Source organism: Streptomyces sp. NBC_00654 (genome assembly GCF_026341775.1).
Classification (GTDB): Bacteria; Actinomycetota; Actinomycetes; order Streptomycetales; family Streptomycetaceae; genus Streptomyces.
On the sequence record NZ_JAPEOB010000001.1, the window covers coordinates 3,847,359 to 4,078,044 of the forward strand.

Sequence of the window (230,686 nt, forward strand, 5' to 3'; positions counted from 1 at the left end):
CACGCCCTGCAGTGCGGTTACTGCACCCCGGGGATGATCATGGCGGCCCGCGATCTGCTGCGGGACAACCCCGACCCGAGTCCCCAGGAGGTCCGGAACTCGCTGAGGGGCAACCTCTGCCGGTGCACCGGCTACCAGAACATCGTCGAGGCGGTGCTCGCCGCGGCTGCCGCCCGGGAGTCCGTGCCAGCACCGGCGGCGGGCGGTGAACGGACGTGACGATGAGCACCACGGAGCCCGGCACCTCCGCCGGGGCCGGCCCGCGGTGTGGTCCCGCCGTCCCGGACCGGACGCGGGACCCGCAGGATCCAGGAGGTGCGGCATGATTCCCGCGGCGTTCGACTACGCCTGCCCGACGAGCGCCGACGAGGCCGTCCGTCTGCTGGCCGAGTGCGGCGAGGAGGCGAAGGTGCTGGCCGGCGGCCAGAGCCTGCTGCCGATGCTGCGACGGCGAGCCGCCTCGCCGCGGTTGGTCATCGACGTCAACCGGGTGCCGCGGCTTCGCGGTGTACGGGAGGAGGCGGGCTCGCTCGTCATCGGCGCCATGACCACCCACCACGACGTCATCCACGACGAGTCGGTCCGTCGCCGTGCCCCGTTGCTGGTCATGGCGACGGAGACGGTCGGTGACCCCGCCGTCCGGCACCGGGGAACCGTCGGCGGGTCCGCGGCCCATGGCGATCCGGCCGGGGACCTGCCCCCGGTGATGCTGGCGCTGAACGCCGTGATGGTTTCGCAGGGCCCGCGAGGGCGGCGTGCCGTCCCGGCCGCCGACTTCTTCGTCGACCGCATGGTCACCGCGCTGGCGGCCGACGAACTGCTCGTCGGGATACGGGTGCCGGTACTGGGGGAGGGCTGGGGCTTCCACTACGAGAAGTTCCGGCCCTCGGCGCAGGCCACCACATGGGTCGGTGTGGCAGCGGCGGTGCGACGCGAGAGCGGGAGCATCGTCGAGGCGCGTATCGGGCTGGCCAATATGGGTGCCACCCCGCTCCGGGCGTCCGCGGCCGAGGCGGCGCTGGCCGGTGCGGATGCCACGGAGGACGCCGTGGCGCGGGCCGCCGGGACGGCGGCGCGGGGCACCTCGCCGATGTCCTGCCCGAGCGCTCCGTCCGAGTACCGGGCCCACCTGGCACGGGTGCTGACGCGTCGCGCCGTCCTCGCGGCAGCCGGGATCACCGGAAGAAACGCTGCCTGAGGTCCACACATCGATCTGAGGGTGCCCGCGGACGGCGCAGTCCTCCCCCTTGAATCAGGAACGGGTCGAATGAACAACCCACGCTTCGAATTTCCTTCCCCGGTACCGCGACCGGGCAACCGGTCCGGTCGCAAGCAGGACAGCGTGCACGGCCTGGCCCTGCCTCCCCTGACCTGGCGTCAGGAAGGCATCGCCTACGCCGGAATAATAAAGGTTCAGATCCGCACACAGCTGATCTACCGTGCGGACTTCCTGTTCGGTCTCATCGGGATTCTCACACAGATCTATCTGCTCAAGCTGGTATGGACGGCGGTCTTCCCGGAATCGGGATCCGCTGCCGGAACCGACGGAAGCCGGATCACCCTTTCCACCCAGATCGCTTATGCGACACTCGCCATGCTCCAATACTGGCTCTTCAATCCGTCGAGACTCTCGATCATTCCCGATCGTATTCGACAGGGCAATGTCGTCATCGACCTGGTGCGTCCGGTCAGCTTCACCGCACAGATGTTCTTCTCCCAAGTCGGAACCACTTTCGCCATGGTGCCGTTCGCGGTGATAGCCCTGCCGTTCGCGCTACTGATCGGCGGAATGCAGCCGCCGGCCTCGGCAGGCGCGGCATGTGCATATGCGCTCAGTCTGGTCCCTGCCTATCTGATCACCGTCCTGTTGTCCGAGACCGTGAGCATGGTGGCGTTCTGGACGATGGAGATCGGTGGAATCTTCTTCATCTATCGCATGGTGTCCCAGCTGCTCTCCGGGACTCTGGTGCCGCTGTGGTTCATGCCGGACCGGCTTGCGGCGCTCGTGCAATGGATGCCGTTCCACGCCACCATCCACACCCCGCTGTCCCTGTACCTCGGCCAACTCAGCGGTCCGGGCGAGACGCTGACGGCCCTGGGCGTCCAGTGCGCCTGGGTCGCCGTTCTGTGGCTGGTGCTGCGTTTCGTATGGCTCCGGGCCGTGCGGCAAGTCGTCGTCCAGGGAGGGTGAGCATGGGAGTGGCCGGAAAGGACGGGGCTTCGCCCGTATGTCATCGATCGCGGCCGGTCGTCGCGAACCTGCCCGTCCCATGGTGGCGGGCCTACGCGCTGTTGATGGGTGCGGCCGTCCGGGCCCAGGTGCAGTACCGCAGCAACCTCCTCCTCACCTTCGCCGGCGGAGCGGCTTTCCAGAGCGTCGGGCTGGTCTTCGTGTGGCTGGTCGTCGAGCGATTCGGTGCCATCGCCGGCTGGTCCATGGCCGAGATCGCCTTTCTGTACGGCATGCGGCTGGTGTCCCACGGGCTGTGGCTGGTGCCGTGCAGCCAGGTGTACCGCATTGACACGGCCTTGCGTACGGGGGTTTTCGACCGCTATCTGATCCGTCCCGGCGGTCCACTGGTCCAGTTGCTCACCCAGCGGTTCCAGCTGGAGCACCTCGGTGATCTCGCGACCGGTGTCGTGGTCCTCGGCGCCGCCGCATCGCGGCTCCCCATGAGCTGGTCGGTTCTCGGCGTGGTCTATCTGCTCCTGGCCGTGGCCGGCGGCGCCATGATCGAAGGGGCACTGCAACTCGCCATTGCTTCGCTGTCCTTTCGCGCCCTGTCCACGCAGTCCCTGCGCATGCTCATTGACAGTGTCTTCAACAACTTCGGCGGCTACCCGATGAGGATCTTTCCCACGGCGACGCAGTTCGCCCTCACCTTCATCGTGCCGCTGGCCTTTGTCGCCTATCTGCCCGCCGGAGTGCTGCTGGGGCACTCCGGCGGACTGCACGTCAGTCCCTGGATCGCCTTCGGGGCGCCAGTGGCGGGACCGGTTCTCCTCCTCCTCGCGTACAGGCTGTGGCGGAGTCAGATAAAACACTACTCGAGCAGCGGCCATTGAGCTGCTCCTCCGGGCGTTTGCGGCGGCGAGGGGAGCCACACTTCCACTGATTCGACGAGCGAGTACTGCGGCAAGGGACCGATCCGTTCCCGGCGCGACAAGAGCGAGCATGGAGAGAAGGCCTTGGAAGTACCTCTGACCTCCGAACAAGCCTGGTTCCTGGATGTCATCCATCCGGAGCTATGGAATCCGAACCTCTGGACGCTGACGCGACTCTACAAAATGCCCGACGAGGTCGACTGCCCAATGCTGGAGGGCGCCATTCGTGATATCTGGAACGCACATTCCTCTCTGCGTGCACAGTTCGAGCGCCGCCATGACGGATGGCATCAACGGATCGTGGACCGATCGGATGCGGTACCGTTTCGCTCTTTCGACGCGAGTACGATTCCCCGTGATCAGCTCCGCACCGTGGCGACACAGATAGCGGCGGAGGTCGGCCGTATGGTCGACGTGGATTCCGGAACACTCGCCCGGTTCGCCATAGTCGACCCCGGAGCGGATGAATCCCCCTATCTCGTGGTAGCGGCTCACCACCTCGTGGCGGACGGGATCTCCCTCTCGTTGCTGGAGCGCGATTTTGAAGCGGCGTGCAAACTGCGTTCCTCCGGGAAGCACTTCACGGCCAACGCGGTTCCTTTTGAAGAATATGCGAACAGGATTCAAGAATTCTCAAGGTCCGATGAACTCGAAGGTGAACTCAACCATTGGGTCAATCTGCCGTGGGAGGATCTCACCCGGATACCGACCAGGTTCCCGAGCTACCACACGGACTCCGTCCGGCAGGTGTGCAGTCAAGACATCGACATTCCGGCCGATACGGCGACACGCCTCGCCTACGAAATACCAAAGATCCTGGAGGTCACCGAACAGGAGCTGCTCCTCGCTGCTGTCGCGGATTCCGTCACATCCCTGACCGGGCGAGATCTGTGCATAAAGATCGTCCACAACGGCAGAGCGATAACGTATGGTTCGGCGAGCGGGGACAATGACCCCGAAACGGCCGTCAGGCGTCATCTCATGCCACCCAGAGTCTTCAACACGGTAGGCTGGCTGGCCACCTGCGGTGCAGTGGTACTGCCCCGCAGAGGCGAATGCGACGCTGCGACGTACATACAACAGGTACGCGATGCCATCCGCTGTATCCCCAACAGTGGCATCAGCTTCGGCCTTCTCCGATGGGCCGGGCACCCGGACCGCATGCGCCGGCACATCGACGAAAAAGGCTGGGGCCCACAGGTCCACTTCAATTATTTCGGACAGGCCTCGAAGAAGCGGAACAACCGAGCACTCCAACGCCTTCAGCTACCGTCCGCGGAAGCGTACTCGACGCATACCGGGACCCCTGAGCTGAATGTGAGAGCTCAGTTCCGCGACGAGGGTCTGAGGGTGAGCTGGCTCTATGACCGTCATCTGCACGAGAAATCCATGGTCGACACCTTCATGTCTCGTTGCCGAGATGCCCTGTCGGAATACTCGGCCGTCGGCAGATGACCGGCCCCGCGCGAAGCGGTACCCGTCCCCGGGGGCCGACCGCCAGGAGCAGGAGCAGGAGCCGCGGGCGCCGCGGGCGCCGCGGGCGCCGCCCGCTCCACGGCGGTACGCACCCACCCATCCTCACGCTGATTGCGAGGCTTTCATGGAACGTCCGGCACCACAGGCTGTGAAGGATCTCCCGCCGTACAGCAGGAATCTGATGACCTCGGAGGAACGGCGACGCCTCCTGCTCCGCGACATCGATGTGGTCATCGACGGCGGTGCGAACTGCGGTCAGTACGCGAAGTGGATGCGGCAGTGCGGCTTCCGCGGGAGCGTGATCTCCTTCGAGCCGGCGTCCGCGACGTTCGACGTGCTGTCCGAGGCCGCCCGGTCGGACGACGACTGGCACTGCCACAACGCGGCGCTCGGACCGGAGGACGGCCAGGCCCTGTTGCACCTGACGCGTACGTCGCTCGGCTCATCGGTCTTCCGGCGGACCGATCTTCACCGCCGTGTCTGGCCCGGCGACATCGAGACCGGCACGGAACTGGTCCCGATGCGCTCGTTGCGCTCGCTGTGGCACGAGTTGGGCTGCGACGGGAAGCGGGTGTACCTGAAGCTGGACGTGGAGGGCGCCGAACTGTCCGTACTCAAGGGTGCGGGTCCGCTCCTGGACCGCGTGGCGCTGCTCGAAATCGAACTGTCGCTGGTCGACATGCACCGCGGCGCACCGCCGTTCGACGAGGTGCTGAACTTCCTGACCGGACGGGGCTTCTCGGTGGTCGCCCTGGAGCAGAACCACAGCGGTGACGACGCGACCGGTCAGATGCTGATGATCGACGGCATCTTCCGGTCGCCGGGCGCTGGACCCCGCGATGCCGGGCAGGCCGCGGCGGAATGACGGCGGTTGGCCGTGCGGCCGGCCGGGGGCAGTGATCACCCGGTGCGGCACGGCCCTCGACGGTGAATCTGTGCATTCCCGCACACAGCACGAGTCGGCCCTTGAAACACCTGGAGGAGATGACCGATGAAGTCGGAATTGGAAACTGCGGCCAGCAATATTGTGCGGTCGATGCATTCTCGGTTGCAGTCGAACGGGATCCGGATACACGAGGGATCGTCGTCCGTGCACCAGATCGCTGACCTCATGCACATGGCCGAGGACGAAAGCATTGAGCGGATCGCCGAAGTGGGTTTCCACGCGGGTCTCTCGAGCTTTGCTTTCCTCGGGGCGAACAAGAGGGCTACCGTGACATCCTTCGATATTGGGTTCCATGAATGCGTTCCGCGCGCCAAGGAATTTGTGGACGAAGAATTTCCCGGGCGTCATGAACTTGTGATCGGGGATTCGGGAAGGACGCTGCCGACCTATCGGGAGTTCCATCCGGACGCTGCCTTCGATTTGGTTTTCGTGGACGGCGGGCACAGCCTGGACGAGGCCCGGTCCGACATCGAGAACCTTGTCCGCATGTGCCGAAAGGGTGCGAAGATCATCATGGATGACATCGTTCCGGAGTGGCCCTGGGGAGTCGGCCCGACCGAGGCATGGGAGAAGGCGACGGCGTCCGGCAAGGTGCGGGAGATCGCGCGGCATTTCGCCGAACCGAGTACGGACGTCTTCCTGAATCTGCTCGCTCCGGGACCCGAGACGAGGCCGGTATCTCATTGCTGGGCCATCGGGGTGGTCCAGTGAATCGAGTGGATCCCGTGTACGCCTGCGCACCGGCCGTACGCACGGGGCCCCGCGGCGGACCGCGGCCCTGAGCTCTTACTTCGCCGGATTGGCCGGCACCCTGTCCGGTCCCGGACAGGGTGCCGCGGTCGGGCCGGTGCGGGGGCGGTCCCGAAGTCCCCGTATCCACAGGCGTGTTGACGTCGCGCAAGCGAGTGGAGACGGCTGCGGAGCCGCGTCACCGCTGAATGCCGGACGGGGCCGTTGACCGGACGCTGCCCAAATCGCCGTCGCCGGGAGACGTGGCTGATGCTCCATGGTCGATGGGCCACTAGACACGGTGGCGGCTCGGCCAGGAGTATCGCTTTGTATTCCAGCGAGCACGAGCGGTACCGCATCCGGGAGAATGATTGGACATCAATTCTCCGCAGCGAATCACCTGGGAGAGCAAGGTGCTGAGGAGTCGTCAGACCGCCGAATTGTACGTGGAGTTCCTCGGGCTCCGGGAAATTGCGGCCGTGCGGGTGGTGACCCGGGCGCGAACAGCGGCAAGGAGGGGTGTGTCTTCCGCTGTACGGGAACCATGCCCCGCGCAGGGCTGAAACAGAGCACGACGGACTGGTGTTTCAGCGGCCCGTGACAGGCGAGAGGGATGCTCGGCCATCGCTTCGACCGGCACTGCTTCCGGTGGCCTCGGCACACGGTGATCTGCCACCCGTTCCCCCGGCTGTTCGAGGCAGCGCCGTGAGGCAGGAAGCGGAACGCCGCATGGTGTCCATCGCCGCCGCTTTGGAACTCTATTTCCGGAAGGTGAGATCCGTTGAAGCAGGCCCAAGCAGACTACCGTAGCCAGAACATCGGGCGCAGGATCGAATTCTCTGCTCCCGGCGCGGTCATATCGCTGGTGAATGATCTGGAGTGCAATGGATTTGCCGTCGCCACCATGGAAGACTTTGCGGACGGTCCTGAAATCTGCTTGAAGAGGCTTTCTTCCTCGCTCGGACTGGGTGATCCAGTGGTTCCCGCTCTGTATCGTCGCGAGAATGCCGAACAGTACGCGAATCTCTATCACGAGGTACAGCGAAATCCAGCGGATCAGCATCCCGGTTTCAGTACGACCGATGGCCAGGCGTTGCACGCGGACGGTCTGGCGGACGAGATCGGAAAGCTCAAGACCTCGATCCTCTACTGTGTGCGCGCTGCACACGCGGGCGGGGAAACGGTGATCTTCAATGCCGTGGCGGCGTTCGACACGTTGCGCGAATCCGACGCCGAAGCGGCGTCCGCGCTCCTGGATCCCTGTGCGCTGGAGCGGCGGGCCACGATCCCCGGCGTCGAGGCCAGCGCGATCGGACCCGTCTTCGCCATTGAGCCCGACGGCACCGTCATCACGCGATTCACGGACAACGACACATGCGCGTGGAATCATTCCGTCGGCCCGGCCGGCAGCCTGGGGCGCGGTCTTGAGTTCCTTCGGGAGGCGGCTCAGGATCCCCGGTACCGCACCGCGGTGAGGCTGGCTCGCGGGGAAGCCCTGATATTCCGCAACGACCGGGTCTCACACGGCCGTACCTCGTACCAGGACAGTCCACGGCATCGACGCCTCCTGGTCAGGGCGGTGTACGGCCGCCCACCCCGGCCGGAGAGCTGAACCGAGGGCGGAACGCCGAGGGAGCCTTCCCGTAATCCTCGGCGGGCGCGCGACGACGGCTACGGCACGAGGTCCACGGGAAACGGTTCAGGCCGATCGGTCACCCGCTCTTTTCCATGAAGGGGCGGACGGCGGTGTCAGCAGAAATCTGCACGGAAGAATGGGAACCCAAGATGGCGGATATCTCGGAACTTCGCAACGCGATCCGCGAATTTCGCTGCCACGAGAAGAGTGCTGAATCCGCTGTCAATCTCGTGCCGAGCGAGAACAAGATGTCACCGCTGGCCAGCATGCCGCTCAGCAGCGACTACTACAACCGCTACTTCTTCAACGACGAGCTGGACCCGGACTTCTGGCAGTTCCGGGGCGGCCAGGCGGCGGCCGGGCTCGAGACGGAACTGGCCGTTCGCAGCCTGTCCCGGCTGGGCCGGGCCCCGTACGTCAATGTGCGGCCCATTTCCGGGATGTCGGCCATGACGATCGCCATGGCCGGCCTGGGCGGTGAGCCCGGCGGAACGGTTGTCTCGGTCGACGCCGCGTCCGGCGGTCACTACGCCACCGCGGATCTGGCGCTCCGGCTCGGCTTCGCCTCGGCTACGGTGCCTGTCGCGCAAGGCCGGGTCGACGAGGCCCGGCTGGAGCGGACCCTGCGCGAACTGGAACCGGAACTGGTCTATCTGGACCTTCAGAACAGCCGCCACGAGTTGCAGGTGTCCCGCGTCGCCGATCTCATCGCGGCGCACTCCCCGCGAACACTCCTGCATGTCGACTGCAGTCACACGCTGGGGCTCGTCCTCGGGGGAGCCCTGGAGAACCCGCTCGATGCCGGCGCCGACACGATGGGAGGGTCCACCCATAAATCCTTCCCGGGTCCCCACAAGGGAGTCCTGTTCACGCGGTCGGACGACATGCGCCGCAGACTGCGGGACGCGCAGTTCAAGATGCTCAGCAGTCACCACTTCGCCGAGACCCTTGCGCTGGGTCTTGCCGCCTCGGAGTTTCTGCACTTCGGTCAGGCATATGCGGAGCAATTGATCGGCAACGCACGGCTCTTCAGCAAACTGCTGGGAGCGGACGGCTTCGACGTGGTCATGGACGACGACGGCCATGCCACCAGCACACACCAGGTGTGGGTGAGGATCGGGAACGCCGCACGGACCGACGGTTTCTCACGGTCGCTCTACGACCAGGGTATCCGGGTGAACGTCCAGGTGGATCTCCCCGGTGTGCCCGGCCCGCTCCTGCGTCTCGGTGTCAGTGAATTCACGTTCCTGGGAGGACGTGAGGCCGCGGTGCACGCCCTGGTCAAGGAGTTCGGCAACGCACGGTCCGGCACCCACCGGGACGGCAAGGGGAGTCTGCGGGTCCGCGAACAATACGGGCCCCCGCACTATTTCGCAGACCTTCCCTGATCCCCGGCGTGAGGGGCAGGGTTCACGCGAACGCGATACCCCGGCTCCGTCAGGACGCCCGCGCACATTCCATTTCATGCAAGGGAGATACGTATCATGACCTCTCCGATCCTTGACTGCGCTCCGTTCAGGGAGCAGCTGCTCGGTATCGCCTCGGCGCTCCCGGAGGTTCCGCGCGCGGATCTGTACGCCTTTCTGGATACCGCGAGGCAGCTGTCGGGGAGCCTGCCGGAGGAACTGTCCAAGGGGCTGGACCAGTTCAACGCCCATGGCAACCATGACGGCTATCTGCTTCTGACGGGCCTGCCCGTCGAGCCGGAAGCGGAGCTGCCTCCCACTCCCACGTCCACCCCCACGCCGGAGGATCGCCGGCTGTTGAACATGGAGGCGATGCTCGCCCTCGTCGGGGGACGGCTGGGGCTGCTCACCGGCTACGACCAGGGATACGGGAACCGCCGTTCCCGCTCGGTCCTCCACGAGCTGTACCCGACGCCCGATGCCCATCCCCTGTCGGGAGGGACCACCGAGACCCAGCTGGAGTTCCACTCGGACCTGAACCATCACGCCCTCCAGCCGAACTACATCATCCTCTCCTGCTCGCGCGCCGACCACGAGCGCAGGGCGGCGACCGTCATCAGCTCGATCCGCAGGGCCCTGCCGCGGCTCACTGACGCGGAGAAGAACCAGCTGTTCGACCGTGAGCTGCCCCGTCCCGTCGGAGTGACCTTCCGCGACCATGTCGAGGACCCGGAACTCACCGCCGTCGTCAGGCCGTTGCACGGGGACGTGAACGATCCGTACCTCGGCTACGACCGGTCGATCCTCACGGCCGAGGAGCCGGCCGACAAGGCAGCCCTCGACGCCCTGTCCCAGGCTCTGGACGACGTGGCCGAAGAGGTGCAGCTCGTCCCGGGCGCCCTGCTGATCATCGACAACTTCCGCACCGCGCATGCGCGCAGGCCGTTCACCGCGCGTTGGGACGGCAAGGACCGGTGGCTTCATCGGGCCTACATCCGCACCGACCGGGACGGTCAGCTGTCGGGTGGTGAACGCGCGGGAGACGTCGTCGACTTCGTGCCCCGCCGGTAGCCGCACATCCACTGGGGTCTCCCCGAACCGGACGGCACCGGCCGTGCAGTCATCGCATTCCGCTCGCAACCCGGGAGCCGCCGCGTTCACCGTGCGGACCCGCACCGGACAGCGTGCGGACACAGAGAGAACGAGGTGGGGACAGTGACCGCAGGCGGCTTCTCGCAAAGAGGGCTGGCCCGAGTCCGAGAGGTGCTCGAACGCCATGTCGAGGTCGGTCACGGCCCGGGGGCGGTCGCGGTGCTCGCCCGCCACGGTGAGGTCCACATCGAGGCAGCGGGCACGCTCGCCTTCGAGGGTGCGGGGTCGCGGACACCGATGGCGGCCGACACGGTCTTCCGCATCGCGTCGATGACGAAGCCGGTCATCGCGGCCTGCGCGATGACGCTCGTCGAGGACCGCGTGCTCCGCCTCGACGACCCGGTCGACACACTCCTCCCGGAGCTGGCGGGCATGACCGTGCTCGCCGATCCGAACGGGCCGCTGAACGACACCGTCCCGGCGGACCGCCCGATCACTCTCAGGGATCTGCTCACCTGCCGCCTCGGTACCGGCACGATCATCGCCGAGCCGGGAACGGTGCCCATCGCCGACGCGCTGGATGCGCTCGAACGCGGGCGGAGCACGGGCGAGCCCGGACCGTCGCCGGACGAGTGGATCCGCAGGCTCGGCGCGCTGCCGCTCGTCTGTCAGCCGGGTAAGCGCTTCATCTACAACACCGGACCCCTCGTCACCGGCGTGCTCATCGCCCGCGCCACCGGAAAGTCCCTTGAGGACGTCGTGCGCGAACGGATCTGCGAGCCGCTCGGAATGAAGGACACCGGCTTCCGCGTGGGCCGCGAGAACGCCGGAAGGCTGGCGACCGCGTACGAACCCGACGAAGCCACCGGCGAACTCGTGGTCGAGGACGGCCCCGACGGACGCTGGCGGCGGCCGCCGACGTTCAAGGCACCTGCCAGCGGGCTGGTCTCGACCCCGGAGGAATTCCTCACCTTCGCCTCGGCGCTGCTCCACGGCGAGCGGATCCTGTCGAGGCCGTCGGTGGCGCTCATGACGAGTGATCACCTCACGCCGGAGCAGAAGGCGGTCTCCAGCTTCACGCCGGAGCGGTTCTTCAAGGAGTACGGCTGGGGCTTCGGGATGTCGGTCCGCACCCGGCGCGCACGCTTCGGACCGTCCGCCGGCAGTTACGGATGGTACGGAAAATACGGCAGTTACTGGATCAACGACCCTGCCGAGGACATGACGGCGGTGCTCATTCTCCAGAGGACGGAGTGGGAGCGTCTGCCGGTCTACCTCGGATTTCTGACGGCTGCCTACAAGGCGATCGCCGACTGACCGCGGTGCCGGAACGCCGGGCCGCTGTCTCGTCCTTCTCCGTGTCGCAGACCGAATGCCAGGCACCCATAACGGAAAGGGAAAACCTATGTCCGAGTATGTCCTGGTCTTTGTCCTGTAATGCGCGGCATCATCTTGGCGGGAGGCACCGGATCTCGGCTGTGGCCGGTCACCCATTCCGTCTCCAAGCAACTTCTGCCGGTGTTCGATAAACCCATGGTCTACTATCCGCTGACCACGCTCATCATGGCGGGAATGAGGGAGATCCTGCTTGTCGCCACCCCTTACGACCTCCCCGGCTTCCAGCGGCTGCTCGGTGACGGATCCCATCTCGGCATACAGCTGGACTATATGGTGCAGGAAGAGCCGAAAGGAATCGCTCAGGGGCTTCTGCTCGGTGCGGATTTCCTTGAGGACGAACCGGTCGCACTCATCCTCGGCGACAACATATTTCACGGCGGGAGCCTGGAGAACGGGCTGTGCGAGCACACCGATCCGGAGGGCGGCCGGATCTTCGCCTACCCCGTTGCTGACCCGACGGCGTACGGGGTCGTCGAATTCGATGAGAAAGGAATGGCGGTCTCGATCGAGGAGAAACCGCTCGTACCGAAATCCAGATACGCGGTGCCCGGACTCTATTTCTACGACCACAAGGCGGTGAAGTTCGCTCGCGACCTCGTACCGAGCGATCGCGGTGAGCTTGAGATCAGTGCCATCAACAGCGCCTACCTGCGCGAGGGCGAACTGACGGTGACCGTCCTGGACCGGGGTACGGCGTGGCTGGACACCGGGACGTTCTCCGCCATGGTGCAGGCGTCGGAATACGTGCGGGTGATCGAGGAACGCCAGGGACTGAAGATCGGCTGCGTGGAGGAGGCGGCCTGGCGCCGCGGCCTCATCGGGGACGGGGAACTGCGCGAGTTGAGCCGTCCGCTGCTGCACAGCGGATACGGCCGCTACCTGCTCGGCCTGCTCGACGATCCGTCCGGGGAGGAGGAGTGCCGTGTGAAGTGACCCGTCGGTGACCGGACAGGGCCCGGCACCACGAACTGGGTCCGATCGCGGCCGTGGAGTTCTTCCGCGACCGCCGCGGGCAGGGACGCCGGCCGTGCGTCCGCCGATGCGTCGGTCCGTCCCAGCCATAGGTGTCGGAGTGAGGAAGGAGTCGGTACATGGTGAGGCCGTTGTTACTGAGGGACCCGAACCTGAGGCGGTTCATCCTCGCGCGGTCGTTCTCCCGGGCCGGTGACGCGGTGTTCCCCATCGGGCTCACGGCGGTCATGGTCGAGCAGGACTTCAGCACCTCGGCCGTGGGCCTGGTGCTCGGCGCCTCCATGGTCCCGGTCGTGGCGCTGATGCTCGTCGGCGGAGTGCTGCTGGATCACTTCCAGCCCCGATCTCCCATGGTGATCGCGGACTTGACGAGGTTCGCTCTGCAGGCCGTCCTCGCCCTGCTCTTCCTCACCGGAAGACCGGCACTGTGGCAGATCCTGGTGATCGTCCTCTGTACGGGAGTGGCCCAGGCGCTCTTTCAGCCCGGAGCGGGAAGTCTGCTGAAACAGGTGGTTCAGGGGGACACCCAGCCGGCCAACGCCGCCCTGCGGGCGGCGGAGTCCGTCGTCTCCCTGGCGGCGCCCGCGGGGGCCGGATTCGTCATCATGGCCGCCTCGGCCTCCGTGGTGATCGCGCTCGACGCACTCTCGTTCGCGGCCAGCGCCGTGCTGCTGTGGCGCATTCGCCTGGCGGCCGTCCGGAGGCCGGTGGGACGGCCCGACGTACGACGCGAACTGAAGATCGGCTGGCACGAGTTCGCGGGACGTCCGTGGCTGTGGTCGACCGTGGGTGTTTTCGCGCTGTTCGGCCTGCTGGTATTCGGTCCGTTCGACGTGCTCAAAGCAGTTCTGCTGATTGAGAGATTCGGGGCGGGCACTTATGGTTTGCTGATCTCGACCTTCAGTCTCGGGGCCATTGCCGGCGGAGTGATCGCCTGGTGGTCCAAGCCGGCCAGGCCGCTGAAGGTCGGTGTACTGAGCCTGATGGCTTTCGCACCACTGCCCGCGGGAATCGCCTTCGGGGCGCCCCTGTCCCTGCTGGCTCTCTTCTTCTTCATGGGCGGTACGGCGAACGCCTTCTGGGCCGTGATGTGGGCGACCACCGTCCAGTCCCACTCCCCGCCGCATGTGCTCAGCCGCATCCACTCCTACGAGGTCCTCGGCTCGATGGGGCTGGTGCCGGCGGGACGTGCCCTGGCCGGTCCCGTCGCGGCGGGAATCGGCGCCTCGGCCGTACTGCTGACTTCAACCGCCGTCCTCCTGCTGGGAGGCCTGGCGCTCCTGCTCGTACCCGCCGTTGTCCGCCTGCGTCGGCTCGCACCCGCCGAACCGGTCACCAGCGGCACAGAACCGTCCGTTGATTCCCACCGACTCTAGGGGTTCCGTGTATCCGCAGACACGTCGCACGCTCACCGACAAAGAATTCGCCGACATCAAGCACACCGTGTCGATCCGGTCCAAGTCACGGGCCCGGATGCGTACCGATCTCTCCTATGCCTCCGAGGTGCCGCGCGAGGTCAGCCTCCAGCTCACCTACCGCTGCAACCTGCGGTGCACCCACTGCTACCAGTGGAACGACCAGGGCTTCTTCCGTGACTGGGACGTCGCCAAGCAGCGGACGGAGCTGGACACCGGTGTCGTCGAGGATGTGCTCTCGGCGACGGCGCAGGTCCGGGGAAAGCTGTTCCTGTGGGGCGGCGAACCGCTGATGCACAGCCGGTTCGACGAGGTGTCCCGGCTCGTCGAGCGCTACCCGCGAACGGTCAACATGTGCACCAACGGCCTGCTCTTCGAGCGCAAGATGGACGACCTGCTGAGGATCGGCCGCCATCTGAACCTCCTGGTCAGTCTGGACGGGCTGGGAGCCGACCACGAAACGCTGCGGGGCAAGGGCACGTTCGGGCGGACCGTGCGCAACATCCAGGCGATGCTCGACCTGAAGCGCAAGGGCGAGTTCCAGGGCGAGGTGTCCGTCTCCTGCATGGTGTCCGAGGCCACCGTGGACCGCATGTACGAGTTCATGGAGTGGGCCGAGGAGGTCGGCGTCAACACCGTCTACTTCCAGTTCCCCTGGTACATCAGCCCGGAAGTGGCGCACTCCATGGACGAGGTGTACGCCGAGCACTTCGCCTGGCTGGAGCCCGACACCGGAACCGCGCAGCCGACCTGGCACTCGTACACCTACCGGCTGCCCGAAGAACTGCTTCCGGTGCTGCGGGACTCGATGACGCGGCTCGCGGACCGGGTGTGGGGGCCACGTGTCCGCTACCAGCCGCAGCTGGAGGAGAGCGAGGTCGAGTCGTTCATCCGGGGTACCTCGCAGCCGGCTCAGCAGCGCAAGCGCTGCCTGGCCGTCACCAACCGCATGGAGGTCCATGCCGACGGAAACGTCAGCTCCTGCAAGTTCTTTCCGGAGTTCGTGGTCGGGAATCTGTATGACACCCCCGTGATCGAGCTCTGGCAGAGCGAAAAATTCCGGCGGGTCCGTTCGATCCTCGCCGAGACCGGCATGATGCCGGTGTGCTCGAAGTGCATTCTCCTCTATCTGAACGGGGTGTGAACCATGGTGCCGGAATCCGACATCGAAACGCGCGTCAAGAAGGTCCTCGTCGATATCTTCAAGGGAAAATTCGAGGCCCACGAGATATCCATTGAAGCGGACATCGTCCAGGACCTGGGGCTCGACTCCCTGCAGGCCATCGAATTCCTGCTGAGGGTCGAGGAGGAGTTCGACATCGAGTTGGAGTACGAGAGCCTCAGCCTCCAGACACTTCGCTCGGTCCGGCAGTTCAGCGCCGAGACCGTCCAGCCGCTGGCCGGCGGCGAAGAAGGAGCCGAGCCCCGGGAAGCGCGGACGTGACCACCGCTGTCCACTTCGGCACTTTCGGGGCCGAAGGGCACTGGCGCCCGCCCGACCTGGCGGAGCTCCCCCGGCTGGCGTCCTCGGGGGCGGACCCCGTGATCGGCAGCATGGACGAGATGCTCTTCGGCTTCACCGGGCCAGGCGACCTTCTGATCACCCGGAGAGCGCTCACCGCACCCCACCGGGAGGCGATGGCGAAGGCAGGCTTCGACTTCGAGCACCGCTGCGCGCAACCCCCGGTGGCGGACGGCGGGACGGCCGTCGCGGAGGAGCCCGCCGTCGAGGAGCTGCTCGCGCGTGACCAGGAGCTGGTGGGGGCCATGGCCGGGCACGAGCGCGTCCGCCCCTTCGCGGTGCTGCCCGCCACGCGGCGACTGCTGACCGGGGCAGGGCGGCCGTCCGCCGTGCCGCCCGCGGAGACCGTGGCCCGGGTCAACGGCAAAGCGTGGTCGACGGCGCTGGCCCAACGCCTCGGGCTCCCCGGGGCGGGCCGGACCGTGCGCTCCGCGCAGGAACTGGAGGCCGCGCTCACCCGCACACTGGCCGGCGGAGAGCGCGTAGCCCTGGTCAAGGACGCCTACGGGGTCGCCGGTCAGGGCACCGTGGAGGTCATGACGCCCCGGGCGGGTGCCCGACTGGTCAGACACGTCCGGCGTCAGGAGGAGCGCGGGCTGCGGGTCACGTTCGTGGTCCAGCCGCGCCATGCCCGGCGTGCGGACTTCTCCGGCCACCTGGAGATCGGATGCGACGGCACCTGGGAGCACTTCGGTCTGCGGAGCATGACCAACGACGGCTACCGCCACCACGCCTCGGGGCCGCCGACGCCCGAGGTGACGCGCCGCGCCCGGCGCGGGGACTACACCGCGGTTCTGGACGAAGTGGCCCGGGCCCTGGTGGCGGAGGGCTACTCCGGCCCCGTCGGTGTCGACTCGATGCTGGTGGAGGGCGACACCTGGGTCCCGCTCCTGGAAGTCAACGCCCGGAGCTCGCTGGGCCTGCTCAGTCTGCACCTCGACCGGCGGGCGGCCCGCCACGGACTGAACGGCCACCTGTGGCAGAGCGATGTCGCCGTGGAGCCGGGAGCAGGCATCGACGGACTGCTGCGCGCGCTCTCGGAGGACGGGCTGCTCTACACGCGAGGACCGCGGCCAGGTGTGCTGCCGCTCGTCGGCGGATCGCTCCGCACCTCGTCCGGGCGCCTGTTCTGCGCCGCCTTCTGCGCTCCGGAGGAGTTCCCGCGGCTCCGGGAACGTACCCGGGCCAGTGCCGGGCGCGCGGGGATCCATGTGAAGCGAGGAGGTGTCCCGGTATGAGCCTGGCCATCGGGCTGATCGGGGCGACCGGGATAGCCGAGCGCACCATGATCCGCCCCAGTCGGGAGTACGACGACGTCAGCGTACGGGCGGTGGCCGCTTCCGCTCCCGACCGCGCCGGGGAATACGCCCGCCGCCACGCGATCCCGCACGTCCACGCGTGCTACGAGGACCTGATCGACGATCCCGCGGTCGATCTGGTCTACATCTCCCTGCACACCGCGGGACACGCGCGATGGGCGGAGCGTGCGGCGCGGGCGGGCAAGCACGTGGTCGTCGAGAAGCCCCTGTGCCTGACGCGGCAGGAGCTCTCGGCGATCGGCGCCGCGCAGCGGCACGGGGGCGGCCATGTGCTGGAGGCGTTGCCCACGCTCGGACACCCCTGGCACCGGACGGTGCGCGAATGGCTGCGGTCCGGCACGTTCGGTGAACTCGTCGATGTGCGCAGCCGGTTCGACTTCGCGGTGCAGCCGGGGCCGGGCTACCGCTGGCGGCCCGACCTCGGCGGGGGGTGCTTCTACGATTCCGCGGGGTACTGGCTTCAGGCACTCCAGGACACGGTGGGCATCACCGACGCCCGAGGGACGGGGCACTCCGACTTCGACGGCTTCGGGGGAGTGGACCGCCGCTTCTCCGCGGCCCTGGCGCTGCCCAGCGGCCGGCGCGCCACGCTGGAGTGTTCCTTCGGCACGAGCCGTACCACCGAGCACATGTACGTGTTCCGTGAGGGTACCGTCCGGATCCGAGGCGTCCTGCTGCCCGTCGCCGGGGCTGTCTCCCTGAACATCACGGTAGTGGCCCGTGACGGCAGCAGAACAGTGACCAGAACCCCCGCGGTGTCCTACTACACGCAGCAGTTCGCACGCATTCGTGCGCTGTTGCGGCAGGAGGGAACGCACTGGGGCGCCGAACTCGGTGCCGCCGAACCGCGTATCGCGCTCATGGACCGGATCCATGAGGCAGCACGACGACAGATGTCCGGGTCCGTCACGGAGGAGCGAAATTGAACACGTCCCACGAGAAGTCCGTCGAGACGGCCGCCGCCGTCCTGGGAGAACTCGGAGTTCGGGGCAGGGAGTCGGCCCGGTACACGCCGCTGACGGGCGGAACGTACAACACGGTCCTGCGAGTATCCCTGGACCGGGGCCGCGACTGGGTGCTGAAACTCCCACCGCGGTCGACAGCGGGTCTGGCCTACGAGCGCGGGCTGCTGACCGGCGAGATCACCTTCTACGAGTCCGCCGCGACCGTGGACAGCGACGGCATCGTGCCCCGGGTGGTCCACAGCGATACCGGCTCCACCACGGGAACCGGCCCCTACCTGATCATGACAGCCTGCCCCGGTACTCCCTGGCACGAGGTCGCCGGCTCTCTGGAGGAGAGCGAACAGGCCGGGCTGCGGGAGGAGCTGGGGCGGCTGGTGGCCCGCCTGCACACCGTCACGGGGCCCGGATTCGGCTACCCCGCGCAGCCGCTGGGGCCGTTGGCGCCCACGTGGCGGGAGGCGTTCACCGCGATGACCGGTGCCGTGCTGGACGACGCGGAGCGTTACGCCGCGCGGCTCCCGCGTTCCACCGCGGCGATCCGGGAGGTGTTCGCCGCCGCGTCCGGCGTACTGGACGACGTCACCCGGCCCGCGTTGGTCCACTTCGACCTGTGGCAGGGAAACAGGCTGCTCTCCGGGCCGCCCGGCGCCGTCCGGCTGAGCGGGCTGATCGACGGCGAGCGGATGTTCTGGGGCGACCCGGTGGCCGACTTCGTCTCGCTGGCGCTCTTCGCCGACATCGAGCAGGACAAGGAGTTCCTCGTCGGCTACGCCGGCGCCGGCGGGGACAGCGTCTTCGACGATTCGGTACGCCTGCGTCTCGCGCTCTACCGGGCGTACCTCTACTTGATCATGCTGGTGGAGGTGGAACCCCGGGACGCCGCGCCCGCCGACCGGGAGTGGGCGTGGAGCCATGTGGCCCCCCAGCTCGTATCGGCCCTGGAGGACGTGGAATCGGCACCGCGCGGCGGTCGCCGGTGATCGCGGTACTCACTTCGGGGGTCGCCCTGGGCGTGCACGTACCGGGGCTGCTGCTCGCGTCCCGGCTGCGGGAGCGAGGCGTACCCGCCGTGGTCGAGGTGCTGGAGCGGCTGCTTCCCCCCGACCGGCTCGCGGCCGTGACCGCCTCGCGCGAGGTGTTCCACCGTGATTTCCGCGTGGCGCGGGCGGGGCAGCGGATCGCCTCCGACCCGGCGGCGGCGATCGATGCCGGAGCACGTGAGGAATTGCTGCGCCGCTGGGAGGCGAGCGGAGTGCGCACCGTGGTCGTCCTCTCCGGATTCTGGCTGAACCTCGTCCGGCACTTCACGGAACGGACCGGCCGGCCGCTGCGCGTGATCCTCTGCCATGTCGACTCGGTCCCCTCGCCGTCCTTCCGGAAGGCGGGAGCCCCTCTCCCGGGTACCGAGGAGGTCTGGCTGGCCTCGCGGGCGGACACCGCACTGCCCTGGACGATCCCGGTCACCGCGGAGCCGCCGCTCGACTGGGGCCGGCGTGAACCCCGCCTCCTGGTGCACGGGGGCGGGTGGGGCATGGGAACCTACCGTGACCGGGCCGCCGAACTCGCCTCCGCAGGGCATGACATCGACCTGGTCGTGCATGCCGCCGAGGAGGCGGATCCCCTCAGCGGCCGGACCCGTCACTTCGCCCTCAGTCCCACGTGGCATCCGTGGCTGGACGACGGATACCCCCCGCTCGGCCGCCTCGTGCCGGGCCGGTCGACATCGGACATCACGTACACGCGGGGCAGCGCGCATCACTCCTCCTTCGATCTGTCACGTACGGCACACGCCATGGTCAGCAAGCCCGGCGGGGGCACACTCCTGGACTCGCTGTGGTCGGCCACCCCCCTCGTACTGCTGGAACCCTCGGGCGAACACGAGTCCCACAACGCCCAGTTGTGGTGCGACCTGGGTTTCGGAGTGCGCTACGAGGACTGGCGCGCCGACGGGTTCCCCCTCCGCCCGCTGGAGGAGATGCACCGCGCCCTGCTCGGCGCCACCGAAGGTCCGCGGGACCTCGCGGCGGCTCTTTCCGGCGGAGAGGCCTCCCTGTGTTCAGAATGAAGCTGTACGAAGCCGACCGCCGCCAGACCCAGAGGGCATCGTTCACACAGGAGGAACGCCTGGTGCACGGCCGCAAGGTGAGCCAGCAGAGCAATGTGCTGGTCTTCGGCTGCTCCGTCGAGGGGGAACTCGACACCCGCCGGCTGGAAGCGGCCCTGGCCGAGCTGCAGTCGCGCCACGAGAGCGTGCGGATCGTCTTCCCCGAGGGCTCCTACGACATCGCTCTGCGCCCGGCGGACGAACTGGACTTCGCGGTCCTCTCCGCCGAGGGGGACACGCCGGAGGAGTCGTGGGAGGCCGCCCGAAGGCTCGTCGCCGAGACCGCCGCCGTCCCCTTCGACCTGGCGAGCGGTCCCCTCCTGCGTGTGCGGTGCATCCGCGTGGCACCCGCGCACCACCTCGTGGGATTCGTCCTGGACCACGTCATCGCGGACGGTGAGTCCTGCCGGATTCTCGCCGAGGACCTCTTCGCCCTCTACGCGGCGGGCGGACGCGGGGGCGCCGGCGTCGAGCTGCCCCGTCTCCCCTTTCAGTTCCTGGACTTCGCCCACTCGGAGCGCCGTTTCCTGGCCGGCCGGGAACGCGAGAAGCTGCTGAGCTACTGGCGCCGGAAACTGGACGGTGTCGCCACCGTCCCCCTTTCGAGGCTTCGTGACCCCGCGATCCAGGACGGCGCGGAGCGCCGGCTGCGGGTGGACCGGATCACCGTGGACCAGCCCTTGCACGCGGGGCTGATGCACACCGTTCGCCGGCAGCGTGTGACGCTGACCGCGGTGTGTGCGGCTGCCCTCAAAGTCACCGTACGGCACCACCGGCTCGCACTCGGCGAGAGCGACGGGACGGCGTCCGATGTCGCGATCATGGGTTCGCTGGCCAATCGGTCCCAGAGCGAAGTGCGGCGCGCCGTGGGCTACTTCGCCACGCCGTGCGTGCTGCGTACCACCTTCTCGGGTGAGGAGTCGCTCGCGGAAGTGGCGCAGAGCGAGAGCCGCACGATATTCGGCGCCCTCCGGCACCAGGAGCTGCCCCACGCCCTGATCGCCAGAGAACTCCATCCGGACGACTACGGGATCCGCTACCTCTCCGCGACGGGGCACGGACCGAGGTACGTGAACTTCGACCTCACCTCGGGCGGCTCCTCCTGGAAGCTCCAGGCCGACGGGCTGACCGTGACCACCGTGCGCATCGCTCGCGACGAGGTGCCCCGGGGCGGGATGCGGGTGCACATCCGTGACAGCGGTGGGAGCGCGCTGGTCGAACTGCGGACGGACACAGGGGAGTACCGCGCCCAGTGGGCACAGGAGTTCCTGGCGGACTACATGAGTGTCCTGCGCCGCTTCGCCGCCGACTCGGACACCCGGGTGGCCGGGGCAGTGAGCCGCTGACCGGAGGAACGGGCGCGGCGGCCACCGGCCGCCCGCTTCCTGAGCCTCCGGCAGTGGCCGGCCCCGCCGTACGGCCCGGCCGTCGCACTGTACCGAAGGGCTCCCCGCCCCCCGTCAGTTCCTCGCCGCGCCATCAGGGTGAGGCGTGTGCAAGGCCTTTGGGGGAACTTCACACCCAACCCCGCTCCCGTGCCCTCACTCCGGCCTGAAACCGCGTTCCCGCATCCAGCCTCCGCATCAACGCCGCCACCCGACGCGTCGCTGTACGCACACTCACCCCCAACTGCCGGGCGATCGCTTTGTCCTTGCATCCGGCGTGCAGCAACCGCAGCAGCATCAGTTCCTCCTGGCTGGGTCCCTCCACCGAATCCGGCCTCTCGGAGAGCAGCGGCTCGGCCTGCTCCCAGTAGGCCTCGAACAGCTCCATCAGCCCGTCCAGCAGACCTGACGGATGCACCAGCACGATGGAGTCCTGGCTTCCCCCCGTCAGCGGCACCACCGCGACCCGCCGGTCCACGATCCGGGCCTTGAAGGGAAGATGCGGCAGCAACCGTGACCGCTCCCCGAGCGCCGCCAGCTCCAGAAGCGTCTCCAGCCGTCCGGGCGGCTCGATCGACTCCAGGCAGTACACGCCTCGGATGTCCACCCCACGCTCCGCCCACTCCCGAGTCGTCGCCGTCTCCCGCTCATGGAAATGCGGCTGTCCCACCGGCTCCAGATACGGCGGCTTGTCCAGCGTCCACAGATGCGTGGTGACGGACCGGTTCAGCTCCTCGATCTTCCGTGCCGTCACCTCCCGGCCCGTCAGCACCTCCACCAAGGCCCCTGGATCCGAGCCCAGTTGCCCTGCCCGGTGCAGGCGGTGCAGATCGGCGAACTCCGTCTCCACCCCCGCGAACACCGTCTCGGCCTCCGACCGGCGCAGGTTCAGCAACGCCGACAACGCGGACCGCGGACTCACCGACTCCCACTGGCCCCTCCCCACCCGCCGCACCAGCCCCAGACCGGCGAGACGCCTCAACGCCTGTCCTGTCCGCGCCACCCCGGCCCCCGCGTGCTCCGCGAGATCACGCACCGTACTCCGCGGTCCTGACAACACCGCCCGGTACACGTCCTCGTCGAACGCGCTCACGCCCACTGCTTCCAGCACACTCAGCCTCCCTGCCACATGTGCGGGCCGTCCCCGGACAGGTAGGAGCAGTCACGTCCGGCCGACCGTCCCTTCACAGGTGGCGCGTTTGGTCACCGGACCAAAGACGCCAACAGATTATCTGGACAGCATGTGATCGCACAGCGTTCACTTCTCCCGAATCGCCTCTCAACCCCCATGTGAACGGCGGTTCATCCACCCAGCCGTCGGCCCGCACATCCGCCGGGCGAGCACTCCTGCCCGCCCACCCGGTATGTCCGGACACCTGTGAGGAACACCGTGACACCTCAGCCACGAAGAGCGTCCCGCACCCGACGCGGCGCCATCAGTGCCCTGCTCACCACTGCCCTCGCCGCCCTCAGCCTTCCGCTTGCCGCCCCCGCCGCCGCCACCGGCCGTACCACGCCTCCGGCTACCGGCACCTACCTGATCACCCTTGCCGGCCAACCCCTCGTCACCTACGACGGCAGCATCGACAGCCTCCCCGCCACCAAGCCCACCGGGGGCAGGAAACTCGACGTCACCACCACCGACGCCAAGCGCTACCGCACCCACCTGGTCGACGAACAGAAACACATGGCCAAGAAGGTCGGCGCCACCGTCCGCCAGCACTACGCCGTCACCACCAACACCTTCAGCGCCCAGCTCACCGGCCGCCAGCTTGTCCGACTGGCCGCCACCAAGGGCGTCACCGGTATCGCCCCCGACCGATTCCACCACGCCACCGACGACAAGAACTCCACCGACTTCCTCGGCCTCTCCGGCCGAAAGGGTCTGTGGGCCGCCCTCGGAGGCACCGCCAAGGCCGGCAAGGGCGTCGTCATCGGCGTCATCGACACCGGGATCTGGCCCGAGAGCGCCTCTTTCCGCGCCCCCGCACTCACGGCCCGGAAGCCCACCGGCACACCCACCAAGAAGCCCACCAAGGGCGACCCCTACCGGCCCTACCGCAACGGCACCACCACCGTCATGCACAAGGCCGACGGCACCACCTTCACCGGCACCTGCCAGACCGGCGAGAGCTTCACCGCCGCCGCCTGCAACCAGAAGATCATCAGCGCCCGTTATTTCGGAGACGCCTGGCTCCAACACGTCCCCGCATCCAACCGGGCCGGCTACCTCTCCCCCCGCGACAGCGAAGGCCACGGCACCCACACCGCGTCGACCGCGGCCGGTGACGCAGGCGTCCACGCCACCGCCGACGGCAAGGACTTCGGTACGGTTTCCGGCGTCGCCCCCGCCGCCGGCGTCGCCGTCTACAAGGCTCTCTGGCAGAGCAAGGACGGCACCCAGGACGGCGGCCTGACCAGCGATCTCGTGGCAGCCATCGACCAGGCCGTCGCCGACGGCGTGGACGTCATCAACTACTCCCTCGGCGCCGAAGTCGAGAGCGCGTACGACGACCCGTCCCAGACCGCGCTCCGCAACGCCGCCGCCGCCGGTGTCTTCGTCGCCACCGCCGGGGGCAACGCCGGCCCCGGGGCCTCCAGCCTCGACAACACCGCCCCCTGGACCACCACCGTCGCCGCCGGAACCATCGCCTCCCACACCGGCACCGTGACCCTCGGCAACGGAAAGAGCCACACCGGCATCAGCACCAGCGTGCAGAAAACCGTCGGCTCCGCACCTCTCGTCCGCGCCGCCGCCGTCAAGACCGCCGACGCCGACACCGCCGATGCCAACCTCTGTGTCACCGGCACCCTCGACCCCGCACGGACCACGGGGAAGACAGTCGTCTGCGATCGGGGCACCAACGCCCGCATCGACAAATCCGCCGAAGTCAAGCGAGCCGGCGGCATCGGCATGGTCCTGGTGAACACCCGCGACGAGAGCACCGACGGCGACCTGCACTCCATACCCACCGTCCACCTGAACGGTCCCGACGCCACCGCCGTACGCGACTACGCCGCCACGGACAACGCCACCGCCACCCTCACCCGGGGTGGCAACGGCGCCGCCTACCCGCAGGTCGCCGGCTTCTCCTCCCGCGGTCCCTCCCTCATCAGCAACGGGGACCTTCTCAAGCCCGACATCACCGCGCCCGGCGCCACCATCCTCGCCGCCGTATCGCCGCCCGGCAACGAGGGCCGCGACTTCGACTTCTACTCCGGCACCTCCATGGCAGCCCCGCACATCGCCGGGCTCGCCGCCCTCTACTTCGCCGAGCACCCCGCATGGTCGCCCATGAGCGTCAAGTCGGCCATGATGACCACCGCCTCCTCCACCAGGACCGCCGATGGCGAGAACAGCGACGACGTCTTCGCCCAGGGCGCCGGCGAGGTCGACGCCCGGGCCATGCTCCGGCCCGGACTCGTCTACGACTCCACCGAGCGGGACTGGCTCGCCTACCTGGAGGGCGTCGGCATCGACACCCGGAGCGGAACCAGGGCCATCGACCCCAGCGACCTCAACTACCCCTCCATCGCGATCGGTGAGCTCTTCGGCACCCAGACCGTCACCCGCACCGTCACCGCCACCTCGGCCGGCACCTACCGCGCCAAGGTCGACCTTCCCGGTATCAAGGCCACCGTCTCCCCGTCCGTCCTGCATTTCAGCCACCCCGGGCAGAAGCGCACCTTCACGGTCAAGCTCGACGTGACCACCGCACCCTCGGGAGTCCTCAACACCGGTTCCCTCACCTGGACCTCCGGCCGGGCCACCGTCCGCAGCCCGATAGCCGTCACCCCCCAGAGCGTCCACGCCCCTGCCGAGATCAAGGGCACCGGCACCAACGGCGAGATCACCTACTCCGTCACCCCGGCCACCACGACCCTCACGGCCACCGCCCACGGCCCGGTCTCCTCGCCCTCCACCAAGGGCACCCTGACCGGAACCGCTGAGGTCTACTACGAGGCGACCATCCCGGCCGGAACCAAGGCTTCCCAGATCTCGGTCCATTTCGACGTGGCCGCGGGCAACATCGCCGGCGTCGTCTGGGGCCCCCTGGTCGACGGTGCCCCGCAGGAACTCCAGTTCGCCGACCCCGACAGCGACGGAACATCCACCATCTCCCTGCGGCAGCCGAAGGCGGGGAAGATCTTCCTGGCCGTGGTGGCCGTCGACGAGACCAGCGGCGACAGCGTCACCCCGTACACCTACCAGGTGAACAACATCACCGCGGACAGCCCGGCCGGCGGCACGGTCACCGTCACGCCCGGCCATGCCCGTGTCACTCCCGGAACCCCGACCGACCTGACGGCCACCTGGTCCGGCGTCCCGGCGGACGCCCGGTCCACCACCTGGATCGAATACGCCAACGGCGCGGGCTCCTTCCTGACCCTCAACTGACCCCGGTACACAGCAGCGGTGGCGGTGATCCGGTGCCGCCACCGCTCGGCCATCCCCTCCGGGATCCGGATGCCCGCGGGAACGACATGCCCGCCACGGTCACGGACACCCGCCGCCACGGAAGGGCGACCGCTCGGGCCCTGCCCACCGTCCCGCCGAGCCACGGGCCCCGGCGGGACGGTGGGCAGCGCCGGGCGGTCCTTCCGAGGCTCGGCCCGTACGGCGAAGCGGAGGGGGCCCGGCCCCATTGTCACTGGCGGCGCCTAGAGTCTCTCCCACTCGTCACGGTGCGTTGCCGTCGACGGGTTTCATCAGCGTGCCGCCGGTCGGGCGGCCGTCCGGAACAACGGGAGAGCAGCGCATGGGGTGGGTTCCGGCGGGCGACTACGAAGTCGCTCTGGAGGCGGGCAAAGTGGTCTGCCGCAACGGGAAGGGCCGACGGCTGAAGTCCGTCCCGGCCAGATTGAAGGACGACCCGGCGGTCGTCGGACTCCGGCAGTTGACCGAGTGGCTGGAGCGGCACGAACGCCAGTGCCTGACCGACGTCGAGCAGTGGATGGTGCGTTCGTTGCCGGTGCCCACGGCCGTGCTCGCGCGGGTCTGGCCCGACCCGGCGTGGCAGGCGGCCCTGCGGGACGTGGTGGTCACCGGCGTGGACGGTGGGGTCGCCGGTTTCCTGCGCGATGTCGACCCCGACCGCGGTCTCGGTCTCGTCGACCTGGACGGCGACACGGTCCGGATCACCCCGGACGTCGTCAGCGTGCCCCACCCGGTCCTCCTCGACGACCTCGACGAGCTGCGTGAGTTCGCGGTCGAACTGGGGGTACGCCAGAACGTGGAGCAGTTGTTCCGCGAGGTGTGGCGCCGCCCGCCGGACCTCGTCCCGGACACCACCTCCGTGGACACCTACGCCGGCGGCGTGTTCAAGGAAGTGCGCTTCCTGCACAGCCGCGTCACCCAGCTCGGGTACCGGTCGCGCGGCGGATACGCGGTCTGCCCGGTCGTCGAGGACGGCGCCACCGCCGAGGCGCGCATCTGGATCGGCGAGCACGACGGCTACGACGAGTACGGCACCGAGACGGGCCCCCTGTGCTGGACCGAACCCGCGGGGCGCGCGCTGACGGCCGCCGAGGTCGGCCCCGTCGCGTGGTCCGAGGGCATGCGCATGGCGGCGGCGCTCTACGCCGGCCGCGACGTGGAGAACGAGGAGCGGGCGGCATGAGTACCACGACGACGAACACCGACGAGAACACGACGGCAGCGGGCACGGCGCTCCTCCCCGCCCGGGCCCGGGGCGAGAGCACCTCCACCCCCGCCGCCGAGGCCCGCGCGGCGGCCCTGCTGGACGCGGGCACGATCCTCCCGGCCGGGACCACCGACCGGGACGACGCCGACGCGCTGACCGCCCGCACCTACACGCACACCGCCCTCGGCGACCGCCCCGTGGTCCGGCTCGTGCCCGGCACGCTCGGCGAAGCCGAGGACCTGGCCCTGGAGTTCCTCGGGCTGGCCCGGACGGCCGATGCCCCCGTCGTGGGCCAGGTGCGCCGCGAGACGCTGGGCTTCCCGGCCTGGGCGCTGGTCAACGACCCGGCCAACGGACACCACGCCCTGGCCCTGGTCAAGGACATCGAGCGGCTGGGCCGGCAGGCCAGGACCCGCGCCGGAGCGGCCAAGGAGGGCTTCGACGCACTCGGCACCCGGCTCGGCCGGGCCGTGCCGCACTTCCTCCCCACCTACTACGAGCAGGTGGCACGCCTCTTCCTCCAGGCCGAGAACACCACCTATGCCGCCTCCTTCTTCGGCAAGGCCCGCGAGGCCGAGCGGGTACACGGGCTGGTCGTGGACGAGGACCGGCAGCGGGCGGTCTTCCTGGAGTTCGCCTTCGCCGGCGCACTGACCGTCAAGGCGCTGCGGCAGTACGTGCGGGACCTGGTGGCCCGGCTCGCACCGGAAGACGCGTGGGCACAGTTCCGTCGTCTGCTGGTCGAGCGCTGCGCGGCAGGCATGCCGCCGTACGCGGCTCTGCCGCAGGACGTGCGCGCGCTGGTCAAGGCCGCCGGGCTGGACCGCGAGGCCGCCGAACACGAACTGGTGGCCGATCTGATCGGTTCCCCGGGAGTCGTCCGCGCCCCCGCCTCGTTCTGGGCGGCCTACCGCTCCGCGCTCATCGCCCTCGCTCGACGGGATGCGGCCGTGCGCACCCGGCTCCTCGGCTTCTTCCCGGAGACCCTCAGCGAGAGCGGCCGGGACACGGACGACGAATCCGGCTGGCTCGCGTTGCTGGCCGAGTCCGGGGCCGAGGACCTGCTGACCGCCCTCCCGGACACCTCCGGCAACGCTCCTTCCGACGCCGCCGCCCAGTCGCTCTCCCCGGCGGACTGGCTCGCCCGCTGGGAGGCACACCGCCGGAGCAACCGGGCCACCTCGGGCCGCAGCCCGCAGACCCTCGACCTGGCCGCCCGGATGGCGGACCGGCTGCGCGCCGACGGGCGCCCCGTCGAGCTGTTCCAGGGCCGCTGGCAGCGCACCGCCGATCTGGACCTTCTCGACCTCTGCCTGGCTTCCGGCGTCCCCGTCGCCGAGCCGGACGACCAGGACACGGACACCGCGCGGTCGCCCGGTGTCATGTTCGGACCGTGGCTCGCCGACACCGCGCCCGGCGCGCGGGACCTCACCGCCGTCGCCGAACGGCCGGTCTTCCGCGCCCTTCTGCGCCGGAACATCGGCAGCCTCGGCGACGGACACGGTCAGCGGCTGGACGATGCCGGTATGGCGAAGCTGGCGGCGCACCCCGTGCTCTCCGGCATCCTGCGGGAGTGGCTGAACGCCCGCGCCGCGCAGTACACGGCCGCGCGAGGACTCCCCGGGCTGCACACCGCTCTCAACAGGCTCTCGCTGTTCCGCGCCGTGATCGCGGACGTAGCCCCGGAGGCCGTGCGACTCCTGGAGGGCCACGATGTCCTGCCGCTGCTCGCCTCCACCCTGCGTACCGGTGTCCTCGACGAACTGGGCTGGCCCGCGCTCGACGAGACCTACACCGAACTGGCCGCCGAGGCCGCCGCGCGTCAGCACCGCAACCGGTGGGAGAGCGTCGGTGTCACCGGCGCCTGGCCCGCGCTGATCCTGAACACTCTCGAACGGGCCGTCGTGGTCGGACCGGAAGGCGTGTTGCTGCAGCACACGCTGCGGCTGCCCGCCACCGTCGACCACTGGCGGACGCTCGCCCTCCGTTACGTCGACGGCGAGTTGCTGGTCATCTGGTGGGAGGACGGCAAGCAGCGCGGCTACTGGTCGCACCGCCCCGCCGAGGTGTTCACCGTCGGCGGTGAGCAGATCGCCCGCTGGGGCGGCTCCGGCCCCTCGGACGAGGTCTGCCTGCCGCTGCCCGGCGGCGGCCGCGCCACCGGCGGCAAGACCCTGCACGCGGGCGACACCTCCCTCCCGCCGCAGCGTGCCGTCATCTCCGACGGCACCGGCCACTGGCGGGAAGGCCACCAGGGCACGCAGCGGGTGTGGCTGGAATACGACCCGGTCAGCGGTACGCACGGCCGCGCGTCCCTCCCCGCCTTCCTCCGCTCCGGGGTGCAGGACGGCACCCGCCTGCTCACCGAGCACTGCCAGGTGCTGCCCCTCCAGCCCGGTCTGGAGACCACCCCCTTCGGCACGGACGGCACGGTCCTCGGCCGCTGGGTCCGCCGCACGGTCACCGAGCCCGGCACGGCCGCCCCCGCCGACGGGCACCGGATCGCCGCCGGCACCCCCGACGGTCACACGGTCGCCCTGCCGTATCCGCTGCCCGGCGGCGACTCCCCGGTGCCGCTCGGCGCCCTCACCCTGCCCGGCGGGTCGCGGCCCGTGGTGGCCCTGCACCACCGCTCCGTCGAAGCGCACCCCTCGGACACGGACGGCTCCGGTGGCAGCCTGTGGTCCGTCACCCCCGACTCCTCCGGTGGGAACGACGCGGCAGGCACCCCCTACGTGCCGCCCGTCGCCTACTGGCACGCCCTGCGCCCGAGGGACGAGCGGGGCTCCACCGCCCTGCGGAACCTGACGGACTCCCGGGCGGGGGAGCTGTTCGAGGAGGTCGCCGCCGCGGTCGCCCGGCACCTGGAGGCGTCCCGGGCCGTCAAGGAGTACACCGGGCCCTCGTGGCGGGAGCTGAGCCAGGAGGCCGTCGCCCGGGTGCTGCCCGAGGTGTCCGACGCACGGCTCCTCGCGGGCGTCACCGCGCTCGTCCGCAACGCCGTGGACCAGGCGGTCGCCGTCACCCGCTACGTGGAACCGCCCAAGCCCGCACAGTCGGCCACCCCCCGGAACACCGCGCGCACCCAGGGCATGTTCTTCGAACACGAGCCCGAGCACGGCGACGACACGACCCTGCGGAACGCCTCCGCCTGGGGCTACGAGCGCATGCACGGCAACTGGTGGGGAGGCGGGCGCCGGTGGACGGTGATCCGGAAGATCCTCGCCGTCAACCATGTCCTCGGCGGCGAGCCGGCGTTCGGCCCACCCATACCGTCCAAGGTCCCGTTCACCTCGGCGGACGGCTGGCAGCGGGACGAGTACACGGTGCCCGGCGACTTTCTGACCTGGACCTTCCTCCTCGACAAGCTGCCCGAACTGGCCTACCGGGCCGCCTCGGCGACCACCTCCCCCGAGCATCGCGCCGGGCTCCTCGTGCTGCTGGAAACCCTCGCCGCGGGCCCGCTGGCCGACCCGGCGGGCACGGTCCGGCAGGTGGTGCTCATCGAGCCGTTCGGCGGAACGGCAACCGGGCCGGGACGACCCGAAGCCGTGCACCGCCTCGGCCAGGTGCTGCGCAAGGGCGCCCGCACCGTCGTGGTCCTCGCCGACCGCGGCCGGAACTCGCCGAACGACGCGGCACAATGGCTTGCCCTGGACCACGACCCGACCGGCGCCTTCGGCCCCGTACCCGGCTTCACCCTGGACCACGAGCACGTCTACCGGCAGGGCATCGCCCGCGACCGGCTCACCCGGCTCACCGCCCTGGTACGGGAGCAGGGCCCGGCCCCCTGGCGCCCGGAGGCCGCCGAGGCGTTCCACACGGCCACCGGAATCGGCCCCCTCCAGTCGGCCGCCCTGCTGTCGGCAGCCGTCGAGGAGCCCGGCGCCGAGGCGCTCGCGCTGCTCGGGGCGAAGACACGCGCCTTCGAGGCGGCCCAGGCCGGGCTGGACGCCCTGCCCCATGACGACCGGCATGCCCTGCTCCGAGCACTGCTGCCCGCGGACCCGGCCGAGCTGTGGTCCACGGGCCCCGACGTCCGGGCCGCCGCCGAGGTCTGGCAGGAGCGCCTGGCCTCCCTCGTCCGCGTCCCCGAGGAACTGGACCTCGACCTGTCGGGCACCACCTCGGGCGCCGTCGACCTGGTCCTCAACGCGGGCTCCCGGACCTGGCTCGCCCACGGCACCGATGTCCAGGACGGCACCGGCCGCCCGGGCCTGCGCCGGGTGGGCGCACGCGGTGCGGTCTCCTCCGCCCTGACCGCCCTGCGCACCCTCGCCTACGCACTGCCGTACGGGCACCCCCTGCGGGCGCACCTGCCCGCAGGGCTCGCGGCCCTGCGTGGCCGCCTCGCCGACCCGGACCTGGTGCTGGACCTCGGCCTGGAGTGGACCGAGGCGGGGGGTTCGATCGGCCCCGTGGTCCGAGCAGCCCACGGGCTCCCCGAGTCCGGCGGCGCCGGCGCCGACGGCCTGGTCCGGGCCGGCACGGCGCTGCTCCTCGCCCCCGGCTACGGCAGCAACGAGAAGCTGCTGATACGCCCGGCCTGCCTGGCAGGCCCCGACGACCCGGCGTTCGGTCTCGTCGAGGGCACCGTCGGCCGTCACAGCACCGGAGATCTGCTCGCCCTGCGCACACTGCTGGGAGAGGAGACCGGCGCGTTGGTCTCGGCGGGTGCCCCCGACGGCTCCCCGCACCACCCGGCCCAGGACCCGGCGCGTGCGGTGCCGGACCTGGTGGCCGAGGCGGTCGACGCCCTCGGCCTGAGCGCGGACGCCGCCGCCCTCTACCTGATGCTGCTCGCCCTGCCCGACCCGACGGACCGCAACTGCGTCCGCTGGACCGAGTGGAAGCCGGCGCGGGTCAAGAAGGCCCGGGCGGAACTCGCCGCCACCGGCCTCGTCGTGGAGGCGAAGCGCTCCCGCGCCGGCCGGACCCTGTTCCTCCCCTGCGGCTGGCTCGAACGCGGCGCCCCCGGACTGCCGCTGGAGACCTGGAAGGAAGGTCTGTACCCGGTGGCCGGGTCCACCCGGACCCTGCCCCTCCTCCCCGTGCCCGCGCTGTTCGCAGCCGCCTGGACACGGGTCCGCGGCGGCGACGCCCCCGCCTTCGAAGAACTGGACACCCGCGCAACCCGGAAGGGCCGCCGCCGATGACGAACGACACCACGACCACCATGGACAGCACCACCACGGGCGGCGTCCCGGACCGGGCGACGGCGCCCGGCCGGGAGCACCGCCAGGTCACACCGCCCGAGGACCGGTACGCCACCGAGCTGGCCTTCCTCGCCGCCCACGACTCCGGGCCCCGCCCACCCGGCTGGCTGCTCACCCCGCGCGCCGTCGTCACCTTTGTGATGGGCAGCGCGGGCGAGTCACTGGGCCTGCCGAAGGGCGCCCGGCCCGGAGCCGGGGTGCCGCGCCGCCTGGTGATCGAGCAGAAGTTCGTCGGCGAGCGCGCCCTGGTCGAACGGTGCGTGATCACCCTTGCCGGTGAGCGCGGACTCCTCCTCGTGGGCGAACCCGGCACCGCCAAGTCCATGCTCTCCGAGCTGCTGTCGGCGGCCGTCTGCGGGACCAGCTCGCTCACCGTGCAGGGCACCGCGGGCACCACCGAGGACCAGCTCAAGTACGGCTGGAACTACGCGCTGCTGCTCGCCCAGGGTCCCACCGAGCAGGCCCTGGTGCCCTCCCCGGTACTCGCCGCGATGACCCGGGGTGCCGTCGCCCGCGTCGAGGAGGTCACCCGCTGCCTGCCGGAGGTCCAGGACGCCCTCGTGTCACTGCTCTCCGAGCGGCGGATCGCGGTCCCCGAACTCGCGGGCGGCGAGGGCGCCCAGGTGCACGCGGCCCCCGGGTTCACCCTCATCGCCACCGCCAACCTGCGGGACAAGGGCGTCTCGGAGATGTCCGCCGCGCTGAAGCGGCGCTTCAACTTCGAGACCGTGGGCCCCATCGGGGACGTGGACGCCGAGACCGCGCTCGTCCGGCGCCAGTCGCGGGCGGCCGTCGAACGCGTGGGCGCCGCCTACCAGGTGGACGACGCGGTCCTCGAAACCCTGGTCACCGCCTTCCGGGACCTGCGCGAAGGCCGCTCCGCGGAGGGCTGGGAGGTCGAGCGCCCCTCCACGGTGATGAGCACGGCGGAGGCGGTCTCCGTCGCGGGCTCCCTGGGCCTGTCCGCCGCCTACTTCCCCGGTGACCGGGACGTGCTCTCCCTCCTGCCCGGCCATCTGCTCGGCGTCGTCCGGAAGGACGACCCCGCCGACGCGGCACGGCTGCTCGGGTACTGGGACGGGCCGGTGCGCAGGCGCGCGGAGCAGGGGTCGGCCACCTGGCGTGCCCTGTGGGACCTGCGCTCGGTGCTGGAGAACTGACGGATGAGCGAGTCGACCACCCCCGAGACGCGGCCCACCGCCGAGGTGTCGCCCACCGCCGAGGTGTCGTCCACCGCCGAGGTGACGCACACCGCCGGTGCGCGGGCCGCTTCCCCGGCGCAGGGCCCGGCGGCAGGGCCGGCCACCCCGGAATCCGCGGTGGCTGCCCTCGCGGCGAGCGGGCCCGGGTTGCCGTTCCTGATCGGGGTGCGCCACCACGCGCCTTCGCTGGCGGCCGCCCTCCCGGCACTGCTGGACGCGGCGGCCCCCGACGTCCTCCTCGTGGAACTGCCCGCCGAGTTCCAGCCCTGGCTGGGCTGGCTCGCCCACGAGGAGACCGAGGCCCCGGTGGCGCTGGCCGCCGTGCCCGCCGACGGGCCCGGGCCCGGCTCGCCGGGCGAACGGGGGCCGGCCTTCTACCCGTTCGCGGACTTCTCACCCGAACTGGTAGCTCTGCGCTGGGCGGCGGCGAACGGGATCCCGGCTGTGGCCTGCGATCTGCCGCTGGCCGACCGGGCGTGGGCGGGGGGCGGTCCGGACACCCCCGCCCCCGTCCCGGGCGCCGACTCGGCACCCGTACCGGGGGAGGGGCACGGGCTGTCCGCCGCGCTCCGGTCCCGGCTCACCGGCCGGGACGGCGAGGACCTGTGGGACCGGCTGGTGGAGGCCTTCGCGCCCGGTTCGACACCCGAGGCGCTCCGCCGTGCCGCCCTGCTCACCGGCTGGGCACTGCGCTACGAGGCCGAGGCGCGCGGCGGGGTGCACGGCACGGACCTGGCGCGCGAGGCTTGTATGCGCGGACATGTCACCGACGCCCTGGCGAGCGGGCGGCGGCCCGCCGTGGTGGTGGGCGCCTTCCACACCCCGGCGCTGCTGCCGTCCGCCGCCGGGGCCGCCGGCGACCCCGCACCCGACACGGACGGCCACGTGAACGGCGCTGCCGGGCCGGCGGCGTGCACGGTCTCCCTGGTCCCGTACACGTACCCGCTGCTCGACTCACGGTCCGGCTACCCGGCCGGCATCCGGGACCCGGAGTGGCAGCACACCGTCCTGGACGCCGCCGGGGACCCGGCCGCGCTGCACGAGGCGCTGATCCGCACCGCGGTCCGCGTCTGCGCCGCCCTGCGCGAACAGGGCCACCCCTACGGCCCGGCGGACGGCCGTGAGGTCGTCCGGGTGGCCGGTGACCTGGCCCGCCTGCGAGACCTGCCCGCCCCCGGCCGAGGTGAACTCCTGGAGGCCGTGCAGACGGTGCTGGGGCGTGGCGAGACCTACGGCACGGGCCGCGCCGTCGCCCGAGCCCTCGAACGCGTACTCGTCGGAGCCCGCACCGGACGGCCCGCGCCCGCCGCTCCGCGCAGCGGACTGGGGCCCGCCGTCGAGGCCGAGACCGAGGCGCTCTCCCTCCCCGGCCCGCTGGACACGCACGAGAAGGCACCGCGCGACCTCCGGCTCGACCCCGCGCGCTCCACCCTGGACCGGCGCCGCGAACTGCTGCTGCGCAGGCTGACGGTGTGCGGCATCCCTTACGCGCAGGAGCAGGAGGTGACCGGCGCGGCGGGCACGGAAGGACTCACGACGCGCTGGCAGGTGCGGTGGACCCCGGCGACGGCCGCGATGCTCACCGCGGCCGGGGCCCGCGGCGTCACCCCGGCCCAGGCGGCCGAGGGCGTACTGCGCCGGCGGCACGCGGCCGAGCGCGCGGAGGGCGGCCCGACGGCCGCCCAGGTCGTCCGCGGCCTCACCGAGGCCGCCGAGTGCGGGCTCCCCGCCCCGGCCGACGAACGGCTGACGGAACTGGCGGCCGTACTCCCCGCGAGCGGCACCCTTCCCGAACTCCTCGCGGGGCTCGACCTGCTGGACCGCCTCGACGCCGGTCACCTGCCGGGCCTGACCGCGCCCGACGACGCCTCGGCCCCGGACACCACCGCCTCCGCCCGTGCCGCCCGCACCGCGCGCGCGGCCGAACTCCTGACCTCGGCCGCGGTCCGCCAGGTCGACGGCCTGACCGGCTCCGAGGAGCCCGAGGACGCCCGCGCGCTGCTCGAACTGGCCCAGCGGGCCGACCGGGTCGGCGGCATCCGGCTCACCGACGCCCTCGCCCGGCTGGCCGCCGACGGCACCCCGTTGATCGCCGCGGCCGCCGGAGCGGTCAGGGTGCTCACGGGCCACGAAGAGGCCGAGACCTTCGGCGGGCGCGTCGCCTCCTGGGTGGACGGAGCCGTGGACAGCACCTCCCGGTCCGCGCTCACCGCCCGCCTCACCGGCGTCCTGACGGTGGCGGGCCCGCTCCTGACCGTCGGCGTCGGCGCCCTGGACCCGTTGCTGCACCGGGTCGTCGAGCTGGACGACAGCGCGTTCCTGGCCCGGCTGCCGGCCCTGCGCGGTGGCTTCGACACCCTGAGCCCGGCCGCCCGGGACCGGCTGCTGGACACCGTCGAGGAGCGGCTCGGCGAACGGGTGGACACCTTCGACGCGGACGATCCGGCCGAGCTGGCCCGCCGAACGGCCGCCGACCTCGCGGCCCGCGAGCTCCTGACCGGCCTCGGCCTGCCCGTCCCGCCACCCGCGCACGACGACCGGCTCCCACCGCTGTCCGGCCACCCCGCCGCACCACGCCCCACCGTCACGCCGGCCACCGCACCCTCCACCGGGGCCACGCCCGCGCGGACCCTCGCGCCCGCCGACCGGTGGCGGCTCGTGCTCGGCCGGCGCCCCGACCAGCTGCCGTCCGGCGCGACCCGCCTGGCGACCGCTCTGGACGAGCTCTACGGCGCGGGACACGGCGAGGGATCCCGCGGCGGTCTGCCCGGCCCCGGCCGCGGTGGCGGCACAGGACCGCGCGCCGGCCGGGAACCGTCGTTCCCCGGTGTCCGCGAGTGGTCCGAGGAACTGGCCGCACTGTTCGGACCCGGCGTCCGCGAGGAGGTCCTCGCCGCCGCGGCCGTGACAGGACGGCAGGACGTCCTCGCCGAACTCGACCCGGCGGCCGCCACCCCCTCCGTGGAACTGCTCCGGACGGTCCTCCGGTACGCCGGCGGCCTCCCCGAAGCCCGCCTTGCGGCGCTCCGGCCCCTGGTCCGCCACCTGGTCGACGAACTGACCCGGCAGCTCGCCACCCGGCTGCGCCCGGCCCTCACCGGCACGATGCTGGCCCGGCCCACCCGCCGCCCCGGCGGCCGGCTGGACCTGCCGCGCACGCTGCGGGCCAACCTGGCCACCGCCCGCCGGACGGCCGACGGAACGGTCCGGGTGATCCCCGAGAAGCCGGTGTTCCGCAGTCGCGGCCGCCGGTCGGCCGACTGGCGCCTGATCCTGGTCACCGACGTCTCCGGATCGATGGAGGCGTCCACGATCTGGTCCGCGCTGACCGCCTCCGTGCTCGCCGGGGTGCCGACCCTGAGTACCCATTTCCTGGCTTTCTCCACGGAGGTCGTCGACCTCACCGGCCATGTGCACGATCCCCTGTCCCTCCTGCTGGAGGTGAGCGTGGGCGGGGGCACCCACATCGCCGCCGGGCTGCGGCAGGCCCGCAGCCTGATCGCGGTGCCCACCCGCACCCTCGTCGTCGTCATCAGCGACTTCGAGGAGGGCGCGCCGCTCGGCGGACTGCTGGCCGAGGTACGGGCCCTGGTGAACACCGGATGCCACGTCCTCGGGTGCGCGAGTCTCGACGACGCCGGCCGGCCCCGCTACTCGACGGGCGTCGCCGGGCAGCTCGTGGCCGCGGGCATGCCCGTGGCGGCCCTCAGCCCACTCGAACTGGCCCGCTGGATAGGGGAGAAGACCGCATGAGCGCCGCCCAGTTGCCACCCGTCGCGCCGGAGGTCACGGCCACGCTCGTGGAGGACCTCTCGCCCCGGCTGCGCAAGCGGCTGGACGCGACAGTCACGAAGCTCGCCGCCCGCCCGACGCACCGCGACGGGGACACGGTGACCATCGCGGTCGACGACGAGACCGAGTTGCGCCTGCACGCCCCGGGCGGCGTGGTGGCGACGGTGGAAGCCATCATCTGCGGTTGCCTCCTCGCCCCGGCATGCGCCCATCGCGCGGCCGCCGCCTGTGCCGCCCCCGCGGCGGATCCGGTGCCGGAGCTCGCCGGCCGGCCCACCCGGGCGGCCCCCGATCCCGACTCCGCAACGGCCCCCGACTCCGATCCCTCGCCCGAGGGGGCGAGCCCAGCCCAGCGTGCCGCGGCCGACGCCCTGTGGTCGGCGGGCGCCGCCGTGCTGGAGGCCGGTGTCGACGGGGCCGGCGCCGTCACCCAGTCGGCGCTGCTCCGCGCCGCGCACACCGCCCGGCTCCGGCACCTGCCGCGCGCCGCGGGCGCCGCGCTGTCCGTCGTCACGCTGCTGCGCGCGGCCCGCGCCGGGGACCCGTCCTACCGCACCGCCGACCTCGTCACGGCCCTGGCCGAACTCCTGGGCACCGCACACCGAGTGGGGACGGCGTCCGGGGCGGAGCTGGCCGCCGTCAGGGGCCGCGAGCGCCGCCCGTACAGCCCGGACGGCTCGCTGCGCCTGTACGGCCTGTTCACCGAACCCGTGGTCACCGACTCGGGGCACGGCGGCGTCCGTACCTGGGTCGCCGGACCGGACGGCCGCCTCTGCACGGTCGGCGACGTGGCACCCGGCGGCGTCGGGCGTGCCCTGGGGGTGGCCGACCGGGCCGTGCGCCTGGGGGACACCGCGCTCACCCACCGGGAGCTGGGCCGGGCCGGCCTGGCGGTCTCGGGGGCGACCGTCTCGCCGGACGGCAGACTGGGCGCCGGGAAGGGAGTCAAGGCCGTCACCGCCCGGGGCGCGGCATGGACGGAGCTGCCGCTCGCCGCCCTGTGGGAGACGCCGCCGTCCGAACAGGCCGCCCGCGCCCTGCGGTCCACCTCCCGCTACGGGGACCCGGTCGGCGGCGGCAGCGACCTGCTCTTCCTCGACGTCGAACTCCTCGGCGCGGTACGGGAGCCGGGCGGCACCTGCCTGCTCGCGCTGTGCGAGGGAGGCGTTCCCGTCCGGCTCGCCGTCGCCGACGACGACCCCGCGCTGGCCCACCGCGACAACCTGATGCTGCTGGCCACGGCGCCGGGGACACGGCTGAGGATCATCGGCCGCCTGATGCCCGCCCTCCATCCCCGGCTCACCCTTCTCGCCTGCTCGCACCCCACCGGCGAGGGCACGGTCGACCTCGGCCTCGACCGCCTGCGCCGCGCCGACCTCCCGGACCCGGCTGCCCCCGTGCATCCCGCGCCGCCACAGCCCGGAGGGTCCGGCGCGCACTCGCCCCTGTACCTCCTGGAGCGCCGGGTCGAACAGACGGTTGCGGCGGGCCGCGCCGCCCTCGGCATGCTCGGCGACGTCACCGCCGATTCCCGCCGCGTCCGCCGCGCGGGCCTCCCCACGGCCGCCGGACTCCTCGCCGCCCTGTGCGCCTCGGCGGCCCGACGTGATCGCGACCTCTTCGGCCGCCTCCTGCCCGCGGACACCGACGGCTTCGCCATCTACTGGCTGACCGCCGCCCGTTATACGGCCGCCGTGGCCGAGTCCCTGTGCGTGGCAGCCTGGGAACCGACGGGGGAGGGGCCGGACGCATCGCCGTCCGTCCCGGACCGGGGGCCGGGCCGGACGGTGGTGCGAACCGCTGAGTACCAGCGGGCGCAGGTCCCGTTCACCCGGGTGCGCTGACCTGCGGTGATGACCCATGGGCAGAGTCGCGTGCGCGAGTACGCGGCCGCCGGGCCGGAGGGGCGCGGCCGGGCGGTGCCCGCCCGGCCGCGCCCCCGCGGCTCACCTCTTGCGGCCTCCGCGCCGGGGGCCGAGCAGCAGCCGGAGCAGATACGCGCCTCCGGCGCTGACGGTGACGACTCCGGTCGGGAGCTGGACCGGGGCGAAGGCGTGCGCGGCGACCCAGTCGGCCCCGGCCAGCAGAAGGGCACCGGCCAGGGCGGCCCCGAGCAGACTGATGCCCGGGGTGCGGCGGTACAGAAACCGGGCGATCTGCGGTGCCGCGAGGGCCACGAACGCGAGGGGCCCGGCGACCGAGGTGGCGACGGCCGTGAGCGCCACCCCCACCGTCGCGAGGAGCAGCCGCCCCCGCACGACCCGCGCACCGAGCGCGGTGGCCATGTCGTCGCCGAGTTCGAGGACCCGCAGGGTGCGGACGAGGAACGGGGTGACCAGGGCGAGCGGCGCGAGGGCCATCAGGGCCGGCACGGCGTGTTCCCAGCCGAGCGCGTCGAGACTGCCCGCGGTCCACTGGGCCGCACGGGCGGCCACGGCCGTATCGGCGCCGTACATCAGCCAGGTGTTGACCGAGGTGAGGATCGCGCTCACGGCGATGCCGGTGACGACGAACCGGGTGCCGGCCGTGGATCGCCTGCCGCCGAGCGCGTACACCAGGGCCGCCGTGGCGAGCCCGCCGATGAGAGCGCCGAGTGCGGTCCGGGTGTAACCGGCGGCGCCCGTGAGGAGCACGGCCAGGGCACCGGTCGAGGCGCCGGTGCTGAACCCGATCACGTCGGGGCTGCCGAGCGGGTTGCGGGTCAGGGTCTGGAAGATCGCCCCGGACAGCCCCAGGGCTGCCCCGAGGGCCGGCGCGAGGAGGGCACGCGGCAGGCGCCAGGTGAGCACCACCGTGGTGGTCAGCGGGTCCCCCCGCCCGGCGAGGGCGTGGAGGACATCGGGTACGGGGACGGTGATGTCGCCCGCTGCCAGCGAGGCGATGAGTACGGCCACTACCGACAGCGTCAGCGTCAGTGTGGTGGCGGGCGCCCGGTGCCGGGGCCTGGCCCGGGAGCGGCGTGCGCCGGGGACAGCGGTCGTGGGCGCGGTGGTTGGGGGGCCGTTCACCGGATCCGCCCTTTCCGGGAGTGGAGCAGCAGGAGGAGCAGCGGTGCTCCGAGAAAGGCGGTGACGACGCCGACGGGGAGTTCGCCCGGCCGGGTGACGAGCCGAGCGGCCACGTCGGCGGTCAGCAGCAGTACGGGGCCGGCGATCAGCGAACCCAGCAGCAGGCGTCGGGTGCCGGGGCCGACCAGAGGCCGCAGCAGGTGGGGGACCATCAGTCCGAGGAACGAGAGGGGCCCGGCCAGTGCGGTCGCCGAGCCCGCGAGCAGGGTGATGGCGGCGATGGCGACGGCCCGGGTGAGATGGGTGCGGGTGCCGAGGCCCTGCGCCAGGTCCTCGCCCATCGCCGCCATGTCCAGGCCCCTGGCGACGGTCAGGGCGGCGATCAGCCCGACGGCGACGAAGAACGTGAGGAACGCGGTGGTGCCGGGCGTGATCCCGGTCAGGGTGCCGGCGCTCCAGGCGCGCATGGTGTCGAGAGTGCGGGGGTTGAGCAGGGTCAGGGCGGCCTGGATTCCCGAGAGGACGGCGCCGATCGCGACCCCGACGAGGACCAGTTGTCCGGGGTGGCGGTTGTCGGTGGCCGCGGCGACGACAACGATCAGCACGGTCACGGCGGCGGCCCCCGCGAAGGCGGACCAGACGGTCGCGGTGACGCCGGTGGACCCGGTGAGGGCGACGGTGAGGGTGACGGCGAAGCCGGAACCGCTGCTGACACCGAGCAGCCCCGGGTCGCCGAGCGGGTTGCGGGTCAGGGTCTGGATCAGGATGCCGGCGGCGCCGAGCGCGGCCCCGGCGACGAGGCCCGCCGCCGTACGCGGCACCCGGACCTCCCGGACCAGGGTGATGATGTCCGCCGGTCCGGTGTGGGCGAGCCCCTGGACGAGCTGATGGACTCCGACGGTCCGTGAGCCGAGCGCGACACTGGCGGCGACGACGAGCAGCAGGATGCCGCACCCGGCCCCGGCGGACGCGAGGACGCGGGAGCGGGACCGGGGCGCGGGCGGGGCGGAAGCGGTCATCGGGCGGAGGCGGCGGTGGCGAGGGTGGCACGGAGTTCCCCGATGAGCCAGGGCACGGCGGCGGCGTTCGGGGACTGGAGCGCGGTCGCCGCCTCGATTCCCAGCGGCAGGTACCGGTCGGACTTGACGATCCGGAGCCGGGACACGACGGGGTCGGACTCGAACTTCTCCTGGAGCGCGCCGCTCTGGTACGTCATGAAGAGGACATCGGCGCGGTCGTACAGGGCGGCCCGTTCGTAGCTGACGTCGACGGCGCCCGGTACGGAGCCCTTCCCGTCCAGGTTCGCGACGGCGGGCAGCGGGGTCAGGCCGAGCCGGTTCATGAACCGGGCGGTGGCGTTGGTCTCCTCGGTGATCATCACGGCGAACCCGTCCCGGGCCTGGCCGTACAGGTACGTCTTTCCGGCCAGGCCGGGCAGGTCGGCCTTGAGCTTCTCCACGGCTCTGCCGGCGGTGTCGAGGACCTTCCGCGCACCCTGCTCGTCACCGAGGGCCCGCCCGATCCGCAGGGCTTCCTCGGTGGCGTCCGCCCCGTAGAGCTGCTTCTCGTAGGTGACGACGGGTGCCACGGCGGACAGGCGCTTGTAGGTGGGCTCGTCGAGGGTGAACGCGGTGCTCGCCAGGATGAGATCCGGCCTGAGTCCCGCTATCCGCTCGGTGTTGATGTTCATCGGGTCGAGCCAGGTCACGGCGTCGTCGAGCGGCTCGGTGTAGGGGAGGTTCTCGTCCTTCGTCTCCCCGCTGAGGCTGCCATAGCTCTTGACGGCGCCGACGATGTGCGCGCCCAGGGCGCCCGCGACGGCGGTGTCCGCGTAGCCGAGGGTGACGACCCGCCGCGGCGCGGCCGGGACGGTGGCCGTGCCCCAGGCGTTGACGAAGGTGGCGGGGAAGCCCTTGCCCGTCCTGCTCGCGGCGTCCGGGTCGGCGGAACTCTCCGTGCTCCTGGTGGCGGAGCAGCCGCTCAGGGCGATGGTGGCGGCGAGCAGAGCACCGAACAGCGGTGTCCACGGGCGGAAGGCGCGGGGCATGGTTCTCTCTTTCACAGGGGGTCGTGTCCGCGTCAAAAGCGTGTGCGGACAGCCGGTGCGGCGGTACGACGTGTCGGCGGGGATGATGCGCCGGCGCATTACGTGTCACCGCACGTGAGCAGCCCCGGCATCAAGTAAGCCTAGCCTTACCGTGCAGATATTTATACATGTACGGTAAGGTAATGCTTACTTCTTCGGGACCCGGTATCGGACGCGCACTGCACGGCTCGGTCGCACGTCTCGTCACAGGAATCGGCTGCGCGGCGCTCGCCGCCGGGTCGGGAGTCGCCCTCCTGGCCGCGGTCGTCGAGTTCGTCCGCGCCCCGGACCTCCGATGGGTGTGGTGGGGCGCCCTGGCCCTCGTCGCGGCGGGGGCCCTGAACTCCCTGTCGTCCTGGCTGGCGCACGGCGCGGAGGCGGAGTTCGAACACCGGCTCCGCCGCATCCTGGCGGCCCATGTCTCCCGGCTGCCCACACCCGCACTGGCCCGGCTCGGCGCCCAGGGCCTGCGCACCCGGCTCGACGGCGACGTCTCGGCGCTGCACCACGCGGTGGCCCATCTGCCCGGCGAGATCGCGACCGTGCTGATCGCCCCGCTCGCCGCGCTCGCCCTGCTGGCCGGATACGCCGGTCCGGCCGGGCTCGTCGCGCTCGTGCCCGCCGCCCTGGCGGCCGTGTTCCGCCTGGTGGTCATCCCGCGGCGGTCACGGCGCTTCGCGGCGGACCAGGGACGGACCGTCGGCCGCATCGTCACCGCCGTCGACGACATGGTCCGCGGCGCGGTGATCACCCAGGTCCACGGCGACGAATCCGGCGCCTCGGCCCGCTACGCCACCGCGACCCGGGAGTTCGGGCACGGATTCCGCACCTGGGTCGGACGGGTCGCGACCCCGGCGGCGGCGGCCACCGCGCTGCTCCAGCCGAGCGTGACCCTGGTCGCGGCGTTCTGCGTCGGCCACCGGATGCCGGTCTGGCAGCTCACCGCCGTCTGCGTTTTCGCCCTCGCCGCCCTCGCGCCGGTGCTGCGCCTCGGCCACGGCCTGGACTACCTCGGCGCCGCCCGGGACGCGGCCCGGCGCATCGGCGCCCTGCTCACCGAGCCCCTGCTGCATCCCGGTCCCACGGGGGGCGGGCCGGCGCCCCAGGACGAAACCGCCGGTGCCACCCCTGCGGACGGGGACCCGGAGCGGGCACCCGTCCTCGCGGCGGTCACCGTACGGGAGGGCGGACGGCGGCTCGTCGGCCCGCTGAACCTGGCCATCACGCCGAACGCGGTCACCGCGGTGACCGGTCCCAGCGGTTCCGGCAAGACCACCCTGCTGCGCCTGCTCGGCCGGGGCACCGACCCCGACGACGGCACGATCGGCCTCGGGGGCACGTCCTACCGGGACCTGCCGCTGGAATCGATGGCACGACGCGTCGCCACCGTCCCCCAGTCGCCCGGTGTCCTTCCCCGGAGCGTCCGCGAGAACCTGCTGCTCGCCCGCCCCCATGCCACCGATCCGGAACTGCGAGCGGCTCTTGCGACCACGGCCCTGGATGTCCCGCTCGACGCCCCGGCCGGACCGCTGTCCGGCGGGGAGCGCCAACGCCTCGCCCTCGCCCGCGCGTTGCTCACCCGGGCTCCGGTGCTCGTGCTCGACGAACCCACCAGCGCCCTCGACCCCGACACGGCGGAGGCCGTCATGAACACCCTGCTCGCCCTCCCCGGCCGCACCGTCGTGCTGGCCACCCACGACCTTGCCCTCGCGGCACGGGCCGACCACCGCATCGTCCTGGAGCACGGGGAGGTGGTCGCGTGAGGACCGCGCTCGGCGCCACGGCCGTGCGGCGCGTACGCGTCGTGGCGCTCGCGTGGATCTGCGTCACCGCCCTCGAAGCCACCGCGGCCGCGCTGCTCGCGGCCACCCTCGTACGCGGAACACCCCTGGGCTGGGCGGTGGGCACCGTCATCCTCGTGCTCGGCGCCACGGTGCTGGTCTCCCGGGGCGGTTACCTCGCCGGGGCCGCCCTCGCCACCGACCTGTACCGTCGGCTCGGCCGCGCCCTGGTCCGGCTGCCGCTGGGCTGGTTCACCCATGATCACCGGGCGCTCGCCAACCGGATCGCGGGCGAGGGCGTGCCCCGGCTGATGGGCATCCCCGCGCATCTCGTGGAACTCCTCGTCCGCGGCGTACTGACCCCGCCGCTCGTCGTCCTCGGCCTCGGCATCGTCGTCGGCTGGACCCATGCCGCCGCGCTGCTCGGCCTCCTCGCGGTCTCGGGCACAGCGCAGGCCGTCGCCCAACGGGCCCTCGCCCGCACGGACGCGCACCGCCGGAACGCCCGCGCGGACTCGACCGAGGCGCTGCTGGAATTCTCCGAGCACCAGGAGCTCTACCGCAGCGTGACCGGAACCGCCGGAGCGGTCCGCCGGCTCACGGAAGCCTGGGACCGCGAGTACGCCGCACTGCGACGGCTCAACGCCGTCAGTGCCCCGGTGACCTTCGTCTCGGCACTGGCCACGGCCCTGCCCACGGTCGGGATGCTCGCCCTCTGCGTCGCGCTCGACGCCCCCGCTCCCACGGCGTTCGCCGTGCTCCTGCTGACCCTGCGCGCCGCCGCCCCGGTCGATGAACTCGCCCTCCTCGGGGTGACCCTCGGCGACACCCGCGCCGGGATCGACCGGTACGCCTCGCTCGTGACCGTGCCCCCGCTGCCCGAACCGCCGCACCCGCGCCCGCTGCCGGACGACACCGGCCTCGGCATCGACCGCGTCGCGTTCGCGCCGGCACTGCGCGAGGTGTCCCTGACCATGCCCGCAGGATCGACCACCGTGATCACCGGCCCGACCGGCAGCGGCAAGTCCACCCTGCTGCAGCTCCTGCTGCGGGGCGACGACCCGGACAGTGGACGCGTCACCCTGGGCGGCACCGATCTGCGACACCTCTCCACGGCGGACCGGCTCCGCCGCTTCGCCGTCCTCCCCCAGGAACCCACGCTCTTCGACGGGACGGTCGCCGACAACATCCGCGTCGGCGACCCGGACGCCGACACCGCCGCGCTGCGCGACGCGGCACTGCGCGCGGGGCTCGGCCCTCTGCTCGACACCCATCCGGACGGCCTGGACCTCCAGGTCGGAGCCCGCGGAACCGCGCTCTCCGGCGGCGAACGCCAGCGCGTCGCACTCGCCCGCGCCCTGCTCAGGAACGCTCCCGTCCTGCTCCTCGACGAACCGACCGCCGCTCTCGACCCCGTCACCAGCGCCCATGTGACGGCCACGGTCAACGCTCTCGACTGCACCCGCGTCGTGGTCACCCACCACGACCCCGAACGCTGGTGCCCCGACCGGACCGTCCGTCTCGTCGACGGCCGCATCACCGACCCGGAAGGCTGATCCCACGGCCACACAGCGGTCTCGGGCACGACGGAGTGCGGATCGCCCTCCTCGGCGACGCGGTCGATGGCCGGCCCGCCCGGACGGGGCGCGGTGCGTGGCGCAGGCCCGCGACCCGAGGCCGGGCATCCGGCGGAGCGCACGCGGCTCATCGCGCGCTCATAGGCCCCGAGGGCCCCCGGCCTCGCTGTTCGCCGTCCCACGGCCCTCCCCGGCGGTGCGCCCACCTGCGCGCCCGCCGGCGGCTCGTCGTGCCATCCCCGGATCTCACCTGACGGGAGCAGGCATCCATGGTCCGTGAACCCACCCACTTCATCGGCGGCGAACACACCGTCGGTACGTCCGGCCTCCTCGGCGACGTGTACGACCCCGGCACCGGTACGGTGCAGGCCCGCGTGCCCCTCGCGGGCCGCGCCGCCCCCGGACCGCGATCACCGACGCGGCCACCGCACAGGAGGAGTGGGGGCAGCGGAATCCGCAGCGGCGCGCCCGTGTCCTGTCGCGCTGCCTGCAACTCGTGGAGACCCAACGCGAATCCCTGGCACGCATGCTGTCCTCCGAACACGGAAAGACCGTCGCCGACGAACACGGTGGCCTCCAACGAGGCCTGGAAGTCTTCGAGTTCGCCGCCGGAGTTCCCCATCTGCTCAAAGGTGAACTCACGGTCAACGCCGGCACGGGCATCGACGTGCACTCGCTGCGCTCCCCGATCGCGACCGCACTTCCTGCGGCCACACCTCCCGCTTCCACAGCTCCACTGCATCGTCGTCACGCTCGATCGCCCGCCGGGCGGACTGCTGACACGCCCAGCCGTTTCCTCGCAGCGACCACCACATGCCCGCCACTGTGTATGAGACGTGGAACAACCGGCCGATCAGCGCCTTCACCCGGGCCAGGGTCCACCGCTGAGCGTTTCACCCGTGCGTCGGCGGGCCGCGGTTCCACCTCTCGCTCCGACCTGGCCATCTGCACATCGGACAGTCCGGGGGCCCGGTGACCCCTTGGACGCCACCCCGGCGTGGCCGTCCTCGCGCCACTGGCGTCGCCGACGTTCCACCGACCGGTCCGAGCCCCGCAACGCGGCGGCGACCTCCCGGTTCTTCTCCCCGCTCCGGACGCAAGCCACGCCCTGGAGCCGGATACGCTCCCGCGCAGCCCTCTCGGCGTCGGTCGAGCCGCCCCCTGCGAATATCTCACCGCACGAAGCCTGCCGAAGCCACCTGCTCGCTGTCCGAGGCGCGGAAGACATCACCCGATCAAGTTCAGTACGTTCCACGGCCGATGTTCCTCGCAAAGGGAATCATCTATTCCTCTGTCACCGGCCTTGGCCTCCCGGGGGGAATCTCTCACGGTCAGACATGAAACGTCCGATATGCCAGCGGGCTTGCTTCCGAAAAACCGTTGACGCATCCATCGATCGATGATTGTCTTCGATCTGATCTTGCTTCGAGAGAACGTGTCAGCAAGAGGAACCCGGGGGGGGGAAATGATACTGACTCGCACAGAAGGGTGGAGGGTGGAGCCCTTCGCCGACTTGTCTGCGGCATTCGTCTTCTTCGTGAGCCCAGTGCGAATTACGGTTCTCGATCGACTCACTTGGTACGTGCTGGAAATCTGCGACAACCGCACGGAAGCCGACATCATCGCAAAGGTTGCGGCTCTCGGTACCGCCAACACACCTGACCGAGCCCGGCAGATAGTGAAAGATCGGTTGCAGGTTTTGCGTGATCGCGGCCTGCTGGAGGTTTCCGCATGAGCAGTCAAACAGTGCAGGTCGCTTGGCGTGAAAGGGCCGCAGAGCTGGCCGCATCGACCGAGGAATACCTCACCAAAGGAATTTTCGGAGATGCAGCCAACATCTCCGATACCGTAGCCTCCTATTATCGAGGAGCGGCCTGGGCATGTGAACAGGCCTGTGGGCTCGACCCCGACTCTTTGCGTGAAGAAACGATTCCTCAACTGGAAAGTCTACGGCGTTTTGCTCTTGACGAGGCTCTCCATCATCTTATGGCCGAGGAGCCGGATCAGGCGCGCGGAGTTCTGAGTGGGCACCTCGCGCTGCGCACTCGCGCTATTGCGGATCCTCTGGTTGTGCGCGATACGTACTCAGGTAGCTCGTACAGCGAGCCCACTTTTCCGCACGGTGGTACGGAACACTGGCTCGGACGCCTCTTCTTGAAGCGGTTCAGTGACACCGCGATAATCAATGGCAAGACGGTCGAAATAACACCCCGGCTGGTTACGGACCGTATCGCAGCAGCCCGCACCCGAGCCATCGCACTGGCTCAACGAAGCCTGCCGCAGTTGGCACGCGAGCTCTTCAGTTCTGTGCACCATGTTGTTCTCTACCGGGCAGCGCAGCCCTATAGTGGTTACACCATTTCGGCGCCCCTCTTTGTCTTTGTTGCTGAGCAGACATTCGAGCGGGATGAGGTGGCCGCCGAGCTCCTGATCCATGAATGTCTGCATCAGAAGCTCAGTGACATCAGCGTGATCCGCTCGCTGCTTCGCCCGGATTATGTTGATTCGGAGAGCGCGACAATCGCTGTCCCATGGTCCTTCGGCAGCGATCGAATTCGTCGCTTCAGTGCAGATCGTTCCTTCGCCGCTTTTCATGTGTACGCCCACCAGTCCCTTCTCTACCTAGGGATGCTGGCGACGTCGAACAGCGACAGCGATGCCACGCTGGCAGCTGACAACCTCATTCTTTCCTGGGCCCGTGCTGCGCACTTCGATCGCGAATTCAGTACCGGCCCGATCCGTGACGAATGGGGACCCGATGGGTACCGGTTCGTCGAATGGCTGAGCCACGCACTCTGTGAAATCGGGAAATTCCGTCTACCTGACGGAACGACTCTGAGCTCACACGCGGACGCGTTCGCCAGACCCAAGACTGCGGCAGACATCTGAACTCCCCGAGCCGCGGGGGAGGCAAAGGAAGGGTAAGTCATGAGCAACATTACTGAGCTCGAGTCGAACCTGTCGGACCTCTTCGCATCGTTCGATGTGGATGTTGCAGAGGAAAGCGCTCAGGGCTCCACCGATGTCATCCAGATCGATGCCCGCGAGATTCGCATTGACCTGGTGGGCGCTATGGGCACACGCGCAGCCGGCAACTAATGAGAACGGGCCCGGTCACGTATTCATCGTGACCGGGCCCATTCTTTACCCTTTTGGAGGATAGTCGATGCTTTCCGCGCCAGCACCACTTGTCACCCCGCCGAGCGAAGGGCTGCTTGAGCATTTGGGGAAATTGCCCTCTCCCGCGTTGGTCTATGATCTCGATAACCTCCAGCGGTCGGTGGAAATACTGAAGGAAGATCTGGCTCGTGTAGAGGATGCCGAGGTGAATCTGGCACTCAAGGCATGCCACACCCCGCGTGTCCTGTCATTCCTTGCCGGCCTGGGCCTCGGAGCGGATGTCGCCTCCGTAGGGGAACTGGAACTGGCGGTTGGGGCCGGGTTTCGACGCATCACCGCCACGGGGCCGTCATTCTCGTCCGACCAGCTTCCCCTGCTCGACAAGCACCAGGTAATGGTCGACGCGACTTCCATGGAGCAGTTCAATGAGATCTGCACCAGCCGGCCAGGGGAAGCCGTTGGGCTGCGACTGAGAGTCCCTCTCCCCAAGTCACTGCACAACATCGCCACGTTCGGCGCCGGCAGCCGGTTCGGCGTACTTGCGAACGACCTTCGCATCCAGGAAGTCCTCGACCGCACAGGGTGCCGCCTGACTCGCTTGCACACGCATACAGGTCAGATGTCCCCACAGCACGTCATATACAAGGTGCGATACCTGCTCGCTGTGGCCGAAGCGTACAAGAGCATCGAAGAGATCGATCTTGGCGGCGGCTTCTTCGCCCTCTACTCGGATCGTGAGCAGGCTCAGCTGGCTTGGGATTCGGTGGCCGTCGACCTGGAGAATTTTACGCGGAAGACGGGTCGGAAGATCCGAATTCTGGTCGAGCCCGGTGCGGCAATACTTTCCTTCCACGGCTACCTCGTGACGACGGTCCGGTCCGCTGAGTACGGGCATCCCTTCTTCCAGGCCGACGTACTGACCGTGGATTCGTCGGCATGGAATTTCTCTCCGTGGCACAAGCCTCAGTTCATTCCCTTGTCCCCGCGCCGCGAGGGCGAGTCCTTGCGTCCCACGCTGCTTGCCGGTGACACCTTGTACGAGCACGACTTCTTCGGTGCAGATTCGCTCGGCCACAGGCATCCCCTTCCGCTGCCTGAGATGAATCCAGGTGAGCGAATTGTCATCACAACGTCGGGTGCCTACACCATGACCAATTCACGCAACTTCAATCGGTTGCCCCTGCCGCAGGAATACATCCTCAAGTCAGGGCAGATCGAGAGAATCTGATGATCGCTGTTGCGGGAACCGGCTCGGGGAAACTCTCCCTGGAGCGTGATCTGCTTGCCGAAATGGCTGGCCTGGCTGCAGATCAGGGGGGTGACGACTCTGCTCAATGGGCCTCGCTGGCAAAGTCAGTCACCAAAATTGACCTCAAGAACCAAGATGATCTTTCGACCGAGCGGCAACTGGTCCAAGAAGCTGCCCGTGCACGAAAGCTACTCCTTCGACGTGGGCACCGAATGGAAGAAGAGTTCGAGCGGTCGCCGGATCTCTCCACGCATCGCACGCTCCCGAGCGGTGAAAGACTTCAACTCGGCTACGAGCGCAGTCTTCCCGTTGACGCACTCGAACGAAAGCTGGCCGCCAGTGGCCGTGTGCTGCCCGGCGGGTGGCACCGCGGAACGGTGGCGTTCAGCAGCGGAATGGCCGCGATAACAAATCTCGTCCAGAGTCTCACCTATATGCTGAGCCCATCGGAAAATCGTCCGATGCATGTCGATTTCTGGGGTGACTACTTCGAGACCGGCGCACTCCTGCAATATCTTTCCGGTGCAACAGTGCGAACGCGTAGGCTCGCTCCTCATGATCTTCCTATGGCGTGGTCCGGCCCAGATCCTGCCGACGTTCTTCTGATCGAGCCGATTCGGTACAACTGGTCACTTGATGCCCTCAACGTGAGTCGGCTGGTGAACGGGTGGCGCCGTGGACCTGCACGTGCGCCCATTATCATTCTCGATACCACGCTTGCCTCGCCGGCCTGGCCTACTGCGGCATTCCTTGATGCATTGGCATCTCCGGCCGGAGCCCCACTCGTGGTGGAAGTGCGCTCCGGTCTGAAACTCGATCAGCAAGGCATGGAGGTATCGAATCTCGGCGTGGTGGACATCTTCCAGCACGATCACGCCATGAACCCTGCCCTGACCGTCCGGCATGTTGAGGAAACGGTCAAGGCGGCAAGAGGTATCACCGGGGCCTGTCCGTCGGCCGCTGCCGTTGCCGCGCTCGACGCACCCTTCCTGTTGGACGAACGGTGGACCCAGATACACAGTGGCCGTCTGTTCCTCAACAACGCATGGCTGGCGGAGCGATTGGCCAACTGTACGGATGGTCTGTTCCGGTCCTTCGCGCATCCATCACTGTCCGAAGGATCCAGCCGCGCCAACGCTCCCTTCATCGTCTGTGAGCTGCGCGAGAACACCCTGGACAACCATGCTGTTCTGCTGGCGGTGGTTCGGAAAGAGATCGAGCAGCGTCGTCTCAACATTGTTTACGGAAACAGCTTTGGATTCAGAACCACGCGATTCGATCTCATCGTTCCGCGCAAGACCGAAGGAAACGCTCTGTTCAAGGTTGCCGCGGGCGCACTTGGCGGTCCGTCCCTGGACCGGTTCTGTGAAATTCTCGGCGAAATCGCCTCCTACCCATCGATAGCCAAGTTGCGTGAAACCTATAATATGGACGCGGTAAAATGGAAATGAGCAGCACCATCTCTCAGAATCCGCTCAGCAATCTTGTCCGAGAACTCAGCCGCAGTGAGCGCAGGCCCCTTGCGTTTTTCGCAGCGCTCGCACTCGCGGGAGCGGCAGCAGAAGCGACCGTACCTCTGCTCGTCGGAGCATCGCTGAGCGCCGCACTGGACGCGGGACAAGGGCAGCTGGCCGCAACGGTGATGGGACTGGGCGCAGTTCTTGCCGTCGGAATCATCACCAACGTCACCCGGAACGTCATCGCTTCACGGATCAAGGTGCGCAACGCGGCACAGGTGCGCACCTCGATCGCTGAGAAAGCGGCGCGAGCACCACGTGAAGTGGCGGCATCCGCACACCAGGCGCAGGTTGCCACGGTAGTTTCCTACGACGTCGAGCGAGTGACCAGTTTCCCCATTGCGCGGATCAAGCTCGTTGCCTCGATCATCGGCATGGCCGTCGTATCCGCCTACTTGCTGTGGATCTCACCTTGGGTGACCCTGCTCATCCTCGTGGGCGTGCCGACATTCATGTGGCTCACGACGAAGATCGCGGAGCCTCTTGAGGAACGCCAGGAGAGGCACCGCGAACTACTGGGCAAGGTAGCCGAGTTGAGTTCGGACATCGCCCTGGGTCTGCGCATCCTGCGGGGACTCGGCGCGCAGAACGTCATGCGGTCACGGTTCGAGAAGGCGTCCCTGGACACCGAGCAGGCCGGGGTGAGGGTTGCTCAGACCGAGGCGCTTCTGTTTGTCTCCGGCAACCTGCTGCCCGGCATTCTCCTCACCGGTGTTGTGGCACTCGGAGGCCACCTCGCGGCGTCCGGGGCCATCGCGGCCACCGACCTGGTCACCTTCTACGCCGCTTCGGCCTATCTGGTTCTGCCCGTCTCCACCGCAGCCGGCTACAGCGGTCTGCGCAGCAGTGCACGGGTCGCGGCAAAGAACATTGTGGAGATTCTCGATATACCGGAAGATGACTGGCCCGGCCGACTCAGCCCCATTCCGACGGATGCGGACCTCCTCGACCAGGTGACCGGGCTGCGCGTGCCGGCCGGCAAGCTGAGTGTGCTGGTACCCGATGCCGATACCGATACGGAGGAACTGGGCCGACGGCTCGCCGGGTTGACGCAGGACGCGGACGAACCGGTTCTCCTCGGCGGACATCCTCTGCGGGACTACGACCTGACCGCGCTGCGGGACGCCGTGCGGTACCACGGCTCACGCACCACGATGCTGTCCGGTAGCGCCCTCCAGGTCCTGGACCCCACCGCCCGTCATGACGACGAGGCCCTCCAGGCGGCGCTGTGGGCAGCCGGCGCCACCGATGTGATCGACCGGCTCCCCGAAGGACTGCACACGCACATCGACGCCGACGGGCGCAGCGTGTCGGGCGGACAACGACAGCGCCTGGTGCTGGCACGTTCGCTGCTCGGCGAACCCTCCATACTCGTGCTCGTCGAGCCGACGACAGCTCTCGACGCGGTGACCGAGGTCGAAGTCGCGCGACGTATCGCCGAGCACCGCCAAGGACGCACCACCCTGGTGGTATCCCGCAGCGGCGCATTCCGTGCCGTGGCCGATCAGGTGCTCCGTACTCAGGAGGGAACCTGTGTCTGACCTCACCCACACCCTGCCGGTAGCCGACGCTCACAGCGTTGGGCGCCGGGTCCGCGATCTCCTCACCCGATTCCGGGGACGGCTGACCGCGATCGTCGTCGTCCACGCGGCGGCAACGGCCTGCGGGCTCATTCCCCCTCTGGTGCTGGGCGAGATCATCGACAGGGTCTCGTCCCACCAACAGCTCTCACTTCTCCAGTCGGCCTCGGTGATCGCGGTGGCGCTGCTTGTCGGAGCAGTCCTCGAATTCACCGCGGCGAAGTGGTCGTTCATTCTGGGTGAGCGCATCTTCTCCATTCTCCGCATGCAGTTCCTGACCGGCCTGCTCGCCATGCCCCTACGCCATGTGGAAAGGGCGGACGCGGGCGAGATCCTGTCCCGGTCAACCTCCGACATGGACGCGTTGCAGGAAGTGACGCGCACCGGTCTCCCGGAGACCATCGTGGGCTCGGTGACGACGGCCATGACCCTTGGCTGCGCCTTCGTCATCAACCCTCTGCTTGCCCTGGGATGCCTCGTCGGATTCCCACCCATCATTCTCGCGACCCGGTGGTACGTTCGCCGAGCGGAAAAGGCGTACGGCGACGAGCTTGAGGCACGCGCGGCGGTATCGAGCCAGGTCACTGAGTCCGTACGCGGCCACGAGGTCGTCGAGACGCTGAGGCTGGAGGCGGTCCGGAAGAATTCCGCCTCGCACGTTGTCGCGCGAGCGGTCGACACGGCGAGCGAGCCGATCCGGCTCGAACAGCACGCCTTCCCCGTTATTCAGGTCGGCTACCATCTCCCCCTGCTTGTCGTGGTGGGCTGGGGCGCGTGGCTGGTACGTGACGGCAGCGCCGAGGTGGGACAAGTCGCGGCTATCGCCTTGTACATGCGGGCGATCCTGTCCCCGCTGGACGACCTCATCTACTGGTTCGGTGAAGCACAGCCGGCCAGAGCGGCGCTTGCCCGGATCCTCGGCGTTGCCACAGACCGCGTTGCCGATCAGCGTGCCGTCCCGAAGGAGCACGCTCCACTGCAGGAGCGGGAAGCGTTGAGTGTTCAGCGGCTCTCCTTCGGCTATGTCGACGGCACGAGCGTGCTTCACGACATCAACCTCACGGTGCACACCGGTGAACGGGTCTGTGTGGTGGGCGCGTCGGGAGCGGGCAAGACCACACTGGCCCTTCTCCTGGCCGGCATCCTCACTCCCGAGTCCGGCAGTATCCGTGTGGCGGACACCGGCCGTTCCGACGAGACCCGCCTCGACATCGTCCTGATGACACAGGAGGATCACGTCTTCGGGGGCACTGTCGCCGACAACCTGACTCTGGTTCGGGCCGATGCTTCCGAAGCCGCCATCTGGCACGCGTTGGAGGCTGTGGGCGCCGACGGCTGGGTCAAGTCCCTGGACGATGTCCTGCAGACCCGATTGGGAGCGGACGCGCATACCCTCACCCCCGGTCAGGCGCGCCAGCTTTCCCTGGCTCGGCTGGTCCTGATGAAGCCGAGGGTCCTCATTCTCGATGAGGCCACCGCTGGTCTGTCCGAGGAGGAGTCGAAGCGGTTCGCGACGCTCCTTCCCACCGTTCTGCAGGACACCACCGTCATCCAGATCGCCCACGACCTGTGGGCTGCCCAGAACAGCGACCAGGTCGTTGTCATGGACGGCGGCAATATCGTCGAGCAGGGCAGCCATACGGAACTCCTTTCTTCGGACGGCGCTTACACACGTTTGTGGAATTCATGGCGTTCGGCGTCCCTCTCGCAGGGGCAGCTCGGATGACCGGGGCAAGCACTCAGCACGCTGGAACGGTCCTCATGATCGCGCCGGGTGCAACCCGACAGGACACCCCTCAGGGTGGTGCTGATCTGATCTGGCCGCAGGATGGCCGAAGAATAGCCTTGGGCCGGACATCCCTGCACATTCTCATGCAGTTTGCCGTTCCTGCCACAGCGTCATCCGTTGTGGATCGTATGGAGCAATCTGCACCAGGAAGCATGGAAGTGGTCAACAAGGCTGTCGCCACACTGGTGGAAGCGGGAGCTCTCTGCGAGCGCGAGGTCCTGCACCCGACGCCTTCGGGACGTGGCTCCGGCCTCTTCGGCACACCCGTGGTGAAGATCGACGACGCGATGAACGGAACCGACGATTTTGTCGTCATCGGGGCACCCTATGACCACGGTGTCACCTATCGTCCTGGCGCTCGCTTCGGACCTGAAGTACTGCGTCGCGTGAGCACCACCGTGTATCAGGCCGAAGCCGGCCGCGGCGGAGTGTATGACGTCGAGACGGACAGCCGATTGCTTGCCGGAGTTGGCATAGCCGACGTCGGGGATGTGTCGGCAGCGCCTGGAGGGCTGGGGGAGGACCTGCTGGAGGGCCTCGAGGAGATTGTCGCATTGACGGCACACAGCAAGAAGGTGCCTGTCGTGCTGGGTGGCGACCACTCCATAACACTCCGGGTGGTGGACGGTCTGACCCGCCATCATCAGAGACTCGGGTTGCTCCATTTCGATGCGCATCACGACTTCGGAAAGATGCGCACAGGTCGGCGTGTCGGAATGCATCACGGCAATTTCCTCGACTGGGTCGTAGGGAATCAGGCCGTGGAATGTGTGGCTCAGTTCGGCATCCGCCAGCTCACTCGGAATATTCCGCAGGAGTCGGAAAAGGTGCAGCGGTGGCCTGGTCTCACCGCGGTGGCGGAAGATCCGGCCGACATAGTCCGTCACCTGCCCAGCGACCTGGTCTGGCACCTGACGTTTGACGTGGATGTGCTCGACCCGTCAGTGATGCCCTCCACCGGAACCGTACTGCCGGGCGGCTACACCTATCGTCAGGCCGAGACGGTCGTCAGCGCACTTTGTGACGCCTTGCCCATCGTTGGCGTTGACTTCGTGGAGTATCTCCCCGGAGCTGACGAAGCGCCTGGCGTCACCACGTCCGCGCTTCTCCTGCGGACCTTGCATCATATAGCCGCCGCACGGAAGAGGCCGCTGTGACAAGCGTTCAGATATTGACACCGGAGATCCTGCCGGACTTTACGGAAGCGCTGAAGCGGAACAGCAGCGACGGAATCGACGGCATCGACCATATGCGGATGTCGCGGGTGACCCGGGCAATGGAGGATTCTTCTGCCGCATTCATTCGGGTCGATGGCGAGTTCGTCGGGTATGTGGCCAACCTGCACGACAGGGCAAACGGATTCGAACTCGTCGAGTGTTTCGGCGAGATCCTGCGTCCGTGGCGTCGCCAAGGTTTTGGTGGGCAACTCATCGACTGGGCAATCCGGCAAGCCGCAGCAAGAAGCCACTCGAGCATGCTGGAAATTGTGATTGACGCTGTCGCGGAAGATGGCGGACTGAGCTCGCTGCTAAAGTCTCGAAGGTTCAGTTCCTCGCACTTCACGCAGATCTCGGCAAAGGTCGTCCGGCGTGACGTCGCACGGCTGCGACCGTTCGAGATCCGCACGATACGTGCGGAAGACGCCTCTTCTATCGAGGACCTGTCCAAGCGCATTTCGAAGACGGAGCCGCTTGCGCGCGGCGGTGAAATCTCCATGCATTCCGCACTTCGCCACCCGTACCTGCGGAGGGATCACTGCCTCATCGCGTTCGGTCCCGGTGACGGCCCGGTCCTCGGGGCGGCTCTCACCATGGTCTGGCCGGACGACGCGAAAGATCTGTGGATAGAGACCCTCTGTGCGGAGCCGTCGGACGCCCAGTTGCTCCGACAGATGGTCGTGGAACTGCTGCGGCGAGCCGAGGGTCATTTCGAAACCGTAAGCATGGGGGCTTCTGATGTCGTACTGGGCGAGCTCACCGGCCTGGGTTTCGTTGAAGAATACACGTGGACCCGCAATTCGCTGTTGGTGATGGCGGGGTGACGCGGTGATGATATGAAATGGGGAGTGGTGTTTTCTGGGGCGCCGCAGGTTGGGTGACCGATTGCGGTGCCTCTTAGTGGAGCCAGTCCGTGTTGAGGGCGCCAGGGTTTCCCCGCCCAAGGAATCGCCGAATCCAGGAAGGTCGCCTAAATGATTATTCACGCATTCAAAGAACGCAGTGCGAAGATTCTTTCACTCCTTGACGGCGGTGGCGGCTTGTTTGAACCGAAGGGGGGTGATGGGGGCAATATTCTGTCGGGCGTCGCAGAGGGTGGGTTCGATACCCTCGATTTCACCGGAATGTCTGGCGACATTCAGAATGAAATAATGTCCGCTCTCGATGAAACGCTACTGCCCGGACCGCCCGCTCGGATCGTGGTCCGTAGGTACGGTCGAGGCTCCTGTGCGCCACCGCACAAGTTTCGCGAGGAGTTGCCGAGCAGTTCCGAGCCTGGCGGCTGGACGGTTCTGTGTGCACTTCAGGACTCGGAGGTCGACGCGATCACCTACTGGTCGGGAGAGAAGTTTTGTCGGCATTTTGACCGTGCCGGCAGTGGGCTTTACCTCGCGCAGGATTCTTGGTGCTGGACCAGTCCCGTACGAGGAGAGATGCGGTACACCCTAGCCATCGGAGGAGAGCAGCGATGGAAGAGCTGAAACTCATTCGCAACCTGGTGCGCAACAGTTCCGAGATCGTACGAATTGCGGAAATGTATCGAGATCTCTTCGAGGACTACCCGTCGAGTGCTGCGGTAGCGGCGCGGACACCGGATCGCGATCCATTCGACCCGTACCGGGACTCAGAATACGAGGATGACGATCGGTACCACGTATTGCAGGCCAACCACATGCCGGCCGACCTGCTGGAAGCAGTCATCCGAGGGATCGCTGACGCCGACTCCGACCTCAGCCGATTCTACGTTCAGATCAACCGTTACGATCGAGGTGACTACGTCCTGCCTCATCGGGACAAGGTTCAGCAGGGCTTGTACATGCTCACCAGTTCCGCTAGGGACGGGCTCATCGCGCAGAGTAGTGATGGGCGGATGAACTTCATTGATGATCAGGCCGGCACCTTGGTCCTGCACGACGCAGCAGCATGGCATTGGGTTGATCCGGTCCAGGACGGGCCTCGGTACACCTTGGTGACGATTCCTCCGCGGCCGCCACGCAAGAGCTCGTAGAGCCCGTCGCGCGATCATGTGCTGGCCTTCTTGCAACGTCTGAAGGCGGGACAGTCGTATAGCGGGGGCTCCGGGATGCGGCCGTTCCTCGTGGACGATCAGCCGCATTCCCCTCGGCCGGCCCTTCGAGGATGTCACCGGCCGCTTCGGCCACCCGCACGCCGTCCCGGTCGGAGCCGTAGGGCGCGGCCGCAGGTGTCCAGGCGGGGCGTGAAGGAGCAGGGCGGCCCGGTGGGGCGGAGTCGGTGGTGCTCAACCTGACCGAGTAGTAGGAGAGTCACCGCCTTCGCTGTGTGAGCCAGCCCGGGAACTGGTGAGTGCCGCCCGCAGAGTGACTGCGGATCAAGGTCTGCTGTCCGCAGAGGAGCTGCTCGGGTAACCGGGCCAACGCCGGTCGAGCGACTGTCACGTGGTCGGTGGTGGTACTGCTGCCCGCGTTGCCCGGCCGCAGCGGGCCCGAGCCCGCCGCACCGCGCCCAGTACCCCAGAAGCGGCTGCGACGAGCACGCCGACCAGAGGGGAGACGTCGGGTCCGGAGCGGCCGAGCCGAACACATCGGGCGCGGCCCGCAGTACCGCGATGCGCCTGCTGGAAGCCCTGCGGACGCGCATCGATCCCAGGCGCTCGGGCGAGGCGATGCGCGTCCTCGGGCGCGGATGACCGACAGCGGCCAGGACGCGGCTCTGCACGTGCGCCGCGGTGTCCTGGAAGCTGCCGACGGCATCCCCGCCGACGCGGACCTGGTCATCGAGGTGGCCGAGCCGGTGGTGATGGCGATGACCTTCCGGGACCTTTCCGGCGCCTGATCGCGGCCTGGTGGCGAGCCGGAAGGCCGTAAGCACCGGCCCCATCGGACTGATCGGGCAAGGGGATCCGCACCCCCATTCCCATCCACTTGCTCCACCAGGTATCTTGCATCGCATGGAACCCAGTGATTCGGCCAGGCAGGCCCGGGCAGCCGCCCAGCTGCGCAAGGGCGTCCTGGAGTATTGCGTACTCGCCCTGATGCGGGACCGCCCCCGCTACGGCGTGGAACTCCTCCACGCCTTGGAGGACTCCGGTGCCCTGGCCACCAGCCAGGGCACGGTCTACCCGCTGCTCTCCCGGCTCCGCCGCGACGATCTGGTCACCACCACCTGGCAGGAGTCCGCCTCCGGCCCGCCCCGTCGCTACTACGCGCTCACCGACAGCGGCCGGGCCGCGCTCGACGAGTTCACCCGTGTCTGGCCCGGCTTCCGCGACGCTGTCGACGGCTTCCTGACCACCCCCCACCCTGCCACCGGAGACCCCGCATGAAGACCTCTGCCGACCTTGTCCACGACTACCTCTCCGCCGTCGAGCGCGAGGCCTCCGCGCTCCCGGCCGACCGTCGCCAGGAACTCCTCGCCGACCTCGCCGAACACATCGAGGTGACGCGCGCCGAACGCTCCGATGCCGCGATCGGCGAGGTCCTGGCGGAGCTGGGGGACCCCCGCACGATCGCGGCGACGGCGCTGGCCGAGGCGGGGAACGGAGCCTCCGGGGCCCCGGACCGGAGCGGTGTCGGCGCATCCGCCCGTCGCGGCAAGGTGCACCCCCTGGTTCCGCTCCTGATGCTCACCCTCTCGCTGCCCTTCATGATGATCTTCCCCGATCTCCCCGGGCCGCTGTTCGGGGTCCTGCTGCGCATCACTGGCGCGGTACTTCTCTGCACCTCGGTGCACTGGGCCGCCGTCCAGAAGACCACCGGCGTACTGCTTGCCGCCGTCCTTCCGAGTGTCGTCATCGCCACCTGGAACCTGTCCAGCGGTGGCCCGGTGGGCGAGGCCCCGGCGCTCCTGGCCAACGTGGCGATGCTCGCCCTGCTGGCCGGCACGGCAACATGGCTCTGGCGGGTCCGCCGCGTCTGAGATGCGCCGCGACCGCTCCGTCACGGGTGACTTCCGGGGCTAAGGGATACCGGCACCGGCGAAATCCTCGGCCCAGGACGGCTCATGCCGGACTGCCGACGAATCTCCGGCTCAGGTCACTGAAGGCTGTCCCGTCATCCCCGGCGGGCGCGCGACGACAGCTACGGCACCTTGCCGCGTTGCCGGAACATCCGCGTACATTCCGTAGGCGAACGCGCCTACGCCGCGCGACGCACCGCATCCGACGCCGCGCGCTGATCCGCCAGGATCACGGGACAGTGTTCGCCTTGAGTCTCCAGCGACTGGAGACAGCAGGGTGAGGGACATGGACGTTACGACCCTCTACTCGATCGGGGAGCTTTCCCGGCGGACCGGCCTGTCGGTGCGGACCATCCGGTTCTACTCCGATTCGGGGGTGGTGGCGCCGACCACCCGAAGCCCCGCCGGCTACCGTTTCTACGACCTCGACGCACTGCACCGTCTGGAACTCCTGCGCACACTGCGGGAGCTGGGCGTGGACCTGGCCACCGTCCGGCGGGTGCTGGACCGCGAGCTCTCGGTGGCGGAAGTCGCCGCGGCGCGGGCCGACGCGCTGGACATCCAGATCCGGGTACTGCAACTGCGCCGGACCGTTCTGCGAGTCGTGGCCGGACGCGGGGCCGATCCCGAGGAGACCCAGCTCATGCACCGGCTCGCGCAGCTCTCCGGCGAAGAACGCCAATCCCTGATCGACACCTTCATCGACGCCACCTTCACCCCTGCGGACGCCGACCCGGCCCCGGCGGCCATGGTGCGCGCCGCCACTCCCGAACTCCCCGACGATCCCTCCGGCGACCAGGTCGCCGCATGGGTGGAACTCGCCGAACTCGTCGGCGACGAGGACTTCCGGGCCCGGCTGCGCCGGACGGCAGCGTTCCGGGCCGGTGGGCGCACGCTCGACATCGAGAGGAAGGCCGGCGAGGAGCTGATGGCGTTCACCCGCCGGAAGGTGGCCGAGGCCATGGAGTCGGGCATCGACCCGCTCGGCGACCGCGGCGCGTCCGTCGTCGACGGCCTTGTGCACCGCTTCGCCGCGGCTTTCGCGCGCACGCCCGACACGGAATTCAGGAACTGGATGGCCCAGCAGTTCGAGGAAGCGCACGATCCCGGGGTGGACCGGTACTGGCGGCTGGTCTGGATCATCAATGGCTGGGAAGTGGTACCGAACCTGATCCCGATGTATCCCTGGCTCATCCAGGCTCTGCGGAACGACCGCGCCGCATAGCCACCGAGGTGGAGGCCTGGGGACATGGCGCGAGGGTGTCCCGTCTCGGTAGGTGATAACCGAATGGGACACCCTCGCGGCGGTGCTGTACGTCAGGATCGCCGTGGTGCGTGGTGCGTGGTGCGTGGTGCGTGGTCCTTGGCCTGTGCGCCGGCGAGGGCGCTCAGGACTTGGGCGAGAAGCGCAGCCGGGTGGCGGCCAGCGCGCCGAGGGCCAGCAGGACGACGGACACCCACAGGCCGGACAGGTGGTTGCCGGTGGCGTCCTCGGCGTACCCCATGATGTAGGGGCCGACGAATCCGCCGGTGATTCCGATGGTGTTGAGCAGTGCCAGTCCGCCCGCGAGGGTCTTGCCGGCGAGCCGGGTGGCGGGGAAGTTGAACAGCAGGGGCTGGACGACGAAGAACGCCAGGCCGGTGAAGCAGAAGCCGAGCAGGGCGATCACGGGACCGGTGACCGCGGCGACGATCAGGCCGGTGAACATCATCAGCAGACCGGCCACCACGAAGTTGCGGGAGCGCCGGGGAGTGGTCGCACGGGACGGGACCAGTACGGCGCCCACGGCCGCCGTGATCCAGGGGAGTCCGGTCAGCAGGCCGATGGTGAAGGGCGAGAGATCGCCCCAACTGCCGATGATGCCGGGCAGGAAGTAGACGACGGAGTACAGAGCGACCTGGTGCGTCCAGTTGGCGAAGATGGCCAGCAGCATCTGCCGGTCGCGCAGGACCGTGAGCAGGGATCCGGAGGTGTTGCCGGCCGCTGCCGCGCCCTCGGCCTGCTCCCGGGTGACCGCGTCCTGCACCATGCGGGCCTCCTCGGCGCTCAGCCACGATGCCTGGGACGGACCGTCGGGCAGCAGCCGGAAGATGATGAATGCCAGGAACACGCAGGGGATTCCCTCGATGACGAACATCCACTGCCAGCCGTGCCAGCCGCCCATCCCGTCCATCTCCATCAGCAGCCCGCCCAGCGGGTTGCCGACGACGCTGGCGATGGAGGCGCCGAGCAGGAGCAGTCCGATGGCCTTGCCGCGGGTCTCGGAGCGGAACCAGTACGTGAAGTAGAGCAGGATGCCGGGCAGCAGCCCCGCCTCGGCCGCGCCGAGCAGCAGCCGCATGGCGTAGAAGGACTTCTCGCCCTGCACGAAGGCCATGCAGGCGGAGATGACGCCCCAGGTCAGCATGATCCGGGTGATCCACCAGCGGGCCCCGACCCGGTACATGATCAGGTTGCTGGGGATCTCGGAGAGCGCGTAGGTGAGGAAGAACAGCCCCGCGCCCAGCCCGTAGGCCGCGGCGGAGATGCCGAGGTCGACCTCCAGACGTTCCTTGGCCAGACCGATGTTGGTCCGGTCCAGGAACGACATGATGTAGGCGGCCAGCAGCAGCGGCATCAGCCGCCGCATATTGCGGTGGTCCAGCTCGCCGAGCGCATCGCGCGGGGTTGGGGGTGGTGTGACCGCACGCGGGGTGCGGGAACCGCGGATCAAAGACATCGGTGTCCTCATGGAGTGCTCTGGCAGCCGTCGGACGCGGGCTGCGGCCGAGGGGGAGGGGCCGGGCGGCGGACGGCGGTGACGCCGCGGGCCGCCCGGCCGGGGTGGGTTCAGACGACGAGCCGGACCGGGTTCTCCACGGCCTCGGTGAATACCGCGAGCCATCGTGCGGCCACGGCTCCGTCCACCGGGCGGTGGTCCACGGACAGGACCACGCCGAGGACCTTGGCAGCGGTGACCGCGCCGTCGCGGACCATCGCCTCGTCGCGTGCGGCACCGATGGCCAGAATCGCGGCCTGCGGCGGGTTGATGATGGCGGCGAACTCCTCGACCCCGTACATGCCGAGGTTCGAGACGGTGATCGAGCCGCCTTCGAGATCGGCGGGATGGAGCGACCCGGAGCGCGCCTGCTCCGCGTAGGCGCGGGTCCGCGTGGCGATCGCCGACACCGACAGGTCCCCGATGTCACGGAGCACCGGGGTCACGAGGCCCTTGCCGGTGGCGATGGCGACCGAGACATCGACGGTGCCGAACCTGCGGACGGCCTCCGGCCGCCAGATCGCGTTCATCTCGGGCACCTGGAGGTGCGCCGTGGCGACGGCCTTGATCAGCAGATCGTTGACCGAGACCTTGACGGGGCTGACGGCGTTGAGCCGCTGCCGCAGGGCCAGCAGCTCGTCCACGGCACAGGTCGCCCGCAGGTAGAAGTGCGGGGTGTGCTGCTTGCTCTCGGTCAGGCGCCTGGCGATGGCCCGGCGCATGCGGCTGTGCGGGATGTCCTCGTGGTCACCGGAATCCGGGGTGCCACCGGCATCATCGGTGACGTCGGGTGCGGCGGTCGGCTGCGGCGCGGGTGCGTCCGGCAGGGGGGCCGGGGGCTCCACCGCTGCCGGTGCCCGGCGAGCGGTGACCGCGGCCTCGACATCACGCCGGACGACGCGGCCGCCGGGACCCGTGCCGGTGAGCAGCTCGATGTCCAGCCCGGCCTCCCGGGCCAGTCTGCGGGCCAGGGGACTGCTGAAGACGCGCCCGCCGCGATCCGGCCCGCCGCCCGACGGTGCGGCGGAGGAGGGCGTGGACGCCACCGTGGATGCCAGGGACACCTGGGACGTAGGGGACGTAGGGGATGCAGGGGACACCTGGGACGCGGGGGACACCTGACGTTCCGTGACCGCGTCCTCCGGCACGTCCCTGCGTACCGCCTGCCGGGCCTCGCCGGGCCCCGTAACGCTGACGCCCAGCTCCGCCAGCAGCGCGCCGAGGTCACCGGGCTGCTCCCCGGCGGCGCCGAGTACGGCTATCGGGTCCCCGACCTCGACCTCCGTACCGGCCTCGTGGAGCGTCTTGAGCAGCACGCCGTCACGTTCGGCGGCGACATCGACCTCTGCCTTGTCCGTCTCGATGGAGACCAGCGCGTCGTCCTTCGTGAACGAGGCGCCCTCCGCCACCTGCCAGGCGGACAGCACCGCCGTTGCCGCGTCGGCGGCCACAGCGGGCATTCGGAACAGTTCTGCCATGATCAACCCTCCTGGGTGTTCTGCCGTACGGGGAGGGTCAGTTCCCGGTGACCCGCTGGAGCGCGGCCACGACCTCTTCGGTCCGTGCGATGGCCGCCCGCTCCAGCACCTTGCTGATGCTCGGCGAGGACTCACCGGCCTGGACGCGCTGGACCGGCTGGTCGAGCCAGTCGAAGTAGCGGCGCTGGATCTCGTCGGCCAGCCAGCCGCCGTAGGAGGTGCCGACGGGGCCCTGCTCGGCGATGAGCACGTTGTTGGTCTTGCGGATGCTCTCGCCGAGGGTGTCCCAGTCGAGACTGGCGCGGTCCAGCCAGCGCAGATCGATGACCTCGGCATCCAGCCCCAGCTGCTCGACGGCGTCCAGGACGTAGCCGGTCATCGCGAGGTAGGAGACGACGGTGATCCGCGATCCGGTGCGGCGCACGGCGGCCCTGCCCACGGGCAGGCAGTAGTCGAAGTCGTCGACCGGCCCCGGGCCGACCGCGTTGTACAGGTCGGTGTGTTCCAGGACGACAACCGGGTCCTTGCAGGTCAGCGCGCTGTTCATCAGGCCCACGTAGTCGAAGGGCGTCGACGGGGCGACGATGCGCCAGCCGGGGGCCGTGGCGAGGATTCCCGCCGGGTCCATCGAGTGCTGGGAGCCGTAGCCGGTGCCCATGGCGACCTTGCTGCGCAGGACGAGCGGGACGCCGGATCCCTGACCGTCGCCTCCGAACATGTGCCGCGCCTTGCCGATCTGGTTGAAGATCTGGTCGGCCGCGACCCACATGAAGTCGGCGTACATGAACTCCACCACCGGCTTGAACCGGCCGTCGAGCGCGATGCCACCGGCCAGCCCGGCGAAGGCGTTCTCACTGATGGGCGTGCCCAGGACCCGGTCGGGGTGGGCTTCGGCCAGCCCCTTGGTCGCACCGTTGGTACCGCCCTTGAGGCGGTGCACGTCCTCGCCCATGACGACGACCGATGAGTCCTGCGCCATGCGGCGGCTCATCACCTCGGCCACCACGTCGATGAACTTCCGCTGCTCCAGCCGTCCCTGGAAGGCGTCCGGCCCGGCGCCTGGGGAGGTGTCGGCGAAGCGCACGCCTTCGAACTCGCTGAGGTCGCCCCGTACGCCGACGTCGCGGAAGGACGGGTCGGGCCATTCGGCGGGCCTGATGCGGCGGGTTCCCGGCTTGCCCTCGGGGTCGGGTTCCAGCAGTTCGTCGCCGATGGCGGCCATGACGGACTTGGCGCGGTCGGTGCACTCCTCGATCTCGCCGACGCTCAGGATGCCGTTCTCGACGAGCTGCCGGGAGACGAGGGCCAGCGGGTCGCGGGCCCGCCACTCCTTCTCCTCGTCCTTGGTGCGGTAGCCGAAGGCGCTGCCGGGGAACGGGCCGTTCTGGTGGAAGTAGCGGTAGACCTCGGCCTCGACGATGGTCGGGCCATGGCCGGCCCGCATGTGGTCCACGGCCTCGCTCATGGCGAGGTACACGGACAGCGGGTCCATTCCGTCCACGCGCCAGCTGGGGATGTTGAAGCCCAGGCCGCGCGCCGACAGCCGGGGTTCGGCCGTCGCCTCGTCCACGTGGGTGGAGACGGCGTACTTGTTGTTCTCGATGAAGAAGCAGACCGGCAGCTTCCAGGCCGCGGCGAGGTTCATCGTCTCCAGTACGGAGCCGATGTTGACCGCGCCGTCGCCGAAGTAGCTGACCGAGACGGCATCGGTGCCGGCCTGCCGCGCCGACCAGGCGAACCCGGCCGCCTGCGGTACGCCGCCGCCGACGATCGCGTTGGTACCCATGGCCCCGGCCTCGCGCCACTGCAGATGCATGGATCCGCCCCGGCCCCGGCAGAACCCCTTGGCCAGGCCGCAGATCTCGGCCAGGCTGCGCGACAGGACGGTGCGCACCGCGTCGTCGACGGGCCGGCGCAGGTCGATGCCGCCGGGCGCGACGTACCCCAGCGCCTTGGCCAGGAACTGGTGGTGCCCGCGGTGCGAGCCGCCGACGAAGTCGGCGCCGGTCAGCGGGAGCACGGAGCCGACGGCGCCGCCCTCCTGGCCGATGCTGGAGTGGGCCGGGCCGTGGACCAGCCCCTGGCCCGCGAGGTCGAGGACGTACTCCTCGAACGTCCGGATCAGCAGGGTCTGGGTGAACATCGAGGTCAGCAGCCGCGGGTCCGCGCCGTGCCAGTCCTTCTTGGTCGCCGTCACCTCGGTCCACGGTGAGGCGGGGGCCAGTTTCCGGTGTGTGGGCATGAGCACTCTCCTGTGTGATTCGGTGAGCACTGTCGCAGTCAATGGATCCATAGCCAATACCTCGTTATCGGAACGTTACGTTCAGATTTCGGGAATGTCCATTGACTATGGCACCTATGGCGGCGCACTGTGGGAGCCATGGCGGACGAATGGATCCATTCCAAAGGTGATCGGGAGCGTGGACTTCCCGGGCTGGCCGGTGTCGAGCACATCGGCTTCACGGTTCCCGATCTCGAGGAGGCCACCCGGTTCTTCGTCGAGGTGATCGGCTGCGAGCACGTCTACTCGCTCGGGCCGTTCCGCTCCGAGGGCACCTGGATGAGCGACCACCTCGGCGTTCACCCGCGCGCCGTCATGCGCGAGCTGCGCTTCTTCCGCTGCGCCGGCGGCCCGAACTTCGAGATCTTCGAGTACGAGGCCCCCGGGCAGGAGACCCGCCCCCCGCGCAACAGCGACGTCGGCGGCCACCACCTCGCCTTCTACGTCACCGACCTCGACGCCGCCGTCGCGCATCTGCGGAGGCACGGCGTACGGATCCTGGGCGGACCCACGGCCAGTTCGGGTCCCAGCGAGGGACAGCGGTGGGTCTACTTCCTCGCTCCCTGGGGGATGCAGCTGGAACTGGTCTCCTACCCGGGCGGCAAGCGGTACGAGGACGGGGCACCGGTGCTGCTGTGGCAGCCTTCCGTCTGAACACGCCGCCGCGACACCGCACCAGGGAGAGTCATGTCACGCAAGCCGCCCGTCGGATCCGGTACCCCCGGAGCCGGCACATCCGCTTCCAGTACCCCGGGTCCCAGTGCCGCCGTCGCCAGCCAGCGCGTCGCGGACCATCTGCGGGCCGCCATCCTGAGCGGTGAACTGCGCCCCGGCGCACGGATCATGCAGGAGCAGGTCGCCGCGCAGCTCGGCGCGAGCCGGCTCCCGGTGCGCGAGGCCCTGCGGATACTGGCGGCCGAGGGCCTGACCGTCGTGAAGTCCAACAGCGGCGCCTGGGTCTCCAGGATGGACATGGCGGAGTGCGAGGGCGTCTACAAGATCCGCGAACGGCTGGAACCGCTCGCCCTGATCGAGAGCGTCCCGAACCTGACCGCCGGACAGGTCGCCGAACTGGAGACGATCGCACGGCAGATCGAGCTCACCACCGACGTGGACCGCTTCCTGGACCTCGACCGCCGTCTGCATCTGCTCACCTACGCCGGATGCCGGGTCGACCAGATCAACGCCATGGTCGACCGGTTCTGGAACACCACACAGCACTACCGGCGTGCCTTCGCCCGGCTCGCGGGCGACAGCGGCTGGGAGCTGATCCACGCCGAACACCGCCTGATCATCGAGGCGATCAAGCGAGCCGACACCGTTGACGCCGAACGCTTTCTCACCGGCCACATCCGCCGCACGCGGCTGGAGCTGACCCAACACCCAGAACTGTTCAACGAGGATGACCATGACACCGACGACACAGCAGACGCAGCAGGCCCCGCGGACTGACACCCGCCCCTTCGAGGGCCGGACCCTTCTCCTGTCGGGCGCGGGCGGCGGCATCGCCCGCGAGGTGGCCCGGCAGTTCCACGCAGCCGGTGCCCATCTGGTGCTCGGCGATCTGAACGCCGCCGCCCTGGAGGAATTCGCCGCGACGCTCGACCCCACCGGCAGGACCGTGATCACCCGTAGCCTGGACGCGGCCTCGCCGGAGAGCAACAACGCGTTCGTCGCCGCAGCGGTCGAGACGTTCGGCTCGGTCGACTTCCTCGTACCCGCCGCCGGGATCTACCCGGAACAGGCCGTCGCCGACATGACCGACGAACAGTGGAACACGGTGATCTCGGTCAACCTCAACGGTGTCTTCTACCTCACCCGCGCCGTTCTGCCCCACCTCAACGAGGGCGGCAGCATCGTCAATCTGACATCCATGGCCGGTCACCGGGGCAGTGTCCGGCACGCGCACTACGCGGCGACCAAGGGCGCGCTGCTCGCCTTCTCCCGCAGCCTCGCCTGGGAACTCGGTTCCAGGGCCCGGATCAACATGGTCTCGCCGGGAATCATCGAGACCCCCATGACCCGCGACTACGTCGCCTCCCGCGGTGACACCGCGCTCTCCACCACCCCCCTCGGCCGTCTGGGCAGGCCGGAGGAAGTGGCCTCCGTCGTCACCTTCCTCTGCTCGCCCGCGGCGAGCTTCGTGCAGGGCGAGGTCATCCACGTCAACGGCGGCATGCACATGATCTGACCGTGTGGGAACGGCGGCGAGCAAGCGGTGGAGAGAGCGGGAGCGGAAGAGAACATGACGACGCGAGCAGCGGTCTACCCCGACCTGGACGGCGGGTCCGTGTGCGTCACAGGTGCCGCACGCGGCCTGGGGCTGGCCATGGCCGAGGCCTTCGTGCGAGCCGGCTGCCATGTGCTGCTGCTCGACATCGACGGCGCGGAACTGGACCGGGTACGGCCCGTACTGGCGGCGCGCCGGCCGGACCGGGTGATCAGGACGGCCACGGCTCCGGTGAGCGACGAGGACGCCGTGACCGCGGCGCTCGCCGATTTCACCGGCCGTACGGGAGAACTGTCCGTCATGGTCGGCAACGCCGGGGTGTCGGCCAACGCCCCCTCCCTCGACCTCGGGCTCGACCGCTGGAACACCGCGCTCGACGTCAACCTCACCGGCGTCTTCGTCTGCGCGCGCGCCGCCGCACGCGTCATGCGCGAGGGCGACGGAGGCGTCATCCTCACCACCTCGTCGATGTACGGGGTGACCGCCGGGCCCGAGCGCGCCGCGTACTGCGCGACCAAGGCCGCCGTCGCCGCCCTCACCAAGGTCCTGGCAGTGGAATGGGCCCCGCACAACATCCGGGTCAACGCGCTGGCGCCCGGGTATGTCGAGACCGACCTGCTGGCCGGGCTTTCGGCCACCGGGCGGCTGGACACGGAGGTGCTGCGCCGCCGTACCCCGCGCGGCCGCCTCGGCAGCCCGGAGGACATCGCGCACCTCGCCCTCTTCCTGTCCTCCGCGGTGTCCGCGAACATCACGGGCCAGGTGATGGTCAGCGACGGCGGCTGGACGGCGGACGGGTACGCGGTCACACGGTGACGCCGGGCTGACGGGCGCGGTACCCGGTCACCCGGCCGCCCCGCGCGCCGCCCGGCCATGGCCGCAGAGCTCCGCCGTACGGCTTCCGCGGGGGTCAGGCCAGCGACGCGGCGTGGGCCGGGTCGATGGCGTACTGGAGCGGCAGGCCCCCGGTGAAGCGGCGGAGCTCGTCGAGCACGAGTTCGCCGAGACGGTGGCGTTCGGGGCCCAGCGCACCGCCGAGGTGGGGTGTCAGGACCACGTTGGGCAGGGTGAACAGCGGGGAGTCCTCGACCGGTGGCTCCGGGTGGGTGACATCGAGTACGGCGGTCAGGTCGGTCCGCGCACGCAGGACCTCCGCCGCCGCGTGCTCGTCGATGAGCGCACCACGCGCGGTGTTGATCAGCGTCGCACCCGGCCCCAGGGAGTTCAGCAGCCGCGTCCCGATCATGCCCCGGGTCTCGGGCAGCAGTGGTGCGTGGAGACTGACGACATGGCAGGTGGCGAAGAGTTCTTCCACGCCGACGAGCCGGACCCCTGCCCGCCGCGCGGTGTCCGGGGAGGCGACGGGGTCCGCCGCGAGGACCTCGATGTCGAATCGGGCGAGGTGGGAGGCGACGAGCCGGCCGATGTGCCCGAGCCCCAGCAGGCCCACGCGTGACCGGTAGGCCCCCGGGACCTGAGGGTTGTGCGGGAAGCGACGGCTGCTCGCCACCTCACGGGTGATGCGGTGCACCTGCTTCAGCCCGAGAAGAACCTGGGCCAGCGTGAACTCCGCCACCGGGACGGCGTTGGCCGCGGCGGCGGAGACGATCGGGATCCCGCGTGACCAGAACGCGGGCGTGGTCAGGTGCCGCACCGATCCCGCCGCGACGAGGACGGCCCGCAGCCGGGGTGCCCGGGACAGGAGCGCGGCGTCGAGGACGGGCGCGCCCCAGCCCGTGAGCAGGATGTCGACCCCGCGCAGCGCGTCGGGGTCCTCGGCGAGCTGCTGCCGGGTGAGGGCCGGCGCCTGCCGCTCCACGAGCCGGTCGATTCCGGCCAGAACCTCGCGGGGATAGACGTCCGCCCTGCGTTCTTGCTCCATGACCAACAGTGCTGTCGGTCGGGCTGCCGGCTCGTTCATGCGGGTTGCGCTCCTCAGCACCTCGACTGGCGATCCGTCAGGGGCCCGTACTGCCCGTGTCTGGTGGGGCGTGTGGGGAATTGTCTGACCGGATGTCGCGGATTGGTGTGGCTTGTTCGGCGCCTCGATCGACGCAACGTGCAGCACGATACATCGGATGACTGGAAAAGCCCCTAGGTGAGGCTGAGTTACCTTGTCGGTGCTGCCCCGGTCGCCGTCGCGGGCATGTGCGATGTCACGAAGCGCGGCGTTCCGTGCCTCTGAGTGGCTGGTCTGCCGTTCCGTCAGGCGACATCTGGGGGTCGGCATTCCTCTTGTGGAGGCTCTGGGGCGTAAGGGGTCGTGGAGGGGGGTTGCCTGCCGGGGCTCCGGCGAGCCATCGCAAAATTTTTGTATTCATCGGACTATTGACCACGGATTCGGACCCCATTAGCGTCCCCAGCAAGCGCTTTCCAGGCCAGCTGTGATGCGGCGAAACAGGAGTTGTCATGCAGAGATCGCACTGGATCGGTGCGGGGTTCCTTGCCTCGGCGCTGGTCCTCACCAGCTGTACATCAGGGCCTGCGGGAGTGGACGCCAAGCAGAACTCCAAGGCACCGCTCGAACTGTGGACCAGGACGACACCGGGCGGACCGGGGGAGAAGGGCACCCTGAAGCTCGCCGCCGCCTTCCAGAAGGCCACGGGCTTCAAGGTGAAGGTCACAGCGATCTTCGACGACTTCGAGACGAAGCTGCAGCAGCGGGCCGCGCAGAAGAACCTTCCCGACATCGTCATGAACGATGTGACACAGCTCGGAGCCATGCACAGTCAGGGCCTGCTCCGGGAGATCGACCTGGACCGGATCAAGAGCGCCGATCAGCTCATCGGCCAGGGGCTGGACTCCGGCAAGAGCGTCGACGGCAAGCAGTTCGGCCTGCCGTACTCGGCGCAGGCGTCCGCGCTGCTGATCCGCAAGGACTGGCGCGAGAAACTGAAGCTGGAGGTCCCGCAGAGCTGGGACGACTTCTCCGCGATGGCCTCCGCCTTCACCACCGAGGACCCGGACGGTGACGGCAAGAAGAACACCTTCGGCCTCGCGGCCCCCCTCTCCACCAAGCGCGGCTACGCCTCCTGGTACTTCTCCAACTTCCTCTGGGCGGCGGGCGGAGACTTCATCACCGAGTCGGGCAACGGCACGTACAAGCCCGCGATGACCACGAAGGCATCGCTGGAGGCAGTGCGGTGGTTCCGTGATCTGGGCTGCGAGAACAAGGTCATCCAGCCCGGTGCCGTGACCATGGAGACTCCGCCCACGAACGAGACGTTCGAGGCGGGCCGGACCGGCATGTTCGTCGTCGGCCCGTATCTGCTGCCCCGCTTCGACGAGACGCTCGGCAAGGACAAGTACGAGGTCGTGCCGATGCCCAAGGGGCCCAAGGACGCGACCGTGCTCGCCGAGGGTGCCTCCGTCTATCTGATGGCCGGCTCCGAGAACCGGGCGGGCCAGGACGCCTTCGCCGACTTCGCCGTCTCCGCGGAGGGACAGAAGATCGGGATGCAGGGCGACACCGGCTTTACCGTGCAACTGCCCGTCAACAAGACCGTGGACATCTCCGAGGTCCGCCCCGACCCCCGCTGGAACACCTATGCGGAGGCCTACCGGGACTCCGGCCGGTACGCGCCGTCCATCCCCAACTGGACCCCGGTACGGCAGACGACGGCGGAGACCGTGAACGCGCTGATGGCCGACTGCGATCTGGACACCGAGGCCAAGCTGGGCGAACTCGACAAGCAGCTCGCCGACATCCTCAAGGAGCAGGGAATCGCCGCGTCATGAGTCTTGACCAGGCGGATCCGGCCGCCCCCGCGGCGGCCGGCCCAGCCGCCCCGAAATCGGGCGGGCAGGCCGGAGGGGGCGCCGCCGGCCGCCGCCGGAGCAACCGCCGGGCGGGCCGGTGGTGGACACCGTGGCTGTTCCTGGCCCCGGCACTGCTCCTCTTCCTGTACTTCAAGTTCATCCCCATGGCCAACGCGCTGACCATGTCCTTCCAGGACGTCCAGCCCTACCTCGGGAGCAGCTGGGTCGGCACCGAGAACTACTCCACGGTGCTCCACTCCGAAGGCTTCCGCGAGGCCGCGTGGCACACCGTCGTCCTCGCCGCCGGTCAGACGGCCGGCTCGATGGCGCTGGGCCTCGCGCTCGCGCTGCTGATGGAAGGGCAGGGCCGCCGGCTGGGATTCATCCGCTCCGCGGCGTTCCTGCCGGTCGTGGTACCGATCGCCGTCGTCGCCGAACTGTGGCGGATCATGTACCACCCGACCGAGGACGGCATGCTCAACGGCATCCTCGGCCTGGTGGGATTCGGCCCCTCGGGATTCATCAACGACCCCGACACATCGATGGCCTCCATCATGGTCACCGGTATCTGGCGGGGCGCCCCCTACGACATGATGATCTTCCTCGCCGGGCTGACGAGTGTGGACCGCGGTCTGTACGAGGCCGCCAAGGTCGACGGCGCCTCCAGAACGCAGCGGGTGTGGCATGTGACCGTGCCCGGACTGCGGTCGGTGTTCTCGATCCTGTTCATCCTCGCCGCGATCCGCGGACTGCGCGTGTTCACCGAGGTGTTCCTGCTCACCAACGGCGGACCCGACGGCTCCACCGAAGTCGTGATGACCCTGATCTACAAGCTCGGGCTGGAGCAGAACCGACTCGGTGTCGGCGCGGCGGGAGCCGTTCTGCTGTTCCTCGCGACGCTGATCCTGACAATCGTCGTCCATCTGTTGCGACGGAGGGAGAGCAAGTGAACGCGCCGACCGAGACCGCGCTGGGCCTGACCGAGAGCAGGAGTCCGGGCGGGCGGATCCTGAAGGCCGTCACCTACCTGCTGGTCCTGATCGTCTTCGCCGGGCCCCTGCTGGCTCTGCTGGTCAGTGCCTTCAGCCAGGTCAAGGACCCGACCCAGCTGAGCGTCATCCCCTCGGGCACCACCCTGGAGAACTTCAGGATCGCCTTCGACCAGGGCGTGCTCGGCTATCTGCTGAACTCGTTCTTCGTCGTCGGCTTCGGACTGCTGCTCCAGGTGGCGGTCTCCGTCCTGGCCGGCTACGCGCTGGCCAGGAAGGTCTTCCCCGGGATGACGCTGGCGCTCGTCGCCATCCTGGCGACCCTGATGCTGCCCGAGGAGATCCTGGCGCTGCCGCTCTCCCTGATCCTCGCCGACCTGCCGGTGGTCCACTTCAACCTCATCGGCACCCTGGCCGGAATGATCGTTCCCCTGGGCGCCTGGGGATTCTCCATCCTGGTGATGACCGAGTTCATGAAGGACGTACCGAGGGAACTCGAAGAGGCCGCCCGGATCGACGGCGCGGGAGACCTGCGCATCTTCGCCCAGATCATCATGCCGATGTGCAAGCCCGCGCTCGGGGTCATCGGAGTCTTCGGGTTCACCATGATCTGGGACCAGTATCTGCTGCCCCTCCTCGTCTCCACCGACTCCTCCTCGTACACGCTGCCGCTGGCGCTGCGCACCCTGCGGATCGATCCCGCCGTCACCCCCGGAGTGGTGATGGCAGCCTCCCTGCTGGCGCTGCTGCCCTCGGTGGTCGTGTTCCTGTTCTTCCAGCGTTCCTTCGTGCACGGTCTGACGTCCGGCGCCCTGAAGGGCTGACCCGGCAGTCGGTCCGGCAGCTTCCGAACACCTCCCGCGCCCACCACGGCCCGGCCCCCGCACGCACAACCAGCCTGTCCGGTCCCGCCGCCCGGAGCGCCGACCGCGCCCCGGACAGCGGGACCGGACGCCGATGACAAGGAGCGATGCCCCATGACCCCGAGCGCTGACACCCCATCGGCGGACCCGCACGCGCCCGCCGCCGTCCAGGCGCCCGCACCGGCACCGGACACCGCCTGGTTCACCGCGGACCGGTTCGGCATGTTCATCCACTGGGGCCTGTACTCCCTCGCCGCCCGGCACGAGTGGGTCAAGAACCAGGAGAAGCTGACCGACGAGCAGTACCAGGTCTACTTCGACCACTTCGACCCCGACCGCTACGACCCCGCCCAGTGGGCCAGGGCGGCGAAGGCGGCGGGGATGCGCTACGTCGTCCTGACCGCCAAGCACCACGACGGCTTCTGCCTGTGGGACAGCGCCCTCACCGACTACAAGGTCACCAACACCCCGCACGGCCGCGACCTCGTCGGGCCGTTCGTCGAGGCCTGCCGCGCCGAAGGGCTCAAGGTCGGCCTCTACTACTCCCTGATCGACTGGCACCACCCCTCCTTCCCCGTGGACGGCACCCACCCGCAGCGCGACGACGAGGAGTTCAAGGCCGCCAACGCCGGCCGGGACATCCGCGAGTACCAGCGCTATCTGCACGGCCAGGTCCGGGAACTGCTGACGTCGTTCGGACGCGTCGACTACCTGTTCTTCGACTTCTCGTACGCGGGCCGCACCTGGTGGGGCGGCAAGGGCCCCGACGACTGGGATTCCCCCAGGCTCCTGGAGACCGTCCGCGAACTCCAGCCGCACATCCTCGTCAACGACCGGACCGGCCTTCCCGGCGACTTCGTCACGCCCGAGCAGTACCAGCCCTCCGGTCCCATGACCAAGGACGGGCAGCCCGTGCTGTGGGAGGCCTGCCAGACGCTCAACGGAAGCTGGGGATACGACCGCGACAACCTCGACCACAAGAGCGCCGACCTGCTGATCCGGATGCTCGTCGACGGGGTGTCCAAGGGCGGCAACCTGCTGCTCAACGTCGGCCCGACCGGGCGCGGCGACCTCGAACCGCGTGCCGTCGCCGTCCTCGGGGAGATCGGCCGCTGGATGGACCTGCACGAGCGGTCGGTCCGCGGCTGCGGCCCGTCCCCGTACCCGGCCCCCTCCGAGTGCCGGTACACCCAGCGGGGCAACCGGCTCTACGTCCACCTGTTCGCCTGGCCGCTGCGCCATCTGCACCTGCCGGGACTCGCCGGCCGGGTCCGCTACGCCCAGCTGCTCAACGACGCCTCCGAGATCACCCGGATCCACATCGACCCGGACCGGCCCGCGCTCAACACCGAGATGGGTGGGCAGCCCGCAGGGACGCTCACCCTCCAGCTCCCCGTACAGCGCCCCGACACCCCTGTGCCCGTGATCGAGCTGTACCTGGACGCTCCGGCCGACCGGGCCGACGGCTGAGACGGCCGGCTCCCCTCTTTCCACCACCACACTCTCGGAGGCATCATGCAACGCCGTACGTTCCTGATGGGCACGGCGGCCGGGGCAGCTCTCGTCGCCGCCCCCACCGGCGGTCTCCTGACCGGCAGCGCCGTCGCGGCGCCGACGGTGGTCGGCTCGCCGGCCGAGCTCCAGGCCGCGATCGACCGGGCACGGCCGGGTGACCGGATCGTCGTCGCCGACGGCAGCTACACCATTCCTCCGGACAGCCCCCTCACCATCCGGAACAAGCGGGGGACCGGGCGCGCCCCCATCACCATCGCCGCCCAGTCCCTCGGCGGTGTCGTCCTCCACGGCGTACACAGTTTCGTCCTCGACACGTCCAGCCACATCACCCTCAGCGGCTTCTCCTTCCGCCAGAGCGGCACCCTGGAGATCCCGGAGAGCTGCTCGCACATCAGGCTGACCCGCAACGACTTCCAGCTCGCCGACATCGAGGGCGTGCACTGGGTGATGGTGCGCGCGGACGACAGCAAGGTCGACCACAACCACTTCCACGGCAAGTCCACGCTCGGCATCTACCTCGGTGTCGAGGGCGCGGGTACGGAGGAAATGGCCCAGCGCGTCCATGTGTTCAGGAACTACTTCTCCGACCACAGCTTCGCCGGGTCCAACGGCGGTGAGCCGATCCGGCTCGGCGTCAGCCCCAGAGCACTGTCCAGTGCCCACGCGGTGGTGGAGTACAACCTGTTCGAGCGCGCCGACGGCGACCCCGAGGCGATCTCCGTCAAGAGCTCGGACAACACCATCCGGTACAACACCGTCCGCGACAGCCTCGGCGGGATCGTGCTGCGGCACGGAAACCGCAGCAGGGTGGAGGGCAACCACCTCATCGGCGGCACGGACGGCCTCCGGATCTACGGCGACGACCATGTGATCGTCAACAACTACCTCGCCGGCCTCTCCGGGCGGGCCCTGGTGATCGGCAGCGGATCGGCTCGCGACCACCTGCCCGGCGAACCGGCCGACGCGCGACGCGGCAATGACGCGCCCGACCGGGTTCTGATCGCCTACAACACCCTGGTGAACAACGCAGGCACACTCTCCGGCGAGAGCCACCGCCCCCACGCGCCGCAGGACGTGACCGTCGCCGACAATCTGTTCGTCGCCGACTCGGGGGAACTGGTCTCGATGGCGAACACCGTACGGTTCACCTGGTCGGGGAACATCGTGTGGGGTGCCGCCCCTGACGGCAACATCCCGGCCGCCGGATACACCCGCATCGACCCGAGGACGGTGACCGGTCACGACGGCATCTCCAGGCCGGCCGCGGACAGCCCGGTGATCGACGCGGGCACGCTCAGGCGGCCGCCCGTCACCCACGACATCGACGGAAACCCGCGCGGGCGGGTCCGGGACGTGGGCGCGCACGAGTACTCCCGCAGGCCCCCCAGGCACCGGCCGCTGTCCCCGGCCGATGTGGGCCCCCGTTCCCGCTGAACACCCGCCCGGGCGGGACGGCCGGTCCGCTGTGAGCCCGGTCCTCCCACCGCCCGCCACAGCCGGTCCACCGCACGTCCGGCCGCGGGGGCCGTACGGAGCGGCCCGGCACCCTCTTGTCCTACCCGGCACCTTCTTGTCCCAGCAGGAGGCATCATGCAACGACGCACGTTCCTCAGAGGCACCGCGGTGGCAGCGCTGGCCGCCGTGCCGCTCACCCAACCGCCCTCGGTGGGCGCGGCGGAGGCCGCGGCGCCGGTCACGTCCCTGGCCGCCCTCCAGTCCGCGATCAACGCCGCCGCACCGGGCGACCGGATCGTCCTGGCGGACGGCACCTACACCGTTCCGTCCGGCGGCTCCATCAGTGTCTCGGGCAAGAACGGCACCACAGACGCACCGATCACCATCATCTCGGAAACCCGCGGCGGCGCGGTGCTCCAGGGCGAGCGCGGCTTCGTCTTCACCAACTCCAGCAACATCACCGTCAGCGGCTTCGCCTTCCGTCAGAGCACCTCGCTCGAACTCCCGGCGAACTGCTCGCGGATCCGGCTGACCCGCAACGACTTCCGGTTCGCTGACATCGAAGGGCTGTACTGGGTCGTCGTGCGGGCGGACGACGCGAAGATCGACCGGAACCACTTCCACGACAAGACCACCGCGGGCATCTTCATCGTGGTCGACGGCCCCGGCTCGACCGCCATGGCCCAGCGCCTGCACATCTTCAGGAACCACTTCTCCGACCACAGCTTCGGCGGGGCCAACGGCGGCGAGCCGATCCGGCTCGGCGTCAGCGGGCGGGCGCTGTCCGGCGCCAACGCGGTCGTGGAGTACAACCTGTTCGAGCGGTGCGACGGCGACCCCGAGACCATCTCGGTGAAGTCCTCCGACAACATCATCCGGTACAACACCATCCGCGACAGCCTCGGCGGAATCGTGCTGCGGCACGGCAACCGCTCCAGGGTGGAAGGCAATTACCTGCTCGGCGGCACGGACGGACTGCGCCTGTACGGCAACGACCACCTCATCGTCAACAACTACCTCGGCGGGCTGTCGGGCCGGGCCCTGGTGATCGGCAGCGGCACCACCCGCGACCACGACTCGGGCGAGACGACGGAGGAGCGGCGAGGCAACGACGCCTGCGACCGCGCGGTGATCGTGCACAACACGCTGCTCAACAACTCCAGCACACTGTCCGGCGAGACACGGGAGTACGAGCCCCGGAACGCCGTCATCGCCGACAACCTGCTCGTCGGTTCCTCCGGCAGCCTCGTCGCGATGGGAACGGCCACCGCGTTCACCTGGCAGAGCAACATCCTGTGGGGCACCGCGTCCAACGGCAACGCGCCTTCCGGCGGGTACACCCGCGTCGATCCGAAGCTGGTGACCGGCCCGGACGGCATCGCCCGGCTGTCGGCGGGCAGTCCGGCGATCGGCGCGGCCACCCTGGGCAGCCCCACCGTGACCGACGACATCGACGGCGACGCGCGCGGCGGCGCACGTGACATCGGCGCCGACGAATACTCGACAGCGCCCGCACTCCGTCACCCGCTCACGACCGCCGACGTGGGTCCGAACGCGGCCTGAAAGTCGCCCGCTCGTGACAACGAGCCGGTGAGAGGGCGCCGGTGAGGCGGTCCGTCCGTCCGGCCGGGACGGACCGCCTCCTTTGCCGGCCGCCCGTGCGGGATGGAGGCACCCGGACCCGCGGCCCCGAGAATGTGCACGACGGAGCCGCCGCAGGGCGACCGCAGGAAAGGAATGCCGTGACCGTGAGGAGAAGAGACGTGGTGCCGCGCACCGCAGGGCGAGCCGTCCACGGGCCGGGCCGGGTGACACCGTGACCAGGACAGGGCTGTGCTCGGTCACCTTCCGGCAACTGCCCGCCACCGAGGTGGCACGCCACGCCGCGGAGGCTGGCCTGGAGGTGGTCGAGTGGGGAGCCGACGTGCACGCGCCACCGGATGACGCCGATGCCGTCCGCGCGGTCCGCGACGCCTCCGACACGTACGGGCTCGGCTGCTGTTCGTACGGCTCGTACTTCCGCGCCACCCCGGGCGAGCTCGACGCGTTCCCGGCGATCGCGCGTGCCGCGGTGCTCCTCGGGGCGCCGCGGGTACGGGTCTGGGCGGGCGGTACCGGCTCGCGGGCCGCCACACCGCAGGAGCGGAGCGAGACCGTGGCCTGCCTGCGGGAGGCCGCCCGGATCGCCGCGGACCACCGCCTGGAACTGGCGCTGGAGTTCCATACGAAGACTCTTACCGACACTGTTCCCTCAACCCTTCGGCTCCTGGACGAGGTGGGCGCGGACAATCTCCGCACCTACTGGCAGCCACCGCTCGACGCCCCCGACGAGGAGGCGCTGGCAGGGCTCATGACACTCGGCGACCGCGTGAGCGCGGTGCACGTCTTCTCGTGGTGGCCGGCCAATCACAGACTGCCGTTGGCGGACCGGGAGGACCTGTGGACCGGGGTCTTCGATCTGCTGAAGCGGCGGAGCACCCCGGTCGAGGCACTCCTGGAGTTCGTACCCGGCGACGATCCGGACCTGCTGACGCGCGAGGCCACGACATTGCGGCGCGCCGCGGCCCTCACACCCAGGACCCCGGGGAGGCCGGCGATACGAGGGAGGCCCGGGAACGAGCGTCTGTGAAAGACCTGTCCGGCGGGGTCCGCCACCCGTCGGCGTGCGACGACCGGAGCGTACGCGGCTTCCGGGACGAGCGCCTTCCATCCCGCCACCCCTGTGCCAGGAGGCCAGACATGCACATCACGGAGCAGGACACGCTCCTGTTCATCGGCGACTCCATCACCGATGCGGGCCGCGACCGATCGGATTCCGCATCGCTCGGACATGGATACGTCCATGAGATCGCGCAGACGCTGCGTGCCCGGCAGGGCCCCGGCCCCACCGTCATCAACAAGGGCCTCAACGGAAACCGCGTGTACGACCTCGCATCCCGCTGGGCCGCCGACGTCATCGACCACCGGCCCACGACGGTCACGGTCAAGATCGGCGTCAATGACACCTGGCGGCGCTACGACCAGGGACTTCTCAGCCCGGTCGACGAGTTCGAGGCCTGTCTCGGAAGCCTCCTCGCGGACACCGCGCGGATACTGTCCGCCCGGCTCGTCGTCATCACCCCCTTCCTGCTTCCGGTCACCCCGGAACAGCAGGAGTGGTTCGAGGACCTGTCGCCCCGTACCGACGCCGTCCTTCGGGCCGCGCTGGCCAATAAGGCCAAGGTGGTTCGCGCGGATCTCGTGATGGGCCGTGCCGCGGAGGAGAGGGAGACGGCGGAGCTGGCCCCGGACGGGGTCCATCCGACAGCCCTCGGCCACAGGCTGATCGCCGATGCGTGGTTCGCCGCGGTCGACCCCGCGGGCGGCCCGCACCCACGAGGGTAGGCGGTAGGCGGTAGGCGGAGGACGGAATGCGGGCGGAGGCGGGCAGGGGAGATATCTATGGAACGAGCACCACCTTTCCGGCGACCGTACCCGACTCCGCCAGGCGCATCGCTTCGGAGGCGCGGGCCAGGGGGAGTTCGGCGGCGACCCGGGCGGCTATCTCGCCGCGCTGCAATGCCGCGAACACCTGGGTCAGGTCGCCGCGCAGCCGGGCCCGGAAGCGGTTCCTGGAGAGGGCGCGGCCGGCCCAGACATTGAAGAAGTACGCATGGCGTCCGTTGGGCAGCCAGTTCCACAGCCATACCCGGCCCAGGAGTCGGAGCACGGGCCACAGCCCCGATCCCTCGTCGTCGCGGGTGGCGGCGCTGCCGTAGGAGACGACCGTGCCGCCCGGGGCGAGCAGGCGCCAGGAGTGGGTGACACTGCGGCCGCCGACATGGTCGAACACCGCGTCCACGCCACCGGGGGCCAGCTCCCTCACACGAGCGGGAACATCGGCGCCGCGGTAGTCGACGGGGGTCACACCCAGCGCGCGGAGTGCGTCGTGGTGACGGGTGGATGCCGTCCCGATGACCTCGGCGCCGGCGCCGAGCGCCAGTTGGACGAGTATCGAACCGACTCCGCCGTTGGCGCCGTGGACGAGAACCGTGTGACCGGCGCGCACACGGGCCTTGCGGTGCAGCATCTGCCAGGCGGTGATGCCGTTGACGACCGCGGTCTCGGCTTCCGCGGGACTCACGCCCTTCGGCACCCCGACCGCGTCGTCGGCGTCGACCACCACATGACTGGCCCAGCCGCCGGTCCTGGTCATGGCGGCCACCCGCTTGCCGAGCAGGTCAGGGCCGACGCCCGCACCGACCGCCAGCACGGTGCCGACCAAGTCGTACCCGGGGACGAAGGGGAACGGTGGCTGGTCGAAGTAACGGCCCCGGCGCATCTGCTGCTCGGCGAAGGAGACCCCGGTCGCCTCCATTCCGATCAGGACCTGCCCCGTGCCGGGTACCGGAACCGGCTGCCCGTAGCGGATCTCCAGTCCCTCCGGCTCGACCCTGCCCGGCAGCACGACCTCGACGCGCTCGACGGCGTTCATCCCGACCTCCGCAGTGATTGTGCATCTCGTGTTCGTTATAAGCTATAACTAGCGTGAGCTACCGTAGTGGTGATGTCAAGCGGGTGGAAGGATTGATCGTGAGCAGGTGTGCCGGTATTGATAGCCTCTAACCGGCTGCTGGCGTGATGACGAGAAGTGAGAGGTGGCAACCATGGCCGGGACTGCGGCGACCCCCCGCGAGCGATATCGGGAGCAGGTGCGCGCCGAGGTCAAGCAGCTGGCCTGGGAGCAGATCGCAGGCGCCGGCGCGTCGGCGCTGTCCCTCAACGCGATCGCCAAGCGGATGGGTATGAGCGGACCGGCCCTGTACCGGTACTTCGCGGGCCGGGACGAGCTGATCACCGCGCTCATCCGGGACGCCTACCGGAGCCTCGCCGGCACCGTCCGGAACGCCGACCCCCGTGACCTCCCGGGGCTGGCACGGGCGTTGCGCGGCTGGGCGCTGGAGGACCCGCAGCGCTACTTCCTCGTGTACGGCACTCCGGTGCCCGGGTATCACGCGCCGCAGGACGTCACGGCGATCTCGTCGGAGATCATGTCGGTGCTGCTCGACGCGTGTGTCGCCGCCGGTCCGGAGGGAGCCCCGGCCGCCGCTGCCGGGGCTCCCCCCGGACCCCCGGCCGCCGCTGCCGGGAACCTCGATGTGTATCTGGAGGAGCACCGGCACTGGGCCTCCGGTCACCCCGCCGCCCGGCCTGCGGAACTGCGCCGGGCCCTGTCCTTCTGGACTCGTCTCCACGGTCTGCTCTCCCTGGAGCTGGCGGGCCACTTCACCGGTATGGACCTGGACGTGGAACTGCTCTTCGCGGCCGAGCTGGACGCGTTGCTCCCCGGCTGAGGCGGCGGTGTCGCGCCCTCCCCGCTGAGCGGCCGCGTCTGCTGCGCCGCTCCCGCGGCGCCACGCCCGGAAGTGCGCATGTGTGTGTCCACATCCGGACCGCTGTCCCGGTGAAGCCGCTCGCTCGCGTCGCGAGGTCCGGGAGGGTCCGGAGGATCGGGAGGGCCCGGAGGTCCGGGAGGGCACGGAGGGCGGGGCGGGCGGGGCGGGCCCGGAGGACCGTGGGAGTTGGGCTTCCCTGCACCGCCGGTGCGGCGAGCCCTCGCTGATGGCGCAGGGCTCTCGCCGTACCGCGGAGACCTGAGACCGAACCGGCCCGCCGGTCCCCGGTGTTGGCCGCCCCTTCCTCGTCCCGCCGCCAGCGGCGCCGGGCGCGGCCGCGAGGTTTCGACGTCATTGTCATGGGCATGACCATGAAGCCCGTATCGCCCGACGTGGCCCGACTGGAGGAAGCAGTGCAGATCAGAGCAGGTATGCGCCGAGACGGAGTGGGGATGCGCCGAGCCTCACTCGTCCTCGGCGCCGCCGTGATCCTGGTCATGGCTTCGGCGAGCAGCGCTCTCGCCGCCCCGCCCACCGCTCTGCCCGCGAACGCGGACGGGCTGGAGCAGACCTTCCAGCCCGCCTACGACTACGACGGCGACGGCTGCTATCCCACACCCGCCATCGGCACCGACGGAACCATCGCTCCCGGTCTCAACACCACGGGGGCCGTCAACGGCAGTTGCCACGACGCGGAGGACCTGGACAACACCAACGGATACGCGCGCTCCAAGTGCAACAACGGCTGGTGCGCCATCATGTACGGCCTCTACTTCGAGAAGGACCAGGCCGTGGCGGGCAGCGGCCTCGGTGGGCACCGTCACGACTGGGAGCATGTCGTGGTGTGGGTGCAGGACAACGAGGCCCGGTACGTCTCCACCTCCGCCCACGGCAACTTCGACATCCACGGCAGTGAGCGGATCCGGTGGGACGGTACCCATCCCAAGATCGTCTATCACAAGGACGGTGTGAGCACGCACTGTTTCCGGCCTGCCGGCTCCGGTGACGAACCGCCGGAGAACCACCACCACGCATGGCAGTTCCCCCGGCTGGTCGGATGGAACGGCTATCCCGAGGGGCTGCGGGACAAGCTGTCGCAGGCCGACTTCGGCAGCGCCGTCTTCGGCCTCAAGGACGGCAACTTCACCTACCACCTGGCGAAGGCGAAGCCCGCCGGTATCCCCTTCGACCCCAACGCCTGACGGGTGGCCGGTGCCGGGCGGCCTCTCCTCGGGCTGCTCGCGAAGGACCCTGGCGCGCCCGATGTCACGCCGTTGCCGTGGGCGAGGCTGCACGGCCCGTGCCCGGCCGCCGGGCACACTGGGCAGCTCCCGTACCCCCGACGAAGGAGAGCGCTGTGCCCCTCACACGTGAAGAGCGCGAACGGTTCCTCGCCGAGCCCCATATCGCCGCGCTGGCCGTAGCGGCGTCGGACGGCGGCCGCGCCCCGCTCAACGTGCCCATCTGGTACCAGTACGAGCCGGGCGGTGACGTCGTGATCCTGACCGGCCGCACCTCGCGCAAGGCCGAACTGATCGGCGCGGCGGGCCGGTTCTCGCTGCTGGTGGACCGGGCGGAGCCGACGATCCGCTATGTGTCCGTCGAGGGTCCCGTCACCGAGACCCGCGCCGCGACGCTCAAGGACCTGGAAGAGGTCTCGGCACGCTATCTCCCTGCCGAGAAAGTCCCCGGATACGTCGAGTTCGCCTCGAAGAACCACGGCGAGCAGGTGGTGATCCGGATGCGTCCGCGGCACTGGCTCAGCTCGGATCTCGGTCAGGTCTGATTCCTCGCACGGGCCGTCCCCTTCCCGCCGATTCCGCCCGGCGGGTCCAAGGGGGCGGCCGTGTCGTTCTCCCGGCTCGCGTGAGCGGCGGAGCCCGGTCACGCGAGCCCGCGGCCAACAGGTCTACACACCGTGACGCGAGTGTGTGGCACATGTGACCAACTCGTGTTTGCCGCGCAGTGGATCATGTCGGACTTGCGTTCTTGTCGAGGTCAGAGCCTCGTGGAATAGTTCGGCTCCGCTTCTCGTGGCCGCAGGGTGGGGCTTGTCGGCGGAGAGGCGCAGGGGGAGAGTCACTCAAACCGGGATGTTCGGCGTGCCGTGTGCCGTCATGCCCTTTTCGATCTTCACTGCGCCTTCGCCTTTCCCACACTTCTGTACGAGGGCGGGGGGCGTCGAACGGCATGTGACCGGCGCTGCCCTGATGTGTTGTCAGAGGTCTCGCCGGCTCCCGGGCTCGGCGCGAAAAGTGCGGGGTGGGAGAGAGATGTCGCTTGTCAGCAGGCGTGCCGGGCGGGGGGCCGTCGCGTTCGTCCTCGCGGCGGTCCTGTCCGCGACGGTGCAGGGAGCGGCGGCCGCGCCGCGGGCACCGGCCGCGGAAGGATGCGCGGGAGCACCGTCCGACTTCAACGGCGACGGCATCCGCGACGCCGTCATCACCGACCCGGAGGCCACCGTCTCGGGCAAGGCGCGTGCCGGTCTCGTGCACATCGTCTACGGCGGCGGAAAGGGCACCGCCGAACTGTCGCAGGACTCCGCGGGCGTCTCCGACAGTGCCGAGACCGGCGACCAGTTCGGCTTCTCCTTCGCCGTGTACGACGCCAACCTCGACGGCTGCAGCGACATCGCCGTCGGCATCCCGTTCGAGGACATCAACCTGGCCGACTCGACGGTCAAGGACGCCGGGCTCGTCCAGCTGGTCTACGGCTCGACGGCGGGCATGGCCGCCGGGACGCTCGGCACCTACGGCTTCCGCCAGGGCTCCGACGGAAAGCTCGGCGGCGGCTACGAGGCCGAGGACTGGGTCGGCTACGCCGTCGCCGCCGGGAAGTCCGCGACCGGCATCCCGTTCCTGGTCATCGGCGCCCCCGGTGAGGACGGTGGGGAAGGGGCCGACATGGGCATGTTCCACTACGTCTACGGCGTCAACTACGACGTCGCGCACGTCGCCCAGGACTCCACCGGCGTCTGGGAGGACCCCGAGCCGAACGACCGCTTCGGCGCGACGATCGCCGCCACCGACCGGTACTTCGTCGTCGGCGCGCCCGGCGAGTCCCTGGTCAACACCTCCGGAAAGAACGTCGAGTTCGCAGGTGGTGTCATCGCGTTCCGCTCCTCGGTCAACACCAACGGCATCCCGGCTCCGGTGTTCGGCATGGGACAGGGGCGCAGCGGCACCGCGGACACCGCCGCGCAGGCCGGGGACCAGTACGGCTCCGCACTGGCGATGGCCCCCTACCGGCCGGCCGGTGCCGCGACGACCACCGATGCCGTGCTCGCCGTGGGCGTGCCCGGCGAGGACCTGTCCACCACCGTGGACGCCGGCGCCGTGCACACGTACCACATGAAGGCGGACGGCACCGTCCAGCTCCTCAACTGGGTCGACCAGAACCTGCCCGATGTCGCGGGCGAGGCGGAGGCCGGTGACTTCTTCGGGCAGCGGATCGCCGCCGTGAACACCGCGACGAACGTCGTCAGCACCGCGGCGACCATGCGCTTCGCCGTGGGCGTACCGGGCGAGGAGTCCACCGAGGAGTACCCGGAAGAGGGCGGAGTACAGCTCTTCTCGCTGCTCGGCGCACCCGGCGACGCCGACAGCTGGATCTCGCCCGGAAACGGCATCCCCGCCGACCGAGCCCCCCGCATGCTCACCGGCATGGGGCTCGGCGCCGCCCCGGACTCGCTCTACGTGGGCGTTCCCTACGGGCCGGCCGGGTCGCGGGCCGTGCACGCCTTCGCCTGGAACACGCCGGACGGCGGTGCGCCCGCACAGAGCTGGAAGCCCGGTGAAGGCGGAATCCCGCCGGAGAACGTCGCATTCGGGACCTCCGCGCGCTGATCGCGCGGGAAGGATCAGGAGAGGAACCACTTCAGTGAGAACACCTGTGCGCGCGCCGCGGCGCGCGTCACGAAGACCCGCAGCCCTGTGGGTGAGCACCGTCACGCTGGCCGCCCTGGCCCTCGGGTTCGGCCCCGGAGCGCCCCTCGCGCCGCCCGCCGCGGCACTGGCCGCCGGCTGCTCGGGCGTGGACTCCGACTTCAACGGCGACGGCATCGCGGACACGGCGATCGCCGACCCCGAGGCCACGGTCAACGGCGTGCCGCGGGCGGGTCTGGTCCACATCGTCTACGGCGGCGGCAAGGGAAACCTGGCCCTGTCGCAGGAAACCGCCGGAATCCCGGGCGCCGCCGAGCCCAACGACCAGTACGGCTTCGCCCTGGCCGCCTACGACGCCAACTCCGACGGATGCGCCGATCTGGCCGTCGGGATCCCGTACGAGGACCTGGACGTCGTTCCCGACGCGGGCCTGGTCCAGATCGTCTACGGCTCCCCGGCCGGACTCGGCGGGGGCAAAGCCGTCAAGGAGCACCACCAGGGCCCGACCGCCTCCCTCGGCGGCGGCACGGAGGACGGCGACTGGACCGGCTACGCGCTGGCCGGCGGCAGGACCGCCGCGGGCACCTCGTACCTGCTGATCGGCGCTCCCGGTGAGGCCATCGGCACGGTCGAGGACATGGGCGTCTTCTACTACATCTCCGCCGACGCGGCGACCGCGGTCGGCATCAACCAGGGCACCACCACCGCCGGCGCGGTTCCCGGCGACCCCGAACTGGACGACCGCTTCGGCGCGTCGTTCGCGGCCACCCCCACGCACTTCGCCGTCGGCACACCGGGGGAGGCTATCGGTACGGTGCCGTTCGCCGGAGGGGTCGCGGTCTTCAGCCACACCCTCGTCTCCGGACTGCCCAAACCGCTGGTCGGGCTCGCGCAGGACCAGGACGCGATCCTGGGTGCCGAGGAGGCGGGAGACGCCTTCGGTACCGCGCTGGCCATGGTCCCCCACCGGCCGCCCGGCGCCACGTCGACCACGGAGTCCCTCCTGGCGGTGGGCATTCCGGGCGAGGACCTGGCCACCACGGTCGACGCGGGGGCCGTCCAGGTCTTCCGTATCACCGCCTCCGGGAGCTTCACCGAGGTCAACTGGATCGACCAGAACTCGGCCAACGCCGAGGAGGAGACCGAACCGGGCGACTTCTTCGGACAGCGTCTCGCCGCGGTCAACACCTCGCCCAACACGGTGGCTTCGGCCACCACCACCCGGCTGGCGGTCGGCGTGCCGGGGGAGGAGTCCTCCGAGGAACACCAGGAGAAGGGCGGGGTGCAGATCTTCCCGCTCGTCGGCGCCCCGGGTGCCTCCGACGCCTGGATCGACCCGGGCTGGGGCATCCCCGGAGAGCCCGCGCCCCGGCAGCTCGCCGGAATGAGTCTCGCGGCGACCCCGTCCGCGCTGTACGTGGGCATGCCCTACGGCCCCGCGGCGGGCCACGCAGTGCACGCCTTCGACTGGAACGTGGCGTCCGGCGGCGGCTCCGCGAAGACCTTCAGGCCCGGCGAGAACGGCATTCCCGCAGGTGACGTCGCTTTCGGAGCGGTGGCACGCTGATGAACGACATGGAGAGCGGACGCATGTCCAGAAGAACAGCACGCGGCCCCGTGCTGCGTGGCGCCCTCGCCGCGCTGGTGGCGGGAGCCGTCCTGACCGGTGGCTTCAACGTGCTGCCGGAAGCCCCCGCCGAGCGCGGGCGGCCCGAACGGGAGACCGTCGCTTCCGATAAACCCGTACAGACCGAACAACAGGCGCTCGCCGCCGCGAAGAAGAGCGGCAAGGAGGTCGAGGTCCTCGGTATGCGCGGCGCGCGCCGGGAGATCTACGCCGAGCCCGACGGAACCTTCACCGCCCGCGAGTACACCGACCCCATCCGCACCTTCCAGGACGGCCGCTGGGTCGACATCGACACGACCCTGGTGCGGCGCGCGGACGGCACCGTGGTGCCCAGGGCCACGGCCGTGGCCCTGTCCTTCTCCGGCGGTGAGGCCGGCAAGCCGTTCGTCACGATGCGGCAGGCGGGCCGTGAGCTCTCCCTGACCTGGCCGTACGGGAAGCTGCCCGCGCCGGAACTCGACGGCGGGAGCGCCACGTACAAGGACGCGCTGCCCGGCGTCGATCTCACCGTACGGGCGGAGTCGGACGGCTTCGGACATCTCCTGGTCGTCAGGACACCGGAGGCCGCCGCCGATCCGAAGCTCGCCAAGCTGGACCTCGGGCTGAACACCCACGGTCTCAAGGTCGCCGAGGACGCGTCCGGCGCTCTCAAGGCCGAGGACGCCGCCGTCGGCGGCACGGTCTTCGAGTCCGGGAAGCCGGTCATGTGGGACTCGGCCGCCGTCAAGGAGGCCGCGGCGAGGAAGCGGGGGCCGCAGGCCGTCTCCAAGGCGCTCGCCCAGGCCTCCGCGGCCGGGACCCCGGCCCCTTCCGTGGCGCCCGAGCCCGCGCTCGACGGCCCCGGCGGCGGCGGCCGGACCGCGCCGCTGGGCATGGAGGTGGGCGGGGGCAAGCTGTCGCTCGTCCCCGACCGGAAGCTGCTCACCTCGAAGGACACCGTCTTCCCGGTCGTCATCGACCCGATCCAGCGCACCACTTCACGTACGGCGTGGACCGGTGTGATGTCGGGCATGCCGAGCGAGCAGGACTGGAAGTACTCCGACAGCGCCGGTGTCGGCAAGTGCCCCACCGACTACAACCCGGTGTCCTGCAACGGGGTCGGCGTACGCCGGCTGCTGTTCACCATGCCGATGTCGTTCTACAAGGGGAAGCAGATCCTCGGCGCGACGTTCTCCGCCCGGGTCGCCCACATCTACAGCGCCTCCCCGACCGCGGAGCCGATCCGGCTCTACCGCATCGGCGGCAAGAACTACAGCATCACCTCCTCCAGCAACTGGTCCAACACCTCGGACGACTGGACCGATCACATCGGCACCGTCGACAAGGCCATCTCGCCGACGAGCTGTTCGAGCCAGGCCAACCTGCACTTCGAGGGCGGCTCCTCCGGGGAGCTCACCACGGAGGTGAGGACCGCGGCCACCGAGGGCTGGTCCTCGATGACGCTGGGCCTGCGGGCCACCGACGAGAGCCGGTTCCCCGAGTGGAAGCGGATCTGCGGCAACGCGTACCTGTCGATCAGCTACAACAACCTGCCGCGCAAGATCACCACGCTGTCCCAGAACCCGGGCGGCGTGTGCACCTCGGGCGCCGGGCGCCCGTACGCCGAGGTCCCGCCCCAGCTCCAGGCCGTGGCGAGCGACTCGGACCACGGCAACGGCCAGACCGACAAGGTCAAGGTCGAGTTCAAGGTGGACTGGACGGACCCGGTCAGCAAGGAGGCGAAGTCGTACACCTACCTCACCCCCTCCTGGCTCGCACCGACCTCCAGCACCAAATTCACCCACACCGTGAAGTCCACGATTCCGCAGAACACCGTCATCTACTGGAGCGCCCGCGCCTACGACGGGGACGGCTACGGCCCATGGAGCTATGACGGCACCACGGTCCGCTGCGAGTTCATGTACGACAGGACGCTGCCGGGCAAGCCGAACGTGCTCTCCAAGGAGTACCCGTCCGACACCGTCTACCACGACGGCGTCGGCACCTACGGCTCCTTCACCTTCTCGCCGAACCCGAACGACTCGGTGCCGGACACCGACGTCGTGAAGTACCGGTACGCGTTCGACGGCACGGCCACCCCGGCCACCACCGTCAACGCCTCCAAGCCCGGCGGGCCCGCGACCGTGACCTGGATGCCGACCCGCGCCGGCCGGCACTGGGTGGACGTCATCGCGGTCGACAAGGCGGAGAACCCCAGTACCAAGGCGCACTACGAGTTCCTCGTGACCGACGGCGCGCCCGTCGCCGCTCAGTGGAACCTCGCCGACGAGCCCGGCAGCAACCAGGCCCACGACGAGACGGGAGTGTTCTCCGCGGACACCGGCAGCGGTGTCACCTTCGGTGTCGAGGGTCCCGGCGGCAAGGTCGACGCGGCGGCCCGCTTCGACGGCACCGCCGACTCCTACGCCGACGTCAACGAGACGGTGCTGGACTCCTCGGAGAGCTTCAGCGTCAGCGCCTGGGTCCGCCCGACCGCCCTGGACCGCGACATGGCCGTCGTCAGCCAGGACGGAACCGGCGAGCCCGGCTTCACCCTGGGCTACGACCACACCGCGGGTACCTGGGCGTTCTCCGTACCCGTCACCGATGTCGACTCGCTCGGCAAGTGGAAGGCCGTCTCCACCGGCATCACCGTGGTCAAGGACCAGTGGGTGCTGCTGACCGGCGTGTACGACGCGGCCAGGTCGGAACTCAGGCTGTACATCAACAAGGACTCCAAGGGCGTCTCGCAGCGCCGTTCCGTGTGGAAGTCGTACGGCCCGCTCCAGATCGGCCGCACCACGGCCAAGAGCGGCTACCGGGACCACTTCACCGGTGACGTCGCCGAGGTCCGGGTCTTCGACCGGGTGCTGCCCGCGGCACAGGTCGCCGAGCTGATGACCGTGCGGCCCAACCGCCAGGGCTACTGGCAGCTCGACGCGGAGGCGGACCGCAAGGCCGCGGAGACGGGCGGCGGCCAGCCGCTCGCCCTCGGGGGCGACGCGAAGATCATCCTCGCGCCGGCCGACCCGCTGTCGCCCGACCCCTTCCCCATGGTCGGGGCCGGCCACCTGCTCCTGGACGGCGCCGGGGACTACGCGTCCACCGCCACCTCCCCGGTCACCGGAGCGTCGAGCTTCACGGTGACGGCACGCACCCAGCTCACCACACTGGACCCGGAGAAGGCCCAGACGGTGCTGTCGCTGCCCGGCAGCGCGGCGAACCGCCTCGCCGTCCGCTACCGGCCCGGACCCGACGCCGAGACCCCCTCCATGTGGGAACTCGCCGTCGCCACCAGTGACTCGGCGACAGCCGCCCAGAAGGTCTTCCACGACGACCAGGAACTGCCGGACACCGACATGGCCGGTCAGCACCTGGCCGTCGTCTACGATGCCTTCGCCAACGAGATCCGGCTGTACGTGAACGGCATGCTCGCCGATGTCGCGCACGGCGCCGACGACACCCTGTGGGGTGCCACCGGCGGTCTCCAGGTGGGCCGTTCGGCCCTCGGCGGCGGCAGCGAGTACTTCGCGGGCGCGATCGACGAGGTCCGTGTCTACAGCGGCGCGGCCGACAGGACCGCGATCCAGCAGCTCGCCAATCCGATGGCCCTGCCCGACATGTGATCCGCACCCCGGGTGTGCCGGTCCCGGTCCGGGACCGGCACACCCGGCTGCATTTCCCACCCTTCCTCTCCTACGTGTGGAGACACGTGATGACATTCAGAGGCCGGCTGTTGAGCCGGCGCATGCCCGGACGGTTGCTCGCGGCAACCGCCCTGGGTGTGGTGATCGCCCTGACCGGAAGCACGGTGCACGCCGTTCCGGCCGGGGAAAAGGGCCGTGACGGACGTCGCGTCCAGGACTTCGGCGACCCCGTGGAGGGCGCCCGTGCGAAGGGCGTCCCGCGCCCCGTCGACAAGGCCGCGAAGTCCGCCGTCACCCGGCTCGACAAGGCGTCGTGGCCCACCGGGGGCAGCGCCGCGATCGATGTCGCGGTCAGGAATCCGGCGGAGGTGAAGGTCGGCGGTCTGCCGGTCGCCGTCGAGGCGGCCGGTACGGGTACGGGCCGCTCGGCGAAGGCCGCCGCCCCGGCCACGGTCGATGTCGATGTCCTGCCCGCCGGGCGGGCGGAGTTGCTCGGCGCGGGCGCCGTCCTGAGGGTGAGCCGCGGCGACGACGCCGAGACGGACGCGAAGGTCCGCCTGTCGGTGGACTACTCGGCCTTCGAGGAGGCCTACGGAGGCTCGTACGGAGCCCGGCTGCGCCTGGTCGAGCTGCCCGCCTGTGCGGCGGTGGCGAAGCCGGGCAGCAAGGCCTGCCCCGGTACGGGCAAGCCGCTGGCCACGGAGAACGACGCCCGGACCAACACGGCCACGGCCGAGGTGACCGCGAGCGCGGCGGAAGCGGGCGGACCCTCGGCGATGGCCGTCCGGGCCGGGACCCTCATCGCCCTGACCGCGGGCAACTCGTCCTCGCAGGGCACCTATGGAGCCACCCCCCTGGCACCGTCCGCGAGCTGGAGCGTGGCGCAGTCGACCGGTGGCTTCTCCTGGTCCTATCCGCTGCGCGTCGTCCCGACGCCCGGCGGACTCACCCCCACCGTGGGCCTCTCCTACACCTCGCAGTCGGTCGACGGCCGTACGTCGGCCACGAACAACCAGGGCTCCTGGATCGGCGAGGGCTTCGGCTACGAGGCGGACTACATCGAGCGCAGCTACAAGTCCTGCGTCGACGACGGCCACGACCTCTCCGCCGAGCAGTGCTGGGCCTTCGACAACGCCACGGTGATGCTGAAGGGGAACGCCTCCCAGATCATCAAGGACGACGACACCGGGCAGTGGCGGCTCGCCAACTCCGACGGTTCGAAGGTCGAGAAGCTCACCGGCGCCACGAACGGCGACAACGACGGCGAGCACTGGAAGATCACCACCGCGGACGGTACGGAGTACTACTTCGGGCTGAACCGGCTGCCGGGCTGGGCGACGGGCAACGAGGAGACCGCCTCGACCTGGACCACCCCCGTCTTCGGCGACGACTCCGGTGAACCCTGCTACAACGCCACCTTCGCCAACGCCTCGTGCAAGCAGGCATGGCGCTGGAACCTCGACTACGTCAAGGACCGGCACGGCAATGTGATGTCCCACTTCTACGAGAAGGAGGTCAACCACTACGCCCTGAACGCCAAGACGGACGTCAACGGCACCGCGTACGACCGGGGCGGCTACCTGAAGCGGATCGACTACGGCCAGCGTGACGGACAGGTGTACGCGGCCAAGGCCCCGGCCCGTGTCACCTTCGAGGCGGCCGAGCGCTGCCTGCCCGGTGACACGTTCGACTGCGCGGAGTCCAAGCGGACGAAGGCCAACGCGGCGCACTGGCCCGACACCCCGGTGGACCAGGAGTGCAAGGCGTCCACGAAGTGCGGCTCGGACCAGATAGCGGCCTCCTTCTTCACCACCAAGCGGCTGAAGTCCGTCGTCACCCAGATGCGCAAGGACGCCACGTCCTACCAGGACGTGGACGCCTGGTCGTTCACCCATCTCTTCCTCGACAACGGTGACGACTCCAAGGCGCTGTGGCTGTCCACGATCGACCACCAGGGCCGTGTCGGGACCGCCGCCGACCTGCCCTCCCTCGATCTGATCGGCACACAGCTCGCCAACCGGGTGGACGCCACGGGCGACAACCTCGCCCCGTTCCACCGCTACCGGCTGGCCACCGTCGTCAGCGAGACCGGCGCCCAGCTGGACATCAACTTCGCCCCCACCGACTGCTCGGCCTCCGCCCTGCCCAAGCCGGGCGAGTCCACCAAGCGCTGCTATCCGGTCAAGTGGGCGGCACCCGGACACATCGAGCCGATCGACGACTGGTTCCACAAGTACGTCGTCGCCGAGATCGTCGAGACCGACCGCACCGGCGGCGGCGACAAGATGGTCACCCGGTACGACTACGAGGGCCCGGCCGGCTGGCGGCACTCGAAGCCGGACGGCATCACCCCGGAGAAGTTCCTCACCTGGGGCGAGTGGCAGGGATACGGCAAGGTCAAGGTCACCAGCGGCGGCGAGGACACACAGCGGACCCGGATCGACTACACCTACTTCCAGGGCCTGGACGGTGACCGGAAGCCGGGCGGCGGTACCCGCTCGGCAACGGTGACCGACTCCACCGGAACGAGCCGCACGGACGACGAGGACTACACCGGCTTCGAACTCGAAGCGCTCTCGTACAACAACGGCAGGGTCTCCGCCAAGGTGATCAACACGCCGTGGAAGCACCACACCGCCACCCAGACCAAGACCTGGGCCACGACCCACGCGACCCTGGTCAAGCCGGAGATCACCCACGGCTTCACGGCGCTGGCCTCCGGCGGCTGGCGCGAGACGAGGACACGCACCAGCTACGACACCCCCACCGGCACCGGGAGGGTCACCCAGGTCGAGGACTTCGGCCACATCGTCCCCGACACCGCGAGCGCCGCCGACAAGGCCGCGGCCGCGAAGGACGACACCTGCACGCGTACCTGGTACGCCGACAACACGACGGGAGGCGCGAACCTCCTCAGCCTGATCAAGCGGGTCGAGAAGGTGTCCGTGAACTGCGGCGCCACTCCCCAGCGCGCCACGCAGGTCGTGCTCGACGACCGGACGCTCTACGACAACCTGGCCCACGGCGCCGCTCCCACGCGCGGTGTCGTCAGCTCCACCGAACGTCTGGCCTCGCACAACGGCACGACGGCCTCGTACCAGGAGACGAGCAAGAACACCTACGACGCGCTCGGCCGGGTCAAGACCACCACCACCCCGGGCACCGGCAGGACCACCACCACCTACACCGAGACCAACGGCCTGACGACCTCGGTCAAGGGCACCAATCAGCTCAACCACTCGGTGACCACCGACTACGCCCCCGCATGGGGCCAGAGCCGCGGCCAGACCGACCCGAACGGCAAGCGCACCGACGTGGCCTTCGACGGGCTGGGGCGGGTGACCTCGGTCTGGCTCCAGGACCGGGTCAAGGCGACGCAGACCCCCAGTTCCAAGCACTCCTACGTGGTGCGCAAGGACAAGCCGCTCGCCATCAAGTCGGAGAAGATCGACAACAGCGGTGGCTACGCCGTCGAGTACACCCTCTACGACAGCCTGATGCGGGCGCGGCAGAAGCAGGCGGACGGTCCCGGCGGCACCCGGCTCATGGCGGACACCTTCTACGACAGCCGGGGCAACCTCAAGACGTCGTACGAGACCTACACCGCGGCGGGCGCCCCGTCCGACGAACTGCTCGTGGTGCGCAACGGCGAGGCCGGCGCGCAGACCCACTACGAGTACGACGACATGGGCCGCACCACGGCCGAGGTCTTCGCGGTCTCCGGCGTCGAGCAGTGGCGCACCGGCACGCGGTACGACGGCGACCGGGAACACGTCACGGCGCCCAGCGGCGGGCTGGCCACCACATCGGTCAGGGACGCGAACGGCAGGCTGACCGAGCTGCGGCAGTACCCCGGCAACGTCCCGGTCCTGTCCGGTCCGCCCACGTACTCCTGGACGTCGTACGGGTACACGCCCGCCGGCGGGCTGGAGAAGGTGACGGACTCGGCGGGCAACACCTGGTCCGCCGAGTACGACCAGCGGGGCCGCAAGACCACCTCGGTGGACCCCGACGCGGGCACCACCACGATGGCCTACGACGAGGCCGACCGGATGATCTCGACGACCCACACCGCCACCGCGGAGACGGTCTCGACGTCCTACGACGGCATCGGGCGGCCGACCATCACCTACGACGGCACCGTGACCGCGGGCAAGAAGCTCACGGAACAGCGGTACGACCGGGCCGGAATGCTCGGCCAGCCGTACGCCTCGCTGCGGTACACGAGCGCCACCGAGTACTTCGCCTCGGTCATCCAGAGCGCGGACGACTTCTACCGGCCCGTGAAGACCTCGTACGTGGTGCCCGCGGCGCAGGGCTCCCTCGCGGGCACGTACGACTTCACCTCCGTGTACAACCGTGACGGCACTCCGCAGAGCACGGGCCTGCCCGCCGCCGGCGGACTCGCGGCCGAGGTCCTGTCGTACGGCTACGACGAGATGCAGCGGCCGGTCACGATGAGCGGCACCTCCACCTACGTCACCGAATCGGTCTGGTCGCCGACCAGCCAGCTGCTCCAGATGCAGCTGAGCACGGGCGGCAAGAAGACCCTTCAGACGTTCGACTACGAGACCGGCACCCAGCGGCTCACCCGTTCCGTCGTGGACGTGCTGGGGTCGGCCACCGGCCCGGCGAAGGAGGCCAACTACTCCTACGACCAGGCGGGCAACGTCCTGTCGGTCTCGGACGTCGCCGTTCCGGCCCAGCCCGATGTGCAGTGCTTCCGCTACGACGGCAACCGCCGGCTCTCGGAGGTATGGACCCCCGGGGCGACCGCCGCCGGCGCGAGCGGCTCCGGAACCACCGGAACGAAGGCACCGGTCGACGGCTCCACGCCGTCCGCCTGTGCGGCCGATCCCGGCAGTGGCCCGCTGGGCGGCCCCTCCCCGTACTGGAAGTCGTTCACGACCGACAGCATGGGCAACCGCACGCAGGACATCACCCACGACATCGGGCTCGACCCGGCCGAGGACATCACCAGGACCTTCACCTACGGCGCCGACGGCGCGGGCCCGCACGCGGTGACCAAGGTGGTCGAGGACACCCCGACCGGAAACCACGAGACCCGCTACGGCTATGACGACGCGGGCCGGATGGACACGCGTACCGACGGCGGCAACACGCACACCCTGGGCTGGGACAGCAACGGCAGGCTGCGGTCGTTCGTCTCGCCGGACGACCCGACGACGGCGGGCACCGACGAGTCGTCGGAGACGAGCTACCTCTACGACGCGGACGGCTCCCGGGTCCAGCGCAAGGACGCCGACGGGACGACGGTCTACCTGCCCGGCATGGAACTGCACCTGCCCACGGGCTCGACGAAGCCCGAGGCGACGCGCTACTACACCTACGCCGACCAGACGGTCGCCGTACGGACGAGCGACAACAAGGTCTCGTTCCTCGCCTCCGACCATCACGACACCGGTCAGCTGGCGATCGACGCCGTGACCGGCGCGGTGACGGTCAGAAGATCCGACCCGTACGGCAATCCGCGGGGCGACCAGCCCGCGGACGGTGTCTGGCCGGGGGAGAAGGGCTTCGTCGGCGGCACGATCGACGAGTCGACCGGGCTGACCAATGTGGGAGCCCGTGAATACGATCCGCTGCTGGGCAAGTTCATCTCGCCCGACCCGGTGATCGACTTCCTCAACTCGCAGCAGATGAACGCGTACGCGTATGCCAACAACTCGCCCGTGACCCTCTCCGACCCCAGCGGACTGCTCTTCTGCATGGGTCTGATGTGCGGTGCGCTGGGCGACGACTTCGGCAACGACGACAAGGAGGTGGAAGAGGCCCAGCAGGGCGTCGACCAGGCCAAGTCCAACGCCAAGTCGGCGGACAGCGTCGTGACGCAGGTGGCCGACGAGATCATCTACCAGATCAAGGACATCGTCGGCATCAACGCGCTCCAGGACTGCGCGTCCAACCCGACGGTCGGCAAGTGCCTCAAGGCCGCCGGTGAGATCGCCATGAACTTCGTCGGCGGGGCCGTGCTCAAGGGCATCTTCAAGGCCAAGCGGATCGCCAAGGCGCTCGACCTCGTCCCCGACCTCTACCGGGCGATCAACAAGATCAAGAAGGCGGAGGACAAGCTCGAGAAGGCCGAGGAGAAGCTGGACAAGGCCAAGGACAAGGCAGCCGCGAGAAAGAAGAAAAAGAAGAAGGACGACGACGATGACGAGTGCGAGACGCACAGCTTCCTGCCGAGTACGACCGTGCTCCTGGCCGACGGCGGCAGGAAGCGCATCGAGGACGTCCGGATCGGCGACCGGGTAACGACGACCGACCCGGCGACGGGCCGCGAGACCACCCGGGCCGTGGTCGGCACCATCGTCACGGAGTCGGACAAGGAGTTCGTCGACCTCACGGTGAGCACCGGGGACGGAAGCCGTACCTCGGCTCTCATCTCGACGGTGACCCACCCGTTCTGGGTCGCCTCCGAGGGCGAGTGGATCGACGCGGGTGAACTGCGGCCGGGCATGGAGCTCAGCACACCGTCGGACGAGAAGGTCACGCTCGTCGCCAGCCGCTCCTTCGAGCAGCGGCAGCGGACGCACGACCTGACGATCGACGGCATCCACGCCTACTACGTGAACGCCGGCGAGACTCCCCTGCTCGTCCACAACTGCCTGGTCACCGTCTACCACTACACCAACAAGTCCGGGTACAACGGCATCCGGGCGGGCAACCCCTACAAGATCAAGCCCGGCGACTCGAAGAACGGTGCGGGCCCGTTCTTCACCACCCGCAGTCCGGCCGACCTGACCGCCCCCGGCGCGTTCAAGAAGCTGGGAATCACCAACGAGAAGTCGCAGTACGTGATGGAGCTCCGGGTGCCGCAGAGCGCTCTGGTACCGCTGCGCGGGGACCGGGGTAAATTCATCTTCGCGATTCCCGCGGGCGTGACGGTCGCGCGGGCCAGGGTCAGATACTTCGGACCCACCACAGGATGGAAGGCACCATGATCACAGGCAGCGACAGCGTGTTCGTCGCGTGCGGCCCGGTGTCCGGGGCCGTCGAGCGCTTCCTCGCCGACTGGTCGCGCAGATGGCCGCGGCTGCGGGTGTCCGTGGGCGACGGGGAGGAGTTCTCCGCCTGGGAGCCGGGGGCGATCACGCTGCCCGAGACATCCGGCCAGGTGCTCGTCGCCCGCGACGAGGACATGGTGGCGGGCTGGGACGACTCCGGCTATGTGCTCGATCCGCACCAGGAGGGTCCTTTCTCCCTGGCGTACGAGCCGGCCGGCTGGACGTCCCTGAACGTGCTGGCGCTGGATGATCCCTACACCCGTACGGGATTCGGGTACGAGCCGTACGAGATCGGGCTCGTCGGCACGGGCCTCCAGCTGATCACGCTGGTGGCACCGGAGGACGGGGCCTTCCGGCAGGCCGTGACACACGGTCTGCTGGCGGCCCTCGGCGGGCCCGCGCAGACGGGCTCCCGGGCGCTCTGAGCCCGGCCGCCCGACGGCGCTCCACCCCGGCGGGGCCCGGTCCGTACCCACGGACCGGGCCCCGTCGTACGCGCGGAGTGCCGTGGCGCACCGGTGACCGGGGCCGCGTACGGGACGGCCGGCCCGGCCGGGGCTCAGTCGCGCTGGTCGAGTCCCGCGCCGAGCGGCGGCCGGGGGGCGTCGAGCAGCGAGGTGTCCACCTCTCCGACGCCCCAGCCGTACGCCAGTTTGTGGACCTCCAGCACGAAGAAGGAGTCCGTCGAGAGGAGTCCGTCGATCAACTGGAGCCGACGGTTCATCAGGTCGGTGAAGTGGTCGGTGTCCCGGCAGATCACCTCGGCCATCACGTCGTACGTGCCCGCCGTCATGATGACGTAGGAGGTCTCCGGCAGTTCCCGCAGCCGTCGGCAGACCTCCTGGGCGGTGCCCGGCCTGACCCGGATGCCGACCATCGCGAACCGGTCGAATCCGATGGTCAGCGGGTTGGCGATGCCGACGATCTGGAGGGTGCCGTTCTCCTCCATGCGCTGGACGCGGTAGCGCACGGAGGAGGCGGGGATGTCCAGTTCCTCGGCGATCTGGCTGTACGGGCGGCGGCCTTCCGCTTGAAGTGCGGCGATGATCCGGCGGTCGGTGTCGTCCAGGGGGCTGCCACCCAGCGTGCTCATGCTGTCGCTCCGGCTCTCATGTGCGGCCCGCGCGGTCCCGCGGGCCTGGATCTTCGGTCGTACGCGCCTATCCTGCCCGGCTCAGGAGTCGAAGCCGAGACCGAGCCGGTCCAGGGTGCGCAGCCACACGTTCCGGTGGCCGTTCGCGTCCTCGCGGGCCATCGACCACCGGGTGGCCTCGACCCCCAGATAGCGGACCGGTTCCGGGGGGAAGGGGACGGGGGGACGGCGGATCATCGCGGGCCGGAGCCGCTCCGTGCGCTCACCGGCGAGCAGATCCAGCATGACCCGGGCGCCGTAGCGGGTCGCCCCGACACCGAGACCGGTGAAGCCGAGGGCGTAGGCGATCCGGCCGTGCGCCGCGGTGCCGGCGAACATGCAGAAGCGGGTCGTGGAATCGATGACACCGCCCCAGGAATGGGAGAAACGGACATCGGCGAGGGCAGGGAAGGCCTCGGCGAACTGGGCGGCGAGCGTGTCGAAGGTGGCCGGGCGCTGGGTGAGGCGCTCCTCGACGCGGTTGCCGTAGTGGTAGACCGCGTCGTAGCCGCCGAAGAGGACGCGGTTGTCGTCGGTCTTGCGGAGGTAGTGGAACTGGTTGCCCGCGTCGGTGATTCCGTGGTCGCCGCTCCAGCCGATGGAGGCGAGCTGTTCGTCGCTGAGCGGTTCGGTGGTCAGCGCGTAGTCGTAGACCGGGATCATGCTGAGCGAGAGGCGTTTGAGCAGGGGCCGGTAGACGTTGGTCGCGAGGGCGACCTGCCGGGCGCCGACGGCGCCGTACGGAGTGGCGAGCCGGACCCGTCCGGGCTGACGGCTGGTCAGAGCGGTGACCTCGGTGTTCTCCGCGATCCGGACTCCCAGATCGAGGCAGGCGGCGCGCAGCCCCCAGACGAGCCGTGCCGGGTCCAGGAGCGCGTAGTCGGGGGACCAGAGCCCCGCCGTCCACAGCGGGGAGTCGACGTAGTCCCGCAGTTCCTCACGGTCCAGCAGCTTCGTCCGTTCGCCGTAGCGGTGGGCGAGCGCGTGGGCGCCGTCGAGACCCTCGGCCTGCCAGGGGGTGGCGGCGACGGTGACCTTGCCGCTGCGGACGAATCCGCAGTCGATGCCGTGGGTGTCCAGGTCGCGCTGGAGGGCGTCGAAGTTCTCCATGCCCAGGCGGTGCAGCAGACCGGCCTCGGCGGGCCAGCGGTCGACGCCGTTGGCGAGGCCGTGGGTGATGCTCGGTGAGCAGAAACCGCCGTTGCGGCCGCTGGCGGCGTGGCCGCAGGTGCTCTGTTCCAGGACGAGGACGTCTCGTTCGGGGTGGGCGCGCTTGGCGAGCAGGGCGGTCCAGAGTCCGGTGTACCCACCGCCGACGACCGCGAGATCGCAGGTGGTGTCGGCGGTCAGCCGGGGCAGTGGCTCGGGATGCTCGGGCCGGTCGAGCCAGTAGGCGGCGGCCTTGGTGTCGCGCAGACGGCTGCGGTGGTGGTTGAGCGGCTGCCGCTCGGGGCGCGGGAGGGCGGTGGTCATGGGGCGGGTACCTCGTTGCCGGCGGGGTGGGGGCGGCGCGGGCCCGCCTCCACCCGGGGGTGGGGCCGGCCCGCGCGGGCTGGACGGCGAAGACGTGCCGCGCGAGGTGCGGCACGTACGGCGGATGCGGCGGGGACGGCGCCGGGGTGTCCGGACGGACCGGACGGCGGGGCGCCGCCGGCGGTCAGAGACTGATGACGCCGGTACGGGTGTCAGTCATGTCCATGAGCGTCCACTTGCCGCCGATGCGGCCCCAGCCGGTGGAGCGGCTGCCGGCGCCGCCGAAGGGCATGTTGATGTCCCACCAGTTGTTGCTCTCGTTCACGATGACCTGGCCGACCTCCATCTCCTCGATGAAGCGGAAGGCGGAGGTCATGCTCCGGGTGAAGACGGCGCCCTGGAGCCCCAGCCTGTCGTCGTTGGCGATGCGCAGCAGGTCGTCCTCGTCCTGGCCGGTGATGATCGGGACGACCGGTCCGAAGGACTCCTCGCGGGAGAGCAGGCTGTCCTCCGGCACTCCGTCCACGACGGTGAACTCGTAGTACAGGTCGGTGGGGTGGCCCGGGGCGCGCCTGCCGCCGAGCAGGACACGCGCGCCGCGCTCGCGGGCGTCGGCCATGTGGCGGTCCATCTTGGCCGCGACGCCCTCGTTGTTGAGCGGTCCGAGCACGGTCTTCGGGTCGAACGGGTCGCCCAGCGTGATGCGCCGGGCCTCACGCAGTACGGCCTCGACGAAGGCGTCGTGGATGTCGGCGTGCACGATGACACGTTCGGTGGCGCAGCAGACCTGTCCGGCGCACGGGTAGGCGCCGTCCACAGCGGCCTTCGCGGCGGCCTCGACATCGGCGTCGGCCAGTACGACGAGGGGACCGTTGCCCGAGCACTCCATGATGGAGCGCTTGAGTCCCGCGGCGGCCTGGATCTTCGCGCCGGTCTCGGTGGAGCCGATGAAGCCGATCGCGTGGATGCCCTCGTGACGGACCAGCGCGTCGCCGGTCTCCCCCTCGCCCGGGACGATGTTGACGAGGCCGTCGGGCAGCCCGGCGGCGACGAACGCCTCCATCGCCCGCAGGACGGTGAGCGGGGTGTTGGCCGGCGGCTTGACGACATGGGCGTTGCCGGTGGCGAGCCCGGGGGCGACGAACTCCGCGAGCATCAGCAGCGGGAAGTTCCACGGCGTGATGATGCCCCAGACACCGACCGGGCGATGGAACGTGAACATCCGCTTGGTGCTGTCGGTGGACGGCAGCGTCTCGCCGTGCAGCCGTACGGCGTCCTCGGCGTGCAGATGGAAGAGCTTCGCCGCCTCCTCGATGTCGGAGACGGACTCGGCGAGCGGCTTTCCCTGTTCCAGCGACTGGAGGCGGGCGAGTTCGTCGACCCGGCTGCTCAGCTCGTCGCCGATGCGGTGACAGAGCTCCGCGCGCTTCCACACGTTGGTCGCGGCCCACGCGGGCTGCGCCTGGTTGGCGGCGCGCACCGCGGCGTCGACGTCGGCGGCGGAGGGCAGCGGGAAGGTGCCGACGCGTTCGCCCGTCGCGGGGCTGATGACCTCGTGGTCGGTGCCGGAGGAGCCGTCGGTGTAGGAGCCGTTGATGAAGAGCTGGTGCCGGGCGGCGGTCGGGGTGCTCATGCGATGGCCTCTCAGTCCTGTGCGGGCCCGGGGGCGGGCCGGGATACGGGCTCGGGGCCGCTCGGCCCAGGGCCCGGTGCGAAGCGATGTCTGGAGACTCTCTGAGCAAACAAGAACTGTCAAGACTGCTGATTCAGCAAATGTAGTAGCCGAACATTGCTTGTTCGTGAGTATTGACAGGCGATTTTCGCTTGACCTATAACCAGGCCTCATCGCTACTTCTGTCTGCGTCCACCCCGAGGGGATCGCCATGTCAGCCCAGCCGAAGAACCCGCCGCCACCCGCCTCCCCGCCACCCGGACAGCCGGGAACGGACGGACCGGCCGCCCCCGCACTGCCCCGGAAGATGAGCTGGTTCGACGGCTTCGCGATGTCGCTGACCATGCCGGCCGCGCTCATCGCCTCACTCGGCGCCTCCATCGGCGGCCTCGGCGCCTGGGGCGCGATCGCCCTGTGGGCCGTCTCGATGGCGCTCGCCACCGCGACCAACTGGATCTACACCGAACTGGCCGCGATGTTCCCCGAGTCCTCCGGCGGGATAGCCCACTACGCGACGGAGGGCTGGAAGAAGCGGGCACCCGTGGTGGGGCCGATCGCCAGCATCGGCTACTGGTTCCCCTGGACCACGGCGCTGGCCGTCTACTCCGGGCTCATCGGCTCCTTCGTCCGGGCCCAGTGGTTCCCCGGCCAGGACTGGAGCGTCGAGTTCGGACCGCTCAAGGTCGACTTCCCCATCGCGGTGGGCCTGGCGGTGATGCTCCTGCTGTTCGGCGCGGCGATGATCGGCCTGCACGTCGCCATGTGGGTCGTCTACGTCACCGGCGGCGCCCTGCTCATCCCGCTCGCCGTCTTCATCGTCCTGCCGCTGTTCTCCGGCGACTGGAGCGCCGAGGGCCTGCACTGGAACCTGCACGGCGCGGCGGGTCTGCGCGAGGCGCTGGTCTGGCTCTACGTGATGGCCTGGACCTCGTTCGGCGTGGAGGTGTGCGCGACCTTCGCCCCCGAGTACAAGGACACCGTGCGCGACACCACCCGTGCGCTGCGGGCCGGAGTGCTGTTCTCGCTCGGCGTCTTCATCCTGCTCCCGCTGACCCTGTCGGGGTACGTGGGTGAGAAGACCATCGCCGAGGAGCCCACCACCTTCTACATCGGCGCCTTCCAGGACCTGGTGGGCGGCGCCTCCGACCTCATGGTGGTCTTCCTCATCGCCTCCCTGCTGCTCATCATGATCACCGGGCTCGCCGACGGCTCCCGGGTCCTGTACGAGATGGGCAAGTCCGGGCTCACGGTCAAACAGGTGGGCGTGCTGAACCGGCGCGGCGTACCGGCCAGGGCGCTTCTGGTGGCCCTGGTCCTCAACGTCTTCGTGCTGACGGTGCTCCAGACCCCGCTGGCCATCATCGTCACCGGCAATCTGGGCTACATCCTCACCCATGTGCTGGCGGTCTCCGGGTTCGCGCTGCTGCGCAAGGACCGCCCCGACGCGGTACGTCCTATCCGGCTGCCGCGCTTCTTCGTCCCCCTGGCCTGGGCGCTCGCCGCGTTCCTCACCGTGGTGCTGGTGGTGGGCGCGACCGGCTTCTCCATCACCGGATACGGCGGCTACACGGAGCTGGGGGTGGCGCTCGCCGTCCTGGTGGCGGCCGTCCTGCTGTGGCTGTACCGGATCAAGGTGCAGGACCGGCGGGACGGGGACGGCCGTCCGGAGTGACCCCGGGCGCTCCGGACCGGGCGAGCCGTTCAGCCCGGTCCGGAGTTCGCGCTCCGCTCCAGCGCCCGGTGCGAGGGCGAACCCTCCGGGGCCGTCATGACGACCAGTTCGAGGGCCGCGCGCCGGGGATCACGTACACCGTGCAGTCCAGACGCGGCCGGCCCGCCGACGGATGGCCGAGGTCCTTGTGGTGGGCCCTCAGTCCTCCGGAAGGCTCTGCTCGGCCCAGATGATCTTGCCGTGAGCGGCGTAGCGGGTTCCCCACCGCCGGGAGAGCTGGGCGACGAGGAACAGACCGCGTCCCCCCTCGTCCGTCGTGCGGGCGTGCCGGAGTCGGGGTGAGGTGCTGCCGGAGTCGGAGACCTCGCAGATCAGGACGGACTGGCGCAGCAGCCGCAGCCGTACGGGCCCGGAGGTGTACCGGATCGCGTTGGTGACCAGCTCGCTGACGATCAGTTCGGTCGTCATCGCCAGCTCGCCCAGCCCCCATGTCTCCAGCTGCCGGGCCGCGCGGGCTCGTGTACCGGCCACGGCCGACGGTTCGCAGGGCACGTCCCACGAGACGACCTGGTCGCTGCTCAGGGCATGGGTGCGCGCGAGCAGCAGCGCGATGTCGTCGGGCTGCGGCACGGGCAGCAGTTGCTCGACGGTGGTGGAGCACAGGGTGTCCAGCGGCAGGTCCCGCCGTGCCACGGCGCGGCCGAGCCGGGACATGCCGAGTTCGACATCCCGGTCGGATCCCGCGATCAGACCGTCGGTGTACAGGCCGAGCAGACTGCCCTCGGGCAGCTCCATCTCCATCGCCTCGAACGGCAGCCCGCCCAGTCCCAGCGGGGGACCGGCGGGCAGTTCGGGAAAACTGACCTCCCCGTCCGGGGTGACGATCACGGGAGGCGGATGGCCGGCGCGGGCCATGGCGCAGCGCCGCGTCACGGGATCGTAGACGGCGTAGAGACAGGTGGCGCCCAGCACCGTCGTACTGGCGGGGGCCGCCGCCAGGCCGGCGGACTCCTCCTGGCTCAGCGTGAGCACCAGATCGTCGAGCCGGGCCAGCAGCTCGTCGGGAGCCAGGTCCATGTCGGCCAGGGTCTGCACGGCCGTGCGCAGCCGTCCCATGGTCGCGGCGGCGCCGATGCCATGGCCCACGACATCGCCGATGACGAGCCCGACCCGGGCGCCGGACAGCGGGATCACATCGAACCAGTCGCCCCCGACCCCGTCCTTCGCGTCCGCCGGCAGATAGGAGGAGGCCACCTCCAGCGCCGTTCCGCCGCGGAGGGTGTGCGGGAGCAGACTGTGCTGAAGGGTGAGCGCCGCGGTGTGCTCCCGGGTGTAGCGGCGGGCGTTGTCCAGGGAGACCGCCGCCCGCGCCACCAGCTCCCGGGCCGGCGCCACGTCCTCCTCCTCGAAGGAGACCTGGTTCCGGGACCGCAGAAAGGTCGTGAGGCCCAGTACGGTGTCCCGCGCGCGCATCGGTACACAGATGAGGGAGTGCAGCCCGAACTCGCGGATTTTCGCCGCCCTCGTGGGCCGGCCCACGTCCCACAGGCGGCTCTCCGGGGCGATCACCGGGATGAGCACCGGCTCGCCGTCGGCCAGGAAGCTCAGGTCGTGCGGCGGCGCGGCGAAGTCCACCCGCTCCCCGATCCCCGCGACGGCCTCCGGACAGCCTTCCCGCACCGAACGCATCCCGGCCCGCCGCAGCAGGGGACCGGCCTCCGGCCCCGGTGCGCCCGACCGCCACGCCCCGGGGTCCCCGGTGCTGACGACCGGCTCCAGAAGGTCGACGAAGACCAGGTCCGCGAAGCGCGGCACCGCGAAGTCGGCGAGTTCCTGAGCGGTGCGCATGACGTCCAGGGTGCTGCCGATACGGGCCCCGCCCTCGTTGACGAGGGACAGCAGCCGCCGGGCGTTCCACCGGTCGGTGACATCGAGAACGAGGTAGGAGACGCCGATGACGGTCCCGTCCCCGTCGACCAGGGGGAAGAACGAGGCCGAGTAGGCGTGCGGACGATGCGGATCGGCCCAGCTCCACCCCCGGTACTCGTAGTCGTTGACCGGTACACCGGTCTCCACGACCCCGCGCATCACCTCCTCGATGCGCTCCGCCCTCAGTCCCGGCAGCACCTCGCTCATGCGGTGGCCCAGACGCTCATCACGGGGGACCCCGCCCAGACGCTCCAGGGTGTCGTTCAGCCAGATGTAGCGGAGATCGGTGTCCATCACCGCCATGCCGACCGGCGAGCGCGTCAGGAACCCCTCCAGCACGGACTGGCGCATCGTCCACTGCGGCTTGCGTTCCCGCCCGGAGACGAGGAAGCTCTCGCGCTCCCCGATCAGGAACGACGCGGACACCCGCAGTTCCACATCGATCCGGCGGCCGTCACGGCGGCGCAGGGGAATCAGCCCGCTCCAGCCGGTCCCCGCCCGGCAGCGTTCGGCGATGGCGGCCGTGCGGATCGGGTCGGGGGGAACCGCCGGCAGCACGGCCGCCGACCGGCCGGTCATCTCGTCCGCCGGGTACCCGAGCAGGTCTTCGGCCCCCCGGGTCCAGCCGATGACCGTCCCGTCCCCGGAGAGTACGGCCGTCGCGTCGTTGGACGCCGCGAAGGACGCCTGCGGCCCCGTGGCGGGCGCGGCACCGGAGCCCGCCCCGGGCTCCTCACTGGCGGCTGCCATGCACCTCACCACCGTTTCTAGGCTTCCATGGTCCCGCTTCACCCGGGAATGTGCACGAGCGTGGTCGAGGGGGCGGCCCGCGGCCGGCGGATTCGAGTCCGCTTCCCCGGGCCGGTCAGTAGCGCACGCAGATCCTGCGTTCCCCGAGCCAGTGGCCGAACCAGTCGCCGAAGGGAAGCGTGATGCACCATCTGCGCCCGGGATCGGGAGCGGGCACGACAGGTGTCGGCCGAACGGGGTCAGGGGTGGGCGTGGGAGCGGGGGCGCCCGGGGTTTCCGGCCCCGCGATCGCGGCGAGCATGGAGCGGTACACCCGCGTCGACTCGGGGTTGTCCGCGCACTGCCACACGCCGTGCGGGCAGTAGTCCGTGACGGTCTGGTACACCGGGTCGTGCTCATCGATCCAGGTGAGCATGCGGCGCATGTATTCGGGATTGTCGCCGTTGCGGAAGAGCCCCCACTCCGGATAGGAGATGGGCTTGTCGTGCGCCGCGGCGAAGTCGACGTGCTTCCGCAGCCCGTAGGGGGTATCGACCTGCTCGTCGAACGACTCGCCGGGGGGCTGGTCGTAGGAGTCCATACCGATGATGTCCACCACGTCGTCGCCGGGATAGCAGTCGGTCCAGGGAATCGCGTCCAGGCCTCTGCTCGGCGCGAAATCGAAGCGGAACCGCTGGCCCGGTACCTCGCGCATGGCGGTGACGATGCTCCTCCAGTACGCCTTCCACGCCGTGGGGTCGGGAGCGCATCGATGTGTGTACGTGGTGCCGTTCATTTCCCAGCCGAGCACGATCACGGTGTCCGGGATGCCCAGGGAGACCAGTCGCTCCGCCAGCTTCCGGAAATGCCCGTCGTGGTCCCCGGCCGCCCCCGCGCGCAGCATGGTGCGGACCTCGGAATCCGGAACACGATCCTCGTTCCGCTCCAGCATGGGTGTGTTGAGTACGAACATCCGGTCGTCCTCCGCCTGCCGCCAGGCCGCCCAGGAACGCAGGAAATCCGGACGGCCCTCGATGTTCACCCAGAGATCGCCCGGCAGGTAAGTGTGACCCGCGCGCAGCTCCGCTCCGCCGAGCCAGCGCGACAGGCCCGCCATTCTCCGTACCCCGGCCGGTCCGTAGTCCAGATACGCGCCGTGCGCGGTACCCGCGGAGCCCGCCGGGCCCGGGGCGGCGCCGTCGGCCGTATCGGGATCCGACGGGGTCTGCCCGGCGATTCCGCCACCGGCCAGGACGCTGAGCACCGCGGCCGCGACACACGCACTGATGAGACGGCGCTTTGCGGGCATGACCGCTCCTCCTGGCTCCGGTGGAACTCCGGCCGGTCGGCCGTCATAGGAAGATTCATCATCGGTTACCACAGGGTGCGAATGTGCCATTGATGATTTCTGGCGTTTCGGCCGGTCCATTCAAGTGAATCCCTGGTGGAAGGGTTTCGGCGGCGGGTTCGGCTACTGAAGGGTGAAGGGCAGGGACCGTACCCGGTTGTCGAAATTCGAATCGACGAGCTCCGTTTCCCCCACCTGCCGAAAGACGTTCTTCCTGGTGAGCAGTTCTCGCAGCAGGGCTTTCATCTCCAGCCGTGCCAGGTGTGCGCCGAGGCAGTGATGAGGACCGCCTCCGCCGTATCCCAGGTGGGGATTGGGAGAGCGGGTGATGTCGAAGGAGTCGGGGTCGGTGAATACGGTTCCGTCGCGGTTGGCCGACGCGTAGACGAGGGCGACCTTGTCGCCGGGGAGGAATGTGCGTCCACCCAGGGTGTATTCCGCCGTGACGGTCCGGCGGAACTGGATGATCGGTGTCGAATGCCTGACAATTTCGTCCACGGTGCCGTCGATGTGCCGGTCGAAGTCGGATTCCAGCAGTTCGCGTTGGTCCGGATGAAGGGTCAGCAGGGACAGTCCATGGGCGATGGCGTTACGGGTGGTCTCCACACCGGCCACGAGCAGCAGGGAGAAGAAGGCCCCCAGCTGCCGCGAGGACAGCGCCTCGCCGTCGATGTCCGCACGGACCAGGGCGGAGACGAGATCGTCCTCGGGGCGGCGACGGCGCTCACGGGCGAGCCTCGCCATCACGAGCTGCATGCGGGCCAGGGAACGCAGACCGCGGCCCGGTACCCGCAGCCGGGCGCGGCCCCGGCGTGCGACACCGACGTGCTCCGAGGCGTGATCGATCTGCTCGGCGATCCCCGGACGGCAGTGCCCCGGGATACCCATCAGGTCGCAGATGACCTCCAGCGGCAGCCGGGAGGGGGCCGACGGCATGAAGTTCCCGGGGACCTCACGGGTCGCCTCGTCCACCAGGCGCCGGGCGGCCTTGTGGATGTTCTCCTCGGCGGCTGCGAGCAGCCGCGGGGTGAAGGACCGGGAAACGATCCGGCGCATGGCCGCGTGCTCGGCACCGTCCATGTTGACCATGGAGTTCCCGAACACCGCGCGCGCCCAGCGCGCCGGCTCCGGCGCGGTGGCCCCGGGCGCGCTGGCGAAGATCTGCGGATTGCGGCTGGCGGCCCGTACGTCCGCGTGTTTCACCAGCGCGTGGAAGGCGCTGCCGAAGGTGCGCGAGGCACCCGGACGGGGGGTGAACTCCACCGGTGCGTCGAGCTCCCGCAGCAGCGCGAATGCCTGCAGCCGCTCCGGGCGCGGAAGACGCCAGAAGAGCGGATCGGCGAGATTCACCTCCTCCAGGCGCGGTACCCGGTCCCCGGACAGCTGTGCCGGAACGTTCATGCCCACCACCTCCACGAGTTCGCAGGCCATGTTCCGGCCCGGGACCCGCTGGCCCGCGAACGACGCGGGGGACAGGGGCTCTTGCCCCGGCACATCACGCGATTGCCGGAACACCCGGCGGGCGCGCGGCGTCCGGACGGCGACCGCACCGGTGGCGGCCCGCTGCCGGCTTCGACTTCCGCGACACCCGGAAGAGCCAACGAGAGGAAGGTGGCCATCCCATGGCCTTGACCACGGAACCGAGCGTTCCCCCGGCCCAGCAGCGTGTCCCGACCCGTCGCATCGTTCTGCGTGCCGCGTTCACGGTCGGCATGGTCGCGGGCACGGCCGCGGTGCTCGCGCCGGTCGTTGACGGCGATCCGGCACCCGGTCCCGGCCCCGCCCCGGGCGCCGGGGCGGAGTCGGGCGCGGGCCCCGTTTCGCAGGCCGGGACCATGACAGGGGCCCGGCCGGAACCGGAGGCCCGGCCGCGCGCGGAGCGGTTCGCCGAGATGTACCGGGGCCGCGAGATCCGGGGGACATCGACCGCCGAGGTGCCCGCGGACGCCCCCGCGGCGCCGGTGCACGCGGGTCATGCCGTCGCGGCCCTGCGGGACATCGAGGTCCGTGTCGACGGCAGACCGCTGCACATCATGAGGCGCGCCGACGGGACCTATCTGAGCCACATCAACCACTACGAGTCCTTCCCGACGCTGGTCGAGACGGCCCGCGCCGCGGTCGACGAACTGGGACGCGCCCAGCTGTCCCTGCCTTCCACCCACAGCATGTGATCCAGGAGGACGAGTACCGGTGTACAACCGAAAGAACCAGCGCGATCTGACCAGGACGGAGAAGAGGCGGCTGGTCGACGCGATCCTGCGGCTCAAGCGTTCCGGACGGTACGACGAGTTCGTGGTCATGCACCAGGAGTTCTACGTGTCCGACACCGAGAACCGGCTCCGGCCCGCGCATATGACACCGTCCTTCTTCCCCTGGCACCGGAGGTACCTGCTGGAGTTCGAACGGGCCCTCCAGGCGGTCGATCCCGGGGTGTCGGTTCCGTACTGGGACTGGACCCGGGACAACACCCCGAGTTCCTCCCTGTGGGCGGAGGACTTCCTCGGCGGCAACGGCAGAGCCGGTGACCGGCAGGTCACGACCGGAGCGTTCGCGTACGCGCGGGGCAACTGGCCCACCAGCGGCGGCACGACCGAGGACCGCTTCCTCTCCCGCAACCTCGGCAGACCCGAGAACCCGGTCACGCTGCCCAGCAAGCAGGACGTGGACCGGGCGCTGAGCGACCCGGTCTACGACGCGGAGCCGTGGAACAGCGTCAGCGGGACAGGCTTCCGGAACCGGATCGAGGGCTGGGGCATCATGAACTCACGCCCGGTGGCGAACCACAACCGGGTGCACCAGTGGGTCGGCGGTCCCATGGCCGGGGCCGCCTCGCCCGACGACCCGGTCTTCTGGCTGCATCACGCCTTCATCGACCTGCTCTGGGCACGCTGGCAGCAGGCGCATCCCGGCTCCGCCTACCTGCCGGGCAGGAAGCCGGCGTCCCCCGGGGTGCAGCGCGGCCGGGTGTTCGGCCTGGACGACCGGATGCCGCCGTGGGACGTCGCGCCCTCGCAGCTCCTGGACCACACCCGCTTCTACCGCTACGTGTGAGAGCCCGCCTCCGGAGCCGGGGCCCGGGAGGACCGGGTCGGCAACGGCCGCGCGGGGCACAGGGAACGGCCGGTCTCCCTTCCGCCGGCGGAAGGGAGACCGGCCGTTCCGGTGGTGGTGGTGGGGATCAGTGGCCGTAGCCGTATGCCCCGTTGTCCTCGTGGCCACCGGAGGCGTTCACGCAGGTGTTGCCGAAGGCCGGGTTGAGCAGCCCAATCACGTTGATCGTGTTGCCGCAGAGGTTGATCGGCACGTGAACGGGGACCTGGACGACGTTGCCCGAGGCGACGCCCGGGGAGTGGGCGGCGACGCCCGACGCACCGGCGTCGGCGGACGCCAGGCCGGCGCCGCCGGCGATCAGGGCACCGGTGCCCGCCATCACGGCGGCAACCTTGGTCATACGCGACATCAGTACTCCTTGTGGGTATTGCGGTTGGCCGCGGAGCACGAGGCCCCGCATTCACTGACAACGCGAAAGTCGGCAGACGGTAACGGATCAACGCATAGGTGATATCTCCGGCCTGCTCGGACCGCCTTCCCGGAGCGCCCGCCGGTGTGCCTTCCGGCGCGCCCGCGCCGAGTGCCTCCACCGAGCGTCGGCCGCGGGCGCCGTCACCGGAGGCCCGACGACCGCGTCACCGTCCGACGGCGGCGAGGTTCGTCAGCCGGCCGTGCCAGTCCCGGGCGGCGGGGAAGTGCGCCTCCACGGTCCGTGCCGCCAGCTCCCGCGCGGTCACCTGCGACTCGCGCAGCCGCAGCAGCGGAGCCAGAGCGGAACGGGCCAGCAGCAGCCGCTGATTGACCACGGAGACCGGCTGCCAGTGGCTCTTGTACTGCTCCGATCCGCGCAGCAGGCTCAGCACATCGCGCCCGGTACCGGCGGCCTGCCCCGCCACATCGCGCAACAGCATGGTCGCCATGTCCACCTTCCGGTCCCGGAGCGAGGGATGCGCCCCGTAGAGGTAGCCCCCCGTCAGACGGCCGGAGTGCAGTGCCATATTGACCGCGACCACCTCGCCCCCCATCCGGAACTCGGTGAGGGATGCCTCGCCGTCCCGCACCATCCGCCGGGTGGCACGCACCAGATGGGCGTGGAAGCGCGCCGTGAGGTGCTCCGGGTTGACGCTCCGTCCGCGCCACTGGAGCTCATGCAGCCGCAGCAGACGGCCGACCGCGGCGGGCACCCCGTGCTCGGGCACCGGCTCGCACACGATCCCGAGCGCGTCGGCCTTGCGGAGCTTGGACCGCACCCGCTGACGGCGCGCGCTGGACATGCGCCGGACGAGTACGTCGACCGGCTCGGCGGGCAGTTCCAGACACGTCGAGTCGGTGAGCCGGCTCCTGGCCCCCGGCCACATCCCGAACAGAAGCTGCGCCGACGCGTCCGGCCGCACCTCGCGCAGGTCGATCACCGTGTGCCGGGCGGCCCGGTCGAGCCCGCGAGCCAGGGCCGACGCCGCGCGGCCGGCCTCGTCCTCGTCGACGAGGATGTCGAAGAAGTCGGAGATGCCGCCGCCCATCGGCACGAGCAGCGGCATCGGCCGGTGCACCAGCATCAGGGGGGCCGCGCCGACCAGCCGGCCGCCGCGACGCGCCAGGACCACCCGGAGCCGGCCCTCCTGACCGTAGGAGAGCCACCACGAGTGCAGCCAGGCGTGGCTCTGGAAGGGCGTGGCCGTGGCGCAGCGGCGGTGCAGCGCGTCCCATTGGCCGCCGAGCGCGCCGAACTCCCGGGGATCGCGGCAGAGCGTCACGGAGAGGCCGCCGGGCGCGGGGGCGGTCATCGTACGAGCCCGCGGTCGCCCGGGGCGACGGGCTCACCGGCGGTCGCGGGTCCGGGAACCTGGGCGGAGACGGTCCAGCCCTTCCGGCGGGGCCGTACGAGGAGGACGAGCCCGCCGAACAGTCCGCCCGCGCTCGCCCCCACGGCCGTACCGACCGGAACGGAGGGGGAGACCGCCCGGTCCGGTGCCATGGCGTGGGTGAACTTGATCAGCTTCACCCCGGTGTCCGCCGCGACGTGATCACTGCTGACGACGATGGCCTCGATGACCGCGTTGGCGATGTCGGCCGCCCGGCGCGGATCGCCCGAGGTGCCGGTGACCGCGATCATGGGCGAGTCGGGCGAGGTCTCCGAGGCCACCTGGGAGCGGAGGGCCGCCACGGGCTCCCCGGCGGCCCCGTGGGCGTACGAGAGGGTCGCGTCACTGGTGGCGAGCCGGCCGTAGGACTGGGCGTAGCCGATGGCGGCCGCCGGATCGGAGCCCTCCTCGGCCACCGCCAACGCATAACTGGTGGCGGCGTACTCGGGGGACTTGAGCAGTCCGTAGGAGAGTCCGCACGCCGCGCCCAGCACGATGCAGACGGGCAGGGGCCACCAGTGGGGCCGGCGCGGGAGGGCGCGCCGCCGGCGGTCGGGTCCGGCGGCGGGCGGCTGCTTCTCGGGCGACTCGGTCATGAGTGTGCTCTCCAGGTCGGTGGGGCGGTGTCGAGGGCGTGCGTGTAGATGTCCAGGAGGCGTTCGCCGCTGCGCCTGATGTCGTAGTGGGCGACGGCCGGGGGCGGCGGCAGCCGGTGTGCGGCGGTCCGTATCCGGTGCCGCAGGGCCGCCGTCAGCTCCCCGGCACCGCCCGTGAAGCGGTCGGCTCCCGGGGCGCGGTCGGCGGGCAGGTCATCGATCGCGGGGCAGGCACCGTGCAGCACGGGCAGTCCGGCCGCCAGCGCCTCGACCGCCGCCAGCCCGAAGGACTCCTCGCGGGACGCCGAGACGAACACGTCCATGGCACTCAGCAGCGCGGCGACGCCGGGAGCGGGACCGGACCCGTCGGCCTCGCACGCGCCGAGGAAGCGGATCCGGTCCAGGGCGCCGAGCCGGCCGGCCAGCGCCCGCAGCGACTCGGCCTCGGGCCCCTCCCCGGCCAGCAGGAGCCGGGCGCCGGGCAGCGCCGCGACCGCGCGGACCAGTACGTCGAAGCGTTTGCCGGGCACCAGCCGGCCCACCCCGCCGACCACGAAGGCGTCGGCGGGTACGCCCAGCAGCGCCCGGGTCGTACGCCGTTCCCGGGCGTCGAAGCGGAACCGGTCCGCGTCGATCCCGTTGGGCACGAGGTGAATGCGCGCGGCGGGTACGCCCCAGTCCCGCAGCCGCCCGGCGACGGTGGCGGAGACGGCCACCGTCGCCGAGCCGAGCCGTTCGGTCCCCAGATAGAGCGCGCGGGTACCACGGGTGAGCGGGCGGCCCTCGATCTCCGCCCGTCCCAGCGAATGCTCGGTGGCGACCGTGGCGCGGGTCCGGGCCAGACGCGCGGCGATCCGCCCGTAGACGCAGGCACGGTACAGGTGCGTATGGACGAGGTCGTACCCGCCCGCGCGGATGAACCGGGTCAGCCGGCCCACGGCCGTGACGTCCCGGTTGCCGCCCATGCCCAGATGCGCCACCCGCACACCGTCCGCCCGCAGGCCCGCGGCCACCGCACCCGGGTTGGTGAGCGTCATGACGTCGCAGCGGACCGGCAGATGGCGCAGCAGCAGCCGCAGCTGCTGCTCGGCGCCCCCGACCCCGAGCCCGGTGATGATGTGCAGGACCCTCATCGGTGCCCGCCCGTCGGAGCGGCCGGGAGGACACCGCCGCCGGCCGGCGGGCCCGTCCGTGCGCGCGGGCCGCTTTCCGGGCCGTACCCGCCGCCGTACCGCCAGGCGTGCCGCAGCTCCTTCATCCGGAGCCGGACACCCCGGTCCGCGTGGCTGACGTGCGTACGGGGCAGGGCGAACGCGCCGAGCGGGGCAGCGGGGGCGAGCGCGCAGCCGTAGCCGTAGCCCGCGTCGCGCACCGCGTCCATCACCCGCCGGTCCACCGTGCCGTACGGATAGCAGAAGCCCTCCGGCGCGGTGCCGGTGATCTCGTGGATCAGCTCCCGGCTGCGGTGCGTCTCCGCGTGGAGCTCCTCGTCCGCCAGCGCCGTCAGATGCCGGTGGAGCAGGCCGTGCGAGCCGATCTCCATACCGGCGTCGGCGACGCGGCGGATCTCCCGCGCGGTGAGCAGCGGCTTGCGCGGGCCCAGCGGGTCCCATTCGTTGGAGCCGCCCGGCCGGCCGGGCAGGACGAAGACCGTCGCCGTGCACTCGTACCGTCGCAGCAGCGGCAGCGCCTCCTGGACGAAGTCCGCGTAGCCGTCGTCGAAGGTCAGCCCGACCAGCCTCCGCCGTGCGGCGGCGTCCGCGCGCAGCAGGGCGGAGACCCCGACCCCGGTGAGGCGCCTGCTGCGCAGCCAGGCCAGCTGCCGGTCGAGCCGGCCGGGGGAGACGGTGATGCCGTACGGGTCGTGCCGCGCGTCGCCCACCGAGTGATAGGTGAGGATCCAGGGCTGGACGCACGCGGCCCGACGGAGCCGGGAGAAAGGGGAGTCGGCGCGACGCGCCGAAGGGTCAGCGGCCATGGGAGAACCTCTGTCGGATGAGAGCCAGCAGATGAACCACTTCGGGGGCCCGGAGTACGAGCCCGGCCAGCAGGAACACGACGGGGACCAGAACACAGCCCGTGGCCAGGCTCCGCACGGGGCCGGTCACCGCGGGCGCGGCGGCCCAGCCCGCCGCCGCCGCCACGCCGGCGGCGCCCGCCAGCCGGCCCAGGGAGGCGGCGACCGTCCGGACCCGGATCGCGACCACCCGTGTGCCGAGCCCCATCAGCAGGAGCAGCGCCGCCGTGCTGATGCCGAGGGCGTTGGCCGCGGCGATGCCGTTGACGCCGAAACGGAACGTCAGGGCGTACCCGGCCCCCGTGGTGACCAGGAGCCCCGTGGCCATGGCGAAGGCCGGGAACCAGGTGGGCCGCCCGGCCGAGAAGAACGGCCGGCTCAGCGCGCCGACCAGGCAGTGGCCGAGCAGTCCCACGGCGTAGACCCGCATGACCTCTGCAGTGGCGGCGGTGTCCCGCGGGCCGAACGCGCCGCGCTGGAAGAGCACTTCGATGATCTGGGGCGCGTATCCCAGGACGACCGCCGTGCCGAGCAGCACGACCGTCGCGGCCAGGGCGAGATCCCTCTCGACCCGGCGGCGGGCCCTGGCCCGGTCCCCGTCGGCCATGGCCCGCGCGACCACGGGAAAGGTCACCGTGCAGATCATGAGGGACAGCACCATCGGCATCTGCGCGACCTTCTGCGCGTAGTTCAGATGCGAGATGGCACCGGCGGGCAGGGTGGAGGCGAGGAACCGCTCGACGAGCACCTGCGACTGACGGCTCACCACGAACAGGAGAACCGGGGCGAGGACCGCGGCACCCAGCAGCGGGGCGGCGCTCTTCATGACGCGGGGACGCCGGGCGCGGGACGGCCCGGTCCGGCGGCACGGGCGCGGCAGCAGCCGGAGGAAGGCGGGCAGCTGGGTCAGGATCATCAGCAGGCTGCCGACGGCGACCCCGGCCGCGGCGGCGCGGACACCCCAGGCCGAGTGGAGCGTCAGGGTCATGCCGATGATGCCGATGTTGTACGCGGCGTAGACCCCGGCGGGCGGCAGGAAGCTGCGGTGGGCACGAAGCGCGGCGCTGAAGTAGCCGGTGATGCCGAAGGTGAGCACGGTGACGGCTGTGATCCGGGTGCAGTCCACCGCCGGCCGGGGGTCGTCCAGACCGGGCGCCAGAATGCCCACGACCCAGGGGGCGCCCGCGATCAGCAGCGCGGCGCCGCCGGCCAGCAGGGCGAACAGCCGGGGAAGGGTGCCGGCGACCAGTGTCCGTACGGCGTCCTCCGTGGGGGCGTCGTCCTGGGGTGCGGCCGTGCGCCGGGCCAGGGCCAGGCTGAAGGCCGGGACGAGGAGCAGGGCCATGCCGTCCTCGATCAGTACGGTCGCCGCCATCTCTGGCACCGTCCAGGCGATGAGGAACGCGTCGCTCGCCTCGCTCGCGCCGAAGTACCGGGCGATGGCCTGGTCCCGGACCAGTCCGAGCAGGGCCCCGACGACCGTCAGCGCGGCGGTGGCGGCGGCGGCCCTGGCCAGGGAGGAGCCCAGCCCGGGGGACCCCTCGTCGGTGCCGGGAGCACCGCCCGCGGTCCTGATACGAGCGGTGGCGGCGGTCGAGCCGGTGGAGACGTGGGCCCGCCGGAGGGCGGACTGCCGGGGTGCGGCCGCCCGTTCGGGTGCCGGGGGAGTGCCGGGGGCACTCTCCGGGAGGGGACGCGGCCCGGCCTCCGTTCCCGTGCCGGTATCGCTCACGCGGCTCTCACCTGTTCCGGTTCGGCCAGTGCCCACCAGGCGGCGAGCCCGAGAACGACTCCGCCGAGCACGGTCGTCGGGCCGCCGATGTCCGCGTACAGGAAGTTGACGCTCTGCCAGATCATCAGGCCGACGGCGGCCAGCCCGCAGTCCACCGCGGCGTGACCCCGGGACCGGGCGAGGAAGAGCCTGCGCACGGCACCGACCAGGATCGCGGCCCAGCTGCCGAGCACCGCGGTGAGCCCGATCAGCCCCTGTTCCGCGAGCACGAGCAGGTACATGTTGTGCGGCGACAGCAGCGCCTGCTTCCGGTACGCCTGGCCGGCGCCCTCGGTGTCGCTGCCCGCGGACAGTCCGATCGGGGCATGCCCGTCGAGGTGTACGGGGAAGCCCTTGAGGCCGACCCCCGTCGCGGGCCGCTCGTTCCACATCCCCGCCGCGGCCCCCCACAGGGCGTACCGGTCGCTGACCGACCGGTCGGGGTTCGAGGCCACCTCGGTGACGCTGTCGAGCCGCTGCGAGATCATCCCGGAACCGATGCCGAAGCCTCCGACGAGCACGACCCCGGCCGCGCACAGGACGGCGAGGGAGCGGGTGGCCTGCCGTCGGCCGGTCAGTACGAGCACGGCGACGACCGCCGCGGCTGTCGCGATCCACACGCCCCGGCTGAAGGACAGCGCGAGCGGAACGGTCAGCGCGACAGCGGTGACGCCGGCGCACGGCCGGAGCCAGGAGGGCGCGCCCCTGGGCGTGCGCAGCGCGTGGGCGGTGGCCACGAGCAGGCCGTAGGCGACGACGGTGGCCATCCCCATGATGTCGCCCGGGCCGAAGGTGCCCACCGCCCGGATCTCCTCGCCCCGGTAGGAGGCACCGGTGCCGGTGACGTACTGGTGGACTCCCGTGACGCCCTGGACGAGGGCGAGCAGCACGAGCGCGCCGGTGAGGACCCGGAAGCCCCGGGCGTCCCTGATCAGGAGGAACACCGCGGCGGGTACCAGGACGAAGACCTGGAGGTAGCGCACGAGTCCGGGCAGCGCGGCCGACGGGTCCGCCGCGGTGACCGTCGCCACGGCGAAACCGAGGGCGGGGATTCCCAGGACCAGGGCCGCTGCGGCGGTGAGGGGGCGCCGCCCGAGGTACAGCAGGCGTCCCACGCACAGGAGTACCGCGATGCCCGAGGCGATGTCGGCCGGGGGGATGTCCGGCCAGGCGGCCGGTCCCGCGGCCGGCACCGGGACGGCCGGCAGCAGCACGGCGGCGACCAGCGGGAGCAGGGGCCACTGGTGTCTCCACCGGTCCGCGGCAGCGCGGGGAACGGTGCGCGCGGCGGGAGCCGCGGGGTACGCGACGGCCATGATCAGCTGCCTCCGAGCCGGAACAGGGAACCGGCGGTACGGGCGAGCACGCACGCGTCCTGCCAGAGCGACCAGGTCTCGATGTAGCGGTTGTCGAAGCGCGCCCGCTCCTCGATCGAGGTGTCGCCGCGCAGACCGTTCACCTGGGCGAGCCCGGTGATGCCGACGGGCATCCGGTGACGGGCCTGGTAGCCGGGATGGGCCCGGCTGAACTGTGCGACGAAGAAGGGGCGTTCGGGACGGGGACCGACCAGGCTCATGTCGCCGCGCAGGACGTTCCACAGCTGCGGCAGCTCGTCGAGCGACGTGCGGCGCAGCAGCCGGCCGGCCGCACTCATACGCTGATCGGCGGCGATGTTCCACCGGGTGGCCGACTCGTGGGCGTCGGCCGGCCGCAGCGTACGGAACTTGAGCAGCACGAACGGCCGGCCGTGCCGGCCCACGCGCTCCTGCCGGAAGATGACGCCCGGCCCGTCGGAGAGCCGCACCGCCAGGGCGCAGACCGCCAGCAGGGGTGCCACCGCGACCAGGGCCAGCGCGGCCAGTACGGCGTCCATGGCCCTCTTGACCGCGTAGGCCGCGGGCCGCCGGTCCGTGCTGCGCAGCGCGTAGGCGGCGAAGCCCCACAGGTGGTCCGGTCCGGTCCGGGCCAGGTGCGGGGTGACGGCCCCGGTGCCGGGGCTGTTGATCAGCCAGACCCGGCAGCCGTGTCCGGCGAACAGCCCGAAGAGAGCCGCACCCTCGGGGGTCGACCCGGGCGGGGCGGTGAAGACCGCGTGCCGCACACCGTTCTGGACGACCGCACGGCTCACCTCCTCCACCGTCGCCAGGGTGGGCAGGGGGACGGCGCCGGGCGCGGGCGTGGTGAACGCCTCGTCCGGGGCGGCGGCGGGGACGAACCGGCCGACCGGCCGCAGCCCGTACTCGGGGTGGGCGAACAGGGCCGCCGTGACCTGCTGGGCGGTCGTGCCGTGACCCACGACGACGGTGGGCCGGGGATTCCTGGCACCGGACCGCAGACGTGCGCGGTGGGCCCCCGCCCGTGCGGCCCCGCACAGCAGCGTCTGCGCCACCGCAGCGGCGGCCAGCGTCGACCAGCTGATCGCGTGACGCGGGTCCCACGCCGCGAGCACCTCGGCGGTCGCGTACCACTGGAGCAGGGCGAGGCCGAGGAGCGCGGGCAGCTCGGACAGTGCCGAGGGGGACAGCCCCCGGCGGTACAGCCCCCGGTGGGCGTGCAGCGTCAGCTGGAGCGCCGCCTGGACGGCGAGCGACGGCGAGGGCCACGGCACCGGGGAGAACAGCGCCGTCGTGACGCCCACCGCGATCCCGTCGGCGAGCAGGAGCCACACCACGGGGCCGTACCGGCCCGCGCCGCGCGGGCGGCGCGTCACCCGGGTGCGGCCTCCGCTCCTTCGCGGCGGATGAACCGTGTGTGCCTGTACGGCTGTTGCCTGGGCGGCGCCGGGGACCGGTGCACTCTCCGTCGTCATCGCTCGGTGCGCTTCCTCATCGTGGGGCCGGACAAGCCGACGAGTTCCTGGTAGATCCCGGCGACCGCCGCCGCGGTCCGCCGGACATCGAAGGCCGCCCGCGTGTGACGCTGGACGCTGCGGGACAGCGCGTCCCTCAGCGCCGGATCGGTGAGCAGGCCGGTGAGCGCCGCGGCGAGCGCCGCCGGGTCCTCCGGCGGCACGATGCAGTGCGCCTCGTCCCCGGGCGGGAGGCTCTCCCGGGCGCCGTTGACGTCGGACATCACGACGGGCCGGCCACAGGCCATGGCTTCCAGGGGAGCCAGCGCCATCCCCTCCCAGCGGGAGGGCAGGACGAGGACGTCCGCCGCGTGGATCCACGGCCGCACATCGTCGCTGGCCCCGGTGAACAGCACTCCGGCGGGGGCCGCGGCCAGCAGGCTGTCCCGGTCGGGTCCGTCGCCCACCAGGACCAGCCGGGCACCCTCGATCCGCATCCGCCGCCAGGCCCGCAACAGCACGTCCTGGCCCTTCTGCCGGCTCAGGCGGCCGATGCAGACGACCAGCGGGGCACCGGCCGCGACGCCGGTCAGCAGCGGGAGGGAGGCGCGGGCCGACCGGCGGTCCGCGGGGTCACCCGGGCGGAAATGGCCCAGGTCGATCCCGTTGTGGATCACCGACCAGCGGGCGGTGATGCCCGCTTCTCGGCCGGTGCGGAGCTCGGATTCGCTGACGCACAGGATGTGGTCGGCCCAACGAGCCCCGAAGCGTTCCCACTTCAGTGCGAGATCCGCGGTGCGGCCGCCCACGGCCTCGAACGACCAGGCATGCGGCTGGAAGACGGTGGGCACCCGGCCGCGTACGGCGATACGGCCGGCCAGACCCGCCTTGGCGCTGTGCGCGTGGACCACGTCCGGGCGGCATTCCCGGACCAGCCGGCCCGCGGCGCCGACCTCTCCGGCCAGCCGGGGGCCGGGGGTGCGAACCGCGGGCCAGCTGTGGACCAGCGCGCCCGCCGCCGCTGCTTCGGCGGCCAGCGGTCCGGCGGGCGGACAGGCCACCACCGGCCGCAGACCGGCGCGGGCCTGCGCCCGGACGAGGTCGGTGACGACCCGGGCCACGCCACCGTCCACCGGCTGTACCAAATGAAGGACCGTCAATTGTCTTTCTTCAGTGCAACGCTTTTGCAGCACGGCTGGCTCTCTTCTTACGTGCCACCGGAGTACGGGCTCGAAAAGCCCCGGCGGCAGGAGTTTCAGGCGACGGTGATCCGGCCGCCGAAGAGGTGGGCGGACGGACAGCCGAGTAGGAGAGACCGCATCCGTGAGGCCGTTCCGCGACTTCTTGGATGTGACGTCCCGTGACGTCAACTTCGGAATCAATCCGGTGAGTAAAGACGAAGTGCACTTTGACAGACCGGAGGCCGAAAGACGTGCGTGACTCGCTCACGCGTCCTCGCGGGGAACACCCGAATGGCAGCCCGTGGCCAGCGCTGTTCGGAGTGTGTTGAGCCTTTTGGAGTCAGTGTTCCCGGGGCTCCGCCGGGCGATGCGGGGAGGTCGTGGCAGCATTTTCACCCGGACGCGGGGCGCATTTCGCTGCCGGTGTTTCACTCTTCTCGCGAGGCTTCCCTGCGGCCGTTCGCCTCAATATCTGTAAGGCGCATCATTCGTTCGGCCGGTAAGCTGTCCTGTCCGCCGAAGCGCGCGGAGGGCGTGCGTAGTACGTGGAATACAGGCCGTCCTCGATATCGCGGAAGAACGCGGGCCAGGGCCCTTCGGGGGAGAGCGCGCCCGGGTCTGCGGCGGCGAACTCGGCGCGGATCCGATCGGTGAAGCGGGCGAGTTCGGCGTACGGCGTGTCCCAGCTCTCGGCGGACTCGCCCTCGGCGCTCAGCTGCTGGCGGAGCAGCAGTTCCAGCACGCGGCGGAGAGACGACAGGTCCGTGTGCACGGGGCGGAAGTCCCCGGGGAAGAGCGCGACCTCGTCGGGGTAGGCGTACACCGTGCCGTCGCCGAGGTGGAGAAAGAGGTACCAGCCCTGTACGGCCCCGAAGAGCAGCAGGTCGCCGAACTCGCGTTCGGCGATCTCGACCGTGTCGCCGAGGTCCACCAAGCGGGACCCGCCCACGGTGCAGTCGTCCGCCGCGAGCGCCGGGGCCATCGCGAACGGGCGCTGGGGAAACCCCGTCCCGCAGAGGGCCTGGAGGTCCTGCGGCCGGCGCACCACGCCGGCGAGGACCTCGGGCGAGGCCCGTACCCAGCGGGACTCCGGCACGCCGGGGCGCGGCTCCTCGTCGCCGACCTCGAAGATCATGCGCGCTGTCCCCTCCGCCGCGGCCCGTCCCGGCCGGACACCCCGGGCCGCGACGCCCGCCATGATCTCAGGCGGCGTCGCGGACCGGGAATCCGGCCCCGGCGGTGCTCAAGGGGCCGTGCGGAGCGGGCCGGTGCCCAGCGGGCCGGCATCCGGAGGGTGCGGCGCCGTCACCCGGTGCGCCGGATGAGGAAGGGCAGGAGGGCGAGGATCTCCTCGTGGGCCGCCGGCGCGAGCGGAACACGCTCCAGACAGTCGCGGGCGGCCGCCAGGTTCTCGTGCGCCTCGGCGAGGGCGGCGGCACGCCCCCCGGCATCCTCGATCAGTCCGGCTGCCCGGCGGCAGGCCTCTTCGCCGAGCGGTCCGTCGGAGCCCAGGAGCGTGCCCAGCCGGCGGGCGGCGGGGTGTTCCGAGGCCAGCGCCGCGAGGACGGGGAAGGTCTTCTTGCGGCGGCGCAGATCGCTTTGCACCGGCTTGCCCGTCGTCGCCGGGTCGCCCCAGATGCCGAGCAGGTCGTCCACGGCCTGGAACGCCACCCCGAGGTGCCGGCCCGCCCGGTCCAGCGCGTCGGCGGTGCCGCCCGGCGCCCCGGCCAGTTCGGCTCCCAGCGCGGCCGCGCAGCCGAGCAGGGCGCCGGTCTTGTTCTCGGCCATCGACCGGTACTCGTGCGGGCGCACCGCACCCGTACCCGTCCAGGGCCGCGACTCGAAGAGCAGGTCCTCCGCCTGACCGTGCACCAGGTCGCTCAGCGCCGAGGCCAGCCGCCGCACCGCCGGGGCACCGCTCCCGCCGGGCGCGTCCGCCAGCGTCTGTACGGCCAGGGCGAACAGCGCGTCCCCCGCGAGAACGGCCGGGCCGGTGCCGTACGCCTTCCATACGGTGGGGCGCTGCCGGCGCGTCTCGTCGCCGTCCATGATGTCGTCGTGCAGCAGCGAGAACGTATGGATCAGCTCGACGGCGACCGCGCCGACGACCGCGTCCTCGCCGGGCGCACCGGCGGCCTCGGCGCCGAGCACCGCCAGTGCCTGGCGCAGTCCCTTGCCCTGCGAGCCGGGCAGCGGGCTGCCGTCCACGTCGCTCCAGCCCAGCGAGAAGGCGGCCATTCCGGCGTGCCAGGGGTGCAGACGCTGTACGGCCCGGGAGAGCGCCGGACGTACGAGGTCGCGGCAACGGGCCAGAAGCCGGGGCGCGGTGTCCGGCTGGGTGACAGGGGCGGTCATCACCGGCCGCTCCCGTCGCCGCTCGGCGCCACGCCGAGTTCGGCGTACGCCTTGTCGACCATGTCACGGGCGTTGAGCAGGCCGATCCGGTTGAGCGTCCGGCGCAGCTCGTCCAGTTCCGCGGCGGTTTCGTGCCCGTCGCGGCCGAGCCGGGCGCGGGACTTCACCAGACCGAGCCGGGCCAGGGCCTCGCCCCGCGGCTCGCTCATCTCGCGGAACTCCGCGAGCGCCTGTTCGTAGACCTCGCGGGCCTCCTCGTACCGGCCGGCACGGAAGAGCACGTTGGCGCGCATCTTGTGGTTGTAGGCGAGCGCGCTGGACAGCTTCATCTCACGGCAGGTGCTCTCGGCCTCCGAGAGCAGGGTGAGCGCGCGCTCCGTGTCCCCTTCGCGCACGGAGACTATGTCGGCTATCCCGCGCAGCGCCCAGGCGCGGCCGCGCCAGTCGTCCGCGTTCCGCGCCAGCTGGGCCGCCTCCTCGAACATCTCCAGGGCCGTGTCGAACGAGCCCGTGTTGCGGTGGATCTGCGCGATGCCCTCCAGCGCCCACACGGTGTGCCGGGCCTCGCCGCGTGCGCGGGCCTCGGCGAGCAACTGCTCGTGCAGGGCCGCGACGGTCCCGTAGTCGCCCTGGATACGCCCCGTCTCGGCGAGACCGGCGAGCGAGTAGCCGCGGGCGACGACATCCCCGCCGCGCTCGCCCATGTCGGCGGCGAGCCCGAGCAGCCGGAACGCGAGCCGCAGGGCGCCCCGTTGCCGGGCCAGCGTCCCGCCGCTCCACAGCGCCCAGGCCATGGACCCGAGGTCCGCGGCCGAACGCGCGGCGCGGTAACTGGCCTTCCAGGCCAGGTCCGCCTCCGCCACATGGCCGAGCCGGCGGTGCGCCTCGGCCACGGCGAGACCGGTACGCGCCACCTCCGCCTGCGAGCCGGAGGCCTCGGCGGCCGCCAAGTGACGGATGCCCTCGGCGAGTACATCGGTCAAGGAGGAGTTCACCGACATCTTGGTGAGAGCACCTTGGTACTCGGGCGCCAGTGCTTTGCTCTGCATGGGTGCCTTTCGTGCGTCCGGCCCGGCCCCAGCACGGCTATGCATGTGATGTATACATGAAGTGCATAGTGGTAGGTGGGCCGGAGCCGGAATCTGGTGGGGGTGGACGCCACGTGTCCTGTGCGGCGGTCCGTCCTGTCGTGGATCAAGACGGAAGCCGCGCGCGATGGGTTGCTCGCCGTCCTCAAATGTCTTGCCGGGACACGGATTCGGGACACCGGGGGAACGCTCCGCCACGGAACGTCGCCGTACGGCGCCATGTCACGCCGTACGCGAGGGCGCGCTCCCGTCGGGGGGCGGGGGACGAGAGCCTCTACGCTGACCGCATGCGCAATCAGGTGCCGATGAGCGAGGCGGTCCGCGCGGTGCTGGGCACGCCCGCGGGATCCACCGTGCTGGAGAGCAGCCCCCGGACGAGGGTGTGGCGGGTCGGACTCCGCGACGGCGGGCGGGTGATCGTCAAGCAGATCGCCGACGGCGGCGACGCCGCGCGGGGCGCCGACGCCCGCTTCGCCCGCGAGACCACCGCGCTGCGGCTCGCCGCGCGGGCGCCCCTGCCGGGCGTCGCTCCCGCGCTGCTGGCCGCGGACCCGCCGAGCCGGGTGATGGTCCTGGAGTACGTGGACGGGCTCGGCCCGGCCGCCGACTGGCTCCCGGAGTACGCCGATTCGCTCGCCCGGCTGCACGCGCTCACCGGCCCGCGGGACGCGGGCGCCCTGCCCGCGTGGTCCGGTCCCACGGCCGGGGACGCCGAGTCCTTCCTCGCGTTCGCCCGCGCCCTCGAAGTCCCCGTGCCGCCCGGAGTGCCGGACGAACTCGCCTCGCTGCTCGACCGGCTGGACCCCGCCCCCCACCACGCGCTGCTGCACGGCGACCCCTGCCCCGGCAACGACCTGCGCACCACCACCGGAGTCCGCTTCATCGACTTCGAGCAGGCCTCGCTCGGGAACGGACTCGTCGAACTGGCCTACCTGCGGATCGGGTTCCCGACCTGCTGGTGCGCCATGTCGGTCGCGCCCGCGCCGCTCGCGGAGGCGGAGGACGTCTACCGCTCCACCTGGCGGACGCTGACCGGCACGGATGTACCGGGCGACCTCGCGGACGCCTGCGCGGGCTGGCTGATCCGCGGTGACGCACTGGTCGAGCGGGCCCACCGGGAATCGGCCGATCACCTCGCCCGGGTACCCTCGGAGGACTTCCTGTGGGGGTACGTCTCGGCCCGGGAGCGGCTGCTGCACCGGCTGGGGGCGGTCGCCGCACTCACCGCGGACCATGAACGCCTGCACGGCCTCGGCCGGTTGTGCGCCGGTCTCCTCGCGCGCGCGACGCACCGGTGGCCGGGCCTGCGCCCGCTGCCCGCGCAGGACACACGGCCCTGGCCCTGACCGCGAGGTCCGGCAGGGCACTGCCTGCCGGACCTCGTGCCGACGCGGCGCCCGCGCGCCGGCCGGTTCACGCGTAGGCGCGGACCCCCACGATCCGTGCGTGCCGCGCGCCGTTCGTCGCGTCCACCCGCACCCGCAGCGCGGCGGCCGGGCGCCGCGGGAAGTGGTGGACACGATGGCGCCGGCGGTTGTCCGTCTCCGCGGCGACCGTCTGCCACACGCCGTCCACCAGCACCTCGACGCGGTAGTCCCGCGCCAGCTCCGGCATGATCTCGAACCGCGTGCGGTGCAGATGCAGATTGTTCAGGAACTCATCCACATCGTCGTCCAGGACGAGCTGTACGCTGCCCAGCTCGACGGGGGAGTCCCAGTCGAGCCGCAGCCAGGCCGCCCCCTCCTCGGCCGCCTGCCACAACTGCGGTCCGGCATAGGGCCGCTGGTAGCCGCCGACGGTCTTCACCGGCGCGTACGCGGCTGTCGGACCGGCCCGGAAGCAGAAGCTGCGCCGGCGCAGCCCGCGCGCCACCCACTCGGTGACCAGCTCGGCCCCGTCCTCCGGCGTGACCGGGATGAGCGGATCGGGATCCGGCTCGTCGGGCAGTCTGCGGCTGAGGCAGAGGACCCCGGTCCGCCGTTCGTCCGAGAGGCGCAGCGCGGCGTCGGGGTCCGCCCGGACGATCACGACGGCGTTGCGGGGTTCCTCCGGGTGCCAGCTGAGCGGAACGGTGACCCACTGGCCCTGCCCGGCCGCGACCTCGACGGCGTGTGCCGACAACTGACGTACCGGAACGGCGTTCTCGCCGCGCACCGTGTCCCACAGCTCGATGTGCAGGGTGGTGCCTGCGGCGGCGTCGACGAGCAGCTCGAACCCGTCGAGGGACGGATCCACCGGCAGCACGACGGCCAGGTCGTGGTCCAGCGGATACGATTCGGTCCCCGGTCCCGGTTCGACGGACAGCCGCTCCACGGTGCTCGACGCACTCACCCGCGCCGCCCGCGCCAGGTCGTCCGGGTCGGTGTTGCGCACCCCGACCAGCGAGGCGTCCTGACGGAGCAGTGTCTGCTGGAGGCGCCGGTCCGCGGCCAGTTCGCGCGGGGTGACGCCGTCCCGTACACAGAGCGCGGCACCCGTTCCCGCGGCTTCGCCGAGCGTGGCGCACGTCGCCATCACCCGGGTCGTCCCGAAGGCGATGTGGGTGGCGGAGATGTTGCGTCCCGCGAAGAGGAGATTGCGGACATTGCGTGAGTACAGGCTGCGGAACGGAATGTGGTAGACCCCGTCGGGATGGATCTGATGGGCGCCGGGCTTGGTCGCGTACATGCCCTGCACCGGGTGCAGATCGATCGACCAGCCGCCGAACGCGACCCGGTCCTCGAAGGGTTCCTGCGCCATGACCTCGGTCTGCGTCAGCACATGGTCGCCGAGGAAGCGGCGGTACTCGCGTTTGCCGGGCAGGGAACCCACCCACTCCAGGGTCAGTTGGTCCGCGTCGAACTTCCCCGAGTTCTTGATGTGGTCCCAGATCCCGTGGATCACGGACCAGAGTTCGTCACGGATGCGCTCGTTGTCGTGCACGGTGTCGAGCTCGCCGCCCCACTCGATCCACCAGTAGTCGCAGCCGTTGTCGCCCGTCCGGATCAGCCGGTGCTCGGGAATCGGCGTGTCGAGGATGTTCTTCGCGAAGGAGGGCGGCACGAACTTCACCGGGTGCCCGGTGTCCTTGGTGTAGAAGAGGATCGTCGAGCCGAGGAGTTCCCCGTCGGGGGTGTCCGGTGCCCAGCGCTCCCCGTACTCCTCCCGGGACTCCCGGCCGACGCGGTGGTCGGCGCCCGCCAGATGCCCGACCAGACCGTCGCCCGTGCAGTCGAGGAAGACCGGTCCGGTGAAGGTGATCAGCCGCTCCGAGCCCATCGTCCACCCGGTGACCGAGGTGATCGTGCGCTCGGCGGCGGAACCGGTGGCCGCGACCTCGCGGACATCCGTGTTGAGGAACAGCGACACATTCGGCTCGGCGCGCAGCGCGTCCAGGACCACCTGGTCCCAGTAGTAGGGGTTGCCCTCCGGGTTGCGGTACTGGTTCTCCAGGTACAGCTCGCCCATGATGCCCGTCTCGCGGGCCCACCGCTGGGTGCCGTGCGCGGTCGCCCCGCACACCCACACCCGTACCTCACTGCTCGAATTTCCGCCCGGCACGGGGCGGTTGTGGACCAGGGCGACGCGCTGTCCCAGCCTGGCGGCGGCGATGGCCGCGCAGACGCCCGCGAGGCCCCCGCCGATGACGGTGACATCGCTGTCCACGGTCTCTTCACGCATGACGTGAACGATCCTCTCTCCATGAATCCCTGCTCGGAAAGCTCAACTGCCGTGCGGATGCGTGGGGGTGAGGAGCACGCCCCCACCCCCACGGGCGCTACGGGGCGAGAAGGTCCCGCGACAGACGGGGCGACGGCGGTGCCGCGCCGTCCAGCGTCGCGGAGTGCAGCGCGGCGTGCTCCTCGCGGGACACCACCGACCGGCCCCCGCGCAGCGTCAGACGGTTCCCCCGCGGGGTCGTCCAGCGGAGCTCGGCGCAGTCGCCCGCCGCCACCACCTCGGGCGCGGACCCGGGCTCGCCGCCGCCGTCCGTACCGCCGGTGACGGGGGTGAGGGAGAGCGTCCCCGCCGCGTACGCCTCGCCCGCCGCCTTCCAGTCGAGCTCGACCGGGGCCGCGCTCTCGAAGAACACGACCTCGATCCGTACGCCGTCCGCGCGCGGGACGAGCCGCGCCGTCGGTGTACGGCCGCCGAAAGCGCCCCCGGCCAGGCGGAATTCGAGCTTCGCCGTCCCGAGGTCCACCACGACGCCGTCGGTGAACCCGGAGGCCCGCGGCAGGGGCGGCGCGCCGATCGCGTCCACCACCAGGCGCAGCGAGCGGGCCCGGAACCGGTCGCCCGGCCGGATCATGTCGAGGTGGTGGTGGCGGTCGCCGGCGGGGCAGGCGAAGCCCGTCATCCAGGCCACGTGCGGACCGCTCTGCACGGTGCCGATGACACCGGAGGCGAAGTCGAAGTCCTCCGCGCCGTCGTCCTTCACGAGATGGACGTGCACATGTCCCGCCCCGCCGTCCGGCCGTACCCAGTGGCCGAACAGCGGGCGCCGCTGCAGCCAGGTGTCCTGGTGGTTCACGCTGCCGAGCGTGGTGACCCGGTCCAGCCAGGTGGTTCCCGTCTCGGGGGACGGGGTCTCCAGGAACAGCTCCCGGTGCTCGTGCTCGCTCTCCAGCTCCAGCAGCCGGGGGCGGGCCCAGTCGGGCATCCGGTAGTCCACGCAGGCGTGCACCCCCTCCAGCAGGCCGGTCGGGGCCGCTTCGCCGGCCGGGCCGCCCACCAGACCCCGGGTGGCCTTCACCAGGTGGGGCGGCGCACCCAGGTCATTGCTGTAGCAGCGGGCCATCGGGCCGGACAGCTGACGCGTCGGAGGGTGCCAGCGGGCCAGGAAGTGTTCCCACAGCCGGTCGTGCAGCCGCTCGTTGACGGCCAGCACCTCCTCGTCCCGGACGTGCTCCCTGATCAGCGTCAGGGTCTGGATGACGACGCCCCAGTAGGACGGGCTGTTGAACTCGGTGAAGCTGCCGGTGGTGTCGATCGCCTCCGCGAGGCGCGCCATGCGCTCCTTGCCGTACGCGAACACCGCTTCGTCGCCGAGGACCTTGCCGGCCGCGAGCGTGACGAACGTGCCCATCGCGGCGACGTTCGTGTACGTCAGATGGACGTTCCTGCGGATGATGGAGGCGGCCGCGTGCCGCAGCGACTCGTGCACTTCGCGCAGCACGGGGGCCGGCAGCCGCTCCCCGTGCCGGGCGTGGATCAGGAGCAGATGGATGCCGAGGAAGTCCGCCCAGTTCCAGTCCGCCGGGTCCATCCGGTCGGCCGGTTCCTCGGCGTAGTAGCCCCAGATGCCGTAGGTGTCATTCGCCGGCGACCGGTCCTGGAGCCCGGCGACCTCCAGGATCACGGAGTGGGCGCGTTCGGCGTCGCCGTCGCCGTCCCGCTCCAGCAGCAGCAGAGCGTAGTGCAGGGAGTTGCGTGTGGGGTGTGCGGGACCGCCCTTGATGTGGGTGTGGATCGGGTTGTACGGGGCCTCGACCTGCAGCAGGTTCGCCTCGGCGTCCCAGCAGCGGTCGCCCTCGGCAAGGGCCGCACGCAGCAGGGAACGGTCGTACTCGGCGGCCGACCAGGCAGGGTGCACGGGATGTCCTCCAGCTCGCGATCGCCTCTCCGGCGATCTCGGAAACGCTTGGGAAACGTTTTCCAGAGGCTAAGCCGATGTCAACGTCCCGGCAAGGGTCCAATGAGGGAACCGAGGCAGGAAGTCCGCACCGTACCCATTGACGCGGCGATATGTCGCGAGGCAAGGTGACCCCGGCTGGAAAACGCTTTCCGGCTGGTTCCCGTTCTGCCCCTGAAGGAGTTCCCGATGAGACCCTCCCTGCGCACCGCCCTGACGGGCATCACCGCCGGTGCGCTCGTCTGCGTGCTTGCGTCGTGCTCCGATGCGGGCAGCGGAGCCGCTGCCGACGGCACGGTGACCATCACCGTCTCGGGCCGCCCCCCGGCCACCAACGCCGCCGCGCTGAAGACCTTCGAGACACGGGTCGCCGCGTTCGAGAAGGCCAATCCCAAGATCCGGGTGAAGACGAACGAGTACCAGTACGACCAGCAGAGCTTCCAGACCAAGGTGGGTGGCGGAAGCCTGGAGACCGTCGTCAGGGTACCGCTCACCGAGATGTCGGGACTGATCAAGCGCAAGCAGATCTCGGACGTCACCGCGGAGTTCGCGCAGCTGAAGAACGGCGACCAGTTCAACGACGCCGTGCTCGCCGCGGCCAAGGGGCAGGACGGCAAGATCTACGGCGTACCCACCGAGGAGTACGCCATGGGCCTCCTCTGCAACCGGGACCTCTTCGAGAAGGCCGGACTCGACCCCGAGAACCCGCCCACGACCTGGTCCGAGGTCCGCACGGCCGCCAAGGCGATCACGGACCGGACCGATGCCGTCGGCTACGCCCAGGCGACCAAGGAGAACGCCGGCGGCTGGATGCTGACCGCCATGACGTACTCCTACGGCGACGACATGCAGAAGAAGACCGGCGCCAAGTGGGCCAACTCCTTCGACGTCCCCGGCAGCGGTGCCGAGAAGTCCCTGGACCTGCTGCGGCAGATGCGCTGGTCGGACGGTTCGATGGGCAAGAACCACCTGCGCAGCATCACGGACATCGAGAAGGACTTCTCCGCGGGCAAGATCGGGATGGCCGTCACCGGTCCGACCGCGGTCAACCACTATGTGCAGCAGTACAAGGGCGACCCGCAAACGGTCGGGCTGTCCGCCATGCCCGTGGACGGTTCCGCGCGGCGCACCCTGGCCGGCGGCAACGTCGCGGTGATCAGTCCGAAGGCGAGTCCTCAGGAGAGGGCGGCCGCGCTGAAGTTCATCGACTTCTACTACCTGACGACCAAGTACGACCCGGAGATCGCGGGCGCGGACGCGGCGGCCAGGAAGAAGGACGGCGGCGTCGTCGGCGTCCCGGTCGTGCCGTTCTACAAGCCCGCCATCTCCGACCCCGTCGACGCCGCGGTCAACAAGCAGGCCAATACGCCGGTCGCGCACTTCGCCACGTACACCCAGGCCCTCAAGGACTTCGAGCTGGTCGTCGAACCGCCCATCGAGGCGCAGAACGTCTACAAGGCCCTCGACAGCGCCGTACAGGCCGTACTGACCCGTGAGGACGCCGACCCGGCCGAGCAGCTGAAGAAGGCGGCCGGACAGGTCAAGTCCCAGGTGGAGCGGGCCCAGCGCTGAGCACCGCCGCACAAAACGCTTGAGGAGCCGTCAATGAGCAGGTCGGACGCGCCACCGGTGCCCGCCGGGGACCGCACACCGAAAGACCGCACACCGATGAACCGTTCCGTGAAGTCCACCGCGCCCCGGCCGGGAGAGCCGGACGGGCCGCCGCAGTACGCCTCCCCGCGTCGCGGCGGCCCGGCGGAACGCTTCGTCCACTGGGTCAGGCAGGGGGGCATCACCACCATCCTGTTCGGCCTGCCGATGGTGCTGTGTTTCGCCTACTTCTCCTGGTGGCCGATCGTCCAGAGCGTGCGGCTCAGCTTCCAGCAGACCAATCTGGTCGGGCCCGCCCAGTGGGTGGGCCTGGACAACTTCCGTACGGTGCTGGACGACCCGCTGCTGTGGACGGCGGCCGGGAACACCGCGCTGTTCGCCGTGCTGGCCCTGGTGATCGGCTTCCCCGTACCCCTGTTCCTCGCCGTCCTCATCGCGGAACTGCGCCGGGGCGGAACCCTGTTCCGGATTCTCGCCTACCTTCCGGTGGCGATTCCCCCGGTGGTCTCGGTGCTGCTCTGGAAGTGGTTCTACGACCCGGACGCCGGCCTGTTCAACCAGCTGCTCGCCCATGTCGGGCTAGGCCCCTACCCATGGCTCCAGTCCACCGACACCGCCATGCTGTCGATCGTCCTGGAGGCCACCTGGGCCGGCTTCGGCTCCACGGTGATCATCTACCTGGCGGCGCTCGGCTCGGTGCCGAGCGAGCTGTACGAGGCCGCCGAGATCGACGGGGCGGGCATCTGGCGCAGGGTCTGGCACATCACCCTGCCGTCACTGCGCGGCGTCATCCTGATCATGCTGCTGCTCCAGGTCATCGGCACCCTCCAGGTGTTCACCGAACCCTTCGTGATGACGGACGGCGGGCCCGAGGACTCCACCCTCACCGTCCTGATGCTGATCTACAACTACGCCTTCCAGAACGGCGACTACGGGGCGGCGACCGCCCTCAGCGTGCTCCTGGCCCTCGTGCTCGGCGCGCTCTCGGCGGTCTATCTGCGGGCGACGAGGAGCTGGAGCAACTGATGGCCGTCACGACACCCACCCGCCCCCGGGACAGGAAGCGCGCCGAGGAGAGCTCCCGCGGGCTGATCTCCTCGGCCGACCGCCGGCGGACCTCCGTACGCACCTCGCTGCTGTCCGTCCAGGGGCTCTCCCTGCTCCTGCTGATCGCCTTCGGCGCCGCCCCGCTGTACTGGACCTTCAAGGGCGCGGTCTCGCCGACCCAGGAGCTGCTGCGCGACCCGCTGGCGCTCTGGCCCGGCAACGCGCAGTGGGACAACCTCTCCCGCGCCTGGACCGAACTCCAGGTCGGCCAGTACCTCTGGAACACGGTGGTCCTGGTGACCGGCTCGGTCGTCGCCCACCTCTTCATCGCCACCACCGGCGGCTACGTCCTGTCCGTCCTGCGGCCCAAGTGGGCCACGCCGGTGCGGTGGATGGTGCTCGCCACCCTCTTCATCCCCGGCTCGATCTCCCTGGTCGCGCTCTACCTCACCGTGCTCGACCTGCCCGGCCTCGGCATCTCGCTCGCCAACAGCCCCTGGGGCGTGTGGCTGCCGCACGCGGCCAGCGCCTTCACGGTGCTGATCGTGATGAAGTTCTTCGACGGCATCCCGCGCGAACTGTTCGAGGCCGCCCGCGTCGACGGCGCGGGCCCGTTGATCATCTTCCGCCGGATCGTGCTGCCCATGTCGCGGCCGATTCTCGCGGTGGTGACCCTGCTGACGGTCATGAGTTCCTGGAAGGACTTCCTCTGGCCCCTGATCGTCATCCCGGACACCGAGAAGCAGCCCATCTCCGCCGCACTGCCGCGTCTCGCGGAAACGGCGGAACAGTCACTGCTCATCGCCGGGATGCTGCTCGCCATCCTGCCCCCCGTCGTCCTGTTCCTGATCTTCCAGCGGCAGATCGTACGGGGCGGGGGAGGCTTCACCGGCCTCAAGGGATGAGAACCACCCGGGCACCCACGCGGATCACTCCGCGCGGGCCGGCGGCGGCAGCGGTGCGCGCCGACGGACCTGGACGGTGTGCTCCGCCGGGGTACAGCCGACGGAGCACACCACCGCCCGGGAAACCCCCCGAACGCACCGCACCGATCCGATCGAGAGGACACCTCGATGGAACAGAACGGCACGATCCGGTCCGGAACCCCGGCTCCGGCCAGAGTAATGGGCCGCACCCGGCATCCCGCCGCATGGGGCAGTGCCGCGGCCCTGCTCGGCTGCCTGCTGGTGGCCGCGCCCCTGCCCGGCACGGCACCCTCCGCCCACGCGGCGGCGGCCACGCTCACCGTCACCTCGCCCGACCTCTTCTTCGTCAAGGGCCAGGCGAAGATCACCCTCACCTCCGACCAGGCCTCGGTGTCCTGGAAGGCCGTCGACGACCAGGGCGTGACCGTCGCCTCCGGCACCGCGCCGGTGACGGGCGGCGCCGCCACCGTGGACGCCACCGGGCTGGGCAACGGCTACTACACGCTCACGGCGACCGCGGGCACCACGACCCGCACCGTGAACTTCGGCGTGGTGAGCGCGCTCGCCGGCCATGAGCAGAAGGACCCGCGCTTCGGCACCGGCATCCACTACGGATGGAACGACGGCGACGACCAGAAGCTGCTGCGCTCGGTCAAGCTGATGGGGATGCACGGGATCCGGTCCGACATCAACTGGAGCGCGATCGAGAAGACTCCCGGCCAGTACGGCTGGAGCAACTACAGCACCGACCAGCACATCCCGTACGCGAAGAGCCTGGGCCTGGTCTCCCTGCCGATCTCCGGCTACCGCAACCCCAACTACGACAGCAACAGAACGCCCGCCTCGCCTGCCGCGCTGGAGGCGTACGGGAAGTACACCGCCGGCATCGTGGAGAAGTACCAGCAGTCCTCGAAGGAGGTCGAGATCTACAACGAGTACAACTCGACCGGCTTCAACAACGGCACCTGCGGCATCTCCGCCGACTGCTACCTCCAGATGCTCAAGGCGACCTACGGCAAGGTGCACGCCAAGGTCGAGGACGCCACCGTCGTCGGCGGGGGCCTGGCAGGCCTCCAGACCGACTGGCTGAAGCGGCTCTACGCCCTCAAGGGGCTGGACTACATGGACGCCCTCAGCGTCCACCACTACGGCTACCCGAGCCCGCCCGAGCAGGCCCTGGCGAAACTGCCGCAGGTGCGGGCCGATCTGGACGCGGCGGGCGGCAAGGACTTCCCGCTGTGGATGACCGAGAACGGCTACCCCACCCACGCCGACGGCGTCACCCAGGCAGCCCAGGCCGCCTATGTGCCGCGCGCCCAGATCTTCTCCTTCGCCTCCGGCGTCGACCGCTACTACTGGTACGACCTCACCAACGACGGCACCGACGCGAACAACAAGGAACACAACTTCGGCGCGTTCAAGCGTCCCACCACCGGCGTCGCGGCCTGGCAGCCCAAGCCGTCCGTGGTCACCGAGAGCGTCCTGATCCGCCAGCTCGCCGGCCGCGCCTACGCCGGCCGTGACGACGCCGGATCCGCCGACGTCCGCTCCTACCGCTTCGGCACCGGGGCCTCCACGGTCCGCGCGCTGTACACGACGGCCGCGACCCCGGGAACCGTCCAGCTCTCGGCCGGCGGCCCGGTCACCGTCAGCGACCAGATGGGCCGTGAGAAGACCTACGTCCCGGTCGGCGGCAAGGTGCAGCTCGGCATCGACGACAAGGTGCTGTACGTCAAGGGCGCGGTGAGCGCCGTCACGTCCGTCGCCACCTCCGCCTTCTCCCTCGAACTCCCCGGGCGTACCAACACGGAGGAGTCCGTCACCGCGGTGCTCAAGGTCGACCGCACCAAGGGACAGCCCGCCCTCCCGCCGCTGCTCGACTTCCGCATCGCCGGGAAGACCTACCGGGTGACGGCGAAGCCCGGCACGGTGACCCGCAAGACCATCGACCTGCCCACCTCGGCGCTGACCGGCACGCGTTCGGTCAGCGGCACCGTCGGCCTCGGCCCGGTCAACCTCGGCCGGATCACCACCGACACCGTCGTGGTGCCCCCGACCGAGGTCACCTTCGACCCGGTGGTGAAGAAGGCCGAACCCTTCGCCGCCGCGCTGAAGGTCACCGTCACCAACAACCGCGCCCGCTCCGCGCTCGACCTCACCAAGCTGGAGTGGCAGGTCAACCAGGGCACCGCGTACCTGGACCGGGGCACCATCGCCGGGCCGATCAAGGTCGGTACCGAGGACAAGGTCTCGTACACGGTCGACGCGCGCAACGTGAAGCCGTGGGACCGCTACTGGACGGCCGCCTACGTCAGCACCCCCGACGGCGCCAGGAACCCGGTGGGCGCCTGGAACGGCTGGGGCGCGGTACAGCCCGCAGGCACCAGCACCACCACGCCCATCGACCTGGCCACCCACGCCACCAAGCACTACTCGGCCGGCTACCGGGGCGAGGCCGACCTCTCCGGCTCGATGCGCCCGCAGTACACCGACACCGGGCTCGTCCTGAAGGGCGAGTTCACCGACAACGCCCTGTACCAGCCCGCCACCAGCGCCGAGAACATGTGGCAGGGCGACAGCCTCCAGTTCGCCGTCACCCCCGAGGTCCCGGGCCGCAGCCGTCAGTACGTCGAGGTCGGCGCCTCCCTCGTCGGCGGCAAGCCCCAGGTGTACACCTGGCGGCCGCCGGCCGGCCAGAGCGCCGGAATCACCCCCGGCGCGACCGCGCGGATCACCCGTGAAGGCACCACCACCCACTACACGGTGACCGTCCCCTGGACCTCCCTCGGCCTCAGCGGCAAGCCGGCCGCCTCCATCGGACTCGGCTTCGTCGTCAACGACGCCGACAACGACGGACGGGGCCGCGGCTGGTTCGAGTGGGGCGGCTCCATCGCCAACAACTCCAAGAGCGCCTCCGGCCTGCGGGCCGTCCAGCTGACCGACTGACCGGACGCGACGACCGCGGACCGATCCGATGAACGACCGCTCCCCATGAACCGGCGGGGCCGGGTGCACCTGACAGCACCCGGCCCCGCTGCTCCATGTCGTACGGCCGGCACCGAAGATGTCACCACCCACCATCCCGAGGAGACGCACCACACCATGGCCCTGTTCGACCTGCCTCTCGACGAACTGCGCGACTACCGGCCCCGGATCGCGGAACCCGGCGACTTCGACGCCTTCTGGGCCAGGACCCTGGCCGAGACCCGCGCCCACGAGCCCGCCATCACCTTCGAACCGGTCGACACCCCGCTGACCGGCATGCGCACCTGGGACACCACCTTCGCGGGCTACGGCGGCCACCCCGTCAAGGGCTGGTTCAGCGCCCCCGCGCACGCCGAGGGCCCGCTGCCGCTCGTCGTCCAGTTCCACGGCTACAACGGCGGCCGCAGCCTGCCGCACTGCTGGGGCATGTGGCCGCTGGCCGGCTTCGCCCACTTCGTCATGGACGTACGGGGCCAGGGCAGCGGCGGCAACGTCGGGGACACCCCCGACCCGGTCGGCTCCGGACCCTCCCACGCGGGCTTCATGACCCGGGGCATCGAGGACCCGGAGAACTACTACTACCGCCGCGTCTACGCCGACGCCGTACGCGCCGTCGAAGCGGCACGCACGCACCCCCTCGCCGACCGCGCCCGCACCGTGGCGCTCGGCGGCAGCCAGGGCGGCGGCCTGACCCTCGCGGTCGCCGGACTCCTCCCCGGCCTGTCGGCCATCTCCGTCGACGTACCGTTCCTCTGCCACTTCGGGCGGGCCGTCACCCTCACCGACGCCAACCCGTACTCCGAGATAGCCCGCTACCTCAAGGTCCACCGCGGCAAGGAGGAGAACACCTTCCGCACCCTGTCGTACTTCGACGGGGTGTCGTTCGCCGCCCGGGGCAGCGCCCCCGCGCTCTTCTCCGTCGCCCTCCAGGACCAGACCTGCCCGCCGTCCACGGTGTTCGCCGCCTACAACGCGTACCGGGGCGAGAAGGAGATCGAGGTGTACCCCTTCAACGGACACGAGGGCGGCGCCATGTACCAGGAAGCGGTCCAGCTGCGCCGGATACCGGCGCGGCTGGACCGCGATTCCTGATCCGGGGCCCGATCAGCCCGCCGCGGCGACCGCCAGGCGCAGCGTCAGGATCTGGAACGGGCGCAGCACCAGCTCCACCACGTCCCCCTGGACGGTGACCCGTTCACCCTCCAGGGGGCGTTCCAGCAGGTCGGTCACCGTCGCCGAGGCCAGCGGGAAGCCGGCGCTCAGACGTGCGGCGGCCCGCCCGCCGTGCGCCTCGTGGACCCGGACGACCACGTCCCCGCTCCCGTCGTCGGCCAGCTTCACCGCCGTGGCGACCACCGCGTCACTGTCCAGCGTGACCAGCGGCGCCACCTCCGAACCGCCCGGCACCCGGCGCTCCGGCAGACCGAACTGCCAGCCCTCGCGCACCGCGTCACCGACCGTCGCACCCGGCAGCAGCGCGTAGCGCAGCCGGTGCACGCCCTGGTCGGTCGCCGGGTCGGGGTAGCGGGGGGCCCGCAGCAGCGACAGCCGCACCGTGGTCGTGGTGGCGCCGTCCTCGCGGACCGTACGGGTCACATCGTGACCGTACGTCGAGTCGTTCACCAGCGCCGCACCCCAGCCGGGCTCACCGACATGCAGGAAGCGGTGCGCGCAGATCTCGAACTTGGCCGCCTCCCAGCTGGTGTTGGTGTGCGTCGGACGCTGGACGTGCCCGAACTGCGTCTCCGCCGTGGAGTGACCGGCCCGCACATCGAGGGGGAAGGCCGCCTTGAGGAACTTCTCCTGCTCGTGCCAGTCGACCTCGGTGTCGATGTCCAGGCGCCGCGCCCCGGCCCGCAGCGTCAGCAGCTGGGTGACACGGGACGCGCCGAAGCTGCGCACCACCTCGATGCCCTCATCCACCCGGCGCACCGAATCCGCCTCGGTCAGGTCGGTCACCGTGTTGCGGTAGAACGAGTCGACGTCCCAGGCGTCCCAGCGGTTGGGCAGGTCCGGGTGGATCTGGAGCAGGTTCGCCACACTGCCCGGGGCCACGGTCTCGCGTCCCCCGGCCACCAGGTCCAGGACCGACACCACCAGACCACGCGCGTCCACGGTCACCCGCAGAAGCCCGTTGTCGAGCCGGAAGCCGCCCTCGTACGACTCGATCCCCACCGGCCCGTCCGCGGCCTCGCGCACGAGTGCGCCACCGCCCGCCGGAACCCCCGCCCGCGAGTGCGGAGCGGCGTTGAACACGACCGTGCCCCCGCCCTCCGGCGAACCGGCCAGCGCCTGCTGCGCCCCGCCGATCACCGCCTCCAGCTCCTCGGCGATCCGCGCGTACGTGGCCTCCGCCTCGCGGTGCACCCAGGCGATCGACGAACCGGGCAGGATGTCGTGGAACTGGTGCAGCAGCACGCTCTTCCAGATCCGGTCCAGCTCCTCCTGCGGATAGCGGAACCCGGTCCGGACGGCCGCCGTGGCCGCCCACAGCTCCGCCTCCCGCAGCAGATGCTCGCTGCGCCGGTTGCCCTGCTTGGTCCGTGCCTGAGAGGTGTACGTGCCCCGGTGCAGCTCCAGATACAGCTCGCCCAGCCACACGGGCGGCCGGGTGTACTCGGCCTCCGCCGCGGCGAAGAACTCCGCCGGTGTCTCGATCGTCACCCGCGAGGAGCCCTCCAGGTCCGCCAGCCGCTCGGCGCGCGCCAGCATCTCGCGGGTGGGGCCGCCACCGCCGTCGCCCCAGCCGAACGGGACCAGCGAGCGGGTGGCGTTCCCCTTGTCCCGGAAGTTCTCCTCGGCATGCGCCATCTCCTGGCCGGAGAGCTCCCCGACGTAGGTGTCCACCGGCGGGAAGTGCGTGAACACCCGGGTGCCGTCCAGCCCTTCCCACAGGAAGGAGTGGTGCGGGAACGGGTTGGTGGTGTTCCACGAGATCTTCTGCGTCAGGAACCAGCGCGAACCGGAGAGCGCGACCAGCTGCGGCAGAGCGGCCGAATAGCCGAACGAGTCGGGCAGCCACACCTCCTGCGTCTCCACCCCGAACTCCTCCAGGAAGAAGCGCTTGCCGTACACGAACTGCCGTGCCAGCGCCTCCGATCCGGGCATGTTGGTGTCCGACTCCACCCACATCCCGCCCACCGGCACGAACTGCCCGGCCGCGGCCTTCTCCTTGACCCGCTCGTACAGCGCCGGCTGGTGCTCGCGCAGCCAGTCGAGCTGCTGCGCCTGGGACATCGCGAAGATGAACTCCGGGTGGTCGTCCATCAGCGCCACCACGTTCGAGGTGGTGCGGGTGACCTTGCGCACGGTCTCGCGCAGCGGCCACAGCCACGCGGAGTCGATATGGGCGTGGCCCACCGCGGAGAGGCGGTGCGCCGAGGCGTTCGCGGGGGAGTCGAGCACCGCCCGGAGCCGCTCGCGGGCGGCGGCCGCGGTGGCGTTGACGGCATCGAGGTCCAGGACGTCGAGGCACCTCTCCACGGAGCGCAGGATCTCCCAGCGGCGGGCCGAGCCGAGGGGGAGCTGCCGCATCAGCTGGTCGAGCACCTCCAGGTCCTGGACGAGCTCCCACACCTGCTCGTCGAAGACGGCGATGTCCATCCGCTCGACCCGGTACAGCGGCTCGCTGCCCGCCGTCTCCCGGTCGCCGAGGTCACTGACCCCCTCCAGTATCTCGGGGTTGGCGGCCGCCTCCAGGTAGTAGGTGAACTCCTCGCCGCCCGCCACCGGCTGTCCGACGCGCAGCCAGGTGTTGCACGGGTTGAGGGCCTTCACCACACTGCCGTCCGGCCGGTGGGCGAGGGCCTCCGCCGAGAATCCGGGCCGGTCGCGGGCGAATCCGAGGTCGATCACCGCCTCGACGGTGAGCCCCGCCCAGTCGGCGGGGACGCGTCCGGTGACCCGGAACCAGCTGGTGCCCCAGGCGGGGCCCCAGGTGTCACCGATCGCGCCGGGCTTGTACGGGGCGTTCACCGCCTCGGCGAACGGCACCGGCTCGCCCGGGGCGTGCCAGACCTCGATGTCCAGCGGCGCGGTACGCGGATGGATCGCCGGCCGGATGCGCTCGCGCAGGACACGGTCCAGGCGTTCCTCGGTCAGTGTGCGGTCGTCATGCATGGCAGAAGCCTCTTCCGGGCTGGGGGAGCGATGGGAATGGTGCGGGAGCCGGGGACGTACGGGGGAGCGGGGACGGATCAGGGGAGCTCGTCGAAGCCCGCACAGGGCAGGGAGAGCTCGTCGGCCAGGGCCAGGAGCCGCTCCAGCCGCGCCGGGGTCACATGGTTCGCCTCGTGGGCGTCGGCGACGCAGTGGGCGTACAGTGTGCTGACGCCGCCGTCCCCGGCGCTCCTGCGCACCGCCGCCTCGACACCGGACAGATCGCCGCCGTACACGAGCGGCCCGCGCCCGGAGTCCACCGAACAGCCGGGCAGCACCCGGCGGCCCGCCACTTCGGCCGCCGGGACGTGCAGGTCGTCCGCGAGCGACGGATCGGCGCGCCGGTCCGCCGGCACACCGCCGCGCAGCCGCTCGAACAGGCCGAGCAGCAGCCGGTCGGTGCTGTCGTCACGGGCACTGCACGGGTAGGCGAAGGTCCGGGCCGCGAAGCCGAGACGGCGCAGCTCCTCCAGAGCGGGCAGGACCTCCTGGCGGAGGTAGGCGGCCGGGCCGTGGGCGGCGATGAAATCGGGCGCCCGCTCGTGCCGCAGACCGTGGCAGCCGATGGTGTGGCCGTCGTCCGCGAGCCGGTGCAGCAGGCGCCGGTCCTCGCGGTCGAGCCGGTCGGGCTCGCAGACGAAGAAGGTGACCCGGGAGCCGTACCGGCGCAGCAGCGGCGCCGCGGCGGCCCATTCGCGTATGTGCCGGTCGTCGAAGGTGAGCAGCAGCGCACGGGTGATACCCGTCATCGCCCGGACTCCTCGGGGGCCCAGCCCGGAACGGAGCCGTGCAGGGCGGTGTAGAACGGGTCGCCCGGGACGATCTCACCGGCCAGGACCGGGAGTCCGGTCAGGGCGGCCTTGTACATGGCGGTGATGAGTTCGAGGGAGCGCCGCCCGTCCCCGGCGCTCGCCCGCGGCCGCCGGCCCGCCCGCATGTCGGCGAGCAGCGAACGCAGTTGGGCGGCGTGCGAGCTGGGGACGTCCTGCGCGGGGGTGGACCAGGCGGCCGTCCGGGCGGGGTCGACGCCGGGCGCCGGGGTGTAGGTCCAGTCGCCGTTGCCGTATCCGTAGAGATGGTTCAGCTCGATGGTGGCGTCGCGCAGATCGATGCGCAGATGGCTGACCTGGCGCGGCGAGAGCGCGCTGTTGACGACGGTGGCGAGGGCGCCCGAGGCGAAGCGCACGGTCGCGGTGGTCACATCGTCGGTCTCGGTGTCACGGGCCAGCCGGCCCGCCATCGCCCGGATCTCCGCCCAGTCCCCGAGGAGTTCGAGCAGCAGGTCGATCTGGTGGATGCCGAGTCCCATCGCGGGGCCCGCGCCCTCGGTCGCCCACTTCCCGCGCCAGGGGACCGCGTAGTAGGAGTCGTCGCGGTACCAGGTGGTCTGGCAGTGGGCGACGAGCGGCGCTCCCAGCTCACCCGAGGTGATGAGCGCCTTCGCGTGTTCGGCGCCCGATCCGAACCGGTGCTGGAACACGATGGGGGCGTACGGCCCGCCCGCGCCCTCGGCGGCGGTCATCGCGTCGTACTCCGCGAGGCTGAGCGCGGGCGGCTTCTCGCACCACACCCAGGCCCCGGCCTCCAGTGCGGCGACCGCCTGCCGGCGGTGGGCGACGGGCGGGGAGGCGATGACCACGAGATCGGGCCGCGCCTCGCGCAGGGCGGCCGCGAGATCGGTGGAGTGGTGGGGGAGGGAGAAGTCCGCGGCGAAGGACCGGGCGGCGCCGGGGTCGGAGTCGACGGCGCCGACCACCGTGAAGTCCGAGGGGTGTTCGAGGAACGCCGGCATGTGGACGGCGCGGGCGATATTGCCGGCGCCGACGAACAGAACGCGGTAGGGGGGCGGGGTCACAGACACGGAAGAACCGTCCAGGTGGGTGAGCGATGTCGTGGAACAACGGTGGTAAGCGTTTTCCCGCAGGTGGGGAAAGCGCCCTCCCCGAGAGGAGGGCGAAGTCGGGCGGGGGAGGGGGCGGTCAGAGCGTGGCGTAGAGCGCTCCGGCGCTGGTCACCGGACCGTTGCGGAGCCGGTCCGGCCAGTCCAGGGCGAGGCCGAGGGAATCGCTCAGCCGCCCCTGGAAGGAGGCCAGCCTGCGTTCCGTCCCGCGTACGGCGCGCGGCGGCAGCCGGTGCTCCAGGCAGTACGACACCAGCGCGCCCACGGCCTCGCCGATCGCCCACTGACCGTGGTGCCCGCCGAACGCGGGTGCGCTGAGGTGCGTGGCGCCGAGGTTCTGCCCGGCCGGGAGCAGGTTCTCCACCCGTACGGGCAGCAGCGCGCCCAGCGGCAGCTGGAACGGCAGGCACTCCAGATCCAGTCCGGGGCCGCCCCCGGTACCCGGTTGCAGGGTGATGCGGGAGCGCAGCGTCCCCACACTGTCCGTGAACGTCTCGGCCCCCGGCGCCCCCGCGCGGGCGGCGACGGTGAGATGGTGCTCCAGCACCGTGAACTCGGCCCGGATGCGCCGGGATTCACGCACCCGCGGCGACTTGGCGAACCCGTCGGCCGTCCCGGTCACGTCCGGCCGCAGCCGCAGCTCCGGATAGCCGTGGCCGTCGTCGTGGCGGGGCGCCCGGGTCTGCATCCAGTAGAGGAACGACAGCGCCTGCTCGCGCGCCTCCTGTTCGGCCTGTGCCCGTACGCCGGCACCGGCACCGGCGAGCGGCAGCCGGGTGTAGGCCGTCTGCGGCCAGTCGACCAGGGTGATGTCGCTGTCGAAGGTCCCGGGCAGATACCGGCTGCGCGCGAGCGCCCGGCGCTGGTGCCAGCGGTCGTTGGGCGGCGCGGCCCACGGCGGGACGTCGTCCGGTTCGTGCAGGAACAGCGGCACGGTGCGCGGTGCCGCGCGGCCCGGCTCCGCCGTGTCCCAGGAGAAGGCGGCGGACCACCGGTCGTAGCCGGCCGGCCGCTCGACCGTGTGGTCCTCGCCGGGGCGGTGGTCCAGGGCGAAGACCCATGAGGCGGGCTGCTGGTCCAGGGGATCGGCGAGGGCGGCGGCGTGCGGTTCGCCGGTCTCCTCGCGCGACTCCGCCCCGGTGACGTGCTCGACACCCGCGAGGCCGAGCAGCTCGCCCAGGTCGGTGGCGTCGACGACGTACGAGGCGGAGACGGTCAGCAGGTCCCCGCCGGGGCGCTCCAGGGTGACGGCGGCGACCCGGTCGCCGTCCGGGTGGGCCGCGACCGGCCGGTGTTCCGGCAGCACGGTGATGCGCCCCGCCGCGAGATGCGGAGCCAGCAGCTCCTGGACGACGGCGAGCGCGGCGCGTGGTTCGTGGCTGAGATGGCCGGTGGTGCTGAGCCCCGGGTCGAGCAGGGGATCCGCGTACGGCTCGGGGCACAGCGGGTAGTTGCGGCGGTAGAAGTCGCGTATCCGCTCCCGCAGGTCGCGATAGCCGGGGGAGACCGGGTCCAGTTCGATGCGGTGACCGTCGGCGAGCGGCACCGCCTGGGCGGTGAGCAGGCCGCCGGGCCAGTCGGTGGGGTCGGTGAGCACGACCCGGTGGCCGAAGCGGGCGGCGGTGAGCGCGGCGGCGAGACCGCCGGGACCGGCACCGACCACGAGGACGTCGGTCCCGAGTTCGCGGGCGGGGGGTGCGGGGGTGGCGGACACAGGAGTCTCCTCCCTCAGGGCCGGTGGGCGGCGACGGTGCGGAGCCGGACCGGCGCGGAGTCGCGCGTCCTGATCCGGACGGGAAGCACGATCTGCTCGGCGCTGCGGTACGGGTCCTCGCCCGCCGCGCGCTCCGAGATCCGGGTGACCAGGAGTTCCACCGCGCGGGCACCGATCTCCCGTGCGGGCAGCCGGGCGGCGAAGCTCGTCAGCGGCAGCAGGTCGTAGGGTCCGGCGTCGTCCATGCCCGCCAGCACGATCTCGTCCGGCACACCGATGCCGAGCGACGCCAGATCGGCGGCGGCCGTGGCCACGGCGAAACCGTGGGCGCACAGCAGCGCGGTCGGCGGCTCGGGCGCGGCGAGCAGTTCGGACAGCAGGTTCCTGCGGTCGTCCTCGGGCAGCGCGGTGTACGAGCGCAGGGCGGTCAGCTGGGGGAGCAGCGGCTGCCCATGGGCCCGCAGGGCCTGTTTGTGGCCGGTCATCCGGTCATGGACGCTCGTGCACTCCGTCTCGCCCCAGAGCGTCGCGATGCGCTCGTGACCGGCGGCGAGCAGCTGCTCGGTGAGGCGGTAGCCGACGTCGTAGTTGTCGGCGGTGACGGCGTCGATGGCGAGGTCCGGGAAGTACCGGTCGACCAGCACCATCGGGATGCGCAGACGCCTGATGTCGTCGAGCACGGCGAGATCGGGCGAACCCTGCACGGGGTACAGGATGATGCCGTCGACCCGGTCCTCGACCGCCTGGCGCAGCGCCCTGTCCTGGCGGGCGGTGGACGCGGGGTGGTCGGCGTGGCCCGTGGTGGTCATCCCCATCGCGGTGTCGGAGAAGAACATGCGCACCTCACGTTCGGCGCAGCTCGACTCGATGCCGCGCAGCACGTCGGACTGGTGCGGCCCCTGACCGCTGATGATGCAGGCGATCACTCCCGAGCGCTGTGCGGCGGCGGGCTCCTCCGGCCGGTCCGAGGGCGCCGCGACAAAGGTGCCCAGGCCCCGGCGGCGTACCAGCAGGCCTTCCGCTACCAGGTCGTTGAGGGCCCGCACCGCCGTGGTGGAGCTGACCTGGAACCGTTCGCGCAGCTGGTTCTGGGTGATGAACGGTGCACCCGCCTCGTACTCGTCGCGGGCCACCTCGGCCCGCAACTCGTCCTTGATCCGCTGGTACTTGGGTCCGGACGTGCCCATCCAGCCACCACCCCCTCTGTTTGACGCGTCAAAGCAGCGTGGGTCCCAGTGTGTTGATGGTTAACGCATTATTTCAAGAGGGTTGCAGGGAAAACTTGTGTCTTAGTGCGTCAAGTAGGCGGGTCGGGCCGCTTGAACGCGTCAACCCGATGGGCGGCGGCTCAGCCGGCGGTGCGCGGCGGCGGTGCCGTGCTGGCCCGCACCACGAGCCGCGACGGCACCGCGAGCGACCTCGGGGAGGCCGACGCGTCACCGAGCGCCAGCAGCAGCGCCCGGCGCCCGATCTCCTCCAGCGGCAGCCGTACGGTGGTGAGCGCGGGAGTCACGTCGGAGGCCACCGGGAGGTCGTCGAACCCGACCACGGAGACATCGGCCGGCACGCTGCGGCCCAGGTCGTCGCGGAGCGCCGCCAGAGCGCCGAGGGCCATGGCGTCGTTCAGCGCGAACAGCGCCGTGATGTCCTGCGACCTGCGGAAGATCCGCACGGCGGCGGCACGTCCGCCGTCCCGGGTGAAGTCGGCCTCCGCGCGATGGCGCTCCTGGACATGTACGCCGAGCTCCGCCGCGCGCTCCAGGAACCCCTGCAGCCGCTCCTGTACCGAGACCAGGGCCAGCGGTCCGCAGATGACGCCGATCTCCGTGTGCCCGAGGCCGGCGAGATGCTCGGCGACCGCGCGGCCCCCCTCGCGGTTCCCCGGCATGATCGTGTCGACCGGAAGGCCCTGGTGCGCCACCGCGGTGACCCGGCCGCCGTGGGCCGCGAACGCCTCCAGCTCCTGGGTGAGCGCGGGGCTGCCGCCGGTGAAGCCGGACCCGGCGAGGATGACGGCACGGGCCCGCTGCGCGCGCAGCCGCGCCACGTACTCCGCCTGGAGCTGGGGTTCGTGGAACGTGCCCGCCAGCATCACCAGGAGCTTGCGGTCGCGGGCGACCTCCATGACACCGGCCGCGATGGCGGAGTAGTAGGCGTCGTTCACATCGTGGACGATCAGCCCGACGATGGAGGTCGTGGACTGCACGAGTGCGCGGGCCGGTGCGTTGGACACATAGCGGAGCCGGGCGGCCGCCTCCAGGACACGCTCCTGGAGCTCCTGGGTGACGTTGCGGTCGCTGTCGCTGAGGACGCGCGACGCCGTGGCAAGGGATACCCCGGCGTCCTGCGCGACCTGCTGGAGCGTCACGGCGGACGACGGGCGGGGGCGGGCGGAACGTCGATTGACCTGGCTCGGCATAGGGCTACGATAGCTGCACTGAAAGCGTTTTCCCATTGCATCCATCAGCGGATCCGGTGCCGTGGACGCCCCACCGGGCAGGGGCCGCACACCTCGAACAGACGATCATGACGCGCGGCGGCCGGACGCCCGCGCTCCAATGGACGCGTGACCGCGCCCCCCGACGACTGCCTCGCGCGCAATGAATGGATCTGCGGCGCCTATCTCTCCAGCCGCCGGGAGATCCTCTGGGACGCGACGGTCCAGCACCTCCAGCTGACCTCGGTCTCGGTGCTCATAGGTCTGGCCCTCGCCCTGCCGCTCGCCCTGGCCGCCCGCGGAAGGCGCTGGGCGGCCGGACCCGTGCTCGGGCTGACGACGGTCCTCTACACCATCCCGTCGCTCGCGATGTTCTCGCTGCTGCTGCCGGTGTACGGGCTCTCCGCCACGCTCGTCGTCGCCGGACTCGTCCTCTACTCGCTCACCCTTCTCGTGCGCAACATCCTCGCCGGACTGCGGGCGGTGCCCGAGGAGACCCGGCAGGCGGCGCGCGGCATGGGCTACGGCCCCGTACGCCTGCTGATGACCGTGGAGCTCCCGCTCGCCCTGCCCGCTTCCATGGCCGGGCTGCGGATCGCCACCGTCTCGGCGGTCTCCCTGGTCACGGTCGGGGCGATCGTCGGCCACGGCGGGCTCGGCAACCTCATCTACGCGGGCATGAACACCTACTTCAAGGCCCAGGTGCTGACCGCGTCCGTCCTCTGTGTCCTCATCGCCGTGGCGGCCGACCTGCTGCTCCTGGGCGCGCAGCGCCTGCTGACCCCCTGGACCAGGAGCCGGCCGTGACCACCCTCGCCGACTCCTGGTCCTGGCTCACCACCGCCGCCCACTGGTCCGGGCCCGACGGCATCTGGCACCGGCTCGGCGAACACCTCTACCTCACCGCGGTCTGCCTGCTGATCAGCTGTCTCATCGCCCTGCCGGTCGCCCTGGTCCTCGGCCACATCGGCAGGGGCGGCGCCCTGGCCGTCAACATCTCGAACATCGGCCGGGCCGTCCCCACGTTCGCCGTGCTGGTCCTGCTGCTGCTCACGCCGGTCGGTGCGTACGGCCAGTGGTCGACCGTCATCGCGCTGGTGCTCTTCGCCATGCCCCCGTTGCTCACCAACGCCTACGTGGGGATGCGCGAGGTGGACCGGGACGTGGTCGGGGCGGCCCGGGGGATGGGCATGACGGGCCGGCAGATGCTGCTGGGCGTGGAGCTGCCGCTCGCGATGCCGCTCGTCCTCACCGGCATCCGGATCGCCGCCGTGCAGCTCGTCGCCACCGCGACGCTGGCCGCCCTGGCCGGCGGCGGCGGCCTGGGCCGGATCATCACCGCGGGCTTCAACCTGGCCTCCACCCCCCAGGTCGTGGCCGGGGCGGTCCTGGTCGCCGTCCTCGCCCTCCTGGTGGAAGGGATCTTCGAGGCCGGCCGGCGCATCACCCCGGACCGGCGCCGGGCCCGGGAGGCCGCGTGAGCCGCCCCCGTACCCCGTACGCCCTGTGCGTCCTTCTCCTGCTGGCCGCCACCGCAGCGGCGTGCACCACCGGCCCCGCCCTGGAGAACCAGGGCGATGTCACCGCCCCGCCCGGCGACAGCGAGCACCTCACGATCGGCTCCGCCGGATTCACCGAGAGCGAACTGCTCGCCCGGATGTACGCGATCCTGCTCGGCCGGGCCGGGTACACCACCAGGATCATCTCCGTGACCAACCGGGAGATCTACGAACCCGCGCTGGAGAGCGGCCAGATCGACGTCGTGCCGGAGTACGCGGCGACCTTCGCCGACTGGCTGAACGCCAGGACCAACGGCGCGGACGCCGCGCCCGTCGGTTCCCCCGACCTCGGCACCACGATGAAGGCCCTGCGCTCCCTGGCCGCACCCCGCGGCCTCACCGTCCTGGACCCGGGCCGGGCCGTCGACCAGAACGCCTTCGCGGTCGCCTCCTCGTACGCCGCGCGGCACCGCCTGAAGACCCTCGGCGACCTGGGAAGGTCACGGCTGCCCGTGCGGCTGGCGGCGGGCGACGAATGCGTACAGCGCCCGTACTGCGCGCCCGGACTCAGGAAGACCTACGGCATCGACATCACCGCCGTCGATCCGAAGGGTGTCGGCACCACCCAGGCCAAACAGGCGGTGCAGAGCGGTCAGGACCAGATGGTCCTGACCACCAGCACGGACGCCACCCTCGACGACTTCGGCCTCGTGCTCCTCGCCGACGACAGACATCTCCAGAACGCCGACCACCTGGTCCCCGTCGTCAACCGCGCACGGGCGGGCGGCGCCGGGGTGCGCGACGCCCTCGCCCCGCTCGGCACGGCACTGACCACGGCCGCTCTGGCAGCGATGAACGAACAGGTCGACAGCTGGCGCAGGCTGCCCGAGGACGTCGCACGCGACTACCTGAGGAAGGCGGGGCTCATCCCGGCGGGGTGAGGGAGCGCCCGTGTCCTCAGGCCGTCAGTTTTCCCGGGAGCCAGGCCAGCTGGGCGGCCTGCTGGAACGCGCCACCGCCCTCGTGGTCGTTGAAGTCGTACACCTCGATCGTCTTGTCCTGATGGCCGTACGCGTTGAAGGCGGCGAAGACCGTCGAGGGCGGGCAGGTCTGATCCTCCAGGGCCGTCGAGAACAGCGCGGGAGCCCGGCCGCGCGCCGCGAAGTGCACCCCGTCGAAATAGGCCAGCGTGGCGTTGGCCCGCTCGGTGCGGCCGCGGTGCGTCTTGAGGTAGTTGCCCACCTCGCGGTACGGCTGCCGGTCGGTGAGGGTGACCGCACGCGGGAAGTCGCACAGGAACGGCACGTCCGGCGCGACCGCGACCAGGTCCGGTATCAGCCCTCCGGCGGCGATCGCGATGCCGCCGCCCTGACTGACCCCGGTGACGGCGGTACGCGCCGCGTCGGCCAGCGGATGCGAGCGAGCGGCCTCCACGGCCCGCACCGCGTCCGTGAACACCCTCCGGTAGTAGTAGTCCAGGGGGTCCTCTATACCCCGGGTCATGAATCCGGGCAGCGAGGGCGCGCTGCCCACGGGGTCGGCCGTGTCCCCCGGCGCCCAGCCGCTGCCCTGGCCCCGGGTGTCCATCACGAAGTGGGCGAAACCGGCCGAGGCCCACAGCAGATGGGTGTGCGCCAGACCGCGCCCACCCCCGTATCCGAGGAACTCCACGACCACCGGCAGGGGCTCCCGGGTGCCCGCCGGCACGACGAACCACCCCTTGACCGGGTGCCCGCCGAAGCCCGCGAACGTCACGTCGTACACCTCGACGCCCGCCAGCCCCGTGCCGGTGTGCCGTGCGAAGCGGGCGTCCAGGTCATGGGTCCTGGCCTCGTCGAGGGTCGTCGACCAGAACGTGTCGAAGTCCGCGGGCTCCACCGACCGGCTGCGGTAGCCGTGCAGCTCGGGGAGGGACAGATCGAACAGAGCCATGAGGGACCGCCTTCGTCGCAGGAGTGGACGATCACACCGTACGGTCCCGCCCTCAGACGTCCGCGACCGAGTCGAACGCCACTTCCTCGCGCGGGACGCCCTGAGCGTCCGCGTCCACGGAACGGCGCAGCGCCTCATGGAGCTTCGACGGAGTCAGCACCCCCAGGAAACGCGCTCCGTCCAGCACCGCCACCCACCCGGCGTCGTACTGGAGCATCTCGCTGAACGCCTGCTTCAACGGTGCGCCGACGGGCACCCACGCGTCCATCCGCCGGGCCGGCCCGCCCACCGTCGCCGCCTCCCCGGCGTCCCGCAGCGCGTCCACCGACACCCAGCCGTGCAGCTCGCCCGCACCGTTCAGGACCACCGCCCAGCGGGCCCCCGCCGCACCCAGCCGGGCCGCCGCGGACCGGGCCGGTTCGTCGAGCCGGGCCACCGGCGGCTCCCAGAGGTCCTCCGGTCCGATCGCGGTCACCGACAGCCGTTTCAGCCCCCGGTCGGCGCCGACGAAACGCGCCACGTACGGCGTCGCAGGGGTGCCGAGCACGGCGGCCGGGGTGTCGAACTGCTCGATGCGGCCCTCCCCGTACACGGCCATCCGGTCGCCCATCCGGACGGCTTCCTCGATGTCGTGCGTGACCAGCAGAACGGTCTTCCTGACCGTTGCCTGGAGTCCCAGGAACTCGTCCTGAAGCCGTTCACGGACCACCGGGTCCACCGCACCGAAGGGTTCGTCCATCAGCAGCACCGGCGGATCCGCCGCGAGCGCCCGCGCCACCCCCACCCGCTGGCGCTGGCCGCCGGACAGCTGGGCGGGGTAGCGCGATCCGTAGGTGCCCGGGTCCAGGCCCACCAGGTCGAGCAGCTCCGCCGCCCGCTCCCTGGCCCTGGCACGCTTCCAGCCGATCAGCGCCGGTACGGTCGCGGTGTTGTCCAGGACCGTCCGGTGCGGGAACAGGCCGGCCTGCTGGATCACATATCCGATCCGGCGGCGCAGCCTCACCGGGTCGACGCCCGCGATGTCCTCCCCGTCGACCAGGATCCGGCCCGAGGTCGGCTCGATCAGCCGGTTCACCATCATCATCGTGGTGGTCTTGCCGCAGCCGGACGGTCCGACCAGCGTGACCAGTTCCCCCTCGCCGACCTCGAAGGACAGCCCGTCGACCGCGGTCGTGCCGTCCGGGTAGACCTTGCCGACCTGCTCGAACCGGATCATGACTGCACGTTAGGAGCCGCCCGGACCGGGCGCACACGGGCCGGGCCCGTCCGAGTCACACTCATGTGCTGAACTGTCCCGGAACCATCTGATTCAGGAGCCTTGTGTGAGCAGTTACCGGCAGCCCGGCGTCGTCTTCACCGACCGTCATTTCACGGTCCCGCTCGATCACGGCGACCCGGGCGGCGAGCAGATCGAGATCTTCGGCCGGGAGGCGGTGGCGACCGGCCGGACCGGTGAGCAGCTGCCGTGGCTGGTCTATCTGGAGGGCGGCCCCGGGTTCGGCGCCGGCCGGTTCGTCGGTACGGAGGCGTGGCTCGGCCGCGCCGTACAGGAATTCCGGGTGCTGCTGCTCGACCAGCGCGGCACCGGCCGGTCCACCCCGGCCAACCGGCAGACCCTGCCGCTGCGGGGCGGCCCGCGCGAGCAGGCCGAGTACCTCGCCCACTTCCGCTCGGACAGCATCGTCCTCGACTGCGAGCTCATCCGCCCGCAGCTGACCGGCGGCGGTACCTGGACCGTGCTGGGGCAGTCCTACGGCGGATTCTGCGCCGTGCGTTATCTGTCGGTTGCCCCCGAAGGGCTCGAAGCCGTCCTGATCACCGGCGGTCTGCCCGCGCTCGACGCCCACGCCGACGAGGTGTACCGGGCCGCCTATCCGCGGATCGAGCGGAAGACCGCCGCCCACTACGCCCGCTACCCGCAGGACGTGCGGCGCGTCCGCGAGATCGCCGCGTACCTCGCCGAACACCGGCCCGAGAGCGCCGGGCACCGGCTGACGCCCGAGGGGTTCCAGTCGCTGGGCATCATGCTGGGCGGCGGCAGCGGCAGCCACCGGCTGCACTATCTGCTGGAGAACGCCTTCGTCCGCACCCCGCACGGGACCGAGCTCTCCGACGCCTTCCAGGAGGGCATGCGCACGGCCAACTCGTTCGCCGGACATCCGCTGTACGCCCTGATGCACGAGGCGATCTACGGCCAGGGCGGGGCGCCCACCGGATGGGCCGCGGAGCGGGTCAGGTCCGAGTTCCCGCAGTTCGACGCGGAGGCGGCACTGGCGGGGGAGGGCCCCGTCCTCTTCACCGGTGAGAGCATCCACCCCTGGCACTTCGACGTGGACCCGGCGCTGCGCCCGCTGCGCGAGACCGCCGAACTCCTCGCGAACCGCACCGACTGGCCGGTGCTGTACGACGCCGGGCGGCTCGCCGCCAACGAGGTCCCGGTCGCCGCGGCCGTGTACCACGACGACATGTACGTGGACACCGGGCACGCGCTGCGCACCGCCGCGTCGATCCGCGGGCTGCGCACCTGGGTGACGAACGAGTTCGAGCACGACGGACTGCGCGCGGGCGGGCCGCGCGTGCTGGACCGGCTGCTCGCGATGGTCAGGGACGAGATCTGACCCGTACCGCCCGGTGAACGCGGGGGAGCCGGCCGCACACGGTGTGCGGCCGGCTCCCCCGGGGACGACGGTCCGGCTCCGTCACGCGCGACGGGGCGGAACGGTCTGCACGTGTCACCGCTGGAGTGCCTCCAGCGTGGCGTTCAGGCCGGCGGCGGAGCGCGGGGCGCGGTTGTGCGGGAGCCGGGACAGCACCGCCGCCATCCCGCAGGAGTTGGTCACCGCGGAGAACACCAGGCCGGAGCCGACACCGGCGGACAGCCAGCGCGCGGCCGGGAAGCGGAGCCCCGCCACCAGACCCGCCACCACCAGCGAACCGGCGGCGAGCCGGACCTGACGCTCCATCGGCCAGACGGCCCCGGCCCCTTCCGGCCGGTCCAGGCCGTGGCCGTCACCCTCCCAGGCGGAGGTGCCGCCGACGAGGGTCACCGCGTCGATGTCGGCGCCGGCGAGGATCTCGCAGGCGCGCGTCGAACGGACGCCGGAGGCGCACACCACGAGGAGGGTGCCGCGCGCGGCGGCCGACTTCAGCGCGGCCAGCGCCTCGGGGAGCCGGTCGAGCGGGATGTTGAGGGCGCCGGGCACATGTCCGGAGGCGTACTCGCCGGGGGCTCGCACGTCGATGACGGTGAACTCCTCCAGACGGGCTGCGGCCTGGGCGGGGGAGAGGGAGGCGGGGCTGGTCACGAGCAGGTTTTCCTTTCGATCACCGGGGTCGGGAAGACACGCGTCTCCCGTTCCCCGGACAGGTTAGAATACCCCTTGGGGTATTCGGAGGAGGATGTGTGGAACTCGACATGGCGGCCGATGAACTGAAGTCGGTCCTCAATCGCCTGCGCCGCGCACAGGGCCAGCTCAACGCGATCATCAGGATGATCGAGGAGGGCCGGGACTGCGAGGACGTCATCACGCAGATGGCGGCGGTTTCGCGGGCCCTGGACCGGGCCGGTTTCGCGATCATCGCCACCGGGCTGCAGAACTGCATGGCGGACGGCTCCGCCGAGCCCGCCGACCGTGACCGGATGCGTGCCCGGCTGGAGAAGCTCTTCCTCTCGCTGGCCTGACGCGGGTGCGCGTCGCCGGTCCGGCGGCGCGCACCGCCCCGGCGGGCTGCCGGGGGTCATCGGAGGACGGCGTCGATGACCATGCCGAGCGCCACCGCCAGGAGCACTCCGCCGAACACGCGCTGCAAGGCGTCCGTGGACACCTTCGAGGCCAGCCGTTTGCCGTCCCAGGCGCCGAGCACCGCCGCCGCCGTGAAGGGGGCTATGACGGCCCAGTCCAGTGCGGCGGGCGTCGCGAGCCGGGTGGCCAGCGCCGCCGTCGAGTTGACCGTGATGACGAGGAGGCTCGTCCCCACGGCGGCGGTCATCGGTACGGCGAGGAAGGTGACCAGCGCGGGCACCGCCAGGAATCCGCCGCCCACGCCGAGGAAACCGGTCACCGCCCCGAGCCCCGCACCCGCCCCGGCGGCCCGGCGGGCGGGCACGGGACCGGCGCCCCGCCCGCCGTCGGTGGCCGGGGGCAGCGGACGGGGCCGGAGCATCCGGACCGCGGCCACCGCCGCGAGCACGGCGAACGCCACGGTCAGCACCACCGCCGGAATCCGTACCGACAGCGCCCCGGCGACAGCCGCCGGGACGATGCCCGCGGCCGCGAAGAGCGTTCCCGTGCGCCACCGGACCGCGCCGTCCCGGGCATGGGCCAGCAGGCCGGTGAGCGAGGTCGCGATCACGATGAGCAGTCCGGCGGTGGTCGCCGCGGCCGGGCTGAAGCCGAACGGATAGATCAGCGCGGGAACGGCGAGGACGCTGCCCCCGCCGCCGAGCCCGCCGAGCGCGAGGCCGACCACGGCCCCGGCCGTCACGGCCAGGATCAGCGAGGTCATGCGACGGCGGCCATCAGGCCCGCCGCGTGGGCCGCCTCGAACCCGTCGTCGACGGCCACCACGTCCCGCCCCGCAGCGTCCAGCAGCGACGCGCCGATCGCCGCCCGCATGCCGCCGGCGCAGTGCACCCACACCACGCCCGGCGGTACCTCGGCCAGCCGCCCGGGGAGCTGGTGCAGGGGGATGTGCACGGAGCCCGGGATCGCGCCGCCCGCGCGTTCGGAGTCCCGCCGGACGTCGAGGATCACCGGGGCCCCGCCCAGGCGCCGGGCGGCGGCCAGCCCCGCGAAGTCCGACCGGTCGAAGGAGCGCAGCTCGTCCGGGGTCCGGACCCAGGACTCCGGGGTGCCGGTGGCCGTCGCGACGGGCCGGTCGATCCCGACCCGCGCCAGCTCGCGCTGCGCGTCCGCGATCTCCTCGGCGGTGGACGCCAGCAGGGTGACCGGCCTGCCCCACGGGATGAGCCAGGCCAGATAGGTGGCGGGCGCGCCCGTGCCCTCGAAGTTGAACGACCCGGCCACATGTCCCTCGGCGAACGCGACGCGGCTGCGCAGGTCCACCACCCACTCGCCCGCCGCGAGCCGCTGGGCTATGCGCTCCGCGTCGGCGGGTTCGGGCGGCGTCAGGTCGATGGGCGAGGGCCCCGCGGCGTTGGCCGGGCCCATGTGCGCGTAGTACGCGGGAATGTCGTCGAGACCGGCGAGCAGGTCGGCGACGAAGGCGTCCACATCCTTGACCAGCGCTTCGTTGCGGCCGCGCTCGGCGCCCACCGTCGTCGTCGTGGCGCCCGCGCTCTGTCCGGCGGAGCAGAAGCTGCCGAAGCCGTGCGTGGGCAGCACGGCGACCTCGTCGTCCAGTGTGTCGGCGAGGCGTCGCACCGAGGCGTGCTGGGCGCGGGCCAGCTGCTCGGTCAGCCGGGGCTCGACCAGGTCGGGACGGCCCACGCCGCCGATCAGCAGGGAGCCCCCGGTGAACGCGGCGACGGCCCGGCCGTCCTCCTCCAGGACGTACGAGGTGTGGTGCGGGGTGTGTCCGGGGGTGGCCATCGCCCGCAGCGTGATGCCCTCGTCCACCCGGGCGGTGTCGCCGTCGGCGACCGGCGTCCGGGCGAAGGAGACCTGTGCGGCCGCCGGAACCAGGTAGCGCGCGCCGGTCGTCCGTGCCAGTTCGAGGCCGCCGGAGACGTAGTCGTTGTGCAGATGCGTCTCCACCACCAGGGCGATCCGCACCCCGCGTACGGCCGCCGCGGCGATGACCCGGTCGATGTCGCGCGGCGGATCCACGACGACGGCGGCCCGTTCGCCGCCCGCCAGATAGCTGCGGTTGCCCAGGCCGGCTGTGTCCAAGGTGTCGACGAAGAACACGACACGCTCCTTTCGTACGGTGTACCCCCGGGGGTATCTTTCGAACAGCCTAGCACTTATACCCCCGGGGGTATTTTTCGGGCCGTGTGTCGGCTCCACGCGGGCCCCGCCGGCGTGGATAGCCTGCGGGCATGACGCAGCGACAGCTCGAACCCATGCCCACCGACTGGCAGCGTGCCCTGGCCGTTGTCGCCCATCCCGATGACCTGGAGTACGGAGCGGCCGCCGCCGTGGCGGGCTGGACCGACGGCGGCCGGGAGGTCTCCTATCTGCTCGCCAGCCGTGGTGAGGCGGGCATCGACACGCTCCCTCCCGCGGAGTGCGGCCCGGTGCGGGAGCGTGAGCAGCGGGAGAGTGCGGCGGTGGTCGGGGTGCGGACGGTGGAATTCCTGGACCACCGGGACGGCGTGATCGAGTACGGCATCCGGCTGCGCCGCGAGATCGCCGCGGCCGTTCGCCGCCACCGCCCGGAGCTGGTGATCACGCTCAATCACCGTGACACCTGGGGCGGTGTCGCCTGGAACACCCCCGACCACCGGGCGGTCGGCCGGGCCGCGCTGGACGCGGTCGCGGACGCGGGCAACCGGTGGATCTTCCCCGAACTCGTGGAGCAGGGGCTCCGGCCGTGGGGCGGGGTGCGCTGGATCGCGGTCGCGGGCAGCGACCGGCCCACGCACGCGGCCGACGCCACGCAGGGCTTCGAGCGCTCCGTCCGGTCGCTGCTGGCGCACCGCACGTACATCGAGGCGCTGACGGAGGAGGACCCGGAGGCGTACTGCCGTACGTTCCTGGGTGGTGCGGTGCGCTCCGTCGCCGAGCGGTTCGGCGGGACGCCCGCCGTGCCCTTCGAGGTCTTCGCGCGCTGAGCGGCGGCGCGCCGCGTCGCGGGCGGCCCGAGGCGGCCGTGACCACGCCCGCCGGCACGAGGGCCCGGTACGTACGGGCGCGCGACGGCCGGGCAGGCCGTCCGGGTCGTCGCGGGGGAGTTCCGGGTGGCCACCACCGAGGCGGCGGTGGCCTCCGCCTCCGCGTCCGTTTCCGCACCCCGCGCCTACCCGGCCGATTGACAAACCGCCTTGCTGATTCTGCAATGGAGGCATGAAGGAACACGACCGGGACGACCCGGAACTGGATGCCGTGCTCACCGGCGTCGGACCCCGGCTGCGCAGGCTGCGCACCGACCGCGGGGTGACGCTCGCGGCGCTCTCCGCAGCCACCGGAATCTCCGTCTCCACCCTCTCCCGGCTGGAGTCCGGCGGGCGGCGCCCCAGCCTGGAGCTGCTGCTCCCGATCGCCCGCGCCCATGAGGTGCCGCTCGACGATCTCGTCGGCGCGCCGCCCGTCGGGGACCCGAGGGTCAGGGCCAAGCCGATCGTGCACGGCGGGAAGACCGCGCTCCCGCTGACCGGCCGGCCCGGTGGTCTCCAGGCGTACAAGGTGCTGCACGAGTCCGCCTCGGGGGACGTGCCGACGCAGCGCACCCATGAGGGGTACGAGTGGCTGTACGTGCTCTCCGGGCAGCTGCGGCTGCTGCTGGCCGAACACGATCTGGTGCTGGAGCCGGGGGAGGCGGCCGAGTTCGACACCCGGCTGCCGCACTGGTTCGGGCCCGTGGGCGACGAGCCGGTGGAATACCTCAGCCTGTTCGGGCCGCAGGGCGAGCGCATGCATGTCAGGGCCAAGCCCAAGAGGGGCTGAGCCGGGTCCGCGGGGCATGTGCGCCGGCCTTCCCGAGGTGTTCCCAGATCGGCAAGCGACCGCTTAGTATGCGCCGGAGCGGTGGTAGTGCGAGCGGTGGCCGACGCGCGCGGCGGTCATGCGCGCGGGCGCCGTGAGCAGGTAATGCCGACAGTGTTGTGGAGGCCCCTCATGCAGGCATGGCGAGTGCACCGGAACGGCGAGCCGGGCGAGGTGATGCGGCTCGACGAGACGGAGCGGCCCACGCCCGGCGAGGGTCAGGCGCTGATCAGGGTGCGGGCGGCCAACGTCAACTTCCCCGACGCGCTGCTCTGCCGGGGGCAGTACCAGGTGCGCCCGCCGCTGCCCTTCACCCCGGGCGTGGAGATCTGCGGTGACACCGAGGACGGGCGCCGGGTGATCGCCACCCCCGCCCTCCCGTACGGCGGCTTCGCCGAGTACGTCGTCGCGGACGAGGCGGCCCTGCTGCCCGCGCCCGGCTCCCTCGACGACGCCGAGGCGGCGGCCCTGCACATCGGCTACCAGACAGGCTGGTTCGGGCTGCACCGCCGGGCCCGTATCGAGGCGGGCGAGACCCTGCTCGTGCACGCGGCGGCGGGCGGCGTCGGCAGCGCCGCCGTGCAGCTGGGCAAGGCGGCGGGCGCCACCGTCATCGGCGTCGTCGGAGGCCCGGAGAAGGCCGCGACCGCCCGGGAGCTGGGCTGCGACCTGGTCATCGACCGCCGCTGCGAGGACATCGTGGCGAGGGCCAAGGAGGCCACCGGCGGACGGGGCGTGGACGTCGTCTACGACCCCGTCGGCGGCGATGCCTACGCCAGGTCCGTGAAGTGCGTCGCCTTCGAGGGGCGCGTCCTCGTCGTCGGCTTCGCGAGCGGAGTCATCCCCGCCCCGGCGCTCGGCCACGCCCTCGTCAAGAACTACTCGATCGTCGGACTCCACTGGGGCCTCTACAACACCGAGGACCCCGCCGCGGTCCGCGCCTGCCACGACGAGCTGACCCGGCTCGCGGCACAGGGAGTCATCAGACCGCTGGTCAGCGAGCGCACCGCGATGACCGGTGCGGCGGCCGCCGTCCAGCGTGTCGCCGACGGCACCAGCACCGGCCGCATCGTCGTCCTGCCGACAGGAGCCGCCCGATGACCACCGCCCCCGACGCGGACGAGGTCCGCCGCCGCACACGCGACCTGCTCTCCGCGTACCCGCCGGCCACCACGGAGCGCACCGCGTTCCTCAGGGCCCGCTTCGACGCGGGTCTGGCCTGGGTCCACTACCCGGCCGGACTCGGCGGGCTCGACGCGCCGCGTTCCCTCCAGCCCGTCGTCGACGCCGCACTCGCCGCCGCCGGGGCCCCCGGCAACGACCCGCGCCGCATCGGCATCGGTCTGGGCATGGCGGCCCCGACCATCCTCGGGTTCGGCACCGACGAGCAGAAGCGGCGCTTCCTGCGGCCCCTGTGGGCCGGCGAGGAGGTGTGGTGCCAGCTGTTCAGCGAGCCGGGCGCCGGATCCGACCTGGCCGCCCTCGGCACCCGGGCCGTCCGGGACGGGTCGGACTGGGTCGTCGACGGGCAGAAGGTCTGGACGTCCAGCGCCCATGTGGCCCGCTGGGCGATCCTGATCGCCCGCACCGACCCGGACCTGCCCAAGCACCGGGGCATCAGCTACTTCATCTGCGACATGACCGACCCCGGTGTCGAGGTGCGGCCGCTGCGCCAGATCACCGGCGAGGCGGAGTTCAACGAGGTCTTCCTCACCGGTGTGCGCATCCCGGACAGCAGGCGGCTCGGCCCGGTGGGGGAGGGCTGGAAGGTCGCGCAGACCACCCTGATGAACGAGCGCGTCTCGATCGGCGGAGCCCGGATCCCGCGCGAGGGCGGCATGATCGGCCCGGTCTCGCGGACCTGGCGCGAGCGCCCGGAGCTGCGCACCCACGACCTGCACCAGCGCCTGCTGACGCTGTGGGTGGAGGCCGAGGTGGCCCGGCTCACCGGCGAGCGGCTGCGCCAGCAGCTCGTCGCCGGACAGCCCGGCCCCGAAGGATCGGGCATGAAGCTCGCCTTCGCCCGCCTCAACCAGGAGATCAGCGGCCTGGAGGTCGAACTCCTCGGCCAGGAGGGCCTGTTGTACGGCGACTGGACCATGCGCCGGCCGGAGCTGGTCGACTTCACCGGACGCGACGCCGGGTACCGCTATCTGCGCTCCAAGGGCAACTCCATCGAGGGCGGCACGAGCGAGGTACTGCTGAACATCGTCGCCGAGCGCGTGCTCGGGCTGCCCGCCGAACCGCGCAACGACAAGGACGTCGCCTGGAAGGACCTGTCCCGATGACCGCGCCGAACCAGTCCGCCGCCACCCCTGATCTGCTCTACTCGGAGGCCGAGGAGGACCTGCGGTCCGCCGTGCGGTCCCTGCTCGCCGACCGGGCCGGCGCACCGGCGGTGACCGCCGCCGCCGAGTCCGGCACGCCGTACGACCCGCGGCTGTGGAAGGCGCTCGCCACCGGCATCGGCGCCGCCGGACTCCTCGTACCGGAGACGCTGGGCGGGCAGGGGGCCTCGCACCGGGAAGCCGCCGTGGTCCTGGAGGAGCTCGGCCGCGGCGTCACCCCCGCACCCTTTCTGACGAGTGCCGTCGCGGCGACCGGCACACTGCTCGCGCTGGAGGCCGAGGACGGTCCGGTCGCCGCGCTGCTCGCCGAGCTGGCCTCCGGCCGCACGACCGCGGTACTCGCCGTGCCGTTCGCCACCCCGCCCTCCGGAGCGCTCACCGGGGCGGTCGCCGCGTCGGCGGGCGTCCTCGACGGGACGGTGCGCGGGGTGGCCGACGCGGTCGCCGCCGATGTGCTGCTGGTGCCCACCGCCGAGGGCCTGTACGAGGTCCGGACGGCCGGGGACGCGGTCGCCCTGGAGCCGCTCGTCGCCCTCGACCTCACCCGCCCGCTCGCCGCCGTCACCCTGGCCGGTGCCACCGGCACCCTGCTCGCCGACGCGGCCGCCGCCGACGGTGCCGTACGGCACGGGCTGCTCACCGGCGCCGGGCTGCTCGCCTCCGAACAGCTCGGCCTCGCCGAATGGTGTCTGACCGAGACCGTGCGGTACACCCGTGAACGGCACCAGTTCAACCGGCCCGTGGGCTCGTTCCAGTCGCTCAAGCACCGGATGGCGCAGCTCTGGCTTCAGGTCGTCTCGGCCCGCGCCGCCGCCCGCAACGCCGCCGACGCCCTCGCCACCGGCAGCCCGGACGCCCCGCTCGCGGTCGCCGTGGCCCAGGCGTACTGCTCGAAGGCCGCGGTCCACGCCGCCGAGGAGTGCGTGCAGTTGCACGGCGGGATCGGAATGACCTGGGAACACCCCGCGCATCTGTATCTGAAGCGGGCCAAGGCCGACTCGATCGCGTACGGCACGGCGGGAAGCCATCTCGGGACGGTGGCCGGGCTGGCCGAAATCCCGGCGCCCTGAGGGCTGTCCGCAGCCCTTCCGCGGGGGCCGGCGAGCGGGGGTACGCGACCGCGTACCCCCGCTTCGCCGTGCCGGGGAGGCGCGTGGGGAGCCGGGCGGGCGAGCGGGCGGAACCGGGCAGGTGCGGGCGGGGTGGGCGAGGCTCTTTACGTGCTGTTTAATTGCGATCGGTTCGCAATAACATTCGATCTTCAATAGGGATGTGCAGAGTATGACGGCCCGATCGGTACGGGGAGCGGTCGCCACCACGCTGGCGGCCGTGCTGTCGATATCCGCGGCGGCCTGCTCGAATCCGGAGAGTCCGGGCGGCGGTTCGGGTTCCGGCTCCGCGGACTCGGCCGTCGTCGGCATCGCGTACGAGCCCGACAGCCTCAGCCCGCTGCTCGGCTACGGCAAGGACGGCAACTCCAAGATCTTCGACGGGCTGCTCGCCCTCGACGGCGCGATGACGCTGCGGCCCGCGCTCGCCACCGCCCTGCCCGAGATCAGCGACGACGGGCTCACGTACACCTACCGGCTCCGCAAGGGCGTCACGTTCAGCGACGGCAAGCCGTTCGGCGCGAAGGACGTCGTCTTCACCTATCGCACCATTCTCGACGAGAGGACGAACAACGCCTCCCGTACCGAACTGGACGCGGTGAAGACCGTCGAGGCGGTCGGCGACGACAGCGTCGTCTTCACCCTGAAGTACCCTTACGCGCCCTTCGCCCAGCGCACCGTCCTGCCCATCGCTCCCGAACACATCGCGGGCGAGCAGGACGTGAACACCGGCGCCTTCACCACCCACCCCATCGGCACCGGGCCCTATCTGCTCACCAAGTGGTCCAAGGGCGAGAAGCTGAGCTTCAAGGCCAACCCCGGCTACTGGGGCGGCGCACCGAAGATCAAGAAGTTCACCATGGCCATCATCAAGGACGACGACGTGCGCGCCACCCGGCTGCGCTCCGGCGACCTCGACGGCGCGATCCTGCCGCCCAACCTCGCCAAGGGCTTCAAGGGCGAGGGACGGAAGACCTACGCGGCCACGACGTACGACTACCGCACGGTGACCCTGCCGACCCACAACAAGGTCGCCGGTGACACCGCCGTCCGGCGCGCGCTCGATGTCGCCGTCGACCGGCAGGCCATGGTCGACTCCATCCTCAACGGCGAGGGCAGGCCCGCCTACGGGCCCGTCCCCACCGACAGCGAGTGGTTCACCGGGGGAACCGAGCGCCGCCACGACCTCGCCGCCGCTCAGCAGATCCTCGACGTGGCGGGCTGGAAGCCGGGCAAGGACGGCATCCGCACCAAGGACGGGGTGCGCGCCGCCTTCCCGCTCTGGTACCTCACCGGTGACAAGCTCCGCCAGGAACACGCCCTCGCCTACGCCTCCGACGCCAAGAAGGCGGGCATCGACATCACCGCCGAGGCCGGGACCTGGGAGGTCATCGAGCCCCGGATGAAGCAGGACGCCGTCCTGGCGGGCGGCGGATCGCCCGCCGACCCCGACTTCGACCAGTACACCCTGCTGAAGTCCTCCCTCGCGGGAGACGGCTTCAACAACATGGCCCGGTACGACAACAAGGCCGTCGACACGGCCCTCGAAGCGGGCCGCCGGAGCGGTGACAAAGCCGCCCGCAAGGCGGCGTACGACACCGTCCAGCGGGAACTGGTGAAGAACCCCGGCTACACCTTCCTCACCCACATCGACCACCTCTACGTCGTCGACGACCGGTTCGGCCCGCTCACCACCCAGGTCGAACCGCACGACCACGGCCTGGCCTCCGGCCCCTGGTGGAACGTCGAGAAGTGGAACCCCGGGGGCACGGAGAAGTGAGCCACCGCCTCCCCTGGGGGCCGATGGCGCGGATGGCGGGACGGCGGGCGCTGTTCGCCGTACCCGTCCTCGGCGTCGTCACCTTCGGCGTGTTCGCCGTCGCCGCCGCCTCCCCCTTCGACCCCGTCAAGGCCTACGCGGGCACCGCCGGCCTCACCGCCTCGCAGGAGAACCTCGACCAGCTCCGCGCCAACCTCGGCGTCGACCAGCCCCTGACCGCCCGCTGGTGGAACTGGCTCACCGCCGCGCTCCGGGGCGACTTCGGCGACTCCAGCGTGATGCGCCAGCCCGTCGCCGATGTCATCGGCGAACGCATCGGCTGGTCAGTCCTGCTGGCCGCCACCGCCTTCGCCGTCGCGATCCTGCTCGGCACGGGCCTCGGAGTCCTGGCCGCCCGCAGGCCGGGCGGCTGGCTCGACCGCTGTGTCAGCTCGGCCGCCTACACCCTGGAAGCCGCCCCCGCCTTCTGGCTCGGGCTGCTGGCCATCTGGTTCTTCGCCCTGAAACTGGACGTCCTGCCGGCCGGCGGACTCACCGACGCCGCCAGCGACACCGTCACCTTCGGACAGGTCGCCTCCCATCTGGTCCTGCCCGCGGCCGTCCTCGGGATCTCCCAGCTGCCGTGGTTCTTCCTGTACGTACGCCAGGGCGTCGCCGACGCCCTGGACGAGGACCCGGTACGCGGCGCCCGTGCCCGCGGACTGCGCGAGCGCACCGTACTGCTCGGCCACGGCCTGCGCTCCGGCATGCTGCCGATGCTCACCCTGATCGGCTCCCGGGTGCCCGAACTCATCACCGGCGCACTCCTCGTCGAGACGGTCTTCAGCTGGCCCGGGATCGCCGCGGCCACCGTGGAGGCCGCGACCTCGGTGGACTTCGCGCTGCTCGCCGCCCTCACGGTGCTCGCCACCGCGGCGGTGCTGCTGGGCAACCTCCTGTCCGATCTGCTGTACGGACTCGCCGACCCGAGAGTGGGCTTCGATGGCTGAGGCCGTGCTCGCCTCCCCGCGCCGCGCCAACCGCCGCGTCCGGGTGGTCACCTCCGCGGTGGTCGTGGCCGCCGTGCTGCTGGCCGTCCTCGTCGTACCTCCGCTGGCCCAGCTCGACCAGCAGGCCGTCGACCTCTCCGCCAAGCTGCGGCCTCCCTCCCTCGCCCATCCGTTCGGCACGGACGACGTCGGCCGGGATCTGCTGCTGCGCTGTGTCTACGGACTGCGCGTCTCCCTGCTCGTCGGCCTGGTCGCCGCCCTCACCGCCACCGTCATCGGCACCGCGGTCGGCGCGCTCGCCGCGGCGTTCGGCGGCTGGACGGACCGGGTCGTGATGCGGCTGGTGGACACCTTCTCGTCCGTGCCGCACCTGCTGCTCGGGATCTTCGTCGTCGCGATGTTCCGGCCCGGCGTCTGGCCGGTGATCGTGTCCGTGGCCGTGACCCACTGGCTGTCCACGGCGCGGATCGTCCGCTCCGAAGTGCTCTCGCTGCGCTCGCGCCCCTTCATCGACGCGGCGGTCTCCGGGGGTGCCTCGCGCGGCCGGGTCATCGTCCGCCACCTGCTGCCCGGAGTGCTGCCGCAGGCCGGGCTCGCCGCCGTACTCATGGTGCCGCACGCCATGTGGCACGAGTCGGCGCTGTCCTTCCTGGGCCTCGGCCTGCCCGCCCATCAGGCGAGCCTCGGCAATCTCGTGCAGTCCGCACGCGGATCGCTGCTCGCCGGTGACTGGTGGCCGACGCTCTTCCCCGGTCTCTTCCTGATCATTCCGACGCTCGCCCTGGCGGGCCTCGCCGGTGCCTGGCGCGAGCGGATCAACCCGCGCCGCCGATCGGAGCTGATGCTGTGACCCGCTCACCCGACACCCGGCCCCCGGTCCTGTCCGTACGGGGGCTCTCCGTCCGCTTCCGGCTGAGCGGCGGCCGGCACATCGCCGCCGTCACAGACGCCCGCTTCGACCTCGCGGCCGGGGAATGCCTGGCGCTGGTCGGTGAGAGCGGCTGCGGCAAGTCGGTGCTCGCCTCCGCCCTGCTCGGGCTGCTGCCCGCCAACGCCCGCAGCACGGGCAGCGCCGTCCTGGACGGGGACACCGATCTGCTCGCCGCGGACGAACGCACCCTCGCCCGCTCCGTACGCGGCCGGCGCATCGGACTCGTCCCGCAGAGCCCCGCCGCCCATCTCACCCCCGTACGCACGGTCCGCAGCCAGCTGGAGGAGACCCTCCGCGAGCTGACGGGCGTGCGCAAACCCGCGCTGCGTGGGGCGGCGGAGGCGGCCGCCGCCCGCGCCTCGTTCCCCGCCGGTCACCTCGACCGCTACCCGCACCAGCTTTCCGGCGGTCTCGCCCAGCGCGCCGCCACCGCCCTCGCCCTGATCGGCGACGCACCGCTGCTCCTCGCCGACGAACCGACCACCGGACTCGACCGGGACCTGGTGGAGAGGACCGTGGACGAACTGCGCCGCCACACCGACGAGGGCCGGGCGCTCCTGCTCATCACCCACGACCTGGCGGCCGCCGAACGGATCGCCGACCGGGTGGCCGTGATGTACGCCGGACGCATCGTCGAACTCGCCGACGCCGGCCGCTTCTTCGGAGAGCCCGGACCCCGGCACCCGTACGCGCGCGGCCTGCTCGACGCGCTGCCGGAGCGGGACTTCACCCCCATCCCCGGCATGCCGCCGGAGCTGGGCGCGCTGCCGGAGGGATGTGCCTTCGCCGCCCGCTGCGCCCGCGCCGACGAACGGTGCGCGCGACTGCCCGCGTTCGACGGGGCGGTCGCCTGCCATCACCGTCTGTCCGCCGACGACGACCGCCGGAGCAAGGAGCGGACCGATGCTTGAGCTCACCGGCATCACGGCCGGATACGAACCGCGCCGCCCCGTCGTCCGGGACGTCTCCCTGAGCGTCGCCGCGGGCGAGGCGGTCGCGCTGCTCGGCCCGAGCGGCTGCGGCAAGTCGACCCTGGCCAGGGTCGCCGCTCTGCTGCACCGCCCCGAGGCCGGCACGGTCACCCTCGGCGGCGAAGCGGTACGCGGCTGGCGGCACCGCGCGCCGAGGGAGCAGCGGACCGCTGTCGGCGTCGTCTTCCAGCAGCCCCGACTCTCCGCCGACCCCCGGCTGAGCCTGCGCGAGCTCATCGCCCAGCCCCTGCGTGCCACCGGGCGGCGCGGCGAAGTGACGGACCGGGTGGGGGAGCTGGCCGCCAGGGTCCAGCTGACCGCCGAACTGCTGGAGCGCCGCCCGCACGCGGTGAGCGACGGGCAGCTGCAACGGGCCTGCCTCGCCCGTGCCCTGGTCCTGCGGCCGCGGCTGCTGATCTGCGACGAGATGACCGCGATGCTCGACGCCTCGACGACCGCCGCCCTGGTGGCCGTCGTGGAGTCCTACCGCGAGGAGTCCGGCGCGGCACTGCTGGCGGTGGGTCACGACCGGGTGCTGCTGGAGCGCTGGTGCGACCGAATCGTCCGCTGGGACGAACGGACCGGGACGGGCGGGCGGCCGGAGGGCGGGTGACGCCGCCGCGGTGACCGGCAACCCGCGCCGGACGACGGCCCCCTGACCTTCCGGCACCCGGCGGCCGCAGGGGGCCGAAGGCCGGGGGAACGGCAGGCGCGGCAGAGCCGACGGGCGGACGACGACCGCTCCAACTCTTGGCAGGTACCTGCCGTAGAGGTGGTGCGCGCCCCCATACTCGGTCGGGTCCCTCCCCACCGCTCTGCTTCTCCCACCGCTTCAGGAGATCCCATGGCCCTGGCACACCTGACCCGCCGCAGAGTCGTCACCACCGCGCTCGCCGCGGCAGCCGCCGGGGCGGTCCTCCCCATCGGCTCCGCCGCCGCTGCCGGCACCTCCGGCCGCCCCCACCGCCCGCGTCCACTTCGCCACGCCCACGCGCACAACGACTACCTCCACCCCCGCCCGCTCCACGACGCGCTCGAACACGGCTTCACCAGCGTCGAGGCGGACGTCTTCCTGGTCGACGGTGAACTGCTCGTCGCCCACGAGGCCACCGACCTGGACCCCGCACGCACCCTCGCCTCGCTCTACCTGGACCCGCTGCTCGCCCGGGTCCGGGCGAACCACGGCAGCGTCCACCCCGGGGACCGCCGCCCCGTGCAGCTGCTGATCGACATCAAGGCCGACGGCGTGGCCGCCTACCTCGAACTGGACCGGCAGCTCCGGCGCTACCGCCGGATGCTGACCCGCTACAGCCACGGCCGCATCCGCACGGGAGCGGTCACCCCCGTCATCTCCGGCGACCGTGCCGCCCGCGCCCCCATGGAGGCCCAGCGCACCCGGTACGCCTTCTACGACGGCCGGCCCGAGGACCTCGGCACGGCGGCGACCGCCTCCCTCATCCCGCTCATCAGCGGCAACTGGACCCAGTCCTTCGGCTGGCCGGGCACGGGTCCCTTCCCCGCCGCCGAGCGGCAGCGGCTCGCGGCCCTGGTGAACACCGCCCACCGCGGCGGACAGCGGGTCCGCTTCTGGGCCACGCCCGACCTCGCGGGACCCGAGCGCGACGCCGTCTGGACGGAGCTGCTCGCGGCGGGGGTCGACCATCTGAACACCGACGACCTGGCGGGCCTCGAACGCTTCCTGCGCGCCCGGGGGTGACCACCGTCCGGGGCGGCTGACACGCCTGCCCGTATCTACCCGTTCGGCGGACACGCCGGTGCGCCGAACGGCTCCTCCGCTGCGCCACACTGGCGGCCGAATGCCGCAATTCAGGCGCGGCGGAGGAGGTTGGCCATGGCCGTTTCGATCTCACTGGTGCTGCTCATGCTGATCCTCGCGGTGATCTTCCTGCGCAACGGCGGACTGAAGATCTCGCACGCACTGGTCTGTGCCCTGTTCGGGTTCTTCCTCGCGGGCACGAGCATGGCGCCGACCATCCAGGAAGGCATCGTCGCCACCGCGAACGTGGTCGGCAGCCTGAACCCCTGACCGCACCCGGCGCCCGGTACCGGCCCGGCCGTCCCGGCGCACGGTTCGTCGGAGCACCGCCGGATCCCGCACAATGGGGCAATGTCCTTCCCGCCTCCCGGACGGCACTCGGGCGCCGCCCACCACGAGTACTGCAACAACGGGCTCTGCTGCCGGTGCCAGATGCGGACCTGGTCGGCCAAGGTGGGCAACGAACGCCTCTGCGGGCCGTGTGCCTCCTGCTGCCGCGACTGCGGCCGGGCTCCCGCGCCCCAGCTGGACGGACTCGACGACGGACTCTGCGCCGAGTGCCGCGGTCTGTGCGGCCGCTGCCGCACACCGAGGCGGCCCGACGGCTCCTGCGAGTGCCGGCGGTGGCGCGAGGGCGCGAAGGGGAACCCGCAGGGCTACGTCCTCCAGGCCCTCCCGCCCGCGCTGATGCAGGCCTTCGGCGGCCGTGTGCCGCAGTCCGTCCAGGAACTCATCCACCAGGAACTCGGCCGGCGCACCGCCGGAGCGCTCCGCGAACGCATCGAGCGCCGCTGGAACCTCCGCTGGGCCCACGCCCTCAACGAGAAGGACGAGGAGGGCCGGCGCCGCTGGAGTGCCGAGGACATCGCCGACCGGCTGCTGCGGCCGGGGCAGTGTTCCGACCCGCAGTGCGAGGACGGCCACCTGATCACCACCGACGCGCCGTGCGGCCACTGCCGCCGTCCCACACACCGCTTCGTCACCTCGGTCGCCGACCGCACCGCCACCCCGGAGCACGCCCGGTCGGCCGCGGCCGGGATCCGCCGGGCGATGCTGGAGAACCGGTCCCGGCAGAAGCGCCCCCGGCGCTGAGCCGCCCCGTACCGGACCGGCGCTCAGCCGTCCACGAGCCGGGAGCGGATGAGGAAGCGCACCCCCTCCGGCGCCTCCAGCGAGAACCCGCCGCCGCGTCCCTCCACCACATCGACGATCAGCCGGGTGTGGGCCCACACCTCGTGCTGGCTCCTGGACATCCAGAAGGGCACCGGCTCGGCGACACCCTCGACGGCGAGCTCCGCGAGCAGCACATCGGCGTTTCCGGTGCGGAACTCACCGGCCTGATAGCACATGGGCGCGCTGCCGTCGCAGCAGCCGCCGGACTGGTGGAACATCAACGGGCCGTGGGCCGCCCGGAGCCGCCGCAGCAGACCGGCGGCGGCAGGGGTGAGCTCCACGGCCGGAGCGCCCGGAACACTGTTCATACGTCAGTCCTTCCCCGACCGGTCACGGACGGACCGAGTCAACTCCGCCTGACGTTGCGGAAAGGTTGCACGCCCTATGCTCGCGACATGGAGCAGAGGGAAGTTGTGAAGCGCGTGATCGGCATCCTCACCGAGGCCGGGGAGATGCAGCGGCTGCTGGAGGCGGACCTGGACCGGGACGATCTGGAAACCGGCGCCGGTGCCGTGACGGCCCTGCTGAACGAGACGATGCCGCACATCTCCATCCCCGAGGACTTCTCCGTCGAGGAGGTGGTCAGCGTCGTCGGGCGTGAGGTCGGTGGTGCGGTCGAGCAGCTCGTGGGGGCGTTCACCCTCGCCTTCACGATGCTGGCGCAGGTGCACGATTCCGGACAGACGGACGTGACGTCGACCGATGTGCTGCGGGACCTCGCGCTCCGGGTCGAGGCCGGCCCCGACGACGACCCGGGGTCCGTGCTGTAGGCGCCGGGATGCGGGGGCGCCGGGGCTTTGGTTCGCTGAGGACGTCGGACCACGACGAGGGTGGTCCCTACCGTCCGAGGAGCGACGATGAGCGGTGTCGACGAACCGGCGAACCTGGCCCGGCAGATGCGTGAGAAGGCCCGGCAGCTGACCGAGGCCGCGGAACACGCGACGGATCCGCAGGAACGGCAGCGCCTGGAGAAGAAGGCCCGGACGATCCGTGACCGCAGCGAGCGGCAGCGCGGGACCGCGGGCGCGGACGTCCGTCCGACGAAGTAGCCGCCGGGCGGAGCCCTGCCCCGCCCGGGACGCGGCCGTGGAGGGGCCAGGACCTCACCGGCCGGCCGACGAGGTCCACTCCAGCAGCCGGTCGGCGGTCCACGACGTGATGACACGCTCCACGGGCACCCCGCACTCCTCGGCGCGCGCACAGCCCAGGATCTGCCAGTCGAGCTGTCCCGGGGCGTGCGCGTCCGTGTCGACCGCGAACAGCACACCCGCTCCGACGGCCCGGCGGAGCAGCCGGCGCGGCGGATCCAGCCGTTCGGGACGGCAATTGATCTCCACGGCGGTTCCCGCCTCGGCACACGCGGCGAACACACGGTCCGCGTCGAACTCCGACTCCGGCCGGCCCCGGCCCGAAACGAGCCGCCCGGTCACATGGCCCAGCACATCGGCGTACGGACTGCGCACCGCGGCCTCCAGCCGCCGGGTCATCGCCCGCCCCTCCATGCGCAGCTTGGAGTGCACCGAAACGACGACCACATCCAGCCGCTCCAGCACGTCCGGCTCCTGATCGAGCGATCCGTCCGGAAGGATGTCGCACTCGATGCCGGTGAGCAGCCGGAACGGCGCCCACCGCTCGTTCAGCTCCGCCACCGCCTCCAGCTGCGCCCGCAGCCGCCGGGGCGACAGCCCGCGGGCCACCGTCAGCCGGGGGGAGTGGTCGGTGAGCACGGTCCACTCGTGCCCCAGCCCGATCGCCGTCCGCCCCATCTCCTCGACCGGACTGCCGCCGTCCGACCAGTCGGAGTGGACATGGCAGTCGCCACGCAGCCGGGCGAGCATCGCCTCACCCCCGCCGGTGAGCGGAACAGCGGCCTCCGTCTCCAGCCGGTCCAGATACTCCGGCACCCCGCCCTCCCGCGCCTCACGGATCACCTGGGCCGTGCGGGGGCCGATGCCGCTCACCCTTTCGAGCGAGCGGTGCGTCACCCGCTCCGCGAGCTCGCTCTCCGGCATCTCCGCCACCGCCCCGGCGGCTCTGCGGAACGCCCGCACCCGGTACGTGGCGGCCTGCGACCGCTCCAGCAGAAACGCGATCCGCCGCAAGGCGGTGACCGGATCCATCAGCACCTCCCGGGAGCGCCCGTGACAGCGGCACTCCGTGGTACGCCCGCAACCAGCATGGCCCGGATCGGGGTTCCCCGCCGCCGCACCCCCGCAGATGAGTACGTGTCGTGCTTGTCACCGCCCCGCGGGGCGCGGAGGCTGGTGACTGTTCAGCCCGGCCACCGAAACGGGGAGCAATTCCATGAACAAGATCAGCTCGGCCGTCATGACCGCCGCAGCCGTGTGCATGACCATCACCGCACCCGCCATGGCCTCGGCCGCCGCCCCGGCCGCCGCTCCCGCGCCGCCGAAGTTCCTCTCGGCCGCGCAGCTGCCCGCCTCCCTCACCCCGTGGACCGCCGGTCCGGTGCGTCAGGGACTGCCCGACTCCGGCTCCGTATGCACCGCGGGGATCGCTCCCGCGGCGACCACGAGCCACCGCGACTTCCGGACCGAGCTGGACACCGGCGCGCGCCAGACGACCACGGTCGCCGCCACCACCGCACAGGCGACGGCCCTGGCCGCCGAGATCCGCGGCGCGCTCGAAAGCTGCCTGGACCGGCTCAAGGAGCAGGACCCCGGGCTGGAGGGCGAGGCCTTCTACCACGGGCGGGTGGATGTCGAGGACGGCGCGCACATCTACAGCGTCGACACGTCCCGCCCCGACGTCGGCTCGACCGACATCGGCCTCTACGCCGTCGGCCGCGACGGCCGGACGGTGACCGTACTCGAATGGGGGCAGCTGGGCGATCTCGACGGCGCACCGCTGGAAGGCTTCAGGACGACGACCGGCACCGCCGTCGCCCAGCTCCGCTGAGCCCCGCCCGCCACCTGCCGGAACCCACCGGGACCCGGCCCGCGAAGGTGCGCCGCACGGCAGCAGTGAGCATGCTGGCTGTGTGACCCGGTACGGTGCGGCCCGGCACACCCCGCGCGATCCGGGCGGGGCTGTGGCCGGGGCAGCGGACGCAGGCCGAGTGCCGGACGAGCTGTCCCTGGTGCTCGCCCAGGCTGCCGTGAGCGCGATCGAGTCCGCCGATGGATACGCCGGCGGGGTCTATCTGCGCTCCCGGACGCCCGGACTGCTGCGGATGGCGACACTCGCGGGGCTGCCCGGCCCGCTGTTCCGCCCCTGGTGGCGGATGCATGTGAACCGGCCCTTCCCGGTCTCCGAGGCCTACCGCTCGGGCAGACCGGTGCTCCTCGCCGACGCGGAGGAGGCCATGCGGCGCTTCCCGCAGCTGATGGCGGGGCTGCCGTTCCCCTTCGGCTCGCTCTACGTCCCGGTCCTGGCCGGCCGCGGACGGGCGGGCGTCCTGTTCGTCCTGCGCCCCGCCAGGCCCGGGGAGCCGGTCGATCCGGCGGTGAGCGAGCGGCTCCAGCAGCTGGCCCGGCGGCTCGGCGCGTCCCTCGCTCGACTGGAGTCGGACGGATCGCCGTGCCTGTGGGATACCGAGCCGCTGCCCGTCCAGATGCCCGCCGCCCCCGCGCCGCCCCTGCGGATCGGCCGCTTCGACTGGGATCTCGGCGAGGGGTCCGTCGCCGCCGACGAGGAGATGTGCGCGATCCTCGGCACCACGCCCGCCGGCTTCCCGGGCACCGTCGACGCCCTGGCCGCACGACTGGTCCCGGAGGACGTGTACGGGCTGTGGGCACTCGCCCGCGAGGCGGCCGAGTCGGCGAACCCCGTCGTCCGAAGAATGCGGCTGCGCGGCCCCGACGGCCGCTCCCACCTGCTGGAGCTCTCGGGACGCCGTGCGCACCCCGGGGGAGCCGGCACGACGGACCACCTCACCGGCTTCGTGGTGGACCTCGGCGCCGGCCCGCTCGTCGCCGAAGCCGCGGACCGGCTGCCCCGCGGCGTCTTCTCGCTCGACCGGCTCGGCCGGATCACCTATGTGAACCCGCTCGCCGAGAAGCTCCTCGGTCGCGGCCGGACGGAACTGGTCGGACGCGTCCTGTGGGAGACCATGCCGTGGTTCGGGCACCCCGCCTACGAGGACCACCACCGGGCGGCTCTGCTCTCCGACGAACCCGTCCACTTCATGGCCCGCCCCGCTTCCGGCGGATGGCTCTCCGTCTCCATGTACCCGGGCCACGAAGGGGTGACGGTCGTGCTCGACGCCGCCGACCAGCCTGCCTACGCGCCGGAGTCCGTCGTCACACCCGGAGCCGGACTCAGCTCCCCGGCCGACCGGTCCGCCGCCCTGTACCGGCCGGTCGCCCTCGCCATCGCCCTGACGGAGGCCATCACCGCCCGCCAGGTGTCCGCCGTCGTCACCGAGGAACTGCTGCCCGCCTTCGGCGGCAGACAGCTGGCCATCTACCTGCTGAGCGAACGCCACCTCTACCTGGCCTGGGAGACCGGCTTCCCGAAGGGTTTCCTCGACCGGTTCGACGGTGTCGGGCTCGATGTCCGCATTCCCGGCGTGGAGACCCTCACCACGGGCCGTCCCCTCTTCTTCGAGTCCATGCAGCGGCTGGCGGGCGCCTACCCCGGCATTCCCATGGACGCCGACGTGGGAGCACGGGCCTTCCTGCCGCTGATCGCCTCCGGCCGGCCGGTCGGCTCCTGCATCCTCGGCTTCGACCAGCCCCGCGGCTTCAGCCCCGAGGAACGCACCGTCCTCACCGCCCTGGCGGGGCTCATCGCACAGGCCCTCCAGCGGGCGCAGCGCTACGACAGCGAATCGGCGCTGGCCCGCGGCCTCCAGGACGCCCTGCTGCCGCACCGGCTGCCCGAGATCGAGGGCGTCGACACCGCCGCCCGCTATCTCTCCGGCACCCAGGGCATGGAGGTCGGCGGCGACTGGTACGACGTCATCGAGACCGGCCGCGGGCTCGCACTGGTCATCGGGGACGTACAGGGGCACGGTGTGGCGGCGGCCGCGACCATGGGCCAACTACGCAGCGCCGTACGGGCCTTCGCCCTCAGCGGGCACGACCCGCAGGAGGTGATGAGTGGGACGAACAAACTGCTCATCGACCTCGATCCCGGCCAGTTCGCCAGCTGCTGCTACGTCGTCCTCGACCCGGTCACCGGTCGTACCCAGGCCGTTCGGGCCGGGCACCCGCAGCCCGTGCTGCGCCACGCCGACGGCACCACGGAGGTGCTCGACCTCTCCGGCGGAGTGGTCCTCGGTGTCGACGGCGGGGCGGTCTATCCGGTCACCGAATTCCGGCTCGGCCCGGGAGCGACGATAGCTCTGTTCACCGACGGGCTCATCGAGCGTGCGGGGACCGACATCGACGAGGGCATCGAGCGACTGCGCAGCACCATCGCCGAGTTCGGCCCGGCGCCCCTCGGCGACATCGCGGACCGGGTGATCGAGGAGGCCGGACAGGCCGAGGACCGCCCCGACGACATCGCGCTGCTGCTCGCCTCCCGCTGGACGGCGGCGGACTGAGCCACCGCGGTCCGGCGGGCGCGAACCTGCCGACGGGCCGACGGGCCGACGGATCAGGAACCGGCCGGGGTGTCCGTCGCGGGGGAGACCTCCGGGGCACCGGAGGCGTCCAGCATCGCGGAGCGGTCCACGACCTTGATCCGCTCGCGGCCCTGCTCCGCGCCGAGCGCCTGCTCGTGCGCGTCCAGGCGGTGCCAGCCCTCACGGGTGGTGTAGCGGACTCCGCGCTCGTCGAGGAAGGCGACGACGGCGTCCGGCTCCGGCTGCGCCGGGGCGGGGAGCCGGCCCTCGGCGCGGTCCTCCAGCAGGCAGGCGACCGTCTCGTTGGCATCGCCCTTGGTGTGACCGATCAGGCCGACCGGCCCCCGCTTGATCCAGCCCGTGACGTACACCGAAGTCATCGGCTCGTCACCGGTGATGACGCGTCCGGCGGCGTGCGGGACGGTGCCGGAGCCCACGTCGAAGGGGAGCTTGGGCAGCTCCTGCGAGTAGTAGCCGACGGCGCGGTAGACGCTCTGCACGTCCCAGTCGGTGAAGGAACCGGTACCCCGGACGTTGCCGGTGCCGTCCAGCTCGGTGCGCTCGGTACGCAGACCGGCCACGCGGCCGTCCTCGCCCAGGATCTCGACCGGCGACTCGAAGAAGTGCAGGAACAGCTTGTGCGGGCGGTCACCGACATCGCGTATCGCCCAGTTCTCCAGCGTGGAGGCGACCATGTTGGCCTGCTTGTTGCCCCGCCGGGTCTCGATGGAGCCCGCGTCGTAGTCGATGTCCTCGGGGTTGACGATGACCTCGATGTTGGGCGAGTGGTCGAGCTCCCGCAGCTCCATGGGGCTGAACTTGGCCTGGGCGGGGCCACGCCGCCCGAAGACGTGCACCTCCAGCGCCTTGTTGGCCTTCAGGCCCTCGTACACATTGGCCGGGATCTCCGTCGGCAGCAGCTCGTCCGCCGTCTTGGCGAGTACACGCGCCACGTCCAGGGCCACGTTGCCGACACCCAGCACGGCGACCTTCTCCGCCGTCAGCGGCCAGGTGCGCGGGACCTCGGGGTGCCCGTCGTACCAGGAGACGAAGTCGGCCGCTCCGTAGGAGCCGTCCAGACCGGCGCCGGGGATGTCGAGCGCGCGGTCGGCGTCGGCGCCGGTGGAGAAGATCACGGCGTCGTAGAAGGACCGCAGATCGTCCAGGCCGATGTCGTTGGGGTAGTCGACGTTGCCGAAGAGCCGCAGCTGCGGCTTGTCCAGCACCTGGTGCAGCGCCTTGACGATGCCCTTGATCCGGGGGTGGTCCGGGGCCACGCCGTAGCGGATCAGGCCGAAGGGGGCGGGCATGCGCTCGAACAGGTCGATCGACACACCCGGGTCCTGTGCGGCTTCGGATTTCAGCAGCGCGTCCGCTGCGTAGATCCCGGCAGGACCGGCTCCGACGATGGCGACGCGGACGGGGCGTGTCATGGCGTGTTGTTCCTTAGGGCGGACGAGCGCGGGCAGGGTACGGCGAACAGCAGAGGTAAGGCTTGGCTTACCAGTCTCCAACGCACACGTTAAGCCCTGTCGCGTCCGGACGTCGGGCCGGGGTCCCGCGGAGCCTCCCGCCGGCTCACCCCGAGAGTTCGAAATGGGCGATTTGGGCGATTGACCGGAATTGGTCCACCCCTTCATAAAAGATCATTCAGGCTGTTTGCCGGTTTCGCGCCTCGCGCAAATCGCCCTTATCGGACTCAGTGGTGAGCGTCACGTTCCGGACCCCGGACGCCGTGGCGCGCCGCCCGGTTCCCTTCTGCGCCGGGGAATCTGACTTCGCGTCGTGAGATTGCCGACAGGGATTTCCATCAATTGATCTTGCGCAGGAAATGCGATCCGGAATTCAGGGCTTGTTCCGATCAAGATTTCTCGCCTACGGTCACCGTCAATCCGGATGGAACGCCTAATCCTGCCGCCGTCCGGCAATCGAACCTACTCACGTACGGCAGGAGCGGGGGACCCAGGTAAGACGCCGGTCCGGTATCCGGACCGGCTGGGGTGAAGTCGCATTCGCGTGCGGCCAGGCAGCTCCAGCCTGAACCCGACAGCTCACCTCGCAGGCGGCGGAGAGGATTCACCATGCCCGAAACGGGCAAGTACCGTCGTTCCACGTCCGCCCGTCTGACCCGCGGTTTCATCGCCGTGGGCACCGGCGGAGCCGCCCTTGTGCTTCCGCTGGCCGGTGCGAGCTTTGCCTCCGCGGCACCCGCGCAGCACTCCATCACCGCCGAAAAGGCCGTGGCGCCGACTGCCGTATCCGTCAAGGAAATTGCCGCGCAGCGGGCGGATGCCACGACCCATTCCGTGGTCGAGGGTGATTCGCTTTCCAAGATCGCCCGCAGTTATTCCCTCGGTGGTGGCTGGCAGAAGCTGTACGACGACAACCGAAAGGCCGTCGGCGACAATCCCGACCTGATTCACCCCGGCCTCAAGCTGTCGATCGGATCCAAGGCGCCGGCGCAGCCCGAGTCCACTGCCTCCTCGTCCGACCGGAGCGAGGGAGGCGACCGCGCCGACCGCTCGCAGCGCACGAGCGCGCAGCCGGGCGCCAACGGCTCCGCCGCCGACACGGCCACCGGTACGGCTACCCAGGCCGCCGCCACCGGTACCGTCGCCGTCGCGGCCGAGCAGCCCACGGCGTACACGAACGACCTCGACGGCTGGATCAAGGAGTCGCTGGCCGTCATGGCCGAGCACGGGATCCCCGGCAGCTACGAGGGCATCCACCGCAACATCATGCGCGAGTCCTCGGGCAACCCGCTGGTCGTCAACAACTGGGACTCGAACGCCGCCGCCGGGATCCCGTCCAAGGGCCTCCTCCAGGTCATCGACCCGACCTTCCAGGCCTACCACGTGCCCGGTACGTCGATGGACAGCCTCGACCCGGTCGCCAACATCACGGCCGCGTGCAACTACGCCGCCGACAAGTACGGCTCGATCGACAACGTGTTCGGGGCGTACTGACACCCGTCGGTGTCGGGAGTGAGTGGCAGGCCGACGGGCGGTACGGAGTCGCAGGGCTCCGTGCCGCCCGCCGGCTTTTGCCGGGGCGGCCTTGAGCCGGACCGTAAGTTACCCGTCAGTGTGTAGTGACTTACTACGCATTCGACAGTAGAACCTGTTTCACTCTGTCGAGAGTGAGGGATGTCACATGAGTGACACTACCATGCAGGATGCGAGATCCAAGGGCGTCTCGCGTCGAAGGTTCCTTGCAGGAACAGGTTCTCTTCTTGGGGCCGTGACCCTGGCGGGCCACCCGGCCTCGGCCAGGGCGGAGGCCGGGGTGGCGCCCGCCGGGATCGATCCCGGCGCCCATGTCCCGGCCCTGGTGATCGGCACCGGATACGGCGGCTGCGTCGCCGCGCTGCGACTCGCCGAGGCGGGCGTGGATGTCCATATGGTCGAGATGGGGATGGCCTGGGACACCCCCGGGCCGGACGGCAGGATCTTCGCCAACACGACCAGCCCGGACCGCCGTTCCTACTGGCTGCGGACCAAGACCAAACAGCCGCTCAGCAACTTCCTGGGCTTCCCGATCGACCGGAACATCCCGCGCTACACCGGGATCCTGGACGCCGAGGAGTTCGGCGGCATCACGGTCTACCAGGGCCGCGGCGTCGGCGGCGGCTCGCTGGTCAACGGGGGGATGGCCGTCACCCCCCGGCGCGAGAACTTCGGCGCCATCCTCCCCACGGTCGACGCCGACGAGATGTACGGCACCTACTACCCGCGCGCCAACGCCGGGCTCGGGGTCGGCACCATCGACCCTGCGTGGTTCGAATCCGCCGACTGCTACCAGTACGCCAGGGTCGGCCGCAAGCACGCCGAACGTTCCGGCTTCCCGTTCCTCTTCGTGCCCGCCGTGTACGACTGGGACTACATGAAGCAGGAGGCGGCGGGCACCGTCCCGAGGTCCGCGCTGGACGGCGAGATCCTCTACGGCAACAACTACGGCAAGAAGTCGCTGCAGAAGACCTACCTGGAGCGGATCGGAGCCACCGGCAAGGTCTCCGTCTCACCGCTGCACAAGGTCACCTCGGTCGCCCCCGCGGCCTCCGGCGGCTACACGGTCGTCATCGACCAGCTCAACACCACCGGGGACACCACGGCCACCAAGTCCGTGACCGCGGACCGGGTGTTCTTCGCCGCGGGCAGCGTCGGCACCAGCAAGCTGCTCGTCATGCTCAGGACCACCGGCGCCCTGCCCCGCCTGAACAGCGAGGTCGGCAAGGGGTGGGGCGACAACGGCAACGTCATGTGCGGCCGGGCCAACCACATGTGGGACCCGACCGGAAAGCTCCAGGCGTCCATTCCCACGGGCGGCATCGACAACTGGGCCGCAGGCGGAGCGTTCGCCGAGGTCGCCCCGCTGCCCACCGGGATCGAGACGTACGCCTCGTTCTATCTCTCGATCACCAAGAACCCGAACCGCGCCGAGTTCGTCTGGAACGCGGCGACGGGCAAGGTCGACCTGAGCTGGCAGACCGCCTGGAAGCAGCCCTCCATCGACGCCGCCAGGACCATCTTCGACAAGATCAACAGAAAGGAGGGCACGATCTACCGGACCGACCTCTTCGGCACCTACAAGATCTGGGGCGATCACCTCACCTACCACCCGCTCGGCGGCGCCGTACTGGACAAGGCCACCGACAACCACGGCCGCCTGCACGGCTACCAGGGCCTGTACGTCATCGACGGAGCCCTGATCCCCGGAAACACCAGCGTCAACCCGTTCGTCACCATCACCGCGCTGGCCGAACGGAACATCGAACAGATCATCGCCACCGACCTGTGAGTCAGTGACCGGGCAGCGCGCACACCGTGTCGAGGCCCAGGACGTGGTTGAGCCGGCCGAACACCAGCCAGGAGCCGATGCTCATCGTCAGCTCCACGATCTCCAGCTGGCTGTAGGCCGCGCTCATCCGCGTCCAGAACTCCTCGTCGAGCCCATGGTGGTCCAGGGAGTACCGCTCGGCGTACTCCGCGGCCAGCCGGGTCCGGACGTCGAACGCGTCGGTGGTGCGCCATGCGGCCACCGCGTCGGCGAACGAGTCCTCGACCGTCTCCCCGTCCCGCTCGGTGCGCCAGTCCAGACAGAACGCGCACCCGTTGATCTGGGCGATCCGCAGCCGCGCGGCTTCGAACTCGCGCAGTCCCAGGGTCGTGTGGTCGTACACCGACATCGAGAAGCCCGCGGCGGCGATGCCGATCCCGGGGACCATCTCCCCCCACACGTACGCGATCGCGTCCTTGCCTTCGGGAATGTCGATGTTCATCGCTGTCTCCTTCCGAGCTTGCCGGCTGCGGGCCGCAGCGGGACGTCGAGTGCGTCGTACAGTCCGGGTTCCGCGTCCACGAGCCAGTCGACGGCGCCCACGAGCCGGCCCGCCGCGGTCGCGTTCCCGCCCGCCGACCGGTTCTCGCCCTCGTCGGTGGACTCGATCGTGACCTCGATGCGCGGGCGTCCCTCGATGACCACCCGGTGCGCGCCGTCACCGTCGGGAGGCGCCGGCCAGTGCGGTGCGCAGGAGGGGTGGATGCGCGTGACGTGTTCGATGACGATGCGGGGCTCACCGCCGACGATGCCCTGCACCTCGAACCGCACCGCGCCCTGTGTGCCCGCCCCGAACTCACCCATCGTCCTGGTGGTCACCGAGGTCTCCAGCGGACACCGGTCCACCGTCTCGCGGATCCGGTCGAGTTCGACGCCCAGTGCCCTGGCCATCAGCCGGATCTGTCCGCCCCACACCATGGTCGGCACCGTCGGGGCGAGCATCAGCGGCTCGTGGTCCATCGGCAGGCCCATGCCGACCAGGTTCCGGACCGAGTCCTCCTGGTCGTACGTGGAGTAGTCGAAGATCTCCTGGCAGCGGATCACCTCCACGGTGGAGCCGAGGCCACTGATCAGCAGCGGCAGCACATCGTTGCCCCAGCCCGGGTCCACGCCGGAGACGAACAGCGATCCGCCGCCCTCCGCGATGGCGGCCAGCACCGGCTCCCGCAGCTCCGGCGGGGCGTTCAGCTGGTCGTACAGCGCGTACAGCGAGGGGGTGACGACCACGGCCCCCGCCCGGATCGCCCGGCAGATGTCGGCGAGCGCCCCGTCGGGCCGGATGTCGCCCGACCCCGCGTACACCACCGCCTGCGGACGGCCGGCCAGCACGCCCCCGACATCATCGGTCGCGGCGACCCCCAGAGCGCGGTCGAGCCCGCCCAGCCCGCCCGCGTCCAGGCCCACCTTGCCGGGGCTGTGGACGAGTACGGCGGTGAGCGCGAGCCCCGGATGCGCCGCCACGGCGCGGATCGCCGCGCGGCCGACGTTTCCCGTTCCCCAGACAACCGTGGAAATCATGCGCGGAGGGTAGCGGGACGACCTCTCACTTCATAGAGCCGCGACGGGAAAACGCGGGGCGGTACCGCAACCCCGGGACGGGGGCGCGGGTTCACACGATGGCGGTACCCCGCACCAGGAGCAGGGACAGGTCCACCGCCGCCACGGCCACCGTCCCCGCGAAGGCGGCCTTGCGCCAGAGCCGCCCCAGCGCGAGCCCGGCGACAGCGGTCGGGAGCACCAGGGCGAGCGCGGCCGCGCCCCACCGGTCCGGCGGCCCCGAAGGCCCCAGGACCAGCACCGCCGTCGCCGCCGCGAGGGGGACCGGCAGCAGCAGCCGGGTGCCCGTGGCACCCAGCCGGTGCGGCAGACCGCGGATTCCGGCCTTCCCGTCCTCCTCGATGTCCGGGAGCGTGTCGCCCAGATGGGCCGCGGTCCCGAGCAGCGCACCGGCAGTCACCGCCCACCACGCCGGCCAGGGCCGGCCCGGCAGGCTCAGGGCGACCATGGCGGGCAGGGCACCGAATCCGGCGACGTACGGAAGCCAGGACAGCGCCGTCGCCTTGAGCCGCAGGTTGTACAGCCACGCCGCGCCGACCGCCGCCAGATGCACCGTGCCGGCCGCCGGACCACAGGCCAGCGACAGCGGTACGCACAGGGCGAGGGCGGCGAACGCCGCGGCCCACACCTCGCCCCGGCGCACCGTTCCGGCGGCCACGGGCTTCCCCCGGCGTCCCGCCGCGGCGTCCCGCCCGGCGTCGTGGGCGTCGTTGCACCAGCCCACCGAGAGCTGACCGGCCAGGACGGCCGCGGCGACCAGGAGGCAGCGCGCGCCGCCGAGCCCGGAACCGACGGCCAGCGCGGCAGTCAGCGCGGTCACCGCGAGGACCGGTCCGGGATGACTGGCCAGGGCCAGCGCCAGGGCCGGCCCCGCCACACCGCGCGGCGGCAGCGCGGCCGGCTGAGCGGCCGTCACCGCCGTCGCCGGTCCGTCCGGGGTGTCCATCGGGTGAGCGTACGTACCCGGGTCGGCCCAACACGACAGCCGCACGGGTTGTTTGCGCCGATTCATCCAGTTATGTGGGCAGGATGGGGTCATGACACCGCCGAAGCAGGAGTCGGGATGAGCCGGATCACCGCTGTCCACGGAGCCCTGCCACCGCACCGCCACACCCAGCGCGAGATCACCGACATGGTGGCCCGCACCTGCCTGCCGCCGGGCGCCGGCCGCCGCGTACTCGACCGGCTCCACGAGAACGCGCAGGTCCGCAACCGCCACACGGTGCTGCCGCTGGAGAGTTATCGCGCACTGGACGGCTTCGGCGCCGCGAACGACGTGTTCATCGGCGCGGCCGTCCGCCTCGGTGCCGAGGCGGTACGCGGCGCGCTGCGCACGGCGTGCCTGCGGCCCACCGATGTGGATCTGCTGATGTTCACCTCCGTCACCGGAGTGGCCGCCCCGTCGGTGGACGCCCGGCTCGTGGGACGTCTCGGGCTGCGGCCCGATGTGAAACGGCTGCCGGTCTTCGGCCTGGGCTGTGTCGCCGGAGCCGCCGGTGTGGCACGGCTGCACGACTACCTCCTGGGCCACCCGGACCAGGTCGCGGTGCTCCTCTCGGTCGAGCTCTGCTCCCTCACCTTCCAGCGCGGCGACATCACCCCCGCCAACATGGTGGCGACCGCGCTGTTCGGCGACGGGGCGTCCGCCGCGGTCGTCGTCGGCGGCCGGCGGGCCGCGGCCGGCGGCCCCGAGGTGGTCGCCACCCGGAGCAGGATGTACCCGGGCACCGAACACGTCATGGGCTGGGACATCGGCGACAGCGGCTTCAGAGTGGTCCTCGACCCGGCCGTCCCCGACGTCGTCCGCCGGTATCTCGCCGAGGACGTGACCGAGTTCCTGTCGGAACACGGCCTCAAACCGAAGGACATCGCCCACTGGGTGTGCCACCCCGGAGGCCCCAAGGTCCTGCGAGCCGTCACCGACGCACTGGCCCTGCCCCAGTCGGCGCTCGACGTCACCAGGCGTTCCCTGGCCGACGTCGGCAACCTGTCCTCGTCCTCCGTCCTGCACGTCCTGCGGGACACGCTGGCGGAGCGGCGGCCCGAACCGGGAACGCCCGGCCTGCTCATGGCCATGGGGCCCGGATTCTGCTGCGAACTGGTGCTGCTGCGCTGGTAGGACGGAGGTCGCGTGATCTGGTACACCGCGCTGGTGCTGGCCGTGGCGGGCGAACGCCTCGCCGAACTCGCCGTCGCACTGCGCCACACCCGCTGGAGCCTGGCCCGGGGCGGCACCGAAGCCGGCCGGGGGCACTACCCCGCGATGGTCGCCCTGCACACCGCCCTGCTGGCCGGCTGCCTGGCCGAAGCCGGCCTGGCCGGAAGGCCGTTCCTGCCCGGGCCCGGCTGGACCGCGGTGGCCGTGGTGCTCGCCGCGCAGGGCCTGCGCTGGTGGTGCGTCGGCACACTCGGACCCCAGTGGAACACCCGGGTCATCGTGGTCCCGGGCCTGCCCCTGGTGACCGGCGGACCCTACCGGTGGCTGCGCCACCCCAACTACGTCGCGGTCGCCGCCGAAGGGCTGGCCCTGCCCCTGGTCCACGGCGCCTGGGCGACCGCCACCGTGTTCACCGTCCTCAACGGAGCACTGATGGCCGTGCGGATCCGGTGCGAGGAAGGGGCGCTGGCCCGTATGACGGCGGCGGACGTACGGGCGTGATCGACCTCCTGGTGGCGGGCGGCGGACCCGCCGGACTGGCCGCGGCGATCACGGCCGCCCGCGCGGGGATGGACACCGTGGTCGTCGAACCCCGCGCCGCCCCCATCGACAAGGCCTGCGGCGAGGGCATCATGCCGGGCGGGGTGGCCGCGCTGCGGGCCCTGGGAGTACGGCTCTCCGGCCGCGACCTGCACGGAATCGGATACCTGGACGGCGGACGCAGCGTCCGGGCGGCATTCCGCGACGGCCCGGGACTGGGCGTACGGCGCACCGAACTGCACGCCGCGCTGCACCGGCGGGCCGTCGAACTCGGTGTACGCGTCGTGCCGGGCAGGGCCGGGGACGTCCGCCAGGACGACCACGGCGTCAGCCTCGGCACGACGGGACTGCGCGCCCGCTGGCTCGTCGCCGCCGACGGCCTGCACTCCCCGCTGCGCCGGGAACTCGGCCTGGACCGTCCCGGCGGGGGACCGCGGCGCTACGGGCTGCGCCGCCACTACCGGATCGCGCCGTGGAGCGACTTCGTCGAAGTCCACTGGTCCCGGCACGCCGAGGCCTATGTGACACCCGTGGGGGACCGGCTCGTGGGCGTCGCCGTGCTCAGTGCCGACCGCCGGACCTACGCACAGCACCTGGCCGCCTTTCCCGCACTCGCCGGTGTGCTCCACGGCCGGGACGCCGGCCCCGTACGCGGCGCCGGCCCGCTGCGGCAGGCCGCACGGAGCCGGCGGGCCGGACGTGTCCTGCTGGTCGGCGACGCCGCAGGGTATGTCGACGCGCTGACGGGCGAGGGCATCGCGCTGGCCGTCGCGACGGCCGGCGCGGCCGTCGGATGTCTGGCCGCCGGCCGCCCGCAGGACTACCCCCGGCACTGGGCCCGGCTGACGAGACGTCACCGGTGGCTCACCGAGGGGCTGCTGAAAGCTGCCCGGTGCCCCTCCGGGAGCCGTCTGATCGTCGCGGCGGCACACCGCGCGCCGGATGTGTTCGAGGCGGTGGTGCACGCCCTTCGATGAGCCGCCGTCACGGGTTCGGCGGCCGCAGACGCAGCTGGAGCATGGCCTCGAACCGGGCCTCCGGATCACCGAGATCGATGCCCGCCACCACCGTCAGCCGCTTGAGCCGGTACCGGAAGGTGTTGGGGTGGACATGGACCGCGGCGGCCGCGGCGATCACATCGCCGAACGTGCTCAGCCAGGCCTCCAGTGTGTCGGTGAGCGCGGTGTGGTGCGCGGCGTCGTACGCGCGCAGCCGGACCACGGGACCGTCGGGAAGGTCGTCCTCGGCGGCCATCAGATCCGTCAGCTCCTCCAGCAGGGAGGCGGCGTAGACGTCCGACAGCCGGGCCGTGCGGCGCGGCGAGCGCCCGGAGCCGAGCACCCGCAGCGCCCGGTCCGCGTCCGCACGCGAACGCCGCAGCTCGGCCGGGCGCGCGGCGAGCCTGCCCACACCGATGACAGCCGGAACACGGCTGCCCACACGGCCCAGGAAGGCCTCCGCCACCCGCAGCGCCTGCTCGTCCGAACTCGTGGGCAGCACCGCGTAGGTGACACCCCCGAGCGAGGCCACGGCCGTACGGGGATGGATCGCCGACAGATGCAGAGCGAGGGCCTCGGCGACCCGCTGGCCCGCCGCCACCCGGTCGGGCGCCGGCTCCTCGCCGGTCACCGCCAGCGCCAGTACACAGGCGGGCTGCACCGCGAGGCCCAGCCGGACGGCCGCCTGCGGCGCGTGCGTACCGCCCTCCAGGACCGTGGCGAGCAGATCCGCGCGCAGCCGGCGCTCGACGTCCTCGCCCCTCCGGTGCCGCAGCAGATGCAGGGCGGCCACCTTCGCGGCCTCGTGCAGGGACTGCGTGCGGTCCTCGCTCAGCGGGCCGTCGACCACGACCCAGATCGAACCGAGGATCTCACCGCCCGCCCGGACGGCGATCGCGACCCGGGGCCGGGCGGAGATGCCCTCCACGAAGACGGGCCCCTCGTTCCGGTACAGGGCGTGGAAGGCGCCGTTGGCCTCCAGCGCGCGCAGCTTCTCCGCCGGCACCTGCCGGTCCAGCACGGTCGCGATCCTGGCGTCGTCGCCCTCGTCCTGCCGGCTGGAGAACGCCAGTACCCGCCCGCCGCGGTCCTCCACGGTGACCGGGCCGTCCAGCAGCCCGGCCGTCGCGTTGGCCAGCGCGAACAGATCACCGGCCAGCGGCTCGGCGCCGTCGGCCTCGTCGGGACCGCCCACCGTGCCCAGCTCGTCGACCGCCAGCAGCGACCGCAGCAGCGCCGCCACCTGGGCCCAGGACGCCCCGGGGGTCAGCCCCAGCACGGTCAGGCCGGTACGCGCCGCCGCCCGTGACACCGGCCCCTCCACCGGGACCGGTGAGCGGACCACCACGGCCGCCGCACCGAGACCGGCCGCCCGCTCGATCAGCGCGGCGACAGGCTCGGAGCCGTACACCCCGACCCCGAGCACCACCGCGCCGGGCAGCCGCGCCGGCTCGTCCAGCGGATCCTGGATCAGCACCCCGGTGACGGTGCGGGACGGGTCGGCCTCGCCCGCCACCACCTCGATCAGCGTCGATCCGAGATCGTTGAGAATCCGGCCGAGCACGGCCCGCGGCTGCTCCGTCATCGTCACAAGCCAATGGACCGGAACTCGTCCATGGCCAGTCGTGCCACCTGACCGATCACCCGGTCCGCCCGGGGGTTGCGCAGATCGGGGGTGCCGGAGCGGGTGAAGACGGCCACCGCCCACCGCCCGCCGCCCGGCTCCTCGATCACGCCGGCCTCGTTGCGCCAGCCGGGCAGCGTCCCGGTCTTCCCGGCCAGACGGTAGCTGTCGTCGAACGCGGAGCCCAGCCGGTGCGGCCAGATCTGCTGGGCCATCACGGACCGCACTTCGGCACAGGCCTCCGCGGGGCCGGCCTCGTCGCGCCAGATCCGGGCGAGGAGTTCGGCGGATTCGCGCGCCGTGGAACGGGTGGTGCGTTCGGGAACACACACCGAGAGCTCCAGAACCCTCCCCGGATCCGACGCGGCCACCGCCGCCATCCTCGCGTGCGCCTCGGCCTCGGTGGACACGCCGAGCTCCGCGAAGAGCGAGCCGAGCAGCTCCCGGCAGCTGCCGGTCAGATGGGTGCGTCCCAGACCGAGTCCGGCGAGCAGCTCATTGACCGTGCCCAGCCCCACCCGGGCCAGCACCACGTCGGTGGCGGCGTTGTCACTCATCGTCAGCATCATGTGGACCAGGTCGCGCAGACTCATCGAGACCGGGTCGGCACAGCCCGACGTGCCGATTCCGCCGTCGCGGTACCGCATGTCCACCTCATGGCGCTCGGTCCGGTCCAGCCGTCCGGCGGCGGCCTCACGGGCATAGGCGAGCGCCACCGGGATCTTGAAGACCGAGGCGAGGACGACCGGTTCGTCCGCCGCGACGCCGATCGCGCGTTCCCCGTCGATCTCGCGGGCGAAGAAGAACCCCCGGACCCCGGCGTCGTCGAACGCCGCCCTGATGCGGGACTCGACGCTGTCCTGCCGCGGCCCCGGGACGTCCGGGCGGGTCGTGGTCATCGGCCGATCCATTCCGTCGATCCGGTCACCGCGGCCAGCAGCTCGGGGACGGGGGAGAGCCCGAGCCCCGGCCCCCGCGGCACATCGAGATGGCCGTCCCTGAGCACGAACGGCTCGGTGATGTCCGTGCGGTAGTACCGGTCGGAGGCGGAGGTGTCCCCGGGGAGCGTGAAGCCCGGCAACGCGGCGAGCGCGACGTTGGCGGCCCGGCCGAGCCCGGTCTCCAGCATCCCGCCGCACCACACCGGGACGCCGTGCGCGGCACACACGTCATGGATCCGCCGAGCCTCCAGATAGCCGCCGACCCGCCCCGGCTTGATGTTGACGACCGAGCAGGCACCCATCGCGATCGCGTCGGCCGCCGACCGCGCGGAGACGATGGACTCGTCCAGACAGATCGGTGTACGCACCCGCCGCGCCAGTGCCGCGTGGCCCCGGATGTCCTCCTCGTCCAGCGGCTGCTCGATCAGCAGCAGACCGTACGGGTCGAGCCGGGCGAGCTGACCGGCGTCCGCCAGGGTGTACGCGGTGTTGGCGTCCACCTGGAGCGCCACGTCGTCGCCGAAGCGCTCCCGCACCGCGCGTACGGGCTCCACGTCCCAGCCGGGCTCGATCTTCAGCTTGATCCGCCGGTACCCCTCGGCCAGATAGCCGTCGACCGCGTCGAGGAGAGCGGGGACCGAGTCCATGATGCCGACCGACACCCCGGCCGGCACCCGGTCGGCCGTCGCCCCCAGCCACTGACCCATCGACAGCTCATGGGCGCGCAGCCAGGCGTCGAGCACGGCCGTCTCCAGCGCGGCCTTGGCCATCCGGTGGCCCTTGAAGGCGGCGAGCGCCGGGGCGACGGCCCACGGGTCGAGCTCCGGGAGCGCGGCGAGCGCGGGCACCAGATGGGCGCGCAGGACGTCCACGGCCGCGTCGGTGTACTCCGAGGAGTACAGCGGATCGGCCATGGTGACGCACTCGCCGTACCCCTCGTGGTGCTCCGTCTCGACCCTGACCAGCAGGATCTCCCGGCTGGTCAGGGTGGCGAACGAGGTCCGGAACGGTGCCACCAGGGGCATCGCGATCCGGCGCAGTTCCACACCGACGAGCTTCATTCCCGCGTCTCCTGTCGCTTGTCGATCACATACCAGCCGTCCCGGGTGAATCCGGTGACGGCATGTCCCTGCTCCATCAGCCCGCCGAGGACCTCGCGCAGCGCGTACCGCCACTCGCGGGCCACGTCCGGGTCGGTGCGGCGCAGCGTCTCCATCTGCGCCGGGACACGGACGAGCACGGTGTCCCCGTCCCGGCGCCCGACGGCGGGACGGCCGTCGGGCTTGGCGTCGAGACCGACCACGGTGCGCGCCCCCGGGCTGTCGGCCGTGACGACGCGAGGGGCGCCCGCGGCGGCCCGTGCGGCGGCCTCACCGGTCAGCTCCCAGCGGACCAGCAGCCGGTCCGTCTCGGTGCCGGCGTTCACCGCGTCGTGCATCGTGCCGTAGAAATCGGTCAGATACTCGCTCGGCACCGCGCCCAGTTTCGCCAGGTTGAAGTAGGCGTTCCGGCTGATCAGCGGGTCGAACGTCCAGGTCACCGTCGTGATGTCACGCTCCAGCGCCCAGGCCCGCTGGTGCAGCTTGACCGTGTAGCCGATGTCGCGGCCCCGGGCGTCCCCGTCGACCCCCGCGATGTGCGAGTGCAGCCCGGTGCTGGCCAGGAACCCCAGGCAGACACCGGCCATCCGGCCGTCCAGGTGGACCCCGACGACATAGCTGCCCGAGTGGGCGAAGACCCGCATCAGCTCCGGGGTGATCAGCGGGTTGCCGGGATCGGGCTGCCAGACCCGGTCCAGCAGCCGGCACGCCGCCAGGATCTCCTCCGGCTCGTGCAGCTCCCTCACGCTCACCCCCGCCCCGTGCGCCGCCCGCTCCGCGGCCGCCCCGGCCTCGGCCACGACGTGCGTACTGTTCACGGCTCCACCCGGTCCGTCCCGGCCAGCGGCTCCCGGACGAGCGAGTCCACCAGCGCTGCCACCAGTGCCGCGCGGCGGGGGAGTTCGGCGACGGTCACATGCTCGTCGTCGGCGTGCGCCCCGCCGCCCACCGCCCCCAGCCCGTCCAGCGTGGGCGTGCCCACCCCGGCCGTCAGATTGCCGTCGGAGCCGCCGCCGACCGCGACGCCGCGCAGCGTCCCGAAGCCGAGTTCCGCGTAGTGGCCCCGGGCCCGTTCGAACAGCTCCGCCGACGCGTCCGCCGCCAGCGGCGGCCGGTTCGGACCGCCGGAGAGCCGCAGCGAGGCACCGTCGAGCACCGGCGCGAGCCGCCGCATGCCACGGTCCACCCGGGCCTGTTCACCGGCCGACCCCACGCGTACGTCGACCACCAGCCGGGCCGCGTCGGGCACGGTGTTGCGGGTGGTGCCGGAGGAGGCCACGGTCGGGGTCACCGTCGTGCCGGCCGCCGGGTCGGCGAGCGCCGACAGTGCGAGCACCTGATGTGCCAGCTCGGTCGTCGTGTTGACGCCCCGCTCGGGTTCGAGACCGGCGTGCGCCGCGCGTCCGGCGATCCGCAGTTCGTAGCCGGACACGCCCTTGCGCACCGTCTTCAGCGCCCCGCCCTCGCTCGCCTCCAGGACCAGCGCCGCCCGCGTCCGGCGGGCCTCGGCTTCGATCAGGGCGCGCGAGCCGGGGGAACCGATCTCCTCGTCGCCGGTCAGCAGCACCGACACGCCGTCGAGATCGTCGAGCACCGACAGGGCGTGGAAGAGCTGCACCAGCCCTGCCTTCATGTCGAAGCAGCCGGGCCCCGTCAGCCGGCCCCCGGTCACCTCGAAGGGGTGCCGGGCCAGCGAGCCCACCGGCCAGACCGTGTCGAAGTGTCCGAGCAGCAGCACCCGGTCACCGGAGCCGAAGCGCCAGCGCAGGGTGGCCGGTCCCGAGCCGTCGAGCCACTCGGGAGCCGCCCCGGTCAGCCGGGTGCCCAGCCCGGCGACGACTCCGGCGCAGGCGACGACGGCGGCCGGGTCCTCGCTGGGCGACTCGCAGCGGACCAGCTCCTCGACCCCGGCCAGCAGGTCCGGCAGCCGCTCCGCCATCGCGGAGGCGAACGCGGCCACGTCAGCCGACCTTTGGGGTCGCGCGGGCGCCGTGGTGCAGATAGGCCGTGCCGTCGGCGATCGTGTAGAAGACGACCGGGAGCCACGGGGTGAACCCCGGCCGCCGCAGCACGAAGAGACCCGGCTCGACCGGGTGCAGCGTGAACTCCTGCTCGGTGCTCGAAGCCAGTTCCGCCAGCGGCCCGGTGACCGTGTCGAGCATCACCAGAGTGCCGTCCCGCTCCACGATCTCCCTCCGCGAGGAGAGCCGTTCGTACACCCCGACGTACGCGGCCGGGTCCACCGCCACCGGCTCCTTCGCGGGCTCCGGCGTGGTGCGCATCGTCGCCCCGGCCAGCTCCTGGACGAGCTCGGAGAACACCGCCAGGTACAGGCCCGCGGTGTCACCGCCGTTGGTGAGCAGGCAGATCGCGAGGTCGGACTCCGGCAGCACCCGCAGGAACGCGCTCTGCCCGATGGTCCCGCCGTCGTGCCCGTACACCCGCTGACCGTCCCAGGTGTCGAGCAGCCAGCCCAGTCCCCAGGCACGGCCGAGCATGTGCGGGTCGGGAACCTCGACCTGCGGGGTCTGCATCGCGGTGGCGCCCTCGGCCGAGAGGATCTTGGTGCCGTCGTCGGTGACACCGCCGTTCATGTGCATCCGGGCGAAGGTGAGGACCTCGCGCGGCGTCGAGCAGATCAGCCCGGCCGGTCCGGCCGAACGCATCAGCCCCCACTGCGGGGTGGGCGCCGGGGGCTCGCCGGGGTGCCCGGTGGCGGCGCGGAAGCGCAGCACCTCCTCCGGCAGGGTGGCCGTACGGGTCAGACCGAGCGGCCGGTACAGACGCTCCTTCATCAGCTCGTCCCACTGGACGCCCGTGACATGCTCCAGTACCCGGCCCAGCAGGCTGAAGCCCGCGTTGCAGTACGACATGGTGGCGCCCAGCGGGTGGTTGGCGGCGACATCCGCCAGCAGCGCGGTGAACTTCTCCAGGCAGTCGTCGCCGCGGCCGGTGTCGGCGAAGAAGTCTCCGTCGATGCCGCTGGTGTGGGTCACGAGATGGCGGAGCGTCACCCCCTGGGTCAGCTCCTCGTTGACGAGCCGGAGTTCGGGGAGCACGGAGACGATGGGGGCGTCCAGTTCGAGTACGCCCTCGTCGACCAGCGCCATGGCCACCGTGGTGGTCCACACCTTGGAGATCGAACCGATCTGGAAGAGGGTGTCGGGTGTCGCCGTGATCCCGGCTTCGACGTTCGCCATGCCGACGGCGGTCTCGATGATCACCTCGCCGCGGTGCAGGACGGCGAGGTTCGCGCCGGGTACCCGGTGACGGGCGGCCAGTTCGGCGAGGCGGGTGCTCCAGCGGGCGGTCAGCTCGGCGGACAGGCCGGCGGGCGGGGTGGCGGTGTCGGTCATGGTCGGCTCCGCATTCGTGGTCATGGTCGTCTCCAGCTCCGGTGGGTTCAGCGGTCGGTGTGGGCGGTGACCCAGTCGACGAGGCGACGGGAGTAGTCCTCACGGTGCGAGGGCCGCCCGTTGAGGGGGAAGAGGTGTGAGCTGCCCGGGTACAGCACCAGCTGGGCGGGCACGCCCCGGGTGTACAGCGCGTGGAACCACTGCTCGGCCTGGCCGGCCGGGCAGGCGTCGTCCGCGCCGCCGTGCAGGATCAGCGTCGGTGCCCGTACCGCGTCGGCGTGGCTGGTCGGCGACAGCGCCGGCAGCCGGTCCGGGTCGCCGATCTCCTGGGTGGCGATCAGCCGGCCCTCCGCGGACGTCCCGGCCATGGTCGTCAGGTCGACGACCGACCGGAGCCGTGTCCTCGCGGCGGGCGGACGGCCCCGAGAAGGCGATCCGGGTGCCGTCCGGACTCCACACGGGGATCCCGGCCCCCGCCGGACACCGGACCGCCGTGGTCAGCGGCACCGCCTCGCCCCCGCCGGCGGGCAGCAGATGCAGCTGCCCGGCGCGCAGGAACGCCAGCCGTGTGCCGTCGGGGGACCAGCGCGGTGCGGCGTCCGCCGGGCCCCGGGTGAGCCGGCGGGCCGGGCCGCCGGCCACGCGGACCTCCCAGATGGAGCTGTGCGCACGGTCGTTCCCGGCATCCTGGGTGGTCAACGTGTACGCGACACGATCGCCGTCGGGGGACAGGGAAGGGTCGCTCGGGATCTCGAACCGGTACAGGTCCTCGATCGTCAGCGCTCGGGTCATGACGCCTCCGGAGCAGTCGTGAGAGTGGGCACGCAGGAGATGAGGGTCCGGGTCGCCGGGTGCTCGGGCCGCTCCAGCACCCGGGCGGTGGGGCCGCACTCGACCAGCCGCCCGCCGTCCATCACGGCGACCTGGTCGGACAGATGGCGGACGACCGCGAGGTTGTGGGAGATGAACAGCATCGAGAAGCCCAGCTCCCGCTGGAGCCGGCGCAGCAGGTTCAGGACGGCGCCCTGGACGGAGACATCCAGCGCCGAGGTGATCTCGTCGGCGATCAGCACCGAGGGCCGGGCGGCCAGGGCCCTGGCCAGAGCGACCCGTTGGCGCTGACCGCCCGAAAGCGCGTCCGGGGTCAGCGAGGCCCGCCCGGGGTCGATACCGACGAGCTCCAGACAGCGTGCCACCTCCGCTTCCCGCGCGGCGCGCCGTTCACGTGCCGTCGTGCCACCGGACCGTGCCCCGCCGGAATCCGGCCGGCGGCCCGGCGCCCGGCCGGGCAGTGCCTCGGCGACGGCGGCGCCGATGGTCATGCGCGGGTCGAGCGAGGCGTACGGGTTCTGGAACACCAGCTGCACCGGGCTGCGACCGCGCCGTGCCCCGATCTCCCGCTCCGCCACCCGGACCCGGCCCGCCGCCATCGGGGCCAGCCCGACCACAGCCTTCCCGAGGGTCGACTTGCCCGAACCCGACCCGCCCACCAGCCCGGTCACCGTGCCGTCCGGCACCACCAGGCTGACGTCGTCCACCGCGGTGAAGCGCCCGTAGCGGACCGTGATCCCGCGCAGTTCCAGTGAGCTCATGACGCCGTCTCCGCTCCGCGTGAGGTGATCTCGACGGGCACGGCGCCCGTTGGCGCGCCCACCGGGTACCAGCAGGCCACCTCGTGATCCGCCCCGAAGCCGGCCAGCGCGGGCGCGGCCCCGTGACAGCGTTCCCCGGCCCGTTCGCACCGGGGCGCGAAGGAACATCCCTCGCCGGTCCCGCCCGGCTCCGGCGGGCGGCCCGGGATGGTCGCCAGCTCCGTTCCGGGATCCGTGGACATGGTGGGGACCGCGCCCACCAGCGCCCGGGTGTAGGGGTGCGCCGCGCCGCCGGCCAGCTCCGTGACCGGGAGGTTCTCGACGATCAGCCCCCCGTACATCACCAGCACCCGTTCGCAGACCTGGGCCACGACGGCGAGGTCGTGGGAGATCAGCAGCAGCGCCGCGCCGGAGTCCGCGCGCACCTCGGCCAGCAGATCGAGCACCTGCTGCTGCACCGCCACATCGAGCGCCGTGGTCGGCTCGTCGGCGATGATCAGCTTCGGATCCCCCATCAGCCCCATCGCGATGACGGCCCGTTGCCGCATTCCGCCGGAGAACTCGTGCGGCCGCTGCCCGGCCCTGCGCTCCGGCGAGGGGATGCGGACGGCACCGAGCCGGTCGACGGCGCGCGCCGATGCCTGCCTGCGGGACCGCCCGAGATGGACCTCGGCCACCTCGGCGAGCTGACGGCCCACCCGCAGGGCCGGGTTGAGCGAGGCCATCGGGTCCTGGAAGACCATGGCCGGCGCGGTGCCCAGCCGGGGGGCCGCCCGCAGATCGTGGCCGTCGAACCGGAGGGTGCCGGTGACACGTCCCGGATGGGGGACGAGGTCCGCCAGCGCCAGGGCGGTGAGGCTCTTGCCGGAACCGGACTCGCCGACCAGGCCGACGGCCTCGCCCGCTCCGACGCTCAGCGAGACGCCGCGTACGGCCTGCCGTCCGCCGGGAAAGGTCACCCGCAGATCGTGCGCCCGTGCCACCGCCGCGTCGTCGCCCCCGGGTTCCCTGTCCGGCGAAGCCTCCACCGGGAGCTCCGGCGGCACTGTCTCCGGCGCCCGCGGTGCCCTTCGGCCACCCGCCTGGGCGAGCACCTCACCGACCAGCCCGAACATCAGACCCGTCAGCACCACGGCCGCACCGGGTGCCAGCGCCGCCACCGGGTTCACATAGACCCGGCTCAGCTGTTCGTTGAGCAGCCGCCCCCAGTCGTACTCCGGCGGCTGCACCCCGAGCCCCAGGAACGAGAGTCCCGAGAAGGCGATCAGGATGCCCCCCGCCGCCTGGGTGGCGAACAGCACCGACGGCTCCGCGATGTTGGGCAGCAGATGACGCACCACCAGCCGGAACCGGCCCACGCCGAGGATCCGTGCCGCCGAGACATAGTCCGAGCCCGCGACCGACGCGGTCAGGTTCTGCACCAGCCGCGCCATCGGCGGGACCATGGCGAGTCCCACCGCGAACACCGCTCCGGTGCTTCCCACCCCGAAGACCGTGGCGAGGAAGAGCAGGAACAGCAGTCCGGGGAAGGCGACCAGCACACCCACCACGGCCGTGATCAGCCGGCCGAGGCGCCGGCCGAGCACCGAGGGCGCGACACCGAGCAGCAGCCCGCCGCCGACCCCGATCGCGGTGGCCAGCAGGGTGAGCCGCAGCGTCAGCCGGGTCGCCACCACGACCCGGGCGGCGATGTCACGGCCCAACTGGTCGGTGCCGAACACATGCGCGGCGCTGCTGCCCTCGTTGATCGCGTCCGTGTCCACCCGGGCGGCCTGCTCGCCGAGCAGGACCGGACCGAACACGGCGACCAGCGCCACCACCAGGCAGGCGGTGAGAGCGGTGATCCCGATCGGCGTCCTGAGCGTGCGCCCCAGCCGGTGGCGCGGCGAGGTGCCATGGTCCTGATGAGACATCGTCAGCTCCCGCGAACGGTGGACTGGGGGTCGGCGACGGCCACGGCCACGTCGACGGCGAAGGTGATCAGCAGCGCGGCCGCCCCGTAGACCAGCACCACGCCCTGGACCAGCGGATAGTCCTTCTCGGTGATGGCCTGCACGATCGTGGTGCCGAGGCCGGGCCAGGCGAAGACGTTCTCGATGAGTACGGTGCCGGCGAGCAGCGAGCTGAACAGGAGACCGCTCAGGGTGAGCGAGGAGGTCAGCAGATTGGGCAGCGCGTGCCGCAGATAGCGCAGCCGGGCCGGCAGCCGTTTCGCCCGCGCGGTACGCATGTAGTCCTCGCCGAGGACCCGCAGCGTCTCCACCCGGACGATTCTCGACAGCGTCGCCGCCGGGACGAGGGCGAGGGCCAGCACCGGCAGTACGTGGGAGGACAGGCCGCTCTGCGAGGCGACCGGGAAGACCGGCCAGGTCACGGCGAACGCCGCCACCAGGCCGACCGCCAGCAGGAACTCGGGCACCGCGCCCAGGAACCCGGTGACACCGGTGAAGGCGAGTTCACCGCGCCGCCTTCGGCCGTCCTTGGTCAGCACGGCCGCCGCCATCCCGACCGGGATCGCGAGCAGCAGGATCAGCGCGAACGCGGGGACGGCGATCTGGAGAGTCGCCGGCAGACGGCTGGAGATGATCTCGGAAACGGGCAGCTGGGAGTTGATCGAGTCCCCCAGCCGGCCCTGGAAGAGCTGACCGAGGAAGTCGCCGTACTGGCTCGTCAGCGGCCGGTCCAGGCCGAGCGCCTGCCTGCGGGCCTCGACCAGCGCGGGGTCCGCGGTGGGGCCGAGCGACGCCCGCACCGGGTCGCCGGGGATCAGATGGATCATCGCGAAAGCGGCTGTGACCAGCGCGGCCAGGGACACCACCAGCCGCCAGGTACGGCGCAGGGCGAAGCTGACCCAGGGGCTGCGGGGGGTGGGGAGCAGGCCTCGCGGGGAACCGGGGGAGCGCAGACGGCGCGCGGGGCGCGTGGGAAGCGTGGTCATCAGCTACCACTCCGGCGCAGTGTGCTGGGGATGATGCCGTTGCCGTTGACCTGGAAGGTCACGCCCTTGCCGTACACCCGGTTCTCCTTGCTGACGATCGGCACGATGTCGGCCCGTTCGACCAGAGCGGCTTCGGCCGCCTCCCACAGGTCGCAGCCCGAGGTGCCGGGCCTGGCCGAGGCCTGCGCGGCGAGCCGGTGGTAGTCGGGGTTGGCGATGGCGCCGAAGTTGTTGCCCGTCGGCGGCGGCGGTCCGTCGTAGAACTGGGTCAGCTGGTCCGGGAGGGTCACCCCGATGGGAGCCCAGGCGACGTCCCAGTCGCCGGCCACCAGCGCACCGGCGATACCGGCTCCGCCCACGGGCCGGGCCGAGGCCTTCACTCCGAAGGCGTCCCACTTCTGGACGGCGAGTTCGATCGCCGAGGCGACCTGCGGACCCTGGTTGACGGCGTAGGCGAGCCTGACGGTGAGCGGCTTGCCGTCCTTCTTCCAGGTGCCGCCGCTCCTGGCCCAGCCCGCCGCCTTCAGGTCCTCGGCGGCCCGGCCCGGGTCGTGGCGGGGGATGTTCCCGGTCACCGGGTCGCCGGTGCAGGGGGTGGGGGCCATCTCCCCGATGGCGGTGGGGGGTTCGCCCTCGCCGCCCGTGGAGACGTTCCTGAGCTCCCGCAGATCCAGTACGGAGACCAGCGCCCTGCGCACCGCGAGGTCGGCTGTCGCCAGTCCGGCCCTCTCGTTGAACATGAACTGCCCGAACAGTGCCTCGATGCTCCGGCTCTTCACCCTGGCCGCGTTCAGCCGCTGCTGGTCGGCGCCGTTGATCTGGATCGCGTTGAGCTGTCCGGCCATCAGCAGGTTGGCCGCGGTCGACTCGTTGGTGACGACCTTGAACACCACCGTGCGGGGCATGTCCCCGCCGGTGGCGCCGCGGGGGCCCCAGGAGTAGCCGTCCCGCCGGGTGTACGTGTAGTGGTCGCCCGGCACCGCCTCGGTCAGCCGGTACGGACCGCTCGCCCCGGTGGCCTTGGCCAGCGAGTCCGGCGCCGCCAGGCTCTCCTCGCAGACCAGCGGCAGCATCCGGGCCATGTGCGCGATGAACGGCGCGGGCTTCTTCGTGGTGACCGTGACCGTGCGCGTCGCCTCGTCGGCCTCGGCCACCGCGGTGACGGGTACCGAGAGCCCGAGCATCGGCGACCGGTTGCGAGCGTCGGCGATGTGGTTGTACTCGGCGGCCACATCGGCCGCCGTGAGCGCCGAACCGTCCTCGCACGTCACCCCGGAGCGGATGGTGAACCGTGCCGAGGTGGGCGTGACCGACCACTTCTCGGCCACACCGGGTACCAGCGAACCGTCGGCCGCGAAGTGCACCAGCGTGTCGTACGCGAAGGTGTTCATGGACAGCGCGGTGCCGGCCAGCGCCATGGTGGGACTGAGACTGCCCGGATCGGCGGCGATGCCCAGCACCACCGTCGACGCCCCGACGCCCGCCGCGCCTCCGCCGCACGCGGCCGCGGTGGCGACCAGCCCCAGCGCCGCGGCGACGGAGGTCGCGGACCGCACCCGTCGCGTGGGTGTCCGTCGCGTCTCCGTGCCTGGGGTGCTGCGCATGGTCACCTCCGAAGAGGCGGCAGGCCGCCGCCGAGTGAAGGGAACATTAGGCAGTGATGTACCCGCCCCGATGTGTCGCGGCGTACGAAAAACGGCCCTGCCGTTGGTGCGCCGCACCGAAGACGGCCGCCTCCCGGTGCCCGAAAGCTGTCGGACCCGGCGTGGCCACCGGACCGGGGATGGCCGGATCCCGTCCACGCCCTGTTTCCCTCCCGCGCTCCGTACTGGAGGCTGTGGCGACCACGGCCGGGCGCCCGGCCGGCAGAACGGAGCGCGGGATGACCGACGTACGGGGAGACGGCGCGGGCGAGCCCGCGCAGCACACGATGACGCCGTTCGACGACATCTACGACCAGGCCGATCCCCGTGCCTTCTTCCGTGAGCTCGGGGCGTTCGGCTACCGGACGCCGCACCACGCCCAGGCCGTCTTCCGCCGTCTCGCCGGGCTCCGGATCCGGAATCCGGGTGACGCGGTGCTGGACCTGTGCTGCTCGTACGGCATCAACGCGGCGCTGCTCAACCATGAACTGACCCTCGACGAACTGAACGCCCACTACACCTCGCCGCGGGTGGTGGCCATGACCACGCGGGAACTGGTCGAGCACGACACGGCCTTCTTCCGCGCCCGCCGCAGGCGGGACGCAGTCCCGGTGTTCGGCCTCGACATCGCCTCCCGCGCCATCGCCTACGCACGGGCGGTCGGCCTGCTCGACGACGGGTTCGCCGAGAATCTGGAGACCTCCCCGCCGTCCGCCGCGCTGCTGGACATGGCACGGAGCATCCGTCTCATCACCATCACGGGCGGCGCCAGCTTCCTGTCCCGGGCGACCTTCCAGCCGCTCCTGGACCATGCCGCGACGCCCCCGTGGATCGCCGCCTTCGTCCTGCGTACCGGCTCCTACGCGCCCATCGCCGAGCACCTGGCCCGCCACGGCCTGACCACGGAGATGTACACGGGGCGGACCTTCGTCCAACGCCGCTTCACCGGTGCGCCGGAGCAGCGGTACGCCGTCGACGCGGTGCGGGCCCTCGGGCAGGACCCGGACGGCAGGGAGTCGGCGGGTCACTTCCACACCGCCCTGCACCTCGCACGTCCCGCGGCCGACACGGGCGCGCCACCGCTGGGGGAGCTGGTCACCGGGTGATCGATTCGCGGGGGGTGATGCCCCGGCCTAGGGTCGATGTAGTGAACGCGACCGTTCACGGCTGACCGACCACGCGAGCAACCCATGACGGGCTCCCACACGAAAGCCGCGCAGTCTGCCGATTCCCCGGAGCGGGGCCGCGGCAGCGCGATGGCGCTGTTCGTCATCGCCTCCTGTCAGTTGATGGTGGTTCTCGACATCACCATCGTGAACATCGCCCTTCCGCACATCCAGACATCACTGGGCTTCTCGACCGAGAGCCTGTCCTGGGTGATCAACGCGTACACCCTGACCTTCGGCGGCCTGCTGCTGCTCGGCGGGCGGCTGGGCGACATCCTCGGCCGTCGCAGGGTGTTCATGTCCGGCATCCTGCTCTTCGTTCTCGCCTCCCTGCTCGGCGGCCTCTCGCAGGAATCCTGGCAACTGCTCGCAGCCCGCTCGCTGCAGGGCGTCGGCGGTGCCATCGCCTCCCCCACCGCACTCTCCCTCATCACCACGACATTCCGGGAGGGCCCCGAGCGCAACAGGGCGTTCGGGGTGTTCGCGGCCGTGTCGGCGGGCGGCAGCGCGATCGGGCTGCTCATGGGCGGCGTGCTGGTGGAGTGGCTCGACTGGCGCTGGGTCCTGTTCGTCAATGTGCCCATCGGGCTGCTGATCGCCCTCGCCACGCCCCGCTACATCCGGGAGTCCGAACGCCACCCGGGCCACTTCGACATCGTCGGCGCGCTCACCTCCACGCTGGGAATGGCGTTGCTCGTCTACGGCTTCATCCGTGCCTCCGAGGACGGCTGGAGCGACCGGGTGACCCTGGTGTCGTTCGCCGCGGCCGTCATACTCCTGGCCACGTTCATCGCCATCGAACAGCGCTCGAAGCAGCCCATCACCCCGCTGTGGCTGTTCCGCGACCGCAACCGCGCCGGTGCGTACGGGATGATGCTGAGCCTGGCCGCCGCGATGTTCGGGATGTTCTTCTTCCTGACCCTGTTCGTGCAGAACATCCTGGACTTCAGCCCACTCCGCGCCGGCCTCGCGTTCCTTCCGGTGAGCGCGATCATCGCCGTGGGCGCGGGAATCGCGTCGCAGCTGCTGCCGCGGTGGGGCCCCAAGCCGTTCATGGTGACGGGCGCGGTGCTGGCCGCGCTGGGCCTGGGCTGGCTGACGATGACGGATGTCAACAGCTCGTACCTGGGGAGCATCCTCGGCCCCGTGCTGGTCTTCGGGTTCGGCATGGGCATGCAGTTCGTGTCGCTGACACTGATGGCGGTGTCGGGTGTGGAGCCCCATGAGTCGGGGGCGGCCTCCGGGGTCCTCAACGCCACCCAGCAGGTGGGCGGATCGCTCGGCCTGTCCATCCTGGTCACGGTCTTCGGTACGGCAAGTCACAACGAGGCGACCGACCAGATTCCCCGGTTCCTGGCGGAGTCCACCCCCGCTCAGCAACTGGAGTTCCGCAGGACCGGTCAGCTGCCGGCGCCCTGGGGCGACCAGGTCCTGGCCTCGGGCGTCTCCAGCGCGTTCGTCGTCGCGGCCGTATTCGCCGTGGTCGCGGCCCTGGTCGCCCTGGTGGTCATCCAGGTGCGCCCCTCCGACCTGAAGCGGCTCCAGGGTGCCGATGTCTCACCGGCGGCGGTGTCCGGGGACACGGCGAAGGGCCCGGCGGCCTCCGGCGCACCGCCGCGCGACGGGGGTACGGGCATGGGTACGGGCACGGGTACGGACGTGAGTGCTCCGCCGGACCGGTGACGGGCGCGCGCGGGATGGCTCGAAACCGCCGTTCGGAAAGGCTGTCCGGAACGGCTGTCCGGACGCGGTCCGCCCCGGGCGATCCGGAGGCCATGACCACCCCGGACGCTGTGCGCCGCATGGCCGGGCCGGTGTAGCGGCGTACGGCCGCGGACTCCGCCGAAACGGGCGCCGGCCACCGTCCGCGCACGCCGGAGGGACAGCGGGACGTGGCAAATTGGCGTTGCTCTCTGGTGAGCGCCCCTCTCGCCGTGTAGCGTCATCCGCAGATGTCGTGGTTCGCAGCACCTGCCCGCGCCTGGCGCGGGCGTTTTGCTGTGCAGTGCCTGAGGACCAGGGCGATCACCTCCGGATCCGCGCGGTGCGGATCCGATATCGACTGAGAGGCACCGGCATGGCAAGCGGAACCGTCAAGTGGTTCAACTCGGAAAAGGGCTTCGGCTTCATCGCGCAGGACGGCGGCGGCCCGGACGTCTTCGCGCACTACTCCAACATCAACTCCACCGGCTTCCGCGAGCTCCAGGAAGGCCAGGCCGTGACGTTCGACATCACGCAGGGCCAGAAGGGCCCGCAGGCGGAGAACATCACCGCAGCCTGACCGGCTGAACAGCGACAGGCCCCGGACGACACGTCGTCCGGGGCCTGTCGTGTGCGGGGCGGTCGAGCGTACGGCTGTGCGGCCGGCCCGCGGGGGCGGCGGTCAGGAACGCGGCTGACGGGCCTGCTCGGCCTGCTCCGCCTTCTTCTCCTTGATGCGGACCGCTTCCTTCCGCACCTCGGCCTGCGTGGCGCGCTCCTTCACCAGCCACTCGGGAAGGTCCTTCTTCAGTGCCTCGATCTGCTCCGTGGTGAGCGCCTCGGTGACTCCGCCACGGGCCAGACCCGCGATGGAGACGCCCAGCTTCGCCGCGACGACGGGCCGGGGGTGCGGGCCGGTGCGACGCAGTTCCAGCAGCCACTCGGGCGGGTCGGTCTGCAGGGCGTTCAGCTCGGTGCGCGAGACGACACCCTCCTGGAACTCGGTGGGGGTGGCCTCGAGGTACACACCCAGTTTCTTCGCCGCGGTCGCGGGCTTCATCGTCTGGGTGCTCTGGTGCGACGTCATGGTGTCAAGAGTATCGAGCGTGTGAGCTACCGCCGACCACGACCGGTAATCTGAGCGAGTGACTGTCTCGGAAGAACCCCCCGCGTTCCGGCTCGCCTATGTCCCGGGGGTGACGCCCACCAAGTGGGTGCGGATCTGGAACGAGCGGCTGCCCGGGGTCCCGCTGACGCTGGTCGCGGTGTCCGCCTCCGAGGCGCCCGACCTGCTGAGGGCGGGCGGAGCCGACGCCGGATTCGTACGGCTGCCCATCGACCGTACGGACCTCAGCGCCATTCCGCTGTACACCGAGACGACCGTGGTCGTGATCCCGAAGGATCACCTCCTGGCGGCGGCCGACGAGGTGTCCGCGCAGGACCTGGCCGACGACATCGTGTTCCACCCTCTCGACGACACCCTCGGCCGGGAGCAGTTGCCGGGGCTGCCCGCGAACGAGCGCCCGGCCACCACCGCGGACGCGATCGAACTGGTGGCGGCCGGAGTGGGGCTGCTCCTCGTCCCGCAGTCGCTCGCCCGTCTGCACCACCGCAAGGACCTCACCTACCGGCCGGTTCCCGGTACGCCCGAGTCGCGCGTCGCGCTGTCGTGGCCGGAGGAGCGGACCACCGATCTGGTCGAGGAATTCATCGGGATCGTCCGCGGGCGGACCGTCAACAGCACACGGGGCCGTCCCCCGACCCCGGCGCAGCCGAAGGGCAAGCTCGCCGGGGCGCGGGGCGCCGGGCGGAAGCCCGCGGCCGGGAAGCCGGCTGCCGGGAGCCCGCAGCGCGGTTCGGGCGGTCCCAAGGGCGGCAAGCGCGGCAAGCCCGGTAAGCAGGGCAAGCCGCGCCGCCGTTCGTAGGGCCTCTCCGGCGGACAGCGCCGTCCGGTGGTGACCTCCGGCGGTGACCTCCTGGGGTGAGCTCCGGTCCGGGGCGTCGCCCCGTCGCGGCGGTCCGTCAGCCCGTCAGTCCCGGCCCGGTGCGATCACCCTGTTCCCCTCGTGGACCGTGATCGCCTGGGCCGGACAGATGTCGGCCGCGTCCAGGACGCGTTCGTCCGGCTCGATTCCGCCGGGGTCCGTCCGCGCGTGCTCCCCGTCCACCGTGAAGACCTCGGGGGCCACCCCGGCGCACATCCCCGACGCCAGACACAGCCGCGGATCCACTCGTACATGCCATGTCATGGCAGTCACCACCGGACCGGCATGACCCGGGGGCCACGCACCAGCAACTGGGTCTTCCAGGTCACGTCCCCGGCCGCCTCCAGCCCCGGGAAGCGGGTGAGGAGTGCGCTCAGCGCCTCCTGGAGTTCCAGCCGGGCCAGCGGGGCACCGAGGCAGTGGTGGACACCGTGGCCGAATCCCAGGTGCTGATTGCCCTCGCGGGAGACATCGAGGACACCGGGGGCGGTGAACCGCAGCGCGTCGCGGTTGGCGGCGCCGATGGCGACCAGTACCGGGGCGCCTGCCCGGACCAGGGTGCCGCCGACCTCGATGTCCTCGGTGGCGTAGCGCGCCTGGCCGGCGCCGCTGCCCAGGGGAACGAACCGCAGCAGCTCCTCCACGGCGCCCGGGATCAGCTCGGGGCGGGCCCTGAGCTGTTCCATCTGGCCGGGGTGGTCCAGCAGGGTGAGGACGAAATTGGGAATCTGCGAAGCGGTGGTCTCATGTCCGGCCACCAGGATGGCCACGCACAGATCGATCAGCTCGAGTTCGGTGAGCCGTTCGCCGTCGTCCCTGGCCTCGATGAGCGCGGTCATCAGATCGTCCTGCGGATCCTCGCGGTGCAGGCCGATCAGCTCGGCCATGTAGGAGCGCAGTTCCTCACGGCTGGCGTCGAACTCCGCGGCGGTCAGGGAACTGGTCGACAGCGCGTTGTCGCTCCATACCCGAAAGCGCGGACGATCGGCCTCCGGAACCCCGAGCATGCGGCAGATCACCCCGACCGGCAGCGGCAGCGCGAACCGGTCCACCAGGTCGGCGGGCGGTCCGGCCGCCTCCATGCCGTCCAGGAGGCTCGCGGTCAGCTCCTTGACCTGGGGCCGTAACTTCTCGATCTGGCGGACCGTGAACGCCCTCGCCACCAGGGAACGCAGCCGGGTGTGACCGGGCGGGTCCATGCTGAGGATCCCGCTGTCCCGGCTGCCCTCGGACTGCCGGGGCTCGTCGTGCTCGATGCCCGCGGCCCGGCTGAAGCGCTGGTCGCCCAGGACCAGCCGGGCATCGGCATAGCGGGTGACCAGCCAGGCGGGTTCGCCGAACGGCATCTGGACCCGGAGCAGTCCGGGCCGCTCGCGGACCCGCTCGTACTCCTCGGCGAGCTGGAGTCCCTCGGGGGTGTTGAAGGGATAGGCGTGGGGCTCGACGTGCGTCGTCATGCGGCCTCCCAGTTTGTAAGCAGCTGCTTACAAACGTAGGACCCGATCTCGAAGGCGGTCAACACCGCTTTACAGCCGTTACTCTGACGGGCCATTCGAAAGGACCAGCCATGTCGCAAGCGCCCTCCCCGCCGGCCGGCCAGGGCCGCCGGGACGCCGCGGCCACCCGTGGGCGGCTGCTCGAAGCGGCCCGTGACCTGTTCGCCGAGCGGGGTTACGAGAGGGCGACGGTCCGCGCCATCGCCGACCGGGCCGGGGTCAACCAGGCGCTGCTCTTCCGGTACTTCGGATCGAAGCAGGGCCTGCTGACCGAGGTCGTCGCCGAGGGCGGGCTGGAGGAGCTTCGCGCGACCCCGCCCGAGGAACTGTTCGAGAAGGCACTGCGGTCCATGCTGACCCGGAGTGCCCCCGGCGCCGCCGACCGCACCCTGGAGGTCTATCTCCGGTCCATCGGGCGGGGTGACGAGGCGACCGGGGCGCTGCGCGAACTGGGGGAGGAGTACCAGAGCGTGCTGGCCTCGCTCTCCGGCACGGCGGACGGGGCGCTGCGCGCGGATCTGGCGATCGCCTGGCTTCTCGGCATCGGCCTGATGCGTACGGTCGCCGCGCGTGAACCGCTGGCCGGCGCGGACCCGGACGCGGTCTGTGAACTGGTGCTCGGCGCGTTCGCCCACCTCCGCGGGGTATCCGATCAGGCCGCGCACTGACCATTTTTGCAGGGCGCTAATAATACTAAGTAACTCACATTAGTGACACCGGGCTGTTTTTATATTCCGCCCGGGTGGTGCGTCCGGTTCAATGGTCCACGGCTCATCGGTGACGCGCCCAGAATTATTGTCTCTTGGGGCGTGTGAGGATTGAAGCCGTCGAAAAGGGAAAAGAATGAATCAAGCTCACGGGGGGCGGCGTTCATGTGCCGCCAGGCGGGGTATTTGACCTGCACAGGCGCAGATGAATGTCCCGCCACCGCATCGCTCGGAGGTGCTGCGGATGGATGAATATGAACAGCAGGCCGATGGTGCGGCACATCCCTCGGCAATTCCCGCGGTGCGGGGAATTCTCTCTGAATTCACGTGGAGTGCTGTCTTCCGTGTGGCTGCCCATCCGTTCCTTCTGGTGGTCACCGTTCTGGTGGGAGCGTCATCGCTGCTTCCGCACTGGGACCTCCCCGGGGTCAGCCCGCTGTTCCTGATGGGCACCCTCATCTGTCCGGCGGTCCTCGAGAAGCTGATTCCGTACCAACGCGACTGGCACCCCAGACGCGCCGAACGGCGCTGGTACGGCGTCTGCTTCCTCCTCACCATGGCCGGCAGCGCCCTGGCGCAGCTCCTGGTGACGACGGCGGTCGGCACGGTGGCGCCGATGCACCCGGCGCTCGACCTGTCGGCCGAGATCCCCGTGGCGCTGCTGACCGGTTTGCTGGGCAGCTGCTTCGTGCACCGACTGGGGCACACCAGCCCCCTGTTGCGGCGGCTGCACGGAGCGCACCACGTACCGCAGAAGGTCAGACTCAACCACATCCTTGCAAGCCCCGAGCAGCACCGTCCGCATCACAGCACCGATTTCGCCGAGGCCGGTCATTACGGCTCCGACCTGTCGTGCTGGGACCACCTGTTCGGGAGCTTCACCTGGCGGCCCGGCCGCGAACCGGCCGCCGTCGGGCTCGGCGATCCGACGTCGTTCCCCGGCACCGGCGAGATTCTCGCCAGTCTTCTCCACCCCTGGCGCTGTGCGAGAAAGCCCGGGAGCAGACCCGCCTGACCGGGTCCATCGGGTCCCACACCGTCAACTGCACCACTGCCGACCGGCAGTCACGACCAGAGGAGCGTGCGATCTTGGCTGACGCGATCAACGACGCTTTACGGGGCAGAGTCGCGATCATCGGCATCGGCTGCCGCATGCCCGGCGGAGCGTCGGATCACCGCGCGTTCTGGCAGAACCTGGTGGAGGGCAAGGACTGCATCTCGCCCACACCGGCCGACCGGTACGACGTCGCCACACTCGCCAGCAGGCACAAGGACAAGCCCGGACGTCTGACAGGCGGCAGGGGCGGATACATCGACGGCTTCGACGAGTTCGATCCGGCCTTCTTCGGGATCAGCCCGCGCGAGGCCGACCACATGGACCCCCAGCAGCGCAAACTGCTGGAGGTGGCCTGGGAGGCACTGGAGGACGGCGGCCAGCGCCCCTCGGAGCTGGCCGGAAGCAACACGGCCGTCTTCGTCGGCGCGTTCACGCTGGACTACAAGATCCTTCAGTTCGCCGATCTGAGCTTCGAGACGCTGGCCTCGCACACCGCGACCGGCACCATGATGACGATGGTGTCGAACCGGATCTCGTACTGCTTCGACTTCCGGGGCCCCAGCCTCTCCATCGACACGGCGTGCAGCTCCTCCCTGGTGGCCGTGCACCTCGCGTGCCAGAGCCTGAACAAGGGCGAGACCGATCTGGCGCTCGCCGGCGGCGCGCTGCTGCACATGGCACCGCAGTACACCATCGCGGAGACGAAGGGCGGCTTCCTCTCACCGGACGGCCGATCGCGTACGTTCGACGCCGCGGCCAACGGCTACGTACGGGCCGAAGGTGTCGGGCTGGTGGCGCTCAAGCGCCTGGAGGACGCGCTGGCCGACGGGGACCCGATCCATGCCGTCATCCTCGGCAGCGGGGTCAACCAGGACGGTCACACCAACGGCATCACCGTGCCGAACGCGGAGTCCCAGGTCTCCCTCATCAGGCGCGTCTGCGCCGAGGCGGGCATCACCCCCGGCGGCCTGCAGTACATGGAGGCGCACGGCACCTCCACGCCCGTGGGCGACCCCATCGAGGCCAACGCCCTCGCCCGCGCCCTGTCCATCGGACGTGCGCCGGGCGCCGCGTGCTACGTCGGCTCGGTCAAGACCAACATCGGGCACACCGAGTCGGCCGCCGGGATCGCCGGGCTGATCAAGACCGCGCTGTCCCTCGAACACCGCGTCATCCCGCCGCACATCAACCTGGAGCACATCAACCCCGCCATCGACCTGGCGGCCGCGCCGTTCGACATCCCGACCCGCCTGACCGAGTGGCCCGAGCACGAGGGCCCCGCACGCGCCGGGGTGAATTCCTTCGGCTTCGGCGGCACCAACGCCCATGTCGTGCTGGAGGAGGCCCCCGCCCGGCCCACGCCGGCCGGACCGCCGGACCCGCCCGCGGAACGGACCTGGAGCATCCTCCCGCTGACCGCACGTCACCCGGAGGCGCTGAAGGAGCTGGCGGCGGGCATCCGGCGCGAGATCGACGAGGCCGGTCCGGCCGTCGCGCTGGCCGACCTCGGCCACACGCTCGCCCACCGGCGCAGTCATCTCGACTCACGCCTGTCCCTCGTGTACTCCTCGCGCGCCTCCCTCGAAGAGGCACTGGCCGCCTGCCTCCGTGACGAACCGCACCCCCGTGTGGTCCAGGGCCGCCGGCTGGACTCCTCGGAACGGCGCCTCGTCTGGGTCTTCACCGGCATGGGCCCGCAGTGGTGGGGGATGGGCCGCGAACTGTTCGCGAGCGAACCGGTGTTCCGGGACGCCGTCACCGCCTGCGACCGGGAGATCCGCAGGATCGCCGGCTGGTCGCTCGTCGAGGAGATGTCGGCCGACGAGGAACACTCGCGCATGGAGGAGACCTGGCTGGCGCAGCCCGCCAACTTCGCCGTACAGATCGGCCTGGCGGCGCTGTGGCGGGCCCATGGCGTCGTGCCCGACGCGGTGGTCGGGCACAGTACCGGCGAGATCGCCGCCTTCTACGAGGCGGGCGTCTACTCACTGGAGGACGCGGTCCGCGTCGCCGTGCACCGCAGCCGGCTCCAGCACACGCTCGACGGGACCGGCACGATGCTCGCCGTGAGCCTGCCCGAGGACGAGGCGGAGCGCCGGATCCTCCCCTACGGGGACCAGGTGTCCGTCGCCGCGGTCAACAGCCCCGGCGCGGTGACCCTGGCAGGCGACGAGCCTGCCCTGTCCCGGCTCGCGGACGAGCTGCGGGCCGAACAGGTCTTCACCAGGTTCCTGTCGGTGCGGGTCCCGTACCACAGCGCGGGCATGGACCTCATCAAGGACGAACTGCTGGCCTCGCTGGCGGACATCGCACCGCGCCCGGCTCAGGTGCCGGTGTATCTCACCGGCCGTGAAGGCACGGCCGAGGGCCGCGAGCTGGACGCGGAGTACTGGTGGCGGAACGTCCGCGACCGGGTCCGCTTCCGTGCGGCGGTCGACCGCATCGCCGACGACGGGAACAGCCTGTTCCTGGAGATCGGCCCCCACCCCGTGCTCGCCCACGCGATCCGTGAATGCCTGGACAGCACGGGCCGGTCCGGACAGGCGGTGCCCTCGCTGCGCCGCCGGGAGAACGAGACCGAGCGCTTCGCCGCCTCCCTGGCGACCCTGCACAACCTGGGCGTCCCCATCGCCTGGGACGTACTCCAGCCCTCGGGCACGCCGGTCGCACTGCCCCGCTACCCGTGGAAGCGCGACCGGCACTGGACGGAGCCCAGGCCGGTCGCCCAGGTCCGCCTCGGCGAGGTCGACCACCCGCTCCTGGGCCGCCGCACGGACCATGCCGAGCCCGCCTGGCAGGCGCGGCTGGGCACCGAGACGCTGCCCTATCTGGCCGACCACCGCATCCAGGACACCGTGGTGTTCCCGGCGGCGGGTTACGTGGAAATGGCGACCCAGGCCGTACGGGCGCTCACCGGCGGCGCCGCTGCCGTACTGGCCGACATCGACCTCCGCAAGGCCCTCTTCCTGCCCGAGGGCGAGGACCGTACGGTGCATCTGTCCCTGTCCCTGGAGGACGCGGCGTTCACCATCGCCTCCCTGCCCGGCCCCGACACGGAACGCACCGTGCACGCGAGCGGCGTGGTCCGTGCCGGTCAGCGCCGCTCACCAGGACCGGCGCTGGACACCGACGCGGTCAGGGCCCGCAGCCGACGCCATCTCGACGGCCCGGAGTGCTACGCCGGGCTGGCCGCCCTCGGCTACCACTACGGCCCTGCCTTCCAGGCCATCGACGAGGTATGGGTGGGCACCGGCGAAGTCCTCGCCCGCATCCGCCCGCCGGAGGCGATCGGTGCGGACGCGGCCCGCCACCACATGCACCCCGTACTGCTCGACGCCTGCTTCCAGTCCCTGCTGACGCCGCAGATCCTGCACGGCGGGGGGCAGCGGCAGAGCCCCCGCATCCGGCTTCCGCTGTCCCTCGGCGAGATCAGCCTCGACACGGTGGGCGACCAGCCGCTGTGGGCACACGGCACCGTGACCCACGACGACGGCGACGAACTGGTCGGCGACATCACGCTGTACACGCAGGACGGCACGGCGATCGGCCGCATCCGGGGTTTCCGGGCGGCCGATGTGGAGAAGGCGTCGACGGCCGTCGCCCTGAGCACCATCGACTCCTGGCTGGCCGAGACGACCTGGCTCGACCGGCCGTGGGAGGCGACCGGCCCGCAGGACGGGGGAGAGGCACAGGCGGAAGTCACCGCCGGCGATGCCCAGGACTGGCTGGTCCTCGCCGACGGCACCGGCGTCGGCGACGCGTTCGCCGCCCTGCTCTCCGCACGCGGTGAACGCTGCCGCGTCGTGCGCCCCGGAGCGGCCTACGAACGGGACCGGGAGGGCGCGGAGTTCACCGTCGACCCCGGATCCGCCGCACACCTGGAACAGCTCTTCACCGACCTCGACCAGGACGGCGAGGCCTTCCGCGGCACCGTCGTCCATCTGTGGAACCTCGGACTGCCGGGCATCGCGGAATGCGGACGCCAGGACCTGGCCCGCAACGGCGTCACCGGCGCCTACTCACTCATCGCCCTCGCCCGCACCCTCCACGCCCGGGGACACGGCGGTGGACTGCACATCGTCACCCGCGGCGCGCAGCCCGTCTCACCCGGCGAAAGCGTCGAGCCGCTGGGAGCACCCGCCTGGGGCATCGGACGTGTCCTCCGGCACCAGGAACTGACCTCCCACCGGGGCAAACTGATCGACCTCGACCCCGCCCGGCAGGCGGACGAGGAAGGGTGCCGGGCCGACGCCGCAGCCCTGCTGCGCGAAGTCCTGACCCCCGACGAGGAGGAGATCGCCCTGCGCGGCGAGCGCCGCGCCACCAGCCGCATCCTCCCCGCCGAGGGCCTGACCCGCCCGCTGCCGCTGCGGCTGCGCGCCGACGGAAGCTACCTGGTCACCGGAGCCTTCGGTGCCCTGGGCCGGCTGCTGTGCCGCACGCTCGTCAAGCGGGGCGCCCGCAGGCTCATCCTGATGGGCCGCACCCAGGTCCCGCCGCGCCAGGAGTGGCCGCACACCGACCCCACCACCGCGCAGGGCCGGGCGGTGGCCCTCCTCAGGGAACTGGAGGCGCTCGGTGCCCAGACGGTGCTGGCACCGGTCGACATCACCGACGAGGAGGCACTGACCGGCTGGCTCGACGCACACCGGCGCACCGACCCGCCGCCGGTCCGGGGCGTGTTCCATCTCGCCGGACAGGTCCGGGACACCCTGATCGCCGACATGGACCGGCCGACGTTCGACGCGGTCCACGACCCCAAGGTCATCGGCTCCTATCTGCTCCACCGTCATCTGCGCGACGAACCCCTCGAACACTTCGTGCTGTTCGCCTCGATCGCCTCGCTGCTGACGACCGCGGGCCAGACCAACTACGCCGCGGGCAACGCCTTCCTGGACGCGCTCGCCCACCACCGCCGGGCTCAGGGCCTCCCCGCGCTGAGCCTGGACTGGGGACCGTGGGCCACCGGAATGATCGAGGAACTAGGCCTGGTCGACCACTACCTCAACAGCCGGGGCATGAGCTCGCTCGCACCGGACGTCGGCATGAGCGTCCTGGAACGCGTCATCGGCCAGGACCACGCCCAGCTGCTCGTCGCCACGGTCGTCGACTGGCCGACCTTCCTCTCCTGGTACGCCGCCCCGCCCCCGCTCGTCTCGGAACTGGCGGCCGCCGCGCGGGAGCCGGCCACCGAAGGAGGTGACGGCTTCCTGGAGGCCTTCCGCGCCGCGGACGAGGCCGGACGCCGCTCACTGGTGACCGAACGGTTCACCGCGCTGACCGCCACCGTGCTGCGCACGGCACCGGAGGAGATCGACGAGGCGACCGGACTCGGCATGCTGGGGCTCGACTCCCTGCTGGCGATGGAGCTGCGGGCCAAGGTCCACACCGAGCTGGGCATCTCCCTGCCCGTGGTCGCCCTGCTCAGCGGCACCCCCGTCGGTGAACTGTCCGGGCAGCTCTACGAGGGTCTGGTCGAGCGCGTGGCCGACGACACCGCCGTCACCGGAACGACAGCCGTCGAGGTGTTCTCCGACGAACGGCGCTATCCCCTCACCCAGAACCAGAAGGCACTCTGGTTCCTCAAGCAGCTCAACCCCGACGGATACGCCTACAACATCGGCGGCGCGGTCGAAGTCGCCGTCGAGCTCGACCCGGAGCTGATGTTCGAGGCCGTACGCAGACTGATCGCACGGCACCCCGCGCTGCGCACCAACTTCCTGCTGGAGGAGGGACGGCCCGTGCAGCGGGTGTCCACCGACACCGAGCCGGACCTCGCGCTGTTCGACGTCCAGGGCCAGGAATGGGAGACCATCCACCGGACCATCGTCGCCGAGTACCGCAAACCGTACGACCTCGAACGTGACCCGCTGGTCCGCTTCCGCCTCTTCAGGCGCGAAACGAACCGCTGGATCATCATGAAGGCCGTCCACCACATCGTCTCCGACGCCATCTCGACGTTCACGTTCATCGAGGAACTGTTCGCCGTGTACGAGGCGTTGAAGAAGAACCAGGAGCCCTCGCTGCCGCCGGTGAGGACCCGCTACCTCGACTTCCTCAACAAGCAGAACGAATTCCTGGCCGGCCGGGAGGCCGGCGGGATGCTGGAGTACTGGCGCTCCCACCTGCCCGCCGAGGTCCCGCTCCTGGACCTGCCCGTCGACAAGCCCCGCCCGGCCGTGCAGACGCACAACGGCGCCTCCGAGTTCTTCACGCTCGACGCCGGGCTGAGCGCCCGGGTCCACACCCTCGCCCGCGAGCACGGTGTGACCCCGTTCATGGTTCTGCTGGGCGCTTACTACGTCCTGCTGCACCGCTACTCCGGGCAGGACGACATCATCGTCGGCAGCCCGGTGACCGGCCGCACCGAGCAGGACTTCGCCTCCGTGTACGGGTACTTCGTCAACCCGCTCCCGCTGCACGCGGATCTGGCCGGCGGTCCCACCGTCGCGGATCTGCTGCAACAGGTCCGTGCCACCGTGCTCAACGGGCTGGACAACCAGGAGTACCCCTTCGTCCTGCTGGTGGAGGAGCTGGGCCTCCAGCACGACCCCAGCCGCTCCGCCGTGTTCCAGGCGATGTTCATCCTGCTCAGCCACAAGGTGGCCACCGAGAAGTACGGCTACCGGCTGGAGTACATCGAACTCCCCGAAGAAGAGGGACAGTTCGACATCACCCTGTCGGCCTACGAGGACGAGGCCGAGGGACGCTTCCACTGCGTCTTCAAGTACAACACCGACCTGTTCCTGCCGCAGACCATGCGGCGGATGGCCTCGCACTACGTGAATCTGCTCGACAGCATGACCCGGTCACCGTCCGCACTGCCGACGCCCCGGCTGGAGATGCTCGGCGCCCGGGAGCGGGAGCAGCTGGTCGGCGAATGGAGCGGAGCCACCCGTCCCGGCCCGGTCCCCGGCGGTCGCCGCGAGGAACGCGGTGACATCCGGCCCGTGCACACGATGATCGCCGACGTCGCCGCCGCGCACCCCGGGGCCACCGCGGTCTCGGCCCCCTCCCCGGGAGGCGGTGCGATCCGGCTGACCTACGCGGAACTCGACCACCGCGCCAAGGTCAGGGCCCGCCGGTTCCGGGAGCTGGGGGTCACGGCAGGTTCCGTGGTAGCCCTGTGCCTGGACAAGTCGCCGGAACTGATCGTCACCCTGCTCGCCGTGCTCAAGGCCAACGGCGCCTATCTGCCCATCCAGCCCGACCAGCCGGCCGAACGCGTCGCCCATGTCGTCCGTGCCGCCGGCGCCTCTCTCGTGGTCGTCGCCGACGAAGCCCGCCGGGAGTGGGCGGCGGACCTGCCGGCCACGACGGTGACCCTGGAGGAGCTGTTCACGACGGAGACGGACGGCCCCGCACCGCCGGAGAGCACGGACCCGGACGCCACCGCCTACGTGATCAACACCTCGGGCTCCACCGGACGGCCCAAGGCCGTGCAGGTCAGCCACCGCAACCTCGCCTCGGCGTACGAGGCATGGCGTGCGGAGTACCACCTGGAACAGGACGTACGGGTCCACCTCCAGATGGCCGGGCCGTCGTTCGACGTCTTCACCGGCGACCTCGTGCGCGCCCTGTGCTCCGGCGGCAGCCTGGTGCTCGCCGACCGCGACCTCATCCTCGACACACCGAGGCTGTACCGCACCATGCGGTCGGAGCGCGTCGACTGCGCCGAGTTCGTGCCCGCCATCGTGCGGAGCCTGATGGACCACTGCGCCCGCGAAGGACAGCGGCTCGACTTCATGCGGCTCCTGGTGGTCGGCTCGGACGCCTGGAAGGTCGCGGAGTACCAGCGGCTGCGTGACCTCTGCGGGCCCGGGACCCGCGTGATCAACTCCTACGGCCTCACCGAGGCGACGATCGACAGCGCCTGCTTCGAAGGGCCCGTCGACGACCTGGAACCGAGCCTGATGGTCCCGATCGGCAGGCCCCTGGCCAACAGCACGCTCCACGTCCTCGACGAGCACGGCGAACCGGTCCCGCCCGGTGTACCGGGCGAACTGTGGATCGGCGGCGACGGCGTCGCCATCGGATACGCCGGTGACCCGGAGCAGACCGCGCGACGCTTCGTGACCCGTACCCTCAGCCGCGAGCCGGGCGCCGCCCCCGTACGCCTCTACCGGACCGGTGACACCGCGCGCTGGGACACCCAGGGCCGCGTACATCTGCTCGGCAGGATGGACAACCAGGTCAAACTGCGAGGCCACCGGATCGAGATCGGAGAGATCGAAGCGCACCTGGCGGGCCTGCCCGGCCTCGCCCGTGCCGTGGTCACCGTCCGCCCCGACAGCCATGGGGACGACACGCTGTGCGCCTACTGCGTCGCCACGCCCGGCGCTGCTCTGGACCGCCGCGCCCTGCGCCGCCATCTCTCGACCGTGCTGCCGACGTACATGATCCCGTCCTGCTTCACCGAACTGCCCGAACTGCCGCTCACCCCGCACGGCAAGGTCGACACCGCCGCGCTGCCGGTGCCGCGGGCCGCCGAGCGGGAACAGGCCCACGAAGCGCCGGTCACCCTCTACGAACGGAGCATGGCCCGGCAGTGGGAGTCACTGCTCGGCCTCCGGCAGGCCGGACTGGAGGACGACTTCTTCGAGTCGGGCGGCAGCTCGATCAAACTCATCGAACTGCTCCACCACCTCCGGACGGAGTTCGGCGTCAGCATTCCCGTGAGCCGGCTGTACCAGGCCACGACACTGCACGGGATGGCCGCCACCGTCGAGGACCTCGTGCACAGCACGACGGCCGAGGAACTCCCCTATCTGACCTTCAACGCCGAGGACGGACCGGCCGTCTTCTGCTTCCCCCCGGCCGGTGGCCACGGACTCGTCTACCGGGGACTCTCCGCGGAGCTGCCCCAGTACCGGTTCGTCGCGTTCAACTACGTACCGGGTGACGACAAGGTGGCCCGTTACGTGGAACTCGTCGAGTCCGCCCAGCCGGACGGCCCCTGCCTGCTGCTCGGCTACTCCCTCGGCGGCAACCTCGCCTTCGAGGTGGCCAAGGAACTCGAACGCCGCGGACGCCGGGTGGACCATGTCGTGGTGCTGGACTCGCGCCGCATCCTGGAGAGTTACGCGCCGGGCGACGAGGGGATCAAGGCCTTCGAGGCCGAGCTGGGCAGGCATCTGCACAAGCACACCGGATCGGAGATCGTCACCCGCGCCACACTCGAACACGCCGCCGAGTACCTCACCTTCTGCGGTCGCAGTCCCAACACCGGCACCGTGAGGGCATCGGTCAGCATCGTGACGGACGAGGACAAGACCGAGCTCTACGCCGTCGGCGAGCGGGGCACCTGGCACGGCAGCTCCACCACCGGGACGACCGTGCTGCGCGGCTCCGGAACGCACGCCGACATGCTCGACGCCAAACACCTCGCCCGCAACGCCGACCTGGTCCGCGCCATCCTGACGGGAGACGCCGACCATGCCGGCTGACCACGAGTCCGACTGGAGCAGCCCCCTGCGGGACGCCGGCGGCAAACCCCGCGTCATCGTGATCGGCGCGGGGGTGGCCGGACTGTCCACGGGCTGCTACGCCCAGATGAGCGGCCTACGGACCCGCATCTTCGAGAAACACGTGCTGCCCGGAGGCTGCTGCACGGCCTGGGCGCGCGACGGCTACATCTTCGACTACTGCATCGAATGGCTGATCGGTACCGCCGAAGGCAACGACGCGAATCAGGTGTGGAGGGAACTGGGCGCGCTCGACGGCAAGACGATCACCAACTTCGAGCTGTTCAACCGGGTCGTCGACGAGGACGGCCGCTCGGTCACCTTCTACAACGACCCGGCCCGGCTGGAGCGCCATCTGCTCGGGGTATCGCCCGCCGACGCACGGCTGATCCGCTCCTTCTGCCGTGATCTGCGGCGGTTCACGGACATCGAGCTGTACCCCTTCCTGACCGCCCCGGCCCTGCGGACCGTACGGGAGAGGGCCGCGCTGCTGCGCACCGTGCTGCCGGCGTTCCGGCTCTTCTGGCGCAGTGCCGCGACCCCGATGCACCGCTTCGCCGACCGCTTCGAGGACCCGCTGCTGCGCCGGGCGTTCCGGAACATCTTCTTCCAGGACCCGGAGGATTTCCCGCTCCTGCCGTATCTGTTCAACATGGCCAGCGCCTACCACCACAACGCGGGCTTCCCCCAGGGCGGTTCGCTGGGACTCGCCCGGTCGATCGAGGAGCGCTACACCGGGCTCGGCGGCACGATCACCTACCGCGCCCGGACCGAGAAGGTCCTGGTCGAGAACGGCCGCGCCATCGGCATCGAACTCCGCAACGGCAAACGGTATTACGCCGACCATGTCGTGTCGGCCTGCGACGGCCACACCACGATCTACGGCCTGCTGGGCGGCAAGTACACCGGCCCCCGGATCGACAAGCTCTACGACGACCTGCTGAACCGCCCCGGAGCGCTGTTCCCCGCGGTGGTCTCCGCCTTCGTCGGCATCCGGGGCGACTACGCCCCCGACGACGACGCCCACAGCACCACCTATCTCCTGTCCGACGAGGACGCCGCCGAACTGCCCGGCGCCCTGCAGAACAGCCTGGTGGTGCAGTTGCGCTCGCGCTACTCCGACGGCTTCGCGCCCCCCGGGAAGTCGGTGGTCCACTGCACCTACTTCAGCGATTTCGCCTACTGGAAGGAGCTGCGCACCACCGACCGGAAGGCGTACTGGGCGCAGAAGCGCAAAGTGGCCGACTTCGTACGGCGCTTCCTGGAGCGCCAACGGCCGGGCACCGGCAAGCGCATCGAGCTGGTCGATGTGGCCTCGCCGGCGACGACCAAGCGCTACACGGGCAACCACAACGGCTCCATCCTGGCCTGGAAGGCCTTCTCCGACGCCGACGACGTGGCCGCCGACCTCGTCGGCAAGGACCGGATGCGGCTGCCCGGACTGAGCGGTTTCTCCATGGCCGGGCAGTGGGTCGGCATGGGCGGCCTGATCCGCGCCGCGTCCACCGGCCGCTTTGCCACCCAGTACCTGTGCGAGGAGCTCGGCGTCGATTTCACGGCGTGGGAGAGCAAGGGCACCGAGCCCTGGCACAGCGGCAAATTCGGGCAACTGCCCCAACTCGACCGGCGGTCCCCCCAGGAGGACACCGGTTCGTGAAGACTGAGGAGAGCGAGTTCATGGCGGGTTCGCCGCGCGGCAGAGAGACGATGATCATCATCGGGGCGGGGCTCGGTGGACTCTCCACCGGCTGCTACGCCCAGCTCAACGGCTACCGGACGCAGATCCTGGAGATGCACGAGATCCCCGGAGGGTGCTGTACCGCCTGGGAACGGGGGGACTTCACCCTGGACGCCTGCGTCAGCTGGCTGCTCGGCAGCGGCCCCGGCAACGAGATGCACCAGATCTGGCTGGAGCTCGGCGCGTTGCAGGGCAAGGAGGTACGCCATTTCGACGTGTTCAACATCGTGCGCGCACAGGACGGCCGGGCGGTGTACTTCTACTCCGACCCGGACCGGCTGGAGGCCCATCTGACCGAACTCTCACCCGCCGACGCGAAACAGATCAGACAGTTCTGCGGCCAACTGCGCGCCTTTCGCAAATGTCTCGCCGTCTACCCCTTCCTCAAGCCGGTCGGGCTGATGGGACGCATCGAACGCTGGCGCATGCTCGCCTCGTTCGTCCCGTACTTCAACGCCGTCCGCAAGTCCATCGGCGTGCTGATGTCCGACTATTCCGCGAGGTTCAAGGACCCGCTGCTGCGCCAGGCGTTCAACTTCGTCCTGTACGAGAAGCACCCGGCGTTTCCCGTTCTGCCGACCCACTTCCAGCTCGCCTCGCACGCCAATCTCTCCGCCGGCGTCCCCGAGGGCGGATCGCTCGGACTGTCGGAGTCGATCGAGCGGCGCTACCGGCGGCTCGGCGGGGAGGTGACGTACAACACCAAGGTCGAGGAGGTGCTCGTCGAGGGGGACCGGGCGGTGGGGGTCCGCCTCACCGACGGGCGCGAGCTGCGTGCCGACATCATCGTGTCGGCCTGCGACGGGTACACCACCATGATGAAGCTGCTGGGCGGCCGCTTCCTCAACGACGCCTACCGCCGGCTCTACACCAAGACCATTCATGAACCCGGCATGGTCTTCCCCGGCTACTTCACCCTGTTCCTCGGGCTCAAGCGGGCCTTCCCGGAGGGCGACCCGTGCACGACGTACCTGCTGGACGACGCCCAGGCGGCCGAGCTGACCGGCATCCGTCACCCGAGCATCAACGTCCAGTTCCGCAGCAGCCATTACCCGGAGCTCTCCCCCGAGAAGACGACCGTCATCTATGCCACGTACTTCTGCGACATCGCTCCCTGGCGCGCACTGGACGAAGGCCCGGAACAGATCACCCGTGCCCGCGGCGGCCAGGAACTCCACACGCTGCCCGTGCGCCACGGACGCGGCTACTACGCGGCCAAACGCCGGGCACGCGTCGCGCTCGTGAAGTTCCTGGAGGAGCGCTACCCCGGCATCGAGGAATCGATCGCCGTACGCGATGTGTCGAGCCCGCTCACCCAGGTCCGCTACACGGGCAACCACGACGGGACGGTCCTCGGCTGGCAGCCGTTCGTGGAGAGCGGGGAGACGCTGGAGGAACTCGTCAAGAAACACGGCCCCGGACTGCCCGGCCTGAAGAACTTCTACCAGTCCGGTGTCTGGGCGACGACGGGCGGCCTGATCCGGGCCGCGGCGGCCGGCCGGCACGTCGTGCAGTTCATCTGCCGTGACGACGACAGGAAATTCACCGCCTCCATCGACGAGACCGGGCCACTGCCGACCCATCTCGTCATTCCGGTCGGGAGGACCGTCGGCGTGGAAAGGGGAACGAAATGAAGATCAAGAAGTGGGTCGTCCGTGAGCACATCGAGGGTGTGCCCGACATCAACCGCGTCTACGAGAAGGTCGTCGAGGACATCGACGTGGACCTCGCGCCCGACGAGATGCTGCTGCGGACGCTGTACGTCTCGGTGGACCCCTATCTCCAGGGCATCGCCCTGGACACCCCGCTGGGCGAACTCATGGGAGCCGACTCGATCATGGAGGTGCTGGACGCCGGGCCGCGGGCCGCCCACCGGCCCGGCGACCTGGTGCAGGGCTTCGGAGGCTGGCGCACCCACCTGGTCAGCACGGGCGTCCCCGAGCTCTGGCAGACCGGTACGTTCCCGATGGTCTTCCCCGCCTACCGCCGCCTCGACCCCGCCTGGTACGACGACTCCCTGCCGCTGCTGACTGCGCTGAGCGCGATGGGCGGCCCCGGCATGACGGCCTGGGGCACCCTGAACAAATTCATGACGGTCCGCCCCGGCGACACCGTGGTGATCAGCGGCGCGTCCGGCTCCGTGGGCACACTCGCGGGCCAGCTCGCCGTGCTCGCCGGAGCGCGCGTGATCGGTACGACATCGAGCCCGCGGAAGGCCGACCGGCTGACCGCGCTCGGCTTCGACACGGTCATCGGATACCGGCACGGAGACAGCGCCGACAGTGTGCGCGAGGCGCTCCTGAGGGCGGCACCGGACGGTGTCGACCGATACCTCGACCATCTGGGCGGCGCCGTCACCGACGCCGTGTTCTCCATGCTGAACGTCGACAGCCAGGTGGCGGTCTGCTGGCAGTGGGCGACGCAGGTGGGCCGGGACGCGGTGGGACCCCGTCTCCTGCCGTACATCATGTTCCCGCGCACGACGATCCGCGGCATCTTCTCCCTGGAGTGGTTCACCGACGAGAACTGGCAGACGCTCCACGCCGAGCTGGGCGGCAGCATCCGCCGGGGCGAGGTCGTCTGCGACCACACCCTCCACCAGGGCTTCGACAACATTCCGGCCGCCTACGGGAGCCTCTACCACCACCGGTCGGCGAACCTGGGCAAGGTGCTGGTCGAGCTGTGACCCGTAGCGAAACGGACGACAACACCCGGAGGTACCGTGCCCGCCGCGGACAGCACCACCAACACCGGCTCCGATGAGCCGCTGCTCCCGCTCCACCGTCTGCACTTCGACGAGCCCGGGGCACCCCGGACCATCACGCTGCCCGACGGGTCCCCTGCCTGGCTGGTGAGCCGGTACGCCGATGTGCGGCACGTGCTCAGCGACTCCGGGTTCGGCCGTGCGGAGCTGTACGCTCCGGACGGCCCGGCCCTGGCGGACGGGCCCGGCCTGGTGAACAGCCCGGACCTGTTGTTCAACCATGACGGCCCGGAGCACCTGCGGCTGCGGCGCACCCTGCGCCGCGCGTTCACCCCGCGGGCCGTCGCCCGCTGGCGCCCCTGGATCGCGTCGATCGTGGACCAGCTCCTGGACGAACTGGAGGGCGGGCAGCCACCGGTGGACATCGTCGCCGAGTTCACCCTTCCGCTGCCGGTCGCGGTGATCAGCCGGCTCATGGGGCTCGACGACTCCGCCCGGAGCCGGCTGCGGCACTGGAGCGAGCACGCCTTCACCGACGGCTCCCACTCCGGCGACGAAGTGGACAGGGCACTGGCCGAGTTCACCGCGTTCGGCGCGGAACTGCTCGCCGAGCGGCGGCACAGCCCCGGGGACGACCTGGTCAGCAGTGTGGTCGTGGCCGCGGAGGAAGAGGGCGGGATCCCCGAGGCACAACTGGTCAGCCTGGTCTGCGGGCTGGTGGTGGGAGGCCACGACAGCACGATGACGATGCTCGGCAACTCGCTGCTCTACCTGCTCGGGGAACGGCCGGAGTCCTGGCCCCGCCTCGGCGCCGACGAGGAGACCGCGGGGGCGGCGGCCGACCGGCTGCTCCACCTGATTCCACTGGGCGACGACCGGGGGAGCGTACGCCGTGCGTCCGTCGCGGTCGATGTGGGCGGGGTGACCATTCCGGCCGGGGCGGTGGTCGTCGCCGACTGCGGGATGGCCAACCGGGACCCCGAGGTCTTTCCGCGGCGGGCGGACGAGGACGACCTGTTCACGCCTCTGGAAGCCCCGAGCCTGTCGTTCGGAGCCGGGCCCCACTACTGCCTGGGTGCCTGGCTGGCCCGGCTGGAGCTGCAACTGGCCCTCCACCGGCTGGCCGCCAGATTCCCCGGTCTGCGTCCGGCGGAGCCGGTGGCCGATGTCAGCTGGCGCCTGGGCACCACATCCCGCAGTCCGCTGCGGCTTCCGGTGACCTGGTAGGGCCCCGCCGGCCCGGCCGGGCTCCCGGCTGAGGCGGCATATGGGACAGACATCACGGCTGTACGCGTTCTCCCGGGCCCGCACGAGGGCCCGGGAGAACGGCGCGTCCCCTCCGCCTCACGGACTGTGGCCCGGGGCGCGCCGGGAACCCGCCCGGCTCACGGGGAATCCGGTCCCGACGAAGCGGCCGGGGAGCTCTCACGGCGTGTCGGCCCCGTCGATCCGTTCGCCGAAGCCTGTCCGGGCACTCCCTCCGCCTCTGCCACCGGCGGGTAGAACCGCCGGGCCCAGCGCCGGAACGGACCGATCGGCCCGTCACCGGGAGCCAGCCGGGGAGGCTGCTGATACCGCTTGTGATTCCAGATCGGGAAATCGGCCGCGGTGAACTCGCAGCTCGACCGGAAGACGGCCCGGTCCAGCAGCCGGGCGGCGGTGCGGCTCACCACCCGGGCGAGCGGGGCCGGCAGCCCGGCCGGTTCGCCGAAGGCGATGCGGTTGCGCTGACGGAACTGCATCCGGTTGGGTGCGATCGCCGTCGGCATGACCATGGTGCACATCCGCAGCCCGATCCGCGGTGTGTACACATCGGCGTGCAGACAGCCGAGCCCGTATCCGTCCACCTCCACCTCGACGACGAAGTCCCCCAGGACAGGCGCCGACTCATGGGCCCGCATGGACACATGGAAGGTGGCGTCGTCGTAGGCGACCGGGCCGCCGATCTCGGCCTTGGCCCAGCCGTGCAGGGTGGCGAAATGTCCGAGGTCCACGGAATTCTCGATGACCTCCTGGACATTGCCGGCCAGTTCCCAGGCTGCGTAGCGGGCGGGCCGGGTTCCCACCTCGTGCCAGGCCGGGACGAACCAGTCCGGCTGCCGGCCGTCGTGATGGCGCCAGACGAAGACGGCCCCGTTGACCTCGTGCACCGGCAGGTGCGCCAGCGGAGACCTCGGCGGCGCTGTGTCGTATCCCGTCCGGACACATGTGCCGTCGGGGCCGAACGCGAAGAAATGGAACGGACAGACAAGATCGTCACCGTCGACCTTCGCCAGACCGAGATGTGCGCCGAGATGCGGGCAGTAGGGACGGACGGCGCGCACCGCGCCGGTGCCGAGCCGGTAGAGCACCACGTCCTGTCCCGCCAGTGGCCGGGTGAGCACGACGCCCGGCCGCAGCTCCTCGGAGAAGGCCACGGCGGCCCAGCCGCTCGGATAGGGCAGGGCGAGCGCCCCCGCGGTATCGGCCGGTGTCGGACCCTCGCTGATGGCACGCCCGTAGTCGCGTGACAGTCCCACGAATTCCCCTCCCTGGTAGGTCGTCTGGAGCCTGCCCACACAGTGCCGAGACTTTCGCGACTCGCCATACATCACCCGATCGGGCAGGCCTGCGGCAGGCGTTGACGGTGCGCGCCGGTGCACCCGCCCCCATGAGGGCGTACGGCCGGGGACGGAGAGCCGCACCGGCGGCGCGCGCCGCTGTGGGATGCTGGGCGTGTGACGCTGGAGGACCTCGTCCGGCTGCGCCGGGCCCGTGACCGGATGGACCGCGAGTACGCGGAGCCACTCGACGTACCGGCGCTGGCGCGCACCGCCCTCATGTCCCCGGGGCATTTCTCCCGCAGCTTCCGCGCGGCCTTCGGGGAGACCCCGTACAGCTACCTGATGACGCGCAGGATCGAGCGGGCCAAGGCGCTGCTGCGACGGGGCGACCTTTCGGTGACGGAGGTCTGTTTCGCGGTCGGCTGTACCTCACTGGGGTCCTTCAGCTCGCGGTTCGCCGAGCTGGTCGGTGAGAGCCCGAGCGCGTACCGCGCCCGCCGCCACGACGAGGGCGCCGCCGTCCCGGCCTGCATCGCCAGGATCCACACGCGACCGGTCAGGAATGGAGAAGCGAAACCCGGCCCCCGCCCGTAGCGTGAAACGCATGGACATCACGCTTTCACAGTGCTTCATCGCCGTCGACGACCACGACAAGGCGCTCGCCTTCTACCGGGACGCTCTCGGCCTGGAGGTGCGCAACGACGTCGGATTCGAGGGGATGCGGTGGGTGACCGTCGGCGCGCCGTCGCAGCCCGACGTGGACATCGTCCTCGAACCGCCGCTCGCGAACCCGGACGCCTCGCCCGCCGACAAGGCGATCATGGCGGAACTCCTGGCCAAGGGCCTGCTGCGCGGCGTCATCTTCCGCACCGACGACTGCGACGCCACCTTCGAGCGCATCCGCGCCGCGGGCGGCGAGGTCCTCCAGGAGCCGATCGACCAGCCGTACGGGGTCCGCGACTGCGCCTTCCGCGATCCCTCCGGCAACATGCTGCGCTTCAGCCAGCCTCGCAAACACTGAGGTCCACAACCGCCGCTACGGTGGGCGGGCCACCGCCGCTCGGGCGGCGGTGGCGGGAACCGGACGGACAGCTCACAGCCGGCGGAGCGAGCCGGGTGACGCAGACGGAGACCGCGGCGACGGTCCCGCGCAACAGATGGAGATACGACAAGCATGGCCACGAGGACCGGCACGCAGGCGCCTGTGCCGCACGAGGCGGACCGCCACGATCTGATCCGCGTGCACGGCACGAGGGTGAACAACCTCAAGGACGTCAGCGTCGAGATCCCGAAGCGCCGGCTGACGGTGTTCACCGGGGTCTCCGGCTCCGGCAAGAGCTCGCTGGTGTTCGGCACGATCGCCGCCGAGTCGCAGCGGCTGATCAACGAGACCTACAGCGCCTTCGTCCAGGGCTTCATGCCGACACTGGCGCGGCCCGAGGTCGATGTCCTCGAAGGCCTGACGACAGCGATCATCGTCGACCAGCAACGCATGGGCGCCGACCCGCGCTCCACGGTCGGCACCGCCACCGACGCCAACGCGATGCTGCGCATCCTCTTCAGCCGGCTGGGGAAGCCGCACATCGGCCCGCCCGGCGCGTACGCCTTCAACGTTCCCTCCGTCCAGGCGAGCGGCGCCATCACCGTCGAGCGCGGTGCCAAGAAGGCGGTGAAGGCCACCTTCAGCCGCACCGGCGGCATGTGCACCCGCTGCGAAGGCCGCGGGACGGTCTCCGACATCGACCTCAGCCAGCTCTACGACGACTCCAAGTCCCTCGCCGAGGGCGCGTTCACCATCCCCGGCTGGAAGTCGGACAGCCAGTGGACCGTGGGCCTCTACGCCCAGTCGGGCTTCCTCGACCCGCACAAGCCGATCAGCAGGTTCACCAAGAAGGAAATGCGGGACTTCCTCTACGGTGAGCCGACCAAGGTGAAGGTCAACGGGATCAACCTCACCTACGAAGGGCTGATCCCCAAGATCCAGAAGTCGTTCCTGTCCAAGGACAAGGAAGCGATGCAGCCGCACATCCGGGCGTTCGTGGAGCGGGCGGTCACCTTCGCCACCTGTCCCGAATGCGACGGCACCCGCCTCAGCGAGGGCGCCCGGTCCTCCAGGATCGAGCGGATCAGCATCGCCGACGCCTGCGCGATGCAGATCAGCGACCTGGCCGCCTGGGTGCGCGGTCTCGACGAGCCGTCGGTGGCGCCGCTGCTCGCCGCGCTGGGGCAGACCCTGGACTCGTTCGTGGAGATCGGCCTCGGCTATCTCGCGCTCGACCGGCCGGCGGGCACCCTGTCGGGCGGCGAGGCGCAGCGCGTCAAGATGATCCGGCATCTCGGCTCCTCGCTCACCGACACCACGTACGTCTTCGACGAGCCGACCATCGGCCTGCACCCCCATGACATCCAGCGGATGAACGACCTGCTGCTGCGGCTGCGGGACAAGGGCAACACCGTGCTCGTCGTGGAGCACAAGCCGGAGACGATCGCCATCGCCGACCACATCGTCGACCTCGGCCCCGGCGCCGGATCGGCGGGCGGCACCGTCTGTTTCGAGGGCACCGTCGAGGGGCTGCGGTCCGCCGGCACCGTCACCGGCCGCCATTTCGACGACCGGTCCTCGCTGAAGGAGACCCTGCGCAAGCCCACAGGCGCGCTGGAGATCCGCGGCGCGACGGCGAACAATCTCCGCGGCGTCGACGTCGACATCCCGCTCGGGGTGCTCGCCGTCGTCACGGGTGTGGCGGGCTCCGGGAAGAGCTCGCTCGTCCACGGGTCGATCCCCGCCGACGAGGGCGTGGTGTTCATCGACCAGGCGCCGATCAAGGGTTCGCGGCGCAGCAACCCGGCGACCTACACCGGACTGCTCGACCCGATCCGCAAGGCGTTCGCGAAGGCCAATGGCGTGAAGCCCGCGCTGTTCAGCGCCAACTCCGAGGGAGCCTGCCCCACCTGCAACGGCGCCGGTGTCGTCTTCACCGACCTGGGGATGATGGCCAGTGTCTCCAGCACGTGCGAGGAGTGCGAGGGGAAGCGGTTCCAGGCGTCCGTGCTGGACTATCACCTGGGCGGCCGTGACATCAGCGAGGTGCTCGCGATGTCGGTGACCGAGGCCGAGGAGTTCTTCGGATCCGGCGAGGCGGGCACACCGGCCGCGCACCGTGTCCTCGTCCGGCTCGCCGACGTCGGGCTCGGCTACCTCAGCCTCGGCCAGCCGCTCACCACGCTGTCCGGCGGCGAGCGGCAGCGGCTCAAGCTGGCGACCCACATGGGGGAGAAGGGCGGGGCGTACGTCCTGGACGAGCCGACGACCGGCCTCCACCTCGCCGACGTGGAGCAGCTGCTCGGCCTGCTGGACCGGCTCGTCGACTCGGGGAAGTCGGTCATCGTCATCGAGCACCATCAGGCGGTCATGGCGCACGCGGACTGGATCATCGACCTCGGTCCGGGCGCCGGTCACGACGGTGGTCTGGTCGTCTTCGAGGGAACCCCCGCCGACCTCGTCGCCGGCCGTTCCACGCTCACGGGCGAGCACCTCGCGGCGTACGTCGGCGGCTGATCCGGGGTACCGGTGGCCCCGGCGGGGCCGGATCGCGAGGGGCGCCGGTCCCCCCCCCGGGCACCGGCGCACCCGCCGGGCGTGGTGGCGGGACATCCGCCCCAGCTCACTCCCCGGTCGCCAGCGGCCTGAGGAACCGGCGTTCGTACCGCCTGATGCAGGCACTGGTACGGGCGAGTTCGAAGGCCTCCTGGCACTCCGGGTCGCTCGCGCTGGCGATGCGGTACTTCTCGTACTCGGCGAGACTGCCGAAGGAGAAGAGGGCGTACGCGATGTCGCTGTCGCCCTCGCTCGGCAGGAAGTAGCCGTGGTGCGTGCCGCCGAAACGATCGACGAGCCTCACCCACCGCCTGCCGTACTCCTCGAAGTCCGCCAGTTTGTACGGGTCGATCTCGTATGTGAGGTGGACAGTGATCATGATCTGGCGCTCTCCCGGATGGAATGAGGGGGCGGGCGGGATGCCGTCCGGCACCGGCCCGGCGGGGTGATCGTCGGGACCCGATCATCTCAGTCCGCAGCGTCGGCGTCGGACGTCCGTTCGTCCGTGCCCGCCGGAAAGCCTGCCGCGCACTTCTCTCCCCATGCGGACGCTGGGGCAAAATACGTGCTGGCAGTGACACTTGTGGACACTGTGGACCCCGGCCCCGATCCAGCGGGACGGTGCCGGGCCCCGCGGTGCCACCGGTCCGGGGAGGCATGACGTGTCGGCAACACCCCTACCGAGACGATCTTTACGAGGCTCACGGGCCCCGCGGGTGGCACCGGGGGCGTGGTCGGGGCTCCAGCGTGCCCAGTCCTTCATGATTCTGGCCACCCTGCTCTACCGGGCGAGCCATCTGACGGTCGGTCTTCTCGCGCTCGCCCGCAGTCGGCCGGGCCACCCCATGCAGTACGCGGGACTCGCCGCGGCGCTGGGGCTGAGCGTGCTGGTCTACGGCACAGCGCTGCGGCGCGGCTGGTTCGACCGGTGGCACGTCCGGGCGGACGTGCTGGTCAGCGGGTGCGCGCTGCCGTTCGCCCTCTGGGCGTGGGGCGGTGTCCAGGATCCCGCCTCGATGGGATGGGCGATGCTGCTCGGCGGTTCGGCGAGTGCCGCGGCTGCCGTCGCCCTCGAACGGTTCCAGGTCCCCGCCGCCATCGTGCTTCTCGTGCTGACCCATCTGATCGGCTACCGGCTGGTGGGCGCCGGCCCCGCGGTCCTCGCCGGACACGTCAACTCGCTGTTGTTCTCCGCCGCGATGGCGTGGGTCTTCTGGTGGTACCTGCGCCGTCAGGGACGTCTCCTCGACGAGGCCAACGCCCGCGCGCTGGCGGCCGAGGCGCACAAGGCGCGCTATGCCGAGCGGCTGGAGCACCACCGGGCGCTGCACGACACCGTCCTCGCCACGCTGACCACCCTCGCGGCCGGCGGTCTCGACGCCAACGCCCCGCAGGTGCGGGAGCGTTGCGGCCGGGAGGCGGCGTATCTGCGCCGGCTGATCCAGCAGACCGCCGACGAGGTCCACCACCGGGAGATCGGTGCCGCGCTGGAGGAGGCGATCGGCTCCGTGGAGAGTCTGCAACTGCGGGTCACCGCGCGGTACCACGACCTGCCGCAGGTGCCGCCCGAGGTCGCCGCCGCGTTCGCGGACGCCGCGCGGGAGGCCCTCAACAACGTTCGCCGGCACGCGGGTACCGGACACGCGTATCTCACCGCTGCCGGGGAGTCCCAGGGCGGAGGGGGCGCCGTCGTCACCGTGGTCGACCGAGGGCCGGGGTTCGACCCCGAGCGGTATGTGCCCGGTCTCGGGCTGCGCGGCTCGGTCCACCGCCGGATGGCGGAGGTGGGCGGCCGCGCCACCGTGGACACCGCCCCCGGCGAAGGGGTACGGGTGGAGCTGCGATGGCCCGGGTGATCACCGTCGCGGTGGTCGACGACGACAGGATGCTCCTCGACGGCATGCGGGCCTGGCTGGACGGGGTGCCGGAGCTGCGGCTGGTGGCGACCGTGGCCACCGCCGGGGAACTGCTCGGCGAGCCGGACGCGGCGCCCGTCCGCGGCTCCGCCGTCCCGGTGCGCCCCGGGACGGGGTACGTCCCTCCCGACGTGGTTCTCCTCGACCTCCTGCTGAGGGACGGCTCCACCTCCGCCGACAACATCCGGCGGCTGCGGCGCGGCGGAAGCAGGGTCCTGGTGATCAGCACCGTCCCGGACCACGCGCGCGTCATCGAGTCGCTCCGGGCCGGCGCCGACGGTTATCTGACCAAGGACAACGATCTGCCGACGCTGGTCGCGGCGGTCAAGGACATCGCCGCGGGCCTGGGCGCCCATTCACCGGAGCTCGCCTTCGCCTGCGCGCACGACAACAGCCCCGCCCGCCCCCGGCTCTCGCCCCGGGAGCGGCAGATCCTGCTCGACTACGCGTCCGGGATGACCCTCAAGTCGGCCGCCAGGCGGGCGGGCATCACGGTCCACACCGCCAAGGACTACCTGGACCGGGTCAAGTCCAAGTACCAGCGGGCGGGCCGTCCCACGTACACGAAGATCGATCTGGCCCGGAGGGTGCACGAGGACCGGCTCGACGGGGACTGATCACCGCGCAAGCCCCCCAAAAGGACGGCTGCCGGGGACGGTCACCGCCTTCGTACGATCGTCCCCGGCGGCGCCGAGGCGGCCCCGCCGGGGAGGTGGGACCGGTGTCTGACTCATGGCCGGCGTCGGCGGACGAGGAGCCTTGCCCGCCACCGCGGTGGGTGCCCGGCACGGGCGGGACCTGTCCGGAACCCTCCCCGATCCCCACCTGCTGATGTGAACGGGATCGACGACACGGGCCGGGACGGCGTCGTGGCGGACCCGCGGACCGAGGCACACCGGCTGGTCGCCCCCGAACCGTGCGCCACGGAGCTGGCGCATCTGCTCGACGCGATCGCCCGCGCGGCACGGCCCGACCGGATACCCGCGCCGGCCGCCCGTCCGGAGACCCCGGCCGAGGCCGGTGCGGCCGCTCCGCACCGGGCCGGGCTCCACGCCCGGCTGGCGGACATCGCCCTGCCGGCGGGCAGGCCCGCGGAAGCCCTCCGGCACCTGGACATCGCCCGCCGGCTGCTCGGAGAGTGCCCTGCCGACGCCGTGGCCGCCGTCGTGGATGTCACCGCGGCGCAGGTCGAGCTGAGCCGGCTGTCGCCCGAACGGCTGCGCACGGCAGCCGAGTTGGCCCAGCAGGCAGCGGACGCCGCCCGGCGCGCGGACCTGCCGGCGGTGGCCTGCAGAGCCCTGCTGATTCTGGGACAGCTGGCCCGGGACCAGGACGAGCAGACCGCGACGACGTACTTCCTGCGCGCATGCGCGATCGCCCGCGCGCGCCGGCTCCCCGCGCTCCGGGTGTACGCGGAGGTCCATCTGGCCCGGCTCGCGGCGCGGCGCGACGGCCGCCCCGCCCGGGTCGAACAGGCCCGGCAGGAGTGCCTGCGGGCTGGCCTGCTGCCGCTGGCGCACGAGACGGGCTTCGTGCTGGCCCTGGACCAGATCCGGCGCTGCGAGTTCGAGG

The 230,686-nt window shown here is 71.0% G+C and carries 180 protein-coding genes, 1 pseudogene and 1 riboswitch (2 of these 182 only partly in view); of the genes and pseudogenes, 117 read left to right on the forward strand and 64 right to left on the reverse strand.

The features are described 5' to 3' along the window. From OHA98_RS16535 to OHA98_RS16630, 20 genes are all read left to right on the forward strand, one after another. Window positions 1–219 carry the 3' end of a (2Fe-2S)-binding protein gene (locus OHA98_RS16535; RefSeq protein ID WP_266926516.1) on the forward strand. Its footprint begins 282 nt before the window's first position, so the window shows 219 of its 501 coding nt (coding positions 283–501); the start codon falls outside the window, past its left edge; its stop codon occupies window positions 217–219. A 103-nt stretch (window positions 220–322) separates the two neighbouring features. Then, a complete protein-coding gene (locus OHA98_RS16540; protein ID WP_266926518.1) occupies window positions 323–1,198 on the forward strand; it encodes a xanthine dehydrogenase family protein subunit M in 876 nt (291 codons plus the stop codon). A gap of 69 nt (window positions 1,199–1,267) precedes the next feature. Continuing rightward, window positions 1,268–2,191, forward strand: coding sequence for an ABC-2 family transporter protein (locus tag OHA98_RS16545; RefSeq protein WP_266926520.1), 924 nt, complete (start codon window positions 1,268–1,270; stop codon window positions 2,189–2,191). A gap of 2 nt (window positions 2,192–2,193) precedes the next feature. After that, entirely contained in the window at window positions 2,194–3,066 is an 873-nt protein-coding gene (locus OHA98_RS16550) for an ABC transporter permease (protein ID WP_266926521.1), read from the forward strand. 123 nt (window positions 3,067–3,189) lie between these two features. Continuing rightward, window positions 3,190–4,560 carry a condensation domain-containing protein gene (locus OHA98_RS16555; protein WP_266926522.1) on the forward strand — a complete coding sequence of 457 codons (1,371 nt, stop codon included), beginning with the start codon at window positions 3,190–3,192 and terminating at the stop codon, window positions 4,558–4,560. A gap of 202 nt (window positions 4,561–4,762) precedes the next feature. Then, window positions 4,763–5,446 carry an FkbM family methyltransferase gene (locus OHA98_RS16560; RefSeq protein ID WP_266926524.1) on the forward strand — a complete coding sequence of 228 codons (684 nt, stop codon included), beginning with the start codon at window positions 4,763–4,765 and terminating at the stop codon, window positions 5,444–5,446. 126 nt (window positions 5,447–5,572) lie between these two features. Beyond that, a complete protein-coding gene (locus tag OHA98_RS16565) occupies window positions 5,573–6,238 on the forward strand; it encodes a class I SAM-dependent methyltransferase (protein ID WP_266926526.1) in 666 nt (221 codons plus the stop codon). Between the two features lie 799 nt (window positions 6,239–7,037). Continuing rightward, window positions 7,038–7,868 (forward strand): TauD/TfdA family dioxygenase, encoded by an 831-nt coding sequence (locus OHA98_RS16570; RefSeq protein ID WP_266926528.1) that lies wholly within the window; start codon window positions 7,038–7,040, stop codon window positions 7,866–7,868. 173 nt (window positions 7,869–8,041) lie between these two features. Then, on the forward strand, window positions 8,042–9,280 hold the full coding sequence (locus OHA98_RS16575) for a hypothetical protein (protein ID WP_266926529.1): 1,239 nt from the start codon (window positions 8,042–8,044) through the stop codon (window positions 9,278–9,280). A gap of 96 nt (window positions 9,281–9,376) precedes the next feature. Further along, the gene (gene cs1, locus OHA98_RS16580; protein ID WP_266926531.1) at window positions 9,377–10,369 is read left to right on the forward strand and encodes a clavaminate synthase Cs1; all 993 of its coding nucleotides are present in this window, start codon (window positions 9,377–9,379) and stop codon (window positions 10,367–10,369) included. A gap of 192 nt (window positions 10,370–10,561) precedes the next feature. After that, window positions 10,562–11,707: a serine hydrolase gene (locus OHA98_RS16585; RefSeq protein WP_266926532.1), complete on the forward strand. Its 1,146-nt coding sequence runs from the start codon at window positions 10,562–10,564 to the stop codon at window positions 11,705–11,707. A 120-nt stretch (window positions 11,708–11,827) separates the two neighbouring features. Next, on the forward strand, window positions 11,828–12,721 hold the full coding sequence (gene rfbA / locus OHA98_RS16590; RefSeq protein ID WP_266926534.1) for a glucose-1-phosphate thymidylyltransferase RfbA: 894 nt from the start codon (window positions 11,828–11,830) through the stop codon (window positions 12,719–12,721). A 158-nt stretch (window positions 12,722–12,879) separates the two neighbouring features. Further along, complete coding sequence (locus OHA98_RS16595; protein WP_266926535.1) at window positions 12,880–14,136, forward strand: MFS transporter; 1,257 nt, start codon at window positions 12,880–12,882, stop codon at window positions 14,134–14,136. A 7-nt stretch (window positions 14,137–14,143) separates the two neighbouring features. Then, complete coding sequence (locus OHA98_RS16600) at window positions 14,144–15,319, forward strand: radical SAM protein (protein WP_266926536.1); 1,176 nt, start codon at window positions 14,144–14,146, stop codon at window positions 15,317–15,319. 3 nt (window positions 15,320–15,322) lie between these two features. Further along, on the forward strand, window positions 15,323–15,619 hold the full coding sequence (locus OHA98_RS16605) for an acyl carrier protein (protein ID WP_266926538.1): 297 nt from the start codon (window positions 15,323–15,325) through the stop codon (window positions 15,617–15,619). Continuing rightward, window positions 15,616–16,935, forward strand: coding sequence for a hypothetical protein (locus OHA98_RS16610; protein ID WP_266926539.1), 1,320 nt, complete (start codon window positions 15,616–15,618; stop codon window positions 16,933–16,935). Before OHA98_RS16605 ends, OHA98_RS16610 begins: the two co-directional genes overlap by 4 nt. Continuing rightward, window positions 16,932–17,942, forward strand: coding sequence for a Gfo/Idh/MocA family protein (locus OHA98_RS16615; RefSeq protein ID WP_266926541.1), 1,011 nt, complete (start codon window positions 16,932–16,934; stop codon window positions 17,940–17,942). The genes OHA98_RS16610 and OHA98_RS16615 overlap by 4 nt, the downstream gene beginning before the upstream one ends. Window positions 17,943–17,983: 41 nt before the next feature. Beyond that, complete coding sequence (locus OHA98_RS16620; protein WP_266927932.1) at window positions 17,984–18,961, forward strand: phosphotransferase family protein; 978 nt, start codon at window positions 17,984–17,986, stop codon at window positions 18,959–18,961. Continuing rightward, the gene (locus OHA98_RS16625) at window positions 18,958–20,046 is read left to right on the forward strand and encodes a hypothetical protein (protein ID WP_266926543.1); all 1,089 of its coding nucleotides are present in this window, start codon (window positions 18,958–18,960) and stop codon (window positions 20,044–20,046) included. Before OHA98_RS16620 ends, OHA98_RS16625 begins: the two co-directional genes overlap by 4 nt. After that, complete coding sequence (locus OHA98_RS16630) at window positions 20,043–21,431, forward strand: condensation domain-containing protein (protein WP_266926563.1); 1,389 nt, start codon at window positions 20,043–20,045, stop codon at window positions 21,429–21,431. The genes OHA98_RS16625 and OHA98_RS16630 overlap by 4 nt, the downstream gene beginning before the upstream one ends. Before the next feature lie 169 nt (window positions 21,432–21,600). Here the strand turns inward: OHA98_RS16630 and OHA98_RS16635 are convergent, their stop codons facing one another. After that, complete coding sequence (locus tag OHA98_RS16635; protein ID WP_266926564.1) at window positions 21,601–22,581, reverse strand: LuxR C-terminal-related transcriptional regulator; 981 nt, start codon at window positions 22,579–22,581, stop codon at window positions 21,601–21,603. A gap of 279 nt (window positions 22,582–22,860) precedes the next feature. On the opposite strand from OHA98_RS16635, the gene OHA98_RS16640 reads away from it, so the two are divergent. From OHA98_RS16640 to OHA98_RS16665, 6 genes are all read left to right on the forward strand, one after another. Continuing rightward, on the forward strand, window positions 22,861–25,869 hold the full coding sequence (locus tag OHA98_RS16640; RefSeq protein WP_266926565.1) for a S8 family serine peptidase: 3,009 nt from the start codon (window positions 22,861–22,863) through the stop codon (window positions 25,867–25,869). Window positions 25,870–26,230: 361 nt separating this feature from the next. Continuing rightward, a complete protein-coding gene (locus OHA98_RS16645) occupies window positions 26,231–27,091 on the forward strand; it encodes a DUF4132 domain-containing protein (protein WP_266926566.1) in 861 nt (286 codons plus the stop codon). Then, complete coding sequence (locus OHA98_RS16650; protein ID WP_266926567.1) at window positions 27,088–32,271, forward strand: hypothetical protein; 5,184 nt, start codon at window positions 27,088–27,090, stop codon at window positions 32,269–32,271. Before OHA98_RS16645 ends, OHA98_RS16650 begins: the two co-directional genes overlap by 4 nt. Then, window positions 32,268–33,491, forward strand: a complete 1,224-nt coding sequence (locus OHA98_RS16655) for an AAA family ATPase (protein ID WP_266926568.1) — start codon at window positions 32,268–32,270, stop codon at window positions 33,489–33,491. The genes OHA98_RS16650 and OHA98_RS16655 overlap by 4 nt, the downstream gene beginning before the upstream one ends. Window positions 33,492–33,494: 3 nt before the next feature. Next, complete coding sequence (locus tag OHA98_RS16660) at window positions 33,495–37,286, forward strand: DUF5682 family protein (protein ID WP_266926570.1); 3,792 nt, start codon at window positions 33,495–33,497, stop codon at window positions 37,284–37,286. Further along, window positions 37,283–39,169 (forward strand): hypothetical protein, encoded by a 1,887-nt coding sequence (locus tag OHA98_RS16665; protein ID WP_266926572.1) that lies wholly within the window; start codon window positions 37,283–37,285, stop codon window positions 39,167–39,169. The genes OHA98_RS16660 and OHA98_RS16665 overlap by 4 nt, the downstream gene beginning before the upstream one ends. Before the next feature lie 102 nt (window positions 39,170–39,271). Here the strand turns inward: OHA98_RS16665 and OHA98_RS16670 are convergent, their stop codons facing one another. The 3 genes from OHA98_RS16670 to OHA98_RS16680 are packed head-to-tail and all read right to left on the reverse strand — an operon-like array spanning window position 39,272 to window position 42,380. After that, a complete protein-coding gene (locus tag OHA98_RS16670) occupies window positions 39,272–40,333 on the reverse strand; it encodes an iron chelate uptake ABC transporter family permease subunit (protein ID WP_266926573.1) in 1,062 nt (353 codons plus the stop codon). Further along, on the reverse strand, window positions 40,330–41,352 hold the full coding sequence (locus OHA98_RS16675; RefSeq protein WP_266926575.1) for an iron ABC transporter permease: 1,023 nt from the start codon (window positions 41,350–41,352) through the stop codon (window positions 40,330–40,332). Before OHA98_RS16675 ends, OHA98_RS16670 begins: the two co-directional genes overlap by 4 nt. Next, window positions 41,349–42,380, reverse strand: coding sequence for an ABC transporter substrate-binding protein (locus tag OHA98_RS16680; protein WP_266926576.1), 1,032 nt, complete (start codon window positions 42,378–42,380; stop codon window positions 41,349–41,351). The genes OHA98_RS16675 and OHA98_RS16680 overlap by 4 nt, the downstream gene beginning before the upstream one ends. Before the next feature lie 182 nt (window positions 42,381–42,562). On the opposite strand from OHA98_RS16680, the gene OHA98_RS42680 reads away from it, so the two are divergent. The 3 genes and pseudogenes from OHA98_RS42680 to OHA98_RS16695 form a co-directional block, all read left to right on the forward strand. After that, window positions 42,563–44,182 carry an ABC transporter ATP-binding protein gene (locus tag OHA98_RS42680; protein WP_323179568.1) on the forward strand — a complete coding sequence of 540 codons (1,620 nt, stop codon included), beginning with the start codon at window positions 42,563–42,565 and terminating at the stop codon, window positions 44,180–44,182. Then, entirely contained in the window at window positions 44,179–45,756 is a 1,578-nt protein-coding gene (locus tag OHA98_RS16690; RefSeq protein ID WP_266926578.1) for an ABC transporter ATP-binding protein, read from the forward strand. Before OHA98_RS42680 ends, OHA98_RS16690 begins: the two co-directional genes overlap by 4 nt. A gap of 290 nt (window positions 45,757–46,046) precedes the next feature. Beyond that, window positions 46,047–46,468, forward strand: a pseudogene (locus OHA98_RS16695) (aldehyde dehydrogenase family protein); the annotation flags it as partial. On the opposite strand, the gene OHA98_RS16700 reads toward OHA98_RS16695, so the two are convergent. Both OHA98_RS16700 and OHA98_RS16705 read right to left on the reverse strand, forming a co-directional pair. Then, window positions 46,422–46,643, reverse strand: coding sequence for a winged helix-turn-helix domain-containing protein (locus OHA98_RS16700; protein ID WP_266926580.1), 222 nt, complete (start codon window positions 46,641–46,643; stop codon window positions 46,422–46,424). The pseudogene OHA98_RS16695 and the gene OHA98_RS16700 overlap by 47 nt on opposite strands. After that, entirely contained in the window at window positions 46,640–47,005 is a 366-nt protein-coding gene (locus OHA98_RS16705) for a helix-turn-helix domain-containing protein (protein ID WP_266926581.1), read from the reverse strand. The genes OHA98_RS16700 and OHA98_RS16705 overlap by 4 nt, the downstream gene beginning before the upstream one ends. 267 nt (window positions 47,006–47,272) lie before the next feature. Here OHA98_RS16705 and OHA98_RS16710 point away from each other — a divergent pair, with 267 nt between their 5' ends. From OHA98_RS16710 to OHA98_RS16780, 15 genes are all read left to right on the forward strand, one after another. Next, entirely contained in the window at window positions 47,273–47,512 is a 240-nt protein-coding gene (locus OHA98_RS16710) for a hypothetical protein (protein WP_266926583.1), read from the forward strand. Further along, a complete protein-coding gene (locus OHA98_RS16715) occupies window positions 47,509–48,666 on the forward strand; it encodes an HEXXH motif-containing putative peptide modification protein (protein ID WP_266926584.1) in 1,158 nt (385 codons plus the stop codon). Before OHA98_RS16710 ends, OHA98_RS16715 begins: the two co-directional genes overlap by 4 nt. A 39-nt stretch (window positions 48,667–48,705) precedes the next feature. Then, window positions 48,706–48,876, forward strand: a complete 171-nt coding sequence (locus OHA98_RS16720) for a hypothetical protein (protein WP_266926585.1) — start codon at window positions 48,706–48,708, stop codon at window positions 48,874–48,876. Between the two features lie 67 nt (window positions 48,877–48,943). Beyond that, window positions 48,944–50,125, forward strand: a complete 1,182-nt coding sequence (locus tag OHA98_RS16725; RefSeq protein WP_266926587.1) for a hypothetical protein — start codon at window positions 48,944–48,946, stop codon at window positions 50,123–50,125. Further along, the gene (locus OHA98_RS16730) at window positions 50,125–51,597 is read left to right on the forward strand and encodes a hypothetical protein (RefSeq protein WP_266926589.1); all 1,473 of its coding nucleotides are present in this window, start codon (window positions 50,125–50,127) and stop codon (window positions 51,595–51,597) included. Before OHA98_RS16725 ends, OHA98_RS16730 begins: the two co-directional genes overlap by 1 nt. Continuing rightward, a complete protein-coding gene (locus OHA98_RS16735; RefSeq protein ID WP_266926590.1) occupies window positions 51,594–53,204 on the forward strand; it encodes an ABC transporter ATP-binding protein in 1,611 nt (536 codons plus the stop codon). Before OHA98_RS16730 ends, OHA98_RS16735 begins: the two co-directional genes overlap by 4 nt. Next, a complete protein-coding gene (locus OHA98_RS16740) occupies window positions 53,197–54,969 on the forward strand; it encodes an ABC transporter ATP-binding protein (RefSeq protein WP_266926592.1) in 1,773 nt (590 codons plus the stop codon). The genes OHA98_RS16735 and OHA98_RS16740 overlap by 8 nt, the downstream gene beginning before the upstream one ends. Before the next feature lie 35 nt (window positions 54,970–55,004). Continuing rightward, window positions 55,005–56,189, forward strand: a complete 1,185-nt coding sequence (locus OHA98_RS16745; protein WP_266926594.1) for an arginase family protein — start codon at window positions 55,005–55,007, stop codon at window positions 56,187–56,189. Beyond that, the gene (locus tag OHA98_RS16750) at window positions 56,186–57,073 is read left to right on the forward strand and encodes a GNAT family N-acetyltransferase (protein WP_266926596.1); all 888 of its coding nucleotides are present in this window, start codon (window positions 56,186–56,188) and stop codon (window positions 57,071–57,073) included. The genes OHA98_RS16745 and OHA98_RS16750 overlap by 4 nt, the downstream gene beginning before the upstream one ends. A gap of 150 nt (window positions 57,074–57,223) precedes the next feature. Then, window positions 57,224–57,730: a hypothetical protein gene (locus tag OHA98_RS16755; protein ID WP_266926598.1), complete on the forward strand. Its 507-nt coding sequence runs from the start codon at window positions 57,224–57,226 to the stop codon at window positions 57,728–57,730. Continuing rightward, window positions 57,718–58,257, forward strand: coding sequence for a 2OG-Fe(II) oxygenase (locus OHA98_RS16760; protein WP_266926600.1), 540 nt, complete (start codon window positions 57,718–57,720; stop codon window positions 58,255–58,257). The genes OHA98_RS16755 and OHA98_RS16760 overlap by 13 nt, the downstream gene beginning before the upstream one ends. A gap of 656 nt (window positions 58,258–58,913) precedes the next feature. Continuing rightward, a complete protein-coding gene (locus tag OHA98_RS16765; protein ID WP_266926601.1) occupies window positions 58,914–59,063 on the forward strand; it encodes a hypothetical protein in 150 nt (49 codons plus the stop codon). Window positions 59,064–59,178: 115 nt separating this feature from the next. Next, on the forward strand, window positions 59,179–59,553 hold the full coding sequence (locus OHA98_RS16770) for a PadR family transcriptional regulator (RefSeq protein ID WP_266926603.1): 375 nt from the start codon (window positions 59,179–59,181) through the stop codon (window positions 59,551–59,553). Continuing rightward, complete coding sequence (locus OHA98_RS16775; RefSeq protein WP_266926605.1) at window positions 59,550–60,146, forward strand: hypothetical protein; 597 nt, start codon at window positions 59,550–59,552, stop codon at window positions 60,144–60,146. Before OHA98_RS16770 ends, OHA98_RS16775 begins: the two co-directional genes overlap by 4 nt. A gap of 325 nt (window positions 60,147–60,471) precedes the next feature. Continuing rightward, window positions 60,472–61,410 (forward strand): MerR family transcriptional regulator, encoded by a 939-nt coding sequence (locus OHA98_RS16780; RefSeq protein WP_266926607.1) that lies wholly within the window; start codon window positions 60,472–60,474, stop codon window positions 61,408–61,410. Between the two features lie 163 nt (window positions 61,411–61,573). On the opposite strand, the gene OHA98_RS16785 is transcribed toward OHA98_RS16780, so the two are convergent. The 3 genes from OHA98_RS16785 to OHA98_RS16795 form a co-directional block, all read right to left on the reverse strand. After that, entirely contained in the window at window positions 61,574–62,905 is a 1,332-nt protein-coding gene (locus tag OHA98_RS16785) for an MFS transporter (protein WP_266926609.1), read from the reverse strand. A gap of 110 nt (window positions 62,906–63,015) precedes the next feature. Continuing rightward, complete coding sequence (locus tag OHA98_RS16790) at window positions 63,016–64,422, reverse strand: 2-oxo acid dehydrogenase subunit E2 (protein ID WP_266926611.1); 1,407 nt, start codon at window positions 64,420–64,422, stop codon at window positions 63,016–63,018. A gap of 37 nt (window positions 64,423–64,459) precedes the next feature. Next, window positions 64,460–66,664 (reverse strand): thiamine pyrophosphate-dependent enzyme, encoded by a 2,205-nt coding sequence (locus tag OHA98_RS16795; protein WP_266926612.1) that lies wholly within the window; start codon window positions 66,662–66,664, stop codon window positions 64,460–64,462. A gap of 138 nt (window positions 66,665–66,802) precedes the next feature. On the opposite strand from OHA98_RS16795, the gene OHA98_RS16800 reads away from it, so the two are divergent. From OHA98_RS16800 to OHA98_RS16815, 4 genes are read left to right on the forward strand one after another with little or no spacing between them, the layout of a single operon-like run. Continuing rightward, window positions 66,803–67,357: a VOC family protein gene (locus OHA98_RS16800; protein ID WP_266926613.1), complete on the forward strand. Its 555-nt coding sequence runs from the start codon at window positions 66,803–66,805 to the stop codon at window positions 67,355–67,357. 33 nt (window positions 67,358–67,390) lie between these two features. After that, the gene (locus OHA98_RS16805; protein WP_266926615.1) at window positions 67,391–68,155 is read left to right on the forward strand and encodes a GntR family transcriptional regulator; all 765 of its coding nucleotides are present in this window, start codon (window positions 67,391–67,393) and stop codon (window positions 68,153–68,155) included. Continuing rightward, window positions 68,112–68,894: an SDR family NAD(P)-dependent oxidoreductase gene (locus OHA98_RS16810; RefSeq protein ID WP_266926617.1), complete on the forward strand. Its 783-nt coding sequence runs from the start codon at window positions 68,112–68,114 to the stop codon at window positions 68,892–68,894. Before OHA98_RS16805 ends, OHA98_RS16810 begins: the two co-directional genes overlap by 44 nt. 54 nt (window positions 68,895–68,948) lie before the next feature. Beyond that, entirely contained in the window at window positions 68,949–69,749 is an 801-nt protein-coding gene (locus tag OHA98_RS16815; RefSeq protein WP_266926619.1) for an SDR family NAD(P)-dependent oxidoreductase, read from the forward strand. A 94-nt stretch (window positions 69,750–69,843) separates the two neighbouring features. On the opposite strand, the gene OHA98_RS16820 is transcribed toward OHA98_RS16815, so the two are convergent. Beyond that, complete coding sequence (locus OHA98_RS16820; protein WP_266926620.1) at window positions 69,844–70,854, reverse strand: hydroxyacid dehydrogenase; 1,011 nt, start codon at window positions 70,852–70,854, stop codon at window positions 69,844–69,846. A 488-nt stretch (window positions 70,855–71,342) separates the two neighbouring features. Between OHA98_RS16820 and OHA98_RS16825 the strand changes: the two genes are divergently transcribed. The 8 genes from OHA98_RS16825 to OHA98_RS16860 all read left to right on the forward strand — a co-directional run bounded on the left by OHA98_RS16825 (window position 71,343) and on the right by OHA98_RS16860 (window position 80,898). After that, window positions 71,343–72,671 carry a sugar ABC transporter substrate-binding protein gene (locus OHA98_RS16825; RefSeq protein WP_266926622.1) on the forward strand — a complete coding sequence of 443 codons (1,329 nt, stop codon included), beginning with the start codon at window positions 71,343–71,345 and terminating at the stop codon, window positions 72,669–72,671. After that, entirely contained in the window at window positions 72,668–73,642 is a 975-nt protein-coding gene (locus tag OHA98_RS16830; RefSeq protein WP_266926624.1) for a carbohydrate ABC transporter permease, read from the forward strand. The genes OHA98_RS16825 and OHA98_RS16830 overlap by 4 nt, the downstream gene beginning before the upstream one ends. Further along, window positions 73,639–74,505, forward strand: a complete 867-nt coding sequence (locus OHA98_RS16835) for a carbohydrate ABC transporter permease (RefSeq protein WP_266926625.1) — start codon at window positions 73,639–73,641, stop codon at window positions 74,503–74,505. Before OHA98_RS16830 ends, OHA98_RS16835 begins: the two co-directional genes overlap by 4 nt. A gap of 153 nt (window positions 74,506–74,658) precedes the next feature. Continuing rightward, entirely contained in the window at window positions 74,659–76,014 is a 1,356-nt protein-coding gene (locus tag OHA98_RS16840; RefSeq protein WP_266926627.1) for an alpha-L-fucosidase, read from the forward strand. Window positions 76,015–76,059: 45 nt separating this feature from the next. Beyond that, window positions 76,060–77,493 (forward strand): polysaccharide lyase 6 family protein, encoded by a 1,434-nt coding sequence (locus OHA98_RS16845; RefSeq protein WP_266926629.1) that lies wholly within the window; start codon window positions 76,060–76,062, stop codon window positions 77,491–77,493. Between the two features lie 156 nt (window positions 77,494–77,649). Further along, complete coding sequence (locus OHA98_RS16850) at window positions 77,650–79,077, forward strand: polysaccharide lyase 6 family protein (RefSeq protein WP_266926631.1); 1,428 nt, start codon at window positions 77,650–77,652, stop codon at window positions 79,075–79,077. 253 nt (window positions 79,078–79,330) lie between these two features. Further along, window positions 79,331–80,143, forward strand: a complete 813-nt coding sequence (locus tag OHA98_RS16855; RefSeq protein WP_266926633.1) for a sugar phosphate isomerase/epimerase — start codon at window positions 79,331–79,333, stop codon at window positions 80,141–80,143. A gap of 110 nt (window positions 80,144–80,253) precedes the next feature. Next, window positions 80,254–80,898, forward strand: coding sequence for an SGNH/GDSL hydrolase family protein (locus tag OHA98_RS16860; protein ID WP_266926635.1), 645 nt, complete (start codon window positions 80,254–80,256; stop codon window positions 80,896–80,898). A gap of 55 nt (window positions 80,899–80,953) precedes the next feature. Here the strand turns inward: OHA98_RS16860 and OHA98_RS16865 are convergent, their stop codons facing one another. Continuing rightward, window positions 80,954–81,988, reverse strand: coding sequence for a medium chain dehydrogenase/reductase family protein (locus OHA98_RS16865; RefSeq protein WP_266926637.1), 1,035 nt, complete (start codon window positions 81,986–81,988; stop codon window positions 80,954–80,956). Between the two features lie 172 nt (window positions 81,989–82,160). Between OHA98_RS16865 and OHA98_RS16870 the strand changes: the two genes are divergently transcribed. From OHA98_RS16870 to OHA98_RS16905, 8 genes are all read left to right on the forward strand, one after another. Beyond that, window positions 82,161–82,847 (forward strand): TetR/AcrR family transcriptional regulator, encoded by a 687-nt coding sequence (locus OHA98_RS16870; protein WP_266926638.1) that lies wholly within the window; start codon window positions 82,161–82,163, stop codon window positions 82,845–82,847. A gap of 494 nt (window positions 82,848–83,341) precedes the next feature. Then, window positions 83,342–84,091 (forward strand): NPP1 family protein, encoded by a 750-nt coding sequence (locus OHA98_RS16875; RefSeq protein ID WP_266926640.1) that lies wholly within the window; start codon window positions 83,342–83,344, stop codon window positions 84,089–84,091. Between the two features lie 155 nt (window positions 84,092–84,246). After that, complete coding sequence (locus OHA98_RS16880) at window positions 84,247–84,675, forward strand: pyridoxamine 5'-phosphate oxidase family protein (protein ID WP_266926642.1); 429 nt, start codon at window positions 84,247–84,249, stop codon at window positions 84,673–84,675. Between the two features lie 487 nt (window positions 84,676–85,162). Beyond that, window positions 85,163–86,734 carry a VCBS repeat-containing protein gene (locus OHA98_RS16885; protein ID WP_266926644.1) on the forward strand — a complete coding sequence of 524 codons (1,572 nt, stop codon included), beginning with the start codon at window positions 85,163–85,165 and terminating at the stop codon, window positions 86,732–86,734. A 91-nt stretch (window positions 86,735–86,825) separates the two neighbouring features. Further along, a complete protein-coding gene (locus tag OHA98_RS16890; RefSeq protein WP_266926645.1) occupies window positions 86,826–88,340 on the forward strand; it encodes a VCBS repeat-containing protein in 1,515 nt (504 codons plus the stop codon). 23 nt (window positions 88,341–88,363) lie between these two features. Further along, window positions 88,364–92,005: a LamG domain-containing protein gene (locus OHA98_RS16895; protein ID WP_266926647.1), complete on the forward strand. Its 3,642-nt coding sequence runs from the start codon at window positions 88,364–88,366 to the stop codon at window positions 92,003–92,005. Between the two features lie 122 nt (window positions 92,006–92,127). Continuing rightward, window positions 92,128–98,991 (forward strand): RHS repeat-associated core domain-containing protein, encoded by a 6,864-nt coding sequence (locus tag OHA98_RS16900; RefSeq protein WP_266926649.1) that lies wholly within the window; start codon window positions 92,128–92,130, stop codon window positions 98,989–98,991. Next, entirely contained in the window at window positions 98,988–99,479 is a 492-nt protein-coding gene (locus OHA98_RS16905) for a hypothetical protein (protein WP_266926651.1), read from the forward strand. Before OHA98_RS16900 ends, OHA98_RS16905 begins: the two co-directional genes overlap by 4 nt. Before the next feature lie 134 nt (window positions 99,480–99,613). Here the strand turns inward: OHA98_RS16905 and OHA98_RS16910 are convergent, their stop codons facing one another. The 3 genes from OHA98_RS16910 to OHA98_RS16920 form a co-directional block, all read right to left on the reverse strand. Then, entirely contained in the window at window positions 99,614–100,147 is a 534-nt protein-coding gene (locus OHA98_RS16910; RefSeq protein ID WP_266926653.1) for an Lrp/AsnC family transcriptional regulator, read from the reverse strand. An 81-nt stretch (window positions 100,148–100,228) separates the two neighbouring features. After that, window positions 100,229–101,659: an FAD-binding oxidoreductase gene (locus tag OHA98_RS16915; protein WP_266926655.1), complete on the reverse strand. Its 1,431-nt coding sequence runs from the start codon at window positions 101,657–101,659 to the stop codon at window positions 100,229–100,231. Window positions 101,660–101,843: 184 nt separating this feature from the next. Then, complete coding sequence (locus OHA98_RS16920) at window positions 101,844–103,292, reverse strand: aldehyde dehydrogenase (protein ID WP_266926657.1); 1,449 nt, start codon at window positions 103,290–103,292, stop codon at window positions 101,844–101,846. Window positions 103,293–103,542: 250 nt separating this feature from the next. Between OHA98_RS16920 and OHA98_RS16925 the strand changes: the two genes are divergently transcribed. Beyond that, the gene (locus OHA98_RS16925; RefSeq protein WP_266926658.1) at window positions 103,543–105,003 is read left to right on the forward strand and encodes an APC family permease; all 1,461 of its coding nucleotides are present in this window, start codon (window positions 103,543–103,545) and stop codon (window positions 105,001–105,003) included. Window positions 105,004–105,201: 198 nt separating this feature from the next. On the opposite strand, the gene OHA98_RS16930 is transcribed toward OHA98_RS16925, so the two are convergent. From OHA98_RS16930 to OHA98_RS16940, 3 genes are all read right to left on the reverse strand, one after another. Then, window positions 105,202–107,682: a SpoIIE family protein phosphatase gene (locus OHA98_RS16930; protein WP_266926660.1), complete on the reverse strand. Its 2,481-nt coding sequence runs from the start codon at window positions 107,680–107,682 to the stop codon at window positions 105,202–105,204. A 115-nt stretch (window positions 107,683–107,797) separates the two neighbouring features. After that, entirely contained in the window at window positions 107,798–108,970 is a 1,173-nt protein-coding gene (locus OHA98_RS16935) for a glycoside hydrolase family 26 protein (protein WP_266926662.1), read from the reverse strand. A gap of 162 nt (window positions 108,971–109,132) precedes the next feature. Next, a complete protein-coding gene (locus OHA98_RS16940) occupies window positions 109,133–110,410 on the reverse strand; it encodes a cytochrome P450 (protein WP_266926664.1) in 1,278 nt (425 codons plus the stop codon). Between the two features lie 221 nt (window positions 110,411–110,631). Between OHA98_RS16940 and OHA98_RS16945 the strand changes: the two genes are divergently transcribed. Further along, window positions 110,632–111,180 carry a tyrosinase family oxidase copper chaperone gene (locus OHA98_RS16945; protein ID WP_266926666.1) on the forward strand — a complete coding sequence of 183 codons (549 nt, stop codon included), beginning with the start codon at window positions 110,632–110,634 and terminating at the stop codon, window positions 111,178–111,180. A gap of 19 nt (window positions 111,181–111,199) precedes the next feature. Continuing rightward, entirely contained in the window at window positions 111,200–112,060 is an 861-nt protein-coding gene (locus OHA98_RS16950) for a tyrosinase family protein (RefSeq protein ID WP_266926668.1), read from the forward strand. Between the two features lie 127 nt (window positions 112,061–112,187). On the opposite strand, the gene OHA98_RS16955 is transcribed toward OHA98_RS16950, so the two are convergent. From OHA98_RS16955 to OHA98_RS17010, 12 genes are all read right to left on the reverse strand, one after another. Beyond that, entirely contained in the window at window positions 112,188–112,469 is a 282-nt protein-coding gene (locus OHA98_RS16955) for a chaplin (RefSeq protein WP_266926669.1), read from the reverse strand. Window positions 112,470–112,695: 226 nt separating this feature from the next. Next, window positions 112,696–113,844, reverse strand: a complete 1,149-nt coding sequence (locus OHA98_RS16960) for a GNAT family N-acetyltransferase (RefSeq protein WP_266926671.1) — start codon at window positions 113,842–113,844, stop codon at window positions 112,696–112,698. After that, the gene (locus OHA98_RS16965) at window positions 113,841–114,518 is read right to left on the reverse strand and encodes a lipopolysaccharide biosynthesis protein (protein ID WP_266926672.1); all 678 of its coding nucleotides are present in this window, start codon (window positions 114,516–114,518) and stop codon (window positions 113,841–113,843) included. Before OHA98_RS16965 ends, OHA98_RS16960 begins: the two co-directional genes overlap by 4 nt. After that, entirely contained in the window at window positions 114,515–115,651 is a 1,137-nt protein-coding gene (locus tag OHA98_RS16970) for a glycosyltransferase (protein WP_266926673.1), read from the reverse strand. The genes OHA98_RS16965 and OHA98_RS16970 overlap by 4 nt, the downstream gene beginning before the upstream one ends. Further along, entirely contained in the window at window positions 115,648–116,496 is an 849-nt protein-coding gene (locus OHA98_RS16975; RefSeq protein ID WP_266926675.1) for a polysaccharide deacetylase family protein, read from the reverse strand. The genes OHA98_RS16970 and OHA98_RS16975 overlap by 4 nt, the downstream gene beginning before the upstream one ends. Continuing rightward, on the reverse strand, window positions 116,486–118,267 hold the full coding sequence (locus tag OHA98_RS16980) for a lipid II flippase MurJ (RefSeq protein ID WP_266926676.1): 1,782 nt from the start codon (window positions 118,265–118,267) through the stop codon (window positions 116,486–116,488). The genes OHA98_RS16975 and OHA98_RS16980 overlap by 11 nt, the downstream gene beginning before the upstream one ends. After that, entirely contained in the window at window positions 118,264–119,622 is a 1,359-nt protein-coding gene (locus tag OHA98_RS16985; protein ID WP_266926677.1) for an O-antigen ligase, read from the reverse strand. Before OHA98_RS16985 ends, OHA98_RS16980 begins: the two co-directional genes overlap by 4 nt. A 2-nt stretch (window positions 119,623–119,624) precedes the next feature. Then, window positions 119,625–121,115, reverse strand: a complete 1,491-nt coding sequence (locus tag OHA98_RS16990) for an exopolysaccharide biosynthesis polyprenyl glycosylphosphotransferase (protein WP_266926679.1) — start codon at window positions 121,113–121,115, stop codon at window positions 119,625–119,627. Further along, entirely contained in the window at window positions 121,112–122,287 is a 1,176-nt protein-coding gene (locus OHA98_RS16995; protein ID WP_266926681.1) for a glycosyltransferase, read from the reverse strand. The genes OHA98_RS16990 and OHA98_RS16995 overlap by 4 nt, the downstream gene beginning before the upstream one ends. 472 nt (window positions 122,288–122,759) lie before the next feature. Beyond that, on the reverse strand, window positions 122,760–123,410 hold the full coding sequence (locus OHA98_RS17000; protein ID WP_266926683.1) for an SUKH-4 family immunity protein: 651 nt from the start codon (window positions 123,408–123,410) through the stop codon (window positions 122,760–122,762). A 170-nt stretch (window positions 123,411–123,580) separates the two neighbouring features. Beyond that, window positions 123,581–124,630, reverse strand: coding sequence for a polyprenyl synthetase family protein (locus OHA98_RS17005; protein ID WP_266926685.1), 1,050 nt, complete (start codon window positions 124,628–124,630; stop codon window positions 123,581–123,583). Further along, complete coding sequence (locus OHA98_RS17010) at window positions 124,630–125,679, reverse strand: tetratricopeptide repeat protein (protein ID WP_266926687.1); 1,050 nt, start codon at window positions 125,677–125,679, stop codon at window positions 124,630–124,632. Before OHA98_RS17010 ends, OHA98_RS17005 begins: the two co-directional genes overlap by 1 nt. A 326-nt stretch (window positions 125,680–126,005) precedes the next feature. Between OHA98_RS17010 and OHA98_RS17015 the strand changes: the two genes are divergently transcribed. Then, window positions 126,006–127,064, forward strand: a complete 1,059-nt coding sequence (locus OHA98_RS17015; protein WP_266926689.1) for a phosphotransferase family protein — start codon at window positions 126,006–126,008, stop codon at window positions 127,062–127,064. A gap of 67 nt (window positions 127,065–127,131) precedes the next feature. Here the strand turns inward: OHA98_RS17015 and OHA98_RS17020 are convergent, their stop codons facing one another. Together OHA98_RS17020 and OHA98_RS17025 are read right to left on the reverse strand one after the other, a co-directional pair. After that, window positions 127,132–129,378 (reverse strand): FAD-dependent oxidoreductase, encoded by a 2,247-nt coding sequence (locus tag OHA98_RS17020; protein ID WP_266926691.1) that lies wholly within the window; start codon window positions 129,376–129,378, stop codon window positions 127,132–127,134. Between the two features lie 97 nt (window positions 129,379–129,475). Continuing rightward, window positions 129,476–131,293 (reverse strand): hypothetical protein, encoded by a 1,818-nt coding sequence (locus OHA98_RS17025; protein ID WP_266926692.1) that lies wholly within the window; start codon window positions 131,291–131,293, stop codon window positions 129,476–129,478. 228 nt (window positions 131,294–131,521) lie between these two features. Between OHA98_RS17025 and OHA98_RS17030 the strand changes: the two genes are divergently transcribed. From OHA98_RS17030 to OHA98_RS17050, 5 genes are all read left to right on the forward strand, one after another. Beyond that, window positions 131,522–132,904 (forward strand): ABC transporter substrate-binding protein, encoded by a 1,383-nt coding sequence (locus OHA98_RS17030; protein ID WP_266926694.1) that lies wholly within the window; start codon window positions 131,522–131,524, stop codon window positions 132,902–132,904. A gap of 33 nt (window positions 132,905–132,937) precedes the next feature. Beyond that, entirely contained in the window at window positions 132,938–133,969 is a 1,032-nt protein-coding gene (locus OHA98_RS17035; RefSeq protein WP_266926696.1) for a carbohydrate ABC transporter permease, read from the forward strand. Beyond that, on the forward strand, window positions 133,969–134,895 hold the full coding sequence (locus OHA98_RS17040) for a carbohydrate ABC transporter permease (protein WP_266926698.1): 927 nt from the start codon (window positions 133,969–133,971) through the stop codon (window positions 134,893–134,895). Before OHA98_RS17035 ends, OHA98_RS17040 begins: the two co-directional genes overlap by 1 nt. A gap of 168 nt (window positions 134,896–135,063) precedes the next feature. Then, complete coding sequence (locus OHA98_RS17045) at window positions 135,064–137,862, forward strand: hypothetical protein (RefSeq protein WP_266926699.1); 2,799 nt, start codon at window positions 135,064–135,066, stop codon at window positions 137,860–137,862. Between the two features lie 156 nt (window positions 137,863–138,018). Next, window positions 138,019–138,993, forward strand: coding sequence for an acetylxylan esterase (locus OHA98_RS17050; protein ID WP_266926701.1), 975 nt, complete (start codon window positions 138,019–138,021; stop codon window positions 138,991–138,993). A gap of 12 nt (window positions 138,994–139,005) precedes the next feature. On the opposite strand, the gene OHA98_RS17055 is transcribed toward OHA98_RS17050, so the two are convergent. The 6 genes from OHA98_RS17055 to OHA98_RS17080 form a co-directional block, all read right to left on the reverse strand. Next, window positions 139,006–142,020, reverse strand: a complete 3,015-nt coding sequence (locus OHA98_RS17055; protein WP_266926703.1) for a glycoside hydrolase family 38 C-terminal domain-containing protein — start codon at window positions 142,018–142,020, stop codon at window positions 139,006–139,008. A gap of 77 nt (window positions 142,021–142,097) precedes the next feature. Then, a complete protein-coding gene (locus OHA98_RS17060) occupies window positions 142,098–142,808 on the reverse strand; it encodes a polysaccharide deacetylase family protein (RefSeq protein ID WP_266926705.1) in 711 nt (236 codons plus the stop codon). Next, a complete protein-coding gene (locus OHA98_RS17065; protein WP_266926706.1) occupies window positions 142,805–143,920 on the reverse strand; it encodes a Gfo/Idh/MocA family protein in 1,116 nt (371 codons plus the stop codon). Before OHA98_RS17065 ends, OHA98_RS17060 begins: the two co-directional genes overlap by 4 nt. A 118-nt stretch (window positions 143,921–144,038) precedes the next feature. After that, window positions 144,039–145,673, reverse strand: coding sequence for an FAD-dependent oxidoreductase (locus OHA98_RS17070; protein ID WP_266926708.1), 1,635 nt, complete (start codon window positions 145,671–145,673; stop codon window positions 144,039–144,041). 14 nt (window positions 145,674–145,687) lie between these two features. After that, window positions 145,688–146,860, reverse strand: a complete 1,173-nt coding sequence (locus OHA98_RS17075) for a GntR family transcriptional regulator (protein ID WP_266926709.1) — start codon at window positions 146,858–146,860, stop codon at window positions 145,688–145,690. Window positions 146,861–147,021: 161 nt separating this feature from the next. Next, the gene (locus OHA98_RS17080; RefSeq protein ID WP_266926710.1) at window positions 147,022–148,092 is read right to left on the reverse strand and encodes a LacI family DNA-binding transcriptional regulator; all 1,071 of its coding nucleotides are present in this window, start codon (window positions 148,090–148,092) and stop codon (window positions 147,022–147,024) included. 147 nt (window positions 148,093–148,239) lie between these two features. On the opposite strand from OHA98_RS17080, the gene OHA98_RS17085 reads away from it, so the two are divergent. Genes OHA98_RS17085 through OHA98_RS17095 form a run of 3 tightly spaced genes read left to right on the forward strand, consistent with a single transcriptional unit; the run spans window position 148,240 to window position 150,550 of the window. Continuing rightward, entirely contained in the window at window positions 148,240–148,917 is a 678-nt protein-coding gene (locus tag OHA98_RS17085; RefSeq protein WP_266926711.1) for an ABC transporter permease, read from the forward strand. Next, window positions 148,914–149,591 (forward strand): ABC transporter permease, encoded by a 678-nt coding sequence (locus OHA98_RS17090; RefSeq protein ID WP_266926713.1) that lies wholly within the window; start codon window positions 148,914–148,916, stop codon window positions 149,589–149,591. Before OHA98_RS17085 ends, OHA98_RS17090 begins: the two co-directional genes overlap by 4 nt. Beyond that, window positions 149,588–150,550, forward strand: coding sequence for an ABC transporter substrate-binding protein (locus tag OHA98_RS17095; protein ID WP_266926715.1), 963 nt, complete (start codon window positions 149,588–149,590; stop codon window positions 150,548–150,550). Before OHA98_RS17090 ends, OHA98_RS17095 begins: the two co-directional genes overlap by 4 nt. 16 nt (window positions 150,551–150,566) lie before the next feature. On the opposite strand, the gene OHA98_RS17100 is transcribed toward OHA98_RS17095, so the two are convergent. Together OHA98_RS17100 and OHA98_RS17105 are read right to left on the reverse strand one after the other, a co-directional pair. Beyond that, the gene (locus OHA98_RS17100; RefSeq protein WP_266926717.1) at window positions 150,567–151,541 is read right to left on the reverse strand and encodes an acetylxylan esterase; all 975 of its coding nucleotides are present in this window, start codon (window positions 151,539–151,541) and stop codon (window positions 150,567–150,569) included. A gap of 52 nt (window positions 151,542–151,593) precedes the next feature. After that, entirely contained in the window at window positions 151,594–152,757 is a 1,164-nt protein-coding gene (locus OHA98_RS17105; RefSeq protein WP_266926719.1) for an ABC transporter ATP-binding protein, read from the reverse strand. A 106-nt stretch (window positions 152,758–152,863) separates the two neighbouring features. On the opposite strand from OHA98_RS17105, the gene OHA98_RS17110 reads away from it, so the two are divergent. Further along, a complete protein-coding gene (locus OHA98_RS17110) occupies window positions 152,864–154,159 on the forward strand; it encodes an alpha/beta fold hydrolase (RefSeq protein ID WP_266926721.1) in 1,296 nt (431 codons plus the stop codon). Between the two features lie 114 nt (window positions 154,160–154,273). On the opposite strand, the gene OHA98_RS17115 is transcribed toward OHA98_RS17110, so the two are convergent. After that, entirely contained in the window at window positions 154,274–154,846 is a 573-nt protein-coding gene (locus tag OHA98_RS17115) for a rhodanese-like domain-containing protein (protein WP_266926722.1), read from the reverse strand. Between the two features lie 98 nt (window positions 154,847–154,944). On the opposite strand from OHA98_RS17115, the gene OHA98_RS17120 reads away from it, so the two are divergent. Then, entirely contained in the window at window positions 154,945–155,223 is a 279-nt protein-coding gene (locus OHA98_RS17120; RefSeq protein ID WP_323179569.1) for a metal-sensitive transcriptional regulator, read from the forward strand. A gap of 56 nt (window positions 155,224–155,279) precedes the next feature. Here OHA98_RS17120 and OHA98_RS17125 read toward each other — a convergent pair whose 3' ends face one another. Continuing rightward, on the reverse strand, window positions 155,280–156,047 hold the full coding sequence (locus tag OHA98_RS17125; RefSeq protein WP_266926723.1) for a sulfite exporter TauE/SafE family protein: 768 nt from the start codon (window positions 156,045–156,047) through the stop codon (window positions 155,280–155,282). After that, the gene (locus tag OHA98_RS17130) at window positions 156,044–157,411 is read right to left on the reverse strand and encodes a rhodanese-like domain-containing protein (RefSeq protein ID WP_266926725.1); all 1,368 of its coding nucleotides are present in this window, start codon (window positions 157,409–157,411) and stop codon (window positions 156,044–156,046) included. Before OHA98_RS17130 ends, OHA98_RS17125 begins: the two co-directional genes overlap by 4 nt. A 131-nt stretch (window positions 157,412–157,542) precedes the next feature. Between OHA98_RS17130 and OHA98_RS17135 the strand changes: the two genes are divergently transcribed. The 13 genes from OHA98_RS17135 to OHA98_RS17195 all read left to right on the forward strand — a co-directional run bounded on the left by OHA98_RS17135 (window position 157,543) and on the right by OHA98_RS17195 (window position 170,145). Then, on the forward strand, window positions 157,543–158,277 hold the full coding sequence (locus tag OHA98_RS17135; RefSeq protein ID WP_266926727.1) for a PIG-L deacetylase family protein: 735 nt from the start codon (window positions 157,543–157,545) through the stop codon (window positions 158,275–158,277). 232 nt (window positions 158,278–158,509) lie between these two features. Beyond that, window positions 158,510–159,109 (forward strand): helix-turn-helix domain-containing protein, encoded by a 600-nt coding sequence (locus OHA98_RS17140; protein WP_266926729.1) that lies wholly within the window; start codon window positions 158,510–158,512, stop codon window positions 159,107–159,109. Between the two features lie 171 nt (window positions 159,110–159,280). Further along, the gene (locus OHA98_RS17145) at window positions 159,281–160,249 is read left to right on the forward strand and encodes an NADPH:quinone oxidoreductase family protein (protein WP_266926731.1); all 969 of its coding nucleotides are present in this window, start codon (window positions 159,281–159,283) and stop codon (window positions 160,247–160,249) included. After that, window positions 160,246–161,436 carry an acyl-CoA dehydrogenase family protein gene (locus OHA98_RS17150; protein ID WP_266926733.1) on the forward strand — a complete coding sequence of 397 codons (1,191 nt, stop codon included), beginning with the start codon at window positions 160,246–160,248 and terminating at the stop codon, window positions 161,434–161,436. The genes OHA98_RS17145 and OHA98_RS17150 overlap by 4 nt, the downstream gene beginning before the upstream one ends. Continuing rightward, window positions 161,433–162,566 (forward strand): acyl-CoA dehydrogenase family protein, encoded by a 1,134-nt coding sequence (locus tag OHA98_RS17155; RefSeq protein ID WP_266926735.1) that lies wholly within the window; start codon window positions 161,433–161,435, stop codon window positions 162,564–162,566. Before OHA98_RS17150 ends, OHA98_RS17155 begins: the two co-directional genes overlap by 4 nt. 211 nt (window positions 162,567–162,777) lie before the next feature. After that, a complete protein-coding gene (locus tag OHA98_RS17160) occupies window positions 162,778–164,385 on the forward strand; it encodes an ABC transporter substrate-binding protein (RefSeq protein WP_266926737.1) in 1,608 nt (535 codons plus the stop codon). A 23-nt stretch (window positions 164,386–164,408) separates the two neighbouring features. Then, window positions 164,409–165,374 (forward strand): ABC transporter permease, encoded by a 966-nt coding sequence (locus OHA98_RS17165; protein WP_266927934.1) that lies wholly within the window; start codon window positions 164,409–164,411, stop codon window positions 165,372–165,374. Further along, window positions 165,367–166,224, forward strand: coding sequence for an ABC transporter permease (locus OHA98_RS17170; protein WP_266926739.1), 858 nt, complete (start codon window positions 165,367–165,369; stop codon window positions 166,222–166,224). The genes OHA98_RS17165 and OHA98_RS17170 overlap by 8 nt, the downstream gene beginning before the upstream one ends. Then, window positions 166,221–167,216, forward strand: a complete 996-nt coding sequence (locus tag OHA98_RS17175; protein ID WP_266926741.1) for an ABC transporter ATP-binding protein — start codon at window positions 166,221–166,223, stop codon at window positions 167,214–167,216. The genes OHA98_RS17170 and OHA98_RS17175 overlap by 4 nt, the downstream gene beginning before the upstream one ends. Further along, on the forward strand, window positions 167,209–167,889 hold the full coding sequence (locus tag OHA98_RS17180) for an ABC transporter ATP-binding protein (protein ID WP_266926743.1): 681 nt from the start codon (window positions 167,209–167,211) through the stop codon (window positions 167,887–167,889). The genes OHA98_RS17175 and OHA98_RS17180 overlap by 8 nt, the downstream gene beginning before the upstream one ends. 237 nt (window positions 167,890–168,126) lie before the next feature. Continuing rightward, on the forward strand, window positions 168,127–168,993 hold the full coding sequence (locus OHA98_RS17185; RefSeq protein ID WP_266927935.1) for a phosphatidylinositol-specific phospholipase C/glycerophosphodiester phosphodiesterase family protein: 867 nt from the start codon (window positions 168,127–168,129) through the stop codon (window positions 168,991–168,993). Between the two features lie 135 nt (window positions 168,994–169,128). Beyond that, entirely contained in the window at window positions 169,129–169,323 is a 195-nt protein-coding gene (locus OHA98_RS17190; RefSeq protein WP_266926745.1) for a hypothetical protein, read from the forward strand. Between the two features lie 81 nt (window positions 169,324–169,404). Continuing rightward, window positions 169,405–170,145, forward strand: a complete 741-nt coding sequence (locus OHA98_RS17195; protein WP_266926747.1) for a hypothetical protein — start codon at window positions 169,405–169,407, stop codon at window positions 170,143–170,145. A gap of 23 nt (window positions 170,146–170,168) precedes the next feature. On the opposite strand, the gene OHA98_RS17200 is transcribed toward OHA98_RS17195, so the two are convergent. Then, entirely contained in the window at window positions 170,169–170,534 is a 366-nt protein-coding gene (locus OHA98_RS17200; protein ID WP_266926748.1) for a DUF779 domain-containing protein, read from the reverse strand. 87 nt (window positions 170,535–170,621) lie between these two features. On the opposite strand from OHA98_RS17200, the gene OHA98_RS17205 reads away from it, so the two are divergent. Both OHA98_RS17205 and OHA98_RS17210 read left to right on the forward strand, forming a co-directional pair. Then, complete coding sequence (locus tag OHA98_RS17205) at window positions 170,622–170,996, forward strand: hypothetical protein (protein ID WP_266926750.1); 375 nt, start codon at window positions 170,622–170,624, stop codon at window positions 170,994–170,996. Between the two features lie 87 nt (window positions 170,997–171,083). Further along, complete coding sequence (locus OHA98_RS17210) at window positions 171,084–171,275, forward strand: DUF6381 family protein (protein WP_266926752.1); 192 nt, start codon at window positions 171,084–171,086, stop codon at window positions 171,273–171,275. A 54-nt stretch (window positions 171,276–171,329) separates the two neighbouring features. Here the strand turns inward: OHA98_RS17210 and OHA98_RS17215 are convergent, their stop codons facing one another. Continuing rightward, on the reverse strand, window positions 171,330–172,346 hold the full coding sequence (locus OHA98_RS17215) for a PHP domain-containing protein (protein ID WP_266926754.1): 1,017 nt from the start codon (window positions 172,344–172,346) through the stop codon (window positions 171,330–171,332). Window positions 172,347–172,530: 184 nt separating this feature from the next. Between OHA98_RS17215 and OHA98_RS17220 the strand changes: the two genes are divergently transcribed. Both OHA98_RS17220 and OHA98_RS17225 read left to right on the forward strand, forming a co-directional pair. Continuing rightward, window positions 172,531–173,145, forward strand: coding sequence for a hypothetical protein (locus tag OHA98_RS17220; RefSeq protein WP_266926755.1), 615 nt, complete (start codon window positions 172,531–172,533; stop codon window positions 173,143–173,145). A 160-nt stretch (window positions 173,146–173,305) separates the two neighbouring features. Then, a complete protein-coding gene (locus OHA98_RS17225; RefSeq protein WP_266927936.1) occupies window positions 173,306–175,735 on the forward strand; it encodes a SpoIIE family protein phosphatase in 2,430 nt (809 codons plus the stop codon). 53 nt (window positions 175,736–175,788) lie between these two features. Here the strand turns inward: OHA98_RS17225 and OHA98_RS17230 are convergent, their stop codons facing one another. Continuing rightward, window positions 175,789–177,189 (reverse strand): FAD-dependent oxidoreductase, encoded by a 1,401-nt coding sequence (locus tag OHA98_RS17230; RefSeq protein WP_266926757.1) that lies wholly within the window; start codon window positions 177,187–177,189, stop codon window positions 175,789–175,791. A 459-nt stretch (window positions 177,190–177,648) separates the two neighbouring features. Further along, window positions 177,649–177,834, forward strand: a riboswitch (cyclic di-AMP (ydaO/yuaA leader). Window positions 177,835–177,837: 3 nt separating this feature from the next. Between OHA98_RS17230 and OHA98_RS17235 the strand changes: the two genes are divergently transcribed. Beyond that, window positions 177,838–178,722 carry a LysM peptidoglycan-binding domain-containing protein gene (locus tag OHA98_RS17235; RefSeq protein WP_266926759.1) on the forward strand — a complete coding sequence of 295 codons (885 nt, stop codon included), beginning with the start codon at window positions 177,838–177,840 and terminating at the stop codon, window positions 178,720–178,722. A gap of 187 nt (window positions 178,723–178,909) precedes the next feature. Next, window positions 178,910–180,553, forward strand: a complete 1,644-nt coding sequence (locus tag OHA98_RS17240; RefSeq protein WP_266926760.1) for a GMC oxidoreductase — start codon at window positions 178,910–178,912, stop codon at window positions 180,551–180,553. A gap of 1 nt (window position 180,554) precedes the next feature. On the opposite strand, the gene OHA98_RS17245 is transcribed toward OHA98_RS17240, so the two are convergent. The 3 genes from OHA98_RS17245 to OHA98_RS17255 form a co-directional block, all read right to left on the reverse strand. Next, window positions 180,555–181,034, reverse strand: coding sequence for a carboxymuconolactone decarboxylase family protein (locus OHA98_RS17245; RefSeq protein ID WP_266926762.1), 480 nt, complete (start codon window positions 181,032–181,034; stop codon window positions 180,555–180,557). Beyond that, window positions 181,031–182,110 (reverse strand): dihydrodipicolinate reductase, encoded by a 1,080-nt coding sequence (locus OHA98_RS17250; RefSeq protein ID WP_266926764.1) that lies wholly within the window; start codon window positions 182,108–182,110, stop codon window positions 181,031–181,033. The genes OHA98_RS17245 and OHA98_RS17250 overlap by 4 nt, the downstream gene beginning before the upstream one ends. Before the next feature lie 91 nt (window positions 182,111–182,201). After that, a complete protein-coding gene (locus OHA98_RS17255; protein WP_266926765.1) occupies window positions 182,202–183,095 on the reverse strand; it encodes a UbiA family prenyltransferase in 894 nt (297 codons plus the stop codon). 72 nt (window positions 183,096–183,167) lie between these two features. On the opposite strand from OHA98_RS17255, the gene OHA98_RS17260 reads away from it, so the two are divergent. The 3 genes from OHA98_RS17260 to OHA98_RS17270 are packed head-to-tail and all read left to right on the forward strand — an operon-like array spanning window position 183,168 to window position 185,824. Then, entirely contained in the window at window positions 183,168–184,268 is a 1,101-nt protein-coding gene (locus OHA98_RS17260; protein ID WP_266926766.1) for a type III polyketide synthase, read from the forward strand. 12 nt (window positions 184,269–184,280) lie between these two features. Then, complete coding sequence (locus OHA98_RS17265) at window positions 184,281–184,808, forward strand: isoprenylcysteine carboxyl methyltransferase family protein (RefSeq protein WP_266926768.1); 528 nt, start codon at window positions 184,281–184,283, stop codon at window positions 184,806–184,808. Then, window positions 184,805–185,824 (forward strand): NAD(P)/FAD-dependent oxidoreductase, encoded by a 1,020-nt coding sequence (locus OHA98_RS17270; RefSeq protein WP_266926770.1) that lies wholly within the window; start codon window positions 184,805–184,807, stop codon window positions 185,822–185,824. Before OHA98_RS17265 ends, OHA98_RS17270 begins: the two co-directional genes overlap by 4 nt. 7 nt (window positions 185,825–185,831) lie before the next feature. Here the strand turns inward: OHA98_RS17270 and OHA98_RS17275 are convergent, their stop codons facing one another. The 11 genes from OHA98_RS17275 to OHA98_RS17325 form a co-directional block, all read right to left on the reverse strand. Then, the gene (locus tag OHA98_RS17275) at window positions 185,832–187,430 is read right to left on the reverse strand and encodes a CdaR family transcriptional regulator (RefSeq protein WP_266926771.1); all 1,599 of its coding nucleotides are present in this window, start codon (window positions 187,428–187,430) and stop codon (window positions 185,832–185,834) included. Window positions 187,431–187,432: 2 nt separating this feature from the next. Beyond that, window positions 187,433–188,368, reverse strand: a complete 936-nt coding sequence (locus tag OHA98_RS17280) for a serine hydrolase (RefSeq protein ID WP_266926773.1) — start codon at window positions 188,366–188,368, stop codon at window positions 187,433–187,435. After that, on the reverse strand, window positions 188,365–189,471 hold the full coding sequence (menC, locus tag OHA98_RS17285) for an o-succinylbenzoate synthase (RefSeq protein WP_266926775.1): 1,107 nt from the start codon (window positions 189,469–189,471) through the stop codon (window positions 188,365–188,367). The genes OHA98_RS17280 and menC overlap by 4 nt, the downstream gene beginning before the upstream one ends. Further along, complete coding sequence (locus OHA98_RS17290) at window positions 189,468–190,328, reverse strand: GNAT family N-acetyltransferase (RefSeq protein WP_266926777.1); 861 nt, start codon at window positions 190,326–190,328, stop codon at window positions 189,468–189,470. The genes menC and OHA98_RS17290 overlap by 4 nt, the downstream gene beginning before the upstream one ends. After that, window positions 190,325–191,470 carry a M20 family metallopeptidase gene (locus OHA98_RS17295; RefSeq protein WP_323179570.1) on the reverse strand — a complete coding sequence of 382 codons (1,146 nt, stop codon included), beginning with the start codon at window positions 191,468–191,470 and terminating at the stop codon, window positions 190,325–190,327. The genes OHA98_RS17290 and OHA98_RS17295 overlap by 4 nt, the downstream gene beginning before the upstream one ends. Window position 191,471: 1 nt before the next feature. Further along, window positions 191,472–192,890, reverse strand: coding sequence for a serine hydrolase (locus tag OHA98_RS17300; RefSeq protein WP_266926779.1), 1,419 nt, complete (start codon window positions 192,888–192,890; stop codon window positions 191,472–191,474). A 23-nt stretch (window positions 192,891–192,913) separates the two neighbouring features. Further along, window positions 192,914–193,243: a S9 family peptidase gene (locus OHA98_RS17305; RefSeq protein ID WP_266927938.1), complete on the reverse strand. Its 330-nt coding sequence runs from the start codon at window positions 193,241–193,243 to the stop codon at window positions 192,914–192,916. 411 nt (window positions 193,244–193,654) lie between these two features. After that, on the reverse strand, window positions 193,655–194,458 hold the full coding sequence (locus OHA98_RS17310; RefSeq protein WP_266926781.1) for an ABC transporter ATP-binding protein: 804 nt from the start codon (window positions 194,456–194,458) through the stop codon (window positions 193,655–193,657). After that, complete coding sequence (locus tag OHA98_RS17315) at window positions 194,455–196,371, reverse strand: dipeptide/oligopeptide/nickel ABC transporter permease/ATP-binding protein (RefSeq protein WP_266926783.1); 1,917 nt, start codon at window positions 196,369–196,371, stop codon at window positions 194,455–194,457. Before OHA98_RS17315 ends, OHA98_RS17310 begins: the two co-directional genes overlap by 4 nt. 2 nt (window positions 196,372–196,373) lie before the next feature. Next, a complete protein-coding gene (locus tag OHA98_RS17320; protein WP_266926785.1) occupies window positions 196,374–197,396 on the reverse strand; it encodes an ABC transporter permease in 1,023 nt (340 codons plus the stop codon). Beyond that, window positions 197,396–199,000: an ABC transporter substrate-binding protein gene (locus OHA98_RS17325; RefSeq protein WP_266926786.1), complete on the reverse strand. Its 1,605-nt coding sequence runs from the start codon at window positions 198,998–199,000 to the stop codon at window positions 197,396–197,398. The genes OHA98_RS17320 and OHA98_RS17325 overlap by 1 nt, the downstream gene beginning before the upstream one ends. A 278-nt stretch (window positions 199,001–199,278) precedes the next feature. Here OHA98_RS17325 and OHA98_RS17330 point away from each other — a divergent pair, with 278 nt between their 5' ends. From OHA98_RS17330 to OHA98_RS17340, 3 genes are all read left to right on the forward strand, one after another. After that, the gene (locus tag OHA98_RS17330; protein ID WP_266926787.1) at window positions 199,279–200,145 is read left to right on the forward strand and encodes a hypothetical protein; all 867 of its coding nucleotides are present in this window, start codon (window positions 199,279–199,281) and stop codon (window positions 200,143–200,145) included. A gap of 84 nt (window positions 200,146–200,229) precedes the next feature. Continuing rightward, window positions 200,230–201,888 (forward strand): MFS transporter, encoded by a 1,659-nt coding sequence (locus OHA98_RS17335; protein ID WP_266926789.1) that lies wholly within the window; start codon window positions 200,230–200,232, stop codon window positions 201,886–201,888. A 394-nt stretch (window positions 201,889–202,282) separates the two neighbouring features. Further along, a complete protein-coding gene (locus OHA98_RS17340; protein WP_015613078.1) occupies window positions 202,283–202,486 on the forward strand; it encodes a cold-shock protein in 204 nt (67 codons plus the stop codon). 102 nt (window positions 202,487–202,588) lie between these two features. On the opposite strand, the gene OHA98_RS17345 is transcribed toward OHA98_RS17340, so the two are convergent. After that, the gene (locus OHA98_RS17345; protein ID WP_266926791.1) at window positions 202,589–202,993 is read right to left on the reverse strand and encodes a DUF5997 family protein; all 405 of its coding nucleotides are present in this window, start codon (window positions 202,991–202,993) and stop codon (window positions 202,589–202,591) included. A 58-nt stretch (window positions 202,994–203,051) separates the two neighbouring features. Here OHA98_RS17345 and OHA98_RS17350 point away from each other — a divergent pair, with 58 nt between their 5' ends. Continuing rightward, window positions 203,052–203,831, forward strand: a complete 780-nt coding sequence (locus OHA98_RS17350; protein ID WP_266926793.1) for a LysR family substrate-binding domain-containing protein — start codon at window positions 203,052–203,054, stop codon at window positions 203,829–203,831. Between the two features lie 105 nt (window positions 203,832–203,936). Here the strand turns inward: OHA98_RS17350 and OHA98_RS17355 are convergent, their stop codons facing one another. Together OHA98_RS17355 and OHA98_RS17360 are read right to left on the reverse strand one after the other, a co-directional pair. Next, entirely contained in the window at window positions 203,937–204,155 is a 219-nt protein-coding gene (locus OHA98_RS17355) for a ferredoxin (RefSeq protein ID WP_266926794.1), read from the reverse strand. 5 nt (window positions 204,156–204,160) lie between these two features. After that, entirely contained in the window at window positions 204,161–205,348 is a 1,188-nt protein-coding gene (locus OHA98_RS17360; RefSeq protein WP_266926796.1) for a cytochrome P450, read from the reverse strand. Window positions 205,349–205,458: 110 nt separating this feature from the next. On the opposite strand from OHA98_RS17360, the gene OHA98_RS17365 reads away from it, so the two are divergent. From OHA98_RS17365 to OHA98_RS17395, 7 genes are all read left to right on the forward strand, one after another. Continuing rightward, the gene (locus tag OHA98_RS17365; RefSeq protein WP_266926798.1) at window positions 205,459–206,055 is read left to right on the forward strand and encodes a TetR/AcrR family transcriptional regulator; all 597 of its coding nucleotides are present in this window, start codon (window positions 205,459–205,461) and stop codon (window positions 206,053–206,055) included. A 283-nt stretch (window positions 206,056–206,338) separates the two neighbouring features. Next, window positions 206,339–207,109 carry a sterol desaturase family protein gene (locus OHA98_RS17370; RefSeq protein WP_266926800.1) on the forward strand — a complete coding sequence of 257 codons (771 nt, stop codon included), beginning with the start codon at window positions 206,339–206,341 and terminating at the stop codon, window positions 207,107–207,109. 74 nt (window positions 207,110–207,183) lie between these two features. Continuing rightward, complete coding sequence (locus OHA98_RS17375) at window positions 207,184–216,597, forward strand: non-ribosomal peptide synthetase/type I polyketide synthase (RefSeq protein WP_266926802.1); 9,414 nt, start codon at window positions 207,184–207,186, stop codon at window positions 216,595–216,597. Continuing rightward, the gene (locus OHA98_RS17380) at window positions 216,587–218,272 is read left to right on the forward strand and encodes an NAD(P)/FAD-dependent oxidoreductase (protein ID WP_266926804.1); all 1,686 of its coding nucleotides are present in this window, start codon (window positions 216,587–216,589) and stop codon (window positions 218,270–218,272) included. Before OHA98_RS17375 ends, OHA98_RS17380 begins: the two co-directional genes overlap by 11 nt. A gap of 50 nt (window positions 218,273–218,322) precedes the next feature. Beyond that, window positions 218,323–219,987: an NAD(P)/FAD-dependent oxidoreductase gene (locus tag OHA98_RS17385; protein ID WP_266927939.1), complete on the forward strand. Its 1,665-nt coding sequence runs from the start codon at window positions 218,323–218,325 to the stop codon at window positions 219,985–219,987. Next, entirely contained in the window at window positions 219,984–221,039 is a 1,056-nt protein-coding gene (locus tag OHA98_RS17390; protein ID WP_266926806.1) for an NADP-dependent oxidoreductase, read from the forward strand. The genes OHA98_RS17385 and OHA98_RS17390 overlap by 4 nt, the downstream gene beginning before the upstream one ends. 36 nt (window positions 221,040–221,075) lie before the next feature. Then, window positions 221,076–222,284 carry a cytochrome P450 gene (locus tag OHA98_RS17395; RefSeq protein ID WP_266926808.1) on the forward strand — a complete coding sequence of 403 codons (1,209 nt, stop codon included), beginning with the start codon at window positions 221,076–221,078 and terminating at the stop codon, window positions 222,282–222,284. A 158-nt stretch (window positions 222,285–222,442) separates the two neighbouring features. On the opposite strand, the gene OHA98_RS17400 is transcribed toward OHA98_RS17395, so the two are convergent. After that, on the reverse strand, window positions 222,443–223,576 hold the full coding sequence (locus OHA98_RS17400) for a Rieske 2Fe-2S domain-containing protein (protein WP_266926810.1): 1,134 nt from the start codon (window positions 223,574–223,576) through the stop codon (window positions 222,443–222,445). 198 nt (window positions 223,577–223,774) lie between these two features. Between OHA98_RS17400 and OHA98_RS17405 the strand changes: the two genes are divergently transcribed. The 3 genes from OHA98_RS17405 to OHA98_RS17415 all read left to right on the forward strand — a co-directional run bounded on the left by OHA98_RS17405 (window position 223,775) and on the right by OHA98_RS17415 (window position 227,159). After that, entirely contained in the window at window positions 223,775–224,194 is a 420-nt protein-coding gene (locus tag OHA98_RS17405) for a helix-turn-helix domain-containing protein (RefSeq protein ID WP_266926812.1), read from the forward strand. Between the two features lie 10 nt (window positions 224,195–224,204). Then, a complete protein-coding gene (locus OHA98_RS17410; protein WP_266926814.1) occupies window positions 224,205–224,621 on the forward strand; it encodes a VOC family protein in 417 nt (138 codons plus the stop codon). A 153-nt stretch (window positions 224,622–224,774) separates the two neighbouring features. Further along, window positions 224,775–227,159 (forward strand): excinuclease ABC subunit UvrA, encoded by a 2,385-nt coding sequence (locus tag OHA98_RS17415; RefSeq protein WP_266926816.1) that lies wholly within the window; start codon window positions 224,775–224,777, stop codon window positions 227,157–227,159. 106 nt (window positions 227,160–227,265) lie between these two features. Here OHA98_RS17415 and OHA98_RS17420 read toward each other — a convergent pair whose 3' ends face one another. Further along, window positions 227,266–227,577: an NIPSNAP family protein gene (locus OHA98_RS17420; protein ID WP_266926817.1), complete on the reverse strand. Its 312-nt coding sequence runs from the start codon at window positions 227,575–227,577 to the stop codon at window positions 227,266–227,268. Window positions 227,578–227,959: 382 nt separating this feature from the next. Here OHA98_RS17420 and OHA98_RS17425 point away from each other — a divergent pair, with 382 nt between their 5' ends. From OHA98_RS17425 to OHA98_RS17435, 3 genes are all read left to right on the forward strand, one after another. Then, complete coding sequence (locus tag OHA98_RS17425; protein ID WP_266926819.1) at window positions 227,960–229,054, forward strand: sensor histidine kinase; 1,095 nt, start codon at window positions 227,960–227,962, stop codon at window positions 229,052–229,054. Continuing rightward, window positions 229,042–229,731 (forward strand): response regulator, encoded by a 690-nt coding sequence (locus OHA98_RS17430; protein WP_266926821.1) that lies wholly within the window; start codon window positions 229,042–229,044, stop codon window positions 229,729–229,731. Before OHA98_RS17425 ends, OHA98_RS17430 begins: the two co-directional genes overlap by 13 nt. Window positions 229,732–229,947: 216 nt before the next feature. Continuing rightward, window positions 229,948–230,686, forward strand: partial view of a helix-turn-helix transcriptional regulator gene (locus OHA98_RS17435; RefSeq protein WP_266926823.1) — the 5' end (the start) only. Its footprint extends 959 nt past the window's final position; only the first 739 of its 1,698 coding nucleotides appear in the window; its start codon is at window positions 229,948–229,950; the stop codon falls past the right edge of the window.

What these genes read in the sequence shown, in the direction of transcription:
- OHA98_RS16540 (WP_266926518.1), top strand. Translation starts at nt 323, where the DNA reads ATGATTCCCGCGGCGTTCGACTACGCCTGCCCGACGAGCGCCGACGAG.
- OHA98_RS16545 (WP_266926520.1), top strand. Translation starts at nt 1,268, where the DNA reads ATGAACAACCCACGCTTCGAATTTCCTTCCCCGGTACCGCGACCGGGC.
- OHA98_RS16550 (WP_266926521.1), top strand. Translation starts at nt 2,194, where the DNA reads ATGGGAGTGGCCGGAAAGGACGGGGCTTCGCCCGTATGTCATCGATCG.
- OHA98_RS16560 (WP_266926524.1), top strand. Translation starts at nt 4,763, where the DNA reads ATGACCTCGGAGGAACGGCGACGCCTCCTGCTCCGCGACATCGATGTG.
- OHA98_RS16565 (WP_266926526.1), top strand. Translation starts at nt 5,573, where the DNA reads ATGAAGTCGGAATTGGAAACTGCGGCCAGCAATATTGTGCGGTCGATG.
- OHA98_RS16575 (WP_266926529.1), top strand. Translation starts at nt 8,042, where the DNA reads ATGGCGGATATCTCGGAACTTCGCAACGCGATCCGCGAATTTCGCTGC.
- cs1 (WP_266926531.1), top strand. Translation starts at nt 9,377, where the DNA reads ATGACCTCTCCGATCCTTGACTGCGCTCCGTTCAGGGAGCAGCTGCTC.
- rfbA (WP_266926534.1), top strand. Translation starts at nt 11,828, where the DNA reads ATGCGCGGCATCATCTTGGCGGGAGGCACCGGATCTCGGCTGTGGCCG.
- OHA98_RS16595 (WP_266926535.1), top strand. Translation starts at nt 12,880, where the DNA reads ATGGTGAGGCCGTTGTTACTGAGGGACCCGAACCTGAGGCGGTTCATC.
- OHA98_RS16605 (WP_266926538.1), top strand. Translation starts at nt 15,323, where the DNA reads ATGGTGCCGGAATCCGACATCGAAACGCGCGTCAAGAAGGTCCTCGTC.
- OHA98_RS16615 (WP_266926541.1), top strand. Translation starts at nt 16,932, where the DNA reads ATGAGCCTGGCCATCGGGCTGATCGGGGCGACCGGGATAGCCGAGCGC.
- OHA98_RS16630 (WP_266926563.1), top strand. Translation starts at nt 20,043, where the DNA reads ATGAAGCTGTACGAAGCCGACCGCCGCCAGACCCAGAGGGCATCGTTC.
- OHA98_RS16645 (WP_266926566.1), top strand. Translation starts at nt 26,231, where the DNA reads ATGGGGTGGGTTCCGGCGGGCGACTACGAAGTCGCTCTGGAGGCGGGC.
- OHA98_RS16650 (WP_266926567.1), top strand. Translation starts at nt 27,088, where the DNA reads ATGAGTACCACGACGACGAACACCGACGAGAACACGACGGCAGCGGGC.
- OHA98_RS16655 (WP_266926568.1), top strand. Translation starts at nt 32,268, where the DNA reads ATGACGAACGACACCACGACCACCATGGACAGCACCACCACGGGCGGC.
- OHA98_RS16660 (WP_266926570.1), top strand. Translation starts at nt 33,495, where the DNA reads ATGAGCGAGTCGACCACCCCCGAGACGCGGCCCACCGCCGAGGTGTCG.
- OHA98_RS16665 (WP_266926572.1), top strand. Translation starts at nt 37,283, where the DNA reads ATGAGCGCCGCCCAGTTGCCACCCGTCGCGCCGGAGGTCACGGCCACG.
- OHA98_RS16675 (WP_266926575.1), bottom strand. Translation starts at nt 41,352, where the DNA reads ATGACCGCTTCCGCCCCGCCCGCGCCCCGGTCCCGCTCCCGCGTCCTC.
- OHA98_RS16680 (WP_266926576.1), bottom strand. Translation starts at nt 42,380, where the DNA reads ATGCCCCGCGCCTTCCGCCCGTGGACACCGCTGTTCGGTGCTCTGCTC.
- OHA98_RS42680 (WP_323179568.1), top strand. Translation starts at nt 42,563, where the DNA reads ATGCTTACTTCTTCGGGACCCGGTATCGGACGCGCACTGCACGGCTCG.
- OHA98_RS16705 (WP_266926581.1), bottom strand. Translation starts at nt 47,005, where the DNA reads ATGTCTTCCGCGCCTCGGACAGCGAGCAGGTGGCTTCGGCAGGCTTCG.
- OHA98_RS16715 (WP_266926584.1), top strand. Translation starts at nt 47,509, where the DNA reads ATGAGCAGTCAAACAGTGCAGGTCGCTTGGCGTGAAAGGGCCGCAGAG.
- OHA98_RS16720 (WP_266926585.1), top strand. Translation starts at nt 48,706, where the DNA reads ATGAGCAACATTACTGAGCTCGAGTCGAACCTGTCGGACCTCTTCGCA.
- OHA98_RS16725 (WP_266926587.1), top strand. Translation starts at nt 48,944, where the DNA reads ATGCTTTCCGCGCCAGCACCACTTGTCACCCCGCCGAGCGAAGGGCTG.
- OHA98_RS16730 (WP_266926589.1), top strand. Translation starts at nt 50,125, where the DNA reads ATGATCGCTGTTGCGGGAACCGGCTCGGGGAAACTCTCCCTGGAGCGT.
- OHA98_RS16735 (WP_266926590.1), top strand. Translation starts at nt 51,594, where the DNA reads ATGAGCAGCACCATCTCTCAGAATCCGCTCAGCAATCTTGTCCGAGAA.
- OHA98_RS16745 (WP_266926594.1), top strand. Translation starts at nt 55,005, where the DNA reads ATGATCGCGCCGGGTGCAACCCGACAGGACACCCCTCAGGGTGGTGCT.
- OHA98_RS16755 (WP_266926598.1), top strand. Translation starts at nt 57,224, where the DNA reads ATGATTATTCACGCATTCAAAGAACGCAGTGCGAAGATTCTTTCACTC.
- OHA98_RS16760 (WP_266926600.1), top strand. Translation starts at nt 57,718, where the DNA reads ATGGAAGAGCTGAAACTCATTCGCAACCTGGTGCGCAACAGTTCCGAG.
- OHA98_RS16765 (WP_266926601.1), top strand. Translation starts at nt 58,914, where the DNA reads ATGACCGACAGCGGCCAGGACGCGGCTCTGCACGTGCGCCGCGGTGTC.
- OHA98_RS16770 (WP_266926603.1), top strand. Translation starts at nt 59,179, where the DNA reads ATGGAACCCAGTGATTCGGCCAGGCAGGCCCGGGCAGCCGCCCAGCTG.
- OHA98_RS16775 (WP_266926605.1), top strand. Translation starts at nt 59,550, where the DNA reads ATGAAGACCTCTGCCGACCTTGTCCACGACTACCTCTCCGCCGTCGAG.
- OHA98_RS16780 (WP_266926607.1), top strand. Translation starts at nt 60,472, where the DNA reads ATGGACGTTACGACCCTCTACTCGATCGGGGAGCTTTCCCGGCGGACC.
- OHA98_RS16785 (WP_266926609.1), bottom strand. Translation starts at nt 62,905, where the DNA reads ATGTCTTTGATCCGCGGTTCCCGCACCCCGCGTGCGGTCACACCACCC.
- OHA98_RS16790 (WP_266926611.1), bottom strand. Translation starts at nt 64,422, where the DNA reads ATGGCAGAACTGTTCCGAATGCCCGCTGTGGCCGCCGACGCGGCAACG.
- OHA98_RS16795 (WP_266926612.1), bottom strand. Translation starts at nt 66,664, where the DNA reads ATGCCCACACACCGGAAACTGGCCCCCGCCTCACCGTGGACCGAGGTG.
- OHA98_RS16800 (WP_266926613.1), top strand. Translation starts at nt 66,803, where the DNA reads ATGGCGGACGAATGGATCCATTCCAAAGGTGATCGGGAGCGTGGACTT.
- OHA98_RS16805 (WP_266926615.1), top strand. Translation starts at nt 67,391, where the DNA reads ATGTCACGCAAGCCGCCCGTCGGATCCGGTACCCCCGGAGCCGGCACA.
- OHA98_RS16810 (WP_266926617.1), top strand. Translation starts at nt 68,112, where the DNA reads ATGACACCGACGACACAGCAGACGCAGCAGGCCCCGCGGACTGACACC.
- OHA98_RS16815 (WP_266926619.1), top strand. Translation starts at nt 68,949, where the DNA reads ATGACGACGCGAGCAGCGGTCTACCCCGACCTGGACGGCGGGTCCGTG.
- OHA98_RS16820 (WP_266926620.1), bottom strand. Translation starts at nt 70,854, where the DNA reads ATGAACGAGCCGGCAGCCCGACCGACAGCACTGTTGGTCATGGAGCAA.
- OHA98_RS16825 (WP_266926622.1), top strand. Translation starts at nt 71,343, where the DNA reads ATGCAGAGATCGCACTGGATCGGTGCGGGGTTCCTTGCCTCGGCGCTG.
- OHA98_RS16830 (WP_266926624.1), top strand. Translation starts at nt 72,668, where the DNA reads ATGAGTCTTGACCAGGCGGATCCGGCCGCCCCCGCGGCGGCCGGCCCA.
- OHA98_RS16840 (WP_266926627.1), top strand. Translation starts at nt 74,659, where the DNA reads ATGACCCCGAGCGCTGACACCCCATCGGCGGACCCGCACGCGCCCGCC.
- OHA98_RS16845 (WP_266926629.1), top strand. Translation starts at nt 76,060, where the DNA reads ATGCAACGCCGTACGTTCCTGATGGGCACGGCGGCCGGGGCAGCTCTC.
- OHA98_RS16850 (WP_266926631.1), top strand. Translation starts at nt 77,650, where the DNA reads ATGCAACGACGCACGTTCCTCAGAGGCACCGCGGTGGCAGCGCTGGCC.
- OHA98_RS16860 (WP_266926635.1), top strand. Translation starts at nt 80,254, where the DNA reads ATGCACATCACGGAGCAGGACACGCTCCTGTTCATCGGCGACTCCATC.
- OHA98_RS16865 (WP_266926637.1), bottom strand. Translation starts at nt 81,988, where the DNA reads ATGAACGCCGTCGAGCGCGTCGAGGTCGTGCTGCCGGGCAGGGTCGAG.
- OHA98_RS16870 (WP_266926638.1), top strand. Translation starts at nt 82,161, where the DNA reads ATGGCCGGGACTGCGGCGACCCCCCGCGAGCGATATCGGGAGCAGGTG.
- OHA98_RS16875 (WP_266926640.1), top strand. Translation starts at nt 83,342, where the DNA reads ATGCGCCGAGCCTCACTCGTCCTCGGCGCCGCCGTGATCCTGGTCATG.
- OHA98_RS16885 (WP_266926644.1), top strand. Translation starts at nt 85,163, where the DNA reads ATGTCGCTTGTCAGCAGGCGTGCCGGGCGGGGGGCCGTCGCGTTCGTC.
- OHA98_RS16895 (WP_266926647.1), top strand. Translation starts at nt 88,364, where the DNA reads ATGTCCAGAAGAACAGCACGCGGCCCCGTGCTGCGTGGCGCCCTCGCC.
- OHA98_RS16900 (WP_266926649.1), top strand. Translation starts at nt 92,128, where the DNA reads ATGCCCGGACGGTTGCTCGCGGCAACCGCCCTGGGTGTGGTGATCGCC.
- OHA98_RS16905 (WP_266926651.1), top strand. Translation starts at nt 98,988, where the DNA reads ATGATCACAGGCAGCGACAGCGTGTTCGTCGCGTGCGGCCCGGTGTCC.
- OHA98_RS16910 (WP_266926653.1), bottom strand. Translation starts at nt 100,147, where the DNA reads ATGAGCACGCTGGGTGGCAGCCCCCTGGACGACACCGACCGCCGGATC.
- OHA98_RS16915 (WP_266926655.1), bottom strand. Translation starts at nt 101,659, where the DNA reads ATGACCACCGCCCTCCCGCGCCCCGAGCGGCAGCCGCTCAACCACCAC.
- OHA98_RS16920 (WP_266926657.1), bottom strand. Translation starts at nt 103,292, where the DNA reads ATGAGCACCCCGACCGCCGCCCGGCACCAGCTCTTCATCAACGGCTCC.
- OHA98_RS16925 (WP_266926658.1), top strand. Translation starts at nt 103,543, where the DNA reads ATGTCAGCCCAGCCGAAGAACCCGCCGCCACCCGCCTCCCCGCCACCC.
- OHA98_RS16930 (WP_266926660.1), bottom strand. Translation starts at nt 107,682, where the DNA reads ATGGCAGCCGCCAGTGAGGAGCCCGGGGCGGGCTCCGGTGCCGCGCCC.
- OHA98_RS16935 (WP_266926662.1), bottom strand. Translation starts at nt 108,970, where the DNA reads ATGCCCGCAAAGCGCCGTCTCATCAGTGCGTGTGTCGCGGCCGCGGTG.
- OHA98_RS16940 (WP_266926664.1), bottom strand. Translation starts at nt 110,410, where the DNA reads ATGAACGTTCCGGCACAGCTGTCCGGGGACCGGGTACCGCGCCTGGAG.
- OHA98_RS16945 (WP_266926666.1), top strand. Translation starts at nt 110,632, where the DNA reads ATGGCCTTGACCACGGAACCGAGCGTTCCCCCGGCCCAGCAGCGTGTC.
- OHA98_RS16955 (WP_266926669.1), bottom strand. Translation starts at nt 112,469, where the DNA reads ATGTCGCGTATGACCAAGGTTGCCGCCGTGATGGCGGGCACCGGTGCC.
- OHA98_RS16960 (WP_266926671.1), bottom strand. Translation starts at nt 113,844, where the DNA reads ATGACCGCCCCCGCGCCCGGCGGCCTCTCCGTGACGCTCTGCCGCGAT.
- OHA98_RS16965 (WP_266926672.1), bottom strand. Translation starts at nt 114,518, where the DNA reads ATGACCGAGTCGCCCGAGAAGCAGCCGCCCGCCGCCGGACCCGACCGC.
- OHA98_RS16970 (WP_266926673.1), bottom strand. Translation starts at nt 115,651, where the DNA reads ATGAGGGTCCTGCACATCATCACCGGGCTCGGGGTCGGGGGCGCCGAG.
- OHA98_RS16975 (WP_266926675.1), bottom strand. Translation starts at nt 116,496, where the DNA reads ATGGCCGCTGACCCTTCGGCGCGTCGCGCCGACTCCCCTTTCTCCCGG.
- OHA98_RS16985 (WP_266926677.1), bottom strand. Translation starts at nt 119,622, where the DNA reads ATGGCCGTCGCGTACCCCGCGGCTCCCGCCGCGCGCACCGTTCCCCGC.
- OHA98_RS16990 (WP_266926679.1), bottom strand. Translation starts at nt 121,115, where the DNA reads ATGACGACGGAGAGTGCACCGGTCCCCGGCGCCGCCCAGGCAACAGCC.
- OHA98_RS17000 (WP_266926683.1), bottom strand. Translation starts at nt 123,410, where the DNA reads ATGATCTTCGAGGTCGGCGACGAGGAGCCGCGCCCCGGCGTGCCGGAG.
- OHA98_RS17005 (WP_266926685.1), bottom strand. Translation starts at nt 124,630, where the DNA reads ATGACCGCCCCTGTCACCCAGCCGGACACCGCGCCCCGGCTTCTGGCC.
- OHA98_RS17010 (WP_266926687.1), bottom strand. Translation starts at nt 125,679, where the DNA reads ATGCAGAGCAAAGCACTGGCGCCCGAGTACCAAGGTGCTCTCACCAAG.
- OHA98_RS17015 (WP_266926689.1), top strand. Translation starts at nt 126,006, where the DNA reads ATGCGCAATCAGGTGCCGATGAGCGAGGCGGTCCGCGCGGTGCTGGGC.
- OHA98_RS17020 (WP_266926691.1), bottom strand. Translation starts at nt 129,378, where the DNA reads ATGCGTGAAGAGACCGTGGACAGCGATGTCACCGTCATCGGCGGGGGC.
- OHA98_RS17030 (WP_266926694.1), top strand. Translation starts at nt 131,522, where the DNA reads ATGAGACCCTCCCTGCGCACCGCCCTGACGGGCATCACCGCCGGTGCG.
- OHA98_RS17035 (WP_266926696.1), top strand. Translation starts at nt 132,938, where the DNA reads ATGAGCAGGTCGGACGCGCCACCGGTGCCCGCCGGGGACCGCACACCG.
- OHA98_RS17040 (WP_266926698.1), top strand. Translation starts at nt 133,969, where the DNA reads ATGGCCGTCACGACACCCACCCGCCCCCGGGACAGGAAGCGCGCCGAG.
- OHA98_RS17045 (WP_266926699.1), top strand. Translation starts at nt 135,064, where the DNA reads ATGGAACAGAACGGCACGATCCGGTCCGGAACCCCGGCTCCGGCCAGA.
- OHA98_RS17050 (WP_266926701.1), top strand. Translation starts at nt 138,019, where the DNA reads ATGGCCCTGTTCGACCTGCCTCTCGACGAACTGCGCGACTACCGGCCC.
- OHA98_RS17055 (WP_266926703.1), bottom strand. Translation starts at nt 142,020, where the DNA reads ATGCATGACGACCGCACACTGACCGAGGAACGCCTGGACCGTGTCCTG.
- OHA98_RS17060 (WP_266926705.1), bottom strand. Translation starts at nt 142,808, where the DNA reads ATGACGGGTATCACCCGTGCGCTGCTGCTCACCTTCGACGACCGGCAC.
- OHA98_RS17075 (WP_266926709.1), bottom strand. Translation starts at nt 146,860, where the DNA reads ATGGGCACGTCCGGACCCAAGTACCAGCGGATCAAGGACGAGTTGCGG.
- OHA98_RS17080 (WP_266926710.1), bottom strand. Translation starts at nt 148,092, where the DNA reads ATGCCGAGCCAGGTCAATCGACGTTCCGCCCGCCCCCGCCCGTCGTCC.
- OHA98_RS17100 (WP_266926717.1), bottom strand. Translation starts at nt 151,541, where the DNA reads ATGGCTCTGTTCGATCTGTCCCTCCCCGAGCTGCACGGCTACCGCAGC.
- OHA98_RS17105 (WP_266926719.1), bottom strand. Translation starts at nt 152,757, where the DNA reads ATGATCCGGTTCGAGCAGGTCGGCAAGGTCTACCCGGACGGCACGACC.
- OHA98_RS17125 (WP_266926723.1), bottom strand. Translation starts at nt 156,047, where the DNA reads ATGACCTCGCTGATCCTGGCCGTGACGGCCGGGGCCGTGGTCGGCCTC.
- OHA98_RS17135 (WP_266926727.1), top strand. Translation starts at nt 157,543, where the DNA reads ATGACGCAGCGACAGCTCGAACCCATGCCCACCGACTGGCAGCGTGCC.
- OHA98_RS17140 (WP_266926729.1), top strand. Translation starts at nt 158,510, where the DNA reads ATGAAGGAACACGACCGGGACGACCCGGAACTGGATGCCGTGCTCACC.
- OHA98_RS17145 (WP_266926731.1), top strand. Translation starts at nt 159,281, where the DNA reads ATGCAGGCATGGCGAGTGCACCGGAACGGCGAGCCGGGCGAGGTGATG.
- OHA98_RS17150 (WP_266926733.1), top strand. Translation starts at nt 160,246, where the DNA reads ATGACCACCGCCCCCGACGCGGACGAGGTCCGCCGCCGCACACGCGAC.
- OHA98_RS17155 (WP_266926735.1), top strand. Translation starts at nt 161,433, where the DNA reads ATGACCGCGCCGAACCAGTCCGCCGCCACCCCTGATCTGCTCTACTCG.
- OHA98_RS17160 (WP_266926737.1), top strand. Translation starts at nt 162,778, where the DNA reads ATGACGGCCCGATCGGTACGGGGAGCGGTCGCCACCACGCTGGCGGCC.
- OHA98_RS17165 (WP_266927934.1), top strand. Translation starts at nt 164,409, where the DNA reads ATGGCGCGGATGGCGGGACGGCGGGCGCTGTTCGCCGTACCCGTCCTC.
- OHA98_RS17170 (WP_266926739.1), top strand. Translation starts at nt 165,367, where the DNA reads ATGGCTGAGGCCGTGCTCGCCTCCCCGCGCCGCGCCAACCGCCGCGTC.
- OHA98_RS17180 (WP_266926743.1), top strand. Translation starts at nt 167,209, where the DNA reads ATGCTTGAGCTCACCGGCATCACGGCCGGATACGAACCGCGCCGCCCC.
- OHA98_RS17190 (WP_266926745.1), top strand. Translation starts at nt 169,129, where the DNA reads ATGGCCGTTTCGATCTCACTGGTGCTGCTCATGCTGATCCTCGCGGTG.
- OHA98_RS17195 (WP_266926747.1), top strand. Translation starts at nt 169,405, where the DNA reads ATGTCCTTCCCGCCTCCCGGACGGCACTCGGGCGCCGCCCACCACGAG.
- OHA98_RS17200 (WP_266926748.1), bottom strand. Translation starts at nt 170,534, where the DNA reads ATGAACAGTGTTCCGGGCGCTCCGGCCGTGGAGCTCACCCCTGCCGCC.
- OHA98_RS17205 (WP_266926750.1), top strand. Translation starts at nt 170,622, where the DNA reads ATGGAGCAGAGGGAAGTTGTGAAGCGCGTGATCGGCATCCTCACCGAG.
- OHA98_RS17210 (WP_266926752.1), top strand. Translation starts at nt 171,084, where the DNA reads ATGAGCGGTGTCGACGAACCGGCGAACCTGGCCCGGCAGATGCGTGAG.
- OHA98_RS17215 (WP_266926754.1), bottom strand. Translation starts at nt 172,346, where the DNA reads ATGGATCCGGTCACCGCCTTGCGGCGGATCGCGTTTCTGCTGGAGCGG.
- OHA98_RS17220 (WP_266926755.1), top strand. Translation starts at nt 172,531, where the DNA reads ATGAACAAGATCAGCTCGGCCGTCATGACCGCCGCAGCCGTGTGCATG.
- OHA98_RS17230 (WP_266926757.1), bottom strand. Translation starts at nt 177,189, where the DNA reads ATGACACGCCCCGTCCGCGTCGCCATCGTCGGAGCCGGTCCTGCCGGG.
- OHA98_RS17235 (WP_266926759.1), top strand. Translation starts at nt 177,838, where the DNA reads ATGCCCGAAACGGGCAAGTACCGTCGTTCCACGTCCGCCCGTCTGACC.
- OHA98_RS17240 (WP_266926760.1), top strand. Translation starts at nt 178,910, where the DNA reads ATGAGTGACACTACCATGCAGGATGCGAGATCCAAGGGCGTCTCGCGT.
- OHA98_RS17245 (WP_266926762.1), bottom strand. Translation starts at nt 181,034, where the DNA reads ATGAACATCGACATTCCCGAAGGCAAGGACGCGATCGCGTACGTGTGG.
- OHA98_RS17250 (WP_266926764.1), bottom strand. Translation starts at nt 182,110, where the DNA reads ATGATTTCCACGGTTGTCTGGGGAACGGGAAACGTCGGCCGCGCGGCG.
- OHA98_RS17255 (WP_266926765.1), bottom strand. Translation starts at nt 183,095, where the DNA reads ATGGACACCCCGGACGGACCGGCGACGGCGGTGACGGCCGCTCAGCCG.
- OHA98_RS17260 (WP_266926766.1), top strand. Translation starts at nt 183,168, where the DNA reads ATGTGGGCAGGATGGGGTCATGACACCGCCGAAGCAGGAGTCGGGATG.
- OHA98_RS17275 (WP_266926771.1), bottom strand. Translation starts at nt 187,430, where the DNA reads ATGACGGAGCAGCCGCGGGCCGTGCTCGGCCGGATTCTCAACGATCTC.
- OHA98_RS17280 (WP_266926773.1), bottom strand. Translation starts at nt 188,368, where the DNA reads ATGACCACGACCCGCCCGGACGTCCCGGGGCCGCGGCAGGACAGCGTC.
- menC (WP_266926775.1), bottom strand. Translation starts at nt 189,471, where the DNA reads ATGAAGCTCGTCGGTGTGGAACTGCGCCGGATCGCGATGCCCCTGGTG.
- OHA98_RS17300 (WP_266926779.1), bottom strand. Translation starts at nt 192,890, where the DNA reads ATGACCACGAATGCGGAGCCGACCATGACCGACACCGCCACCCCGCCC.
- OHA98_RS17310 (WP_266926781.1), bottom strand. Translation starts at nt 194,458, where the DNA reads ATGAGCTCACTGGAACTGCGCGGGATCACGGTCCGCTACGGGCGCTTC.
- OHA98_RS17315 (WP_266926783.1), bottom strand. Translation starts at nt 196,371, where the DNA reads ATGTCTCATCAGGACCATGGCACCTCGCCGCGCCACCGGCTGGGGCGC.
- OHA98_RS17320 (WP_266926785.1), bottom strand. Translation starts at nt 197,396, where the DNA reads ATGACCACGCTTCCCACGCGCCCCGCGCGCCGTCTGCGCTCCCCCGGT.
- OHA98_RS17325 (WP_266926786.1), bottom strand. Translation starts at nt 199,000, where the DNA reads ATGCGCAGCACCCCAGGCACGGAGACGCGACGGACACCCACGCGACGG.
- OHA98_RS17330 (WP_266926787.1), top strand. Translation starts at nt 199,279, where the DNA reads ATGACCGACGTACGGGGAGACGGCGCGGGCGAGCCCGCGCAGCACACG.
- OHA98_RS17335 (WP_266926789.1), top strand. Translation starts at nt 200,230, where the DNA reads ATGACGGGCTCCCACACGAAAGCCGCGCAGTCTGCCGATTCCCCGGAG.
- OHA98_RS17340 (WP_015613078.1), top strand. Translation starts at nt 202,283, where the DNA reads ATGGCAAGCGGAACCGTCAAGTGGTTCAACTCGGAAAAGGGCTTCGGC.
- OHA98_RS17345 (WP_266926791.1), bottom strand. Translation starts at nt 202,993, where the DNA reads ATGACGTCGCACCAGAGCACCCAGACGATGAAGCCCGCGACCGCGGCG.
- OHA98_RS17355 (WP_266926794.1), bottom strand. Translation starts at nt 204,155, where the DNA reads ATGACATGGCATGTACGAGTGGATCCGCGGCTGTGTCTGGCGTCGGGG.
- OHA98_RS17360 (WP_266926796.1), bottom strand. Translation starts at nt 205,348, where the DNA reads ATGACGACGCACGTCGAGCCCCACGCCTATCCCTTCAACACCCCCGAG.
- OHA98_RS17365 (WP_266926798.1), top strand. Translation starts at nt 205,459, where the DNA reads ATGTCGCAAGCGCCCTCCCCGCCGGCCGGCCAGGGCCGCCGGGACGCC.
- OHA98_RS17370 (WP_266926800.1), top strand. Translation starts at nt 206,339, where the DNA reads ATGGATGAATATGAACAGCAGGCCGATGGTGCGGCACATCCCTCGGCA.
- OHA98_RS17380 (WP_266926804.1), top strand. Translation starts at nt 216,587, where the DNA reads ATGCCGGCTGACCACGAGTCCGACTGGAGCAGCCCCCTGCGGGACGCC.
- OHA98_RS17385 (WP_266927939.1), top strand. Translation starts at nt 218,323, where the DNA reads ATGATCATCATCGGGGCGGGGCTCGGTGGACTCTCCACCGGCTGCTAC.
- OHA98_RS17390 (WP_266926806.1), top strand. Translation starts at nt 219,984, where the DNA reads ATGAAGATCAAGAAGTGGGTCGTCCGTGAGCACATCGAGGGTGTGCCC.
- OHA98_RS17410 (WP_266926814.1), top strand. Translation starts at nt 224,205, where the DNA reads ATGGACATCACGCTTTCACAGTGCTTCATCGCCGTCGACGACCACGAC.
- OHA98_RS17415 (WP_266926816.1), top strand. Translation starts at nt 224,775, where the DNA reads ATGGCCACGAGGACCGGCACGCAGGCGCCTGTGCCGCACGAGGCGGAC.
- OHA98_RS17420 (WP_266926817.1), bottom strand. Translation starts at nt 227,577, where the DNA reads ATGATCACTGTCCACCTCACATACGAGATCGACCCGTACAAACTGGCG.
- OHA98_RS17425 (WP_266926819.1), top strand. Translation starts at nt 227,960, where the DNA reads ATGATTCTGGCCACCCTGCTCTACCGGGCGAGCCATCTGACGGTCGGT.
- OHA98_RS17430 (WP_266926821.1), top strand. Translation starts at nt 229,042, where the DNA reads ATGGCCCGGGTGATCACCGTCGCGGTGGTCGACGACGACAGGATGCTC.